This is a genomic window from Paraburkholderia phymatum (genome assembly GCF_040965635.1).
Classification (GTDB): Bacteria; Pseudomonadota; Gammaproteobacteria; order Burkholderiales; family Burkholderiaceae; genus Paraburkholderia; species Paraburkholderia phymatum_B.
In genome coordinates, this window is record NZ_JBFRCH010000006.1 from 57,672 (window position 1) to 284,959 (window position 227,288).

Annotated in this window: 206 protein-coding genes, 9 tRNA genes, 1 other RNA gene, 2 pseudogenes and 1 riboswitch (2 of these 219 cut by a window edge); of the genes and pseudogenes, 87 read left to right on the forward strand and 131 right to left on the reverse strand. The window is 64.2% G+C overall.

Annotated features, from left to right (window positions below; all coding sequences use genetic code 11):
- From AB4Y32_RS13860 to gloB, 3 genes are all read right to left on the reverse strand, one after another.
- Positions 1–891, reverse strand: the 5' portion of a protein-coding gene (locus AB4Y32_RS13860; protein ID WP_368721884.1) for an MFS transporter. It extends 384 nt beyond the left edge of the window; 891 of the gene's 1,275 nt are visible here — the first part of the coding sequence; the start codon lies at positions 889–891; the stop codon falls past the left edge of the window.
- Positions 892–1,138: 247 nt separating this feature from the next.
- Positions 1,139–2,824 (reverse strand): transglycosylase SLT domain-containing protein, encoded by a 1,686-nt coding sequence (locus AB4Y32_RS13865; protein WP_368721885.1) that lies wholly within the window; start codon positions 2,822–2,824, stop codon positions 1,139–1,141.
- A gap of 154 nt (positions 2,825–2,978) precedes the next feature.
- Entirely contained in the window at positions 2,979–3,770 is a 792-nt protein-coding gene (gene gloB / locus AB4Y32_RS13870; RefSeq protein ID WP_368721886.1) for a hydroxyacylglutathione hydrolase, read from the reverse strand.
- 19 nt (positions 3,771–3,789) lie between these two features.
- Between gloB and AB4Y32_RS13875 the strand changes: the two genes are divergently transcribed.
- From AB4Y32_RS13875 to AB4Y32_RS13890, 4 genes are all read left to right on the forward strand, one after another.
- Entirely contained in the window at positions 3,790–4,605 is an 816-nt protein-coding gene (locus AB4Y32_RS13875; RefSeq protein ID WP_368721887.1) for a class I SAM-dependent methyltransferase, read from the forward strand.
- Entirely contained in the window at positions 4,602–5,048 is a 447-nt protein-coding gene (gene rnhA, locus AB4Y32_RS13880) for a ribonuclease HI (protein ID WP_152757096.1), read from the forward strand. Before AB4Y32_RS13875 ends, rnhA begins: the two co-directional genes overlap by 4 nt.
- A 61-nt stretch (positions 5,049–5,109) precedes the next feature.
- Positions 5,110–5,859 carry a DNA polymerase III subunit epsilon gene (gene dnaQ, locus AB4Y32_RS13885; RefSeq protein ID WP_368721888.1) on the forward strand — a complete coding sequence of 250 codons (750 nt, stop codon included), beginning with the start codon at positions 5,110–5,112 and terminating at the stop codon, positions 5,857–5,859.
- Positions 5,860–5,907: 48 nt separating this feature from the next.
- Positions 5,908–5,982, forward strand: a tRNA-Val gene (locus tag AB4Y32_RS13890).
- A gap of 84 nt (positions 5,983–6,066) precedes the next feature.
- On the opposite strand, the gene AB4Y32_RS13895 is transcribed toward AB4Y32_RS13890, so the two are convergent.
- From AB4Y32_RS13895 to AB4Y32_RS13905, 3 genes are all read right to left on the reverse strand, one after another.
- On the reverse strand, positions 6,067–6,522 hold the full coding sequence (locus tag AB4Y32_RS13895) for a DUF2214 family protein (RefSeq protein ID WP_368721889.1): 456 nt from the start codon (positions 6,520–6,522) through the stop codon (positions 6,067–6,069).
- 86 nt (positions 6,523–6,608) lie between these two features.
- On the reverse strand, positions 6,609–7,475 hold the full coding sequence (locus AB4Y32_RS13900; protein WP_368721890.1) for a hypothetical protein: 867 nt from the start codon (positions 7,473–7,475) through the stop codon (positions 6,609–6,611).
- A gap of 251 nt (positions 7,476–7,726) precedes the next feature.
- On the reverse strand, positions 7,727–8,791 hold the full coding sequence (locus tag AB4Y32_RS13905; RefSeq protein WP_368721891.1) for a glycosyltransferase family 4 protein: 1,065 nt from the start codon (positions 8,789–8,791) through the stop codon (positions 7,727–7,729).
- Between the two features lie 709 nt (positions 8,792–9,500).
- Here AB4Y32_RS13905 and AB4Y32_RS13910 point away from each other — a divergent pair.
- Positions 9,501–11,336 carry an ABC transporter ATP-binding protein gene (locus tag AB4Y32_RS13910; protein WP_368721892.1) on the forward strand — a complete coding sequence of 612 codons (1,836 nt, stop codon included), beginning with the start codon at positions 9,501–9,503 and terminating at the stop codon, positions 11,334–11,336.
- A 108-nt stretch (positions 11,337–11,444) separates the two neighbouring features.
- On the opposite strand, the gene otsA is transcribed toward AB4Y32_RS13910, so the two are convergent.
- Complete coding sequence (otsA, locus tag AB4Y32_RS13915) at positions 11,445–12,869, reverse strand: alpha,alpha-trehalose-phosphate synthase (UDP-forming) (RefSeq protein WP_368721893.1); 1,425 nt, start codon at positions 12,867–12,869, stop codon at positions 11,445–11,447.
- Positions 12,870–12,924: 55 nt separating this feature from the next.
- Entirely contained in the window at positions 12,925–13,674 is a 750-nt protein-coding gene (gene otsB, locus AB4Y32_RS13920; RefSeq protein WP_368721894.1) for a trehalose-phosphatase, read from the reverse strand.
- Between the two features lie 487 nt (positions 13,675–14,161).
- On the opposite strand from otsB, the gene AB4Y32_RS13925 reads away from it, so the two are divergent.
- Genes AB4Y32_RS13925 through AB4Y32_RS13935 form a run of 3 tightly spaced genes read left to right on the forward strand, consistent with a single transcriptional unit; the run spans position 14,162 to position 16,131 of the window.
- Entirely contained in the window at positions 14,162–14,734 is a 573-nt protein-coding gene (locus tag AB4Y32_RS13925; RefSeq protein WP_368721895.1) for an SCO family protein, read from the forward strand.
- Between the two features lie 17 nt (positions 14,735–14,751).
- A complete protein-coding gene (locus tag AB4Y32_RS13930; protein ID WP_368721896.1) occupies positions 14,752–15,231 on the forward strand; it encodes a copper chaperone PCu(A)C in 480 nt (159 codons plus the stop codon).
- Between the two features lie 9 nt (positions 15,232–15,240).
- The gene (locus AB4Y32_RS13935) at positions 15,241–16,131 is read left to right on the forward strand and encodes a cytochrome c oxidase assembly protein (RefSeq protein ID WP_368721897.1); all 891 of its coding nucleotides are present in this window, start codon (positions 15,241–15,243) and stop codon (positions 16,129–16,131) included.
- A gap of 13 nt (positions 16,132–16,144) precedes the next feature.
- On the opposite strand, the gene AB4Y32_RS13940 is transcribed toward AB4Y32_RS13935, so the two are convergent.
- The 6 genes from AB4Y32_RS13940 to uvrC form a co-directional block, all read right to left on the reverse strand.
- On the reverse strand, positions 16,145–16,645 hold the full coding sequence (locus AB4Y32_RS13940) for a GNAT family N-acetyltransferase (protein WP_368721898.1): 501 nt from the start codon (positions 16,643–16,645) through the stop codon (positions 16,145–16,147).
- A 182-nt stretch (positions 16,646–16,827) separates the two neighbouring features.
- A tRNA-Cys gene (locus AB4Y32_RS13945) sits at positions 16,828–16,901 on the reverse strand.
- Between the two features lie 135 nt (positions 16,902–17,036).
- A tRNA-Gly gene (locus tag AB4Y32_RS13950) sits at positions 17,037–17,112 on the reverse strand.
- Between the two features lie 55 nt (positions 17,113–17,167).
- Positions 17,168–17,243, reverse strand: a tRNA-Gly gene (locus AB4Y32_RS13955).
- Positions 17,244–17,379: 136 nt separating this feature from the next.
- A complete protein-coding gene (gene pgsA / locus AB4Y32_RS13960) occupies positions 17,380–17,970 on the reverse strand; it encodes a CDP-diacylglycerol--glycerol-3-phosphate 3-phosphatidyltransferase (protein ID WP_368721899.1) in 591 nt (196 codons plus the stop codon).
- Between the two features lie 156 nt (positions 17,971–18,126).
- Positions 18,127–20,310, reverse strand: coding sequence for an excinuclease ABC subunit UvrC (uvrC, locus tag AB4Y32_RS13965; protein ID WP_368721900.1), 2,184 nt, complete (start codon positions 20,308–20,310; stop codon positions 18,127–18,129).
- Between the two features lie 129 nt (positions 20,311–20,439).
- Between uvrC and earP the strand changes: the two genes are divergently transcribed.
- The 4 genes from earP (at position 20,440) to AB4Y32_RS13985 (ending at position 24,590) form a co-directional block, all read left to right on the forward strand.
- On the forward strand, positions 20,440–21,621 hold the full coding sequence (gene earP / locus AB4Y32_RS13970) for an elongation factor P maturation arginine rhamnosyltransferase EarP (protein WP_368721901.1): 1,182 nt from the start codon (positions 20,440–20,442) through the stop codon (positions 21,619–21,621).
- A gap of 369 nt (positions 21,622–21,990) precedes the next feature.
- Positions 21,991–22,548 carry an elongation factor P gene (gene efp, locus AB4Y32_RS13975; protein ID WP_012400257.1) on the forward strand — a complete coding sequence of 186 codons (558 nt, stop codon included), beginning with the start codon at positions 21,991–21,993 and terminating at the stop codon, positions 22,546–22,548.
- A 289-nt stretch (positions 22,549–22,837) separates the two neighbouring features.
- The gene (locus AB4Y32_RS13980) at positions 22,838–23,044 is read left to right on the forward strand and encodes a CsbD family protein (RefSeq protein ID WP_368721902.1); all 207 of its coding nucleotides are present in this window, start codon (positions 22,838–22,840) and stop codon (positions 23,042–23,044) included.
- 166 nt (positions 23,045–23,210) lie between these two features.
- Positions 23,211–24,590, forward strand: coding sequence for a sigma-54-dependent transcriptional regulator (locus AB4Y32_RS13985; RefSeq protein ID WP_368721903.1), 1,380 nt, complete (start codon positions 23,211–23,213; stop codon positions 24,588–24,590).
- 78 nt (positions 24,591–24,668) lie between these two features.
- Here the strand turns inward: AB4Y32_RS13985 and nagZ are convergent, their stop codons facing one another.
- The 23 genes from nagZ to AB4Y32_RS14100 form a co-directional block, all read right to left on the reverse strand.
- Complete coding sequence (nagZ, locus tag AB4Y32_RS13990; protein ID WP_368721904.1) at positions 24,669–25,700, reverse strand: beta-N-acetylhexosaminidase; 1,032 nt, start codon at positions 25,698–25,700, stop codon at positions 24,669–24,671.
- Between the two features lie 66 nt (positions 25,701–25,766).
- On the reverse strand, positions 25,767–26,174 hold the full coding sequence (acpS, locus tag AB4Y32_RS13995) for a holo-ACP synthase (protein ID WP_368721905.1): 408 nt from the start codon (positions 26,172–26,174) through the stop codon (positions 25,767–25,769).
- 34 nt (positions 26,175–26,208) lie between these two features.
- A complete protein-coding gene (gene pdxJ / locus AB4Y32_RS14000) occupies positions 26,209–26,973 on the reverse strand; it encodes a pyridoxine 5'-phosphate synthase (protein ID WP_368721906.1) in 765 nt (254 codons plus the stop codon).
- Positions 26,970–28,004 carry a DNA repair protein RecO gene (recO, locus tag AB4Y32_RS14005; RefSeq protein WP_368721907.1) on the reverse strand — a complete coding sequence of 345 codons (1,035 nt, stop codon included), beginning with the start codon at positions 28,002–28,004 and terminating at the stop codon, positions 26,970–26,972. Before recO ends, pdxJ begins: the two co-directional genes overlap by 4 nt.
- Positions 27,991–28,890, reverse strand: coding sequence for a GTPase Era (gene era / locus AB4Y32_RS14010; RefSeq protein WP_368721908.1), 900 nt, complete (start codon positions 28,888–28,890; stop codon positions 27,991–27,993). Before era ends, recO begins: the two co-directional genes overlap by 14 nt.
- Positions 28,891–28,951: 61 nt before the next feature.
- Entirely contained in the window at positions 28,952–30,334 is a 1,383-nt protein-coding gene (gene rnc, locus AB4Y32_RS14015) for a ribonuclease III (RefSeq protein ID WP_368722123.1), read from the reverse strand.
- Between the two features lie 175 nt (positions 30,335–30,509).
- Positions 30,510–31,403: a signal peptidase I gene (lepB, locus tag AB4Y32_RS14020; RefSeq protein ID WP_368721909.1), complete on the reverse strand. Its 894-nt coding sequence runs from the start codon at positions 31,401–31,403 to the stop codon at positions 30,510–30,512.
- 19 nt (positions 31,404–31,422) lie between these two features.
- Entirely contained in the window at positions 31,423–33,216 is a 1,794-nt protein-coding gene (lepA, locus tag AB4Y32_RS14025; RefSeq protein ID WP_368721910.1) for a translation elongation factor 4, read from the reverse strand.
- 162 nt (positions 33,217–33,378) lie between these two features.
- Positions 33,379–35,079, reverse strand: coding sequence for a group II intron reverse transcriptase/maturase (gene ltrA, locus AB4Y32_RS14030; protein WP_368721911.1), 1,701 nt, complete (start codon positions 35,077–35,079; stop codon positions 33,379–33,381).
- A gap of 1,103 nt (positions 35,080–36,182) precedes the next feature.
- On the reverse strand, positions 36,183–36,440 hold the full coding sequence (locus AB4Y32_RS14035; protein ID WP_268957868.1) for a glutaredoxin family protein: 258 nt from the start codon (positions 36,438–36,440) through the stop codon (positions 36,183–36,185).
- Positions 36,441–36,446: 6 nt separating this feature from the next.
- Positions 36,447–37,955, reverse strand: a complete 1,509-nt coding sequence (locus AB4Y32_RS14040) for a DegQ family serine endoprotease (protein WP_368721912.1) — start codon at positions 37,953–37,955, stop codon at positions 36,447–36,449.
- 20 nt (positions 37,956–37,975) lie between these two features.
- A complete protein-coding gene (locus tag AB4Y32_RS14045) occupies positions 37,976–39,016 on the reverse strand; it encodes a MucB/RseB C-terminal domain-containing protein (protein ID WP_368721913.1) in 1,041 nt (346 codons plus the stop codon).
- 4 nt (positions 39,017–39,020) lie between these two features.
- The gene (locus tag AB4Y32_RS14050; protein WP_368721914.1) at positions 39,021–39,665 is read right to left on the reverse strand and encodes a sigma-E factor negative regulatory protein; all 645 of its coding nucleotides are present in this window, start codon (positions 39,663–39,665) and stop codon (positions 39,021–39,023) included.
- Between the two features lie 99 nt (positions 39,666–39,764).
- The gene (gene rpoE / locus AB4Y32_RS14055; protein ID WP_012400242.1) at positions 39,765–40,364 is read right to left on the reverse strand and encodes an RNA polymerase sigma factor RpoE; all 600 of its coding nucleotides are present in this window, start codon (positions 40,362–40,364) and stop codon (positions 39,765–39,767) included.
- Positions 40,365–40,494: 130 nt separating this feature from the next.
- Positions 40,495–40,869, reverse strand: a complete 375-nt coding sequence (locus tag AB4Y32_RS14060) for a hypothetical protein (protein WP_368722124.1) — start codon at positions 40,867–40,869, stop codon at positions 40,495–40,497.
- Positions 40,870–40,999: 130 nt separating this feature from the next.
- Positions 41,000–42,238: a beta-ketoacyl-ACP synthase II gene (gene fabF / locus AB4Y32_RS14065; RefSeq protein ID WP_368721915.1), complete on the reverse strand. Its 1,239-nt coding sequence runs from the start codon at positions 42,236–42,238 to the stop codon at positions 41,000–41,002.
- A 351-nt stretch (positions 42,239–42,589) separates the two neighbouring features.
- Positions 42,590–42,829: an acyl carrier protein gene (gene acpP, locus AB4Y32_RS14070; protein WP_004197638.1), complete on the reverse strand. Its 240-nt coding sequence runs from the start codon at positions 42,827–42,829 to the stop codon at positions 42,590–42,592.
- 147 nt (positions 42,830–42,976) lie between these two features.
- On the reverse strand, positions 42,977–43,726 hold the full coding sequence (gene fabG, locus AB4Y32_RS14075) for a 3-oxoacyl-ACP reductase FabG (protein WP_368722125.1): 750 nt from the start codon (positions 43,724–43,726) through the stop codon (positions 42,977–42,979).
- A gap of 67 nt (positions 43,727–43,793) precedes the next feature.
- Positions 43,794–44,726: an ACP S-malonyltransferase gene (fabD, locus tag AB4Y32_RS14080; RefSeq protein ID WP_368721916.1), complete on the reverse strand. Its 933-nt coding sequence runs from the start codon at positions 44,724–44,726 to the stop codon at positions 43,794–43,796.
- A 95-nt stretch (positions 44,727–44,821) separates the two neighbouring features.
- Complete coding sequence (locus AB4Y32_RS14085) at positions 44,822–45,811, reverse strand: beta-ketoacyl-ACP synthase III (RefSeq protein ID WP_368721917.1); 990 nt, start codon at positions 45,809–45,811, stop codon at positions 44,822–44,824.
- A complete protein-coding gene (gene plsX, locus AB4Y32_RS14090) occupies positions 45,811–46,941 on the reverse strand; it encodes a phosphate acyltransferase PlsX (protein WP_368721918.1) in 1,131 nt (376 codons plus the stop codon). The genes AB4Y32_RS14085 and plsX overlap by 1 nt, the downstream gene beginning before the upstream one ends.
- Before the next feature lie 161 nt (positions 46,942–47,102).
- Complete coding sequence (gene rpmF, locus AB4Y32_RS14095) at positions 47,103–47,282, reverse strand: 50S ribosomal protein L32 (protein ID WP_219799365.1); 180 nt, start codon at positions 47,280–47,282, stop codon at positions 47,103–47,105.
- Positions 47,283–47,396: 114 nt separating this feature from the next.
- Complete coding sequence (locus AB4Y32_RS14100; RefSeq protein WP_368721919.1) at positions 47,397–48,059, reverse strand: YceD family protein; 663 nt, start codon at positions 48,057–48,059, stop codon at positions 47,397–47,399.
- A 246-nt stretch (positions 48,060–48,305) separates the two neighbouring features.
- On the opposite strand from AB4Y32_RS14100, the gene AB4Y32_RS14105 reads away from it, so the two are divergent.
- Both AB4Y32_RS14105 and AB4Y32_RS14110 read left to right on the forward strand, forming a co-directional pair.
- Positions 48,306–48,923 (forward strand): Maf-like protein, encoded by a 618-nt coding sequence (locus tag AB4Y32_RS14105; protein WP_368721920.1) that lies wholly within the window; start codon positions 48,306–48,308, stop codon positions 48,921–48,923.
- The gene (locus AB4Y32_RS14110; RefSeq protein WP_368721921.1) at positions 48,920–49,639 is read left to right on the forward strand and encodes an SAM-dependent methyltransferase; all 720 of its coding nucleotides are present in this window, start codon (positions 48,920–48,922) and stop codon (positions 49,637–49,639) included. Before AB4Y32_RS14105 ends, AB4Y32_RS14110 begins: the two co-directional genes overlap by 4 nt.
- A 47-nt stretch (positions 49,640–49,686) precedes the next feature.
- Here the strand turns inward: AB4Y32_RS14110 and AB4Y32_RS14115 are convergent, their stop codons facing one another.
- From AB4Y32_RS14115 to AB4Y32_RS14130, 4 genes are read right to left on the reverse strand one after another with little or no spacing between them, the layout of a single operon-like run.
- Positions 49,687–50,700: a S49 family peptidase gene (locus AB4Y32_RS14115; RefSeq protein ID WP_368722126.1), complete on the reverse strand. Its 1,014-nt coding sequence runs from the start codon at positions 50,698–50,700 to the stop codon at positions 49,687–49,689.
- A 44-nt stretch (positions 50,701–50,744) separates the two neighbouring features.
- Positions 50,745–51,137 (reverse strand): Rieske (2Fe-2S) protein, encoded by a 393-nt coding sequence (locus AB4Y32_RS14120; RefSeq protein ID WP_368721922.1) that lies wholly within the window; start codon positions 51,135–51,137, stop codon positions 50,745–50,747.
- Complete coding sequence (locus AB4Y32_RS14125; RefSeq protein ID WP_368721923.1) at positions 51,134–51,793, reverse strand: HAD-IA family hydrolase; 660 nt, start codon at positions 51,791–51,793, stop codon at positions 51,134–51,136. Before AB4Y32_RS14125 ends, AB4Y32_RS14120 begins: the two co-directional genes overlap by 4 nt.
- The gene (locus AB4Y32_RS14130) at positions 51,786–52,898 is read right to left on the reverse strand and encodes an RluA family pseudouridine synthase (RefSeq protein WP_368721924.1); all 1,113 of its coding nucleotides are present in this window, start codon (positions 52,896–52,898) and stop codon (positions 51,786–51,788) included. Before AB4Y32_RS14130 ends, AB4Y32_RS14125 begins: the two co-directional genes overlap by 8 nt.
- Before the next feature lie 760 nt (positions 52,899–53,658).
- Here AB4Y32_RS14130 and AB4Y32_RS14135 point away from each other — a divergent pair.
- The 6 genes from AB4Y32_RS14135 (at position 53,659) to AB4Y32_RS14160 (ending at position 60,974) form a co-directional block, all read left to right on the forward strand.
- A complete protein-coding gene (locus AB4Y32_RS14135) occupies positions 53,659–56,892 on the forward strand; it encodes a ribonuclease E/G (protein ID WP_368721925.1) in 3,234 nt (1,077 codons plus the stop codon).
- A 163-nt stretch (positions 56,893–57,055) separates the two neighbouring features.
- Positions 57,056–58,159: a GTP 3',8-cyclase MoaA gene (gene moaA, locus AB4Y32_RS14140; RefSeq protein ID WP_368721926.1), complete on the forward strand. Its 1,104-nt coding sequence runs from the start codon at positions 57,056–57,058 to the stop codon at positions 58,157–58,159.
- A 14-nt stretch (positions 58,160–58,173) separates the two neighbouring features.
- Positions 58,174–58,788, forward strand: a complete 615-nt coding sequence (gene mobA, locus AB4Y32_RS14145; protein WP_368721927.1) for a molybdenum cofactor guanylyltransferase MobA — start codon at positions 58,174–58,176, stop codon at positions 58,786–58,788.
- 72 nt (positions 58,789–58,860) lie between these two features.
- Positions 58,861–60,156: a molybdopterin molybdotransferase MoeA gene (gene moeA, locus AB4Y32_RS14150; protein WP_368721928.1), complete on the forward strand. Its 1,296-nt coding sequence runs from the start codon at positions 58,861–58,863 to the stop codon at positions 60,154–60,156.
- Between the two features lie 57 nt (positions 60,157–60,213).
- Entirely contained in the window at positions 60,214–60,489 is a 276-nt protein-coding gene (locus AB4Y32_RS14155) for a hypothetical protein (RefSeq protein ID WP_017774653.1), read from the forward strand.
- Positions 60,489–60,974 (forward strand): N-acetyltransferase family protein, encoded by a 486-nt coding sequence (locus AB4Y32_RS14160; protein ID WP_368721929.1) that lies wholly within the window; start codon positions 60,489–60,491, stop codon positions 60,972–60,974. Before AB4Y32_RS14155 ends, AB4Y32_RS14160 begins: the two co-directional genes overlap by 1 nt.
- A gap of 104 nt (positions 60,975–61,078) precedes the next feature.
- Here AB4Y32_RS14160 and AB4Y32_RS14165 read toward each other — a convergent pair whose 3' ends face one another.
- From AB4Y32_RS14165 to pncB, 5 genes are all read right to left on the reverse strand, one after another.
- The gene (locus tag AB4Y32_RS14165; RefSeq protein ID WP_368721930.1) at positions 61,079–62,563 is read right to left on the reverse strand and encodes a DNA recombination protein RmuC; all 1,485 of its coding nucleotides are present in this window, start codon (positions 62,561–62,563) and stop codon (positions 61,079–61,081) included.
- The gene (locus AB4Y32_RS14170; protein ID WP_368721931.1) at positions 62,560–63,549 is read right to left on the reverse strand and encodes a 2-hydroxyacid dehydrogenase; all 990 of its coding nucleotides are present in this window, start codon (positions 63,547–63,549) and stop codon (positions 62,560–62,562) included. Before AB4Y32_RS14170 ends, AB4Y32_RS14165 begins: the two co-directional genes overlap by 4 nt.
- Positions 63,550–63,601: 52 nt before the next feature.
- Positions 63,602–65,089, reverse strand: coding sequence for a sodium:proton antiporter (locus AB4Y32_RS14175; protein WP_439899785.1), 1,488 nt, complete (start codon positions 65,087–65,089; stop codon positions 63,602–63,604).
- A complete protein-coding gene (locus tag AB4Y32_RS14180; RefSeq protein WP_368721932.1) occupies positions 65,064–65,726 on the reverse strand; it encodes a lactate utilization protein C in 663 nt (220 codons plus the stop codon). The genes AB4Y32_RS14175 and AB4Y32_RS14180 overlap by 26 nt, the downstream gene beginning before the upstream one ends.
- 211 nt (positions 65,727–65,937) lie before the next feature.
- The gene (gene pncB / locus AB4Y32_RS14185; protein ID WP_368721933.1) at positions 65,938–67,137 is read right to left on the reverse strand and encodes a nicotinate phosphoribosyltransferase; all 1,200 of its coding nucleotides are present in this window, start codon (positions 67,135–67,137) and stop codon (positions 65,938–65,940) included.
- Positions 67,138–67,486: 349 nt separating this feature from the next.
- On the opposite strand from pncB, the gene fdxA reads away from it, so the two are divergent.
- The 8 genes from fdxA to AB4Y32_RS14225 all read left to right on the forward strand — a co-directional run bounded on the left by fdxA (position 67,487) and on the right by AB4Y32_RS14225 (position 72,023).
- The gene (gene fdxA / locus AB4Y32_RS14190) at positions 67,487–67,810 is read left to right on the forward strand and encodes a ferredoxin FdxA (RefSeq protein WP_087733530.1); all 324 of its coding nucleotides are present in this window, start codon (positions 67,487–67,489) and stop codon (positions 67,808–67,810) included.
- 116 nt (positions 67,811–67,926) lie between these two features.
- A tRNA-Asn gene (locus AB4Y32_RS14195) sits at positions 67,927–68,002 on the forward strand.
- A gap of 63 nt (positions 68,003–68,065) precedes the next feature.
- Positions 68,066–68,141: transfer RNA gene (locus AB4Y32_RS14200), tRNA-Asn, on the forward strand.
- A gap of 212 nt (positions 68,142–68,353) precedes the next feature.
- Positions 68,354–68,860: a CreA family protein gene (locus tag AB4Y32_RS14205; RefSeq protein ID WP_368721934.1), complete on the forward strand. Its 507-nt coding sequence runs from the start codon at positions 68,354–68,356 to the stop codon at positions 68,858–68,860.
- A gap of 59 nt (positions 68,861–68,919) precedes the next feature.
- The gene (locus tag AB4Y32_RS14210) at positions 68,920–69,747 is read left to right on the forward strand and encodes an AraC family transcriptional regulator (protein ID WP_368721935.1); all 828 of its coding nucleotides are present in this window, start codon (positions 68,920–68,922) and stop codon (positions 69,745–69,747) included.
- Positions 69,748–70,012: 265 nt separating this feature from the next.
- Positions 70,013–70,711, forward strand: a complete 699-nt coding sequence (locus AB4Y32_RS14215) for an AzlC family ABC transporter permease (RefSeq protein WP_368722128.1) — start codon at positions 70,013–70,015, stop codon at positions 70,709–70,711.
- The gene (locus AB4Y32_RS14220; RefSeq protein ID WP_368721936.1) at positions 70,708–71,031 is read left to right on the forward strand and encodes an AzlD domain-containing protein; all 324 of its coding nucleotides are present in this window, start codon (positions 70,708–70,710) and stop codon (positions 71,029–71,031) included. Before AB4Y32_RS14215 ends, AB4Y32_RS14220 begins: the two co-directional genes overlap by 4 nt.
- 227 nt (positions 71,032–71,258) lie before the next feature.
- The gene (locus tag AB4Y32_RS14225) at positions 71,259–72,023 is read left to right on the forward strand and encodes a DUF4088 family protein (protein ID WP_368721937.1); all 765 of its coding nucleotides are present in this window, start codon (positions 71,259–71,261) and stop codon (positions 72,021–72,023) included.
- Between the two features lie 95 nt (positions 72,024–72,118).
- Here AB4Y32_RS14225 and AB4Y32_RS14230 read toward each other — a convergent pair whose 3' ends face one another.
- Entirely contained in the window at positions 72,119–74,356 is a 2,238-nt protein-coding gene (locus tag AB4Y32_RS14230; protein ID WP_368721938.1) for an ATP-dependent helicase, read from the reverse strand.
- A 91-nt stretch (positions 74,357–74,447) separates the two neighbouring features.
- Positions 74,448–75,011 (reverse strand): cytotoxic necrotizing factor Rho-activating domain-containing protein, encoded by a 564-nt coding sequence (locus AB4Y32_RS14235; RefSeq protein ID WP_368721939.1) that lies wholly within the window; start codon positions 75,009–75,011, stop codon positions 74,448–74,450.
- A gap of 565 nt (positions 75,012–75,576) precedes the next feature.
- Here AB4Y32_RS14235 and AB4Y32_RS14240 point away from each other — a divergent pair.
- Positions 75,577–76,470: a hypothetical protein gene (locus tag AB4Y32_RS14240; protein ID WP_368721940.1), complete on the forward strand. Its 894-nt coding sequence runs from the start codon at positions 75,577–75,579 to the stop codon at positions 76,468–76,470.
- A gap of 332 nt (positions 76,471–76,802) precedes the next feature.
- Here the strand turns inward: AB4Y32_RS14240 and AB4Y32_RS14245 are convergent, their stop codons facing one another.
- Positions 76,803–77,252 (reverse strand): hypothetical protein, encoded by a 450-nt coding sequence (locus AB4Y32_RS14245; protein WP_368721941.1) that lies wholly within the window; start codon positions 77,250–77,252, stop codon positions 76,803–76,805.
- 353 nt (positions 77,253–77,605) lie between these two features.
- On the opposite strand from AB4Y32_RS14245, the gene AB4Y32_RS14250 reads away from it, so the two are divergent.
- Both AB4Y32_RS14250 and AB4Y32_RS14255 read left to right on the forward strand, forming a co-directional pair.
- Positions 77,606–77,824, forward strand: coding sequence for an RNA-binding S4 domain-containing protein (locus AB4Y32_RS14250; RefSeq protein ID WP_012400207.1), 219 nt, complete (start codon positions 77,606–77,608; stop codon positions 77,822–77,824).
- A gap of 228 nt (positions 77,825–78,052) precedes the next feature.
- Entirely contained in the window at positions 78,053–79,456 is a 1,404-nt protein-coding gene (locus tag AB4Y32_RS14255; protein WP_368721942.1) for an MATE family efflux transporter, read from the forward strand.
- A 76-nt stretch (positions 79,457–79,532) separates the two neighbouring features.
- Here the strand turns inward: AB4Y32_RS14255 and AB4Y32_RS14260 are convergent.
- Positions 79,533–79,646 (reverse strand): annotated as a pseudogene (locus AB4Y32_RS14260) (bile acid:sodium symporter); the annotation flags it as partial.
- A gap of 224 nt (positions 79,647–79,870) precedes the next feature.
- Between AB4Y32_RS14260 and AB4Y32_RS14265 the strand changes: the two are divergent.
- On the forward strand, positions 79,871–81,469 hold the full coding sequence (locus AB4Y32_RS14265; protein WP_368722129.1) for a phospholipase D family protein: 1,599 nt from the start codon (positions 79,871–79,873) through the stop codon (positions 81,467–81,469).
- Between the two features lie 30 nt (positions 81,470–81,499).
- Positions 81,500–82,900, forward strand: a complete 1,401-nt coding sequence (gene fumC / locus AB4Y32_RS14270) for a class II fumarate hydratase (protein WP_368721943.1) — start codon at positions 81,500–81,502, stop codon at positions 82,898–82,900.
- Between the two features lie 91 nt (positions 82,901–82,991).
- Here fumC and AB4Y32_RS14275 read toward each other — a convergent pair whose 3' ends face one another.
- From AB4Y32_RS14275 to AB4Y32_RS14290, 4 genes are all read right to left on the reverse strand, one after another.
- Positions 82,992–83,498 carry an acyl-CoA thioesterase gene (locus AB4Y32_RS14275; RefSeq protein WP_342938245.1) on the reverse strand — a complete coding sequence of 169 codons (507 nt, stop codon included), beginning with the start codon at positions 83,496–83,498 and terminating at the stop codon, positions 82,992–82,994.
- A gap of 148 nt (positions 83,499–83,646) precedes the next feature.
- A complete protein-coding gene (locus tag AB4Y32_RS14280; RefSeq protein ID WP_368722130.1) occupies positions 83,647–84,735 on the reverse strand; it encodes a GlxA family transcriptional regulator in 1,089 nt (362 codons plus the stop codon).
- A gap of 34 nt (positions 84,736–84,769) precedes the next feature.
- Complete coding sequence (locus AB4Y32_RS14285) at positions 84,770–86,026, reverse strand: MFS transporter (RefSeq protein ID WP_368721944.1); 1,257 nt, start codon at positions 86,024–86,026, stop codon at positions 84,770–84,772.
- A gap of 138 nt (positions 86,027–86,164) precedes the next feature.
- Positions 86,165–86,305, reverse strand: a complete 141-nt coding sequence (locus AB4Y32_RS14290) for a hypothetical protein (RefSeq protein WP_368721945.1) — start codon at positions 86,303–86,305, stop codon at positions 86,165–86,167.
- 385 nt (positions 86,306–86,690) lie between these two features.
- Here AB4Y32_RS14290 and AB4Y32_RS14295 point away from each other — a divergent pair, with 385 nt between their 5' ends.
- Positions 86,691–87,404 carry an ArsR/SmtB family transcription factor gene (locus tag AB4Y32_RS14295; RefSeq protein WP_368721946.1) on the forward strand — a complete coding sequence of 238 codons (714 nt, stop codon included), beginning with the start codon at positions 86,691–86,693 and terminating at the stop codon, positions 87,402–87,404.
- 151 nt (positions 87,405–87,555) lie between these two features.
- Positions 87,556–90,285 (forward strand): DUF6600 domain-containing protein, encoded by a 2,730-nt coding sequence (locus AB4Y32_RS14300; RefSeq protein WP_439899786.1) that lies wholly within the window; start codon positions 87,556–87,558, stop codon positions 90,283–90,285.
- Positions 90,286–90,391: 106 nt separating this feature from the next.
- On the opposite strand, the gene AB4Y32_RS14305 is transcribed toward AB4Y32_RS14300, so the two are convergent.
- Together AB4Y32_RS14305 and AB4Y32_RS14310 are read right to left on the reverse strand one after the other, a co-directional pair.
- Complete coding sequence (locus AB4Y32_RS14305) at positions 90,392–91,363, reverse strand: thymidylate synthase (RefSeq protein WP_368721947.1); 972 nt, start codon at positions 91,361–91,363, stop codon at positions 90,392–90,394.
- Positions 91,364–91,610: 247 nt separating this feature from the next.
- Positions 91,611–93,008, reverse strand: a complete 1,398-nt coding sequence (locus tag AB4Y32_RS14310; RefSeq protein WP_368721948.1) for a sigma-54 dependent transcriptional regulator — start codon at positions 93,006–93,008, stop codon at positions 91,611–91,613.
- A 548-nt stretch (positions 93,009–93,556) separates the two neighbouring features.
- Between AB4Y32_RS14310 and AB4Y32_RS14315 the strand changes: the two genes are divergently transcribed.
- From AB4Y32_RS14315 to AB4Y32_RS14355, 9 genes are all read left to right on the forward strand, one after another.
- Complete coding sequence (locus tag AB4Y32_RS14315; protein ID WP_368721949.1) at positions 93,557–94,039, forward strand: hypothetical protein; 483 nt, start codon at positions 93,557–93,559, stop codon at positions 94,037–94,039.
- A gap of 84 nt (positions 94,040–94,123) precedes the next feature.
- Entirely contained in the window at positions 94,124–94,627 is a 504-nt protein-coding gene (locus tag AB4Y32_RS14320) for a hypothetical protein (protein ID WP_368721950.1), read from the forward strand.
- Positions 94,624–95,304, forward strand: coding sequence for a hypothetical protein (locus AB4Y32_RS14325; RefSeq protein ID WP_439899787.1), 681 nt, complete (start codon positions 94,624–94,626; stop codon positions 95,302–95,304). Before AB4Y32_RS14320 ends, AB4Y32_RS14325 begins: the two co-directional genes overlap by 4 nt.
- 28 nt (positions 95,305–95,332) lie before the next feature.
- Positions 95,333–96,724 (forward strand): hypothetical protein, encoded by a 1,392-nt coding sequence (locus AB4Y32_RS14330; RefSeq protein ID WP_368721951.1) that lies wholly within the window; start codon positions 95,333–95,335, stop codon positions 96,722–96,724.
- A 302-nt stretch (positions 96,725–97,026) separates the two neighbouring features.
- On the forward strand, positions 97,027–97,746 hold the full coding sequence (locus AB4Y32_RS14335; protein ID WP_368721952.1) for a C39 family peptidase: 720 nt from the start codon (positions 97,027–97,029) through the stop codon (positions 97,744–97,746).
- 6 nt (positions 97,747–97,752) lie between these two features.
- Entirely contained in the window at positions 97,753–98,559 is an 807-nt protein-coding gene (locus AB4Y32_RS14340; RefSeq protein ID WP_368721953.1) for a peptidase C39, read from the forward strand.
- 116 nt (positions 98,560–98,675) lie between these two features.
- Entirely contained in the window at positions 98,676–100,142 is a 1,467-nt protein-coding gene (locus AB4Y32_RS14345; RefSeq protein ID WP_368721954.1) for a hypothetical protein, read from the forward strand.
- 24 nt (positions 100,143–100,166) lie between these two features.
- The gene (locus AB4Y32_RS14350) at positions 100,167–101,714 is read left to right on the forward strand and encodes a sigma-54 dependent transcriptional regulator (protein ID WP_368721955.1); all 1,548 of its coding nucleotides are present in this window, start codon (positions 100,167–100,169) and stop codon (positions 101,712–101,714) included.
- Positions 101,715–101,857: 143 nt separating this feature from the next.
- Positions 101,858–102,358: a dihydrofolate reductase gene (locus AB4Y32_RS14355; protein ID WP_368721956.1), complete on the forward strand. Its 501-nt coding sequence runs from the start codon at positions 101,858–101,860 to the stop codon at positions 102,356–102,358.
- A gap of 93 nt (positions 102,359–102,451) precedes the next feature.
- Here the strand turns inward: AB4Y32_RS14355 and pmbA are convergent, their stop codons facing one another.
- Positions 102,452–103,822 (reverse strand): metalloprotease PmbA, encoded by a 1,371-nt coding sequence (gene pmbA, locus AB4Y32_RS14360; RefSeq protein ID WP_368721957.1) that lies wholly within the window; start codon positions 103,820–103,822, stop codon positions 102,452–102,454.
- A gap of 240 nt (positions 103,823–104,062) precedes the next feature.
- On the opposite strand from pmbA, the gene yjgA reads away from it, so the two are divergent.
- A complete protein-coding gene (gene yjgA, locus AB4Y32_RS14365; RefSeq protein ID WP_368721958.1) occupies positions 104,063–104,671 on the forward strand; it encodes a ribosome biogenesis factor YjgA in 609 nt (202 codons plus the stop codon).
- Complete coding sequence (gene mog, locus AB4Y32_RS14370) at positions 104,652–105,278, forward strand: molybdopterin adenylyltransferase (RefSeq protein ID WP_368721959.1); 627 nt, start codon at positions 104,652–104,654, stop codon at positions 105,276–105,278. The genes yjgA and mog overlap by 20 nt, the downstream gene beginning before the upstream one ends.
- 1 nt (position 105,279) lies before the next feature.
- On the opposite strand, the gene orn is transcribed toward mog, so the two are convergent.
- Entirely contained in the window at positions 105,280–105,909 is a 630-nt protein-coding gene (gene orn, locus AB4Y32_RS14375) for an oligoribonuclease (RefSeq protein ID WP_368721960.1), read from the reverse strand.
- A gap of 130 nt (positions 105,910–106,039) precedes the next feature.
- Between orn and AB4Y32_RS14380 the strand changes: the two genes are divergently transcribed.
- Genes AB4Y32_RS14380 through AB4Y32_RS14390 form a run of 3 tightly spaced genes read left to right on the forward strand, consistent with a single transcriptional unit; the run spans position 106,040 to position 108,581 of the window.
- Positions 106,040–107,299, forward strand: coding sequence for a M48 family metallopeptidase (locus AB4Y32_RS14380; protein ID WP_368721961.1), 1,260 nt, complete (start codon positions 106,040–106,042; stop codon positions 107,297–107,299).
- Positions 107,296–108,249: a ribosome small subunit-dependent GTPase A gene (gene rsgA, locus AB4Y32_RS14385; RefSeq protein WP_368721962.1), complete on the forward strand. Its 954-nt coding sequence runs from the start codon at positions 107,296–107,298 to the stop codon at positions 108,247–108,249. The genes AB4Y32_RS14380 and rsgA overlap by 4 nt, the downstream gene beginning before the upstream one ends.
- A gap of 11 nt (positions 108,250–108,260) precedes the next feature.
- Positions 108,261–108,581, forward strand: coding sequence for a DUF2007 domain-containing protein (locus AB4Y32_RS14390; RefSeq protein WP_368722133.1), 321 nt, complete (start codon positions 108,261–108,263; stop codon positions 108,579–108,581).
- A 78-nt stretch (positions 108,582–108,659) separates the two neighbouring features.
- Here AB4Y32_RS14390 and AB4Y32_RS14395 read toward each other — a convergent pair whose 3' ends face one another.
- The 6 genes from AB4Y32_RS14395 to rpsP form a co-directional block, all read right to left on the reverse strand.
- Positions 108,660–109,598, reverse strand: a complete 939-nt coding sequence (locus tag AB4Y32_RS14395) for a CobD/CbiB family protein (RefSeq protein ID WP_342932798.1) — start codon at positions 109,596–109,598, stop codon at positions 108,660–108,662.
- 154 nt (positions 109,599–109,752) lie between these two features.
- Positions 109,753–110,451, reverse strand: a complete 699-nt coding sequence (locus tag AB4Y32_RS14400) for a CoA pyrophosphatase (protein ID WP_368721963.1) — start codon at positions 110,449–110,451, stop codon at positions 109,753–109,755.
- A 91-nt stretch (positions 110,452–110,542) separates the two neighbouring features.
- Positions 110,543–110,932: a 50S ribosomal protein L19 gene (gene rplS, locus AB4Y32_RS14405; RefSeq protein ID WP_368721964.1), complete on the reverse strand. Its 390-nt coding sequence runs from the start codon at positions 110,930–110,932 to the stop codon at positions 110,543–110,545.
- Between the two features lie 147 nt (positions 110,933–111,079).
- A complete protein-coding gene (gene trmD / locus AB4Y32_RS14410; RefSeq protein WP_368721965.1) occupies positions 111,080–111,847 on the reverse strand; it encodes a tRNA (guanosine(37)-N1)-methyltransferase TrmD in 768 nt (255 codons plus the stop codon).
- Between the two features lie 24 nt (positions 111,848–111,871).
- Positions 111,872–112,567 carry a ribosome maturation factor RimM gene (gene rimM, locus AB4Y32_RS14415; protein ID WP_368721966.1) on the reverse strand — a complete coding sequence of 232 codons (696 nt, stop codon included), beginning with the start codon at positions 112,565–112,567 and terminating at the stop codon, positions 111,872–111,874.
- A 95-nt stretch (positions 112,568–112,662) separates the two neighbouring features.
- Entirely contained in the window at positions 112,663–112,917 is a 255-nt protein-coding gene (gene rpsP, locus AB4Y32_RS14420) for a 30S ribosomal protein S16 (RefSeq protein WP_006476550.1), read from the reverse strand.
- Positions 112,918–113,384: 467 nt separating this feature from the next.
- On the opposite strand from rpsP, the gene AB4Y32_RS14425 reads away from it, so the two are divergent.
- Positions 113,385–113,852: an NINE protein gene (locus AB4Y32_RS14425; RefSeq protein WP_087738984.1), complete on the forward strand. Its 468-nt coding sequence runs from the start codon at positions 113,385–113,387 to the stop codon at positions 113,850–113,852.
- Positions 113,853–113,860: 8 nt separating this feature from the next.
- Here the strand turns inward: AB4Y32_RS14425 and AB4Y32_RS14430 are convergent, their stop codons facing one another.
- Both AB4Y32_RS14430 and AB4Y32_RS14435 read right to left on the reverse strand, forming a co-directional pair.
- On the reverse strand, positions 113,861–115,006 hold the full coding sequence (locus AB4Y32_RS14430; protein WP_368721967.1) for a PA0069 family radical SAM protein: 1,146 nt from the start codon (positions 115,004–115,006) through the stop codon (positions 113,861–113,863).
- A gap of 103 nt (positions 115,007–115,109) precedes the next feature.
- Complete coding sequence (locus AB4Y32_RS14435) at positions 115,110–115,598, reverse strand: Lrp/AsnC ligand binding domain-containing protein (RefSeq protein WP_368721968.1); 489 nt, start codon at positions 115,596–115,598, stop codon at positions 115,110–115,112.
- A gap of 173 nt (positions 115,599–115,771) precedes the next feature.
- Here AB4Y32_RS14435 and AB4Y32_RS14440 point away from each other — a divergent pair, with 173 nt between their 5' ends.
- Complete coding sequence (locus AB4Y32_RS14440) at positions 115,772–117,058, forward strand: D-amino acid dehydrogenase (protein ID WP_368721969.1); 1,287 nt, start codon at positions 115,772–115,774, stop codon at positions 117,056–117,058.
- A gap of 85 nt (positions 117,059–117,143) precedes the next feature.
- Here the strand turns inward: AB4Y32_RS14440 and AB4Y32_RS14445 are convergent, their stop codons facing one another.
- From AB4Y32_RS14445 to AB4Y32_RS14470, 6 genes are all read right to left on the reverse strand, one after another.
- Positions 117,144–118,934 (reverse strand): acyl-CoA dehydrogenase, encoded by a 1,791-nt coding sequence (locus AB4Y32_RS14445; RefSeq protein ID WP_368721970.1) that lies wholly within the window; start codon positions 118,932–118,934, stop codon positions 117,144–117,146.
- 110 nt (positions 118,935–119,044) lie between these two features.
- Complete coding sequence (locus AB4Y32_RS14450) at positions 119,045–119,992, reverse strand: electron transfer flavoprotein subunit alpha/FixB family protein (protein ID WP_368721971.1); 948 nt, start codon at positions 119,990–119,992, stop codon at positions 119,045–119,047.
- 36 nt (positions 119,993–120,028) lie between these two features.
- Positions 120,029–120,778, reverse strand: a complete 750-nt coding sequence (locus AB4Y32_RS14455) for an electron transfer flavoprotein subunit beta/FixA family protein (protein ID WP_368721972.1) — start codon at positions 120,776–120,778, stop codon at positions 120,029–120,031.
- A 302-nt stretch (positions 120,779–121,080) separates the two neighbouring features.
- On the reverse strand, positions 121,081–121,881 hold the full coding sequence (locus AB4Y32_RS14460; protein ID WP_368721973.1) for a MetQ/NlpA family ABC transporter substrate-binding protein: 801 nt from the start codon (positions 121,879–121,881) through the stop codon (positions 121,081–121,083).
- A 26-nt stretch (positions 121,882–121,907) separates the two neighbouring features.
- Entirely contained in the window at positions 121,908–122,561 is a 654-nt protein-coding gene (locus tag AB4Y32_RS14465; RefSeq protein WP_368721974.1) for a methionine ABC transporter permease, read from the reverse strand.
- Positions 122,551–123,585 carry a methionine ABC transporter ATP-binding protein gene (locus AB4Y32_RS14470; protein ID WP_368722134.1) on the reverse strand — a complete coding sequence of 345 codons (1,035 nt, stop codon included), beginning with the start codon at positions 123,583–123,585 and terminating at the stop codon, positions 122,551–122,553. The genes AB4Y32_RS14465 and AB4Y32_RS14470 overlap by 11 nt, the downstream gene beginning before the upstream one ends.
- A gap of 235 nt (positions 123,586–123,820) precedes the next feature.
- Between AB4Y32_RS14470 and AB4Y32_RS14475 the strand changes: the two genes are divergently transcribed.
- Positions 123,821–124,699 carry a lysophospholipase gene (locus AB4Y32_RS14475; RefSeq protein ID WP_368721975.1) on the forward strand — a complete coding sequence of 293 codons (879 nt, stop codon included), beginning with the start codon at positions 123,821–123,823 and terminating at the stop codon, positions 124,697–124,699.
- 18 nt (positions 124,700–124,717) lie between these two features.
- Here AB4Y32_RS14475 and AB4Y32_RS14480 read toward each other — a convergent pair whose 3' ends face one another.
- Together AB4Y32_RS14480 and AB4Y32_RS14485 are read right to left on the reverse strand one after the other, a co-directional pair.
- Positions 124,718–125,527, reverse strand: coding sequence for an enoyl-CoA hydratase (locus AB4Y32_RS14480; protein WP_368721976.1), 810 nt, complete (start codon positions 125,525–125,527; stop codon positions 124,718–124,720).
- A 30-nt stretch (positions 125,528–125,557) separates the two neighbouring features.
- Positions 125,558–126,481 (reverse strand): histone deacetylase family protein, encoded by a 924-nt coding sequence (locus tag AB4Y32_RS14485; RefSeq protein WP_368721977.1) that lies wholly within the window; start codon positions 126,479–126,481, stop codon positions 125,558–125,560.
- A 207-nt stretch (positions 126,482–126,688) separates the two neighbouring features.
- On the opposite strand from AB4Y32_RS14485, the gene mltB reads away from it, so the two are divergent.
- Positions 126,689–127,900, forward strand: coding sequence for a lytic murein transglycosylase B (gene mltB, locus AB4Y32_RS14490; RefSeq protein WP_368721978.1), 1,212 nt, complete (start codon positions 126,689–126,691; stop codon positions 127,898–127,900).
- Positions 127,901–127,986: 86 nt separating this feature from the next.
- Here the strand turns inward: mltB and cysM are convergent, their stop codons facing one another.
- The 17 genes from cysM to gyrA all read right to left on the reverse strand — a co-directional run bounded on the left by cysM (position 127,987) and on the right by gyrA (position 147,386).
- Positions 127,987–128,889, reverse strand: coding sequence for a cysteine synthase CysM (gene cysM / locus AB4Y32_RS14495; protein WP_368721979.1), 903 nt, complete (start codon positions 128,887–128,889; stop codon positions 127,987–127,989).
- Between the two features lie 402 nt (positions 128,890–129,291).
- A complete protein-coding gene (locus tag AB4Y32_RS14500) occupies positions 129,292–129,660 on the reverse strand; it encodes a ComEA family DNA-binding protein (RefSeq protein WP_368721980.1) in 369 nt (122 codons plus the stop codon).
- 76 nt (positions 129,661–129,736) lie between these two features.
- The gene (gene rfaD, locus AB4Y32_RS14505) at positions 129,737–130,729 is read right to left on the reverse strand and encodes an ADP-glyceromanno-heptose 6-epimerase (protein ID WP_368721981.1); all 993 of its coding nucleotides are present in this window, start codon (positions 130,727–130,729) and stop codon (positions 129,737–129,739) included.
- 79 nt (positions 130,730–130,808) lie between these two features.
- Positions 130,809–131,807 (reverse strand): D-glycero-beta-D-manno-heptose-7-phosphate kinase, encoded by a 999-nt coding sequence (rfaE1, locus tag AB4Y32_RS14510; RefSeq protein WP_368721982.1) that lies wholly within the window; start codon positions 131,805–131,807, stop codon positions 130,809–130,811.
- Positions 131,764–133,176: a UDP-glucose/GDP-mannose dehydrogenase family protein gene (locus AB4Y32_RS14515; protein WP_368721983.1), complete on the reverse strand. Its 1,413-nt coding sequence runs from the start codon at positions 133,174–133,176 to the stop codon at positions 131,764–131,766. Before AB4Y32_RS14515 ends, rfaE1 begins: the two co-directional genes overlap by 44 nt.
- A gap of 90 nt (positions 133,177–133,266) precedes the next feature.
- Positions 133,267–134,442, reverse strand: coding sequence for a lipopolysaccharide assembly protein LapB (gene lapB, locus AB4Y32_RS14520; RefSeq protein WP_368721984.1), 1,176 nt, complete (start codon positions 134,440–134,442; stop codon positions 133,267–133,269).
- 53 nt (positions 134,443–134,495) lie between these two features.
- Positions 134,496–134,789 (reverse strand): lipopolysaccharide assembly LapA domain-containing protein, encoded by a 294-nt coding sequence (locus AB4Y32_RS14525; RefSeq protein WP_368721985.1) that lies wholly within the window; start codon positions 134,787–134,789, stop codon positions 134,496–134,498.
- 300 nt (positions 134,790–135,089) lie between these two features.
- Positions 135,090–135,413 (reverse strand): integration host factor subunit beta, encoded by a 324-nt coding sequence (locus tag AB4Y32_RS14530; protein WP_087738063.1) that lies wholly within the window; start codon positions 135,411–135,413, stop codon positions 135,090–135,092.
- A 22-nt stretch (positions 135,414–135,435) separates the two neighbouring features.
- Positions 135,436–137,166 (reverse strand): 30S ribosomal protein S1, encoded by a 1,731-nt coding sequence (gene rpsA / locus AB4Y32_RS14535; RefSeq protein WP_368721986.1) that lies wholly within the window; start codon positions 137,164–137,166, stop codon positions 135,436–135,438.
- Between the two features lie 161 nt (positions 137,167–137,327).
- Positions 137,328–138,014, reverse strand: a complete 687-nt coding sequence (gene cmk / locus AB4Y32_RS14540) for a (d)CMP kinase (protein WP_368721987.1) — start codon at positions 138,012–138,014, stop codon at positions 137,328–137,330.
- A 49-nt stretch (positions 138,015–138,063) separates the two neighbouring features.
- Positions 138,064–139,368, reverse strand: a complete 1,305-nt coding sequence (gene aroA / locus AB4Y32_RS14545) for a 3-phosphoshikimate 1-carboxyvinyltransferase (RefSeq protein WP_368721988.1) — start codon at positions 139,366–139,368, stop codon at positions 138,064–138,066.
- 18 nt (positions 139,369–139,386) lie between these two features.
- Positions 139,387–140,361: a prephenate dehydrogenase gene (locus AB4Y32_RS14550; protein WP_368721989.1), complete on the reverse strand. Its 975-nt coding sequence runs from the start codon at positions 140,359–140,361 to the stop codon at positions 139,387–139,389.
- Positions 140,362–140,411: 50 nt separating this feature from the next.
- Positions 140,412–141,524, reverse strand: coding sequence for a histidinol-phosphate transaminase (gene hisC / locus AB4Y32_RS14555; RefSeq protein WP_368721990.1), 1,113 nt, complete (start codon positions 141,522–141,524; stop codon positions 140,412–140,414).
- Positions 141,525–141,584: 60 nt separating this feature from the next.
- On the reverse strand, positions 141,585–142,667 hold the full coding sequence (gene pheA, locus AB4Y32_RS14560) for a prephenate dehydratase (RefSeq protein ID WP_368721991.1): 1,083 nt from the start codon (positions 142,665–142,667) through the stop codon (positions 141,585–141,587).
- 70 nt (positions 142,668–142,737) lie between these two features.
- Positions 142,738–143,820, reverse strand: a complete 1,083-nt coding sequence (serC, locus tag AB4Y32_RS14565; RefSeq protein WP_368721992.1) for a 3-phosphoserine/phosphohydroxythreonine transaminase — start codon at positions 143,818–143,820, stop codon at positions 142,738–142,740.
- A gap of 216 nt (positions 143,821–144,036) precedes the next feature.
- A complete protein-coding gene (locus AB4Y32_RS14570; protein WP_368721993.1) occupies positions 144,037–144,642 on the reverse strand; it encodes a DUF2059 domain-containing protein in 606 nt (201 codons plus the stop codon).
- Between the two features lie 116 nt (positions 144,643–144,758).
- Positions 144,759–147,386 carry a DNA gyrase subunit A gene (gyrA, locus tag AB4Y32_RS14575; protein WP_368721994.1) on the reverse strand — a complete coding sequence of 876 codons (2,628 nt, stop codon included), beginning with the start codon at positions 147,384–147,386 and terminating at the stop codon, positions 144,759–144,761.
- A 502-nt stretch (positions 147,387–147,888) separates the two neighbouring features.
- Between gyrA and ompA the strand changes: the two genes are divergently transcribed.
- From ompA to AB4Y32_RS14605, 6 genes are all read left to right on the forward strand, one after another.
- Positions 147,889–148,536: an outer membrane protein OmpA gene (ompA, locus tag AB4Y32_RS14580; protein ID WP_090867936.1), complete on the forward strand. Its 648-nt coding sequence runs from the start codon at positions 147,889–147,891 to the stop codon at positions 148,534–148,536.
- Positions 148,537–148,776: 240 nt separating this feature from the next.
- Positions 148,777–149,475, forward strand: coding sequence for a bifunctional 2-polyprenyl-6-hydroxyphenol methylase/3-demethylubiquinol 3-O-methyltransferase UbiG (ubiG, locus tag AB4Y32_RS14585; RefSeq protein ID WP_368721995.1), 699 nt, complete (start codon positions 148,777–148,779; stop codon positions 149,473–149,475).
- Between the two features lie 35 nt (positions 149,476–149,510).
- Entirely contained in the window at positions 149,511–150,224 is a 714-nt protein-coding gene (locus AB4Y32_RS14590; RefSeq protein ID WP_368721996.1) for an HAD family hydrolase, read from the forward strand.
- Positions 150,225–150,346: 122 nt separating this feature from the next.
- Positions 150,347–150,715: a transfer-messenger RNA gene (gene ssrA, locus AB4Y32_RS14595) on the forward strand.
- A gap of 273 nt (positions 150,716–150,988) precedes the next feature.
- Complete coding sequence (locus tag AB4Y32_RS14600; protein ID WP_321574485.1) at positions 150,989–151,216, forward strand: PAAR domain-containing protein; 228 nt, start codon at positions 150,989–150,991, stop codon at positions 151,214–151,216.
- Positions 151,217–151,417: 201 nt separating this feature from the next.
- Positions 151,418–151,777: a COG4315 family predicted lipoprotein gene (locus AB4Y32_RS14605; protein ID WP_342938192.1), complete on the forward strand. Its 360-nt coding sequence runs from the start codon at positions 151,418–151,420 to the stop codon at positions 151,775–151,777.
- A gap of 63 nt (positions 151,778–151,840) precedes the next feature.
- On the opposite strand, the gene AB4Y32_RS14610 is transcribed toward AB4Y32_RS14605, so the two are convergent.
- Both AB4Y32_RS14610 and AB4Y32_RS14615 read right to left on the reverse strand, forming a co-directional pair.
- Positions 151,841–152,107 (reverse strand): hypothetical protein, encoded by a 267-nt coding sequence (locus AB4Y32_RS14610; protein WP_368721997.1) that lies wholly within the window; start codon positions 152,105–152,107, stop codon positions 151,841–151,843.
- A gap of 153 nt (positions 152,108–152,260) precedes the next feature.
- Positions 152,261–153,331: a substrate-binding domain-containing protein gene (locus AB4Y32_RS14615; RefSeq protein WP_368721998.1), complete on the reverse strand. Its 1,071-nt coding sequence runs from the start codon at positions 153,329–153,331 to the stop codon at positions 152,261–152,263.
- 92 nt (positions 153,332–153,423) lie between these two features.
- Between AB4Y32_RS14615 and AB4Y32_RS14620 the strand changes: the two genes are divergently transcribed.
- Genes AB4Y32_RS14620 through AB4Y32_RS14635 form a run of 4 tightly spaced genes read left to right on the forward strand, consistent with a single transcriptional unit; the run spans position 153,424 to position 158,742 of the window.
- Positions 153,424–153,969 (forward strand): NAD(P)H-dependent oxidoreductase subunit E, encoded by a 546-nt coding sequence (locus AB4Y32_RS14620; protein ID WP_439899788.1) that lies wholly within the window; start codon positions 153,424–153,426, stop codon positions 153,967–153,969.
- Complete coding sequence (locus tag AB4Y32_RS14625) at positions 153,966–155,522, forward strand: formate dehydrogenase beta subunit (protein ID WP_368722000.1); 1,557 nt, start codon at positions 153,966–153,968, stop codon at positions 155,520–155,522. The genes AB4Y32_RS14620 and AB4Y32_RS14625 overlap by 4 nt, the downstream gene beginning before the upstream one ends.
- Before the next feature lie 13 nt (positions 155,523–155,535).
- Positions 155,536–158,478, forward strand: coding sequence for a formate dehydrogenase subunit alpha (fdhF, locus tag AB4Y32_RS14630; protein WP_368722001.1), 2,943 nt, complete (start codon positions 155,536–155,538; stop codon positions 158,476–158,478).
- Positions 158,479–158,487: 9 nt separating this feature from the next.
- Complete coding sequence (locus tag AB4Y32_RS14635) at positions 158,488–158,742, forward strand: formate dehydrogenase subunit delta (protein WP_087738044.1); 255 nt, start codon at positions 158,488–158,490, stop codon at positions 158,740–158,742.
- Positions 158,743–158,820: 78 nt separating this feature from the next.
- Here the strand turns inward: AB4Y32_RS14635 and AB4Y32_RS14640 are convergent, their stop codons facing one another.
- From AB4Y32_RS14640 to AB4Y32_RS14650, 3 genes are all read right to left on the reverse strand, one after another.
- The gene (locus tag AB4Y32_RS14640; RefSeq protein ID WP_368722002.1) at positions 158,821–160,542 is read right to left on the reverse strand and encodes an FAD-dependent monooxygenase; all 1,722 of its coding nucleotides are present in this window, start codon (positions 160,540–160,542) and stop codon (positions 158,821–158,823) included.
- A gap of 124 nt (positions 160,543–160,666) precedes the next feature.
- Positions 160,667–161,770, reverse strand: coding sequence for a cation diffusion facilitator family transporter (locus tag AB4Y32_RS14645; protein ID WP_368722003.1), 1,104 nt, complete (start codon positions 161,768–161,770; stop codon positions 160,667–160,669).
- On the reverse strand, positions 161,767–162,123 hold the full coding sequence (locus AB4Y32_RS14650) for an ArsR/SmtB family transcription factor (protein ID WP_368722004.1): 357 nt from the start codon (positions 162,121–162,123) through the stop codon (positions 161,767–161,769). The genes AB4Y32_RS14645 and AB4Y32_RS14650 overlap by 4 nt, the downstream gene beginning before the upstream one ends.
- A 127-nt stretch (positions 162,124–162,250) precedes the next feature.
- Between AB4Y32_RS14650 and AB4Y32_RS14655 the strand changes: the two genes are divergently transcribed.
- Positions 162,251–164,098 carry a tetratricopeptide repeat protein gene (locus AB4Y32_RS14655; RefSeq protein ID WP_368722005.1) on the forward strand — a complete coding sequence of 616 codons (1,848 nt, stop codon included), beginning with the start codon at positions 162,251–162,253 and terminating at the stop codon, positions 164,096–164,098.
- Positions 164,099–164,202: 104 nt separating this feature from the next.
- On the opposite strand, the gene AB4Y32_RS14660 is transcribed toward AB4Y32_RS14655, so the two are convergent.
- The gene (locus AB4Y32_RS14660) at positions 164,203–165,492 is read right to left on the reverse strand and encodes an MFS transporter (RefSeq protein ID WP_368722135.1); all 1,290 of its coding nucleotides are present in this window, start codon (positions 165,490–165,492) and stop codon (positions 164,203–164,205) included.
- Between the two features lie 449 nt (positions 165,493–165,941).
- On the opposite strand from AB4Y32_RS14660, the gene AB4Y32_RS14665 reads away from it, so the two are divergent.
- Complete coding sequence (locus AB4Y32_RS14665; RefSeq protein ID WP_368722006.1) at positions 165,942–166,499, forward strand: N-acetyltransferase family protein; 558 nt, start codon at positions 165,942–165,944, stop codon at positions 166,497–166,499.
- A 214-nt stretch (positions 166,500–166,713) separates the two neighbouring features.
- Positions 166,714–167,826 carry a hypothetical protein gene (locus AB4Y32_RS14670; protein WP_368722007.1) on the forward strand — a complete coding sequence of 371 codons (1,113 nt, stop codon included), beginning with the start codon at positions 166,714–166,716 and terminating at the stop codon, positions 167,824–167,826.
- A gap of 146 nt (positions 167,827–167,972) precedes the next feature.
- On the opposite strand, the gene AB4Y32_RS14675 is transcribed toward AB4Y32_RS14670, so the two are convergent.
- From AB4Y32_RS14675 to AB4Y32_RS14685, 3 genes are all read right to left on the reverse strand, one after another.
- Positions 167,973–168,731: a DUF2968 domain-containing protein gene (locus AB4Y32_RS14675; protein ID WP_368722008.1), complete on the reverse strand. Its 759-nt coding sequence runs from the start codon at positions 168,729–168,731 to the stop codon at positions 167,973–167,975.
- A gap of 279 nt (positions 168,732–169,010) precedes the next feature.
- Positions 169,011–170,366 carry a gamma-glutamyl-gamma-aminobutyrate hydrolase family protein gene (locus tag AB4Y32_RS14680; RefSeq protein ID WP_368722009.1) on the reverse strand — a complete coding sequence of 452 codons (1,356 nt, stop codon included), beginning with the start codon at positions 170,364–170,366 and terminating at the stop codon, positions 169,011–169,013.
- A 184-nt stretch (positions 170,367–170,550) separates the two neighbouring features.
- Positions 170,551–172,308, reverse strand: coding sequence for a cation:proton antiporter (locus AB4Y32_RS14685; RefSeq protein ID WP_368722010.1), 1,758 nt, complete (start codon positions 172,306–172,308; stop codon positions 170,551–170,553).
- 171 nt (positions 172,309–172,479) lie between these two features.
- Here AB4Y32_RS14685 and AB4Y32_RS14690 point away from each other — a divergent pair, with 171 nt between their 5' ends.
- From AB4Y32_RS14690 to guaD, 7 genes are all read left to right on the forward strand, one after another.
- A complete protein-coding gene (locus tag AB4Y32_RS14690; protein WP_368722011.1) occupies positions 172,480–173,868 on the forward strand; it encodes an amidase in 1,389 nt (462 codons plus the stop codon).
- 121 nt (positions 173,869–173,989) lie between these two features.
- A complete protein-coding gene (locus AB4Y32_RS14695; protein ID WP_368722012.1) occupies positions 173,990–174,496 on the forward strand; it encodes a disulfide bond formation protein B in 507 nt (168 codons plus the stop codon).
- A gap of 432 nt (positions 174,497–174,928) precedes the next feature.
- Positions 174,929–176,476: a xanthine dehydrogenase small subunit gene (xdhA, locus tag AB4Y32_RS14700; RefSeq protein ID WP_368722013.1), complete on the forward strand. Its 1,548-nt coding sequence runs from the start codon at positions 174,929–174,931 to the stop codon at positions 176,474–176,476.
- Entirely contained in the window at positions 176,473–178,902 is a 2,430-nt protein-coding gene (gene xdhB / locus AB4Y32_RS14705) for a xanthine dehydrogenase molybdopterin binding subunit (RefSeq protein ID WP_368722014.1), read from the forward strand. The genes xdhA and xdhB overlap by 4 nt, the downstream gene beginning before the upstream one ends.
- A 100-nt stretch (positions 178,903–179,002) precedes the next feature.
- Positions 179,003–180,013 carry a xanthine dehydrogenase accessory protein XdhC gene (xdhC, locus tag AB4Y32_RS14710; protein WP_368722015.1) on the forward strand — a complete coding sequence of 337 codons (1,011 nt, stop codon included), beginning with the start codon at positions 179,003–179,005 and terminating at the stop codon, positions 180,011–180,013.
- Between the two features lie 130 nt (positions 180,014–180,143).
- Positions 180,144–181,184: an adenosine deaminase gene (locus AB4Y32_RS14715; protein WP_368722016.1), complete on the forward strand. Its 1,041-nt coding sequence runs from the start codon at positions 180,144–180,146 to the stop codon at positions 181,182–181,184.
- A 28-nt stretch (positions 181,185–181,212) separates the two neighbouring features.
- Positions 181,213–182,550 (forward strand): guanine deaminase, encoded by a 1,338-nt coding sequence (gene guaD / locus AB4Y32_RS14720; protein ID WP_368722017.1) that lies wholly within the window; start codon positions 181,213–181,215, stop codon positions 182,548–182,550.
- 91 nt (positions 182,551–182,641) lie between these two features.
- On the opposite strand, the gene AB4Y32_RS14725 is transcribed toward guaD, so the two are convergent.
- The gene (locus AB4Y32_RS14725) at positions 182,642–183,889 is read right to left on the reverse strand and encodes an NAD(P)/FAD-dependent oxidoreductase (RefSeq protein ID WP_368722018.1); all 1,248 of its coding nucleotides are present in this window, start codon (positions 183,887–183,889) and stop codon (positions 182,642–182,644) included.
- 126 nt (positions 183,890–184,015) lie between these two features.
- On the opposite strand from AB4Y32_RS14725, the gene AB4Y32_RS14730 reads away from it, so the two are divergent.
- The gene (locus AB4Y32_RS14730; RefSeq protein WP_368722019.1) at positions 184,016–184,756 is read left to right on the forward strand and encodes a class I SAM-dependent methyltransferase; all 741 of its coding nucleotides are present in this window, start codon (positions 184,016–184,018) and stop codon (positions 184,754–184,756) included.
- Between the two features lie 109 nt (positions 184,757–184,865).
- Here the strand turns inward: AB4Y32_RS14730 and AB4Y32_RS14735 are convergent, their stop codons facing one another.
- From AB4Y32_RS14735 to AB4Y32_RS14815, 17 genes are all read right to left on the reverse strand, one after another.
- A complete protein-coding gene (locus AB4Y32_RS14735; RefSeq protein WP_368722020.1) occupies positions 184,866–185,294 on the reverse strand; it encodes a hypothetical protein in 429 nt (142 codons plus the stop codon).
- Positions 185,295–185,407: 113 nt separating this feature from the next.
- Positions 185,408–186,634, reverse strand: a complete 1,227-nt coding sequence (locus tag AB4Y32_RS14740) for a beta-ketoacyl synthase (protein ID WP_368722021.1) — start codon at positions 186,632–186,634, stop codon at positions 185,408–185,410.
- Complete coding sequence (locus AB4Y32_RS14745; protein ID WP_368722022.1) at positions 186,631–187,857, reverse strand: beta-ketoacyl-ACP synthase; 1,227 nt, start codon at positions 187,855–187,857, stop codon at positions 186,631–186,633. Before AB4Y32_RS14745 ends, AB4Y32_RS14740 begins: the two co-directional genes overlap by 4 nt.
- Positions 187,857–188,582 (reverse strand): 3-ketoacyl-ACP reductase FabG2, encoded by a 726-nt coding sequence (locus AB4Y32_RS14750; protein ID WP_368722023.1) that lies wholly within the window; start codon positions 188,580–188,582, stop codon positions 187,857–187,859. Before AB4Y32_RS14750 ends, AB4Y32_RS14745 begins: the two co-directional genes overlap by 1 nt.
- The gene (locus AB4Y32_RS14755; protein ID WP_368722024.1) at positions 188,579–189,061 is read right to left on the reverse strand and encodes an ApeP family dehydratase; all 483 of its coding nucleotides are present in this window, start codon (positions 189,059–189,061) and stop codon (positions 188,579–188,581) included. The genes AB4Y32_RS14750 and AB4Y32_RS14755 overlap by 4 nt, the downstream gene beginning before the upstream one ends.
- 36 nt (positions 189,062–189,097) lie before the next feature.
- Positions 189,098–190,279, reverse strand: a complete 1,182-nt coding sequence (locus AB4Y32_RS14760) for a beta-ketoacyl-[acyl-carrier-protein] synthase family protein (RefSeq protein WP_368722025.1) — start codon at positions 190,277–190,279, stop codon at positions 189,098–189,100.
- Positions 190,276–192,693, reverse strand: coding sequence for an MMPL family transporter (locus AB4Y32_RS14765; RefSeq protein ID WP_368722136.1), 2,418 nt, complete (start codon positions 192,691–192,693; stop codon positions 190,276–190,278). The genes AB4Y32_RS14760 and AB4Y32_RS14765 overlap by 4 nt, the downstream gene beginning before the upstream one ends.
- Entirely contained in the window at positions 192,693–193,364 is a 672-nt protein-coding gene (locus AB4Y32_RS14770; RefSeq protein WP_368722026.1) for an outer membrane lipoprotein carrier protein LolA, read from the reverse strand. The genes AB4Y32_RS14765 and AB4Y32_RS14770 overlap by 1 nt, the downstream gene beginning before the upstream one ends.
- A complete protein-coding gene (locus AB4Y32_RS14775; protein ID WP_368722027.1) occupies positions 193,352–193,789 on the reverse strand; it encodes an acyl-CoA thioesterase in 438 nt (145 codons plus the stop codon). The genes AB4Y32_RS14770 and AB4Y32_RS14775 overlap by 13 nt, the downstream gene beginning before the upstream one ends.
- The gene (locus AB4Y32_RS14780; protein WP_368722028.1) at positions 193,789–195,381 is read right to left on the reverse strand and encodes a histidine ammonia-lyase; all 1,593 of its coding nucleotides are present in this window, start codon (positions 195,379–195,381) and stop codon (positions 193,789–193,791) included. The genes AB4Y32_RS14775 and AB4Y32_RS14780 overlap by 1 nt, the downstream gene beginning before the upstream one ends.
- Positions 195,368–197,134, reverse strand: a complete 1,767-nt coding sequence (locus AB4Y32_RS14785; RefSeq protein ID WP_368722029.1) for a glycosyltransferase family 2 protein — start codon at positions 197,132–197,134, stop codon at positions 195,368–195,370. Before AB4Y32_RS14785 ends, AB4Y32_RS14780 begins: the two co-directional genes overlap by 14 nt.
- A complete protein-coding gene (locus AB4Y32_RS14790; RefSeq protein WP_368722030.1) occupies positions 197,131–198,834 on the reverse strand; it encodes an AMP-binding protein in 1,704 nt (567 codons plus the stop codon). Before AB4Y32_RS14790 ends, AB4Y32_RS14785 begins: the two co-directional genes overlap by 4 nt.
- Positions 198,831–199,481: a hypothetical protein gene (locus AB4Y32_RS14795; protein WP_439899789.1), complete on the reverse strand. Its 651-nt coding sequence runs from the start codon at positions 199,479–199,481 to the stop codon at positions 198,831–198,833. The genes AB4Y32_RS14790 and AB4Y32_RS14795 overlap by 4 nt, the downstream gene beginning before the upstream one ends.
- A gap of 47 nt (positions 199,482–199,528) precedes the next feature.
- Entirely contained in the window at positions 199,529–199,786 is a 258-nt protein-coding gene (locus AB4Y32_RS14800; protein ID WP_087738017.1) for an acyl carrier protein, read from the reverse strand.
- A complete protein-coding gene (locus AB4Y32_RS14805; protein ID WP_368722031.1) occupies positions 199,783–200,082 on the reverse strand; it encodes a phosphopantetheine-binding protein in 300 nt (99 codons plus the stop codon). Before AB4Y32_RS14805 ends, AB4Y32_RS14800 begins: the two co-directional genes overlap by 4 nt.
- Positions 200,063–200,857: a lysophospholipid acyltransferase family protein gene (locus AB4Y32_RS14810; RefSeq protein WP_368722032.1), complete on the reverse strand. Its 795-nt coding sequence runs from the start codon at positions 200,855–200,857 to the stop codon at positions 200,063–200,065. Before AB4Y32_RS14810 ends, AB4Y32_RS14805 begins: the two co-directional genes overlap by 20 nt.
- Complete coding sequence (locus tag AB4Y32_RS14815; protein ID WP_368722033.1) at positions 200,841–201,557, reverse strand: beta-ketoacyl synthase chain length factor; 717 nt, start codon at positions 201,555–201,557, stop codon at positions 200,841–200,843. The genes AB4Y32_RS14810 and AB4Y32_RS14815 overlap by 17 nt, the downstream gene beginning before the upstream one ends.
- A 530-nt stretch (positions 201,558–202,087) precedes the next feature.
- Positions 202,088–202,272, forward strand: a riboswitch (yybP-ykoY riboswitch).
- A 55-nt stretch (positions 202,273–202,327) separates the two neighbouring features.
- Between AB4Y32_RS14815 and AB4Y32_RS14820 the strand changes: the two genes are divergently transcribed.
- Positions 202,328–202,900 (forward strand): TMEM165/GDT1 family protein, encoded by a 573-nt coding sequence (locus tag AB4Y32_RS14820; protein WP_368722034.1) that lies wholly within the window; start codon positions 202,328–202,330, stop codon positions 202,898–202,900.
- Positions 202,901–202,990: 90 nt separating this feature from the next.
- Here AB4Y32_RS14820 and AB4Y32_RS14825 read toward each other — a convergent pair whose 3' ends face one another.
- Complete coding sequence (locus tag AB4Y32_RS14825) at positions 202,991–203,686, reverse strand: DUF4136 domain-containing protein (protein ID WP_368722035.1); 696 nt, start codon at positions 203,684–203,686, stop codon at positions 202,991–202,993.
- Positions 203,687–203,865: 179 nt separating this feature from the next.
- On the opposite strand from AB4Y32_RS14825, the gene pepN reads away from it, so the two are divergent.
- The 3 genes from pepN (at position 203,866) to AB4Y32_RS14840 (ending at position 208,126) form a co-directional block, all read left to right on the forward strand.
- Positions 203,866–206,568: an aminopeptidase N gene (pepN, locus tag AB4Y32_RS14830; protein ID WP_368722036.1), complete on the forward strand. Its 2,703-nt coding sequence runs from the start codon at positions 203,866–203,868 to the stop codon at positions 206,566–206,568.
- A gap of 383 nt (positions 206,569–206,951) precedes the next feature.
- Positions 206,952–207,968: a class 1 fructose-bisphosphatase gene (locus AB4Y32_RS14835; protein ID WP_368722037.1), complete on the forward strand. Its 1,017-nt coding sequence runs from the start codon at positions 206,952–206,954 to the stop codon at positions 207,966–207,968.
- 82 nt (positions 207,969–208,050) lie between these two features.
- Positions 208,051–208,126, forward strand: a tRNA-Thr gene (locus AB4Y32_RS14840).
- Positions 208,127–208,310: 184 nt separating this feature from the next.
- Here the strand turns inward: AB4Y32_RS14840 and AB4Y32_RS14845 are convergent.
- The 3 genes from AB4Y32_RS14845 to AB4Y32_RS14855 form a co-directional block, all read right to left on the reverse strand.
- Complete coding sequence (locus AB4Y32_RS14845) at positions 208,311–211,376, reverse strand: autotransporter family protein (RefSeq protein WP_368722038.1); 3,066 nt, start codon at positions 211,374–211,376, stop codon at positions 208,311–208,313.
- A 188-nt stretch (positions 211,377–211,564) separates the two neighbouring features.
- Positions 211,565–212,704: an acyl-CoA dehydrogenase family protein gene (locus tag AB4Y32_RS14850; RefSeq protein ID WP_368722039.1), complete on the reverse strand. Its 1,140-nt coding sequence runs from the start codon at positions 212,702–212,704 to the stop codon at positions 211,565–211,567.
- Positions 212,697–213,947 carry a CaiB/BaiF CoA transferase family protein gene (locus tag AB4Y32_RS14855; RefSeq protein ID WP_368722040.1) on the reverse strand — a complete coding sequence of 417 codons (1,251 nt, stop codon included), beginning with the start codon at positions 213,945–213,947 and terminating at the stop codon, positions 212,697–212,699. Before AB4Y32_RS14855 ends, AB4Y32_RS14850 begins: the two co-directional genes overlap by 8 nt.
- Before the next feature lie 98 nt (positions 213,948–214,045).
- Between AB4Y32_RS14855 and AB4Y32_RS14860 the strand changes: the two genes are divergently transcribed.
- Complete coding sequence (locus tag AB4Y32_RS14860; protein WP_368722041.1) at positions 214,046–214,978, forward strand: LysR substrate-binding domain-containing protein; 933 nt, start codon at positions 214,046–214,048, stop codon at positions 214,976–214,978.
- An 86-nt stretch (positions 214,979–215,064) separates the two neighbouring features.
- On the opposite strand, the gene AB4Y32_RS14865 is transcribed toward AB4Y32_RS14860, so the two are convergent.
- Complete coding sequence (locus tag AB4Y32_RS14865; protein ID WP_368722042.1) at positions 215,065–215,532, reverse strand: TlpA family protein disulfide reductase; 468 nt, start codon at positions 215,530–215,532, stop codon at positions 215,065–215,067.
- A pseudogene (locus tag AB4Y32_RS14870) lies at positions 215,529–216,775 on the reverse strand (exo-alpha-sialidase). The gene AB4Y32_RS14865 and the pseudogene AB4Y32_RS14870 overlap by 4 nt, the downstream one beginning before the upstream one ends.
- Between AB4Y32_RS14870 and AB4Y32_RS14875 the strand changes: the two are divergent.
- On the forward strand, positions 216,697–217,026 hold the full coding sequence (locus AB4Y32_RS14875; RefSeq protein WP_368722044.1) for a hypothetical protein: 330 nt from the start codon (positions 216,697–216,699) through the stop codon (positions 217,024–217,026). The pseudogene AB4Y32_RS14870 and the gene AB4Y32_RS14875 sit on opposite strands and share 79 nt — an antisense overlap.
- Here the strand turns inward: AB4Y32_RS14875 and AB4Y32_RS14880 are convergent.
- Positions 217,010–219,376, reverse strand: coding sequence for a TonB-dependent receptor (locus tag AB4Y32_RS14880; RefSeq protein WP_368722045.1), 2,367 nt, complete (start codon positions 219,374–219,376; stop codon positions 217,010–217,012). The genes AB4Y32_RS14875 and AB4Y32_RS14880 overlap by 17 nt on opposite strands.
- On the opposite strand from AB4Y32_RS14880, the gene AB4Y32_RS14885 reads away from it, so the two are divergent.
- The gene (locus tag AB4Y32_RS14885) at positions 219,306–219,542 is read left to right on the forward strand and encodes a hypothetical protein (RefSeq protein WP_368722139.1); all 237 of its coding nucleotides are present in this window, start codon (positions 219,306–219,308) and stop codon (positions 219,540–219,542) included. The two genes, AB4Y32_RS14880 and AB4Y32_RS14885, sit on opposite strands and share 71 nt — an antisense overlap.
- 7 nt (positions 219,543–219,549) lie before the next feature.
- On the opposite strand, the gene AB4Y32_RS14890 is transcribed toward AB4Y32_RS14885, so the two are convergent.
- Positions 219,550–219,930, reverse strand: coding sequence for a DUF2946 domain-containing protein (locus AB4Y32_RS14890; protein ID WP_368722046.1), 381 nt, complete (start codon positions 219,928–219,930; stop codon positions 219,550–219,552).
- Between the two features lie 223 nt (positions 219,931–220,153).
- Here AB4Y32_RS14890 and AB4Y32_RS14895 point away from each other — a divergent pair, with 223 nt between their 5' ends.
- A complete protein-coding gene (locus AB4Y32_RS14895) occupies positions 220,154–220,303 on the forward strand; it encodes a hypothetical protein (RefSeq protein ID WP_368722047.1) in 150 nt (49 codons plus the stop codon).
- 315 nt (positions 220,304–220,618) lie between these two features.
- On the forward strand, positions 220,619–221,221 hold the full coding sequence (locus AB4Y32_RS14900; RefSeq protein ID WP_368722048.1) for a chorismate mutase: 603 nt from the start codon (positions 220,619–220,621) through the stop codon (positions 221,219–221,221).
- Here the strand turns inward: AB4Y32_RS14900 and AB4Y32_RS14905 are convergent.
- Entirely contained in the window at positions 221,218–222,402 is a 1,185-nt protein-coding gene (locus AB4Y32_RS14905; protein WP_368722049.1) for an exonuclease domain-containing protein, read from the reverse strand. The two genes, AB4Y32_RS14900 and AB4Y32_RS14905, sit on opposite strands and share 4 nt — an antisense overlap.
- 337 nt (positions 222,403–222,739) lie before the next feature.
- The gene (locus tag AB4Y32_RS14910) at positions 222,740–222,943 is read right to left on the reverse strand and encodes a cold-shock protein (protein WP_368722050.1); all 204 of its coding nucleotides are present in this window, start codon (positions 222,941–222,943) and stop codon (positions 222,740–222,742) included.
- A 412-nt stretch (positions 222,944–223,355) separates the two neighbouring features.
- Between AB4Y32_RS14910 and AB4Y32_RS14915 the strand changes: the two genes are divergently transcribed.
- Both AB4Y32_RS14915 and AB4Y32_RS14920 read left to right on the forward strand, forming a co-directional pair.
- Positions 223,356–223,598, forward strand: a complete 243-nt coding sequence (locus AB4Y32_RS14915; protein ID WP_368722051.1) for a hypothetical protein — start codon at positions 223,356–223,358, stop codon at positions 223,596–223,598.
- 524 nt (positions 223,599–224,122) lie between these two features.
- Positions 224,123–225,274, forward strand: a complete 1,152-nt coding sequence (locus AB4Y32_RS14920; protein WP_368722052.1) for a porin — start codon at positions 224,123–224,125, stop codon at positions 225,272–225,274.
- A gap of 143 nt (positions 225,275–225,417) precedes the next feature.
- Here AB4Y32_RS14920 and greB read toward each other — a convergent pair whose 3' ends face one another.
- On the reverse strand, positions 225,418–225,993 hold the full coding sequence (greB, locus tag AB4Y32_RS14925; protein ID WP_368722053.1) for a transcription elongation factor GreB: 576 nt from the start codon (positions 225,991–225,993) through the stop codon (positions 225,418–225,420).
- 121 nt (positions 225,994–226,114) lie between these two features.
- On the opposite strand from greB, the gene AB4Y32_RS14930 reads away from it, so the two are divergent.
- Positions 226,115–226,191 (forward strand) — tRNA-Arg (locus tag AB4Y32_RS14930).
- A 102-nt stretch (positions 226,192–226,293) separates the two neighbouring features.
- Positions 226,294–226,370 (forward strand) — tRNA-Arg (locus tag AB4Y32_RS14935).
- 92 nt (positions 226,371–226,462) lie between these two features.
- Here the strand turns inward: AB4Y32_RS14935 and AB4Y32_RS14940 are convergent.
- Both AB4Y32_RS14940 and AB4Y32_RS14945 read right to left on the reverse strand, forming a co-directional pair.
- Positions 226,463–226,954 (reverse strand): phage protein NinX family protein, encoded by a 492-nt coding sequence (locus AB4Y32_RS14940; RefSeq protein WP_368722054.1) that lies wholly within the window; start codon positions 226,952–226,954, stop codon positions 226,463–226,465.
- A 76-nt stretch (positions 226,955–227,030) separates the two neighbouring features.
- Positions 227,031–227,288 carry the end of a bifunctional (p)ppGpp synthetase/guanosine-3',5'-bis(diphosphate) 3'-pyrophosphohydrolase gene (locus tag AB4Y32_RS14945; protein WP_368722055.1) on the reverse strand. The gene runs 2,130 nt beyond the window's last position, so 258 of the gene's 2,388 nt are visible here — the last part of the coding sequence; its start codon lies off the right edge, out of view; it ends in the stop codon at positions 227,031–227,033.

A 227,288-nucleotide genomic window follows, 5' to 3' on the forward strand; every position in this document is an offset into this window, starting at 1 on the left:
GATCAACAGTTGCGTGACGACGAAGAGCGCCATGCCGACTCCGCAAAACGCATACAGCGACAGCCCGCGCCGCTCCATACTGCGCGCCGCCGCGCCGAAGCCCACGCAGCCCGCCATCATCGCGAAGCCAAGCACCGACACGAGCGCTGCCGCCTCGTGCGACTGAAAGCCCGATACGTCGCGCAACCAGGCGCCGACCCACAACGACTGCATCGCGTAGAACACGCCTTGCGTGACAACCGAGAACGATCCGATCTTCCAGAACGCCGCGCTGCGCAGGATGTGCCAGGTGCCCTTGAACTGGCCGACGAGACTCGCCTGACGGTGGGCCTCCTTCTTCTCGGGCGCGAACAGCCACAGCAGCGCGGCCACGACGATCGTCAGGACGACGAGCGCGAAACAGACGGCGCGCCAACTCGCGAAGGTCAGCACCCACGTCAACGGCGAGCCGACGACAACCCCGCCCAGACCACCGACGGCCATCACGAGCCCGTTCATCAGCGGCAGACGCGCGGCCGGAAAGTGCTGCGCGAGCGCCTTGAACGCCGCGCCCAGACACACCGACACGCCGACGCCGATCAGCAGCCGCCCCACCATCATCGCGCCGACACCGTGCGCCGCCCCGAACACGCCGATACCGGCGGCGGCGAAGAGCAGCATGCCCGCCGTGACGCGACGCGGGCCGTAGTGGTCGAGCAGGACGCCCGCCGGCAGTTGAGCGCCCGCGAAACCGAGGAAATAGAGACTGGTCAGCAAGCCAAGATCGGCGGCCGTGAGTCCCAGCTCATGCGTGATCAGCGGCGCAAAGCCGAGGTTCACGCCCCGAAACACATACGAGACGAAGTAACCGGCGGAGAACAGCAGGAAGACACGAAATGGCGTCGATGACATGAGGCATCAGCAGGATGGTCCGGCGGACCCGAGCGTGAACGATAGCGGCAATCGCGCCCATCGTGGCGCAAGACCGCGCGGTCCGTGCGGGAAACGCCAGCGGCCGTCAGTCGAAATGAAAAGCGGAAATGAAAAACGCCGTCACCTCAGGTGACGGCGTTCAGGAAAACGAGGAGAGATCGGAGCGCACTTCACGCGCTGCCCCCGCAGCGCACGTTCGGTCGTCCTCGAAAAGGCCGCTTGTTGTCTACTTGCTCTTCTTCGCGCTGGACGAGACTTTGTGGCGGCTCGCAGTCTCGCCCTTCGACGCCTTGCCCGCCCCTTCCGTCGAGACCTTCGTCATCTTGCCCTTGGCGGCCGCCGGCTTGCTGGACTTGCCGGCCGGCTCCGAAACCCTGACGACGCCCGAATGGCCGCGGCCCCGTTTCTTGTCGTATCGCGACTCGGAGCGCGAGTCGGCAATCTGGGCGCCAGTCCGCTCGCCGCCACCGCCGACAGGCACGGTCGCCAGCTTCTGCGGGCCCGGCTCGGCCGGCATCGCCTTGCCGACGGGCACGTGCAGCACGATCACCTGACCCGGCATCACGACGTCGCGCCGCGTACGGTTCCATGCCTTGAGCTGCCCGTTCGACACGCCGTAGCGATCGGCAATCAGCGCCATCGACTGCTTGCGGCGCACGCGGATCAGCATCTTGCGCGTGTCGGGCACGTCCGGCTCCATCGCGAGCACGGCGCTTTCGGCGACGTCGGCGCTGATGTCCTCGTCGTCATCGTCGGCGCGCGGCACGACGATCGTCGAGCCCGGCTTCAGGCGCATGCCCGCCGGAATCTTGTTGACGGCCATCAGCGTGTCGGCATCGACGCCGATCTTCTCGGCGATCGCCGCCGGACGCGAGCGTTCCGTGACCGTGTAGGTCGTCCACGACGACAGCGAGCCCGAGTACGACTTCAGATTGCGCTCGAAGGCGCTGGCGTTATCGAACGGCAGCAGGATCTGCGGCTGCGTCGCGCCGAGGATGACCGGCTTCTTGAACGACGGGTTCAGCGAGCGGAATTCGTCGGGCGTCATGTTCGCGAGCTTCGCCGCCGTGTCGACGTCGATGTCATGCGACGTCGTGACCGTCACGAAGTACGGGTGGTTCGGAATGGACGGCAGCGTGAGCCCGAACACCTGCGGATTCGTCACGATATTCTTGACGGCCTGCAGCTTGGGCACGTAGTTGCGCGTTTCCAGCGGCATGCGCAGGCTTTGATAGTCCGTCGGCAGGCCGGCCGCCTCGTTGCGCGCGATCGCGCGCTGTACGTTGCCCTCGCCCCAGTTGTACGCGGCGAGCGCCAGATACCAGTCGCCGAACATATCGTGCAGACGCGACAGATAGTCGAGCGCCGCGCTGGTGGACGCGAGCACGTCGCGGCGCTCGTCCTGCCACATGTTCTGCTTCAGGTTGTACGTGCGGCCCGTGCCGGGCACGAACTGCCACATGCCCGCGGCCTTCGCGACCGACAGCGCCTGCGGGTTGTACGCGGACTCGATGAACGGCAACAGCGCCAGTTCGGTCGGCATGTGGCGCGCTTCCAGTTCTTCGACGATGTGATACAGGTACTTCTGCGACCGCTCGGTCATGCGCTGGACGTAGTCAGGACGCTGCGCATACCAGTTCGCCTGCATGTCGACGAGGTCGCTCTGCAGGTCGGGAATCTGAAAACCACGGCGGATACGTCCCCAGAGATCGGAGTCCTCGCTGGTTAACTGGTCGACGGAACTCTGGTCGACGTTGATCGTTTCTTTGGCGGCGGCGGTCTTGCGAAGGGTGTCGGCTACGGCTTGCTGGCTAGCTGGATTGGAAGCAGTTGAAAGGCTGTTCGTCGTTGGCCCCTGGCTCGCGCATGCGGCGAGCGTCAGGACCAATAACGCGCTGAAGATAAATCTCATGAACGTCTCGGCTTCCAAAGGGCTGGAATTTGCAGCCGATAGTACGAAAGTGCGCCTTTTCCGTCAATCGGAAAAACGTGAAAAACGCCGCGAAATCTGAAGCTTGGCGTTTTTTTCTATGATTCGGATGAGCATGCCCCCATGGTTTACCTGGTTAGCTGAACCTGTTCTTCCATTCCCGCATCAGCGTGAATGCGGCCAGCCGGTCAGGCACCGATTCGTGTAATTGGTCGGCGAGCGTAGCCTGGACGGCCGGCTCGCCGGCGCGCAAAAACGGGTTGACGGCGCGTTCGTGCGCAATCGTCGTGGGCAGCGTCGGGACGTGCCGCGCACGCAGGGCCGCTGCTTCGTCGCGCCAGGCTTGCAGCTTCGCGTTGTCCGGCTCGCACGCGAGCGCGAAGCGGATGTTCGACAGGGTGTATTCGTGCGCGCAATGGACTTCCGTTTCGCCCGGCAACGAAGCAAGCGCGTCGAGGGACTTCAGCATCTGCGCGGGCGTGCCTTCGAACAGCCGTCCGCAGCCGCAGGCGAACAGCGTGTCGCCGCAGAACACGTGCGGCGTGCCGCGCGGGTCGGCGGGCTGGAAGTACGCGATATGGCCGCTCGTATGCCCCGGCACGTCGAGAATCGTGAAGTCGAGTGGCGGCGCGTCGATGTGCACGGCGTCGCCGTTTTCGAGCCGCGTGGTCAGCCAGGGAATCGCTTCTCCCGCGGGACCGTAGACGGGTACGACCTGGCCATCCAGCAGATCGGCCACTCCGCCGACGTGGTCGGCATGATGGTGGGTGAGTAAAATAGCGCTCAGCCGCCATCCCCGTTTTGCCAGATAAGACTTCACCGGGGCGGCATCGCCCGGATCGACGACCACGGCATGACGGCCGTCCGACACGACCCAGATGTAATTGTCATCGAATGCCGGGACGGGCACGTACTCGAGCGAATTCATAGGCGACGCATTCTTCAACATGTCTGACCGATCGATTATAGACTGGCCTGCCTGGACCACCTCCCCTCCCGGACGCTATGTGCTGGAGTGGGAGCAGGCGCAGCTCGACCGCGTGGTGTCCGACGTGTTCGGCTATCACGCGCTGCAACTCGGGCTGCCGCAACTCGATGCGCTGCGCGAGAACCGCATGCCTTGCCGCGGGCTCGTGCTCGACGCCGAAAGCGGCGCGAGCGCCCCGTACACGTTTCCGCGCGGCGTCGCGGGCGGCCAGCCCGGGCGCCACGCGCCACCCGGGCGCAGCTCAGTCTGGTGCGATCTGCTCGATCTGCCGTTCGAGGCGCAAAGCGTCGATCTGATCGTGATGCCTCACACGCTGGAGTTCACGCGCGATCCGCACCGTCTGCTGCGCGAAGCCGAGCGCGTGCTGATGCCGGAAGGCCAGCTGATCATTCTCGGCTTCAATTCGCTGTCGCTGTGGGGCGCGCGGCAGTCGGTCGGCAAGGTGACGGGACGTCCGTTCGTGCCCGCCGCGCACGATCTGATCGCCTTCACCCGCCTGAAGGACTGGATCAAGCTGCTCGGCTTCGATCTTGATCGCGGACGCTTCGGCTGCTATTGTCCGCCCCTCGTCAGCGAAAAATGGCTTTCGCGCTATCAGTTCATGGAAGCCGCGGGAGATCGCTGGTGGCCGATCTTCGGCGCCGTCTACATGGTCACGGCGATCAAGCGCGTGCGCGGCATGCGCCTCGTCGGCCCGCTGAAAGTCAAGAAACCCGTGCTGGCCCCCGGCCTGACACCCGCCGCCACACCCAACGCACGCAACAAACATCAATGAGTTCTGACCTGATCGAAATCTTCACCGACGGCGCCTGCAAGGGAAACCCCGGCCCCGGCGGCTGGGGCGCATTGCTGCGCTATGGCACGCAGGAAAAGGAACTGTTCGGCGGCGAAGCGAACACGACGAACAACCGGATGGAGCTGATGGCCGTGATCGCGGCGCTCGAGGCATTGAAGCGCCCATGCAAGGCAATCGTGCACACGGACTCGCAATACGTGCAAAAAGGCATCAGCGAATGGATTCACGGCTGGAAAAAGAAGAACTGGATGACGGCCGCAAAGGCGCCCGTGAAGAATGCCGATCTGTGGAAGCGGCTCGACGCGCTCACGCAGCAGCATGAACTCGAGTGGCGCTGGGTAAGGGGCCACTCGGGTCATCCCGAGAATGAACGCGCCGATGCGCTCGCCAATCGCGGCGTCGCGATGCTCGCGGATCTGTAACGGCTCTCACGGCAATCTCGCCTTTCGAGGCATCCAATCAACCAGGCAGAGCAATTCCGACATGCGCCAAATCATCCTCGATACGGAAACCACCGGACTGAATGCAAAGAGCGGCGACCGCATAATCGAAATCGGCTGCGTCGAGCTGGTTAACCGCCGGCTGACAGGCAACAACCTGCACTTCTATGTCAACCCGGAACGCGACAGCGATCCGGGCGCGCTGGCCGTCCACGGCCTGACGACGGAATTCCTGAGCGACAAACCCAAGTTCGCAGAGATCGCGGACGCGCTGCGCGATTTCGTCACGAACGCGGAGATCATCATTCACAATGCACCGTTCGATATCGGCTTTCTCGATGCCGAGTTCGCGCTGCTCGGCCTGCCGCCGTTCAGCGAGCATTGCGGCGAAGTGATCGACACGCTCGTGCGCGCGAAGTCGATGTTCCCGGGCAAGCGCAATTCGCTCGATGCGCTATGCGACCGCTTCGGCATCAGCAACGCACACCGCACGCTGCACGGCGCGCTGCTCGACTCGGAACTGCTCGCCGAGGTCTATCTGGCGATGACGCGCGGCCAGGAAAGCCTCGTGATCGACATGATCGGCGAAGCGGCATCTGGCGTTGCGGGCGGCACGAAGCGCATGAAGCTCGACGAGGTCGAGCTCGTCGTGCTCGCCGCCACCGGCGATGAGCTCGCCGAACACGAAGCGCTGCTCGACGGTCTCGACAAATCGCTGAAGGGGACGAGCGTGTGGCGCACGCAAGCGGCGGCGGAAGATGCCTCCGCAACCGCCGATGCGCAAATCGCTTAAAAAGTGCTTGTCGAAGCCTGAAAGACCTGACATAATGCACAGCTCTTCGGGTGGTTAGCTCAGCGGTAGAGCACTGCCTTCACACGGCAGGGGTCACTGGTTCGATCCCAGTACTACCCACCAGATTCGAAGAAAAGAAGGCCCGGACGGAAACGCCCGGGCCTTTTTCTTTTCCCGTTCTATTTCCTCGTTCGATTCTTCGTGCTGCTACGCGGCCGCCCCGATGCCGCGCGCCATACCCGAAGCGGCGAACACCATCACGATCAGCAGAATGGCTTGCCAGTGACCGATGCGCGCCAAGCGCCCGGCGCGAGTGAGATCCGGTGTATCGACTTGTTTGACGGCGATGCGCCAGCGGATCAGCGTCATCATCGGCATCACTTCGAGAACGAGGATCAGCACGAGCGCCGCCATCTTGATGTGGAAAAGCGGCTCGTGCAGGTAGTAATCGACGCCCTTCTCGAAGTCCCCGAAGACACGCATCAAGCCCGTGACGATCAGAACGATGGCCGCGATGCCCCAACCGGTGTCCGCTAGAAAGACGCGTGGCAGGTCGGTGGGACCGGACAGGCGGCGCAGCGCCCGTGTGCGTCCGATGATCGATGCGAGCGCGAATCCGTAGCCCAGCAGATGAACAGCGGCAAGCAACCAGCGGATCAGCATGGACACCTCCATGATCGATGCAAAGCGGCCGTTGATGCTTCGGGAAAACGACGGAGCGCGACTCGCGAGAGGCGCGCTCCGAAATCTCAGGACTGGCGCAGGCTTGCGTCGAGCGCTCGGGCCGCCACACGATCGCCTTCGGACGAAAGCGGCGTGCGAAATACCGTCTGCCGGTTATGACCGGCGGCGGCGGGCGAATCCCACATGAGCTCGACCTTGGGACGGCGCAGCAGGCCGCCGACGCCCGCGCGCTCGAGCGTCGCGTGACCGTTCGCGACAGGCGGCACCGTAGCGGGCTGCGCGCCGGACAGGTCGACGGACGCGACGGATGGCATCGCGCGCCTCACGCCGGAACCGCCCGACACCACATCGAGCCAGCGCAGCGACAGCTCGCGCGCATCGTATTGGCCAAGCTTGCGGCTTTCGGCCCAGACGATCGCCGTACGTGTAACGGCGTCGATCGAGATCGCGAAGCGCCCGATCGCGAAGCGGCGCGCAGCGATATTCGTGCGCCACAGCGCGCGCGGCCGGCAGATCCAGACGACGACGGCGTACAACGTAGGCGCCGCGATCAGCCAGCCGTTCGTCGCGGCGACGGCATTGAACGCGCGCCGCCAGTCGGCCGCCCAGACAAACGCGCCGACCGACCAGACGGCGAACAGCAGACCGAGAAACGCAAAGAGACGCAGCGCCTGACGCAGCCACTGCGGCAACGGATGAAACGGCCGCTCGGCGCGCGGCTTTGCGCCCGGCAGGAAAATCAGAAGGAACAGGAAGACGAGGTTGATGCACGCCCATGGCGACGACGCCATCGCCTGAAGCGCGGTCAGCGGCGCCATCTCGCCCATCGAAAAGAGCCAGCGAGCCAGTATTACGAGACCGATGGCGCGAAGCGCGAACATCGTGCCGGCACCGGGCACTGCGCTCGCACGCGTCTGTTTCGTTCTCGCCAAAGCACTCTCCTCATGTGGACGCGCCGCGCCGGATTTGCGGCACGGCCATTATAGGGATATTACGGATTCGTCTCACGGTTGCAGCGCCGGAACACGCGCTTTCGAACCATTCGCGCTCATGCTACACATCGGCGTGCAGCGTAAATGCAACAACGCCCCGCATGTTCGGCACATGCGGGGCGCTGGTCGTGAATCGCAAGGACGGCCACGGAACCCGGTTAGGGCGTCCCGGCGGCCCTCGATGCCGGCGATCAGCCTGCGTTGACTTCGCGCAGCACCGTGCGGCGCTTCGCGCGCAGCATCTCTTCGTACGTCTTCAGATAGTTCTGCGCCATCACCTTCGACGAGAAGCGCGATTCGAACGCGTTGCGCACCGTCGCGCGCGGCAGTTGGTCGAGGCGCTTGACGGCTGCGACAGCGCTGATTTCGTCTTCGACGACGAAGCCCGACACACCGTTTTCGATCACTTCCGGCACCGAGCCGCGCTTGAACGCGATGACAGGCGTGCCGCAAGCCATCGCTTCGATCATCACCAGACCGAACGGCTCCGGCCAGTCGATCGGGAACAGCAGCGCGTGCGCATTGCCGAGGAACTCGGTCTTCTCAGACTCGCTGATTTCGCCGATGTACTCGACGTGCGGCAGCTTCATCAGCGGCTTGATCACTTCGTCGTAGTACGCGCGGTCGGCCTTGTCGAGCTTCGCGGCGACCTTGATCGGCATGCCGGCCTGCTCGGCGATGCGGATGGCCGTGTCGAGACGCTTCTCCGGCGAGATGCGGCCGAGGAACGCGAGATAGCTCGGCTTGACGTCGGGGATCGGGGTCAACAGGTTTTCGGGCAGGCCGTGATACACGGTCGACAGCCAGTTCGCCTGCGGCAGCGGCTGGCGCTGGTTGTCCGAGATCGACACGACGGGCACGTCGTTGAACGTGCTGAAGATCGGCTGCAGTTCCGGCAGATCGAGACGGCCGTGCATCGTCGTCAGGAACGGCACCGGCTGGCGCGCGAACAGCGAGAACGGGTAGTAGTCGATGTGGAAATGCAGCACGTCGAATTCGTCCGCGCGGCGGCGCACTTCTTCGAGCAGCAGCATGTGCGGCGCCATCACGTCGCGGATCGTCGGGTCCAGACGCAGAGCCTGCGGCCAGAATGCTTCGAGCTTCGCGGAGGTTTGCGAATCGCCGCTTGCAAAGAGCGTCACGTCGTGACCCAGCTCGACGAGCGCTTCCGTGAGATACGACACCACGCGCTCGGTGCCGCCATAGAGCTTGGGAGGAACCGCCTCGTGCAACGGAGCGATTTGAGCGATTCGCATAATGGAGAACTCCTCGTAAAAGATCAGGCAAAAAGACTGCAGTTTGGTAAAAGCGACTTCGCGTGCTCGCCAGGGCGCTCGGTTCTGCGGGCAGCATTGAGCTGCATACAACACGAGCCTGATTCTTTCGAGAAATTCCTGCGATGGATCGCTTGGTAAGACGCCAGTTTGGTCAGTGTCAAGGTCTGTGCACTAGCGGTAAACGCGGCTCATGAACTGACGTTGACAAACTGTCAGATATTTCCTGACGGGACCGAGCATGCATTATCGATGCCTGTTCGCACGGCCGGCCCCGACATTTCAAAGTCTTTACGTTGTTACAGACGCGAAACACTTCGCAAACCCTTGTTTTCTCAAGGCGTTTTACAGTGGGAACCTTGCATTGGCACTGGCGCCGCAAGCCGTGTGACGACGGTCATCGATGAATCGTCGACGAGCGCGGAGCAACCACCGCGCCAGCTTCGTATGCAATCTGTAATTATATCTTGAAAATTCTCGCCGATGGCGTGAACCTCTTGACCCGCAACGGGTCCAGCCTGGGAAAGCTTACCGGTACATGTCGCAAAAATAATCGCTCCCTCATTGGTCTTACCGCCATGCGAAATGGCTTTTGCATGTTTACAATGCGGGGCCTACGCTGGTTGTTATGAGCCGCGCCAGGCACAGCCGTTGCACGATTTGAACCCGACCCAAACGACTCACTGAACAATTGGAACATCTGACAATCGCCCAGCGCAACGCCCATAACGCAAGGCTCTCCGGCTATGCGAACCGGCCGCTTGCATTCCTCTTTCGCTTTATTCGCCGCCACCCGGTCGCCCATCTGGTCGTCGTGAGCAGCGTATTCGCGGCCGTGGGTTGTGCGCTCGCTTCGCAATACGCGATCAAGCATCTGATCGACGTGCTTGGCGAAGGCCGTCATCATCCGGGGCCGCTTTGGGGCGCATTCGCGATCCTCGTCGGCCTGATCGCCGCCGACAACATGCTGTGGCGCGTCGGCGGCTGGGTTGCCGCGCACACGTTCGTCGCCGTCACGGGGGATCTGCGCAAGGACCTCTTTCAGTACCTGAGCGGCCATTCGCCGACCTACTACGCCGAGAAGCAGCCCGGCATGCTCGCGAGCCGGATCACCGCGACATCGAACGCGGTCTATACGGCCGAGAACACGACCGCGTGGAACGTGCTGCCGCCGTGTATCGCCGTGGCGGGCGCGATCGTGATGATCATTGCCGTCAATCCGCTGATGGCGCTCGGCCTGCTGACCTGCTCGGCGATTCTCTCCGTCGTGCTGTTCAAGCTGGCGGGTCGCGGCTCGGCGCGGCATCACAACTTCGCGACGAAAGCGGCCTCCGTCGACGGCGAGCTCGTCGACGTGATCGGCAACATGAGCCTCGTGCGCGCGTTCGGCATGACGTTCCGCGAACAGAAGCGCTTTGGCGCGACCGTGAAGTCGGAAATGGACGCGCGTCAACAAAGCCTGCTTTACCTCGAGAAACTCCGTCTGCTGCACGCGGTGATCACCGCGCTGCTGTCGGCGGGTCTGCTCGGCTGGGCGCTGTGGCTGTGGGATCAGGGCAAGGCGACCTCCGGCGACATCGTGCTCGTCAGCTCGCTGGGCTTCACGATTCTGCACGGCACGCGCGATCTGGCCGTCGCGCTCGTCGACGTGACGCAGCACGTCGCCCGCCTCGCCGAAGCCGTCAAGACGCTGCTCGAACCGCACGGCATGCCTGATCGCAACGATGCAACCGAACTCGTGCCGCAAGGCGGGCGCGTCACGTTCGAGAAAGTGACGTTCGCGTATCCGAAGCGGCGCCCGATTCTCGATCACTTCGATCTCGACATTCAGCCGGGCCAGCGTGTCGGCCTGATCGGCAAGTCGGGCGCGGGCAAGTCGACCGTGCTTGCGCTGCTGCAACGCTTCTACGAAACGCAGGGCGGACGGATCATGATCGACGGCCAGGATATCGCCGCGATCACGCAGGACAGCCTGCGCCACGCGATCGCGCTCGTGCCGCAAGACATCTCGCTGCTCCATCGCACGGTCTACGAGAACATCGCATATGGACGGCCGGAAGCAACGCGCGATGAGGTGATCGCCGCCGCGCGCGATGCCCGCTGCACGGACTTCATCGAAGCGATGCCGGAAGGCTTCGACACGATCGTCGGCGATCGCGGCGTGAAGCTCTCGGGCGGTCAGCGGCAACGCATCGCGATTGCGCGCGCGATCCTGAAGAACTCGCCGATCCTGCTGCTCGACGAAGCAACGTCCGCGCTCGACAGCGCATCCGAGGAAGCGATCCAGAAAGCGCTCGACCGGCTGATGGTCGGCCGCACGGTGATCGCGATCGCGCACCGCCTGTCGACGCTGCAAAACTTCGACCGCATCATCGTGATGAGCGCGGGCAGGGTCATCGACGACGGCAGCCCGGAAGAGTTGCGCAATCGTCCGGGCCTGTATCGCGATCTGCTTTCCAAGCAATTCGGCAAGCAGTCGACGCTGCACGTCGGCGGCAAGAAGCTCGATGAGCAGCATGTGGCCTGATGCGCGGCGCCACGCCGTCTGAACCCGCAATAGAAAAAGCCGCTTCGAAGTTCGAAGCGGCTTTTTTGTGCCCGCACGGTGCGCATGGAAGGTACGAAAGCCCGGAGATCAACCCGTCGCGGCTTCGTTTGCCACCCTCTCCTCGTCGCCGGACACCTGCTGCAAATCGCGCATGAAGTTGTCGCGCCACACGGACACGTTGTTCTCGCGCAGCTGCGCGATCATATCTTCGAAGCGCGCCTTGCGTTCGGCGAGCGGCATCGACAACGCAGTGCCGAGCGCGTCGGCCATGCCGTCGACGTCGACGGGATTGACGATCAGCGCGCCCGTCAGTTCGTGCGCCGCGCCCGCGAAACGCGACAGCACCAGCACGCCGGGGTCCTCAGGGTCTTGCGCCGACACATACTCCTTCGCGACGAGATTCATCCCGTCGCGCAACGGCGTCACGTAGCCGACATGCGCCGTGCGGAACAGCGCCGCGAGCACGGGCCGTTCATATTGCCGATGGATATAGCGGATCGGCGTCCAGTCGAGCTCGGCGAAGCGACCATTGATGCGCCCCGATTCGCCTTCGAGCTGCAAGCGGATTTCCTGATACGCGTGCAGATCGGAACGCGTCGGCGGCGCGATCTGCAGGAACGACACCTTGTCGCGATACGCGGGCGCATGTTCGAGCAGCCGTTCGAACGCACGAAAACGCTCGACGAGCCCCTTCGAATAATCGAGCCGGTCGACGCTCATGATCAGCTTGCGCGCGTGCAGCGTCGCTTCGATCGTGCGCACCGGCTTGTCGTGCTCACCCGCCTTGGCCAGCTCGGCGATCTCGTCGGGATACACGCCGATCGGATACGCCGCCGCGCGCAACGTGCGGCCGAATGCGTGGACGATGCTCGGCCCCTGCGCCGACGCATCGACGCTGCCGCTCGCTTCGTTGACGATGTAATCGCAGAACGCGCGCAGATCGGGCTTCGTCTGGAAGCCGAGCAGATCGAACGAACAGAGCGCCTCGACGAGCGCGCGGTGCGGCGGCACGGCAAGCAGCACTTGCGCGGCCGGAAACGGAATGTGCAGGAAGAAGCCGATGCGGTTCTTCACGCCCGCCGTGCGCAACGCCTGCGCGAACGGGATCAGGTGATAGTCGTGTACCCAGATCACATCGTCGTCGCGCAAGAGGGGCACCAGCTGCTGTGCGAGCCACGTGTTCACGCGGCAATAGCCCTCGAAATCGTGCCGGTCGAATTGCAGCAGATCCGGCCGATAGTGGAACGCGGGCCACAGCGTCGCGTTCGAAAAGCCCCGGTAGTACTGGTCATAATCGCGGCGCACGAGACCGACGGTCGCGAACGTTACGGGGCCGCGCTCTTCCAGCCTGATTTCCGGCTGGCCGGAACTGAGCACGTCGCCGCTCCAGCCGAACCACATGCCGCCCGTTTCCTTGAGCGCGTCATAGACGCCGACCGCGAGTCCGCCCGCTGCCGGCCCGCCCTCGGAGATCGGCGCGACGCGGTTCGATACGATGATCAGCCGGCTCATGGCGCGGGGCTTCCGTGCGGGACGAACGCCGTCGAGCAATGATGAGCGAACGCCATCATGCGTTGCGCGCCGACGCGACGACTTCGGACAGCCACTTGAGCAACGCGCTCACGGAGCCGATGTGCGCCGACGCGATCGTGTCGCCGCCACCGACCTTGATCGACAGGCCACCGCGTTCGTTGACGACCGCGAAGCCCTTCTCGTCGGTGAGATCGTCGCCCGCGAACACGGGCGTGCGGCCCGTGAACGGCGGCTCGTCGAGAAACGCGCGCAGCGCGCGGCCCTTGTCGACGTCCTTCGGCTTGATCTCGTACACCATCTTGCCCGGCTGAAGCACATAGGCGCCCGGATAATCGGCGACGAGCCTTGTCGTCGCTTCGCGCGCGACGGGCTCGCGATCGGGCGCGTTGCGATAGTGCAGCGCGAGCGCCGCGCCCTTGATCTCCAGCAGCATGCCGGGATTCGCGTTGACGATGTCGGCGAGCACCTGCTCCATGCGCAGCAGCCGTTCGTCATTGAAGCCGATGCGCTGCGTGTCGCCATTCGCATCGCGCCGCTCGGCGCCATGCAGACCGGCGACGGGCAGATCGGGCATGCCGAGAAACTGGTCGATGCTGTCGATGCCGCGACCCGACACGATCGCCACAGCGCCGTTCGTCAGGCGCCGCAACTCGGAGAGCAAGGCGATGGCCTCGGGTTGGACCAGCACGCCATCGGGTGTCGGTGCCAGATCGACGAGCGTGCCGTCGAAATCAAAGAAAAATGCCGTCTCCGTCGGAGACAGAAATGCCGGAAGTGCTTGCATCGGTGTACGTTGCCTCTCAGCTGCTTGCAGCCGGAAAAGTGTGCGCATCTTACCGCGCATCGGTCGTTTTTTCGAGAAAGTAAGTCTGCGCGTCGCGCGCGCGGGCGATCCGGACCGTCTAGCCGGCAGGACGGATTCAAAATCCGTCGATCCGGCTACAGGTGCCTTTCAGCACTCTGCGGCATATTGACCCGGCTTCCGCATCGAAAGTCCACGGTACAACGGCGCGCGCAAAATTGCGATAGAGTCCCAACGGCGCTGGCCCGGAATAACGGCATGCCGCAACGCGTATTACCGGCAAATTGCCGAACACGGCGCGCCGTTTGCGTCGCAGTCGACATGCTGTCTTGCAACGTGTTGGTCGCTCTTCTCAGTCGAGTCGTCAAAGCAGTCTTTGTTCCCGAAAGTCCTCGTGCCCCACTTGCCGCTCTTCGCTTCCCACGCTTTCCTCCGGCGACGTCTCGCCGCGCTGTGCATCGCGCTGGGTATGGCCCTCATCGCGGCGTTCGGCATCGCGGGCTGCTCGCATTCCAGCGAGCCGTGGCATCTGACGGACGTGAGCGGCCATCTGCCGGACCTCGATTTCACGCTGACAGGCGACGACGGCCGCCCCGTCGCGGCAAGCTCGCTCAAGGGAAGCACGTCGCTCGTCTACTTCGGCTATACGCATTGCCCGGACGTGTGCCCGGAAACGATGGGGCGGCTGATGCAGGTCATCGGCAAGCTGGGGCCGGATGCGCAGAAGGTACGCATCCTGTTCGTCACAGTCGATCCGGCGCGCGACACCCCGAAAGCGCTGCACGATTACGTCAGCGCATTCGATGCGCGGCATGCGCTCGGACTCACGGGCACGGACGCGCAGATCGAACAGCTGGCGAAGCACTATCGCATCGCGTATCAGATGGAGAAGCGCGATCCGGGCGGCAATTACGAGGTAACGCACAGTTCGGCCGTCTACATCTTCGACGCGCAGAATCACGCGCGCCTGCTCGCCACCGACCACGATACGCCCGACGTCATTGCCGAAGACGTGCGCCGTATCATCGAAGACCACTCATGATTTCTCACAGGTTCGCCATGACACAAAAAATCAAAACGCTTTCGAGAATCCACGCGCTAGCCTGCACCGCCGCCATTGCGTTCGTCGCGACGGGCAGCATCGCCGCGCACGCAGCCGACAGCAAGCAGGCCATCGCCGCGCAAAACGCATGGGTGCGCTGGCTGCCGAACAACCTGCCCGCGGCTGCGTATGTGACGCTGACCAATTCGAGCGACAAGCCCGTCGATCTCGTCGACATTTCGAGCGCCGACTACGGCAACGCGATGTTGCATCAGACGGTCTCCAACGGCTCGACGCAAAAGATGGTGATGGTCGACAAGCTGACGGTGCCCGCGCATGGCCAGGCATCGATCGCGCCCGGCGGCTATCACGTGATGCTCGAAGACGCGAAGCACAAGATCGCGCCGGGCGACACGGTTCACCTGAAGCTGCAGTTCTCCGACGGCGAAACGCTCGATGCGCCGTTCGCGGTCAAGTCCCCCGCGCAAGCGAAGTAACGCGATACGATGAACCTGCTCTACTGGCTCGAACCGTGGGAGCCGTCGCCGACCGTCGTAATCGTCATGCTGATCGCCGCGCTGCTGTTCGCGCGCGGCGTGCGCAAGGCGAAGGTGTCGGTGGCGCGGCAACTGTCGTTCTGGTTCGGGCTGGTCGCGCTCTATGTCGCGCTGCATACGCGGCTCGACTACTACTTCGAGCACGAGTTCTTCATGCATCGCGCGCAGCATCTGGTGCTGCATCATCTCGGTCCGTTTTTTATCGCGCTGTCGTATCCGGGCGCGGCGATGCGCGCGGGTATTCCGTTCGCCTGGCGGCAACGCTTTCTTCGACCCGCGTTGCGGATGCGCTGGGTGCGCATGACGCTCGACGTGCTGTTCCATCCCGTCGTCGCCGTCGTTCTGTTCGTTGGGCTGATTTATTTCTGGCTGCTTTCGCCGATCCACTTCGTCGCGATGCTCGACTGGCGGCTGTATCGCGTGATGAACTGGAGCATGGTGATCGACGGACTGATGTTCTGGTGGCTCGTGCTCGATTCGCGGCCCGCGCCGCCTGCGAGGCTGTCGCCGGGGCGTCGCATTCTGATCGTCATCGCAGCGATTCCGCCTCAGATCCTGCTCGGCGCATTCATTTTCTTTACGCCACGCGAGCTTTATCCGATCTATTCGATTTGCGGGCGCGCGTTCACATGGCTCAGTCCGATGCGCGATCAACAGATCGGCGGACTCTTGCTGTGGATTCCCGGTTCGATGATGAGCGTGATCGGCGCGCTTCTCGCGCTCAGGCACTGGATGAGACTGTCGGCGCGCACGCGCCTTCGCAACGAGAAACGCGTGCCGCAGACGGCTTCCGTTCAGTCGAAGTCGTCATCGCGCGCGCTGCCTGTCAGACAGCATTGAGACACTGCGCGCCTCAGGAAGAACGCATCCAGATATGCGGGATGCCATCCTCTTCGTGGACTTCCGAAATGGGCTCGAAGCCGAACGCACCATAGAACGCCTGCAGATGCGCCTGCGCATGCAGACGCACGGGCGTGCCCGGCCACTGCGCATAGATGTGGCCAAGCACGCGTTCGAGCATCGCGCTGCCGAGCCCTTGGCCGCGAAACTCCGCTGCCGTCAGCACGCGGCCGATGCGGATGTCTGCATCCTGGTCGTCGGGCAGCAGCACGCGCAGATAGCCGGCCAGCTTCGCGCGCGCGCCGGCTTCGGGCGCGCCGTAAGCAAGCAGATGCCAGGCGCCGCGATCAAGACCGTCGACATCGCCATACAGACAGTTCTGCTCGATCACGAACACGGCCGCGCGTGCGGCCAGCATGTCGTAGACCTCGACGTTCGTCAGGTCATCGAATGCTTTCCAGCGCCAGTCCATATGCGTCGTCTCTTTGCTGCCGGTAGATTGCCGCTCGTTCATGAGATTGTCTTGTGTGGGACAGACATCCGTTGGACGTCAACGGGCCGATTATGCCGCGACGATGGGGCGAAGGCGAGACGGCCGTTAGCTTGCCGCTCACGCTCGAACGCGCGCGGAAAAAAGAAGCGGAAAAAAGAAAGCGAACAAAAGAAAAGCCCCGACACGTCGGGGCTTTTCTTTGCTGGAGGCGCGAGCCGGAGTCGAACCGGCCTACACGGCTTTGCAGGCCGCTGCATAACCGCTTTGCTATCGCGCCGTAAGCGGACTGCGGACCGTACTCTGTTGCACTGGCAACGGCTCGCAGATTTGTGCATTGGCCCTAAGGCCAGTTGAGCTCAACGCTTCTGCTGAAGCATCAAACAAAAAGGGAAGCTTTGCTTCCCCATGTGTTTGGAGCGGGAGACGAGTCTCGAACTCGCGACCTCAACCTTGGCAAGGTTGCGCTCTACCAACTGAGCTACTCCCGCATGGACCTGCACTCGCAACGCCCTGCTGACTGCTGCAAAACGCTGCTTCAAATTCTGGAGCGGGAGACGAGTCTCGAACTCGCGACCTCAACCTTGGCAAGGTTGCGCTCTACCAACTGAGCTACTCCCGCGTTTTGCTTCTACTTCTTTCCAGTGTTTCGCGTTGTTTGTTACTGCGTTCACCGGAGAAACGAGATTATGTAGAAGGCGCCGAATCGTGTCAACCCTTTTTGTACGAGAGAATAAAAATTCTAGTAGTGACCGCTTTCAGGCCATTCCGCCGCGCTCGCGAATCTGCGGCCACGCGAGCTTCATGTAGTACAGCATCGACCAGATCGTGAGGAACGCCGCGAGATAGATGAGCCACAAGCCCCACACGCGCGTGTCGATCGCAAGCGCGCCGAGCGACAGCGGGCCGTAGAACAGCAGCATCGGAATGGCGACCATCTGGCAGGCCGTCTTGAACTTGCCGAGCGAGTTCACCGCGACGCTCTTCGATGCGCCGATCTGCGCCATCCATTCGCGCAGCGCCGAAATCGCGATCTCGCGGCCGACGATCACGAGCGCGATCGCCGAATCGAGGCGCGCCAGTTGCACGAGCACGAGCAGCGCGGCCGTGACCATCAGCTTGTCGGCGACGGGATCGAGGAACGCGCCGAACGCCGACGTCTGATTCCATTTGCGCGCGAGAAAACCGTCGAACCAGTCGGTCAGCGCCGCGAGGATGAAGATCGTCGCGGCGGCCAGATTGCGGTGGGCCGGGCTCAGCATCATGTCCGGCAGATAGAACACGCCCACGACGAGCGGAATCAATACGATCCGCAGCCATGTCAGGAAGATCGGAAAATTAAACGGCATGGGGCAGGCGCAAGGTTCTGAGATAAGAGATGCAATTGTGCCGGTTCACCGGACGAGCTACAAGCAACGCGCCCGGCGCGGGTCTGGGCCGAGCCGCTCGGGAAGCGACCCGCGCGCATCGGCGCGCGACTCGCCGTCGCACGGCAAGCGCATGTATCAATGCAACTGCCGATAGATCTGCTCGGCCAGTGCGCGCGAAATGCCTTCGACGCTTGCGAGATCGTCGACGCTCGCCGCCACCACGCCGCGCAAGCCTCCGAAGCGCGCAAGGAGCCGCTGCCGGCGTTTCGCGCCGACGCCTTCCAGCTCCTCGAGCCGGGACGTCTGCCGCGTCTTGCCGCGCTTCGCGCGCATGCCGGTGATCGCGAAACGGTGCGCTTCGTCGCGGATCTGCGCGACAAGCATCAGCGCCGCACTTTCCTTGCCGAGTTCGAGCGACGGCCGGCCGTCCGCGAACACGAGCGTCTCCAGACCGACCTTGCGCCCTTCGCCCTTCGCGACGCCGACCAGCATGCCCAGATCGAGCCCGAGCTCGTTGAACACCTGACGCGCAATCTCGACCTGACCCTTGCCGCCGTCGATCAGCACGATGTTCGGCAGCACACCGCCCGCGGCGACAGGTTCCGCGCCTTCGGGCGTGACAGCCGGATCGGCGGCGGCGTCCGGTTGCAGTTCCGCCGCTTCGTCGTTTGCGTTCGCCGCGGCCTGCGCCACCATCTTCTCGTAGCGGCGCGTGAGCACCTGACGCATCGCCGCGTAGTCGTCGCCCGGCGTGATGCCCGTGATGTTGTAGCGCCGGTATTCCGACGACTGCATCTTGTGATGGTGAAAGACGACGCACGATGCCTGCGTCGCCTCGCCCATCGTATGACTGATGTCGAAGCACTCGATGCGCAGATGCGCAAGGTCATCGCACTCGAGCGACAGTGTGTCGGCGAGCGCACGGGTGCGCGACTGCTGCGAGCCTTGCTCGGACAGCAAGCGCGCGAGCGCGAGACGCGCGTTCTGCTCGGCCATCGCGAGCCACGCTCGCTTCTGGCCTTGCGGCTGGCGCAGCAGCGTGACCTTGTGCCCGGCCTGCTCGATCAGCAGATCGACGAGTTCGCGGCTGGCGGGCGCGTGACTGACGACGAGCACGGGCGGCACGCGATTGCCGAGATAATGCTGCGCGATGAACGCTTCGAGCACTTCGGCTTCGATGCCGGCGCGCGGCTTCGTGTCGCTATCGGCGCCATCGTCGGTATCCTCGGAGGCTTCGACGCTCTCGTTCGTCCCGGTTGCATCCGAAGCGGCTTCGTCCACGCGTTCATCCGATTCTTCGCCCAATTCCGCTTCGATATCCACCAGCGCGGATGGCGCAAGAGCGGTTGCCTCGTCATCTTCGAGTCCGCCCTCCTCCGCCGTCAGCGCGCTTTCGACGTGCGTCGGGAAATAAGCCTTGTCGCCCAGATGCCGGCCGCCGCGCACCATCGCCAGATTCACGCAGACGCGTCCGCCAAGCGCGACGACGGCAAGAATATCGACGTCGCTCTCGCCGCCCACTTCGATTGCCTGCTGATGCAGCACAGTCGACAGCGAACTCATCTGATTGCGCACCGCCGCCGCCTGCTCGAACTTCAGTTCGCTTGCGAACGCATGCATCTTCTGCTCGAGTTCCTTCATCACTTCGGACTGCCGTCCGAGCAGAAAGCGCGATGCATTGGACACGTCACGCGCGTAATCCTCTTCGCTGATCGCGCCAACGCATGGCGCCGTGCATCGTCCGATCTGATGCAGCAGACACGGCCGCGTACGGTTGCTGAACACGGAGTCTTCGCAGGTGCGCAACTGGAACACGCGCTGCAAGATCTGGATGCTCTCGCGCACCGCCCATGCACTCGGGAACGGTCCGAAATACTGGTTCTTCTTGTCGACCGAGCCGCGGTAGTACGCCATGCGCGGAAACTGATGGCCCGTCAACTTCAGATACGGATACGACTTGTCATCGCGAAACAGAATGTTGTAGCGCGGCGCCAAAGCCTTGATGAGATTGTTCTCGAGCAACAGTGCTTCGGCTTCCGAACGCGTGACGGTCGTTTCGATCTTCGCGATCCGCGTGACCATCATCGCGATACGCGGCGACAGCAGCGTCTTCGTGAAGTAGCTCGACACGCGCTTCTTCAGGTCGCGCGCCTTGCCCACGTACAGCACTGCGCCCTGCGCGTCGTAGTAGCGATAGACGCCCGGCATATGCGGCAACTGGCGCAGCACTTTTTTCGGGTCGAACGCTTCGGCGGCGCTGTCGGGTGCGCCGGACTTCGCGGCGGCATCGGATGCGGATGAGGAATCGGATCGGGTCATGCAGAATCGGGCCGGGCGCCGGGCGTGGACGGCGCGTTGTGTGGGTCGGGTGCTCTCGCGTGCGTTTGCGTGCTTTAGAATCGCCAGTTTAGAACATTCCGCCCGCGCCCGAACCCAGGCGCCGCCATCATGTCCTCCGGTTCCACTCGACGGCCACAGCCCCCAGCGATCGCATGCGACATTTTCTGCGCGGTAATCGACAACTTCGGTGATATCGGCGTTTGCTGGCGGCTCGCGCGGCAGCTCGCGAACGAACACGGCTGGCAGGTGCGTGTGTTCGTCGACGATCTGCATGCGTTTCACAAGCTCAATCCATCCGTCGATGCCGAAAAGTCGCGGCAGACGCTCGACGGCATCGTCATCGAGCACTGGCACGAGCCCGCGCACGCGGGCGAGACGCTGCAGGTGGCCGACGTCGTGATCGAGGCGTTCGCGTGCGAACTGCCGCCCGTCTACATCGCGGCGATGGCGCGACGCAAGCGCGTGCCCGTCTGGTTCAACCTCGAATATCTGAGCGGCGAAGACTGGGTCGCGGATTTTCACTTGCGGCCGTCTCCACATCCGCGTTACGCGCTGTCGAAGACGTTTTTCTTCCCGGGGCTCGGCAAAGGCACGGGCGGCGTGCTGAAGGAGCGCGACCTCGACGCGCGCCGCGAGGCGTTCCTGGCGTCGCCCGACGCGCGCGCCGCCTGGTGGCAGGCGAAGACAGGCAGCGCGCCGCCGGAACAGGGCACAACCGTCATCTCGCTGTTCGCGTACGAAAACCCGGCCGTCGACAGCCTGCTCGCCCAGTGGCGCGACGCCAGCGGCGACACCGTCCTGCTCGTGCCGGAGGGGCGCATCTCGGGCGCGGTGGCACGGTTTTTTGGCTTGTCGTCATTCGCGGCAGGCGCGCAGGCATCGCATGGCAATCTGCGCGCCCATGCGCTCGCGTTCACGGATCAGCCTGGCTACGACGAACTGCTGTGGGTCAGCGACATCAACTTCGTGCGCGGCGAGGACTCGTTCGTGCGCGCGCAGTGGGCCGCGCGTCCGTTCATCTGGCACATCTATCCGCAGGCCGACGATGCCCATCTGCCGAAGCTCGACGCCGCGCTCGCGCACTATGCGCACGGACTTCCCGCGGCTGCGCGCGCGGCGCTCAGCCGCTTCTGGCACGCGTGGAACGGCAACGGCACGCCAGACTGGGCGGAGTTCCAGCGCCATCGCCCGAAACTCGCGGCGCGCGCGGCCGACTGGGCGCGCGATCTGGCGTCGATCGGGGATCTCGCTGGAAATCTGGCGGAATTCGCAAAAACTCAGTTAAAATAAGCGGTTATCCAACGGCCGACGACGCAAGCGCGGCACGACGGCGCGCCGCGGCAGGGGTTCCAGCAGGAGTTAGTTTTGTGGGCCTCCGCAGTTGCGCTGTCGGTGTCACACGAGTACGCGCCCGCTTCGGGTACAAAGAAGCAGACGGACGCTTCGGGTAAAGCAGCAAGGCAGAAGCAGACTGGCATGTAGGACGGAAGCAATCGGAGCGGTAAAACGCGCCTGCCCCGTCGACGCCGGCCCTGCTTACCGCGCAATCCAGTTTGATCCGCCTCATAGGGCGTCGAACGCGCGTCGGGCGCCGAACCCGCTTGCGCCGTATGCCGTTGAGCAAAAGTTGAAGCACCTTATTTCGTACAGGACAGTTTTATGAAGATCGCTCAGGAACTCCGCACCGGCAACGTCGTGATGATCGGCAACGACGCGATGGTCGTTCAGAAGGCCGAATACAACAAATCGGGCCGCAACGCCGCCGTCGTCAAGATGAAGTTCAAGAACCTGCTGACGGGCGCAGGCATGGAAACCGTCTACAAGGCGGACGACAAATTCGACGTCGTCGTGCTGGATCGCAAGGAAGTCACGTACTCGTACTTCGCCGACCCGATGTACGTGTTCATGGACGCCGACTACAACCAGTACGAAGTCGAAGCGGAAATGATGGGCGACGCGCTCAACTACCTCGAAGACGGCATGGCTTGCGAAGTCGTGTTCTACAACGAGAAGGCCATCTCGGTCGAACTGCCGACCACGCTGGTCCGCGAAATCATCTACACGGAGCCGGCTGTCAAGGGCGACACGTCGTCGGGCAAGGTCTTGAAGACTGCAAAGCTGAACACCGGTTTCGAACTGCAAGTGCCGCTCTTCTGCAACATCGGCGACAAGATCGAAATCGACACGCGTACCAACGAATACCGCAGCCGCGCCTAAGTTTGAATCGCGCCGCACGGCAATCGTCTTAAGCCCTGACTCACTTAGGGCTTCGAGTTTAAAAAGCGCCCATCTGGGCGCTTTTTCTTTTTTTCGCGACCGTGTATGGTGGTGGAAAACTTTACCGGCCAAGCATGCAATTTTGCCAAGTCGGTTGTGGCATCCGTGTTTTCAGACCGCGCCCACGTCGACTTTTCGGGATAGTTTGCATTGGCACGACTCCTGCTCTCCGAAGATTTCAGGCCCACGAGGCTTTTCGTTTTATTCGGAAGAAATAGGGAGAGGTGCCATGAACGACGATATCGCTGAAGGCAAGTGGAAACAGATGATCGGCAAGGCGAAAACCGCGTGGGGCCAACTCACGGACGACGAACTGATCAAGGCGAAAGGCCGCGCCGACAAGCTGGCGGGCCTGATCCAGGAGCGATATGGGAAGACGCGCGATGAAGCCGAACTCGAGGTACGCCGCTTCTTCGATCGCCACCGCGACGGGTGACGGGCGACCTGCGCCGGGCGATGTTTGTCCGGCGACTTCCGATGCCGTTGCGTCTGACCGGGAGCATTGGCCACTCAAGCCCACTCATCCAGCGCCCGCGCGCTCGGGACCGCCGCTGCGGCCCGTGCGCGTCGGGACTCCGTCAATATGAACAATTGCGCTCGTTATGCCACATGCCCTGATTGTCGAAGACGATCCCAATAGCCTGTCAGGCCTGTCCGCGATTCTTGCGGCCGACGGTTTTTCCGTCGACACCGCCATCACGCTCTCAGAAGCGCGCGCAGCGCTGACCCGCTTTATCCCCGACGTCGTGCTCGTCGACCTGAATCTGCCCGACGGCAGCGGCCTCGACCTGCTCCAGCACCTGCCCGCGCAGCCGCCCGGCGGCGCCTTGCCCGTGATCGTGATGACGGGCAACGCGACTGTCGAAAGCGCGATCGAAGGCCTGCGCCATGGCATCTGGGACTATCTGCTCAAGCCCGTCAATATCCCGCGGCTGCGCAGCCTGCTGGCGCGCATTCCGCGTCCCTACGAACTGACCGAGGAAGTCCAGGCGCTGCGCGCGAGGTTGCGCCGCATGGGCCGCTTCGGACCGATGATCGGCCGCAGCGGCGCGATCCAGCATGTGTACGATTCGGTCGAGCATATCGCGCCGACGGAAGCGGCCGTGTTGATATCGGGCGAAGCGGGCACGGGCAAGGAAGTCGCCGCGCGCACGCTGCACGAGATGAGCCGCCGGCGCAAAGGGCCGTTCGTCGTGCTCGATTGCCGCTCGGCCCAGGCGGTCGATAGCCGGCCGCTGGACAGCCTGCTGTTCGGCCACGAGCGCGGCGCGTTCGGCGGCGCGGAGCAGCGCGAGCCCGGCCTCTTCGAACAGGCGAGCGGCGGCACGCTCTTCATCGACGAAATCACGCTGCTTCCGCGCGCGCAGCAGGAAGCGCTGCTCGGCGCGCTCGATTCACAGACCTTCATGCGCGTCGGCGGCACGAACCAGGTGGCCACCGACTTCCGCCTGATTGCGTCGACGCGCAAGATGCCGCGCGCAGCCGTCGCCGATGGCAGCCTGCATCAGGATCTCGGCCTGCGGCTGGAAGCGGCCGCGCTGTCGCTGCCGCCGCTGCGCGAGCGCGGCGACGATCCGTCGCTCTTCGCGCAAGTGCTCGTCGACGAGCTGAACGATGAGGCGAACGCACGCGGCGTGGCCGATGCAACGAAGCTGATTGGACCAAATTTCGTCCGCGAGTGTCTTGCGTACGAGTGGCCCGGCAACGTGCGCGAGTTGCAAGAGCGCGTGCGGCGCGCGTATCACGCGTCGGGCGACGTGCTGGAGACGCTGCGCGCCGACGAAGGCAACAGCGTGGGCGGTCGCGATCTGAACGGTGGCCGCGTGCAGGTGACGGTCGGCACGCCGCTCGCCGATGTCGAGGAAATGCTGATCCGCGCGACGCTCGATGCCGTCGGCGGCACGCGGCATCGCGCGGCGTCGTTGCTCGGCATCAGTCCGAAAACGCTGTACAACAAGCTGCAACGGATGCGGCTGAACTGACGCATTCAACTCCACGCGCAAAAGAAAAGGACGGGTCGTGCCCGTCCTTTTGCATTCGCCCCCTGCGGAAGCTTCCAGTCAGGAAGCGAACACCGCGCGCAACAGCGCCTGAGCCTGCTGATACTGCGGCTCGGCGGCGAGCTTCTCCCACGACAACCCCTTGCCGCGCGGACGCATCCGTTTCAGGCGGCGCTTCGACTCCTTCGATTGCGTGAAGCGCAGCGCATCGAGCACCTTCCCCGCTTCGTCCGGCTGATTGCAGATCAGCACCATGTCGACGCCCGCTTCGAGCGCGGCCGTCGCCGCTTCCGTCAGCGTGCCCCCCTGGCGCGCGGCTTCCATCGACAGATCGTCGCTGAAGACCGCGCCTTCGAAGCGCAGCTTCTTGCGCAGGATGTCCTGGACCCACACGCGCGAAAAACCGGCCGGCTTGCTGTCGACCTTCGGATAAATCACATGCCCCGGCAGCACCGACGCCAGCGACAAGCCGAGCCAGTCATACGGCGCGACGTCCTCCTTGAGAATCTCGTCGAGCGTGCGTTCGTCGACGGGCACCGCGTGGTGCGAATCCGCCGACGCGAATCCGTGACCCGGAAAGTGCTTGCCGCAATTCGCCATGCCCGCGAGCGCGAGTCCGTGATTGAGGCTCTTCGCGAGCAGCGTGACGACGCGCGGATCGCGATGGAACGCGCGATCGCCGATCACCTGCGAGTTGCCGTAGTTCAGATCGAGCACGGGCGTGAAGCTCATGTCGATGCCGCACGCGCGCAACTCCGACGCGAGGATATAGCCGACGGCCGTCGTCACCTTGGTCGCGTGCAGCACGTCGTCGTCCCACAGCGCGCCGAGCTTGCCCATCGACGGCAGCACTGTGAAGCCGTCGGTGCGAAAGCGCTGCACGCGCCCGCCTTCGTGATCGACGGCGATCAGCAGATCGTCGCGCACGTCGCGGATCGCTTCCGTCAGCGCGACGAGTTGCGCGCGGCTTTCGAAATGACGCGCGAAGAGAATCACGCCACCCGTCATCGGATGAGCGAGGCGGCGCTCGTCGTCGGCGTTCAGCGTCTTGCCGACCACGTCGAGCATTACCAGGCCTGGAGTCAGTTTCATCGGGTCTATGAGAGCAAAAGTGAAAGACTGCTGCGCCGCTTGCGCGCTCGCGCCGCGTCGGGTTGATCAGACGGAACGATCGGCTGTTTCGGCGATCACGAACGACACCGCGTAATCGCGCTCGTCGGACAGTGTGACTTGCGACGTGATCCCGCGTTCCGCGAGCCACTCGGCGAGTTCTCCGGACGCCACGCAGACGGGACGGCCGCTCGCTTCGTTGAGCGTCTGCAGCGCGCGCCAGGTCATCGGCCAGCGCATGCCGAGTCCAATCGCCTTCGAGAACGCTTCCTTGACGGAAAAGCGCGTCGCGAGAAACGCAAGCCCGCGCGCCTGAGAGCGCGCATTGCGCGCGTGATAGATGCGCAGCTCTTCGGGTCCGAGCACTTTCTCGGCGAAGCGCCCGTTGGTGCGCTCCATCACCGCCGCGACGCGGCTCACCTGAACGATGTCGGTGCCGATGCCGTAGATCGCCATATGCGTGCCGCCGCTTTTGTGTCGTTGCGTGTCGTTATGAGCGCGCCGCGAGACGCGCGGCGACCATGATCGCCTTCATCTCGCGCACGGCGTTGTCCCAGCCCGCGAAGATCGCATGTGCGACGATCGCGTGGCCGATATTGAGTTCGACGATGCCCTCGATTGCCGCGATCTGCTGGACGTTCGTGTAGTGCAGGCCGTGGCCCGCATTCACCTTCAAGCCCAGCGACGCGCCGAACTCCACGCCGCGCACGATGCGCTCGTACTCGCGCTGCTGCTCTTTCGGATCGTGTGCGTCCGCGTAAGCGCCCGTGTGCAGTTCGATGACGGGCGCGCCCGCTTCGTGCGCGGCGCGGATCTGCGTTTCGTCGGCATCGATGAAAAGCGATACGCGCGAGCCGGCATCCGCCAGCTGCTTGCACGCGGCGCGCACCGCTTCGAAATGACCGGCGACGTCGAGCCCGCCTTCCGTCGTCAGCTCCTGACGCTTTTCCGGCACGAGGCACACATCGTGCGGCTGCACTTCGCACGCGATGTCGAGCATCTCCTTCGTAACCGCGCACTCGAGGTTCATGCGCGTCTTCAATTGCGGCCGCAGCGCGCGCACGTCGGCGTCGACGATGTGGCGGCGGTCTTCGCGCAGATGCAGCGTGATCGCGTCGGCGCCCGCTTCTTCCGCCTGGCGCGCGGCGCGCACGGGATCGGGGTATGACGTGCCACGCGCGTTGCGCAGCGTCGCGACGTGATCGATGTTCACGCCCAGGTCGATCACATTGGGGGAAGTCAGAAAGAAGCTCATAGGTTCTGCAGATCGATCAGAATCTGGCGCGTCGCGAGGGGCGTGCCGCCCAGATAGGTGTTGAGCAAAAAGCGCATCAGCGTCTTGCTTTGCGCGACGGTCTGCGCTCGATGGTAATCGTCCTGTTCCATGTCGAGCAAGGTTTGACCGCTGATGACGGGCCAGTTCGAAGGAAGATCGTCGGATGCTTCGCGCACGCCGCGCTCGGGGTCGAACACATAGCGCCCTTCGGGGATCACGGCTTTGCGCGTCACCGTGCGATTGAGCGACATCGCGTAGCCGGTTTCGCGCAGCAGCACGCGCTCGAACGAACGCAGCACCTGCACGGGCGGCTCGTCGTGCGCGAGGCGCGTCAGCGTGACGACGTAATGATGGAACAGTTGCGGATGCGGATCTTCGCGCGCGAGAAACTTGACGAGCAACTCGTTCACGTAGAACCCGCACAGGAGCGCGTCGCCCGTGAGCGGCAGCATTCCGCCGACCCACTCGGCTCCCGTCAGCGTGCGCATCTCCGACTTGCCGGACCATGCGAGCGACAGCGGCTGGAACGTCTGCAGAACGCCGCGCAGTGCGGAGTGCGGACGCTTCGCGCCCTTCGCGACGAGCGCGATACGCCCGTGATCGCGCGACAGCACATCGATGATCAGGCTCGTCTCGCGATACGGATAGCTGTGCAGCACGAACGCGGGCTGCTCGGAGATACGGAATTCGGATGCCGGCGCGCGCGGCACGCGCGAAGGTGCTCGGCGTGCCGTCGTCTTGCGCGGTGGTTCGGGCGCGCCGTAGTCGTCGGCGCTTTCTTCAATGTCGTTGTCGCTCGCGGTGCGCGAAACAGCGCGACGAGGGCCGGCGCTGCTGCGTTTCGCTGTGCGCACTGGCTTCGCGCGTCCGGACAGTTTTGACGACGCGGACGCCTCCTCGCCGCCGTGTGCGCGTGTGAAGTCGTCGTGATCGGCTTCCGGGTTGGCGTCCTTCCGCAGCGTCATCCACGCGTCGGATTGGGTGCCCGTCGCGCCGTCATTCGTAACCATAGGCGCGGAGTCCGGCTTCGTTGTCGGCCCAGCCACTCTTCACCTTGATGAACGTCTCCAGATACACGGGGCCATCGAACAGCTTCTCCATGTCGATGCGCGCTTCCGTGCTGATCTGCTTCAGCTTCGCGCCCTTCTGACCGATGACCATCGCCTTGTGCGAATCGCGCTCGACAAGAATCGTCGCGAAGATGCGACGCAGGCGCCCCTCCGTCTCGAACTTGTCGATGAGCACGGTGCTCGTGTACGGCAACTCGTCACCCGTCCAGCGGAACACTTTTTCGCGCAGGATTTCGGCGGCAAGGAAACGCTCGCTGCGATCGGTCAGGTCGTCTTCGCCGTAGATCGGCTCGCCCTCAGGCAAGTACGGCTTGACGGTCGACAACAGGCGCTTGATGTCGTCGGGATTCTTCGCCGACAGCGGCACGATTTCCTTGAACTCGCGCAGCGCGCTCATCTGCTGCATGAACGGGAACAGCGAATCCTTGTCACCCACGCGATCGAGCTTGTTCGCGATGAGCAGCGTCGGCGCCGAGGCGGGAACGAGGTCGAGCACTTTCTGGTCGTCGGGGCCGAAGCGTCCGGCCTCGATCACGAAAAGCACGGCATCGACGGACGTCAGCGTCGATGTCACCGCGCGATTCAGCGACCGGTTCAGCGCGCCGCTATGGCGCGTCTGGAAGCCGGGCGTATCGACGAAGATGTACTGCGCGTCGTCATGCGTGTTGATGCCCGTGATGCGATGGCGGGTCGTCTGCGCCTTGCGCGACGTAATGCTGACCTTCTGGCCGACGAGCGCGTTCATCAGCGTCGATTTGCCGACGTTCGGGCGGCCAACGATCGCGACCATGCCGCAGCGAAAACCAGTGGGGGTGGGAGCGTTCATATTCGGACTACGGCAGGTTCGTGTGGACGCGCGGTGAGGGCGCGTTCACGTCGGATTGCGTTCAATGACCGGCATCGGCCACGCGCGTTTGCACCGCGCCGGCGACGCCGGGTTCGAGATCGGTCGCGCCCGCGCCCGGCGCAGCCTCGCGAGCACGCGACGCGGATTTGTCGGGGCCGCGGGGACTGGGATCGAGCTTGTCGGCTGGCTTGTCGGCGGATTTTTCCGCGGACTTTTCAACCGGCTTTTCGATGGGGCGCGCCTGGGCTTCGGGCTTGTCGGACGGCTGGCGTTCGGGAAACCGCACAGCGGGTTCCGGTTTGTCGATGGCCTTATCTGCCCTTTCAGCCTTTCCACCCTTTTCCTGGGCGGGCCTATCCTGCGGTCCCTTTTCCTGGGCAGACTTTTCGGTGGTGGACTTTTCGGAAGCGTGCTTGTCGGCGATGGGCTTTTCGGCCGGCTTGTCGGCTGCTCGCGCCGGACGCTCGGCCTTATCGGCGCGCTCCGTCTTGTCCGCCGTCTCCTGACTGTATTCGACGTGAGCCGCGCGGATCACGGCCAGCGGCGCAGCCGCAGCGGCCTGGCCGGCGGACGGCGCATCCGGCGACGCCGGCTTCGCGTCACCGCGCGCGGCGCGCTCGGCCTTGCGATGATCGGGGGCGCGCAGATCGAGCGCCGCCTGCACGCCCGTCACGCCCGGCACGATTTCCGCCTCGGCTTTGGCCGCCGCTCGCGCGCCTTTCGAGCGCTTCGGCTTGGCAACCATGGCCGGCGCCGCCGCCATCACTTCGTCGAGCGCCTTCTTCGCCGCCGCCTGTTCGGCGGCACGGCGGCTCGCGCCGGAACCGGACACTTTCACATCCAGCTTGGGCACAGTGCATTCCACTTCGAATTGCTGATTGTGCGCTGCACCGTGCGTCGCGACGACGGTATAGGTGGGCAGCGGAATCTTGTGGCCTTGCAGATATTCCTGGAGCAAGGTCTTGGCGTCCTTGCCGAGCGTGCGCGGGTCGATGTGGTCGAGAATCGGCACGTAAAGACGTTTGATAACCGTCTGCGCGGCCTCGAAACCGCCGTCCAGGAAGATCGCACCGAGAATCGCCTCAAGCGTGTCGGCCAAGATGGACGGCCGCCGGAAGCCGCCGCTGCGCAATTCGCCCTCGCCTAGCCGCAAGCCCTCTGAGATATTCAGGGCCTGGGCGATTTCGTAAAGCGACTGCTGTTTGACCAGATTCGCCCGAACGCGGGACAGATCGCCCTCGTCGAGCTTGCCGAAACGTTGGAACAATAGCGCGGCCACCGCGCAGTTCAGAACGGAATCGCCGAGAAATTCCAGCCGCTCGTTATGCGTGGCACTGTGACTGCGGTGAGTTAAAGCCTGGCGCAGCAATTCCGCATTGCGGAATTCGTAGCGCAAACGGCTTTCCAACGGAGATAGGGGCATGTGCAGAGTATAACGCGGGCGCCACACGGGGCGAAAACGCGGCCCCGGCGCCGAAAAAGCGTGTTGTAGCGGCGTTACCGCGCGTTGTTAAAGTAGCGTGATAACACGCCGTGATCAGTGCGCGACGTGTTGCGCGGCTCAAATGCGCATCCGCATCGGGACGCGCAAAGCGCAATCAATGGAAGCTGCCGATGCGCTTCAGATTGCTGAAGTTCATCCAGATGAAGAACGCGCGGCCAACGACGTTCTTGTCCGGCGCGAAACCCCAATAGCGGCTGTCGGCGCTGTTGTCGCGGTTGTCGCCCATCATGAAGTAGTTGCCCGGCGGTACCTTGCATACGACGCCCTGCGCGTCGTACTTGCAGTTGTCGCGATACGGATAGTCTTCGGCGCCGACGATGAACGGCGGCACGGCAGGATTATTGAGAATCGCGTTCTTGCGGCCGTCGATGTCTTCTTCAAACTGCTTCGCGTAACCGATGCGCTCTTCGTCGAAGTAATCGGGCAGCGGCGCTTCCGGAACGGGCTTGCCGTTGATCGTGAGCTTCTTGTCCTGATACGCGACGATATCGCCCGGCAGACCGATCACGCGTTTGATGTAGTCGACGGATTCGTCCTTCGGATAGCGGAACACGACGATATCGCCACGCTGCAGCGGACGGCCCTCCGTGATCTTCGTATTCACGATGGGCAGGCGAATGCCGTAGTCGTACTTGTTCACGAGAATGAAGTCGCCGACCAGCAGCGTCGGCACCATCGATCCCGACGGAATCTTGAACGGCTCGACGACGAACGAGCGCACGACGAACACAACGAGTATCACTGGGAAAAAGCTCGCCGTGTATTCGAGCCACCACGGCTGACGGAGCTTTTCTTCACGCAGGTGCGCGCGCGTGGCGGGCGCGTTCTCATCGGCGAAACGCTCGCCGACGCGCGCCTGCTGACGATCGAACTCTGCGACGGCAGCCTCTGCCGCACGGCGCCGTTGCGGCAGGAAAACCAGTTTGTCTGCGACCCATGCCACGCCCGTAATGATCACGAGCACAAAAAGAATCAGCGCAAAATTCATAGGGTTCCAGTTCTTAGTCTTATTTGTCTTCGACGCGCAGAATTGCCAGGAAGGCCTCTTGCGGAATCTCGACGGAGCCGACCTGCTTCATCCGCTTCTTACCTTCCTTCTGTTTCTCCAACAGCTTCTTCTTACGCGTAATGTCGCCCCCATAACACTTGGCGAGAACGTTCTTACGCAGGGCCTTGATGTTCTCACGCGCAATGATATGCGCGCCGATCGCAGCCTGAATCGCGACGTCGTACATCTGGCGCGGAATGATCTCGCGCATCTTCGCCGCCACTTCTCGGCCGCGGTACTGGCTCTGCGAACGGTGGACGATCACCGACAGCGCATCGACCTTGTCGCCGTTGATCAGCATGTCGACCTTCACGACATCCGACGCCCGATACTCCTTGAACTCGTAGTCCATCGACGCATAACCGCGCGACACCGACTTCAGGCGATCGAAGAAGTCGAGCACGATTTCGCCCATCGGGATTTCGTACGTCAGCTGAACCTGGCGGCCGTGGTACTGCATATTGATCTGCAAGCCGCGCTTTTGCGTACACAGCGTGATCACCGAGCCGACGTAGTCTTGTGGCATGTACAGGTTCACGGTGACGATCGGCTCGCGCACCTCTTCGATCTTCGATGGGTCCGGCATCTTCGCCGGGTTCTCGACCATCAAGATCGTGCCGTCGCGCTGCACGACTTCGTACACGACGGTCGGCGCGGTGGTGATCAGGTCCATGTCGAACTCGCGTTCGAGACGTTCCTGGACGATCTCCATATGCAGCAGACCGAGGAAGCCGCAGCGGAAGCCGAAGCCGAGTGCCTGAGACACTTCCGGTTCGTACATCAGCGATGCGTCGTTGAGCTTCAGCTTTTCCAGCGACTCTCGCAGCGCATCGTACTGGTTCGCTTCGACAGGATAGAGGCCGGCGAACACCTGCGGCTTCACTTCCTTGAAGCCAGGCAGCGGCTCCGGCGCGGCATTCTTGACCGTCGTGACGGTATCGCCGACCTTCGCCGCCGTCAGTTCCTTGATGCCCGCGATGATGAAGCCCACCTGCCCCGCCGACAGCGCTTCGAGATTCTTCGACTTCGGCGTGAACACGCCGACGTGCTCGACGGGATATTCGGCGCCCGTCGCCATCAGGCGGATGCGGTCCTTCGGGCGCAGCGTGCCGTTGACGAGACGCACCAGCATCACGACGCCGACATAGTTGTCGAACCACGAATCGATGATGAGCGCCTGCAGCGGTTCGTCCGCGTTGCCCTTGGGCGGCGGCACCTTCGCGATCAGCGCTTCGAGCACGTCCTCGACGCCCATGCCCGTCTTCGCGCTGCAAGGCGTGGCGTCGGTGGCGTCGATGCCGATCACGTCCTCGATTTCGGCGATCGCGTTTTCCGGATTCGCAGCAGGCAGATCGATCTTGTTGAGCACGGGCACCACTTCGACGCCCAGTTCGATTGCCGTGTAGCAGTTCGCGACCGTCTGCGCCTCGACGCCCTGGCTCGCATCGACGACCAGCAGCGCGCCTTCGCACGCGGACAGCGATCGGCTGACTTCGTACGAGAAGTCGACGTGCCCCGGCGTGTCGATCATGTTGAGGTTGTACAGCTTGCCGTCGCGCGCGCGGTACGTCAGCGCGGCCGTCTGGGCCTTGATGGTGATGCCGCGCTCGCGCTCGAGATCCATCGAGTCGAGAACCTGCGCTTCCATTTCGCGGTCCGACAGACCGCCGCAAATCTGGATGATGCGATCGGCGAGCGTCGACTTGCCATGGTCGATGTGCGCAATAATCGAAAAGTTACGAATATGATCCATTCAGTGCCGATCAAGCGAAAAAGGCGCGCTCGGACGATTGCGGAGCACGCCTTGTAAGTAGGTGAGTAGGGTAGCCCCCCTTCCTTGCGGAAGAGGAGCCCCCTAAGAACCGTACGTGCGAGTTTCCTCGCATACGGCTCAAGCCCACGAGCAAAGTTCCATCTAAGATGGAACCGGCTTAGTCACGACAAGTTGTCCAGCGTGCACTTGCTGATGGCAGTGCGGGTGAAGCAATACCCGATTGGAGAGACGATCTGACCCGCCGTGCATTCGATACACCAAGTGGTGATCGTGCCAGCCAGTCTCGTCAGTCAGGGCCGAACCACAGTGTGCACAGAGCCCATTCTGTGAGAAATACAACGTCGCCCATTGCTTCCGGTAGCGTAGTGATTTCCACATGCGCGTCCGTCGCAACTCCTCTCCATACTGCTCCCACTTGGGATCAAAAGGATTGAATTCCCCTTGGATCCTGTCGTGGTACTCAATGGCTGTACCGCTAAGTTGGTACAGTTCAAGCAAACCCGGACTGCCGTCAGTCCGAGCGACGGGAGCAGCGAACACCCAATGTCGATTCCCGATAGTGTGGAAGTACCGCTTTCTCACCCATTCGCTTCTCTTCAGTGGATGCCGCCTCTTCGACCACCGCCAGAGCCGCCGAAAAATCAGCGACTCCATACGGCTGTACGCCTGCTTGGCTGATACGTGATGATGGTACTGAGCCCATCCTCGTAGCATCGGATTCAGCAGATTGATCAAATCGCCCTGCTTCATCATCTTGTGACCGCTGACAGTATCCGCCACCTTGCGGTAGAACGCTTGCGCGTTTTTCTTGCTCGGCGTGGTCAGGAGCTTTCCAGAGTACTTCCGGAAATTCCAGCCAAGGAAATCGAAGCCGTCATCGATGTGTGTGATGCGCGTTTTGGCCTCAGACAGTTGCAAGCCTCGAACAGCAAGGAACGCTTCCACCCAAGGTCGGACCACGTCAGCCAGCACCTCTTTCGAGACGCCAGTGATCACGAAATCATCCGCGTATCGCACCACATTCACTTTCAGCTTTCTGGCCTTACCGATTCCGAATGTCGCACGCAGGTGCGCAATCAGTTCACGTTCGAGCCCGTTCAGCGTCACGTTAGCCAGCGTCGGGGAGATGATTCCTCCCTGCGGCGTACCGGCCTCAGTCGCCTGTAGCTGACCCTTGTAAATCAGGCCAGCCTTCAACCACTTCCGGAGAATCTCCCTGTCCATGGGGACATGGTTCTCCAGCCAGTCGTGGTTGATGTGGTCAAAGCAGCCTTTGATATCGGCTTCCAGTACCCATCGGGACGAATCCTTCCGGGATGTGCAAGCGCGTACCTGACCCATAGCATCGGCCGTCGATCGGTTTATCCTGAACCCATAAGAGTTCGGGTCGCTCGTCGATTCCGACACCGGCTCCAACGCCAGCAGATACAGAGCCTGCATCGCCCTGTCCCGCATGGTCGGGATGCCCAGCGGGCGCTCCTTTCCATTGGCTTTGGGGATAAAGACTCTCCGTAATGGCAGAGGCTTGTATCCGCGCCGCTTCAACCTGCCGATGGCTTCCCACCGGCTCTCAGGCGAATCCCACAGCTCGCGATCGACTCCAGCCGTTCGCGCACCCTGGTTCTGCGTAACACGTCGTACCGCATACAGCTTTGCGGACAACGTGCGGGTTAGCATCCGTTGGAGGGCTTTCACCCTGCGCCAGTCACCTTCCCGCGTCGCCTTCGCAATTCGAATCTGCATCCCTCTCACGTTCCGTTCAACCCGACGCCAATCTACGGCGTACCAGTTATCCGGCGCGTGGGAAAGCGCAGACCCGGTCTTTCGACCAGATACTTTCATGCTGCTCTCCTACTTGGAAAAGTCCCCAGGTAGAAGGCGCATCTACCCCAGCGGGGCAGACACACCCCGCTGGGGAACAACAAACAAACTCAATGCAGGCGCATGCACCTGCATCTAACCAAGTTACAGAGGGTAGTCAGCCGTCATGCGACGGTAGACCAGACGGAAGTCTGCCCGCTTATCGCGTGGGGTAATGTCCCAACCCCTATCCGGACCATTACAGCCCGGCATTCGCTTTCTCCGTCCTCCCATACCTGCACAATCAACAGCGTCCCTTGCGGTTCGCCTGCCAGCCAAACAACAGCTGGCAACCATACAGGCTTACCACGTTCCCGGCGTGTCACACGACTGAGTTAGGTTCTACCTTTCCCCCGGCGATCCGATGACGACGTAACCCGAAGTTCCAGCGAGTTATCCGACCGCATACCGTTTTGGTCAGAGCCTGTCAGCAGATTTGGCTCATCAATAGTAACGAGGTTTATCAGCAGTTCACTTACATTAACCTTGTCAGCCAGCCTAGCTCCTCAACCCCGTCTCTGCTCGGAGTCTCCAAGTCGTGCCTTCACAGGCACGTTTGCCCACAACATCTGGGGGATACATTGTCAGAAGAGCTTCACACCCCATCGTTGCCAATGACGCATGTCTTCCTAGGCTACTGCTGGTCGTACAGCAGGTTCACTTCCCCAACCTGAGGCTGTTGCGGATGAACAATGACACTCCGAGCTTTTCGCTCGTATCGGTTTGCGAACCCCTGGCCGTTGAAAGCGCAGGGGAGTTGCATACATCATCCCCCCAGGTCGGCGGAGATGAAGCCGCTGACTGGGCGGGCCCTGACGGTAATCAGGGTAATACACTGCGTTCTAACGGCTTAGATACACCGCCTTCCGCTTCACATTAAATGGCCCCCGAGGAGGCTAAAGTACTATCTACTACGGTCGATGCTCGTAACGTGAGCGAACGGACACGAGCGTGCGTGTCGCACAAAACTTGTCTATTTTAGCCGAAAAGGGTGTCGACGGGCGCGTCTTGCGGGCGGCGGGAGTCATTCCGTGCTCTCTGGCCGGCTGTCGCGGCCTTATCTGCTGCGGCTCGCGGCGACCCATTCAGCATGCCGGCGTAGCGCGATGACCAGCTAGCGCCGCGCGCACCCGCGCTTCGTCGAGATGGTAGTGACACAACTCGACGCCCTCATGAACCAGCACGGGCACCCAGTCGTTGTAACGCGCTTCCAGCGACGGATCGGCGTCGATGTCGATCACTTCGACATGCGCACCGAACTCCGCCAGCAACGGCTCGAGCGCCGCGCGCATGTCGTCGCAGAGGTGGCACCACGCGCGTCCGTAAAGCGTCAGCGATGCCACGGTCGATTACTTCGCCGCGCGCGGGCGGATCGGCACGAACTGCGTGTTGTCGCCACGGCGAACCAGTAGCGCGACCATCTTCGACGAATCGAGATGCGAGGTCACTTCTTCGAACTGCTTCGCGCTCGTGATGTCCGTATCGCCGATGCGCAGGATCAGATCGCCACGCTGCAACCCGACGCGCGCAGCCGGACCGTCGACGGCGTCGACCTGCACGCCGTTGCGCAGCTTGAGCGACTTCAACTGGTCGGCGGGAATGTCGCTGACGGCGACGCCCAGCGCATTCGACGCGCGCGGCTTCGGCGCAGGCGGCTTCTTCTGCTCGGCCTTCGCGGTCTTGTCCGGCTGCATTTCGGCGACCGTCACGGGCACCTCGCGCGTCTGGCCCTTGCGCCAGACCGTGATCGTCGCCTTCGTCCCCGGCTTCGTATCGCCGACCATGCGCGGCAGGTCCGTCGCCGTGTCGACGTTATGGCCGTTGAACTTCAGGATGATGTCGCCCGGCTGCACGCCTGCCTTGTCGGCGGGACCACCCGGCTCGACGCTGCTGACGAGCGCGCCCTGCGCCTTCGGCAGGCCAAGCGAATCGGCCACGTCCTTCGTCACTTCGCCGATCGCGACGGCGATACGGCCGCGCACGACCTTGCCTGAAGCCTTCAGCTGATCGGCCACGCGCATCGCTTCGTCGATCGGGATCGCGAACGAAATACCCATGAAGCCGCCCGTGCGGCTGTAGATCTGCGAGTTGATGCCGATCACTTCGCCTTGCATGTTGATCAGCGGACCGCCCGAATTGCCCGGGTTCACGGCCACGTCCGTCTGGATGAACGGCAGATAGTCACCCGTGTCGCGGCCCTTCGCGCTGACGATGCCCGCCGTCACCGTGTTTTCGAGGCCGAACGGCGAGCCGATCGCGACGACCCACTCGCCGACGCGCACCTTGTTCGAATCGCCGATCGGCACCGTCGGCAGATTCGCCGCGTTGATCTTCACGACGGCCACGTCCGTGCGATCGTCGACGCCGATGAGCTTCGCCTTGAATTCGCGCTTGTCGGTGAGCGTGACGTAGATCGTGTCGGCGTCGTCGATCACGTGGGCATTCGTCATCACGTAGCCATCCTGCGACAGGATGAAGCCCGAGCCGACACCGCTGTTCTGCTCGGTGTCGCCACCGCCATCCGGCGACTGGTCCTGATCGTTGTTGCCACCTCGCGGAGAATTCGGCGAATTCGGCGTGCCCGGTGATTGCGGCGAGTTAGGCATCGGAATGCCGAAGAAGCGCCGGAAGAACTCCGACATATCGCCGTCGTCCATGCCGGGCGGCAAGCCGCGCGCCGAACTGGTGACCTTCGCCGTCGTGCGGATGTTGACGACGGCGGGCCCGACCTTGTCGACCAGATCGGTGAAATCGGGCAGATTGGCAGCAGGCGCCGCTGATGCCGTGTGCGGCATCAACGGCAGACAAGCCACCAGCACTGCGGCCGCGAAGAATTTGCGCACCGAAAGAGTCGTCATGTCGTAGCGAACCGAAGGATTTACCGGGAAGGCTTGTATTCTATGGCAGCCGCAAATTGCTGCAACGTGGCCTGAGGCACTTCCCCAAGCAATGTGATCCAGAAATCGCCGCGCCGCTTGACCAGCACGTGCGTTGCGCCGCTGTTTCCCGCCCCTTCCTTGCGTGTGCTTTTTTCGACCGGCTCGACAAAGATCGACAATGCCGCGAGGCCATCCGAGAACACCATCTGATCGACGGGAATAGGCGGATTGGACGGATCGGCCGCCGCCATCGGCCGGCGCAGCTCGCGTATCTTGTGGAAGCCCGCGACGGGCGGCGCGACCTGCCAGCCCTGCGCTTCCATATCGACGGGCTCGACGGGCGGCCGCACGACGGTCCAGCCGGCCGTGTTCTTGATGCCGTTCGCGATGGGTCCCTTGTCGGCGGGAACGCCGACGCGGATCTGCGAAAACGACATCTGTTCGAGCACCTGGCCACTCGGATCGAGCGTCTGCGCGCGCAGCAGCAAGCCTGTCTTCGTATCGGCCCACAACTTGTAGGCGAAGCGGTTGGCATCCTTCGGATCGAGCTCGATCACCTGGCTGTCGATACCGGCGACGCGGTCCGTGCCCAGCATCTTCGGGTCATAGACGGTCAGTACCTGATCGCCGCTTGCCGACAGGAGTGCCGGGAACGAATCCTTGTTCTGCCGCTTTTCGACGACGCACAGATGACGCTCAGGCACGAACGTGTACAACTCGTCGTTATGACGCAGCATCTTGCGAGGCTTGCCATCGAGGCTTTCGAGCGCTTCGAATTCGCCGTCGTTGCGCGTCGTGTAGTGCGAAATACGCGAGGACTGGACGAAATTGCCGCGCTGATAGACGAATGCGCCTTCGTAGTTCTGCTGCTGGGCGGCCTGGTGGATCCGGTTCAGCAGTTCCGCCGCGCTGTGCCGGGCGGCGGAATCGTCAGTTTGCGCAAAGGCGTGCGACGTTGCAGACAACATCACGGCCGCGCAGAAGAGGAATGCCGGCAGCCGCCCCCAGATAGTCGTTTTTTTCAACCGCAGACTCTGCATCAGACTATTGGCCCTGCGTCGTCAGGGAGGCCGCGCGGAGCAACGGCATCGAGCCCGACACGACAGGCTGCTGGCCGAACTGCTGATGCGCTTCCAGATATTGATCGAGGTTCGCGTCACGAATGATGTTGCCGTCCTGGGCATTGGCCTGCGCCGTGGTCGCGGCCGGCATCGAGGCCATCGCCACGCGCTGCATCGAGTCCGAATGCGGTGCGACCGACGCGACCTGCGTGACGCCCGAGCCCGCCGTGTTCATGCCCTGCAGTTGCGGCATCACGATCCACGTGAGCGTGGCGGCAGCCGCGGCGACGGCAAAAGCCGGAATCACGCGCCGGCGCAACGACAACAGGCGGCGCGCGACCGGGATCGAAGCAGGCGCCAGCACATGGGCCTCGCTTTCGAAACGGGCTGCGAAGCCGCTCATGAACGCGCTACTTGCGGCCGGACTGATAGCCAGATCGTCGGAACGCAGCGCGTCGCCGATCAGGTGATAGCACGACCATGTCGCACGGCCTTCATGGTCCAGTGCGGCAAGAATTGTGTTCGGATGCTCGCTGTCGACCAGTTCCCCGTCGACAAAAGCAGACAGACGCTCGCGATGCGAGCTTGCTTGCGCATTTGTTTGCATTGGCATCGAAACCGACCCCATGATGCTCCCCATCTTTACAGACGCCCCGTAGTGACACCACTTAACCCAGATACTGCGCCGCTGTCCGCGAGGCCGGCTAGCCGCTGTGTCCCACAGACGTTACCAGCGCTTGCCCTCGGGTGTGTCAAGCAACGGACGCAATTTTGCCGCAATGGCTTCGCGAGCGCGGAAAATTCTCGACCTGACGGTGCCGATCGGGCACCCCATCATTTCAGCGATTTCCTCGTAGCTCAGACCTTCAATTTCACGAAGAGTAATGGCGGTGCGCAGTTCTTCCGGTAAAACCGCCATCGCAGCATTGACCGTCTCTGCGATCTGTTTGCTCATCAACATCGACTCGGGCGTGTTGATATCCCTTAGTTGGTCAGCATCGGAGAAAGTTTCAGCCTCTTCAGCGTCCGCTTCGGTCGAAGTGGGCGCGCGCCGGCCCTGGGTCGCAAGGTAATTCTTGGCCGTATTGACGGCAATCCGGTACAACCACGTATAGAACGCGGACTCGCCGCGGAATTGGGGCAGCGCCCGGTATGCCTTGATGAAGGCATCCTGGGCCACGTCCTCGACCTCGGCGGGATCCCGCACGAGGCGCGAGATCAGCCGGATGATCTTGCGGTGGTACTTCGAGACCAGAAGCTCGAACGCGGCCTTGTCGCCGTTCTGGACGCGTTCAACCAGCACCTGATCTATTTCTTTTTCGCTCACCTGATAAATCCGTTAACTTTTGCGCGTGTGGTGGGGCACCATTGTAGCTTCCCCTTCAAGATGGCAAGTTACACGCGTAACAGCGGTTACAGTCTTTACAGTCAAGGCGCGGGGCCGCACTGACGGTCTCTCAGACGTGCGCGCTGCGCCTCGCGAACACGGCAAGCTCGCGAAAAAGGTCGGGCTCGAGCATGTCGGCTGCGATCAGGACCCGGTGTAATCTGCTGCCCTCGCCTTCCAGTGACAGCATCAGAAGACAGTCGCTCCATTGACTGCATCCAACGATACGGCCCTGAGCGAGCAATATTCCCGTTCGGATCCAGACTGATATCCCATCCGGCCCGATTTTAAATGCGTGCGGCTCGTTGCGCGCATGACGGACGGTTGCGAGCGCAAGAATGGCGAAAACAGCTGCACCCGTCAGCGCAGCCCGGAAGATGCCGAAACGGGGTGCGACGCTCGCCCAGACGGCGGCGACGGCCACGACGATGAACAGCGCCGTCACCAGATACAACGCGGCGGACCTTCGCAGCGCGATGCGCTGCGAAGGTCCGCCGTTCAGGGCGAGACGGGGAGCGTCCGCCGCGGAAGCATTTGCCGGACGGCCCGGCGGCGACGGTGAAGCCGTCAAACGCTCAGGCGCGCTTGAAAACCAGTGTGCCGTTCGTGCCGCCGAACCCAAACGAGTTCTTCAGCGCGACGTCGATCTTCATCTCCCGCGCCGTGTTCGCGCAGTAGTCGAGATCGCATTCCGGGTCCTGGTTGAAGATGTTGATGGTCGGCGGCGAAACCTGATGATGCACGGCCAGCACCGTGAACACCGATTCCAGACCGCCGGCGCCGCCCAGCAGGTGCCCCGTCATCGACTTCGTCGAGTTCACGACGATGCTCTTCGCGTGACCGCCGAATGCGCGCTTGATGCCCGTGGTTTCCGCGAGGTCGCCCAGCGGCGTCGACGTGCCATGCGCGTTCAGGTAGTTCACCGAATCGGGGTTCACGCCGGCGTTCTTCATCGCCGCGATCATGCAGCGGCGCGCGCCGTCGCCGTCTTCCAGCGGTGCCGTCATGTGGTACGCGTCGCCGCTCATGCCGTAGCCGCTGACTTCCGCGTAGATCTTCGCGCCGCGTGCCTTTGCGTGCTCGTATTCCTCGAGCACCATGACGCCCGCGCCTTCGCCGAGCACGAAGCCGTCGCGGTCCTTGTCCCACGGACGGCTCGCCGTCGCCGGATCGTCGTTACGCTGCGAAAGCGCGCGCGCGGCCGCAAAGCCGCCGATGCCGAGCGGCGAAACCGTGGATTCCGCGCCGCCCGCGATCATCACGTCGGCATCACCGTATTCGATCAGGCGCGATGCCTCGCCGATGCAGTGCAGACCCGTCGTGCAAGCCGTCACCATCGCCAGGTTCGGGCCCTTCAGGCCGTATTTGATCGACAGATGGCCCGAGATCATGTTGATGATCGACGCGGGCACGAAGAACGGCGAAATGCGGCGCGGGCCGCGATTCAGCAGTTCCGTCTGCGTGACTTCGATCATCGGCAGGCCGCCGATGCCCGAGCCGACCACCACGCCGACGCGCTCCGAATTCGCTTCGGTGATCTCGAGGCCGCTGTCCTGCATTGCCTGGATACCGGCCGCCACGCCGTAATGGATGAACGTGTCCATGTGGCGCGCTTCCTTGCCGGGAATGTAGTCCTCGACATTGAAGCCCTTCACTTCGCCGGCGAAGCGGGTGGAGAAGTTCGACGCGTCGAACTTCGTGATGTTGGCGATGCCGGACTTGCCTGCGACCAGATTGGCCCAGCCGTCGGCAACATTATTGCCAACAGGCGAAATAAGCCCCAGGCCTGTAACAACAACACGACGACGGCTCACGGTAACCCCTTTTCCATAGATGACAAAACAAAAGCCACAGTACCCACAGGAAAGCGTCCTGTGAACCCTGTGGCTGTTAACCTGACGAACGCTGACCTGCGCGCTGACGAATACGCTAACCGATACAGTGGTGCGAACACCAGAAACTGCATCAGTAAGCGCAATGACGAAAGAGCCGATAGCCGCTGCATCGGCCAGTGCACCTCGAACGGCGCCGTCAGGATCGCGCGCATGCGCATGGATGTCGGCGCCTGCCCTGCTTGCGCCGCCCCGCGGCACGACAGGGTGTCCGCGACAGCGGGCGCTGCGACGTTCGCAGCAGCCGAGGCAACCAGGCGGGCGCGAATGGCCTTAGGCCTTGACGTTAGCGCGAGCGTAGTCGATCGCCTGCTGAACCGTCGTGATCTTCTCGGCTTCTTCATCCGGAATTTCCATACCGAATTCGTCTTCGAGAGCCATCACCAGTTCAACTGTGTCAAGCGAGTCAGCGCCGAGGTCGTTCACGAACGATGCTTCGTTCTTGATTTCCGCTTCGGCAACGCCGAGTTGCTCTGCAACGATCTTCTTGACGCGCTGTTCGATATTGTCCATTACCCCTCCAAGGGAAAAAGTTCATAAATACAGGTGCGCGCATTTTATCAGGTTTGCATCTGTAAAAAAGCGACGCACACGGTTGCTGTAAAGCCGTCCTATTGGCGCTTTGAATTGCATCAAGGCGCGGATAGTAACCGAATTTGATTACGACATATACATGCCACCGTTCACGTGCAACGTCGTGCCGGTGATATAGCCGGCCTGCGGCGATGCAAGGAACGTCACAGCGTGTGCGATGTCTTCCGGGCTGCCGAGACGGCCGAGCGGAATCTGCGCCTTCAGCGCTGTCTGCTGCTCTTCGGGAAGCATCTTCGTCATGTCCGTATCGATGAAACCTGGTGCGACGCAGTTAACGGTAATGCCGCGGCTGCCGATTTCACGTGCAAGCGCACGCGTCATGCCCGCGACGCCCGCTTTCGCGGCCGCGTAGTTCGCCTGCCCGGGATTGCCCGCCGAGCCGACCACCGACGTGATGTTGATGATCCGGCCGCCACGCGCCTTCATCATCGGACGCAAGACCGCGCGCGACAAACGGAACACAGACTTGAGGTTCGTGTCGATCACGGCGTCCCAGTCTTCGTCCTTCATGCGCATTGCGAGCTGGTCTTGCGTGATGCCCGCGTTGTTCACCAGCACGTTGAGCGCGCCGAACTCCTTCACAGTGCCGTCGATCAACGCTTCCGCCGCTGCGGCATCGTTCACGTTCAGCACGGCGCCGCGGCCGTTCAGACCTTCGGACTTGAACGCTTCCGTGATCGCATTCGCGCCGCTTTCGCTCGTTGCCGTGCCGATCACCGTCGCGCCCTGACGCGCGAGTTCGATGGCGATTGCGCGGCCGATGCCACGCGAAGCGCCCGTCACGATCGCGATCTGTTTATCGAGAGTCTTTTCCATCATTGAATTCCGCAGTGCCCTGCAAATGCAGGGCTATTTGATTCGTTGCCGCCTCGCAAGGAGACGTTCAGGCCGTGACGAGCTTCAGCACTTCGTCGAGCGTTGCAGGATCGATGATCGACGCGCCGGCAAGATTGCCGTCGATACGCTTGGTCAGGCCCGCCAGCACCTTGCCTGGACCGCATTCGACCACGTGCGTGACACCCTGGCTCGCCATCGACCGCACGCATTCGACCCAACGCACGGGGCCCGCCGCCTGACGAACCAGCGCATCCTTGATGCCAGCAGGCTCGTTGACGACGGCTACATCGACGTTGTTCACAACGGGGAGCGACGGCACCTGCACTTCGACGCTCGCCAGATATTCGCGGAGCTGATCCGATGCGGGCTTGAGCAGCGACGAATGGAACGGCGCGGACACGGGCAGCGGCAACGCGCGCTTCGCGCCCTTTGCCTTAGCGACCTCGCATGCTTGTTCGACGGCAGCCTTGTGGCCGGCGATCACGACCTGTGCAGGCGCATTGAAGTTGACCGCTTCGACGACGCCCGCCGTCGACGCTTCCTTGCACACTCCGCGCACCGTGTCGTCATCGAGGCCGAGAATCGCGGCCATGCCGCCCTGACCGACGGGCACCGCGTTCTGCATCGCCTGCGCGCGAAAGCGCACGAGCGGCACGGCGTCGCGGAATTTCAGCGCGCCGGCGGCGACGAGCGCCGTGTATTCGCCGAGACTGTGGCCGGCGACGATCACGGGCGCCGGACCGCCTGCCGTCTGCCACGCACGAAAGATCGCGTAGGCAGCCGTCAGCATTACGGGTTGGGTATTGGTCGTCAGGTTCAGGTCTTCAGCCGGGCCTTCGGCGATCAGCTTGCCGAGGTCCTGGTTGAGTGCGTCGGAGGCTTCCTGGAGGGTTTCGCGCACGATTGCGTGATCGGCGAATGCATTGAGCATGCCGACCGACTGCGAGCCCTGTCCCGGAAAAACGAACGCAAATTTCATATCGTCCCCAATTCGATGAATTCAGTTTGTGCGTGGCGCGCGCAGGCCCGCGCAGCCGCTCTCGGCGGCGCACAGGCACGATCGCCCGGTCGTCGTCAGAAGCGGAAGACCGAAGCGCCCCACGTAAAGCCGCCGCCCACGCCTTCGATCAGCACGTTGTGGCCGCGCTGGATGCGTCCGTCGCGAACCGCAACGTCGAGCGCGAGCGGAATCGACGCGGCCGACGTGTTGCCGTGTTCGTGCACGGTGACGATCATCCGCTCCTGCGGCAGGCTGAGCTTGCGGCACGTGCTCTGCATGATGCGGATATTGGCCTGGTGCGGAATCAGCCAGTCGATCTGCTCGGGCTTGAGATCGGCCTTCTGCAGCGCTTCGATAGCGACCTTTTCGAGCACGTTGACAGCGAGCTTGAACACCGCCTGGCCGTCCATGTGCAGGAACGCGCTGCCTTGGACGATGCCGCCGTGGACATTGCCCGGCGTGCAGAGAATGTCCGAGTAGCTGCCATCCGCATGCAGCGCGCTTGCCAGCACGCCCGGCTGGTCCGATGCCTGCAGCACAACGGCACCCGCGCCATCGCCGAACAGCACGCACGTCGTGCGGTCGTTGAAGTCGAGGATGCGCGAGAACGTTTCGGCGCCGACCACCAGCGCAGTACGATGTTGCCCGCTTCGGATGAAGCTGTCAGCCGTCGCAACGGCATAGGCAAAACCTGAGCACACGGCCTGCACGTCGAACGCAGCACCGTTATTCTTGATGCCCAGCTTGTTCTGTAGCAGACAGGCCGTGCTCGGGAATACGAAGTCCGGCGTCGACGTGGCGACGATGATGAGATCGATCGATTGCGGATCGACGTCGGCTGCTTCGATCGCGCGTTGCGATGCGATCAGCGAGAGTTCGCTCGTCGTGACATCGGGATCGGCAAAGTGGCGCGCGTGGATGCCCGTGCGGGCCACGATCCATTCGTCGCTCGTCTCGATGCCATGCTTCGCGAGACGGTCAGCCAGATCCTGATTGGAAACGCGGTTGGGCGGCAGATAGCTGCCCGTGCCCAGCACGCGGGAGTAGATAGTGGATTGAGCCATTATGCCTTCGAGGATAGTGCGCTGTAGGGCTCGGCCGGTTGGCCAGAAATCGGACCCGCGATCGGGCTCGCCATCTGGCTCGCGGAACCCGCGCTGCCCGCTTCGCGCGTCGCCTGTTCGAGTGAACCCGCGTTCTCCTCCATCGCGCGGGCGAGACGTTCCAGAACGCCATTTTTGACGGCATCATACCCGCGTTTGATTGCCCACTCAAACGCGTAGGCGTCGGCCGAACCGTGGCTCTTGATCACGAGCCCGCGCAGGCCGAGGAGCGCCGCGCCGTTGTATTGCCGGTGATCGACGCGTTTCTTGAAACGCAGCAGCACGGGCAGCGCAAGCAATGCCATCACCTTGGTCATCCATGAACGGCCGAATTCTTCCTTGATGATGTCGGAGAGCATCTGCGCAAGGCCTTCGGACGTCTTCAGCGCAACGTTACCGACGAAGCCATCGCAGACGATCACGTCGACGGTGCCTTTGTAGATATCGTTGCCTTCCACGTTGCCGCGGAAGTTCAGCGTGCTGGTGCGCAGAAGCTCGCCTGCGCGCTTGATGGCGTCGTTGCCCTTGATGACCTCTTCGCCGATATTCAGGAGCCCGATGCTCGGGCGCTCCTTGCCTTCGACGGCCGACACCAGCGCATGCCCCATCTCGGCGAACTGCAGCAGATGCTGCGGCTCACAGTCGACGTTCGCGCCGAGGTCGAGCATGGTCGTGTAGCCGGTGGGATTGGGCAGCGCGAACGCAATCGCCGGACGTTCGATGCCCGTGAGCGTTTTAAGAACATAACGGGAAACGGCCATCAGCGCGCCGGTATTGCCGGCGGAGATACAGGCCTGCGCCTCGTCTTCCTTGACGCGATTGAGTGCAACACGCATCGACGAGTCTTTCTTCTTACGAAGCGCGACTTCAACCGGATCGTCCATTGCGACGATCTCGGAAGCGGGTACGACCGTGAGTGCCGGATCGTCTGCCGCCTTCAGCTTTTTCAGTTGTGCTCGAATCGCGCTTTCGATGCCGACGAGCATCAGATGCGCATCGGGATGCGAGCGAACGAAGTTGACGGCAGCGGGCACAGTCACGGACGGCCCGTGGTCGCCTCCCATGCAATCTATCGTGAGCTTTACAGTCATGGAATGCGACGAATTTCAGGCACAAAAAAGCGGCAGTTGAATGCCGCCTTTTCGATGAACCGGGAAAATGTCAAGCGAGCCGATCGCCACGCGAAACGCCAACGCGTTGAACCCCGCATGGGATACCCCAACTGAGCCCAACTGAGCGCAATACCGGGCGATTAGTCGTTTTTCGTCTTGACGACTTTCTTGCCGCGGTAGTAGCCGTTCGGGCTGATGTGGTGACGCAGATGCACTTCACCCGTGCTCGGCTCGACAGCCAGCGGCGCTGTGTTGAGGAAATCGTGCGAGCGATGCATACCGCGCTTCGACGGCGACTTCTTGTTTTGTTGAACTGCCATGATAACTCCTGAAAATTTTCCGAATTCTAACACAGCCCGATACGGCAACCGCCATAGGCCACATGGCTGAAACCATCGCGCCCGGCGCGCTCTATCGCGCTCCCATGCAACTGTTCAGTGCTTCTTGCCGCCGGTTCCGCCCGACTTCAGGCCTTCGAGCACGGCGAAAGGATTGGGCCGCTTGGGTTCTTCCCCCTCGCCGGCTTGGCCCTTGTCGGCATCTTCGCCTTCTGCCTTCGCGGCCTCTTCGCCCTCTAGCCCGCTAGCACCCGAGGCGAGGCTCTCGTGCACTTCGGGACAGACGTCATGCTTCGGCACGAGCGGCAACGAAAGCAGCAATTCCTCTTCGATCAAGTCGACAAGATCGAACTGGCGTGACCCAACGATCACATCGACTTCATCCTCGTCCAGAGGAAACTCTTCAGCTTCCTCTTCGGTTTTGACGATCCGGTAAGTCGCATCGACGTTGAACGCCTGCTCGTACGGAGACAGGCAACGCTGACATTCGAGCCATGCGACGCCGTGAATCGCGAGCCTCAGATACGGCTGCGGACCCTCGGTGCCGTCGTCCTGCAATTCCGGCTGCATCGCCCCTTCGGCTTGCCAGGTGAACGCGGTATCGCGATCTGGCGCTTCCTCCGGGACTTCGTTTAACATGCGCGGCAGTTGCGAGACGCGCACGGTACCCGCGGCATGACGTCCACTGCGGGCAAATTCGAACAGGTCGAGTTCGCGCGGGTCGACGAGACCAGCAGGTTTGCCAGGATGTTGAGTCATGTGCGCTCCTGCGTCGGCAAGGATTTCAGCCGGGTAAATCGCAATGCCTTGTTTTCTGTCGCCACCGACCTCACCGGCCTTCTTGAGTCCGCGTAGCGCGCCATACGACAAAGCATACCGATGAAAAGCCCAAAATCATATCCGTTTTGTCTTTTCGAGTCAAACACTTAAGACCGGCCATGCGAAGGCGTTTGCGCCCGCCTTTTTGCATTCGGTTTCACCTTCAGATCGAGGTCCCATTTCAGCATGCCGGATTTCCCCAAACGCCCGCCCCGCCTGATTCTGGCGTCGAGTTCGCCATATCGCCGCGAACTGCTCGAGCGACTGCGCATTCCGTTCGATATCGTCGTGCCCGCCATCGACGAAACGCCGCACGCAGACGAATCGCCGGAAGCGACGGCGCTGCGTCTCGCGCAAGCCAAGGCGCACGCGGTCGCCAACGGACTCTCCACCGGCGAGCCGGCGCTCGTCATCGGCTCCGACCAGGTCGCGACCTATGACGGACATCAGATCGGCAAACCCGGCACGCACGAGAGAGCGCTCGCGCAACTGCAAGCCATGCGCGGCCGCGAAGTGCTGTTTCATAGCGCGCTGTGCCTGTTCGACAGCCGCTCGGCCACAACGCAAAGCGCCGACGTGATCACGCGCGTACGCTTTCGCGACCTGCCGGATGCCGCGCTCGACGCATATTTGCGCGCCGAAAAGCCCTACGATTGCGCCGGCAGCGCAAAAGCCGAAGGCCTCGGCATCGCGCTCCTCGAAGCCATCGAATCCGACGATCCGACCGCGCTGATCGGCCTGCCGCTAATCGCGCTCACGCGGATGTTGCTCGCCGCAGGCTATCCGCTGCTGGAGGCACAATGAGCGGCGTGCTCTACCTGGTTCCGAACACGCTCGGCGACGGCGACGCCGCCGCGCTCGACGCAGTCCTGCCCGCGCCCGTTCGGGCCCGCGCCGCAGCGCTGCACTATTACATCGGCGAAAACGCGAAAACGACGCGTGCATTCCTGAAAAAAGTCGGAACGGATCGGCCGATCCAGGAAATCGAGATCCGCGAACTGAATGTCAACACGCCAGCCGGCGAGATCGACAAACTGCTCGCCCCCGTCCTGGCGGGAACGGACGCCGGGTTGGTGTCAGAAGCGGGTTGCCCGGCCGTCGCCGATCCGGGCGCGCTGCTCGTGCGGCGCGCGCATGAGCGCGGCGTCAAGGTCGTGCCGTTCGTGGGGCCGAGTTCCATCCTGCTGGCGCTGATGGCGTCGGGACTGAACGGCCAGAGCTTTGCGTTTCACGGCTATCTGCCCGTCGATGCCAACGAGCGCGTAAAACGCCTGCGCGACCTGGAGCAACAATCGCGCAAAGCCAGGCAGACGCAGATTTTCATCGAAACGCCCTATCGAAACCGCACACTACTCGATGCGCTGATCGCGACGTGCGCGCCGTCGACGCTAGTCTGTGTCGCCGTCGATCTGACACTGGAAAGCGAAACAATCGTGAGCCGGACTGTCGCGGACTGGAAGAAGAAGCCCGCGCCTGATCTGCATAAGCGCCCGGCGATCTTTCTGATTCTAGCAACCTGATGCCAGGAAAATGTGGCCAGCTTCCTGGCCACCGCAATGCAGACGCCTTATCTGAGGTTCAACTTTCCGATCGTCGCCATTGCACGCACGGCGCCGCTGCCGACCGCAGCGCCGAACTTCTTCGCCACGCGATCCGTAATGCTTTCCTTCACCGTGTAATCCACGACGTCCGGGGCCTTGATGATTTCTCGCGCGACGAAATCGGTGTCGCCGAAGCCGTCCGCGAGGCCTAGTTCGACGCCTTTCTCGCCCGTCCAGAAGAGGCCAGAGAAGATATCGGGGCTGTCTTTCAGCCGGCTGCCGCGACCCTGCTTCACTGCGTCGATGAACTGCTCGTGGATCTGATCGAGCATCGCCTGCGCATGTTCGTCCATCTTCGGCGTATCGGGCGAGAACGGATCGAAAAAGCCCTTGTTCTCGCCGGATGTGCGCATCCTGCGCTGGATGCCCAGCTTGTCCATCAGCCCGGTAAAGCCAAAGCCGTCCATCAGCACGCCAATCGAGCCCACGATGCTCGCCTTGTCGACGTAGATCTTGTCGGCGGCGGCCGCAGCGTAGTAACCACCCGACGCACACATGTCGCCGACGACCACATAGAGCGGAATAGACGGATATTTAGCACGCAGTCGACGAATATCGCGGTAGATAATGCCCGCTTGCACAGGGCTGCCGCCCGGACTGTTGCAACGCAGGACGATGCCTGCCGTGCCCGCGTCATCGAAGGCGCTTTCCAGCGCCGTATCGATGTCTTCCGCGTTCGCGTTTGTGTCTGCCGCGATTTCGCCGTCGAGCGTGATGAGCGCGGTATGCCGACCGGTGGTCGCGACCTTCTCACCGCTGAAATCGAAAATCGCCAACACGATGAGCACCAGCACGCCGAGGAACATAAACCTGAAGAAGATGCGCCAGCGACGGGCCGCGCGCTGCTCCTTGATTGCGGCAAGCGCAACCCGCTCGAGCGCGCCGCGCTCCCAGTTCAGCTCGTCGGCGGCTGCGCCGCGACGGGATTCGCGGCTCGATGCGGCCGGTTCCTGAGGATCGGGAGTGAGATTATCGGACATGCGTCGCCGCCAGATAGAACGGGTTTGGAAAGAATGCTGGGAAATCAGGCAGATGCGGGAAGCAGATCGCCGTCCGGGAGCCAGAACACCGCGCGGCCTTCGGGCGTGTCGCGTTCGTCGACCTGCACCGGGCGAAGCCTGCCGCCACGGCACGGACCGCCGACGCATTTGCCCGTTTCCGGCGCGTAAATTGCGCCATGCGTAGCGCACATCAAGTATAAACCGGACGATTCGAAGAACTGCCCCTCGCTCCAGTCCATCTCCATCGGCACGTGCGCGCAACGGTTCAAGTAGCCATATGCCACGCCGTCATAGCGGATGAAGAAGACGACGGCGTCGCCGCCCGCGTACGTCGCGTTGTGGCGGACGCCGATGCCGCCGTCGACAAGCTCCTCGGACGCGCAAATGCGCACGGGTTCCAGCGCGGCGTCCCTCATGCATGCTCCCGCAGCCAGCCCGACAGCGAAGCGACGCTGTCCGCGACGTACTTCGGCTCCAGCGCCGCCAGCGAATCGGCGGGATGCGCGCCATACGTGACGCCGATGCCCGAAACACCCGCATTGATGGCCATCTGCAGGTCGTGCGTGGTATCGCCGATCATGACCGTGCGCACCGGGTCCTGCCCCAGTTCGCGCGTCAGCTCGTGCAGCATGGCGGGATGGGGTTTCGAGAACGTCTCGTCTGCGCAGCGCGTGCCGTCGAAAAGGCTCGTGAGCCGCACCTGGTCCAGCGCCCGATTCAGCCCGACGCGGCTCTTGCCCGTCGCGATCGCGAGCAGATAGCCCTGATCGCGCAAATCGGCCAGCATTTCGCGTACGCCCGCAAACAGCTCCGTCGTCTGATCCTTCACCAGATAGTGGAAGCGGTAGCGCTCGGCGAGCCGCGGATAGTCGGACGGATCGAGCGTCGGCGCAGCGATCTGCAGCGCGTCGCGCAAGCCGAGGCCGATCACGAAGCTCGCGGCTTCGTCGGCGGGCACGGGCAGGCCGAGATCGCGGCACGCGGCCTGGATGCTGCGGGTGATGTGGACGGTCGAATCCATCAACGTGCCGTCCCAATCGAAGACGATCAGATCAAATTGCTGCCTAGCCATGCGTTCCCGTCTCGTTTCGTGGTTGTCCGCGCTGCGCCGCGTCTCGCGCGTCGTCGTGCGCTTCGTGCTGTTTCGATTGGCCGCGGCTCTCGCGCTGTTGCGCGCCCAGTTCGGCGAGCTGCTCGACGAAGCGCCGGCAGTCGGCCGGCAAAGGCGCTTCGAATTGCAGTGTCTCGCCCGAGGCCGGGTGCGTCAGCTTCAGCCGGTACGCGTGCAGGAACATGCGTTTCAGTCCAGGTTGAGCGTTGGCGCGCGCGAGCGCCTTGTTCAGCGCGAAATCGCCGTATTTTGCGTCGCCGACGATCGGCAGCCCCAGATGCGCCAGATGCACGCGAATCTGATGAGTCCGCCCCGTTTTCAGCTCGGCCTCCAGCAACGCGTAGCCGGGCCAACGGTCGACGAGGTTGAAAATGGTGTGCGATGGCAAACCGTCCGGCTGCACGCGCACGCGCCGCTCGCCATCGGGCAGCAGATATTTGTGCAGCGGCTCCTTCACCGCCCGCCGGCGGCCCCAGTCGCTCGCCCATTCGCCGTGCACGCACGCGTAGTAGCGCTTGTCCATCCGGTTTTCGCGGATCTGCTCATGCAGATTGACGAGCGCCGCGCGTTTTTTCGCCAGCATCAGCACGCCCGACGTTTCGCGATCCAGCCGATGCACCAGTTCCAGAAACTTCGCCTGCGGGCGCGCGGCGCGCAACTGCTCGATCACGCCGAACGCGACGCCGCTGCCGCCGTGCACCGCGACGCCGGCCGGCTTGTCGATGACGAGCAGGTGATCGTCCTCATACAGGATGTCGAAATGCGCGGACGGCACAGGCGCGTTCACGGCCGGCTCGTCGGCCCGCGCGACGCGCACGGGCGGCACGCGCACCAGATCGCCATGAGCGAGCCGGTACTGCGCATCGACCCGACCCTTGTTCACCCGCACTTCGCCGCTGCGCAGGATTCGATAAATATGGCTTTTCGGCACGCCTTTACAGACGCGCAACAAGAAGTTGTCGATACGCTGGCCAGCCGCGCTGTCGTCGATTTCGATCATCGACACCTGATCGCTTGCGACCGCGCTCGCGACCGATTTCTGGGATGTTTTGCCTAACTCTTTCATTCTGAATATAATTTGCCCAGCAGTCTGCGGCGGCCGACTATATAGGATCGGCGCATTAAACCGAATCGCGGGTGGATTGTGCAGGTGCAAGCGTATAAAACGCTATTTTACTTGTGCCGGGGGCTGGTTGCTCGCCCTGAAAATGAGATGCAACAAGTTGCACGCACGGATCACGACACGGCAGGGACGGCGCCCACAGGCACGTTCGGTCACTGTCGGCTCCGTCGGTAACGGAATTTTGGTCAAAAAGAATTTGACTGGCGAGCTTCGGCAGCGGATGGCTTTGATGTCCCTTTAGCGCGAAGCGGCCAGTGGCGAAAATACGGCGTGCGCCCGAGGCGTCCCGCAGAAAGTGCGGGACATGGCGACGTCAAAATGAGGCGAGACACCCCGAGCGGGCGGAGCACGCGTTGTGAGCGAGCTTCCCCGCTGCGGCAAGACCGCAGCCTTCGAACCTGTCCGGACGCGCGCCCAGCTGGCGCGCCGGCGCACGTGGACGAAGGCGTATGCAAGTCGGCTGCAGGACCCGCGGCGTGTCGGGCCATTATTTGAAGCCGTGTTCGCATGTGCCCTGCGGCAGCGCGTCCAGTTTCCGTCGGACGGCGCCCATTCAAGGCAATTCTCCCGCCATCTTTCCCGCTCCAGCGTGCTTGTGAAAACACAATAAGGCGCGGCATGCCGCTGCCGTTGCCGTCGGCTGGCCGGGTTCGGTCCCGCGCGCCGTCGGCTCGGACAGGCAGAGCTGCTCTGGAGCCGTTCAATGAAACGCATGTTGTTCAATGCGACGCAGCAGGAAGAACTGCGCGTCGCCATCGTCGATGGGCAAAAACTCATAGACATCGACATCGAAACTGCCGGGCGCGAACAGCGCAAAGGCAATATCTACAAGGGGATCGTGACGCGCATCGAGCCGTCGCTCGAAGCCTGCTTCGTCAACTACGGTGAAGACCGCCACGGTTTTCTCCCGTTCAAGGAAGTCGCCCGCCAGTATTTCCGCGAAGGCACCGACATGCGCTCGGCGCGCATTCAGGACGCCCTCAAGGAAGGGCAGGAACTGATCGTTCAGGTTGAGAAAGAAGAACGCGGCAACAAGGGAGCTGCCCTCACCACGTTCATCTCGCTCGCCGGCCGCTACCTCGTGCTGATGCCGAACAATCCGCGCGGCGGCGGCGTTTCGCGCCGGATCGAAGGCGACGACCGCCAGGAACTGCGCGAAACGATGGCGCAACTGCAACTGCCGGAAGGCATGAGCATCATCGCGCGCACGGCGGGTATCGGCCGCAGCGCCGAAGAGCTGCAGTGGGATCTCAACTACCTGATGCAGCTGTGGCGCGCGATCGAAGCCGCGTCGCAAAGCGGCACGCAGGGTCAGCCGATGCTGATCTACCTCGAATCGAGCCTTGTCATCCGCGCGATTCGCGACTACTTCCAGCCGGATATCGGCGAAATTCTCATCGACACCACGGAAATCCACGATCAGGCGCGCGCCTTCATGGACATCGTGATGCCGGACAATGTCAACAAGGTGAAGCGGTATCACGACGACGTGCCGCTTTTCTCGCGCTTCCAGATCGAGCACCAGATCGAGACGGCGTACTCGCGCACGGTGCCGCTGCCGTCGGGCGGCGCAATCGTGATCGACCACACGGAAGCGCTCGTCGCGATCGACGTGAACTCGGCGCGCGCCACCAAGGGCGCCGACATCGAGGAAACGGCCACCCGCACGAACCTCGAAGCCGCCGATGAAGTCGCTCGCCAGCTGCGTCTGCGCGACCTGGGCGGCCTGATCGTGATCGACTTCATCGATATGGAGTCGGCGAAGAGCCAGCGCGAAGTCGAGCAACGTCTTAAGGACGCGCTCAAGCACGACCGCGCGCGCGTCCAGATGGGCAAGATCTCGCGCTTCGGCTTGATGGAGCTGTCGCGCCAGCGACTGCGCCCGGCGCTGTCGGAAGGCAGCCACGTGACGTGCCCGCGCTGCAATGGCACGGGCCACATCCGCGACACCGAATCGTCCGCGCTGCAAGTGCTGCGGATCATTCAGGAAGAAGCGATGAAGGAAAACACCGCGGCGATCCACTGCCAGGTGCCCGTCGAAGTCACGGCCTTCCTGCTCAACGAAAAGCGCTCGGAAATCAACAAGATCGAGTCGCGCTTCAAGGTCAACGTCGTGCTGGTGCCGAACAAGCACCTCGACACGCCGCATTACAAGCTCGAGCGTCTGCGTCACGACGATGCTCGCCTCGACGATCCGCGCGCCTCGTGGAAGATGGCCGAAGAAGCCGCGCGCGAACTGGAATCGGAAACGGGCTACAGCAAGCGCGCAGAGGACGTGAAGCCGAAGCAGGAAGCGGCCGTGAAGGGCATCACGCCGGAGAAGCCGGCGCCGAGCGCCCCCGTTCGCACGCCGGCGCCCGCAGCCCCTGCACCGGCCGAGATGAAGCCCGCGACGGGCGGCTTCATCGGCTGGCTGAAGGGTCTGTTCGGCATGCAGCCGGCCGCGCCTGCATCGGCTCCGGCACCCGTCGAGAAGACGGCGAAACCGGCGCGCGCCGAGCGTACCGAGCGCGGTGAGCGCACGGGCGAGCGCGGCGGCGACCGCAACCGTAATCGTCGCGGCGCAGGTGGCCGCGACTCGGCACGTGGTGAAGGCGCGGCAACGCAAGGCCGTCAGGGTCAGCCGTCGCAGCGTCGCGAGGAACGGGAACCGCGCGAAGCACGTGAACCGCGTGGCGGCCGCGAACAGCGCGAAGGCCGCGAAGCACGTGAGACGCGTCCGGAGCGCGTCGAGCGCGGTCACGAGCGCGCGGAACGCGCGGAAGCCGCCGAAACCGCGACGCGCGGCGAGCGTCAGGAACGCCAGGACCGCGGTGAGCGCCGTGAACGTGGCGAGCGCCCGGAACGTGGAGAGCGCCGCAAGCCGCAGCAGGAAGCCGCTGAGGCGCTGAACCAGAACGAAGCCCAAGCGGACGTCGCCGCGCAGGCGCAAGCGGGCCTGACGGGCGGCGCTGCCCCCGTCGAGGAAGCGCGCGATGGCGAAGAGCGTCGTCGTCGTCGCCGCGGTCGCCGTGGTGGCCGTCGCGAGCGCGACGAGGAAGGCGTGAACGTGAATACGGCAGCGGACGTGGCCGAAGCGGAAGGCGAAACGGCAGGAGCCGCATCGGCGGAAGCTCCCGTTCGCACGCCGGAGCACACGGGCCGTCACGAAGCGCAGCCTCAAGCAATGGCTCCCGCCGGGCAGGAACCGGCGGAAACCGTGAAGCCGGTCGAAGTCGTTGTGGCAGCCGTCGCGACGGGTGCAGCCGTGGTCAGCGAACTGCATGCGTCGGCCGAAACGCCGTCGCTCGCCGTCGAAAAGGCGGCGAAGGCAGAAGCCGTCGTGCCCGCCGATGAAAGCCCCGCTGCGCCGCAGGCACAACCGGAAGCGCAAGCAGCCGAACCCACGGCCGCCGAGCCGCAGGAAGCTGCGCCCGCCGCCCCTGTCGAGCCCGCCGTCGAAACACCTGCGCCGGATGAAACCGCCCCGGCAGCCCCGTCCGCCGAGGCGCCCGCGCCCGCCGCAGCCGAGCCTGTCGCCGAGCCGGTGGCAGCAACACCTGCTGCTCCCGTCGCGCCCGCTGCGGAAACGGAGCCGGTCGTCGAAGCACCCGTTGCAGCCCAGCCGGAAGCCCAACCGGTCGCCGAGCCCGTCGCGCATGCGGCCCAACCCGAGCCGCAGCCGGCAGCAGCCGCGCCCGTGACGACGGCCGCCGAATCGCACGGCGCCCGCACGAACGGCACGGCGTCGGCTGCGCTGTCGAGCGAAGGGCTGAAGTCGATGCTGGAAAGCGCCGGCCTCGTCTGGGTCAACACCGACTCCGACAAGCTGCGCGCAGCCCAGGAAGCCGCCGCGCAAACCGTCAAGCCGACGCGCGTGCCGCGCGAGCGCAAGCCGCTGCCGCCCGTCGACACGACGCCGATGCAGCAGGTCGAAACGGCGAAGCATCCGCAGTAAGCGGTCGCCGACCCAGCCTGCGCTGCAACGCCAGGCACCCGAAAAGCCCGCCCTCCAAGGCGGGCTTTTTGTTGCACGTCGTACCTGTGGACCGCGCGTTCGCCCTACTGTGTCGGATAAGGCCTTCCGCTAGAATGAAGGCTGATATTTCAGAAACGTCATCATGTCCCGACGCATCATTCCCGTTGCCGATGTCAGTGCCGTTCCGAACGTCGCCGGCCCCGTTCGCGTGCCGCGCGGCGAATTGACAGACACGCTGTCGCGCCCGCTGCGCGATCTGCGCATCTCGGTGACGGACCGCTGTAATTTCCGCTGCGTCTACTGCATGCCGCGCGCGGTGTTCAACAAGGACTATCCGTTCCTGCCGCACAGCGCGCTCCTGACGTTCGAGGAAATCGAGCGCATCGCGGCGATTTTCGTCGCGCATGGCGTCGAAAAAATCCGCCTGACGGGTGGCGAGCCGCTGCTGCGCAAAAACCTCGAATTTCTGATCGAGCGCCTCGCCCGCATGACGACGGCGACCGGCAAACCGCTCGATCTCACCCTGACCACGAACGGTTCGCTGCTCGCGCGCAAGGCGCGCAGCCTGAAGGACGCCGGCCTGAATCGCGTGACCGTCAGCCTCGACGCACTCGACGACGCGCTATTTCGCCGCATGAACGACGCGGATTTCGCGGTGCGCGACGTGCTCGAAGGCATCGACGTCGCGCAATCGGTCGGCCTGACGCCGCTGAAGATCAACATGGTCGTCAAGCGCGGGACGAACGACGGCGAGATCGTGCCGATGGCGCGGCACTTCAAAGACTCGGGCGCCGTGCTGCGGTTCATCGAATACATGGACGTCGGCACGTCGAATGGCTGGAACATGACGGAAGTGCTGCCGTCGGCGGAAGTCGTCGCGCGGATCAGCGAGCACTATCCGCTGACGCCGCTCGAACCGCACAGCGCGGCCGAAACCGCGCAACGCTGGGGCTACGCGGACGGCACAGGCGAAATCGGCGTGATCTCGAGCGTGACGCGTGCGTTCTGCGGGACGTGCACGCGCGCGCGGCTCTCGACGGAAGGCAAGGTCTATCTGTGCCTGTTCGCGTCGTCGGGCCACGACCTGCGCGCGCTCGTGCGCAACGGCACGAGCGATGAAGGCATCGCGACCGCCATTGCCAACATCTGGCACGCGCGCGGCGACCGCTACTCGCAATTGCGCGGCAGTGCGAGTGCGGCATCGGCGGAAGAACGGCGCGTCGAAATGTCGTACATCGGCGGCTGAATCCGCGCACGTTCATGACGGTTTCCCGGGACGACATCACAGGCCTGCTGCTCGCCGGCGGACGCGGCATGCGCATGGGCGGCGCCGACAAGGGCCTGCAAACGCTGCGCGGCGAACCGCTCGCGCTGCATGTGCTGAGGCGTCTCGCGCCGCAGACGGGGCCGCTGCTGATCAGCGCGAACCGCCACGTGCCGCGCTACGAGGCGCTCGGCGCGCCCTTCCATGCGAAAGTCATCGGTGACACGCTGCCCGATTTTCCCGGCCCGCTCGCCGGCCTGCTCGCGGGCTTGCGCACGGCGCGCACGCCGTTCGTGCTGTCGGCGCCATGCGACACACCGGGCTTGCCCGACGATCTCGCCGAACGCCTCGCATCCGCGCTCGACACACGGCACGCCGACATCGCCACCGTCACGACCACGGACGCCCAGGGCAATGCGTCGATCCATCCCGTGTTCGCGCTGGTGCGCACGTCACTTGCCGACGATCTCGAAGGCTTTCTGCAAGCGGGCGAGCGCAAGGTCCGCACGTGGTACGCGCGCCACAAGGCCGTCGAAGTCGCCTTTCCGGACGAGCGCACGTTTTACAATATCAATTCATTGCAGGAACTTGCCGACCTCGAACGACGTTGAAGGTTTCTGCCGTCATTTGCCGCGATCGCCCGGCCGCCGCCGCACCGCATCCCGTCGCGACGCTCCCCTTTCATGACCACGCTGAACGAAACCTCGAGTTGCGTCGCACAGTACGACGCTCAAGCCTTGCCGGTATCCGCCGCACAGGCGATCGTCCGCGAATGGGCCACGCCCGTCACCACGATTGAACGGGTCCCGCTGCACGACGCGCTGAACCGCGTTCTCGCGCAGAACATCGTGTCGCCCATCGACGTGCCCGCGCACGACAACTCCGCGATGGACGGCTACGCGTTCTCCAGCGCCGCGCTCAGCGGCGCGGAAAGCGAGATTGCGTTGAGCGTCGCGGGCAAGGCGCTCGCAGGTCATCCGTTCACCGGCGAGATCGCTGCCACGCAATGCGTGCGCGTGATGACGGGCGCGACGATGCCTCCCGGCTGCGACACCGTCGTGCCGCAAGAGAACGTCGCGCGCGACGACGACGCGATCCGTTTCTCCACGCAGACATTGAAGGCGGGTGCGAACCGTCGCCTCGCGGGCGAAGACCTCGCGTGCGGCGCAGTCGCGCTGAAGGCGGGCCGCATCGTGCGCGCATCGGACCTCGGGTTGCTGGCGTCGCTCGGCATTGGCGAGGTGCCCGTGCGGCGGCGCCTGCGCGTCGCATTCTTTTCGACGGGCGACGAACTGCGCTCGATCGGCCAGCCGCTCGATGCGGGCTGCGTCTACGACAGCAACCGCTACACGCTGTTCGCGATGCTCAAGCGCCTGCATCTCGATCCCATCGATCTCGGCGTGATCCGCGACGAGCCCGCCGCCCTCGAAGACGCGTTGCGTACGGCTGCGGCAAGTGCCGATGTCGTGATAACCTCCGGCGGCGTTTCAGTCGGTGAAGCGGATCTGACAAAGCAGATGCTGCGCGTGCTGGGCGACGTCGCGTTCTGGAGTCTCGCGATGCGCCCCGGCCGGCCACTCGCGTTCGGCCGCATCTGGTCGGGCGGCAAGCCCGGCGTGGGCGAGCCGGCCATCTTCTTCGGCTTGCCCGGCAATCCCGTCGCGGTGATGGCGACGTTCTACCAGATCGTGCGCGAAGTGCTGCTGCTGATGTCCGGTGCGAACGTGTCCGCGCCAGCGCTGATCCGCGCGGCATGCCGCCAGCCGATCCGCAAGCGGCCGGGCCGCACCGAGTTCCAGCGCGGCGTCGCCGAACGCGACGCGCAAGGAGACTGGCACGTCACGCCGACGGGCTCGCAAGGCTCCGGCGTGCTCAGTTCGATGAGCGAAGCGAACTGCTTCATCGTGCTGGCCCACGAACAGGCCGACCTCGATCCCGGCGACGCCGTCGACATCATGCTGTTCGACGGCCTCATCTGAGCGGGCGCGGCCGGCATGCTTTTCACGCAATCCAATACGACTACGGGTTTGACATATATGAAAAAACAGATCTCGTTCATTGCACCGGGGCAAACCGCAAAGGCGCTGATCCTCGTGTACCTGACGTTCAGCGTGCCGATCGTTTTGCTCGGCGTGCTGGTCGCGTTCATCCGTTACGGGTCGGTGGAACTGAGCACGGTGTTCAGCGCGCTGCTGCTCAACGCGATTCTAGGCTTCATCCTGCTGTGGATTGCGTGCCACGCCTACAACTGGGTGGCGTCGCGTTTCGGCGGCATCGAAATCCATCTGAGCGACGTGCCGGAGGAAGCGTGATGTCAGCGACGATCCGCGCGGCCACACCCGCCGACGTCGGCGCAATGCTCGCGCTGATGCGCGAACTGGCCGAGTTCGAAAAGCTCACGCATCTGTTCATCGCGACCGAGGAAGGCGTACACGACGCGCTGTTCGGCGCGCGGCCTTCGGCGGAAGCGCTCGTCGCCGAACGCGACGGCAGGATCATCGGCTACGCGCTCTTCTTCCACAACTACTCGACGTTCCTCGGACGGCGCGGCCTGTATCTCGAAGACCTGTACGTGCAGCCCGCCGAGCGCGGCACGGGACTCGGCTCGAAGATGCTGCGTCATCTGGCGGCATTAGCCGTCGAGCGGCAATGTGGGCGGTTCGAATGGTCGGTGCTGGACTGGAATCAGCCCGCCATCGATTTCTATCAGAAGATGGGCGCGACCGTGTTGCCGGACTGGCGCATCGTGCGCGTGACAGGCGATGCGCTCGATCAGCTGGCGGCGAGCGCGGGTTGATCCGCTGCATATAGCCGCGAATCAGAAATCGCTGTTGAGAAATCGCGAGGCATAACCGATCCGGCGATGCCTCGCCAGCTTTCCCTCCCGTCCCTATACCTCCGTCAAGACTCGTCGGCATCCGCGCCGGATAGCGAGTCCCCGAGCAAACCCGCAGCCCGTTCTTCGGGCAATGCCTCGACATCGCGCAGCTTGCGGTTCATCTGACGCGTGCGCACTTCCGCCGCCTCGATCGAACGCGTGACCGTTTCGAGTTGCGACTTCGTCTTCGCCAGCACGTCGCCGAACTTGCCGAACTCGGTCTTCACGGCGCCCAGCACCTGCCACACCTCGCTCGAACGCTTCTCGATCGCGAGCGTGCGGAAACCCATCTGCAAGCTGTTCAGCAGCGCCGTCAACGTGGTCGGTCCGGCGATCGTCACGCGATAGTCGCGCTGCAACAGATCGCTGAGCCCCGGACGACGGAGGATTTCCGCGTAGAGCCCTTCCGTCGGCAGGAACAGGAGCGCGAAGTCGGTCGTGTGCGGAGGCGACACATACTTCTCCGCAATCGTCTTCGCTTCCGCGCGAATCCGCCCTTCCAGCGCGCGCGACGCCTCTTCGACTGCGACGGGATCGGCACGCTCCTGCGCTTCGATCAGACGTTCATAGTCCTCACGCGGAAACTTCGCATCGATAGGCAGCCACACAGGTGTCGCCGCCGCTTCCGGCGACGGTTGACGCCCTGGTAGCTTGATCGCGAATTCGACGCGATCGTTGCTCTTCGGAATCGTCGCGATGTTTTTCGCGTACTGATCGGAGGTCAGGATCTGTTCGAGCAACGCCTCAAGCTGCACTTCGCCCCACGTGCCGCGTGTCTTTACGTTCGTCAGAACCTTCTTCAGATCGCCTACGCCCGCCGCCAGCGTCTGCATTTCACCGAGCCCGCGATGCACCTGTTCGAGACGATCGGACACGAGCTTGAACGATTCACCGAGCCGCTGTTCGAGCGTCGCGTGCAGCTTTTCGTCGACGGTGCGGCGCATTTCTTCGAGCTTCGACGCGTTGTTGGTCTCGATGTCCTTCAGACGCTGCTCGATGGTCGTGCGCACCTCCGCGAAGCGCCGGTCGTTCGCTTCCGTAACCTGCGACAGTTGATGCTGCAACGTTTCGCCGAAGCGCCTCAACGTCACGCTGTGTTCGTCGCGCGCCTGCTGCGCCTGCTGCTGCAGGCTCTGACGCACGGCGTCGAGCTGTTGCGCGTTGGTCTCGGTGAGCTTGACGAGTTGCTGCGCGAAGCCGTCGATCTTGCCCGCCTGCACCGTCGTCATGCTCGTGAACTGCGATGCGAGCGTTTGCTGGAACTGCGAAAAGCCGCCGCTCAGTTCGGAGCGCGACACGCGCGCGGTTTCGGAAATCTCACTGCGCAATTCGCGCTCGAGCCGCTCGGTCGAGCGCGCCTGCACAGCGGAGGCCGCCTCCAGGCGCTCGCCGAGCTCGGCGAAATGCATCAGCTGATGCGCGCCATTGCTGCCGCGCATCAGCATAACCAGCGCGATCACCAGCGCGACGGCCAGAACGGCGACAGCCGCGATCAACACCATCGTCATGAGCGCGCCTTCCCGATCACGTCAGGGTTGATCGGATTCGGCGGGCGTCCCGCGCGTGGACCAACGCCCAGCGCCGCGATCAGATTGTCGGCGGCGAGATTGGCCATCGCGCGACGCGTCGCTTCCGTCGCGCTCGCGATATGCGGCGTCAGCACGACATTCGGCACCGTCAGCAACGCCGGATTCACCTTCGGCTCGCCTTCGAACACATCGAGGCCGGCAGCGCCAATGCGCTTCTCGCGCAGCGCAACGGCGAGCGCCGCGTCGTCGACAATGCCGCCGCGCGCGATGTTCGTGAGCGTCGCGGTCGGCTTCATCAGCGCGAGTTCTGCAGCGCCGATCGTGTGATGGCTTTCCGACGTGTACGGCAGCACGAGCACGACGTGATCGGCGCGCCGCAGCAACTCTTCCTTCGATACATATTGCGCATTCAGTTCGGCCTCGATCCCGGGCGCGACACGCGAGCGGTTGTGATAGATGACGTTCATGCTGAAGCCGCGTGCGCGCCGCGCAAGCGCCTGCCCGATGCGCCCCATGCCGATCACGCCGAGCGTCGAGCCGTGGATATCCGAGCCGAGAAAGCCGTCGTACGACCACTTCTGCCACTTGCCCGCGCGCAGCCAGTGCTCCGATTCCGCGATACGGCGCGCGGTCGCCATCATCAGCGCCCAGCCAAAATCGGCCGTCGATTCGTTGAGCACGTCAGGCGTGTTCGTGCCGAGCACATTTGCCGCGTTGAACGCGGCCATGTCGAAGTTGTTGTAGCCGACGGCCATGTTCGACACCACGCGCAGTTTCGGCGCTACGGAGAGCACCGACTCGTCGATGATGTCGCCCGCCGTCAGCGCGCCGTCCTTGTCGGCGATCCGGCGCTTCAGTTCGTCGGCGGGGAGCACGTCGCCGTCGTTCCAGTCGACTTCGAAGTGCTGCTTGAGCCGCTCGATCACATCCGGAAAGATGGGACGCGCAACCAGGATCTTTTGCATTGCCATTCTCCGAGTATCAGGCCGCGACGCGCGCATGTCCGCGCGCGCAGCGTTAAAAGAATATCCACGACGTCGCGATGAACAACGGTATCAGCACGACCCCCGACCACGCGAGGTACGCGAAAAAGCTGGGCATCCGCACGCCACGCGATTCGGCAATCGCCTTGACCATGAAATTCGGCGCGTTGCCGATATAGCTGTTCGCGCCCATGAACACCGCGCCCGCTGAAATGGCCGCGAGCGTCGAGGCACCCGAGGCCATCAGGGTCTGCGCGTCGCCGCCCGCGAGATTGAAGAACACGAGATACGTCGGCGCGTTGTCCAGAAACGAAGACAGCAGCCCCGTCGCCCAGAAGTACATGTCGTCGCGCGGCTGGCCGGCCGTGTCGTTCACTAGATGCACGATACCGCTGAACGCACCCGCCTCGCCTGCGCGCAACATCATAATGACGGGCGCGATCGTCACGAAGATGCCTGCGAACAGCTTCGCGACCTCTTCGATGGGCGCCCAGTTGAACGCGTTGCCCTCGCGCGCCGCGCGCGGCGTCACGATCAGCGACAGCACCGTGAGCGCGATCAGCGCCCCGTCGCGCACGACATTCTGCAACGCGACGTGCGTGCCCGCCACATCGAACGCTATGCCGGGCGTCCAGATGCCGCTCATCAGGACGAACGCGATCACCAGCGCAAGCAGCACGAAGTTGATCTTGCCTTCGATGCCGATGGTCGGCGTGTCGGGCGACGGATCGACGTGAAGCAGTTCTTCGCGCCGCCGGAAATAGTACGAATCGAGCGCGTAGAACACGACTAGCAGCACGGCACAGACGAACAGCATCGGCAGCGCGAGATGGATCGTCGTCCAGAAGAAACCGACGCCGTTCAGAAAGCCGAGAAACAGCGGCGGATCGCCCAGCGGCGACAGTGAGCCGCCCACGTTCGCGACCAGAAAGATGAAGAACACGACGACATGCACGACGTGCTTGCGATTGTCGTTCGCGCGCAGCAGTGGCCGGATCAGCAGCATCGCCGCGCCTGTCGTGCCCATGATGCTGGCGAGCGCCGTGCCGAGCGCGAGCAGCGCCGTATTCAGTCGCGGCGTGCCGTGCAGGTTGCCCGTCACGCAGATGCCGCCCGCGACGGTATAGAGCGCCGTCAGCAGCACGATGAACGGCACGTATTCGTCGAGCAACGCGTGGATCAACGTGCCGAGCGCCGCCGACGAGCCGAACGCGAACGCGAACGGCACGAGGAACGCGATGGCCCACGCCGCCGAGACCTTTCCGTAGTGGTGATGCCAGAGCTTCGGCGCGAAAAGCGGGAGCATGGCGATCGACAACAGGATGCCCGCGAACGGCACGCCCCACCACGCGGAAAGCGATGCGCCATCCACTGTGGCCGCCGATGCCGCCAGCGGCCACCACGACAGCGCGAACGCGAGCGCCAGACCCGCGATCCACACGAACTTCAACCGGTTCGTCACTGCTCGCGCGTCACGGCCATGCGTGCGCGGAACATCAAGCGCCACGCACGACAATCGCATGCACGCGATAAGGACCGTGCGCGCCGAGCACGATGGTTTGTTCGATGTCGCCCGTACGCGACGGACCGGAGACGAAGTTGACCGCGCGCGGCAGCTCGCCGCGTTCGCTGCGGATCAGGTTGAACGCTTCTTCGTGACCGGCGACGATGCGCGACACCGGCACGATCGCAATGTGCGTCTCCGGCAGCAAGCCCGCCGACGCATACGTCTGCGGCCCGGACAGCAGCACTAGCGTTCCCGTTTCAGCCGTCGCGCAGAAACAGCCCGTAATACCGACGCGGTCTTCGTCCTTCGGCTTGCGGAATTCGACTTCGATGCCGGAACCGGCCCACGGCAACGTTTCGAGCGTCTGCCAAGCGATGGCCTGGGTCGGAAGATCCAGTTCGGCGAGGTAGCGATGCGCGGCAGCGGGCACGTCGGAGAGCGACTCGACGGTGTCGACGGTGGTCGCCATCTTCCTGGCCTGCTCAATGAAATGCGCGACGAGATCGGCGGGAATCGGCGGACGCGGCCCTTGCGGATGGCTTGCGACATACGCTTGCGCCGCCTCGCGCTCGGACTCGACCGGCTCGGGCTCACGCCCTTGCGCTGCGCGAATGCGCGCCAGGATGTTGCGACGGGCGGTCGATGTATCCATGAGCCATATCCTCGTGCCGGTGATCATGTCGATCTTGTTGAATGCGCAAACTGGTTGCGCGTGCACTGCGCACATTGACCCCTGAATTATACCGGCCACCCTGTGCGCGAACACCTGGCCGAACGGCTAATGGCGGCGCTCGAACGAAGCGCAGACAATAGCCATCATGCGCTTGCATGCACCTGGTGACACAGCCACGAAATGGGCCGCGTTACTTGCCGACTTCTTCCTCGGCGGGCTGCTCGATGCCGAACACCTGACGCAGATAGGCCAGGTACGCCTTGTCTTCGCACATGTTCTTGCCCGGCGAGTCCGACAGTTTCGCCACCGGCTGGCCGTTGCACTTGACCATCTTGATGACGATCTGCAGCGGGTTGTACCCGAGGTCGTTGGTGAGATTCGTGCCGACGCCGAACGCGAGCTTGCAGCGGCCGCGAAAGCGTTCGTACAGTTGCAGCACCTTCGGAATGTCGAGCGCGTCGGAGAACACGAGCACCTTCGTGCGCGGGTCGCAACGGTTCGCTTCGTAGTGAGCGATCAGGCGCTCGCCCCAGTCGAACGGGTCGCCGGAATCGTGGCGCGCGCCGTCGAAGAGCTTGCAGAAGTACATGTCGAAATCACGGAGGAACGCCTTCATGCCATATACGTCCGACAACGCGATACCGAGGTCGCCGCGATATTCCTTCGCCCACATCTCGAAGCCGTAGATCTGCGAATCGCGCAGACGCGGACCGAGCGCCTGGCAGGCCTGCAGGTATTCGTGCGCCATCGTGCCGAGCGGCGTGAGGCCGTGCTTCATTGCATAGAACACGTTGCTCGTGCCCGCGAACTGCTCGCGCAGCCCGTCCTTGAGCGTGAGGATCACCTCTTCGTGCCAGCGTCCGGAGAAGCGGCGACGCGTGCCGTAATCGGCGATCTTGCAGTCGGCGAACTCGGGGCGCGCGCCGAGCAGCTGGATCTTGTCGCGCAGACGCTCGCGTCCTTCGCTGTAGTCGGGCTGCTGCTGCGTGTTGCGGAAATACACTTCGTTGACGATCGCGAGCACGGGGATTTCGAAGAGGATCGTATGCAGCCAAGGCCCCTTGATATAGATGTCGATTTCCCCGTTGCCTTTCGGCGAAGGCGCGATCGAAATGTACTTTTCGTTCAGATGAAAGAGCGCGAGGAAGTCGATGAAATCGCTCTTGATGAAGCGCATCTGGCGCAGGTAGTCGAGTTCGCCTTCATTGAACCGAAGCTCGCAGAGCTTGCGCACTTCGCGGCGAATCTCGTCGACGTACGGCACGAGGTCGACGTTCGGCGTGCGGCAGCGGAACTTGTATTCGACGTTGGCGGCCGGGAAGAGATGCAGGACCACCTGCATCATCGTGAACTTGTACAGGTCGGTGTCGAGCAGCGAAGTAATGATCATGATCTTGCAAACCGGGACTGCATAAAAACGGAAGACGTCAGGCCTCGTGCGCCCTCGTCCATTTTCGTACGCCGTGTGCGCTGCGAGCCTCGCGCAAAACGGGAGAGCTCGCGAAGACGCTGTCGCATGTTACCCGAATGCGCGCCGTCCGTTGCTTCACTGCGCCACGCGCCGGCGGGCGGCAAGGCGCGTTCGACCCAAACCCGCCCCGCCATAAACTAATCACCAAACGATATAAAAGCCCCGACGGCGATCGCGTATGCACTACTTGACGTTACGTTACAATAACGCTTTTGGCGTCTTGCCATCTCCCCACTACCAAAAGATATCGTTTGCAGGAGTTGCCTGAATGACTCACGTTGTGACCGAAAGCTGCATCAAGTGCCGCTATACCGACTGCGTCGATGTGTGCCCGGTGGACTGCTTTCGCGAAGGTCCCAACTTCCTCGCGATTGACCCGGACGAGTGCATCGACTGCGCTGTGTGCGTTGCGGAGTGCCCGGTGAATGCGATCTACGCGGAAGAAGACGTGCCTGGCGACCAGCAGCACTTCACGCCGTTGAACGCCGAACTGGCGAAGGCATGGCCGAGCATCACGAAGACCAAGGCGCCGCTGCCCGAAGCCGACGAATTCAAGGACGTGAAGGATAAGCTCTCGCTGCTCGAGCGTTGATGGCCGCAGCAGACCTGTCGCTCCTGCCCGGGTTAGTCGCATTATATTGAAATGAATCACGGGTATTGACAGCTTCTGCTCCACCTCCTACAATTTCGCTTCTCTGCTGTTGTTGTTCCCCGATAGCTCAGTCGGTAGAGCGCCGGACTGTTAATCCGTAGGTCCCTGGTTCGAGCCCAGGTCGGGGAGCCAAAAATTGCAAAGGCCCGTTAACCACGACGGGCTTTTTTATGTAGTGACACGTTGTATTGCTGTTCCCCGATAGCTCAGTCGGTAGAGCGCCGGACTGTTAATCCGTAGGTCCCTGGTTCGAGCCCAGGTCGGGGAGCCAAAATTCGAAGGCCCGCATCCGTGCGGGCCTTTTCTTTTTCTACGATCGTTTTTCAGCGGTCCTTCCCCGTCGATCGCCCTCCTCGGACGACCGACGGAGCCGATGTCCGTCGCTCGGGCGCTTACGGCCACGGTCAGCACACGCAACCAGGTTACGATGACGCACTCACGGGCAATCGCCCCGACTGCCTTCACATTTCTTCCGGTCACCTGATGAAAATCGCTCCGCACTGCGCACGAGCCGCGCGCGCCGTCGTCTTCGCCACGTCCGCTGCTTTCGCCACATTCGCGTCTGTGCCGCTCGCGCACGCGGAGGAAGTCGCCAGCGTCAACACGAACTTTCATATCACCGGCTCGGACCGCGTGGTCGTCGAAGCCTATGACGATCCCGCCGTGCAGGGCGTCACCTGCTATGTGTCGCGAGCGCGAACGGGCGGCATCAAAGGGACGCTGGGCATCGCCGAAGATCCGACCGAGGCATCGATTGCGTGCCGTCAGGTCGGTGCCGTCAAGATCCCCGAACCGCTGCGGCAACAAGCCGACGTGTTCACGGAACGGATGTCGCTGATCTTCAAGACGCTGCACGTGGTACGGGTCGTCGACACGAAGCGCAACACGCTCGTCTATCTGACCTACAGCGACCGCGTCACGACGGGCAGCGCGAAAAACAGCGTGACAGCCGTGCCGATGCCCGCCGGCACGACGATCCCCGTCCGCTGACGCAGCGGACCGCGGCACGCGATGCGCGGTAAACTGGCAGGTCCACCCGGACATCGATCATGACTTCGACCCGCTTCCGCGATAACGCCCGCTACTGGCGCACGCCGCTTTTGCCCGGCGCGGACCTGCTCACGGCCGAATATCACGATCACGAGTTCACACCGCACTGGCACGATGCGTACACGATCCCCGTCATCGAAGCGGGCGCGGAGACCTATCGGTATCAAGGCTCGCATTACGTCGCCGAGGCGGGCAGCGTGCCCGTGATCAATCCGGGCGAAGTGCACACCGGCTCGCGTGCAATCGACGAAGGCTGGCGTTACCGCGTGCTGTACGCGCCCGTCGACTTCATCCATGCGCTCGCCGAAGACGTCGCGGGCCGCGCGCAGGCACTGCCGTGGTTCGACGCCGACGTGATCCGCGATCCGGACCTTGCCGTTCGGCTCGCTCGCGCGCACCGGTTGCTCGAATCGAACGACGATCCCCTCGCCGCGGAAACGGCGATGCTCGACGCGCTGTCGACGCTGCTCGTCCGCTACGGCCGCACCCGCGCAGACATTCCGCCACCCACCGCCGCCGATACCCGCGTCGCCACGATGAAGGAACAGTTGACGGGCGATCTTGCCGCGCCGCTCAAGCTCGTGGAACTGGCCGATGCTGTCGGCCTGTCGCCGTTTCACGCGGCCCGCCTCTTCACGCGTGCGACGGGGCTGCCGCCGCACGCGTGGCGCAATCAGATCCGTTTGCAGCGCTCGCTGGCGCCGTTGCGCGCGGGCGCGTTGGTGGCCGACGTCGCGGCGGCGAGCGGCTTCACCGATCAAAGTCACTTCACGCGCCATTTTCGCCGCATGTTCGGCGTGCCGCCGGGCCGCTGGCAGTCGTCCTGATACCCGCACATGCGCGAGCGCAAGGCGCGAACGCGCGAAGGTCGACTCGCATCGCTAGAATCCCGCGCGACAACCACGCATCCGCAAGCGACTCGCGAACCAGGCGAAACGCGCGCCACGAACGCAAGCCCGAACACACGCGCAAACGCAAACTCAAGCGCAAGAACGTACAAGCCGGCCCGCCCCTCGCGCGGCTATGCTCGGCCGTATCGAGGAGAAAAGATTGACTCACCCAGCACAACCCACTCACCGGCTCAATGAGCTGATGGCGGGCGCGCGCGACACGATTCCGATGATCGTCGGTGCGGCGCCGTTCGGCGTCATCTTCGGCACGCTCGTCGCATCCGGCCCGCTGCATCTGTGGCACGGCCAACTGATGTCGCTGATCGTATTCGCCGGCTCGGCGCAGTTCATCGCGCTCGGTCTGATTGCGGGCCATGCGAGCTACGCCGTCGTCTGGGCGACGACGCTCGTCGTGAACGCCCGCCACGTCCTCTACAGCGCGACGCTCGCGCCGTATGTGTCGCATCTGCCGTCGCGCTGGCGCTGGGCGCTAGGCGGCCTGCTCACCGACGAAGTGTTCGCCGTCGCGTGGGCGCATTACCGGCTGCATCCGCCCGGCTCGGTCGGGCCGTACTACTTCCTGGGCTCGGGCCTGTCGATGTACGTCAACTGGCAGATCTGGACGATCGTCGGCCTGCTGTTCGGCGCGGCGTTCCCCGGCCTGCAGTCGCTCGGGCTGGACTTCGCGATGGTCGCGACGTTCATCGCGATCGTCGTGCCGCAACTCGTCGCCGTGCGTTATCTGGCTGCGGCAGCCACGGCCGGCGCGCTTGCGTTCTTCTGGCAGGGCTGGCCGTACAAGCTCGGCCTGCTGGGCGCCGTATTCGCGGGCGTCACGGTCGGCGTGCTGCTGTCGCTGCCGGCGCTGCAGCGCACCCGTACGGCGGAGGCGTCGCAATGAATTACGTGCTTCTGATTCTCGGCATGGCCGTCATCACATGGCTGATCCGCGCAGCCGTGTTCGTGCTCGGCGACCGCATCGTGTTTCCGCCGCTCGTGCGCACCGCGCTCGGCTTCGTGCCCGTCACCGTGCTGACGGCGATCATCGTGCCGATGGCCGTCTCGCCGCATGGTGCGGAAGCCGAATTGACCTGGCGCAACCCGCAGCTCGTCGGCGCGCTCGCCGCCGTCGCCGTCAGCGCGCTCACGCGCCGGCCGCTGCTGACCATCGCCGTCGGCCTCGCCGCGTTCTTCCTGTGGCAGGGCGTCGTCCTGAAGTGACCTCGTCGCCGTACGCGCGCCGTTTGCCCGGACGATGCGCGCCCTCAAGTTCCCTTTCAATCCGCCGATAAACACTCGTGGCCCGCGAGCCAGGCTGCGTCCGCCGACGCACAACCGGCACGCCAGGCCGAACCGCGCCGGACATCGGTGCCGCCAGCGCACGGGGGCGGCGGCACAGGGACGAACGCCTCGACGGCGCCCGCGCGGTCGACGAAACGGGATAAGAAATGGGTCAGATTACCCTTCACATCAAGGACGAAACGCTCGCATCCTTGCGAAAGGATTTCGAGGCGTTCGTGCGGGTCTCGCTCAAGCTGGACCCGCAGTTCGCGACGCCGTCGTTCGAGGATTTTCTGCGCGCCAAGCTCCTCGACAACATGGTGCCGCTGACCGAGCACGCCGTGCAGCGGATGCTGCAGGGCGGCCAGTACGCATGGGCCAAACGCACGCTGGACAAGGAGTTTCCGGACGTCGTCGCGATCCTGATGAAGCAGGCGAACGAGTTCGGTTTCGGCTTTGCTGCGCGTTCCGAATGGACGCCGGAGGAACTGGCCAAGCAGAGCCGCGAATGGGCGGCCGCGATCGTCAAGGAAGCGGATGGCGCGCCTGCGCTGATCGATCCGCTTGCCGCGCAGATCAAGTCGGCGGCACAGGATATCCAGGCGCTCGAGGAAGTGATGCAGACGCCCGCGTGGCGACTTGCCGAATCGCTGCGTCAGCGGGTCTACGAGGCGAAGGTCGCGTGCGAGACGAGCGTCGGCAGCGCGGCGCGCGAAAAGCTCGGCGAACTGCGCGGCCTGTTGCGCCTGGGCATTTCGCACGGTTCGTTCCAGAAGCAGGAAGCGCAGCAGATCATGGAGTACCTGCGGCTTCTGAAGCCGGAAATTTTCGTCGAAGAGCCGTACGACGTATTCACGCGGCTTGCGGCGTGGCTGCGCAACTTCTTCATGCCGCCGCCGAGGCCGCAGCAACAACAGCGGCAGTCACGCTAGGCGGCATTTGCGCGGCGGTCTTCACGGCATATTCAATTGCGGCACCGCTTGGGCACCGCGCGCGCCATCTACGCTTCACCCGCATCGCGGCAAGCTCAGTCCCACATCTTTCTGAGCTTCGCCGCGATTTCTATTTTGGCCTGCGCGGCGGCCGCGAGCCCCGCGGGCGTCGGCGCCGCCGCGACGGGCACGGGCGGCCACGCATGCGAGTCGAACAGCGGCAACAGATGCGGCGCAATGAAGCGCGTGCGCGGCGCCCACACATGCCGGTCGCCGAGATGCGTCTGGTTGTGAACGTAGAACCGTTGCGGCATCACGATGTGCAGGTCTTCCTTCGCGCGCGTCATCGCGACGTACAGCAGGCGCCGCTCCTCGTCGATTTCCTCTTCGCTGCCCGTGCCGAGATCGGACGGAATGCAGCCGTCGACGCCATTGAGCACGAACACGTTGCGCCACTCCTGCCCTTTCGCCGAATGGATGGTGGACAGGATCAGGTAATCCTCGTCGATCAGCGGAACGCCGGACTCGTCGCTCGTGGCGTCGGGCGGATCGAGCGTCAACTCGGTCAGGAAGCGCTCGCGCGACGCGTAGGTGCCCGCGATGCTTTCCATCTGCACGAGATCGGCCTGGCGAACCGACGCGTCCTCGTGATTGCGTTCGAGATGCGGCTCGTACCAGCGGCGCACCATCTCGAACTCGGCGGGCCACGGCGTCTGCCGTGCGCACACTGACGACATCAGCGCGACGAACGGATGCCAGTCTTCGAGCGCGCGCGCCGGCGGCGCGAAGGCGGCGAGCGCATTGGCCGTGCAATGCGACACGCCGTGCGCGGCATCCAGCGCGCCGCCCGAGCCGGACGAGTCGGCGCGCGAGGCGATGTCGTCGAGCACGCGCGCGGCCGTCGCGGGCCCGACGCCGGGCAGCAACTGCACGACGCGAAAACCGGCGACGCGGTCGCGCGGATTCTCAGCCCAGCGCAGCACGGCCAGCACGTCCTTCACATGGACGGAATCGAGAAACTTAAGGCCACCGAACTTCACGAAGGGAATATTGCGCCGCGTCAGCTCGATTTCGAGCGCGGCGCTGTGATGCGCGGCGCGAAACAGCACCGCCTGCGCCTTCAGCTTCATGCCCGCCTCGCGCGCCGCCAGCACCTGCTCGACGATGTAGCGCGCCTGGTCGGCTTCGTCGGCGACGGTGACGAGATGCGGGCGCTGCGCCGACGCCTTGTCGGTCCACAGATTCTTCGTGTAGCGCTCGCTGGCAAGGCCGATCACCGCATTCGACGCTTCGAGGATCGGCTGCGTCGAACGGTAGTTGCGTTCCAGCGTGACCTGCTTCGCGGGCGGATCGAAGTGCGCCGGGAAATCGAGGATGTTGCGCACGGTCGCGCCGCGAAACGAATAGATCGATTGCGCGTCGTCGCCGACCACGGTCAGCCCACGCCCATCGGGCTTCAGCGCGAGCAGGATCGACGCCTGCAGCCGGTTGGTGTCCTGATACTCGTCGACGAGCACGTGATCGAAGCGGCCGGACAGATCGGCGGCAATCGCGGGCTCCGCCGCCATGTGCGACCAGTAGAGCAGCAGGTCGTCGTAGTCGAGCACGCTCTGCTTCTGCTTCGCGTCGACATAGGCGGCAAAGAGAGCGCGCAAATCGGCTTCCCACTCGCGGCACCAAGGGAACGCGCCATTGAGCACATCGGCCAGCGAAGCGCCCGTGTTGACGACGCGCGAATAGATCGCGAAGCACGCCGACTTCGACGGAAAGCGCTTTTCCTTCGCCGAGAAGCCGAGCTCGTGACGCACGAGATTCATCAGATCGGCGGAATCTTCACGGTCGTTGATCGTGAAGGTTGGCGACAGGCCGATCAGATCCGCGTACTCGCGCAACAGCCGAGCGCCGACGCTATGGAACGTGCCCGACCATGTCAACCCCTGCGCCAGCGCCGCGCGCGTGCCGAGGGCCGCGCCGGCGATGCGCGTGACGCGCCGGGTCATTTCGAGCGCGGCGCGGCGCGAAAACGTGAGCAGCAGAATGCGGCGTGGATCGGCACCCTTCACGACAAGATTCGCGACGCGATGCGCGAGCGTATTGGTCTTGCCCGAACCCGCGCCCGCGATGACGAGGAGTGCACCGGCTGGCCGTGCGATGTCGTCCGTGCCGTATTCGACGGCTTCTCGCTGGGCGTCGTTGAGCTTCGCCAGCCAGTCGATGGCGGCCGCCGGCTCGGGCGAGCCTGTCGCGGCTGACGGCGATGAAGACAGGGAATCGGCGACGGAAAGCACGATTGGCGGGTCGGGAAGTGAAGGCGACGCATACTGTATATCCATACAACCCGCGAGGACAAGCGCCCCATTTTCGACGTCACATCCCTGAAAGCCAGCCAACCGCTACCAGCAGTTTCGGGCAATTCCGATCGTGTCAGGCGCCCCTCGCATCCGGTACGGAATATGTGCTCGATTGGCCGCTGTCCATTTTGTACCTGGCCTTGATTCCATCTCCCGACGATATCGAATCGGATAGCGTCCCCTTTTCCACCCAGACGTGCACGACGACATTCCCGTTCATATCCTTTGTGATGACCGCTTCTGCGGTACCCACCGTGGCCTTGCCCGGGTCCCGCTCGAAATAGTTGAATGCCGTGCTCTGGTTCGCGGAATTGCCTGGCGTTCCGGGCTCCAGAATCTCGGATCTGTCACTGTAGACAATCACTGAAAACGGATATTGCTGACCCACAGCAACGAGGTCGTTGCCGCCGGCGACGGGACGTACCGGCACTGGCTGATCGGGGCGCATTGCATTATGAGCTGTCACGATAGACGCTGCGCCATCGGTGTTCGTCCGCCAGTGTGGGTCTGGAGTGCTGGTGCCAGCGTGGTAAGCGTAAAACCCCTGCTGGTTGGCCGCCATCACCACCGTGCATCCGGACAGCATGCCGCCCGTCACAATGACCGTCCCGCCGGGCGGAATTTTTGAGAACGGCACCTCGATCGCCCCAACGCCTTTTGCGGCCGTTATCGATCTTTATCACCTGAACCGTGTCTGAAAGTGACCTGCCCTTTTTGTCCCAGTAGTTCCCCGTGGACAACCGCGATCTGCTGTCGCGCGAGGTCACGTCAGGAGACGTCCCAACCGTCAGGACTTCGCGCCGGTTCTCGTATGGAACGTCGCTCGCAGCCTGGGGTTCCGTCATCTGGACGTCCCCGTCGCTCCTGAAGTACTGAAACGGAACCCGCGCAGCATTTATCCGCTGCTGATCCTCGGCCTGGCCGCTGGCTGGCCTAAGATTGATTGGCCCGTTTCCCCTCATTTTTTTGACCTCGCGCCGGCCGAGCCACGCCGCGGGCTCACTGGACCCAACGGTCCCGCTGGCGCCGGCACCGGACGAACCAGCTTGTTGCGGGCCTGGCAGGCGAGGCGGCTTTGTCGGACCCAGCGGATAGCCCGTGCGGCCGTCGGGAATCCGTCCCGGAGGATGGAAGTGCCGCGGCCTCTTGTGCCGCGGCGTTTTCGGTGTTCCCGTAGCGGGCGGCAAAGCTGGTGTGTTTCCATGCTTTCTCGGCGGCGCGCTGGGCCGCAGATTCAACACTTCCAGCATTTCCCTCGCCAATGCTTCTGTCAGCGGCTTTCCCTCGAGGGTCTCTCCGAGCGCACCGAAGGTGACGCCCGCAGCCCGCATGCGCACGCCTCCGGGCGTCAATGCGGTGATCTGGTCGACGATACCGGCGTACCGTTCGACGACGGCTGCCTCTTCACCCGTCAGCGCCTCGCCCCGATTCAGCTTCTTTGTCAGATCCATCGCACTACTGATAAACGAGGCGAAGGGCTTTTTGAAAGCCTCCGACGCTATTTCAGCCACCTCTGGCGCCGTATAGTCCGTCCTGACCCGGACGTCGCCGATGTATTGAAACTGCACGTCATCATTACCGGGAGCGGGATCGATCAGCATTTGCTGCAATTTTGGATCGATGCGCGCAAAGTAATCGATCAGGATGCCAAACCGTCTGAGTGCAGAAACCTCGTCAGCCGTGAGCCGTTTGCCCTCGCGCAATTTGGCCTCGATCCCGAGAACGGCATCGCCGAATTGGCGAAAGCCTTCGGTGAGCAACTGCGCGATGCGATTCCGATCGAGGGAAAGCCATGTTCCTCCCTTTATGGAAACGTAAAAGCCGGTTGGTGTTTGCCGCGTGAACACGTCCTGGCCGTGATAGGCAGGCGGCGTCCATCGCCCTCCCTGAACACCATCGGATGGCTGTGTATCCGTCGTCTGCGACGTGCTTCCTTGATCATGACCGGTCGGTTCACGCGGCGGTGCGCGATGCTGGCGTCGGCGCTTATGGCGCAGGAATGCGTCATGAGCGCTACCCTCGCCCGCCTCCGGCAGCGTTCCGCTGCCAACGCCAGGAGCCGGCGAACGGGCGTGTCCGGACTGGGACCCCAGTAGCACCGGCACGCCGTCCTCTGCGTTCATCGACAACTGATCGCCCTCATCCCCTGACACATAAGATACGTTGTGAAACTGTCCGCTTATCCGCATGATGCCCCCTTAACGGAAGGCGAGTTCCATACTCGCCCGTTGCAGGTTCAGCTTACGGAACACGTTCCGACCATGGTAATGCGCGATCAACACACGGAATCGGCGGAGCAGCCGGCCGCTACCGGCCGCTACCCGCCGCTGACGACGGCGCCTGCTGGTCCGACCGTACTGGAATCGGGCGCGCCTCGTCGGCTCTGCGCGCCGCGCGCCGCCTGCTTGCGCGCAGAGCCGCCCGACCGTCAGTTATGCGCCTCGCCCGACGCCGCCGCGCCCGCCGACTGACCCTGCATCTCGGACTTCAGTTCGTTCGATGCAGCCGCCCGATCGGCCTTTTTGTTCAACCGGGCGTTGCGGACCTGGTTCGTGTACTCGTCCTTGGCGGCCTTTTGCTGCTCCTTCATCTGCGCCTTCGACGTCTTCTTCTGCGCGCGATATTCGGCGTTCGCCTCGGCGTCCGCGTTGCGCTTCTGGACGAGCGGGTCCGTCGAACCCGGCGCGGTCAGATTCTGCGGCGCGGGCGACGGCATCTGGACGCCTTGCGCAGCGGGGGCCTCGGCGGGCGCCTGCGTCTGGACCTGGGCCTGGCCGGACAGGCCAGCAGCCGGTTGAGCAGGCGTCTGGGCGAATGCGGCCGTCGACGCAAACGCAGTCAGGGCGGTACCGATCAGGAGCGTACGGAGCTGGGTCATGGTTATCCTCTCTGAGGGTTGTCAGTGTCGGCATGCGGACGTCGTGTGGCTGCCAGTCGGCGGCGACGCGCCCGCGCTGTTCGCCCATTGCAAAATGCAGCAGGCTATTCCACAGACCGGGCCTTCGCGAGTGAAGTTCGCCACGAAAGCAGGCTGTTACCCAACGTTTCATTTCCTGACAACGTAATAACATCTGCTTGCACTTGCCCGGTCCGACGTCACGCGCTCGCTTCGGGGCGCCGTGCGCAACGCAATGGCTTATCATGCGAAGCGCTTTTCCACGCGCTTTTTCCCCTCGTTTTTCCACGCGCTTTTTCCACCATTTCGCCGACGCCCCGTCCATCGCAACCGATATGCCCAACCTCGATTTCACACTGACCGGCGATTACGTCGAACTCCACAACCTGCTGAAGATCACTGGCCTCGCAGACAGCGGCGGATCGGCGAAGGTGATCGTCGCGTCGGGCGCCGTCACCGTCGACGGGCAGGTCGAAACGCGCAAGACCTGCAAAATCCGCGCGGGCCAGGTCGTGCTGCTCGGCGATACGCGGATCGCTGTCCACGAGGGATGACGCTCGCATGCGTCGTCCGCGAGGCCGCATGAGCGTGCAGCCCGCATGCAGGCGCTCCACAACCGCACCAAAAATGTGCCTGTTGATCGACAGCGCCGCGTTCCCGCAATAAGCTGTCCGCTTGCACAGAAAAAATATCCCGCGCGCGCTTCACCCGTTCAATCCGCCTGATCCGGCCGACCGGTTTGGCGCGCGTTTCGCGCTTTCGCGCATCCTGCACCCGGAACCATGAATCCAACCGGAATCTCCCGCGCGCTCAGCGGGCCGCCCACGCTTTCGCGCCACGCCGCCGATACGGCGCGCCTTGCCGCTCCGCTCGCCATCGCGCAGCTTTCGCAGATGGCGATGAGCGTCACCGATACCGTCCTTCTCGGCTCGCTCGGCCCCGATGCGCTCGCGGCGGGCGGCCTCGGCGCGAACCTGTTTTTCGTCGTCGTGACGCTGCTGCAAGGCGTGCTGACCTCCGTCAGCGTGAGCGTGTCCCATGCGCGCGGCGCGCAGGCCGAGCACCGCGTGCCGCACATCTACTGGACGGGCTTTCTGCTGTCGCTGCTGCTGACGGTGCCCGCGTTCGTGCTGCTGTCGTTCGCCGCGCCCATCCTGATGGCCTTCGGCGAGCCAGCGCTGCTCGCGCACAACGTCGGCGAATACTGCGCGGTGCTGCGCTGGGGCGCGCCCGGCAGTCTGATCGGCATCGGCCTGATGCGCTCGTTCCTGCCTGCGATCGGCGCGGCGCGGCGGCTGTTGTGGGTGTCGATCGGCGGCGTGTTCGTGAACGCGTTCCTGAACTACGGGCTGATCCATGGCGCTTACGGGCTGCCGCGCCTCGGCTTCCTCGGCTCGGCGGGCGCGACGACGATTACCGTGTGGCTCACCGCGCTCACGCTGATGGGGCTGCTGCATCTGCGCCCGCGCTTCCGGCATTTCGTGACGGCCACGCGCCCCGACGTGCCGCTGATGGGCGAACTGTTCGGCATCGGCTGGCCGGTGGCGATCACATACGGCGTCGAATCGACGCTGTTTCTCGCGACGGGCCTGATGGTCGGCCTGCTCGGCGAGTCACAGCTGGCGGCGCACCAGATCGCGCTGAACGTCGCGTCGGTCGCGTTCATGGTGCCGCTCGCGATCGGCCAGGCGGCGAACGTGCGCGTCGGCTTCTGGTCGGGCGCCGGGCAGCCGCTTGCCGCGCGCCATGCGGGCTTCGTCGCGCTCGGGCTGGGCGTGGGTTTCATGAGCCTGTCCGGCTTGCTGCTGATCACGGCGCCGCACTTCATCGTCGGGCTGTATCTGCATCTCGACGATCCCGCCAACGCGCCGACCGTCGCGCTCGCGAGTTCCCTGCTGGGCGTGGCCGCCATTTTCCAGATCGTCGACGGCATGCAGACGGTCGGCTCCGGCTGTCTGCGCGGGTTGAAGGACACGCGCATTCCGATGATCGCGGCCGCGTTCGGCTATTGGGGAATCGGCTTCCCGACGGGCTATACGCTCGCGTTTCACTTCGGGCTCGGCGCGCGCGGCCTGTGGTGGGGACTCGCGGCCGGGCTCGCCAGCGTCGCGCTGCTGATGACGCTGCGCTTTCACAAGATGAGCCGGCACGCAATGAACCGTCGCGAGCCTGCGTCGGCGGACTGAGCGCGGACGCTGAGACGTCGCGCGCCATGCGAGCGCGCGCACGCATTTTTCGCGACGCGCCTTCTCGCGGCAGCTCAATTGCGACGAGCGTCGACAGCGCGCTGATCGTGACCGACGGCGCGACGTCGCCGCACGCCAGATAGATCATCACGTTCGATGCGGTGCCGACCAGTACCTTCCCCGCTGCAAGCCACCGCGCGCAAACCAGGCACGCGCGTTGCGTATCCGTTACCGACCCTCATTACGGTTTCCTCGTAGAATATTTTCAGGCGGAACCGACGACGCCACGACGACCATCCGTGCCGATCAAGTGGAGGAACAAGCGTGTCGGCCCATAACACCAACGACGCAGCCGCATTGCAGCATTACGAAGAGCAACCTGGTACCCGCATCCCGCGCAACGCGCCACGCCCGATGCCGATACGCGCGGTCGCGCTCATGGTCGCGGCAACGCTGCTGGCCGCCTGTGCGACGCGCCCGCCCGTCGCCGCATTCGATCGCCCCGTCACGCACGCATTGCCCGCGACGGAACGCACGCCGCTCTCGATGGCGCTCGCGGCGCCCGAGCGCGCGCATCCGGGGCAGTCGGGCTTTCGCGTGCTGTCCAACGGCACGGAAGCGCTGCAGCTGCGCATCGCGCTCGCGCGCGCGGCGACGAAGACGCTCGACATGCAGTACTACATCGCCGAAGAAGACACGACGGGCAAACTGCTGCTCGCCGCCGCGCTCTATGCGGCGGATCACGGCGTGCGCGTGCGGATGCTGGTCGACGATCTGAACTTCAAGGACATCGATCGCGTGATGGCCGCGCTGAACACGCACGACAACATCGAGATCCGCGTGTTCAATCCGTTCGGCAGCGCGCAAGCGAGCTTCTATCAGCGCAGCGAGAACTTCTTCACGGAGGTCGGCGCGTTCACGCGGCGCATGCACAACAAGGCGATGATCGCCGACAACCAGATCGCGATCGTCGGCGGGCGCAATCTCGGCGACGAATACTTCAGCGCGAGTCCGACACTGCAGTTCCGCGATATCGACGTGCTCGCCACCGGCCCGATCACGGCCGATATCTCCGCGAGCTTCGACAGGTTCTGGAACGACACCAGCTCGTATCCGCTGCGCGCGTTGAACAAGCAGAAGTTCGATCCGCACGATCTCGACCAGATGCGCGACGAATTGCGCGCGCACTGGCGCACGAACGCGGACCCGTACAACGCGAAACCGCTGAACGCGACGCCGCTCGCGTCGCAGATCGCCAGTGGCGAACTCGGGCTCACCTGGGCGCCCGCCGAATTCAAAGTCGATGTGCCTGAAAAAATGCGGTTGCCCGTCGATCAGTACAAGAGCCCGCCAATAATGCGCCTCGTCGAATTGATGCGCGACGCGCAAAAGGAATTCCTCGTCACGTCGCCGTATTTCGTGCCGCACCAGGCGGGCGTCGATGCGCTCGGCAAGCTCGTGCAGCGCGGCGTGACCGTCAAGGTGCTGACGAATTCGCTCGCGGCAACCGACGCCGTCGCCGTGCAGGCCGGCTATAGCCCGTATCGCGTGCCGCTGCTCGAACATGGCGTGCAGTTGTACGAGTTCAAGCCGACACAAGGCGAGGACACGCAGGAGACGGGCCTCTTCGGCTCGCGTTCGAAAGCCAGTCTGCACGCGAAGTCCTACGTGATCGATCGCAAGACGCTCGTGATCGGCTCGTTGAATCTCGATCCGCGTTCCGCGCATCTAAATACGGAGCTTGCGCTCGTGATCCACAGCGCGCCAATCGCCGAAGACGTCGCGCGGCTCTTCGACCGCGCGACGTCGCCCGCCGTGAGCTATCGCGTGACGCTCGCGACGCCGGCGGAACTGGCCACGCTTAAGGCTTCGGCGACGCCGCAATCGCAGCTCGTCTGGACCGACGAGGAGAACGGCCTGATTCACCAATACAACCTCGATCCCGGCGCGGGCTTTTACCGCAATGCGCTGACGGGTCTATTCTTGTTGCTGCCAGTCGATGAGCAGTTGTGACGCCCATCCAATCACCAAGCGGAGTACAACATGACTGAAGATGTACGCATGGAACGCGATACGTTCGGCGAAATCGCCGTGCCGGGCGCGAAGCTGTGGGGTGCGCAAACGCAGCGCTCGCTGCAGAACTTCAAGATCTCGACGGAGAAGCAGTCGCCCGAGCTGATCACGGCGCTTGCCATCATCAAGCGCGCCGCCGCCGAAGTGAACCTGGGCCTCGGCGTGCTCGACGCGACCAAGGCGAAAGCGATCATGGCCGCCGCCGACGAGATCGTCGAAGGCAGGCACACCGACGAATTTCCGCTCGCCGTCTGGCAAACGGGCTCCGGCACGCAGAGCAACATGAATCTCAACGAGGTCATCGCGAACCGCGCGAGCGAGTTGATGGGCGGCGAGCGCGGCGAAGCGCGCCTCGTGCATCCGAACGATGACGTGAATCGCGGGCAATCGTCGAACGACGTGTTTCCGACGGCGATGCACGTGGCGGCTGCTATCGGCATCGCGAAACATCTGCTCCCCGCGCTGAAGACGCTGCGCGATACGCTCGACAACAAAGCGAAAGCGTTCGCCGACGTCGTCAAGATCGGCCGCACGCATTTGCAGGACGCGACGCCGCTCACGCTTGGCCAGGAATTCTCAGGCTATGTCGCGCAGCTCGACCAGTGCGCGAAGCACATCGAATCGGCGTTGCCGCATCTGTATGAACTCGCGCAGGGCGGCACGGCCGTCGGCACGGGGCTGAACGCGCATCCGCAGTTCGCGGACCAGGTCGCGGCGGCGATCGGCAAGCTGACGGGCCTGCCCTTCGTGTCCGCGCCGAACAAGTTCGAGGTGATGGCGGCCGCCGATGCGCTCGTGTTCGCGCACGGCGCGCTGAAGACGCTCGCGGCGAGCATGATGAAGATCGCGAACGACATCCGCTGGCTCGCTAGCGGCCCACGCTGCGGTCTCGGCGAACTGTCGATTCCCGAAAACGAGCCGGGCAGTTCGATCATGCCGGGCAAGGTGAACCCGACTCAATCCGAAGCGGTGACGATGCTGTGCTGCCAGGTGTTCGGCAACGATGTGGCCGTCAACATGGGCGGTGCGAGCGGCAACTTCGAGCTGAACGTGTTCCGGCCGATGATCGCGCACAACGTGCTGCAATCGGTTCGCCTGCTTGCCGACGGCATGCACAGCTTCAACGACAACTGCGCGGTCGGCATCGAGCCGAACCGCGAGCGAATCGACCAGTTGCTCAACGAATCGCTGATGCTCGTGACGGCGCTCAATCCGCACATCGGCTACGACAAGGCCGCGCAGATCGCGAAGAAAGCGCACAAGGAAGGCACGACGCTGAAGGCCGCGGCGCTCGCGCTCGGTCATCTGACGGAGCAGCAGTTCGACGAATGGGTGCGGCCGCACGACATGGCCGGCGACACGAAGCGTTAAAGCGCTTCGTTAAAGCCCTTCTCTGCCGCCCTTAACCGCAAGCCCGCGATGCTCTCTTCGCGAACGCGAAGAGAGCATCCGGCGCGGCGCGTCAGACCTTGCCCTGCGCGACTTCCTCGGGCTTCAGATCGACGATCGCATCGAGCGCGGCCTTCACGTCCATCGCGTACTTCGCGAGACGCTTCTGCTCGTCGGTTTGCGGCACGAACGACGGCACGGGCACGGGCGTCCCGTTCTCGTTGACGGCGACCATCACGACGAGACAATCGGTGGTTTGCAACAGCTCGCCGCCTTTCGGATCGCCCGCGTGCACCGACACATGGATGTGCATGCTGGTGCGCCCCGTCGCGACGACGCGCGCGCGCAGCTCGACCAGATTGCCGACGTGAATCGGCCGGCGAAAACGGATATTGCCGACGCTGACCGTCACGCAATAGCGGCCCGACCAGACAGCGGCGCACGCATACGCGGTTTCGTCGATCCATTTCATCAGCGCGCCGCCGTGCACCTTGCCGCCGAAATTGACCGACGTCGGCTCGGCGAGGAATCGGAACGTGGTTTCTGAACGATCCAGCGGCGCTGCGGAAGGCGTGCTCATCTTGACTCCGGTCAAACAAACTATCGAAAGGAGCCGATTATACGAGCGCAATAAGGCGACCGCTGTGCTATCCGGCGCTGCGTATGGCGTGGGCGGACGCAACATTGCTTTGCATCGTGCGTAAGCATGCCGGGCGTGCCGCCGCAACTCAGCGCAGCGCCGACGAAAAACGCTCGCGGTAATCGAGCGGCAGCACGCCGAAGCTGCGCATGAACGCGCGCCGCAAGTTCTGCTCGCTGCCGAAGCCGCAATCCAGCGCGATCCGCTTCAGTGGCCGGCGCGATTCGGCAAGCGCCCTCGACGCCGCTTCGAGCCGCAACGCGGAAACGGTCTTGGCGGGCGTGCGGCCCACTTCGTCGACGTAGCGGCGCGCGAAGGTGCGCGGACTCATGCGCGCCTCTTCCGCGAGGCGCTCGACGGACAGGTCGCCGTTCAGGTTCGACGCGATCCAGCCGTGCAAGCCGTCGAACGCGCCGCCCGCCGACGCCTGAGCCGCCAGCGCCGCGCTGTACTGCGATTGCCCGCCCGGTCGCTTGACGAACACGACGAGCCGCCGCGCGACCTGCATCGCGACGTGATGCCCGTAATCCTCCTGAATCAGCGCCAGCGCGAGATCGATGCCCGCCGTCACGCCCGCCGACGTCCACACGGCCCGGCCGCCACCGCCCGGCAACGGCTCGCGGATGAAGATCGGCTCGGCGTCGACGCGCACGCGCGGAAAGCGCTCGGCGAGGCGAACGGCATCGCGCCAGTGCGTCGTCGCGCGGCGCCCGTCGAGCACGCCCGCCGCGGCCAGATAGAACGCGCCCGTGCACACCGAGCACACGCGCCTCGCCTGCGGCGCGCGCCGCGCGAGCCAGTCGATCAGCGCCGGCTGCAGTGAGCGGCCGTCGTCGACGGGAATGCCGGGAATGATCAGCGTGTCGATCGGCTCGTCGTCGAGCGCGTCGAGGCGCTGCGTGACGACGGGCAAGCCGGGAAACGTGTCGAGCTCGCCGCCGTCGATCGATGCTACCGTCGTGCGATACGCGACGCGCTCGCGCGATCCAGGCAACACGCGCAGTGCGTCCCGCACCGTCAGCTCGGCGCGATGAAACGCTTCGAGCGGGCCGCTCGCGTCGAGCAGCACGAGTTCGGGCGCAACGGCGAACACGACGTGGCGAACCTGCGGCGCGAGCGCGTCGTGTTCCGGGGCGCGGATTTCTTCGTGATCGGTAGCGTTCGAAGCGTCGCTCATCGTGTCGTCCTTGTTCATGGGTAAAGGAATCCGTTCACATGCCCGACGCCGGCAGCGGCGAACGTCTTTGCGACCACGCGAAGGCCAGCGTCGCCAGCGCGGCGAGCGCGAGGAACGGAAAAATCGCCGCGTTGATGGCCGTCCAGCCAAAATGCGCGAGCATCTGGCCCGCGCACAGCGAGCCGAGCGCCGAGAACGCGAAAGTGGTGAACTCGCTCGTCGCCTGAGTCTTCGCGCGCTCGGACGGCCGGTACGATTGCGCGAGCAGCGTCGTGCCGCCGACGAACATCAGGTTCCAGCCGACGCCCAGGCACGCGAGCGCCACGTAGAAATGCGGCAGATCAGTCGAGCGAAGCGCGAGCACGCCGCACAGCGCCGACAGCACGATGCCTGCGCCGATCATGCGCAGCACGCCGAAGCGCGCGATCAGGCGCGCCGAGAAGAGCGACGGCGCAAACATGCCGACCAGATGCCACTGGATGATCTGCGCGCCATCGCCGATGGTGTGCCCGCACGCGACGGCGGCGATCGGCGTCGCCGTCATCACGAACATCATCACCGCATAGCCGAGCGCGTTGTTCGCGAGCGCGGCCACGAAAATCGGTTGCCGGACGATCATGCGCCAGGGCCTTGCGGGCTCTCGCCGCGCGGCGACGTCCGCATGCGGCGCGGCATCGCGATACAGCGCGGCGACGAGCGCCATCGACAGCAGTGCGAGCACTGTCACCAGCGCATACGAGCCGGCAAACGCGACGGGCGCGAGCCAGTCCTTGCTCCACGCGGCCAGAGCCGGACCGAGCACGGCCGCGACGACGCCGCCCGTCAGCACGGTCGAGATCGCGCGGCTCTTGGCGTCGGCGGAAACGGCGTCTGCGGCGGCGAGCCGGTAGTACTGCGCGAAGGCCTGGAACACGCCGACGGTGGCCGTGCCCACGCAGAACGCCCAGAAACTGTGGTGAAAGATCGCGTACACGGAAACCGCGCCGCCCGCCGCGCCGATGCCCGCGCCGAACATGAAGCCCGCGCGCCGGCCGACGCGCGCCATCAGGAACGACGCGCATACGGTCGTCAGCGCGGCGGCGACGGTGATCAGCGAGAACGGCAGCGTGGCGAGCGACTTGTCGTCGGCAAGCGTGTAGCCGACGAGGCCCGTCAGCGTCAGATCGATCGACACCGACGACGTGTAGAGTGCCTGGCAGACGGCCAGCACACGCGCGGCGCGGCGGCCATGTGGATCGGCGCGGCCCGTGGCGCGGCTGCGGACATCGGAAGCGGCAGAAGGTGACGGCATCGGTGGCCTCGCGGCGGGGTGACGATGCGCACATCGTCACATCGGCCGCCTTTGCAGAATGGCCAATGATGCATCAATTTCTGCCACGCCGCGCGCGCGATCATCGGCGCGCTTTTAGCGATCGCGCCGCCGGAGACGTCAGTTGTGGACGGTGACGCCTTTGTCGATCGTGCCGTACATCGTGATGCTGCCGGATCCCGCCGACGACGGACCCGCCCCGCGCTGCGCGCATGCGCTGCACAGAACGACGGCCGCGACCACGGAGAAGAGAATTTTCATGACTGCGTCGTTCGCTCGAAAACTGGAGAAAGCGCTCCGATTCTAGCCTGGCCGCGTTTACGCCCGCAGATCGACAGGGCGCGGCGGCGCACGCGACAGTTCACGACACACTGAAACATCGAATGCGCATCGCGGGTAGAGTGAACGCATGACCCGATTGGCTACGACAGATTTGCATTGGCTCGAATAAGCGCTAACTCTGGTCCACCGATTTGCGTGCGACCTGTGTCAGCGCCAAAGGACAACTCAGGTAGACAGCTTTTCATGGGACCCGGGCAAGTGCTCTGCATGGGGCTGGCGTAACTGCTAAAGCACTAACTGCAGCCGACAGCCAAAGCGCTATCTCGAGTCGACCGCTTTGCATGGGACCAGACAGGAGATCCACATGGCCGCACTGCTTCCTTCCGAACCGAATCATTTTCCGGGCCTGAGCCGCATCGGCGCACTGCTTGCCGACCCGGGCCGCGCCGCGATGCTGTGGGCGCTGATGGACGGCACCGCGCGTCCCGCAGGCGAACTGACGCTGATCGCGGGGCTTTCGCCATCGGCGGCAAGTGCGCACCTCGCAAGGCTGACCGACGGCGGACTGCTCGCGCTCGAAGTGCGCGGGCGGCATCGCTATTTCCGCATTGCGTCGGCGGAGGTCGCCGCCACCATCGAAGCGCTCGCCAACGTCGCCGAAGCCACTGTTCCGCAGCGCCCCGTGCCGCGTCCGGCGCGCACGGTGCCCGTCGATATGCGCTACGCGCGCACCTGCTACGACCACATGGCGGGCGAACTGGCCGTGCGCGTCTACGAGCGGCTCGTGGGCGGCGACCTGCTGACCGTCCACGGCGATTCGCTCGACGCGACGCCGGAAGGCGCAGCGCTCCTCGGCGATTGGGGTATCGACGTCACGCGGCAGCGCACGCGCCGCCGGCGCTTTGCATGCACTTGCCCGGACTGGAGTGAGCGCAGGCCGCATCTGGGCGGCGCACTCGGCGCGGCGCTGCTCGAGTCGTGGTCGTCGAAAGGCTGGGTCGAGCGCACCGAGCGGCCGCGTATCCTGCGCGTGACACCCGCCGGCCATCGTTATTTCGACGCGTTTTTGACCCATTGACGACCGATTTGTCTGACAAGTGATTGGACGGGACAACTTTTGTTACAGCGCCGCCGAACTGGCTTACAAATGAGACCGCCTTGAAACAGGCGCCACGGGTAGAGTGATTTCGCAGGGTGCCGCGCCGCGCGCGCCCGATGGAGCGACAACCATGAAAAAATTCACCACGCCCGACCGCACCTTCGGAAGCGCCGACGATCCGACGCGCCACGCGATGCACCGTTCGTCTCTCGTCGCGCTCGCCGTCGCGGGCGCGTTGGCGACGCTCGCCATGCAGACAGCGTGGGCGCAGGAAGCGCCGCCGCCCGCGAACGTCGCACAGTACGCACCGCAATCTGCGCCGCAGTCGGCGCCGGATAGCGACCCGCCCGGACGCGTCGCGCGCCTGAACTACATGGCAGGCACGGTCACGACCGAGCCTGCGGGCGCGTCCGACTGGTCGTATGCGCAGGTCAACCGGCCGCTCACGACGGGCGACCAGCTGTGGAACGACATAAACGCGCGCTCGGAACTGCATATCGGCTCGACGGCCGTGCGCATGGGCCAGCAAACCAGCCTCGACATCCTCAATCTCGACGACAACAGCACGCAGCTGAAGGTCGCGCAAGGCACGCTGTCGACGCACGTGCGCGCAATCGCGCCCGGCTCGTCGTATGAGATCGACACGCCGAATCTGGCGCTGGGCGTCAATGGGCCCGGCGACTACCGCGTCGACGTCGCACCCGACGGCACCAGCACGACAGTCACGGTCCGTAGAGGCAGCGCGACCGTGTACGGCGACAACGGCCAGGTACCCGTCGCCGCCGGACAGCAGATCACCTTCGCGAGCACGAACCTGCAGCAGATGGCCGATAACGGCACGCCCGGCGCCGATCCGTTCGATCAGTGGGCGGCCAGCCGCGACGCCGCCGAGGACCGCTCGGTTTCGGCGCGCTATGTATCGCGCGAAATGCCCGGCTATCAGGACCTGGACGCAAACGGCACGTGGCGCAGCTCGCCGCAATACGGCGAGGTATGGATACCGGATCAGGAGCCACAGGGTTGGGCGCCTTATCGCGACGGCCACTGGGTCTGGCAGGCGCCGTGGGGCTGGACGTGGGTCGACGACGCGCCGTGGGGCTTCGCGCCTTACCACTACGGCCGCTGGGCCTACGTCGACGATGCGTGGGCGTGGGTGCCGGGGCACGTCGTCGTCAGCGAGCCGCCCGCGTATGCGCCCGCTCTCGTTGCGTTCGTCGGCGATGGCGGCGGCAGTGACTGGAACGTGAATCTCGCGATCGGCGGCGTCGCGGCGGCGGGGGTCGCGTGGTTCGCGCTCGGCCCCGACGAGCCGTGGCATCCGCACTGGGGCCGCGATCACGACTGGAGCCCGCGCTATTACGAGCGCGTGAACAACACGGTCATCGTCAACAACCGCGTCGATATCCATAACAACGTCCGCAACACGTACGTCAACTACCGCGCGCCGGGCGCCGTCACGGGGATGCCCGCAACGGCATTCGTCCACGGACAGCCGACGAACCATTTCGGACAGCGCGTCGATCCCGCGCAGTGGCGCAATGCGCGCTTCAACGCGGGCGCGCCGAATCTCGCGCCCGTCAGACAGAGCTTCGGACCGGGAATGCGCAACGCCGCCTACCGGCCGCCAGCGAACGTGATGGCGCGGCCCGTCGTCGGCACGCGCAATCCGGGCGTGCCCGCGGCCTTCCACGACAGGCTCGCGCAGAACTTCGCGCAAGGCGGACACGGACGCGTGGCGGGCGCGGGCGAACCGATGGTGAGAACCTCGGTGCCCGCTCACTTCGGCGGACAGACGCTGAATGGCAACGGCCCCGTTGCGAACGTGCGAGTGGTGCGCTCGCACGTACCGGGGCAGATGCCCGGCGCCATGCCGGGCGCGCCCGTCGCCGGTGCAGGTGCGCCGGGCGGCCAGCGGCCGGGTGGCGAGCCGCAGATGAACGAACAACAGCACGTCGGGCCGGGCCAGCCGGGGCGCGGCGGTGCGCCGGGGCCGATGGCTGGCCAACAAGCCGGGCGGCCCGGACAGTTTGAACACTCCGGTCAGCCAGGCAATGGCGTGCCGCGTCCTCCGCAATTCGCGGGCTTCCGTCCGATGAACGGCATGCAGCCTCAACCGGGCCAGCCGGCCGGCGCGCAGCGTCAGGATCTGGCTGCGGCCCAGCCGCCCGCGTGGACGCAGCATCATGTGCCGATGGCCCAGCGTGGGAACCCGCAGTCCGGCGCAGCGCAGCCGCAAGGCCCGGCGATGCAGCAGAACAGTCAAGCGTTACAGCAACACGAACGGGTGCCCCGCCCGGCGAACGGTTTCGCCGGCGCCGCGCCGGATCAGCCTCAGCACGGACCGGAGATGCACACGCAGCCGGCACCGGCTCCGACGCAACAGGCGCAGCAGCAGGGACGTGAGGCGTTTCATCCCCAGCCGCAGCCTCAGCAACAGGCACGTCAGGAGTTCCATCCGCAGCCTCAGCAACAGGCACGTCAGGAGTTCCATCCGCAGCCTCAGCCGAGACCGGAATTTCACCCGCAACCGCAGCCACAACAGCAGGCGCGCCAGGAGTTCCGTCCTCAGCCTCAGCCGAGACCGGAATTTCACCCGCAACCGCAGCCACAACAGCAGGCGCGTCAGGAGTTCCGTCCTCAGCCTCAGCCGAGACCGGAATTTCACCCGCAGCCTCAGCCGCAACAGCAGGCGCGTCAGGAGTTCCATCCGCAGCCTCAGCCGCAACCCCAGCCGCGCCCGGAATTCCACCCACCGCAGCAGGCGCAGCAACCGCATCCACAGCCTCAACCCCAGCCTCAGTCGCATCAGGAACAGCGCGCGACGGGCGGCGGAGGCCACGAAGAGCACCATCGCGGGTGAGTCCCGGTACGCACGCCGCGCCACAAACGAAAAACGCCCACCGCGATCGCGATGGGCGTTTCCACATCACATCAGGGATACCGTGCGCCGGAAGACCCGCTGCGCGTCAGATCGCCATTGGCGCCGTCAGCGGTTCGTGGTGCCGGTAGCCGACCAGCGAGAAATCGGAGGGCTCGATCTTCTCCAGCCATTCTGGTTCGTAGACGCCCGTCTTCGCGAACTCGGGCACGCGGTCGGCAATCGCGAGCGTCGGACTTTCGTAGGGCTCGCGCGTCAACTGCTGCTGCAGCATGTCGAGCTGGTTCTCGTAAATGTGTGCATCGCCGATGAAATACGTGAACCAGCGCGGCGTATAACCCGTCAGCCGGCCGACGAGATGCAGCAGCGCCGCCCCTTCCGTCAGGTTGAACGGCGTGCCGAGCCCGACGTCATTGCTGCGGATATACAGGCACAGCGAAATCTCGCGCTTCGATACATTCGGCAGAAACTGATACAGCAGATGGCAAGCCGGCAGCGCGATTTCCTCGAGCACGGCCGGATTCCAGGCGTGAAACAGAATCCGCCTGTCGGAAGGGTTCTTGATGATCGTGTCCAGGCACTGGCGGAGCTGGTCGATCGCCTTGTACAGCAACACCTTGCGCACGCCGCCCTCCTCGAACCCGGTCACGGGCGTGTAGCCGCGCGACGCCGCGTCTTCGAGCCTGGCGCTCGCCGTCGTGTCGAGCACCTTGTAGGCGGGCCACCGGCGCCATTGCACGCCGTAGACATCGCCCAGATCGTCCGTGCCTTGCCGATAAGGGTTCGCGAGCCATTGCGCGTTTTCGTTCGCGTTTCCATCCCAAACCTTGCAGCCGAGCGCGCGAAAATCGGCCGCGCTGCGCGACGCGCGCAAAAAGCCGACCAGTTCACCGATCGCCGACTTGAAAGCGAGCTTTTTCGTCGTCACGGCGGGGAAGCCCTGCTGCAGATCGAAGCGCAACATCGCCCCCGGCATGCTGATCGTGCGGACGCCGGTACGGTTTTCCTGCGAGCTGCCGGCATCGAGGATCGTGCGGACGAGGTCGAGGTATTGTTTCATGCGGATTCCTTCGGCCGTGCGCCTGGCGCACCGGAGGTTTTTGGGAGACTACGATTCTAGCAAGCCGCATGAAGCCGGGTGCTTGCGCCGCTTTGCGCGCAACGCGTGCTGCCTGCACGTCCTTCACCTCGCGCGGAAGGCGGCGTAAGGAGCCGGCAACGCAAACGGGAAAAGGGAAACGGCGCGTCCAAAGCAAAGAAGCCCGGCCAACCGGCCGGGCTTCCCGATGTCTCGTCGCGAGCAGGCGTCAGAGATGCGGCATCGTCGACGGCATCTCCGCCGCGTGCTGCGCGAGCGGCTCGCTTTCCATATGCCGCATGCCGTGCGAGCACAGCAAACGGTACAGCGTCACGCGCGAAATGCCGAGTTCCTGCGCCGCGTCGCCGAGACGCCCGCGATGGCGCAGCAGCGCCAGCTCGATCGCTTGCCTTTCGGCTGCCTCGCGCGCCTGCGCGAGCGAGACGGGAACGATTTCGACATATTCCGCGAGTTCGAGATCGCGCGCCGTGATCGCGCGCCCTTCCGACATCACGATCGCGCGCCGCACGCGGTTGATCAGTTCGCGCACGTTGCCGGGCCAGCTGTAGTTGTGAAGCGCGGCGATCGCGTCGGGCGCAAAGCCGCGCAGCCGGCGGCTCGCATCTTTCCTGAAACGTTCGAGCATATGCCGCGCGAGCAGCTCGATGTCCTTGCCGCGCGCGCGCAGCGGCGGCTCGTCGATTTGCAGCACACAGAGGCGGTGATACAGGTCCGAGCGGAACCGGCCTTCGATCATCGCCGTGTTCATGTCGACGTGAGTCGCGGAGATGATCCGCACGTCCACCTCGATCGCGCCGTGTCCGCCCAGCCGTTCGACCTTGCGCTCCTGAAGAAAGCGCAGCAGGCTCGCCTGGCTTTCGAGCGGCAGATCGCCGATTTCGTCGAGGAACAGCGTGCCGCCGTTTGCCGCTTCCACGCGGCCGATCTTGCGCTGGTTCGCGCCCGTGAACGCGCCGCGCTCGTAGCCGAACAGCTCCGATTGCAGCAGATGCGGCGGAATCGCGCCGCAGTTGATCGGGATGAACGGCGCGTTGCGGCGGGCCGAGCGCTCGTGGATCGCGACGGCCGTCAGTTCCTTGCCCGTGCCCGATTCGCCGGAGATGAAGACGGGCGCGTCCGTCATCGCGACCTTGCGGATCGAGCGGAAGAGCGCGAGCATCGCGTCGCACGACCCGACCATCTCGCCCTCGGAACCGCCCGGCGACGCGTCATTCGATGCCGGCTCGCCAAGCGAGACCATTCCATATGCATGCCCGACGGAATCGACGATCCGGTCGCCCGAATAAGGCACGGTCACATAATCGAAACAGTAGTCGCGCACGAGCCGGCGCAACGCGGCGTCCTGCAACTGGCCGGCCATCGTGGTCGCGACCCAGCCGACGTTGGGCATCGTCAGGCACGACTCGAATGCGGCAATTTCGTGCTGCTGGAAGCAGCTCGACAGGTCGAGCAGACCGCCCGCCGCCATCCCCGCACGCACGGCGCGGCGCGCATCCCGGGCCGAGCCGACGACTTCGACATGCCAGCCGCGCTCATGAAAACGCGTGTTCAACTCGGCGCTGGGATCTCTTGATACGTATATCAGTTGCCGTGTGGCGGATTCCATTATTCAGATCCTCTCGTCAACGAACGTTAAGGATGACGGCATGTGCTGATCTGCATTTAGCTTTCAGGCACGCCTATTCGCACGGGATTCGCAAACGGCGAAAACCGAACGGCCATTCCATTCCGTACGGACAGCTGATCCCCGAAAAACGGCGCGTGTATTGAAACGACCTAGTAGTGGGTTTTTTAAAATCGTGTGCTGTGGATGAGAGCTTACTATACGCGCGAGCCGTCGAAAACAAATATGCGAATTAAATCGTCAGGCCTTATGCAGCAAGGGTTTGCCAGTGCCAGGCAATCTCATTGGGACCCGATTAATTCGCCTGGAAGCGCATTCACCATACTTTTTTATCAACGTACTCCCGTAGCGTTGCATTTAGCGCACCGATTTGAAATCAGCGTGTTTTTTGGCGAGGTTTCAGACCTGAAACGTTTACGGCCGATTTTCAGCGGCGGGCGCCGGATCGATTTTGGCCCGACCAATCGCATCAATGGATTCGCACGGATGGCACACGTTTCGCTAAATCTCCCGCACCAAGGAGAGACATCATGCGACTCGCTTTCGGCATCGACTCGAACCCGATCCGGCGACTGCCAGCCAGCGCCGCCCTGTGCGTCGCGCTCGCTCTCGTCGCGCTCCCGGCAGGCGTGAGCGCGCAGGAATCTGTCGCGCCGGAGCAGCTCGCAACGGCAGCGCAACCAACGCCTGATTCCGCGGATGAAACGTTTGCGACCACCGCCGATGCCGGCGCGGAACCGCAAGCAGCGACGGAAGACGAGTCGACACGTGCCCTGGTAATCGACGAACCCGACGACGGCGCATCGACGAGCAGCGTCGTGCTCGACGACCAGGTGCTGTCGCGTCAGCGTGGCGGCGCGGCGGGCATGGTGATGGTCGCGACGACGCCGCAGCTGGTACGCGGCAATAGCGTGACGCTGTGGGACGAGATCGCGCCGCCGTCGCCGCTGCCGATCCCCGTCGACGCCGCGCGCGCCGCGCAAGGCAACGTAGCGAACTACCAGCGGAAGTAGGAAAAGCAGCAACGCACCCGCAGCACGTTAAGCGCAACGAAGAGCAGGCAAAGTGTTTCGGACTCCGTATCGGGAGCACGCAAAATGATCGCTTCATTAGCGACGCTGTACAGCCGCGCAACGCGCGCGACTACCCTGGCCGCAATTGTCGGCGCATCCGCCGCCGGCTTCGCGGGCGTGGCAGCCGCTCAGGTGGTGAATCCCGGCGACATTGTCGTCGAGAGGGAAGTCACGCCTCGCATCGCGTACGACTCGGTGCCGCGGGACCAGGACCCCGTGACCTCGCGTGTCTCGACCTTCCCTGCCAACACGTTCAACCCGACGATGGCGCAAGTCGCCTCGGACGCCGACCTGACCAACGCGCACGGCTCGACGGGTCTCGACAGGAACGTTGCCGGCAACGCGGGCTTGCAGGCCGTCACCCGCATCCTGACGGGCAGCACCACCAACAACAACGTCGCGCTCAACTCCGGCGGCATCGGGCAACCGGCGCCGGGGCTCGGCGGCAGCATATCGGCGTCCGTGACGGGCGCGCTCGCGCCGCTATCGACGGCGTTGGGCGGCGCGCTCGGAGGGCTCAACAAATGACCGCGCTCTTTCGTTCGCCATTGCAGGTCCGGCGCATCCCGGCGCGCGCCGGCGCCGCGGCCTTCGCGCTCGTCGGGCTTGTAGCAATGCACGCCGCCTGCGCGCAACAAATGCCACAACAGATGCCGCAGCAGATGCCACAACAGACAGCGCGCGTGACGGGCGACGCGGGCATCGCGACGGGCGCAGGCGTCGGCGCGACGGGCGCGCTCACGGTGAGCCAGGCGGCGGGCCTGAACAACGCGCAGCTCAACCAGTTGACGATCTCGAACGGCGACGCCGCCGGCAACGACAACGCCAGCGTCCAGAGCGCCGGCGCGCGGGCCCGCGTGCCGAGCGCGCGCGCGTCGATCGAAGGCAACGCATTTTCGAATACGTCCGGAGCGGTGATGGTGAACCAGTCTGCGGGCGCAGGGAATCTCCAGCGCAACAGTGTGCAGCTCGGCACTGCTGCGCCAGGAGTCGAGGCTGTCTCGGACGGCGTGCTGTCCGCGACGGCCGCGAAGAACGGCGGTCAGGGTCAAGCGACCGGGGTTCAGACCGTGCGCGAGACCAGCATCTCCAACGACGCCTTCAAGAGCGTCAACGGAATCGTGCAGATCAACCAGACTGCCGGCGCCGGTAATGCCACGGCAAACAGTTTTGTGCTCCGTCCCCCGGCGGGCACTCTTTTCTAACTGACCACAACGAGTATCGGAGCGAAACATGAAGCGCACTCTCATTGCAGCAGCCGTCCTCGCAGCCGCTTCCTCCAGCGCCTTCGCGAGCCCGCTGAAGAACCCGTTCATCTTCAACGCGACGCTGGTGGGCGAAGCCGTCGGCATCGAAGGGTTCGTCACGCTGTTCGGCTGCGTCGGCGTCTCCAGCACGGCGGGCGCCGTCGTCAACAACACGCAGCATGCTTACGCGAACGCATCGCTGAGCCCGAACGCGCAAACGTACACGTCCGGCTTCGTGACGACGCGGATCGACAACAGCTATGACTCCGTGAAGGGCGGCGGCTACGCGTGGGCCTCGGTGTCGACGTCGCACTCGTCCTCTTCGTATCGCGCGCAGGGCTTCCAGGAATCGTCCAGCTACAAGTACGCGAACCAGAGCAGCTCGATCAAGGGCGGCGGCTTCGAGTTCAGCGCGCAGGCGGCCGAGATCAACGGCAGCTTCAGCCATGACAGCCAGAACGCCGGCGGCCATATCTCGGCAGGCGGCCATGCGGGCGGCAGCTATGAGTACGCGTCGTTCAACACCCCGCACTTCGGCTTCGGCGAAGCACATGTGCAAGGCGGCTTCTCCGCCGGCTACAAAGAGTCCAGCTACAGCAACAGCAACCACCTGTCGGGCGCATTCGGCGCGGTGGAAGGCTCGGGCCAGGGCAAGGTGTGGGGCTTCAAGGCCAACCAGGGTTCCGGTTATCAGGCCTTTCGCGAGCAGTCGAGCGGCTATGAAGTCGAAAATTCGAAGACGCACGACAGCGTAGCGGCGCAATGGGGCTTCAGCTCGACGGTAGACAGGACGGATGTCGACGTGTACGGCAGAGTCACCGAGCACATCAACACGCAGAAGGCGGGCAACCTGACGGCGACGACGGGCGCAAACGCCGCGCAGAACGTCAGCGGCAACATCGGCGTCAACATCGCGGAAGGCGTGAACAACGCGCAGAGCAACGACGCCGCACTCGCTTCCGTCGATGCCGGCAATGTGTTCGGCAACGCACAGGTCTTCAACGACCAGAGCTCGGGTGGCCGCGCGAACATCAACAACTTCAAGGTGAACGCATCGGTCGGCGACAACTCGCTGCAGTACGCATCGGGCAACGTCGGCGTGAACGTGGCATCGGGCATCGGCAACGTGCAGAACAACAGCATGGCCGCTTCGACGTCGACGGTCTCGCGCAACCATGCCAGCGCGGCGATGGTCGCCACGGATGAATCGTCGCAGTCGGCGGGCGTGTCGTTCCACGGCTCGTTCGAAGGCACTGCGATGCTCGGCGCGGGCGCACTGAGTCACGCAACCGGCAATATCGGCGTGAACATCGCGGGCGGCGCGGGCAACGTGCAGCACAACGGCCTGGCGATCGCTTCGATGAACACGAGCCACTAAAACACCAGCCATAAGGGGATGCGCCGACGGGCTGAACAGCCGCCGGCGCGACCTGGCAGCGGCGATGTTGCATGGGACCAGGGCACGCATGCGACGGGAACGGGCACCCAAGCTCCAATCCCGCCGACATGCGGGCTCTGGTCGACCGCTGTGCATGGGACCCGGGTAAGTGCTCTGCATGGGGCTTGAGCAAGCGCTCTGCGTGGGCTGGCGTAAGTGCTAAAGCACTAACGCCAGCCGACAGCTAAGCGCTAACTCCCGCCGACAGCTGAAGCGCTAACCCGGGGCGACAGGAGACCAGCATGTCCCGGTTCGACCGGTATCCGGCGTTTCGACTCGCCGATGCCGCCGTTGTGTTTGCAACTTGCGCGATGTGTGCGACAGGGCACGCACAGGCGAGCATCGACACGTCTACCCTCGCAGGTGTTCCGCTAACCAAGACGGTGCATTCGATGAGGGAGCTCCGCTACCGCCATATCGTCAGCCAGCAGTTCGACTACAGCTGCGGCGCGGCGGCGCTCGCGACCCTACTCAAGTACGGCTACGGAATCGACATCCCCGAGACGGAGCTGATCCGCCGGATGATGGCGTTCTCCACGCCGGAAGTGGTGGTCAAGAACGGCTTCTCAATGCTCGACATGAAGAAGTTCGTCGAGACGATCGGGCTGCGCGGGCGAGGTTTCAGGGTCAACACGGATGCGCTGTATCACCTCCAGATCCCCGTCATGGTTCTGATGAACATCGACGGCTACGAGCACTTCGTGATCGTCAAGCACGCGCAGGACGGTCGCATCTTCGTCGCGGACCCCGCCCTCGGCAATCGCATCCTGCTCGAGGAGGACTTCGCGAAGACGTGGAATGGGCTCGTGTTCGCAGTCGTCGGGAAACCGTTCAGGGAGGATTCCCCGCTGTTGCAGGACAACGAGTCGCTGGCGCTGCGTTTGCGCGAGCGCGCGCTTACCAACGGTACGGCCGCGACTCCCTTTGTCGAATACGGCTTGATCAAGGCAGACCTGTTCTGACCACCCATGAAGCACTCCCTCTCACAGCCCGGCCGCACGTGTCTCGCGATTTTGCTTGCCACGACGTGCGGTCTCGCGACCAGCGCCTACGCCTCGGACCTGACGACGTTCCGCGACGTGGCGCCGGCCGCCATCCAGTGGCAAAGCGTCGGGGACGATGTGCTCGCCCAGCAGACCGGAAAAGGCGCGGGCGGACAGATGATCTCCGGTTTCGTATTGAACGTGCTCTCGCAATGGCAGTTGCCGAACGGCGCCCATGCGCTCGCGCAAGGCAGTCTCTCCGTCGCGCGCGATGCGGCGAACGCGCTGACGGCCAACGTCAACACGCTAGCGAGCGTCACTGACGGCCACGGCAATCCGGGCGCGAACCCGCATGCCCACGCCGGCGGCGGACAAAGCATCTCCGTCAACGGCGTATCGCAGGTCACGCAGGTAGCGGGCGATCGCAACGTCGGCTTCAACACGGCGCAGATCGACTTCAACAACAATCCGCCACTGCTGGCGGGCGGCGCGAATGCGCAGAGCGCATCGGCGTCGAACGCGGCGGGCACCATCAAGGCGGGCATCGCGTTCGGCAACGGCGGCGTGACTGTCGCGCTGCAGACGCCCGCCGGCATCGCATCGCAAACCATCGTGCCCGGCAACACGCAACAGGCGGGCGCAATCGCACAACTGCTGCAGATCGCAGGCAATAACCAGCAAGTCGCCAACCAGTTGCAGCTCTCCTTGCAGACGGCGCCGATGTCGTCCGCGATGCTGCGCCAGGCAGGCGTCCTCCAGGCCCTGCAAAACGCGCTTGGTTCAAGGAGATGAAGGCAGGCCGCCAACCTGCCGGCTTTATGTCACCAGGAGGAGAAGTCGCGACGAAACGCGGCAGCGCAAAGCACAAGAACCCGCCAGGCGCTGCCCGTTTCACCGGGGGAACAACAATGATGACCTATACAACAAACAGGAGGCCGCGCGCCCGGCTCGCGGCCATCCCTGCTGCCGCAATGCTGTATGCACTCTCGCAGGGGGCGGGCGCGCAGGCGCTCAACAACCAGTCGCTCGAAGAACGGCTCAATACGCTGATGCGCGTGGTCGACGAGCAGCAGCGGCAGATCCAGTCGCTCGAGCGGCAGGTGACCAATCTGGAAATGGCGCAGCGCGGCCGCGGCGCGCCGGGCTATGGCGCGAGCGCCGGCAGCGAAGCCGTCGCCGAGCAGCCGGGCGCGGACGGCCTGCCCGTGCCGCTGCCGCCGCTCGCGCAGGTGACGCCGGGCGCGCCCGCGCCGGGCAACGCGACGGGCACCGCGACGGGCGTGCCCGTCAATCCGCCCGCGCCGGAGGGCGCATCGGCGGCCGGCTCGCCGGGCACGAGCAACCCGAACGCGCAGGCGAGCGGCCCGGGTCTGCCGGAAGGCGCCGTCGGCCAGACGCAGAAGGCAGCCGAGCCCGTGCGCACGCAGGCCGAAGAGGCCGTCGTGCAGCGCGAGCACGCGCCCCTCTTCGATCACAAGCTGACGCTGGACTGGGGTATCAGCGATACCTACTACGATCGCCGCCAGCTTCAGCTGTCGGGCTTTCTCGCGCTCGACGCGATTTTCCTCGGCAACATCAATCTGGGGCAGACCAAGTCGCACCAGATCATGGCCGATCTCGACACGCGCTACGGTCTGACGGACCGCATCAGCGTCGACGTCGACGTGCCGTATGTGTACCGGCACAGCCAGTTCATCGTCGGCGGCGCGGGGGGCGCGGCCAATACGCTGTCCGATGCGTCCGTCAATTCGAATGCGATCGGCGACGTCAACTTCGGGATCTACTACCAGTTCCTGAAAGAGACCAACAACATCCCCGACGTCGTCGGCAGTCTGCGCGTGAAAGCGCCGACGGGCACCTCGCCGTTCGGCCTCAAGGTCGTGCAGCTCGACCCCGACAACACGAATCTCGTCGCGCCGTCGAAGCTGCCCACGGGCACGGGCTTCTGGAACGTCACGGCGGGCTTGTCGGTGCTGAAGACCTACGACCCCGTCGTGCTGTTCGGCAGCCTCTCCTACACGTACAACGTCGCGCGCTCGTTCGAGGACATTTCGTCGGTGGTCGGACAGACGCAGCCGGCGACCGTGAAGCTCGGCGACATCTTCCAGCTGGGCGCGGGCGTGGCGCTTGCATTCTCCGACAAGGACTCGGCCAGCATCTCGTACACGCTCGCGCTGCAGCCCTCGTCGAAGACGAAGGCGCCGGGCGGCGACTACGTGAAGGTGCCTGGCAGCGAAACGACGGCCGCCGTGATGAATTTCGGACTTAACCATGTGGTGAACAAGCATCTGACGATCAACGGTTCGGTGTCGATCGGCATGACGCCCGACGCGCCGAACTACGTGATCGGCGTGCGCTTTCCCTACACCTTTTGACGTGACACTGATACGAGGCAGATCGTGCGCGAAACTTCTCATCTGAGCCCCGTTCCTGCGTCCGCCGGCGCAGGGCTGCGCCTGGCGGCGTCGCATGGGTCCACGACACCCACCGCACCCGATGCACCCGACGTGGCTCCGACGGCCGTCGATACGCGCGTCGCGACGCGCATCCTGCTGTACGTCGCGCGCGCGCCTGACGACGCGCTCGTCGAGCATCTGAAAAGCCGCGGCTGGAACGTGCTCGTCGCGCGCTCGGCGCACGAGGTCGGACGGCTCGTCAAGCCCGCGACCATGTGCGCGGGCATCGCCGACATGGCGAGCTTCGCGGTGCGCGAGCTGCCCGGCCTCGAGCCGAGCCTGCGCGCGCAGCAGGTCGGCTGGATCGCGCTGGCGAATGCCGAGCGGCTCGCCGATCCTGACGTGCGGCGGCTGATTCGCCACTACTGCTTCGACTACGTGAAGATTCCCGTGGCGAACGCGACCATCGACTATCTGGTCGGCCACGCGTACGGCATGGTCAATCTGTGCGAACCCGACATGCCGCCCGACACCACGAGCGCGAGCGACGACGAAATGGTCGGCACCTGCGAAGGGATGCAGCAACTGTTCCGCACGATCCGCAAGGTCGCGAACACCGATGCGAGCGTGTTCATCTCGGGCGAATCGGGCACGGGCAAGGAGCTGACGGCGCTCGCGATCCACGAGCGCTCGCCGCGCCGCAAGTTTCCGTTCGTCCCGATCAACTGCGGCGCGATTCCGCATCACCTGCTGCAATCGGAGCTGTTCGGCTACGAGCGCGGCGCGTTCACGGGCGCGAACCAGCGCAAGATCGGCCGCGTCGAGGCGGCCAACGGCGGCACGCTTTTTCTCGACGAAATCGGCGATCTGCCGATGGAAAGCCAAGCGAGCCTGCTGCGCTTTTTGCAGGAGGGCAAGATCGAGCGCCTTGGCGGCCATGAATCGATTCCCGTCGACGTGCGCATCATCTCCGCGACGCACGTCGATCTCGAAGATGCGATGAGCGACGGGCGCTTCCGCTCGGACCTGTTCCATCGGCTGTGCGTGCTGCGCGTCGACGAGCCGCCGCTGCGCGCTCGCGGCAAGGACATCGAGCTGCTCGCGCATCACATCCTCGGCAAGTTCAAGACCGATAACACGCGCAAGATTCGCGGCTTCACGCCGTCGGCGATCGAGGCGATGTACAACTATCACTGGCCTGGCAACGTGCGCGAGCTGATCAACCGCGTGCGCCGCGCGATCGTGATGGCGGAGAACAAGTTGATTTCCGCCGAAGACCTCGACCTCGCGCACTTCAGCGAACAGCAGACGATGAGCCTCGCGCAGGCGCGCGAAGCCGCCGAGAAGCGCGCGATCGAAGCCGCGCTGCTGCGGCACCGGCACCGGCTCAACGAGGCGGCGGCGGACCTCGGGATTTCGCGCGTGACGCTTTACAGGCTGTTGGGCACGCACGGTCTGCGCGATACGTCGAATGACGACAAGGCGGGCTTCAAGGGCGACGAGAAAGAACTGTACGCCAGCGACGCCAACGATCACGACGAGCGCGAGTAGTGCCTGTGCGCCCGATCTGAGCGGCCCAAAGCGATGCGAGCGGCGCACGCCGTCTCGCGCGCTGCGCGGCGTGCCCGGCCGGGCCGCGCGCGCTCGGGTAGAATCGGCTTCGGCTTTCCGCTACCCGTTCCATACTTTCTCGCATGACGACGCTGACCCTGATCGTCGCTCGCGCCCGCAATGGCGTGATCGGCCGTGACAACCAGCTGCCCTGGCGGCTTCCCGAAGACCTTGCTTTCTTCAAGCGCACGACGATGGGCGCGCCCATCGTGATGGGCCGCAAGACGCACGAATCGATTGGCCGCGTGCTGCCGGGACGGCGCAACATCGTCGTCTCGCGCGATGCGCAGCGCCAGTTCGCCGGCTGCGACACCGTCACGAATCTTGACGACGCGCTAGCGCTCGCGGCGCGCGACAATGCGTCCGAGGCGTTTCTGATCGGCGGCGCGCAGTTGTACGAGGAAGGCTTGCGGCGCGCGGACAAGATGATCGTCACCGAAATTCACGCGGACTTCGAAGGCGACGCGACGTTCCCCGCGCCCAATCCCGCGCAGTGGGAAGAAGTCGCGCGCGAGACGCATCGCGCGAAAGAGCCGAATGACTTCGAATATGCATTCGTGACGTATCGGCGCAAGACGCGTTGAGCCGCTGGCCCCTGGCCGGTGCAAAGAAAAAAGCCACGGAATCGCTTCCGTGGCTTTTGCATTTTTGAAGCGGCTTACGCGTCGATGTACGGTTTATTGCCCCGCTACAGTCATCCGCTCGATCAGCACCGAGCCCGTCTGCTTGGTGCCGCGCACGATCGTATCCGCGCCGATCGCGACGATATGCCGGAACATTTCCTGCAACGTGCTCGCGACCGTGATCTCCTCGACCGGGTACTGGATCTTGCCGTTCTCGACCCAGAAGCCCGACGCGCCGCGCGAATAATCGCCCGTCACGTAATTGACGCCCTGCCCCATCAGTTCCGTCAGCAGCAGGCCCGTGCCGAGCTTGCGCAGCATTTCCTCGAAGTCGTCCGTGTCTTGCGTGAGCGCGCTGCGCAGCGACAGGTTGTGCGAGCCGCCCGCGTTGCCCGTCGTCGGCATGCCGAGCTTGCGCGCCGAGTACGTCGACAGGAAATAGCCTTCGACGACGCCATCCTTCACGACGGCGCGCTGCTTCGTGCGCACGCCTTCTTCGTCGAACGGCGCGCTACCCATCGCGCGCGGCACATGCGGGTCTTCGACGATCTGCACATGCGGCGCGAACACCGGCTTGCCGAGACTGTCGACAAGAAACGACGTCTTGCGATACAGCGCGCCGCCGCTGGTCGCCTGCACGAACGCGCCGAGCAGGCCCGCCGCGAGCGGCGCCTCGAACAGCACGGGCACCTTGCGCGTGTCGAGTCCGCGTGCGCCCATGCGCGCGAGCGCGCGCTCGGCGGCGTAGCGGCCTACGGCTTCCGGGTCGGCCAGCTCGCCTGCGCTGCGCTTCGACGTGTACCAGTCGTCGCGCTGCATGTTGCGGCCGCTGCCCGCGATGGGCGCGCACGCCACGTAGTGACGCGAGTACGGATAGCCCGACAGAAAGCCGCGCGACGTGCCCAGCACGAACTGCGAATGCTGCGCCGATACGCTCGCGCCTTCCGAGTTCTTGATCAGCGCGCTCGTGGCGAATGCGGCATCTTCCGCGCGGCGCGCGAGTTCGACGGCTTCGTCCGCATCCAGATTCCACGGGTGATACAGGTCGAGATCGCGTGGATCGGCTTCGAGCAGCTCTTCTTCGGCGAGCCCCGCGCAGTCGTCTTCCGCCGTGAAGCGCGCGATGTTGTACGCGGCCATCGCCGTGTCCTTCAGCGCTTCGGACGAAAAGTCAGACGTGCTCGCGTTGCCGCGCTTGTTGCCGATGAAGACCGTCACGCCGACCATCTTGTCGCGGTTGTGCTCGATCGTCTCGACTTCGCCGCGCCGCACGGAGACGGACAGGCCGTCGCCTTCTGAGATTTCGGTTGCCGCGTCGGTTGCGCCGAGCGACTTTGCGTGGCGAAGAATGTCGGAGGCGATTTCCTTCAGTTCGTCCTGCGTGTGCGGGAAGAAGCGTTGCCTGACTTCCGTGTCTGCTGCCATTGTCGTTTGCCGTCCTGAGTTGCCGTGCGGTCTGGGCCGAAGCCCGCGAGAGTTCGTCGTTGCAAGTGCGATGCCTCGCCGGCCTGTGCGCCGGCGCATCCCGCGATCATAGCAAGCTCTACGCTGGCGTACCTGGCAATCGCAAATGCCTCGCGGCGATGCGATGCGAGGCGCGTGCGGAGCTGTTGGCGCGACCTGCAGCGGGCTTGGCGACAGGCCCGGCAAGTTACAATACCGCGCATGACACGCAAAACCCGCATTCAACCGATGACACCCGCTGACGTCGACGACGACAACGGGTATGACCGTCCCAGCAAGTCGCAACTGAAGCGCGAAATGCACGCGTTGCAGGCGCTGGGCGAAGAACTCGCCGCGCTGCCGAAAGACGCGCTGAAGCGCATGCCGATGCCGGAAGCGCTCGACGAAGCGATACGCGAGGCGCGCCGCATCACCGATCACGAAGGCAAGCGCCGCCAGATGCAGTATGTCGGCAAGGTGATGCGCGGCCTGACCGACGACGAAACCGGCGCGCTGCGCGAGGCGCTCGACAAGTACAAGGGCGTCAACAAGGCCGAAACGGCGCGCCTGCACTGGATCGAGCGCACGCGCGAACAGCTGCTCGCCGACGACGCCGCGCTGACGGAATTCATCCGCGTGCATCCCGACGCCGATCCGCAGCAAGGCCGCACGCTGATCCGCAATGCGCGCAAGGAAGTCGAGCAAGGCAAGCCGCCGCGCTATTTCCGCGAGCTGTTCCAGTGGATCAAGAACGCGGACGGCGCCGGCGCGGACGACGACGAAGCCGCTACCCACGATTCGGACGACGACGATGACGATTCCCACGCGTAATCATCCCGACGAACTGATCGTCGGCCTTGTGTCGATCAGCGACCGCGCGAGCACGGGCGTCTACGAGGACAAGGGCATACCTTCTTTGCAGGAGTGGCTCGGCGGCGCGCTGACGTCGCCGTTTCGCACGGAAACGCGCCTGATCCAGGACGACGCGCCGACCATCACGAAGACGCTGATCGAACTGGTCGACGAAGCAGGCTGCGATCTCGTGCTGACGACGGGCGGCACGGGCCCCGCGCGCCGCGACGTGACGCCCGAAGCGACGCTCGCGGCCGGGACGAAGGAAATGCCGGGCTTCGGCGAGCAGATGCGGCAGATCAGCCTGAACTTCGTGCCGACGGCGATCCTGTCGCGTCAGGTGGCCGTGATCCGCGAGACGGCCGAACGCGCCGCGCTGATCATCAATCTGCCGGGGCAGCCGAAGTCGATCAGGGAGACGCTGGAAGGCCTGCGCGACGAGGCAGGCAAGGTGAAGGTGCCGGGCATTTTCGCCGCCGTGCCGTATTGCATCGATCTGATCGGCGGCCCGTACATCGAGACGAACGCCGACGTCGTGCCGGCGTTCCGGCCGAAGAGCGCAGTGCGCGCTCCGCGGCAGGGCTGAGTTACTTTGCTGGCGCGTCGGTGGACGGCGCGTCGGCGGCCGTGCTCGCGGCCGGGATCAGAAAATGCTCGCGGTAGTAGCGCAGTTCGTCGATCGATTCGTGGATGTCAGCGAGCGCCGTATGCATCGCGCGCTTCTGAAAACCCTTGTAGATCGCCGGTTGCCAGCGGCGGCACAGCTCCTTGAGCGTGCTGACGTCGAGATTGCGATAATGGAAGAACGTCTCCAGCTCGGGCATCCAGCGCGCCATGAAACGGCGGTCCTGGCAGATCGAATTGCCGCACATCGGCGACTTGCCGGGCGGCACGTACTGGCCGAGGAACGCGCGAATCTGCTCCGTCGCGTCGGCTTCCGTCACCGTCGACGCGCGCACGCGGTCGATCAGCCCCGAACGGCCGTGCGTGTTCTTGTTCCAGTCGTCCATCTTGCCGAGCGTCTCGTCGCTTTGGTGGATCGCGAGCACGGGGCCTTCGACGAGTTTATCGAGCGTCGAATTGGTCACGACGACAGCAATTTCGATGATGCGGTCGTTGTCGGGATCGAGCCCCGTCATTTCCATGTCGAGCCAGACGAGGTTCATGTCGCTGCGCACGAGCGGCGGCTGATCGACGGATTCGATAATGTCAGTCATTGAAGGCAACCTTGGTTTGGAACGGCGCGAGCGGGTCAGGCGACAACCGCAATGGGCCAACGATGGCGCGCTCCCGCCCGCAGACAGGAACAAACATATAATTCTCGCATAGAACCCACGGATTCCCCGGATGCCTACTCTGTACTTCACCGTTCTGTTCGTGATCGCCGTGGCGGCGATGGTCGGCATGAAACTCTGGCTCGCGTCGCGCCAGGTCCGCTTCGTCGCGGCGCATCGTGAAAGGGTGCCGCAGCAGTTCGCGGGCACGATCGCCCTCGCCGCGCATCAGCGCGCCGCCGACTACACCATCGAACGCACGCGGCTGACGATGATGGAGATCGTCGTCGGCGCGGCCGTGCTGATCGCGCTCACGCTGCTCGGCGGCGTGCAGATTCTCGATCTGGCCATCGGCGACTGGTTCGGCCAGGGCTACATCGGGCAGATCGCGCTGGTCGCGGTCGTGATCGCGATCACGGGCGCCGTCGACCTGCCGTTCGAGTACTACCGCCAGTTCGTGATCGAACAGCGCTTCGGCTTCAACCGGATGACGAAGCGCATCTTCTTCGTCGACCGCATCAAGGGCGTGCTGCTCGGCGCCGCTTTCGGCCTGCCGCTGCTGTTCGTCGTGCTGTGGCTGATGAACCAGGCGGGCGCGTACTGGTGGTGGTGGGCGTGGGTCGTCTGGGTCGTGTTCCAGATGCTCGTGCTGGTTCTCTACCCGGCCTTCATCGCGCCGATGTTCAACAAGTTCGAGCCGCTGCGGGACGAAGCGCTCGTTCATCGCATCGACGCGCTGATGAAGCGCTGCGGCTTCGCCGCGAAGGGACTGTTCGTGATGGACGGCAGCCGCCGCTCGGCGCACGGCAATGCGTATTTCACGGGCTTCGGCTCGTCCAAGCGCATTGTGTTCTTCGATACGCTGCTTTCGCGCCTGTCGGGCGGCGAGATCGAAGCGGTCCTCGCGCACGAGCTCGGCCACTTCAAGCGCCGCCATGTGATCAAGCGGATGATCGTCACGTTCGCGATCAGCCTTGCGATGCTCGCGCTGCTCGGCTGGCTCGCGCAGCGCACGTGGTTCTTCGAAGGCCTCGGCGTGCAGCCGTCGATGACGGGCAGCAACAACGGGCTCGCGCTCGTGCTGTTCTTCCTCGCGGTGCCCGTGTTCCTGTTCTTCGTGACACCGCTCGGCAGCCTCTTCTCGCGCAAGCACGAGTTCGAAGCCGACGCGTTCGCCGCGACGCAGACGGACGCGAGGGATCTCGTCAACGCGCTCGTGAAGCTGTATGAGGACAACGCGTCGACGCTCACGCCCGATCCGCTCTACACGGCGTTCTACTATTCGCATCCGCCGGCTTCGCAGCGGATCGACCGGCTGCTGCGTCACGCATGAGCGGCCGCTCACCGAAAGCTTTGCGCGCGGCAGCCGCCAGCGAGCGCGCGCAGGAACGCACGCGCGGCCTCGTGATCGCCGCACATGGCCGTCACTACATCGTCGCGCCAGAGGACGGCGGCGCGATGCTGCAATGCTTCCCTCGCGGCAAGCGCAGCGAGATCGCAGTCGGCGACCAGGTGCTGTACGAGCCGACTTCCGCTGATCAGGGCGTGATCGTCGAGATCGGCGAGCGGCGCAACCTGCTCTATCGCTCGGATCAGTACAAGTCGAAGCTCTTCGCGGCGAATCTCGATCAGTTGCTGATCGTGCTCGCGACCGAGCCGCATTTCAGTGAAGACCTGCTCGGACGCGCGCTCGTCGCCGCGGAAGAGAACGAGCTGAAACCGCTGATCGTGTTGAACAAGATCGACGTCGAGGCCGCGTTGCCGCTCGCGCGCAAACGGCTCGAACTGTATCGCGGACTCGGCTATGCCGTGGCCGAAGTGTCGATCAAGATGCAGCCCGAAGCCGCCCGCGAGACGCTCGCCGAACATCTGCGCGGACACTCGACGCTGCTGCTCGGCCAGTCGGGCATGGGCAAGTCGACGCTCGTGAACCTGCTGATTCCCGATGCGGAAGTGGCGACGCGCGAAATCTCGACGGCGCTCAATAGCGGCCGTCACACGACCACGTTCACGCGCCTCTACCCGCTTCCCGACGGCGAAGGCGCGCTGATCGACTCGCCGGGCTTCCAGGAATTCGGCCTGCACCATCTGACGGAGGGCAAGCTCGAGCGCGCGTTTCCGGAGTTCAGGCCGCTCTTGCCGAACTGCCGCTTCTACAACTGCCATCATCTGCATGAGCCGGGCTGCGCGATTCTCGAAGCCATCGCCGATGGCCGCATCGCGAAGGAGCGGCATGCGCTCTATGCGCAACTCGTGCACGAGGCGAGCCAGATCGTCCGCTGAGATTGATCATGATGAAGCTGATGCGCGCGCCGAACGTCGTGATCGGACAGCACTGGGTCAATCTGCTCGAGGCGGCGGGTATCGCATGCGAGTTGCACAACCGCTATCTGAGCGGCGCGATCGGCGAGATTCCGGCCGATCAGTGCGCGCCGGAGCTGTGGCTCGTCGATGAACGCGACGAGATGCTGGCGAGAAAAGTGATCGACGCGGGACGCAACGGGCCTGCCGCCAACGCGCCCAATTGGCGCTGCACGCATTGCGGTGAATGGCTCGAAGCGCAGTTCACCGTGTGCTGGAATTGCGGAACGGCGCGCGATCCTTTGGAAGGTTGACGGCGTTTTCGCGCGTGCGGTGCGCGGGCCGGCGTTTGGCCGTTCGTGCTGGCTTTCGTGCGGGGGATCCGTCAGCGTTCAGGCAAGCCAGACCGCGATGGTCAGCATCAGCAGCAAGATCATCCACAGGATGACGGCTCGCCACACGAGGCCCACCGCCGATTGCAGCGTGCGCGGCGTGCAGTCGTCGCCGACGGTCATCGGGCCGCCGTCGCCCGTCGCCAGTGCATCGAGGCTCGACACTTCGGCGAGCGGGCCCGCGAGCCGCGCGCCCAACGCACCGCTGCCGGCGGCAAGCAACACGCCGTCATTCGTATCGGGCCATTGGCGCGTGTGATTGCGCCATGCGTAAATCGCGTCCTCGAAGTTGCCGACGATCGCAAAGCCCAGCGACGTCAGGCGCGCCGGAATCCAGTCGATCACGAAGAACGCGCGCTGCGCGAACGTGGAGAACGCAACGGTCCGGTCATCGGCGGGCTGCGACCAGGCGCGCGCCAGATACTCGGCCGTGCGATACAGCACCGCGCCCGCCGGGCCGACGGGAATCAGGAACCAGAAGAACACGCCGAACACATGACGGTGCGACGCGACCACGGCATGAATCAGCGTGTGACGCACGATCTCGCTGACGGGCATGTCGACGGTATCGATGCCCGTCCATTCGTTGAGGATTTCACGCGCGCGCGGCACGTCATCGTTATTCAACGACAGATGGATATCGGTGAAATAGTGGCTGAACTGGCGGAAGCCCAGCGTGAAGTACAGCACAGCGACGTTCCACAGGAACGCGAGCACGAAGTGAATCTCATACAGCACGAAGTAGATCAGGCCGACGACGAGCGTCCACGGCAGCACGACGACGAGCCACGCAAGGAAGCCGTGCTTTTCCTTGCCGGCATCGAAGCCGTGCGCCGTCGATTCCGCATGGTATTGAAGGAGTGCCGCAACGGGATTGTTCGGCGACAGCGCGCGCACCTGTTCGAGGATGAGGGCCAACAATACGGAGAAAAAAGTCATGCGAGGCGCCGTGCTATTCGAGTTCTTGACGAGCGGTTCTGTCTTGCCGAGCTATCGGAATTGGTCATAACGATAGCACAGGGTCGGATGGGGCTGAGAGGCTGCGATTACAGACGCAATACGGCCGACCCCGCGCGTCGTACGCCGCTTCATGTCATGCGGCGAGGAAGCGATAGAAATTGCGCAACATGCCCGCCGTTGCGCCCCAGATGAAGTAATGGCCGCCCGCTTCGCCGCGCGGATAAGGCATTGCAAAAAAACGACGCTCGCCGCCTTCCCAGTGCAGCACACGCACCTGATGATTCCTCGGCTCCATCAGAAAGCGCAGCGGCACTTCGAAGATTTCGGCGACTTCAAACGAATCCGCCTTCACAGAAAACGGCGGATGAACGAGACCGACGACGGGCGTCACGCGAAAGCCCGTGCCCGTCAGATACTCGGGCAACGTGCCGAGCACTTCGACACGAGACGGATCGAGACCGACTTCTTCCTGCGCTTCGCGCAGCGCCGTTGCCGTCACGGTGGCGTCGGCGGGTTCGTGACGGCCACCTGGAAAGCTGACCTGCCCTGCGTGGTCGTTGAGATGATCGGCGCGCAACGTGAGCAGCACGCTCAGGCCCTCATCGCGAACGACGAGCGGCACGAGAACCGCCGCGACGCGCGGATCGCCCGTTTCGCGCCAGCGCACTTCGCGCGTCTCCTGCTTCCACGGCAGATTCTGCTCGAAGCGCGCGCGCAGGCCATCGGGCGTCAGGCGTGCGGGGACGACGGCGGGCAGATCGGTATCTGTCGCCTCGACAGGCAAGGCTTCGGGGTCAAATACGGGACGGGCGGGGCGTGAAGGGGCGGTCAATGGAAGTCTCGAACCAGCGCTTGTGGGACACAACGCTATTTTGACCTGGCAAAGAAAAAAGCACCCGTGAAGGGTGCTTTTCTTACAGCATTTACGCTTGAGCAGCTGCAGCGCGGTCTTTCGACACCAGCTTCTCTTTGATTCGAGCCGACTTGCCCGAACGCTCGCGCAGGTAGTACAGCTTTGCACGACGCACATCGCCGCGACGCTTGACGACGATGCTTGCCAGCAGCGGCGAATACGTCTGGAACGTACGCTCGACGCCTTCGCCCGACGAGATCTTGCGGACGATGAACGACGAGTTGAGGCCACGGTTGCGCTTCGCGATCACGACGCCTTCGTAGGCCTGAACGCGCTTGCGGTTACCTTCAACCACGTTGACGTTCACAACCACCGTATCGCCGGGAGCGAATTCGGGAATGGTCTTGCCTGCGAGCACGCGCTCGATTTCTTCCTGCTCGAGTTTTGCAATCAGATTCATCACTGACTCCTAATGCCATCTTGTCGGCGTTCGTACCTGCCTCGCGCAGCGCGCGCCCGGCTACGGCCCCGATAGAGGATGGGTTCACATCTGGAACCGGCCACGCATGGACGGCTCCGCCTGGGTCCCGCCTCGTCGCGCGAAGACTCAATGCTTCGCGGCTTCCTTGGCGAGATTTGCGAGCCATGCCTCGTCGGCACGGCTCAACAACCTGTTCTTTCTGGCCCGGTCGATCAGATCGGGCCGTTTGACGAGCGTGTTGCGCAGTGCTTCGCGCCGCCGCCACTGTTCGATTTCCGCATGATGGCCGCCGAGCAGCACATCGGGCACACGCTCTCCATCGTATTCCTCTGGACGCGTGTAGTGCGGGCAATCCAGCAAACCATCGACAAAGCTATCCTGCACGGCCGACTGCGCATCGTTCAGCACACCCGGCAGATGACGCACGACAGCGTCGATCAACGCCATGGCGGGAAGTTCGCCACCCGACAGCACGAAGTCGCCGAGGCTGACTTCTTCGTCGACGACACGATCGATCAGACGCTGATCGATCGCCTCGTAGCGGCCGCACAGCAGGATCAGACCGGGCTCCGCGGAAAAGCGCATCACCTTGTCGTGATTCAACGTAGCGCCTTGCGGCGACATCATCACCACGCGCGCGCCGTTGATGCCCTGCTCCGCCTGCGCCGCTTTCGCGGCGTCGATCGCATCTTCGAGCGGCCTGGCCAGCATTACCATGCCCGGGCCGCCGCCGTAAGGACGATCGTCGACGGTGCGGTAGTTGTCGGTCGTGAAATCGCGCGGATTCCACGTGCGCAACCCATAACGCTCCTGCTTCGCCGCGCGGCTCGTGATGCCCCAGTCGGTCAGCGCGCGAAACATCTCGGGAAAGAGCGTAACGATATCGAATTGCATCGCTCTCTCCGTGAAGCGAACGTTCTAGTAATCGGCGTCCCAGTCGACGACGATCTTCTTCGCCGCCTGATCCACCGTCTTGACATAGACGCCGACGAATGGGATCAAGCGCTCGCCGGTGACCGGCTTGCCGTCTTTGCCGGTAGCCGGATACTCGATGCGCAACACCGACTGCGCACCGTTGTCGATCAGATCCGCCACTTTGCCGAGTTCGACGCCCGCCTCGTTGACGACATCGAGGCCCAGCAGATCGACCCAGTAATACTCATCGGCTTCGAGCGCAGGGAAATCGCTGCGGCACACGTAGACGCGGTAACCGCGCAACGCGAGCGCGACATCCCGGTCGGCCAGGCCGCCCAGATGTGCAACGATACTGTCGCCATGAACCTTCGACTGCAGGCAGGGCGCCGATTTGCGCTCGCGACCCTTTTCGAGCCACCAGCGTTTGGCGTTGAGCAAGGCGTCGCCGCCCTGACCGGCGTCCGCATGCGCGGCCACCTTCACCCAGCCTTTGAGACCGTATGCATCGACGATTGCGCCGACTTCGATTGCATCGTCGGGCCAGCTTTCCGTCGATTCATCGCGCATTTCCTGCGCGGCCGCGACCTGTGCTGCGGGCCGCTCGACCGGCTTACGGACAAATGCGCCGAATGACGCCCGCGCGGTGGGCTGGGGCTTCGCCTTCGCGCGACCTGAACTATCCGAATCACGCTCCGACATCAGCGAACCTCAAGCCTGCATACGTCAAACGCGTACACCCCAGACTCGCACAGAACCGACGCTGCACGAGCCGACGATGTACCTTGAAACTGCATTTACGCAGCCGGTTGCGCCTTTTGCGCTTCCTTCACCAGACGCTGGACGGTCGGCGACAGTTGCGCGCCAACGCCTTGCCAGTACGTCAGGCGGTCTTGAGCGATACGCAGCGACTCACCCTTCGTAGCGACCGGGTTGTAGAAGCCAACGCGCTCGATGAAGCGGCCGTCACGACGGTTACGCGAATCGGTTGCGACGATGTTGTAGAACGGGCGCTTCTTCGAGCCGCCACGAGCCAAGCGGATGATGACCATACTAGAATCCTTGAAAACCGGGGTTCGAAACTACTGAAACACGCGATTATATCCCGAAACAGAAACCACAACAAACACTTAGCGGGATAAAACGGGCGGCAGGGTTGCAGCCGACGCCCACGCCGTCTGGACGCGCCGGCCTAAAACAGTCCGAGCCGGCCGGCTGGAGAGCCTTGAAGCCATCTTTAGCAGCCGGTTCCCGCAGTGCTCGCGGAGCCGTCGCGTACGCACCACGATTCCGTGCGTCGGATGCGTATTCTGATCCTTTTCGCTTCGGCGCTGCCGGTTTTGATGATCTGTCGGCGAAGTCGGCGTGGGTCGACGCTCTGCCGCGCAACTCCCAGCGGCGACGCAAGCCGGACATAAGCCATCGGAAGTGCCGCGCGGACAGCGGGCGGCGTAGAATGCGCGTCGCGCTGTGCATCGTATGCGCAGCCACGCCGCCCGTCACCCCGTCGATCACGTTCATGGCCACCGTCGCTACGCATCATTCGCGCTTTCGCTCCAAGACAGTCACCGCTGCGCTCGCGTTTTTCTTCGGCACGCTCGGCGCGCATCGCTTCTATCTGTACGGCGCGCGTGACGTGTGGGGCTGGGCTCACATCGTCGGGACGATCATTGGCATTCCTGGCTTCCTGCTGCTCGCCGCGACCGAACGAGCGTCGATCACGGGCTGGGTGCTAGCCGTTCCCGGGGCCGTATCGATACTGGCGGCGTTTCTGGCCGCGATCGTCTATGGTCTGCGTCCCGACGAAAAATGGGACGCGCAGTTCAACGCGCAAACGGGACGTCAAAGCCAGTCTGGCTGGACCGTCGTCTTTATCGTTATCTTTTCGCTGCTGATCGGTGCATTCCTGCTGATGACGGGTCTCGCACTGTCGTTTCAGACGTATTTCGAATCCCAGGTCGAAGCCGCGAAAGCGATCTCGCAATAGTCGACTCATCAGAAAAGGCTTAGCTGAGACGTTTCTGGTGCAACGGGTTTGGGTGGCTCGATCCGTTTGAAATGCGACATGTCGAGAATGCCGTGGTTGCGCGCATTCAAGCCTAGACGCCGTACCGCGTTCGCAAAACGTTGCCTCAGCAGATCGGCCCACAGCCCCTCGCCCTTCATCCGCGTCGAGAACGACGAATCGTAGTCCTTGCCGCCGCGCATATCGTGCACGCGGCTCATCACGCGGTCGGCGCGATCCGGAAAATGCGCAGCAAGCCAATCCTTGAAGAGCGGTGCGACTTCCCAAGGTAGACGCAACACGATATAGCTCGCGCTCGTCGCTCCCGCCTGCGCGCACGCTTCGAGCACGCGCTCCATGTCCTGCTCCGTGACGAACGGAATCACGGGCGCGATGCTGACGCCAACGGGAATTCCCGCGTCCGCCAGCGTGCGGATGGTTCTGAGCCGCCTCGAAGGCGTAGCAGCGCGCGGTTCGAGCGTGCGGGCGATGTCGGCGTCGAGCGTCGTAATCGTGATTGCCGCCATCGTCAGCCCTTTCTCCGCCATCGGCGCCAGCAGGTCGATATCGCGCTCTATCAGCGAGTTTTTGGTGATCGCCGCGAACGGCTGGTTATGGTCGCTCATCACCTGAATCACGCGCCGCGTCAGTTGCAAATCGCGCTCGGCTGGCTGCCATGCGTCCGTATTCACGCCTAGCGCGATCGGTTCCGGCACATAGGACTTCTTCGCCATTTCGCGCGCGAGCAATTCGGGCGCGTTGATCTTCGCGTAGATCCGGCTTTCGAAATCGAATCCCGGCGACAGCCCCAGATAGGCATGCGTGGGCCGCGCAAAGCAGTAGATGCAGCCGTGTTCGCAGCCGCGATACGGATTCAGCGATACGCTGAACGGAATATCCGGCGACTGGTTATGCGTGAGGATGCTCTTCGCGCGCTCCTCGAACACCTGCGTGCGCAGCGCGAGCCGGCCGCTCTCGTCTTCTGACGACGCGATCCAGCCGTCGTCGACAGCCTCGCGCTGGTCCACTTCATAGCGGCCCTGCAAATTCGTCACCGCGCCCCGCCCCTTGCGCGGGGCGGGCGGCGCGATCGGATATTCGGGGATGTCTCGGTCGTAGTCGGTCACGGCGCACATCAAAAGCAACGCGGAATACTGTGCAAATATACAGTCTTTGTGGCCTTTGTCGAGCGCAACCTTTTAGGGCCGATTCCGCGCGCGCGATGTCGCGCCGGACCGCTCATTCGCTGACGGCAATCGTCAGCGTTTCCTTGATTTCTTCCATCACGACATAGCTTTTCGACTGCACCGCGCCGGGCAATTGCAGCAGGATGTCGCCGAGCAGCTTGCGGTAGTCGGCCATTTCGCCGATGCGCGCCTTGATCAGATAGTCGAATTCCCCAGAGACCAGATGGCATTCGAGCACCTCCGGGATTTTCTTCACCTCGCGCCGGAACTGGTCGAACATGTTGCCGCTCTTGTGATCGAGCGTGATCTCGACGAACACCAGCAGCGCGGCGCCCAGCTCCGCCGGATTCACGCGTGCGTGGTAGCCGGTGATGACGCCGTCGCGCTCCATGCGCTTGACGCGCTCGATGCACGGCGTGACCGACAGGCCGACCTGCTCGGCGAGTTCCTTCATCGCGATCCGGCCGTCCTCCTGGAGGATTTTCAGGATCTTGTGATCGAGCTTGTCGAGCGCGCGGATGGGTTGACGCTGTGTACGCATGGTTTTTACTGAAAATCTGAAAAATACAATAACAAAACCTGCTCATACGCAAATAGTATAGCGGTTAACACTAGGCATCCGGCATATCACCTCGTTAATCGAACAAAAGCACGAACGACGAGGCCCTTCTTTCTCTTATACGCCGTGAGCCTTTCGACCTTTTGGGAGCAGCTATGCGTGTTGTCGTTCTGGGCAGTGGCGTCGTCGGGATCACGAGCGCCTATTATCTTGCGCGCGCGGGCCATGAAGTGACCGTGATCGATCGCGAAGCAGGTCCTGCGCTCGATACGAGCTTCGCCAACGCCGGCCAGATCTCGCCGGGCTACGCTTCGCCGTGGGCCGCGCCGGGCATTCCGCTCAAGGCGGTCAAGTGGATGTTCCAGAAGCATGCGCCGCTCGCCATCCGCCTCGACGGCACGCAATTCCAGCTGCAATGGATGTGGCAGATGCTGCAGAACTGCACGTCGGAGCGCTATGCCGTCAACAAGGGCCGCATGGTGCGCCTCGCCGAATACAGCCGTGACTGCCTGCAGGCGCTGCGCGCCGAGACGGGCATCCAGTACGAAGGCCGTACGGGCGGCACGCTGCAACTGTTCCGTACTCAACAGCAGCTCGACGGCGCCGCCAAGGACGTCGCGGTGCTGAAGGAAGCGAACGTTCCGTATGAACTGCTGATGCCTGGCGACCTCGCTCGCGCCGAGCCCGCGCTCGCCGCGACCTCGCACAAGCTGACGGGCGGTCTGCGCCTGCCGGGCGACGAAACGGGCGACTGCCAGCTGTTCACGACGCGCCTCGCCGGGCTCGCCGAGCAACTGGGCGTCAAGTTCCGCTACAACACGCCGATCGACGCGCTCGCAATGGAAGGCGACCGTATCGCCGGCGTGAAGTGCGGCAGCGAGATCGTGCGCGCGGACAGCTTCGTCGTGGCGCTCGGCTCGTACTCGACGAAGTTCCTGTCGGGCCTCGTCAAGATTCCCGTGTATCCGCTCAAGGGCTATTCGATCACCGCGCCGATCGTCGATGCCAAGTCGGCCCCCGTGTCGACGGTGCTCGACGAGACGTACAAGATCGCGATCACGCGTTTCGACAACCGGATTCGCGTCGGCGGCATGGCGGAAATCGTCGGCTTCGACAAGAAGCTCAAGAACGCGCGCCGCGAAACGCTGGAAATGTGCGTGAACGATCTGTTCCCGGGCGGCGGCGATACGTCGAAGGCGACGTTCTGGACGGGCCTGCGCCCGATGACGCCGGACGGCACGCCGATCGTCGGCCGCACGCCCGTGTCGAACCTGTTCCTGAACACGGGACACGGCACGCTCGGCTGGACGATGTCGTGCGGCTCGGGCCAACTGCTCGCCGATCTGATCTCGGGCAAGCGCCCGGCGATCCAGTCGGGCGATCTGTCGGTGTATCGCTACCTCGGCGAAACGACGGGTCAGACGCGTCCAGCTTACGCCTGATCGATTCTCCGCTTCGATATGCGACAACGGCGCCCACGGGCGCCGTTGTTGTTTGCTGGGCATGTACCCCGGCTTCCCGCGGCGCTCAGAACTGATCTTCCGACAACGCCAGCACGCCCTCCGCGCCCTTCGCGCTGACGATCGACGCCTCCAGCGCGACTGCCTGCGGCAACACATGTTCCGCGTAGAACTGCGCGGTGGCGATCTTCGCGCCGTAAAACGACGGGTCATCCGCGTGCTTCTGCTGCGCGACGAGCATCGCGCGCGCCATCTGCCAGCCACCGAGCACGATGCCCGCGAGCTTCAGATACGGCACGCTGCCCGCAAACACCGCATTCGGATCGCGCTTCACATTTGCGACGACAAAGGCCACCACCGATTGCAACGCATCATGTCCACGCGACAGGTGCTTATGCATCGCCCCGAACGCCGCGTCATCGTGCTGCTTCAGCGCTTCGACGGTCTGCGCGATCTCCGCGAGCAGTGCCTTCGCGACCGCGCCGCCATCGCGCACCGTCTTGCGGCCGATCAGGTCGTTCGCCTGGATCGCCGTCGTGCCTTCGTAGATCGGCAGGATGCGCGCATCGCGGTAGTACTGCGCCGCGCCCGTTTCCTCGATGAAGCCCATGCCGCCATGCACCTGCACGCCGAGGCTCGCCACGTCGATCGACAGCTCCGTGCTCCAGCCCTTGACGATCGGCACGAGGTACTCGTAGATCGCCTGATGTTCGGCACGCTTCGCGTCGTCGGGGTGACGGTGCGCGAAATCGCAGTGTGACGCCGCGACATACGCGAGCGCGCGCGACGCCTCCGTGAGCGCGCGCATCGTTGCGAGCATGCGGCGCACGTCCGCATGCTGGATGATCGACACCGCCTGCTTCGCCGAGCCATCGACGGGCCGGCTCTGCACGCGTTCCTTCGCGTATGCGACGGCCTTCTGGTACGCGCGATCCGACACGGCGACGCCCTGCATGCCGACGGCAAAGCGCGCCGCATTCATCATGATGAACATGTACTCGAGGCCGCGATTCTCCTCGCCGATCAGATGACCGATCGCGCCACCGTGATCGCCGAACTGCAGCACGGCTGTCGGACTCGCCTTGATGCCGAGCTTGTGTTCGATCGACACGCAATGCACGTCGTTGCGCTCGCCGGGCGAGCCGTCTTCGGTGACGATGAACTTCGGCACGATGAAAAGCGAAATGCCCTTCACGCCTTCGGGCGCATCCGGCGTGCGCGCGAGCACCAGATGGACGATGTTCCCGGCCATGTCGTGCTCGCCCCACGTGATGAAGATCTTCGTGCCGAACAGCTTGTACGAGCCGTCGCCCTGCGGCTCGGCGCGCGTGCGCACCAGCGCGAGATCCGAGCCCGCCTGCGGCTCGGTGAGGTTCATCGTGCCCGTCCACTCGCCGGAGATCAGCTTCGGCACGTAGGTACGCTTCTGCTCTTCGCTGCCTGCCGTGAGCAGCGCCTCGATCGCGCCGTCCGTCAGCAGCGGGCACAGCGCGAACGACAGGTTCGACGCGTTGAGCATCTCGATGCAGGCCGCCGCGATCAGCTTGGGCAGCCCCTGGCCTTCGTACTCGACGGGATGCTGCACGCCCTGCCAGCCGCCCGCGGCGAACTGGCGAAACGCATCGGCGAAACCGGGCGTGGCCGTGACCACGCCGTCCTTCCAGCTGCTCGGGTTCCGGTCGCCTTCGACGTTCAGCGGCGCCAGCACTTCGCCGCACAGTTTCGCGGATTCTTCGATCACGGCCTGGGCCGTTTCAAGGCCGGCCTCTTCGAAGCCGGGCAATGCAGCGACGTCGTCAAGCCCCGCCAGTTCTCGCATCACGAACATCATGTCCTTGATGGGTGCCGTGTAGCTCATGTTGTGCCTCCTCCACGACTTCGATAAAAAAGGGGCGCCGGATTCAACATCCTCGCGCCCCTTTGTCTGGTGCCTGACTGTCGAGCGCCGTCATGCGGCGCGGTGTTCTATCAGCCGAGTGCGTTCACCAGTTCCGGCACGAGCGTGAACAGATCGCCAACGAGACCATAATCCGCGACGCTGAAAATGGGCGCCTCTTCGTCCTTGTTGATCGCGACGATCACCTTCGAGTCCTTCATGCCCGCGAGGTGCTGGATCGCGCCCGAGATGCCCACCGCGATGTACAGCTGCGGCGCAACGATCTTGCCGGTCTGGCCGACCTGGTAGTCGTTCGGCACGTAGCCCGCATCGACGGCTGCTCGGGATGCGCCCATTGCTGCGCCGAGCTTGTCGGCGAGCGGCTCGAGAATCTTCGTGTAGTTCTCGCCGCTGCCCAGACCCCGGCCACCCGACACGATGATGTTCGCCGACGTCAGTTCCGGACGGTCCAGCTTCGTGACTTCACGGCTCACGAACTGCGAGATGCCGGCATCGGCTGCGGCTTCGATCTTCTCGACCGACGCACTGCCGCCTTCTGCTGCCACCGGGTCAAAGCCCGTTGCGCGTACCGTGATGACCTTGATCGGATCAGCCGATTGCACGATCGCGATTGCGTTGCCTGCATAGATCGGGCGCTCGAACGTATCCGCGCTATCGACAGCCGTGATGTCGCTGATCTGCGCGACGTCCAGTTTCGCGGCGATGCGCGGCGCGATGTTCTTGCCGTACGCGGTAGCAGGCGCGAGGATGTGCGAGTAGTCCTTCGCGATGTTTAGTACCGTCGCCTCGACGTTTTCCGCCAGGCCCGCTTCGAGTTGGGGCGCATCGGCGTGCAGCACTTTCGCCACGCCTGCAATCTTCGATGCAGCTTCAGCAGCCGCCTGCGCGTTGTGACCCGCAACCAGCACGTGAATGTCGCCGCCGACGAATTTGCCAACTGCGTGCGCGGCAGCAACCGTGTTCAGCGTCGCGGCCTTGATCGACGCGTTGTCATGTTCAGCAATTACCAGAATCGTCATTTCATTCGTCTCCGCTATTCCGTAAGTTCGCGTCGATCAAAGCACTTTGGCTTCCGTCTTGAGCTTCTCGACCAGCGTCTTCACGTCCGGCACCTTGACGCCGGCGGAGCGCTTCGGCGGCTCGCTGACCTTCAGCGTCTTCAGACGCGGCGTGACGTCGACGCCCAGGTCTTCGGGCTTCACAGTTTCGAGCGGCTTCTTCTTCGCCTTCATGATGTTCGGCAGCGTCACGTAGCGCGGCTCGTTCAGGCGCAGATCCGTCGTCACCACGGCGGGCAGCTTCAGCGACAGCGTTTCCGCGCCGCCATCCACTTCACGCGATACGGTCGCCTTGCCGTCTGCAACCGTCACTTTCGATGCGAAAGTAGCCTGCGGCAGGCCCGCCAGCGCGGCGAGCATCTGACCCGTCTGGTTCGAATCGTCGTCGATGGCCTGCTTGCCGAGGATCACCAGCTGCGGCTGCTCCTTGTCGACCAGCGCCTTCAGCAGCTTGGCCACGGCCAGCGGCTGCAGGTCTTCATTCGATTCGATGAGGATCGCGCGATCCGCGCCGATCGCCAGCGCCGTGCGCAGCGTTTCCTGGCACTGCGCGACGCCCGCCGACACGGCGACCACTTCCGTCGCCACGCCCGCTTCCTTCAGGCGCACGGCCTCTTCGACGGCGATTTCGTCGAACGGATTCATCGACATCTTCACATTGGCAATGTCGACGCCCGTGTTGTCCGACTTCACGCGGACCTTCACGTTGTAGTCAACCACTCTCTTGACTGGCACCAGGATTTTCATGCACACGCTCCAAAGTTACGAATACGTCAACCCGACGGACATTATAGCGATAGCCTCCGCGGGAGCCGCCCGGGATTGCTTGGATATCGAGGATATCGCTCCCCGATGGCGATGACGGCAATATCGAACGGTCGTGCTATTCTAGATCGAAAAAGGCCTACAGGCCAAGTCAGGGTTCCTACCGAGACGGCCGCATAGCAGGGCCAGATGCGACGCACAGCGCGACGTCAATCACCTATGGTGCTACGCGCAGCGGCGCGGCCCGCCCCACGCCACTGCGCCGCGCCGCGGCATCGCACCGCTCACCAGGACGCGATCACTGCGCCGCCAAACTTGCTACCGATGAACTGCTTCACTTCCGGCGAGTGATACGCCGCGATCAGCTTCGCCACCCACGGCTTGTTGCGGTCCGACTCGCGAATCGCAATGATGTTCACATACGGCCCCTTCGGGTCCTCGATCGCAATTGCGTCCTGCTTCGGCTTCAGACCCGCTTCCATCGCGAAGTTCGTGTTAATCGCGGCCACGTCGACATCGCCGAGCGAGCGCGGAATCTGCGCCGCGTCGAGTTCGACGATCTTCAGCTTCTTCGGGTTCTCGGCGATGTCGAGCGGCGTCGCCTTCAGCCCCGCATCGGCGCGCAGCTTGATCAAGCCCTGTTTTTGCAGCAGAAGCAACGCGCGTCCGCCGTTGGTCGGATCGTTCGGCACGGCGATCTTCGCGCCCGCCGGCAGTTCGGCAAGCGACTTCACCTTCTTCGAATAGATGCCCATCGGGAAGGTCACGGTGTCGGCGATCTTGATCAGCTTGTAGCCGCGATCCTTCACCTGCGCCTGCAGATACGGCTCGTGCTGGTAGCTGTTCGCGTCGAGGTCGCCGCTCGCGAGCGCCGCGTTCGGCTGCACGTAATCGGAGAATTCGATCACCTTGATGTTCAGGCCGTTCTTCGCGGCGACCGTCTTCACGACGTCCATCAACTGCGCGTGCGGACCGCCCGTCACGCCGACCTTGATCGATTCGTCGGCGAATGCCAGCGACGATGCGCCGAACAGCGACACGGCGCCCAATGCAGCCGCGAGCTTGAGAATGAAACGACGTTGCATGACCGAACCTTTATTTTCTAAGAGTGTTATTTGTGGCTCAAACGACGCACGAGCCAATCCCCGAACGACTGCACCAGTTGCACAAAGACGATCAGGATCACGACGACCGTCACCATCACTTCCGGCAGAAAACGCTGATACCCATAACGGATGCCGAGATCGCCCAGGCCGCCGCCGCCGATCGCGCCCGCCATCGCCGAATAGCCGACCAGCGACACGAACGTGATCGTCAGACCCGCGACGATGCCCGGCAGCGATTCCGGCAAGAGCACCTTGAACACGATCTGCGACGTCGTGGCACCCATCGCCTGCGCCGCTTCGATCAGGCCGCGATCGACTTCGCGCAGCGCCGTCTCGACAAGGCGCGCGATGAACGGCGCGGCGGCGATCGTCAGCGGCACGACGGCCGCGGCCGTGCCGATCGACGAGCCGACGACGAGGCGCGTAAAAGGAATCACAGCAACGAGAAGAATGATGAACGGCGTCGAGCGCACGGCATTGACGACCACGCCCATCACGCGATTGACGCCGAGGTTCTGCAGCACGCCCTCGCGGTCGGTCAGATAGAGCAGCACGCCGAGTGGCAGGCCGACGGCCGCGCCGATCAGCCCCGAGATGCCGACCATGATCAGCGTCTCCCAGAACGACTGCACGAACATATCGAACATTTCACTCAACATGTGACAACTCCTCGACCACCACGCCCTGTTCGCGCAGAAACGCCTGCGCCTGCGCCACCTTCGACGGCTCGCCGCCCGCGAGCACAGCGAGCGAGCCGAACGCCTGCCCCTGAATCTCGTCGATCTGGCCATGCAGGATGTTGAAGTCCAGCTCGTAGCGGCGAATCGTCTCCGAAAGAATCGGCTGATCGACGCCCGATCCCGTGAACGCGAGCCGCAGCAGATGGCCGCTGCCCGTCTTCAGACGCTCCGCGACGCGCGCCTTCAGCGCCGGCGGCAATTCCTGCGCGATCACGTCGCCGATCAGCGCGCGCGTGACTTCGTGATGCGGTTGCAGGAACACATCGATCACCTTGCCCTCTTCGACCACGCGTCCGTTATCGAGCACGGCGACACGGTCGCACACCTGCTTGATCACTTCCATCTGGTGCGTGATCAGCACGACGGTCAGCTTCAACTCGCGGTTGATGCGCTTGAGCAGATCGAGAATCGAGCGCGTCGTTTCGGGATCGAGCGCGGACGTCGCTTCGTCGGAGAGCAGCACTTTCGGCTTGCTCGCAAGTGCGCGCGCAATGCCGACGCGCTGCTTCTGCCCGCCGCTGATCTGCGACGGATAGCGGTCCTTCTGCGCCGACAGTCCGACGAGTTCGAGCAGCGGCAGCACGTGCGCCTCGATCTCCGCGCGCTTCATGCCGGCCAGTTCGAGCGGCAGCGCAACGTTGTCGAACACCGTGCGCGACGACAGCAGATTGAAGTGCTGGAAGATCATGCCGATCTCGCGGCGCGCTTCGCGCAGTTGTGCGCCCGGCATCGTCGTGAGGTCGCAGCCGTCGACGACGACATTGCCTTCCGTCGGGCGCGTCAGCAGATTGATCGTGCGGACCAGCGTGCTCTTGCCCGCGCCGCTGCGTCCGATGATGCCGAACACCTCGCCTTGGGGAATCGACAGATTGACGTTGTGCAGCGCTTCGACCCAGCCCCGTGGCCCCGCAAAACGCTGCGAAAGATTGCGTAGTTCGATCATGAAAAACGAAACGGCGGACTTTGCCAGCAAGCGTCGCACGCTCCAGGCACCGGCCGCCGTGATTTATTGGATTTGAGCCGCCGATTTTACCGCAGACGCGTCATATCCTTTAATAATCAATTCAGAGACTTTCATAACCGATCGGAATTAGAGGGCTGCCCGGCTCGATTGCCCGCAACGGGTGCGACGCGCGCCGCTATGATCGCCGCACCACGACAACAATTGGACGATGCCCATGGAGACGACCCACGCCGCCGGGACTCCCGCGATGTCCCATCCCGAACGGTCGCGCGCGACCACGGCCGACGGCGTCGAACTGCCGATCTACCGATGGCGCGCGGCGGGGATACGGCGCGCGACGGTCGCCCTTCTCCACGGGCTCGCGGAGCACGCGGGCCGCTACGCGGCGCTTGCGCAAGCGCTCAACGCAAACGGCATCGAACTGATCGCGGTCGATCTGCGCGGCCACGGCCACGCGCCTGGACCGCGCGCATGGATCGAGCGCTTCGACGAATATCTGCTGGATGCCGACGCGCTCGTCACGGTGGCCGCGCGCAACGACGGGCCACTGTTCCTGATGGGCCACAGCATGGGCGGTGCGATCGCCGCGTTGCACGCGATCGAAAAGCACTCCCGCCACGCACGTCCGTTGAACGGCCTGATCCTGTCCAGCCCCGCGCTCGCGCCGGGCCATAACGTGCCGCGCTGGATGCTCGCGTTGAGTCAGAAGATCAGCCGTGTGTGGCCGCGCTTCCCGGCGATGAAGATCGACGCCGCGCTGTTATCGCGCGATCGCGCTGTCGTCGAGGCGAACGGGAACGATCCGCTCGTGCATCATGGTCCGGTTCCCGCGCGCACGGGCGCCGAACTGCTGCTCGCGATGCAGCGCATCGAGCGAGGCCGCGCGGGCCTGCGCATGCCGCTGCTGATCTGGCACGGCACGGCGGACAAGCTCACCGAGCCCGACGGCAGCCGCGACTTCGTCGCGCACGCCGGCTCGCCGGACAAAACCTTGACGCTCTACGAAAACAGCTATCACGAGACGATGAACGACGTGGATCGCGAGCGCGTGATCGGCGCGCTCGTCGACTGGATATTGAAGCGTTCGGAATGAAGCGGACGGGCGCGCGGCCTAGCGACCGGGCGTGTGCTTCCAGTCGGGCGGCCGCTTGTCGATGAACGCCTGCACGCCTTCGAGCGCCGAGTCGTCCATCATGTTGCAAGCCATCGTCTGCCCGGCCAGTTGATAAGCCGCCTCGATGCCCATTTCGAGCTGCCGGTAGAACATGCCCTTGCCTGCTTCGACGGCCTCGCGCGGTTTCGCGCAGATGCTCTTCGCGAGCGCGGCCACTTCGATATCGAGGATGTCGAGCGGCACCACGCGATTCACGAGGCCTTGCTGCTTCGCCGCCATTGCATCGATGAAGTCGCCTGTCAGCAGCATTTCGAGCGCGGCCTTGCGCGATACGTTGCGCGACAGCGGCACCGACGGCGTCGCGCAGAAGAGCCCGAGATTGACGCCCGACACGGCGAAGCGCGCGATGTCGGCGGCCACGGCGAGATCACACATCGCCACCAGCTGACAGCCCGCCGCCGTCGCGATGCCGTGCACGCGCGCGATCACCGGCTGCGGCATACGCTGGATCGCGAGCATCACTTTCGAGCAGCGCGCGAAGAGCGCCTTGTAATAGTCGAGAGACGGCGCGGCGCGCATTTCCTTCAGATCGTGACCGGCGCAGAACGCGCGGCCCGCGCCCGCGATCACCACCACGCGCGCGTCGCTCTTCGCGATGTCGGCGAGTTGCGTGTGCAGCTCGTCGAGCAACGCTTCCGACAGCGCATTGAACGCGTCCGGCCGGTTCAGCGTGAGGCGGACGACGCCGCGCACGTCGTAGGCATCGTGCGTAACATCGATCAGCGGGCCCGTTGCATCGCTATTCATGAGCTTTCCTCCCGTGCGCGGCGCTCGCGTTCAGATGCCCGCGAGCGTGCGCACATGCGCGACGACGCTGCGTCCGAGCGCCGACAGGTTGTAGCCGCCTTCCAGACAGCTGACGATGCGCCCTTGCGCATACTTGTCCGCGACATGGCGAATCTGCTCGGTGATCCACACGTAGTCGTCCTCGACGAGCCCCATGTTGCCGAGATCGTCCTCGCGATGCGCGTCGAAGCCCGCCGACACGAACAGCATCTGCGGCTTGAACGCATCGAGACGCGGCAGCCAGATCATGTCGATTGCCTCGCGCACGACCATCCCCTTCGAGCGGGCCGCGATGGGCACGTTGCACATGTTCGGCGCCTGGTTGTCGGCGCCCGTGAACGGATAGAACGGATGCTGGAAGATGCTGCACATCAGCACGCGCGAATCGTTGGAGAACGCGGCCTCCGTGCCGTTGCCGTGGTGCACGTCGAAATCGACGATCGCGACGCGCTCGAGGCCATGTACTTCGAGCGCGTGCCGCGCGGCGATCGCGACGTTGTTGAAGAAGCAGAAGCCCATTGCGCGCGCAGGCTCCGCGTGATGGCCCGGCGGACGCACGCTGCAAAATGCGTTGTCGTAACGGCCTTCGATGACGGCGTCGGTCGCCGAGACAGCCGCGCCCGCCGCGCGCAACGCGGCCGTCCACGTATGCGGATTCATCGACGTGTCGGGATCGATCTCCGCATAGCCGGTGCCCGGCGAGCGCTCGCGGATGTAGTCGACATGCGCCTTCGTATGCACGCGAAGCAGCGCGGACTCGTCGGCAAGCGGTGCGGACTCGCGTTCGATCAGCTCGCCAATGCGGCTCGCGATCAGTTGGTCTTCGATTGCCTGCAGGCGCGCGGGGCATTCGGGATGCCATTGCCCCATCTCATGTTGCAGACAGTCTGCGTGTGTATAGAAGCCGGTTGCCATGAGTCGATTTCGGGCGGCGCGCCGCGCGAGGCGTGCGAGGGGCGCTGCGTGTCTCCGTCCATAAGTGCAAAGGGTTGCGCGAATACTACGAAGTTACCACACGATGCGCCGGGACCGCGCTGGCGCAACGCTTCTACACAGATTGGCGAACCTCGTCGGGTATACTCCCCCGTAACTTTTTTTGCCCGCACACACCCTCAGTTCACTATGACCGTCAAGCTTGCTCTGTCCGCTCAACATCGGCTACGCGCAACGACTGTAGCCACCGCACTGACCGTCGCGTGGTGCGTGTTCGCGGGAGCCGGCCCGGCCTCGGCGCAAACCGTCAAAACCAGGCCGCGCGCGCTGCTCGCGCAAAGCCAGCCGGAACAGCCGACGCAAGGACAGACGTTCGAAGAAGAGATCGTCCCGCAGCGCTATGCGAACAACGGCAATGTCGACGCATTCGTCAACGACATGGTCGCGCACCACGACTTCGACCCCACCGCGTTGCATGCGCTCTTCGCGCGCGTGAGCTATTCGGCAACGGCAGTGAAACTCGTGACGCCATCGCCGACGCCGTCGATCAAGAACTGGCGTGTCTATCAGGCGCGCTTTCTCGACCCGGTGCGCATCAACGCGGGCGTGAAATTCTGGCGCTCGAATCAGGCGACGCTGCAGCGCGCGTATGAACAGTACGGCGTGCCGCCGGAAGTGATCGTCGGCATCATCGGCGTCGAGACGATTTATGGGCGCTACATGGGCAACTTCCGTGTGCTCGACGCGCTCACCACGCTCTCGTTCGATTACCCGGGCACGCCGAATCGCGACGAACGCCAGGCGACGTTCCGCAAGAATCTCGAAGACTATCTGGTGTGGACACGCGACGCGCAGATCGATCCGACGACGGTGCTCGGCTCGTACACGGGCGCGATCGGCATTCCGCAATTCCTGCCGAGCAGCATCGTCCAGTACGCGGTCGACTACGAAGGCAACAAGAAGATCGATCTGCGCACGAGCCAGGCCGATGCGATCGGCAGCGTCGCGAACTATCTCATGCAGAACGGCTGGGAAACGGGCCGGCCCGTCGTGTGGAACATCGCGACGGATACGGGCAGTCTTGGCATCGCGCAGGCCGCCGCGACGGGCGCGCCGGAACCGCGCTGGTCGCTGCAGCAACTGCTGAAGGCGGGCATGTTGATGAACCAGCCGGGCCTCGACATGCGCACGGAAGCGGGCACGCCCGTCACCGTGGTCGATCTGCCGTCGCCGGGCCGGCCAACGGAATATGTGCTGGGGCTGAAGAACTTCTATGTGCTCACGCGCTACAACCGCAGCTTCTTCTATGCGCTCGCCGTCTATGAACTTGGCGAACGCGTGAAGGCGCAACTGGATGCGACCTCGATGGGCAATGCATCGGTGCCGGCCGCTTCGCAGTAGTGGACTGACTGTCGATGTGATTCACGAAAAACGCCGGCGCTTGCCGGCGTTTTCGCTTATGGCATGCCGCATCTGGCATGTCATGTTTATGCGGGGAACACGCCCGTCGACAGATAGCGGTCGCCGCGATCGCACACGATGAAGACGATCGTCGCGTTCTCGACCTGGCGCGCGATACGCAGCGCGACTTCGCATGCGCCCGCCGACGAGATGCCGCAGAACACGCCTTCGACGGCCGCCATCCGGCGCGCCATCGCTTCCGATGCCGACTGGCTCACGTTCTCGACGCGATCGACGCGGCTGCGGTCGAAAATCTTCGGCAGATAGGCCTCGGGCCATTTGCGGATGCCCGGAATGCGCGAGCCCTCTTCGGGCTGCGCCCCGATGATCTCGATCGACGGCTTCTGTTCCTTCAGATACTGCGACACGCCCATGATCGTGCCCGTCGTGCCCATCGCCGACACGAAATGCGTGATGCGGCCTTCCGTGTCGCGCCAGATTTCCGGCCCCGTCGCTTCATAGTGCGCGACGGGATTGTCGGGGTTGCCGAACTGGTCGAGGATGATGCCCTTGCCTTCGCGCTGCATCTGCTCGGCGAGATCGCGCGCGTATTCCATGCCGCCCTTCACCGGCGTCAGCAGGATTTCGGCGCCGTATGCCGCCATGCTCTGACGCCGCTCCAGCGACAAATCTTCGGGCATGATCAGGATCATCTTGTAACCGCGGATCGCCGCCGCCATCGAGAGCGCGATGCCCGTGTTGCCGCTCGTCGCTTCGATCAGCGTGTCGCCCGGCTTGATGCGCCCGCGCAGTTCGGCTTTCTTGATCATCGAAAGCGCCGGGCGGTCTTTCACCGATCCCGCCGGGTTGTTGCCTTCGAGCTTGCCCAGCACAACGTTGTTGCGGCTGCGGATGTCGTCGTCCACGAGGCGGACGAGCTGGATGAGAGGCGTGTTGCCGATCGTGTCTTCAATCGTTTTGTAAGCCATGTCGTTGTGTGCTGTGACGATGCGCGGAGTCTTGAATCCGTCGATTCTAAACCAGCATCCGAATGGACGCCCGCAGCCCCTAGTGGCTGCATGGATGCCCCGGGGCCCTGTCTCGCCGCATGTGGCCGAGATGTGGCTGCGATGTGGCCGCATACAGGCAGGCATTTGCCGAGGCATTCGCCGCTCTTTCGACGGCAGACTGAACGAGCCAGTCCCCTGCGGCGACCGGTCGCGCAAACGCAAAAAGCCGCGGCAGGCTGGATCTGCCGCGGAAGCCAGTCATTTGCATGACGGCTGAAGGGAGCGGTTGCCACAACTCCGGCCAAAAGGAAGATGGCACAGGGCGAGCGCCCGCCACGCGCGCGAGCGTTGCCGCTCATGTCAGGCGCTCAGTTCAAGCGGCTATTTCCTGACCGCCACGGCGGCGTCGTTCTTCGCAGCGGGCGCGGCTTTCGCGTGAGCCGGCGCAGCCTGTGCACCAGCAGGAGCGACAGTCGCCGCACCAGCGCCCGATGTGCCGACAGCGAGGCCCTCGGCCTGCAGACGTTCGACGGTATGACCGCCGAGACCCTTGACGCGCTTGCTGAGATCCGCCGCATCCTTGAACGGGCCATGGGCCGCGCGTTCGTCGAGGATGGCTTTGGCCTTCGCGGGACCGATGCCCTTGATGCCGCGCAGCCCGGCTTCGTTAGCGGAGTTGACGTCGACCGTAGCGAACGCCTGGCCGAAAGCGGCAAGCATGGCCGCCGTGACGATGACTTTTTTGAACATATGGAATCTCCCTGAAACACCGGCCGATGACGATCACCGACCAGGAGACTCCAGTGTAGAGAGGCGTACGAACGATTTACACCTGGCCGAACAGCCAACGCACGTAGCGATCGACGCCTTCCTGCACCGTCAGGAATGGCGCCTCGTAGCCCGCCGTGCGCAGCTTCGTCTGATCGGCCTGCGTAAAGCACTGGTACTTTCCGCGCAGCGCATCGGGGAACGGGATGTACTCGATCAGCCCGCGCTGCACCAGTTCGGCGAGCGACAACGCCGGTTCGCCGTCGAGCATGCGCAGCGTGTTGACGACCGTCGATGCGATGTCGTTGAACGGCTGCGCGCGACCGCTGCCCAGATTGAAGATGCCTGATTTCTCCGGATGATCGAGGAAATGCAGGTTGACCTTCGCGACGTCTTCGACGGAAACGAAATCGCGCGTCTGCTCGCCTGCTGCGTAGCCGTTGTACTCGCCGAACAGCTTGACCTTGCCTTCGGCGCGGAACTGGTTGAAGTTGTGGAACGCGACGGACGCCATGCGCCCCTTGTGCGCCTCGCGCGGCCCGTACACGTTGAAGTAGCGGAAGCCGACGATCTGACTCTTCGCGGTGGGCAGCACGCGGCGGATCACCTGGTCGAACAGGAACTTCGAATAGCCGTACACGTTGAGCGGCGCTTCGAACTCGCGCTCCTCGACGAAGCGCGACGAGCCGCCATACGTCGCCGCCGACGACGCATACAGGAACTGCACGCCCTGCGCGAGGCACGCGTCGAGCACCGCGCGGCTGTAGCGGAAGTTGTTGTCCATCATGTAGCGGCCGTCGGTTTCCATCGTGTCCGAGCAGGCGCCTTCGTGGAAAATCGCGCGCACCTTGCCGAATTCGCCGCGCGCAAAACGCTCGACGAATTCGGTCTTGTCGATGTAATCGACGATTTCGCAGTCGACGAGATTCTTGAACTTATCGGCGCGCGTCAGGTTGTCGACGGCGATGATGCTGTCTTCGCCGCGCTCATTGAGCGCCTTGACGATATTGCTGCCGACAAATCCAGCCGCGCCGGTGACGATGAGGGTCATGGTCGTCCTGATGAGATGAGTGTCAACGGATGCGGAGATGAACCGCGCGCTGCGCTGCAAGAGCCGGCGCGCGGCGACATCAATGAAAGAGTTCGTCGTAGTCGACGGTGGCCGTGCCGAGCTTGGCGACCACGATGCCCGCTGCGCGATTCGCGAGCGTGACGGCTTCATCGAGCGGCAGGCCCGCGCCGATCATCACGGCGAGCGTTGCGATCACGGTATCGCCCGCGCCCGATACATCATACACTTCGCGAGCTACAGCCGACGCGTGCAGAATGCCTTCGTCGGAGAAGAGCGTCATGCCTTCTTCGGAGCGCGTGAGCAGCAGCGCTTTCAGATCCAGTTCGGCGCGCAGCTTCGTCACGCGCGCGAGCAGATCGGCTTCCGACTTCCACTGCCCGACCACCTCGCGCAGCTCTGCGCGGTTCGGCGTGATCAGCGTCGCGCCGCGATAGCGCGCCCAGTCGTCGCCCTTCGGATCGACCAGCACCGGCTTGCCTGCCGCGCGCGCCTTCTCGATCATCTTTGTGACGTGCGTGAGCCCGCCCTTCGCATAGTCCGACATCAGGATCACGTCATGCGTCGGCAGCAGCGCGTCGTAGCGCGCGAGGCCCGCGAGCAGCGCTTCGTGCGCGGGTGCCCTTTCGAAGTCGACGCGCAGAAGCTGCTGCTGACGCGACAGCACGCGCAGCTTGATCGTCGTCGGCAGTTCGGGGTCGCGCTCCAGATGCGGTGCCACGCCGCTATCGCCGAGCAGTTGCACGACGCGCTCGCCCGGCTCGTCGTGGCCGACGACGCACAGCAAGCCCGCCTGCGCGCCGAGCGCCGCGGCATTGCGCGCGACGTTCGCCGCGCCGCCCAGACGGTCTTCCTGCTTCTGCACGAGCACCACGGGAACGGGCGCTTCCGGCGAAATGCGATTGACGTCGCCGAACCAGTAACGGTCCAGCATCACGTCGCCGACAACCAGTACGCGCGCCGCCGCGAGCCGTTCGCGCGCGACGATGCCCACCTCGGGTGCGAGCGCCGCGCCTTCAGGTACGGTCGGCGTCGGATGTAGATTCAACGGGTCGTGCATAGGGACGTCCAATCGAGTGATAGTCGATGCCGAGTTCGGCCATCGCGTCGGGTTCATACAGATTGCGGCCATCGAAGATCAACGGCGTCTTCAGTTCAGCCTTCATATGCACGAAGTCCGGGCTCTTGAACTCCTTCCATTCCGTGACGATGACGAGGGCATCGGCGCCCGCGAGCGTCTCGTCCTGCGCGCTCGTGAAGTGCAGGCGCGCCTGCTGGTCGGGCACGCCGGCGAGGTCGAGCGCGAAGACGCGCTTCGCTTCCGTCGTCGCGACGGGGTCGTACGCGCGCACCGTCGCGCCGCGCGCGAGCAGCTGAGCGATCACGCGGCGGCTCGGCGCCTCGCGCATGTCGTCGGTGTTCGGCTTGAACGACAGGCCCCACACAGCGAACGTGCGGCCGCTCAGATCGTCGCCGAGCGCGGCCGTAATCTTGCTCACCAGCACTTCCTTCTGCTCGTGGTTCACCTCTTCGACGGCTTCCAGAATGCGCAGGTTGTGCCCCATCTCGTTGCCGGTGCGGATCAGCGCCTGCACGTCCTTCGGGAAGCACGAGCCGCCGTAGCCGACGCCCGCATACAGGAAGTGATAGCCGATGCGCGGGTCCGAGCCGATGCCGTGGCGCACGGCCTCGATGTCCGCGCCGACGGTGTCGGCCAGATTCGCCATCTCGTTCATGAACGAGATGCGCGTGGCGAGCATCGCGTTGGCCGCGTATTTGGTGAACTCGGCCGAGCGCACGTCCATGTACAGCGTGCGGTCGTGATTGCGGTTGAACGGCGCGTAGAGGCGGCGCATCTTCTCGCGCGCCTTGTTGCCGTCTGCATCGTTGTCGATGCCGACCACGATGCGGTCGGGACGCATGAAGTCGTCGACGGCCGCGCCTTCTTTGAGGAATTCCGGGTTCGAGACGATCGAGAAGCGGTGCTGGGCGCTGCGCGCGAGCCCGCGCTTCTGCAATTCTTCTTCGATGACGGCACGCACGCGCTGCGCCGTGCCGACGGGCACCGTCGACTTGTCGACGATTACCTTGAAGCTGTTCATCGTGCGGCCGATATTGCGCGCCGCTTCAAGCACGTATTGCAGGTCGGCGGAACCGTCCTCGTCGGGCGGCGTGCCCACCGCGATGAACTGGACCTCGCCGTGCGCGACACTCGCCTCGACATCCGTCGAAAACGTGATGCGTCCCGCCGCGCGCGAACGCGCGATGATCTCTTGCAGACCCGGCTCGTGAATCGGCATGCCGCCGTTATTCAGGATTTCGATTTTGCGTGGGTCCACGTCCAGGCAGAAAACGTCGTTGCCGACCTCAGCAAGACATGCGCCCGTGACGAGACCTACGTAACCCGTGCCGATAATGGTGATTTTCATACGCTTTCCGGTAGGTGATGCCGGTTCAAAGTTCGAAACTTCAGTGCTGCGCGATGGCCGCTGTCCACGCTGAAGCGCTCGCGGCGCGTGTCAGTTCGACGCCGTGATCGGCTCGACGCGGCGCGGCGCATAGGTTTCCCAACCGCTGCAGCCCGGACACTGCCAATAGAACAGCCGCGCCCGGAAGCCGCAATTCTGGCACGTATACCGTGGTAGATTCTTGGTCCGCTGACGGATCAGCGTGCGCATCAGTTCCAGTTCGCTGCGACGCGGCTCTTCGGCCACCGCCTGTTGCGCTTCGAGCAAGCGCGTCATGCCCGCCAGATTCGGCGACTTCTGCATCTGCGTGCGCGCGAGCGCATGCGCCGCCTCGGGGCCGCGCAACGCAGACACGTACTGGTACGCGACGTCGAGCAGATCGTTCGACGGATAGCTGTCGACCCACGTCGTCAGCAGATCGGCGCCCTCTTCCTGCCGTCCGAGCGCTTCATAGGCCTTCATGACCTTCTCGGCGACGAGCGGCAGATACGCGGGATTCTGCTCCTCGACGCGCCGCCACTGGGCGATCGCCGTGTCGTGATGACGGGCGGCCGCGTCGACGTCACCGAACAGGATCGTCGCCCGCACGTTCTGCGGATGCGCCTTCAACGCGAGATCGAGTTGACGCCGCGCTTCGTCGGGCTTTTTCTGCTGCAGCGCTTCCTGCGCGAGCTCGCAGTGGAAATGGCCAATCTCCTTGTCGAGCGACTCGGCGCCCATCGATTCGAGCCGGCGCGCCGTGTCGATCGACTTGTTCCAGTCCTTCTCGATCTGATAGATGGTCAACAGAGCACGTTGCGCGCCCAGTGCATAGTCGCCCGACTGAAGCGCCTTGAACGTCTCTTCCGCACGATCCAGCAGGCCGGCCTTCAGGAAGTCCTGGCCCAGTTCGTACAACGCATGATCGCGCTCGGAGACGGGCAGATCGGCGCGGTTCAACAGGTTCTGGTGCACGCGGATCGCGCGGTCGGTTTCGCCGCGGCGGCGGAACAGATTGCCCAGCGCGAAGTGCAATTCGATCGTTTCCGGGTCGAGCTTGACGACTTCGATGAACGCGTCGATCGCCTGGTCCGGCTGTTCGTTCAACAGAAAGTTGAGCCCGCGAAAATAGGAACGCGGCAAATTGGCGCTTTCGGAGAGCAGCGCCTTGAGGTCATAACGCGCGGCCATCCAACCGAACGCGAACGCGACGGGTATGACGAGCAACCACCAGAGGTCTAGATCCATGCGAATGTGCGGGAGTGCGAAAGAGGCCGCGCGGTGCACGCGGCGTGTAAGGGCTAGATGAGCGGCGGCATCGGCGGTTCTTCGACGACAACGGGCGTTTCGCGCGCCACACGCAGTTCACGCTTGAGCCGGCCGTTTTCCATCCGCAAGCGGAACATCGCCGGCAATGACGACACCAGCCCGGCCAGCAGGCCAACCACGAAGAACGCCAGTCCGATCAGGATCAAGGGCGCCTGCCACGAATATCCGGCGAGGAAATTCAGCGTAGCGCTCTGCGTATTGGACAGTGCGAGCACTAGCAGCAGCACGAACACCAGCACGCGAATCAGCCAGACGATAAATTTCATGTAGTGATCTCTTGACGGCAGTTGCGGGAGGACGCCGGCCAGATGACGCGTCGCGCCACAGTTTATGCCCGCGCCGAAGTGACCCGTATTGTAAATGAACGCCATGACGACTGGCACAGGCGTGCGGATCGTGATGCCTCGCTGTCGTTTAGGGAATGGATGCTGCGTGCCTTTCAGACCCGTGTCCGTCAGAATCGCCAGGCGAAAAAAAAGCGCCCGAAGGCGCTTTTTCTGGTCAATGCCGACTGGTGTGGCCACCGGCGAACTTCAACCCGAACTGCATGCTTGCATACAGCGGGCTCAAAGATCGTCGTCCGGCGCTTCGTCCTTCAGAGGCTCGCCCGCGCGACGATCGACGCGTTCACGCAACTCTTTGCCAGGCTTGAAGTGCGGCACGTGCTTCTCAGGCACCAACACCTTTTCGCCCGACTTCGGGTTGCGCCCGACGCGGGATGGACGACGGTTGAGGCCGAAGCTGCCGAAGCCGCGAATTTCGATGCGATGGCCGTTGGCCAGAGCGTCCGACATCGCATCGAGCATCGTCTTCACCGCAAAATCCGCATCCTTGAGGACAAGTTGCGGAAATCGCGTAGCCAGCTGGGCGACCAATTCCGATTTGGTCATACTGCAGCAGACCCCTTAAGTCTTACTGGTTCTGGCCGTCGAGCTTGGCCTTCAGCAGCGCGCCGAGGTTCGTCGTGCCGCTTGCTGCCGAGCTGCTGTCAGCTTGCAGGCCGCGCATCGCTTCCTGCTGCTCAGCCGAGTCCTTCGCCTTGATCGACAGGTTGATGCCACGCGACTTGCGGTCGATGTTGATGATCATCGCATTGACCTTGTCGCCTTCCTTCAGCACGTTGCGAGCGTCTTCCACGCGGTCTTGCGCGATTTCCGAAGCGCGCAGGTAGCCTTCGACGTCAGCCGTCAGCTGAACCACAGCGCCCTTCGCGTCAACCGACTTGACCGTGCCGTCGACGATCGAACCCTTGTCGTTCATTGCAACGAAGTTGCTGAACGGGTCGCCTTCGAGCTGCTTGATGCCCAGGGAAATGCGTTCCTTCTCGACGTCGATGCCAAGAACGATCGCTTCCACTTCGTCGCCCTTCTTGTACTTGCGAACAGCTTCTTCGCCCGTTTCGCTCCACGACAGGTCCGACAGGTGAACCAGGCCGTCGATGCCGCCAGGCAGACCGATGAACACGCCGAAGTCGGTGATCGACTTGATGGCGCCCTGGATCTTGTCGCCCTTCTTGAAGTTGCGGCTGAAGTCGTCCCACGGATTCGGCTTGCACTGCTTCATGCCGAGGCTGATACGGCGGCGGTCTTCGTCGATTTCGAGAACCATGACTTCGACTTCGTCGCCCAGCTGGACAACCTTCGACGGCGCAACGTTCTTGTTGGTCCAGTCCATTTCCGACACGTGGACGAGGCCTTCGATGCCGGATTCGACTTCAACGAACGCACCGTAGTCGGTGATGTTCGTGACCTTGCCGAACAGACGCGTGCCCGACGGATAGCGGCGCGAGATGCCTTCCCACGGATCGTCGCCCAGTTGCTTGATGCCGAGCGAAACGCGGTTCTTTTCCTGGTCGAACTTGAGGATCTTCGCGGTGACTTCCTGGCCAACCGACAGCACTTCGCTCGGGTGACGCACGCGACGCCACGCGATGTCGGTGATGTGCAGCAGGCCGTCGATGCCGCCGAGGTCCACGAACGCACCGTAGTCAGTGATGTTCTTGACCACGCCTTCGACGATCGCGCCTTCCTTCAGCGTCTCGAGCAGCTTTGCGCGCTCTTCGCCTTGCGTCGCCTCGATGACGGCGCGGCGCGACAGCACCACGTTGTTACGCTTGCGATCCAGCTTGATGACGCGGAATTCCAGCGTCTTGCCTTCGTACGGCGTCGTGTCCTTGACGGGGCGCGTGTCGACCAGCGAGCCCGGCAGGAACGCGCGGATGCCGTTGACCATGACGGTCATGCCGCCCTTGACCTTGCCCGTGATCGTGCCCGTCACGAGCTCGTTGTTGTCGAGAGCTTTTTCCAGCGACAGCCACGATGCCAGACGCTTCGCCTTGTCGCGCGACAGGATCGTGTCGCCATAGCCGTTTTCCAGCGCGTCGATCGCGACGGAAACGAAGTCGCCCGCCTGCACTTCTACCTCGCCCGCGTCATTCAGGAACTCTTCGAGCGGGATGTAGGCTTCGGACTTGAGACCAGCGTTCACAACGACGAAGTTGTGGTCGACGCGCACGACTTCGGCGGAGATCACTTCGCCAGCGCGCATGTCCTGCTTGGTCAGCGACTCTTCGAACAGAGCCGCAAAAGATTCGGTATTCGGGGTAGAGGTTTGCAGGTCGGACATAAAAATCTGAATTTGCATGGTTTTCGCAGCGTCAGGTGAACCACCATGGTTCAGCACTACGGCAAAGGAGCGAAAGCCATACGGGGTTAAGGGTTAAACAATCGCTTCGCGCTTCGTTCACACTCAGCGGTGAAGCACCTACACGACAACCAAAACAACTTCGATGCGAGTCCCCGCTTTCAGTTCTGCGGAGCCAGCGCCCGGTACCATTGCACCACCTGTTCGACCGCCTGGTCGATCGACAGTGCCGAGGTATCGAGTAACTGCGCATCGGCTGCGGGCTTGAGCGGCGCGGCTTCGCGCTTGCTATCGCGCTCGTCGCGTTCACGTAAATCCCGAAGCAAGTCATCCATATTAGCAGAAAAACCTTTTTGGATCAATTGCTTATGCCGACGGGCCGCGCGCGCCTCGACGCTCGCCGTCAAAAACACCTTCAGCAAGGCGTCTGGAAAGATCACAGTGCCCATGTCGCGGCCGTCCGCGACCAGGCCCGGCTGCTTGCGAAAAGCCCGTTGACGGGCCACCAGCGCGGCCCTGACAGGTGCGTGAACAGCAATTGCCGACGCCCGGTTGCCGATTTCCTCAGCGCGGATTTCCGTCGACACGTCGACGCCGTCCAGTTGCGCGATGCCTTCGCGAAACGTGATATGGAGATCGCCGACCAGTTTTGCAAGCGCCTCGGCGTCGGCGGCGGCGATGTTGTAGCGCACGCTGGCGAGCGCCGCGAGCCGGTACAGCGCGCCACTGTCCAGCAGGTGGAAGCCGAGTTCGGCGGCTACCAGCGCGGCTACTGTGCCTTTGCCGGATGCGGTCGGGCCGTCGATCGTGATGACGGGCGTCTGGTGAAAGGGACGGGTCGATTTCATCTAGAAAGTCGCCCGTCGAAACGGGCGGCGGATGTTGTCAATGCGAGGGTCAGGGTCGAGCGAGCGCAAGGAAGCGCTCGAAATAATCGGGGAACGTCTTGCCGACGCACTTCGGGTCGTTGATCCGCACAGGCACGCCGCCCAGGCTCACCAGAGAGAAGCACATCGCCATCCGGTGATCGTCGTAGGTGTCGATTGCGGCGCTCGGCGTCAGTTTTTCGGGCGGCGTGACGACGAGGAAATCCTCGCCCTCCTGCACCGTCGCGCCCACCTTGCGCAACTCCGTCGCCATCGCGGCGATCCGGTCGGTTTCCTTCACGCGCCAGCTCGCGATATTGCGCAGCGTCGACGTGCCGTCGGCGAACAGCGCCGCCACGGCGATCGTCATGGCCGCGTCGGGAATCAGGTTGAAGTCCATGTCGACCGGATCGAGCTTGCCGTGGTCGTTGCCGACGCCGCGCACCTCGATCCAGTCGTCGCCCATCGTGACGTTCGCGCCCATCTTCGTCAGCGCCGTCGCGAAGCCGACGTCGCCCTGGATGCTCGCGCGGCCCACGCCCTCGACGCGCAGCGGCCCGCCGCCCAGTGCGCCCGCCGCGAGGAAGTACGACGCCGACGACGCGTCGCCCTCCACCATGATCTTGCCCGGCGACTGATAGCGCACGCCGTTCGGAATCGTGAAGCGCTCCCAGCCGAGCCGCTCGACCTTGATGCCGAAGCGCGCCATCAGCGCAATCGTGATCTCGATGTAGGGCTTCGAAATCAGTTCGCCCGCCACTTCGACGACCGTCTCGCCGCTTGCCGTCCTGACGAGCGGCAGCGCCATCAGCAGCGCAGTCAGGAACTGGCTCGACACGTCGCCACGCACGCGGATCGGCGCGTCGACGGCAATTTGCGCCGGGCGGATGCGCAGCGGCGGAAAGCCTTCGTTCTCTTCGTAATCGATCTTCGCGCCGATCTGACGCAGCCCGTCGACCAGATCGCGGATCGGCCGCTCGTGCATGCGCGGCACGCCGTGAATGCGGTAATCGCCGCCGTTCACGGCAAGCGCCGCCGTCAGCGGCCGCACCGCCGTGCCCGCGTTGCCGAGAAACAGATCGGCGCGCGCCGCCGGCAGCGCGCCGCGCGTGCCCGTCACGACGCAGGTGTCGTCGTCGCGTTTGAGCTTCACGCCGAGCTTTTCGAGCGCGTCGAGCATCACGCGCGTATCGTCGGAATCGAGCAGATTCGTAATCGTCGTCTCGCCCTCGGCCAACGCCGCGAGCAGCAACACGCGGTTCGAAATGCTCTTCGAGCCGGGCAGACGGACCGTGCCGGACGCACGGGAAAATGGTCCGAGATCGAGATGTTCCATGTGAATTCCAGTGTCCAGTTATTTCGACGCGTCGTCGGTTGCGGAGCGCGCAGGCGACGGCTGCTGCGATGCCTGTTGCGACGACGCCGCGCGTTCCTGCCACTTGCTGCGTGCGGAGCGCGAGCGCGCGAACACGGCTTCGAGCGTCGCGCCGTCGCCGGCTTCGATCGCCGCGCGCAGGCGCGCCAGCACGTCCGTATAGGCGTCGAGTTCGTCGAGCAGCGCCGCGCGGTTCGCCACGCACACGTCGCGCCACATTTCCGGGCTCGACGCGGCAATCCGGGTGAAGTCGCGGAATCCGCCCGCCGCGAACGAGAACTTCAGCGCGGCGTCGGGTGAATTGAGAATCTGCTCGACGAGCGCGAACGACAACACATGCGGCAAATGGCTGACCGACGCGAACACGCGGTCGTGCTGCGCCGGAGACATCGCGTGCACGCTCGCTCCCGTCGCGCGCCACATGGCAGCAACGCGTTCGACGGGCGCCGGCGCATTCTCCGGCAACGCGCACAGCACGACGTTACGGTTCACGTACAGGTCCGCCAGCGCCGCATCGACGCCGCTCGATTCGCGGCCCGCGATCGGATGACCGGGCACGAACTGGCCGATGCGCTCGCCCAGCGCCGCGCGCGCCGCGGCAACGACATCGGACTTCGTGCTGCCGGCGTCGGTGACGATCGTCGACGGATCGAGAAACGGCGCGATGCGTTCGAGCATAGGCTGCGTCTGCGCGACGGGCGCCGCGAGCAGCAACAGATCGGCGCCCTTTAATGCATCGCGCAGCGCGACGTCATCGGAGAGCGCTGCGCTCGCGTCGATCACGCCCAGTTGCAGCGCGCGTTGCGTCGATGCCGCCGAGCGCCCCACGCCGATCACGCGGCGCTCGCCACCCACGTCGGCGCGTTCGCGCAGCGCACGAGCGAGCGATCCGCCGATCAGCCCGACGCCGAAAATCACCAGTTTGTCGAAAGAGAACGCTGCCACGTCAGTCACAGAAAAAACGCGCCTCGCACTCGATGAGGCGCGTGGATTGCATTGGGCGCTCAGGCCGTCGCGAGCGTCTTTTCGAGCGCGGCGATGAACGCCTCGTTTTCTTCGGGCAAGCCGATCGTCACGCGCAGCCACTGTGGCAAGCCATAGCTGCCCACGGGCCGCACGATCACGCCCTGCTTCAGCAGTTCGATATTCACGCGATTGCCCGCGCCGTCGTCGTCGCCGACGCGCACCAGCACGAAGTTGCCGTCGGAGGGCACATATTCGAGATCAAGCTTGTCGAACGCTTCCGTCAGCCGGCGATAGCCCTGCGCATTCAGTTCCGCGCTCTTCTGCAGGAAAGGCTTGTCGTTCAGCGCGGCGATCGCAGCCGCTTGCGCTAGCGTATTCACGTTGAACGGCTGACGCAGACGGTTCATCAGATCGGTCAGCTCCGGCTGCGCGATCGCGAAGCCGACGCGCAAGCCCGCAAGACCAAACGCCTTCGAGAACGTGCGCGACACCAGCAGGTTCGGATAGCGGCGCACCCATGCGATCGAGTCGTAGCGCTTGTCCGCGCTCAGGTATTCCGTGTACGCCTCGTCGAGCACCACGGCGATGTGGCGCGGCACCTTCGACAGGAACGCTTCGATCGTCGGACCGTCGATGAACGTGCCCGTCGGATTGTTCGGGTTCGCGACAAAAACGAGCCGCGTGTCGTCGGCGATCGCGGCGAGCATCGCGTCGAGATCGTGGCCGTACTTCACGGCAGGTACGATGATCGCGCGTGCGCCCAGGCCTTGCGTCGCGAGCGCATATACGGCGAACGAATACTGCGAATAGACGATCGACTGGTCCTTCTCGACGAACGCGTGCGCGGCCAGTTCGAGAATGTCGTTGCTGCCGTTGCCGAGCGTGATCCAGTCGGCGGGCACGTCGTAGTGCGCGGAGAGCGCCGCCTTCAGTTCGAACGCGTTCGCATCCGGATAGCGGCCGAGTTCGCTCGCGGCCTGCGCCATCGCCGTCTTCGCGGACTCCGGCATGCCGAGCGGATTCTCGTTCGACGCCAGCTTCACGATGCGCGCTTCGTCCAGCCCGAATTCGCGCGCGACTTCCGCGATCGGCTTGCCAGCCACATAAGGCGCGATCGCGCGAACATAGGAAGGACCGAAAGACGTTGTCATAGGGCTCTCCGGATAGCTCTGTCCAGGTATGTTGGTTGGATCGGAATCGAACGCGGCGTATCAGCGGGCGCGCGGATACGAGCCGAGAATCTTCAGGAACGCCGCTTTCTGGCCGAGCTCGGCGAGCGCGGCCGCAACGGGCGCATCGTCGCGATGGCCTTCGACGTCGATGTAGAAGTAGTACTCCCACGTGCCGACGCGCGCCGGACGCGACTCGAAGCGCGTCATCGACACGCCGTGCCGCGCGAGCGGCTCCAGCAGCTTGAACACCGCGCCAGGTTCGTTCGCAACCGACACGATCAGCGACGTCTTGTCGTAGCCGCTCGCGCCCGTCGGCTGCTTGCCGATCATCACGAAGCGGGTGCGGTTGTGCGGATCGTCCTGGATCAGCGCATAAGTGACTTGCAGCCCGTACTGAGTGGCGGCGCGGTCGCCGGCGATGGCCGCGATGGTCGGATCTTCCGCGGCCATCCGCGCGGCCTCCGCGTTGCTCGACACCGCCTGGCGCTCGACATGCGGTGCATGCGTGGACAGCCAGCGCTGGCACTGCGCGAGCGCCTGCGCATGCGCGCATACGCGCGTCACGCCCGTCAGCGCGCCGTCGAGCGTCAGCAGATTGTGGTGGATCGGCAACGCGAGTTCGCCGCCGATCAGCAACTGCGTTTGCAGCAGCAGATCGAGCGTGCGCGACACTGCCCCTTCCGTCGAATTCTCGATGGGAACGACGCCGAATTCCGCGCCGCCCGCTTCGACCGAGCGGAACACTTCGTCGATCGACGAACACGGCAGCCCTTCGATCGATTGGCCGAAGTATTCGTGCATCGCCTGTTCGCTGTAGGTGCCCGCCGGCCCGAGGTATGCGGCCGTCAGGTTCTTTTCCAGCGCGCGGCTCGCGGCCATGATCTCGCGCCAGATCGCGTCGATGTGCTCGCCGGCGAGTGGGCCCTGACTCATGTCCTGCAAACGCGCGATCACCTGCTGCTCGCGCTCCGGACGAAACACGGGTGCGTTGAAATGCTTCTTCACCTCGCCGACTGCGAGCGCGATGGCAGCCCGCTGATTCAGCAGCGCGATGAGCTGCGCGTCGATCGCGTCGATCCGATCGCGCAGCGGCTTGAGTTGGGAATTGAGTTCGTCGTCCATGCTTCTAAAGGGCCACTTCGGGTCCTGTATGGGCCAGTTCGGAAAAGATGCGCGCGCGTGCTTCGAAGGATCACGCGCTGCGCTGTTCGAATTCCCTCATGTACTCGACAAGCGCTTTGACGCCTTCGAGCGGCACCGCGTTGTAAATCGACGCCCGCATGCCGCCGACGGACTTGTGGCCCTTCAGCTGCACCAGCCCGCGCGCTTTCGCGCCGGCCAGGAAATCTTCGTTGCGCGACTCGTCGGCGAGGAAGAACGGTACGTTCATCCGCGACCGCGCGTTTCGCTCGACCTTGTTCAGATAGAAGCGGCTCGAATCGATAGTGTCGTACAGCAGCTTCGCCTTCTCGACGTTGCGTGCCTCGATTGCCTTCAGACCGCCCTGCTTCTTCAACCACTTGAACACGAGCCCGGCGATATAGATCGCATACGTGGGCGGCGTGTTGTACATCGAATTGTTCAGCGCGACCGTCTTCCACTCGAACGCCGACGGACAGATGGTCATCGAACGGTCAAGCAGGTCTTCGCGCACGATCACGACGGTCACGCCCGCCATGCCGATGTTCTTCTGTGCGCCGCCGAACAGCACGCCGTATTTGGCGATGTCCATCGGGCGCGACAGGATGTGCGACGACGCGTCCGCGACGAGCGGGATGTCGCCGAGATCGGGAATCTCGAACGTCTCGACGCCGTGAATCGTCTCGTTCGTGCAGAGGTGCACGTAGGCGGGATCGTCGGACAGTTTCCACTCGGCGCGCGGCGGCACGCGCGTATAGCCTTCGGGCGTTTCGCCGCTGGCGGCGAGATTCGCCGTGCCGTATTTCTGCGCTTCCTTGAACGACTTCTGCGACCACGAACCCGTCACGACGAAGTCGGCGCGTGCCTTGCGGCCCATCAGGTTCATCGGCACGATTGCGTTTTCGCCGAGCCCGCCGCCTTGCAGGAAAAGAATCTGATGACTGGACGGCACCTGCAGCAAATCGCGCAGATCGGTCAGCGCCTCTTCGTGGATCGTCATGAACTCTTTGCCGCGATGGCTCATTTCCATCACGCTCATGCCACTGCCGCGCCAATCGAGCATTTCGTCGGCTGCCTGGCGCAGCACGTCTTCGGGCATGGCCGCCGGACCGGCGGAGAAATTGAACACGCGCATCGTGAGAACCCCGAAAGGCAGGCGCACGGCATGGAAAAGAACCGGAAACCGCGCCTGAAAGAAAATGGCCGTCTGCGCGCAAGCGCAAACGGCCATTATCGCATTGACGCTCAAAACCCGCCAAACCGCGGCGATTCAAGGGAGTTCAATGAACTCCTTCGACCGCCGCCCGTGTCACGCGGCGCTTCGAACGTCCTTAAGCCTCGTTCGACCTGCTTACTTCGCCGGCTTGACGGATGCGACTTCCTTGTCGGCCTGGTCGCGCGTCGCCTTGATCGATTGCGGCATGTACTTCTGCATCAGACCGTTCACCACGTCGCGGCCAACCTGGTCTTGCACCTGGATGAACTTGCGGCCCGTCGGGCTCTTGTAGAACGTCGTCAGATCCTTGATTTCCTGCACGCTGTAGTACTTCGCGTAGGCGTCGTACTGAGCTTGCATCGCGTCCTGCTTGAACGCGTCCGTTGCGAAGACCTGGCCAGCCGAGTCAACCAGCTTCGGCACGGCGTTCTTCTGCAGCGCCGGAACAGAAGCCTGCTTTTGCTTGTCCGTCATCGTCTTGTTTTCCGACAGCGCGTCCGACAGGATCGCCGGAACCAGTTGCTTGGCCTGCATCTGCGCGCTGTTGCCGATCGCGCCGACCAGCTTCTGCGCGTCGATTGCATCCAGCAGTTCCTTGATGGCGGCTTGCTTCGCGGGGTCGACCGGGGCAGCGGCAGCCTGGGCAGCCGGAGCCGGCTGCTGGTTTTGCAGCGCTTGCGCCATCGCCAGGGTCGGCACGAAAGCGGCCAGAACCATCAACTGCTTGAATCGTTTTTGCATCACTACTCCCTAAGAGAAATTAACCTAACTGGTTTGCCGCGCAGGCGGCGCATCGACCCGATGCGCCTATGAGGCCCGCGCGATCACACGCATGACTTGAGAAGCTTCGGTGCGGATCAGGACGCTTCGCCGTTGGTGTCGTCTGCTTCGTCGGCGGAAGTGTCTGCGTCGCCGTCCACGTCAGCTTCCGCTTCGGCAATCTGTTGCAGACCGGAAAGCTTGGTGCCTTCATCAAGGCTGATGAGTGTAACACCTTGCGTTGCACGGCCCATTTCTCGAATTTCCGACACGCGCGTACGAATCAGCACGCCCGTGTTGGTGATCAGCATGATCTGCGATTCCGGATCGGCGAGCGTCGCGGCAACCACCTTGCCGTTACGCTCGGACGTCTGGATCGCGATCATGCCCTTCGTGCCGCGGCCGTGGCGTGTGTACTCCGTAATCGGCGTGCGCTTGCCGTAGCCGTTTTCCGTTGCCGTCAGCACCGACTGCTGCTCGTCGCCGGCCACGAGCAGAGCGATCACCTGCTGGCCGTCTTCGAGTTGCATGCCGCGCACGCCGCGCGCCTCGCGACCCATCGGACGAACGTCGTTTTCGTCGAACCGGACTGCCTTGCCCGAATCAGAGAACAGCATCACGTCGTGCTCGCCGTCAGTGATCGCCGCGCCGATCAGGTAATCGCCGTCATCCAGACCGACCGCGATGATGCCCTTCTTCAGCGGACGGCTGAACTGCTCGAGCGGCGTCTTCTTGACTGTGCCGAGCGCCGTCGCCATGAAAACGAACTTGTCCGCCGAAAATTCCTTGACGGGCAGAACAACCGTGATCTTCTCGCCTTCCTGCAGCGGGAACATATTGACGATCGGACGGCCGCGCGAGTTGCGCGAACCCTGCGGCACTTCGTAGACCTTCAGCCAGTAGACGCGGCCGCGGTTCGAGAAGCACAGGATGTGATCGTGCGTATTCGCGATGAAGAGCGTGTCGATCCAGTCGTCGTCCTTCATCTGCGTCGCCTGTTTGCCGCGACCTCCGCGCTTCTGGGCGCGATATTCGGACAACGGCTGCGATTTCACATAACCGGCATGCGACATCGTCACGACCATGTCCTGCGGCGTGATCAAGTCTTCGGTGTTCAGCTCCGTCGCGTTCATTTCGATCTTCGAGCGGCGCTCATCGCCGAATTCGCTCTTGATCGACGTGAGTTCGTCGAAGATGATCGCAGTTATGCGCTCGGGGCGCGCCAGGATGTCCAGCAGGTCGGCGATCTGCGCCATCACGTCGCGGTACTCGCCGATGATCTTGTCCTGCTCCAGGCCCGTCAGGCGTTGCAGGCGCATCTGGAGAATTTCCTGAGCCTGAGTGTCCGACAGACGGTAGAGGCCGTCGGCCTGCATGCCGTACGCGGGGTTCAGCCCTTCCGGGCGGTACGCCGCGCGGCCGCCGGACGACGCCGCGTCGGATTCCGCGCGCTGCAGCATGTCGCGCACGATCGTCGAATCCCACGTGCGGTCCATCAGCTCCTGCTTCGCGATGGGCGGCGTGGGCGCGGCCTTGATGATCGCGATGAACTCGTCGATGTTGGCGAGCGCCACGGCAAGGCCTTCGAGCACGTGACCGCGTTCGCGCGCCTTGCGCAGCTCGTACACGGTGCGCCGCGTCAGCACCTCGCGACGATGCGACAGGAAATGCGTAAGCATTTCCTTCAGGTTCAGCAGCTTCGGCTGGCCGTCGACCAGCGCGACCATGTTCATGCCGAATGTGTCCTGGAGCTGCGTTGCCTTATAAAGATTGTTGAGAATGACCTCAGGCACTTCGCCGCGCTTCAGCTCGATCACGACGCGCATGCCGCTCTTGTCGGATTCGTCGCGAATATCCGAAATGCCTTCGAGCTTTTTCTCATTCACCAGCTCGGCGATCCGCTCGAGCAGCGAGCGCTTGTTCACCTGATACGGCAGCTCGTCGACGATGATCGCCATGCGCTGACCGCGATCGATCTCTTCGAAGTGCGTCGCGGCGCGCATCACCACGCGCCCGCGGCCCGTGCGATAGCCGTCGCGCACGCCGGCGACGCCGTAGATGATGCCCGCCGTCGGGAAATCGGGCGCGGGCACGATCTCGATCAGTTCGTCGATCGTCGATTCCGGGTTCTTCAGAAGATGGTGACAGGCGTCGACGATTTCGCTCAAATTGTGCGGCGGAATGTTCGTCGCCATACCCACTGCAATGCCCGACGAGCCGTTGATCAGCAGATTTGGGATGCGCGAGGGCAAAATGGACGGCTCGTTCTCGCTGCCGTCGTAGTTCGGCTGGAAGTCGACCGTTTCCTTGTCGATGTCGGCGAGCAGTTCGTGGCCGATCTTCGCCATGCGGATTTCGGTGTAACGCATCGCCGCGGCGTTGTCGCCGTCGACTGACCCGAAATTGCCTTGTCCATCGACGAGCATATAGCGCAGCGAAAAATCCTGCGCCATGCGCACGATCGTGTCGTATACAGCCGAGTCGCCGTGCGGGTGGTACTTACCGATCACGTCGCCGACGATACGCGCCGATTTCTTGTATGCCCGATTCCAGTCGTTGTTCAGCTCGTGCATCGCGTAGAGCACGCGCCGGTGAACCGGCTTCAGACCATCACGGACATCGGGAAGCGCGCGCCCTACGATCACGCTCATCGCGTACTCGATATACGAGCGGCGCATTTCCTCCTCTAGGGAGATTGGTAGAGTCTCTTTGGCGAATTGATCCATTGTCCGTATCGTTTACGCGCGAAGACGATGAGGGACACGCGTTTTTCGCCTCACCGCTTGGGCCTACCCCTATGCATCTGCGAGCGCAGCGCATCACGCGATTCTAACATGCGGCGCAACCGCGCCCGACGGCGTGCGTATACCTATTAGTGGGATACGCGAAAACGGCACCTGGAAGCGCCTCGCACGCGCCATGGCCGGGCCCGGAAAATGCTCCTCCGCATGCCGCGCCGAACCGCCTCTGGCGGGCTCCTGGCGAACTTGGCACCTTTTGTTGCGCATGCACCACATTCGACCGGGCGTATCTGTAGGGGGAGGATTTTTTTATCGTCGGAAGGGAACGATATGGCAAAATGCGAACGCACAAAGTTAGACACTGCTCGAAGTCTACACACAGCGTCTTTTATTCGGCACCGATGTTATACTTCGAGCAATGTATGACTGGTCTTCGTCAACAGGCTCGCAGTAAACCTGCGGTAATCTCAATTTCGAGAGGAGAAATATGAATAAACTTTCAAAGCTCGCGTTCATTGCAGCTACCGCAGTTATGGCTGCATCCGCTTCGGCACAGTCGGTGCCGGCGTCGCGACAAGCCACGAACGACAACTGGGTGAACGGCACCGGCGAATACGTGTGGATGAACGGCACGAACGAGCTTTGCTGGCGCGATGCGTTCTGGACGCCGGCAACGGCTAACGCAAAGTGCGATGGCGCACTGGTCGCACAAGCACCGACCCCGCCGGCTCCGCCGCCGGCAGCTCCGGCTATCACCAGCCAGAAGATTACGTATCAAGCTGACGCGCTGTTCGACTTCGACAAGGCAATTCTGAAGCCGGCCGGCAAGGAAAAGCTGGACGACCTGGCATCGAAGATCGGCTCCCTGAACCTTGAAGTCGTCGTGGCCACGGGCTACACCGACCGCATCGGTTCGGACAAGTACAACGACCGTCTGTCGCTGCGTCGTGCGCAAGCTGTCAAGGCATACCTGGTCAGCAAGGGCATCGAAGCCAACCGCATCTACACGGAAGGCAAGGGCAAGCGCAACCCGGTCACGACGGGCTGCAACCAGAAGAACCGCAAGCAACTCATCACCTGCCTCGCGCCGGATCGTCGCGTGGAAGTCGAAGTTGTCGGTACTTCGAAGCAGTAAGCTACAAAAATTACCGCAGTGTCAAAGCCCCGCTTCAGCGGGGCTTTTTTTATGGCGCCTTGCGTCATTTGGCGCGAGCGTCAACTGACACATGCTCACGCAACCAATCATATGGAGAGGGATACAACCGCGGCGCGAAGCCGTGCCGCGCCAGCCGCTTTTGCCGCCCTGTACGCGGCCCTATATACTCAGGGTTTCTCCGATCCACCCTGCTTTTCAGCCTTCGAGGCCGCATCCGTCATGACCAACGCCGATCCCCACGAACTGCAGAAATTCAGCGATCTCGCACATCGCTGGTGGGACCCGAACGCCGAATTCAAACCTCTGCACGAACTGAATCCGGTGCGGCTCAACTGGATCGACTCGCATGCGCATCTGGCAGGCAAGCGTGTGCTCGATATCGGCTGTGGCGGCGGCATTCTGTCCGAATCCATGGCCACGTTGGGCGCCGATGTGAAGGGAATCGACCTTTCTAACGAAGCGCTGGGCGTCGCGGACCTTCACAGCCTTGAAAGTGGTGTAACGGTAAATTACGAGGAAATCGCCGCCGAGGCGCTAGCGGCCCGCGAACCGGCCTCGTTCGACGTCGTGACATGCATGGAAATGCTCGAGCACGTGCCCGATCCATCGAAGGTCGTCGAGGCGTGCAAGACGCTGGTCAAACCAGGCGGCTGGGTGTTCTTTTCGACGCTCAACCGTAACGTCAAGTCGTATCTCCTGGCTGTAATCGGCGCGGAGTACCTCGCGCGCATGCTGCCCAAGGGCACTCACGACTACGCCCGCTTCATCCGTCCGTCGGAGCTCGCGGGCTTCGCGCGCGTGGCGGGCCTGCGAACGGCCGACATCAAGGGCATCACGTACAACCCGCTCACCCGCCACTTCGGCCTGTCGAGCGATACCGACGTCAACTACATGCTCGCGTGCCGCCGCGACGCCTGAACCACCCGCCTTTTTCGCACCTTCCGCCTACTTCAATGAGCGATCCCACGCCCCTGCCACAACGAGAAGACGAAGACGCGTCGATCGGTCTCTGCCAAGGCATCCTTTTTGATCTCGACGGCACGCTCGCGGACACCGCGCCCGACCTCGCCGCCGCCGTCAACAAAATGCGCCACGAGCGCGGCCTCGAGATGGTGCCGCTCGAGCAGTTGCGGCCGCTCGCGTCCGCCGGCGCACGCGGGCTCTTGGGCGGCGCGTTCGGCATCGATCCCGAGCATCACGACTACTCGTCGATGCGCGAAGAATTCCTTGCGAACTACGAAGCCGATCTGTGCATCGAGACCACTCTCTTTCCCGGCATCGGCGACATACTCGACGAACTCGATGCGCGCGGCGTGCGCTGGGGCATCGTGACGAACAAGGTGGCGCGGCTGACCGAGCCGCTCGTCGCGCAACTGGGGCTGGATATGCGCGCGGGATGCGTCGTCAGCGGTGACACCACGCCGCACTCGAAGCCGCACCCCGCGCCGCTGCTGCACGCCGCAAAGGAACTGGACTTGCCGCCCGAGCGGGTCGTGTATGTCGGCGACGACTTGCGCGACGTTCAGGCAGGCTTTGCCGCCGGCATGGTGACGGTGGCCGCCGCGTATGGCTACTGCGGGAACGATATTCCGCCGACTCAATGGCACGCGAGGCATGTGGTGAATTCGCCTGCCGAATTGCTGGAACTGCTGCGCTACATCAGTTGACCAGTTGACCGCGCCGATGCGCGGCGGGCCCGAGCCGGCGTCACACGAACGTTCGCCGTGACTCATGGGAGCCGGTATTGTAAAATGACGTGTGGGCCACATATGTGGCTCATTCCTTCTGTGGGGGCGACCTGGTTTCGACAGGGGTTGCGAAGCGGCTAGGGCATGTCGAGGACCCGTCACCTCGTTAATCAATGGGAAAAACGTAACTGCAAACGACGATACGTTCGCACTGGCAGCCTAAGGCCGCCGTCCTCTGCCTGGCTCACTGACGGGTCAGAGTCGCAAGACCGGTAGCAATACCGCCAGAGGTCATATACGTCAGTTAAGCCTTGGTGGCGTCACGACGCCAAGGTCGAAAATCTAGTGAATCGCCGTAGCGCAGCGTGTTCGTCCGCGTCGCTGCGGTTAAATCAAAAGACAGAACTAAACATGTAGAACTGGTCGTGGAGGACTTCTGGACGCGGGTTCGATTCCCGCCGCCTCCACCACATATTTTCCGGCAGCGGCTACGCTGCCCCGAAACCCGCGATAGCCTTGGCTACGCGGGTTTTTTGTTCGCGTCTCGCTATGCGCGGCAGGTGCCCTGGGGCAGGGCCAAACGCCGTCCGCCCTTTTTTCAACCTTTTCTGATAGCCAGCTTCACGCGACATAGGGTGAAATCGCGGGACGCTGATCCGTTTCGACGGCCCGCGACATTCGCACAGTAGAACTAACCACCTCACACATTAGAAACGGACATGAGAGACATAGACGAGCGCCCAATGGCCCGCCTCGGCGACACCACCAGTCACGGCGGAAAGATCGTCGAAGCGGCGTTGGATCTGACGGACGAAGGCGTCCGCGTTGCACTCGACGGCCATCTGGTCGCGTGCCCTCGCTGCGGCGGCAAGTATCCGATCATCGCCAGCGGTAGACGTCGGCACGACGGTCTGCGCGTGGCCTACCTCGGCGACATCACCACATGCGGCGCGACGCTGATCCGAACCTGATCGGCTGCCGATCTGACGCGCGAGGCTATGCATCATCTCCTCAGATGACAACCGCGAGACAAACAATAATCGGCTGTCGTCCCACGACGCATGGAATATCGCGGCTCGCAAACCGTTTAACCCATGCGCACGCAATTACAGCGTACGCATGCCGATCGATTGCATAAACTCCATATACAACGTCAGAACAGGAGCCGCATCATGCGCAAGACTCTCCTTCTCATCGCCGCTCTCGCCGTTCAGCAGACTGCCTTCGCGGCGCCGCCGAAAACCATGGACGGACGTCTCGTCGATGAACAAGGCAGAACGCTCTACACCTTCGACAAGGACACGACACCCGGAAAAAGCGCCTGCACGGGCGGCTGCACGACGTACTGGCCTGCCGCCGCCGCCGACTCGGCCGACAAGCCCTCAGGCGACTGGACCGTGATCGACGGCGGGGATGGCAAGAAGCAATGGGCTTACAAAGGAAAGCCGCTCTACCGCTTTGCCAAGGACGAAAAGCCCGGCGACATGAAGGGCGAGGGCTTCAAGGACATGTGGCACACCGCGAAGCCGTAATCGCACAGCTTTTCCGACAGCACGAAACGCGCGGCAAAACGGCCGCAGCCGAAACCCCGAAGGTTAATGATCCTCGGGGCACTTGAGGTTGCAGCCGTTCGGATCGCCGTTGTCGCCGCGCTTGCGCAGTTTTGTAGGCTTGTCGCTCTGGAACTTCTTCGACGGAGCCGACGCGCCGAACGGCATCTGCGGATGCTCATTCAGACGGAACTCGTCGTTCAGGATGCCGCCCGGCACGCCGGGCGAATTCTGCGCGAATGCAGCTGACATCGTGGCAAACAACGTGCCGGCAGTGAGCGCGGCAGCACAAGCGGGAACGAGATATTTCATGTCGATTCGGCGCGACAGGCGCGCCGTGCAAATGAGGCGGAGTAAGGAAAGCGTAGAGATTAGCGCAAAGCGCGCAGCGACGCAGCCTCTGCGGCTTTACGCGTTATTACCGTCGCTTACCCGCGCCGAAAGCCGTTCTCTTCGCGCGCCGTCCTACCCCGCGAGCCCTTCTTCCAGTTCGAGCAGCCTGCCGCAATCGATGGGATCGTAGCCCTCCAGATGCGCGACGCTCTGCCGGAACGCATCGCCGCCCAGCACGGACATGACCGTCGCGAGCGGCTCGCGCCCGAGCCGCGCGCGATCGCATGCAAAGTAATAGTCCTCGTCGACGATCGGAATGAAATCGAGCCCGAAATGATGCGCGGCCGGCTCGACGCCGAACCCGACGTCCGCCATCCCGCTCGCGACAAACGCCGCGATCGCCGAATGCGTCAGCTCCGTCGACGCATAGCCGTTGATCCGGTCCGGATCGACGCCCACGCGCCGCAGTGCCAGATCGATCAGCATGCGCGTGCCCGAACCGTGCTGCCGGTTGACGAAGCGGATGTCGTCGCGCGCGAGGTCGGTCAATCCTTCGATGCGTTTCGGATTGCCCTTCGCGAGAAAGAGCCCCTGCTTGCGCCGTGTCAGATGCACGAGCACGTGACGTTGCGAATCGAGCCACTGGCGATACTTGTCCGCGCACACCGCGCGAAACTCGCCGCGCGGCAGGTGAAAGCCCGCGAGATCGCACTCGCCGCGCGCGAGCGCCGTGATCGCTTCGGCACTGTCGCGATACTTGATGTCGAGCGGCACGTCGTCGGCGACGAGCGCCGTCACGAGCGCGGCCACCGCGTAACCGTGCGATGCGTGAATGCGCACATCATCGGCAGGCGGCGCGAGCCAGCGGTTCAGATCGCTCGCGACTTCGCTCGCCAGAGCCTGCATGTTGCCGTCCAGGCGCTCGCCGCAAAGTCGTTGCGCGCGCAACACAGCCTGCCCCAATTCCGATAGCGCAGAGCCGCGCCCGCGTTCCTTTTCGATCAGCGCGCCGCCCAGTTGCGTCTCGATTGCGCGCAGCAAACCCCACGCATGACGGTAGGACAAACCCTTAAGCGCAGCGGCCTGCGCAATGCTCCCCGTCTGGTCCACGAGCGCGAGCAACGGCACAGCGTCAGTCAGGCTGGACGTTCCGCCGTTGCTGTCCCGCACAATCAGCTGCGCCTGGCATTCGATTCGAATCATATATGTAGTTAGAGTTCCTATTGCGAAAGCCGGTACACCCGCCTATCGTTCGCATTGATATATCACACAAGCCAAGCATAGATGCACGACTTATGAATAACAAGTGCATATATCGCTTTTGGAGGAGCCCCACAGTGGATCGTTCGACCGCCATAGCACCAGATGAACTCGTGCGACGTCATGCACTACCCGGCATGTCGCTGGTTGCTGTACTACATGCCATTCAGGATGACGTCGGCTTCGTGCCGCCCGCGACCGTCGCGCCGCTCGCGCGGACGATGAACCTCTCGCGAGCGGAAGTCCACGGCGTGATTACCTATTACCACCACTTCCGCCAGTCGCCCGCGGCGCCCGTCACGGTGCAACTGTGTCGCGCGGAAGCGTGCCGCAGCATGGGCACGGAAGCGCTCGCGCAGCACATCGAAGCGCGCACCGGCTGCCGCTTCGACGCGCACAAGCACGACGCACACGATCACGCATGCGATGGCACCGTCGGCCTCGAATCGGTTTACTGCCTCGGCCAATGTGCGCTGTCTCCGGCGATGATGATCAACGGCGAGCTGCATGCGAAAGTGACGCCGCAGAAGTTCGACGCGCTGCTCGCAGCCGCAATGAAACGCGTGGAGGAAACGGTATGACGCGCATCTACGTTCCCCGCGACTCGTCGGCACTGGCGCTCGGCGCGGACGCCGTCGCCCGGGCCATCGCCGACGAAGCGCAAGCACGCGGCATCGAAATCGAACTCGTGCGCAATGGCACGCGCGGCTTGCTGTATCTCGAACCACTCATCGAGGTGGCGACGCCTGAAGGCCGCGTCGGCTACGCCAACGTCGAAGCCGACGATGTGAAGTCGCTGTTCGACGCGGGCCTTGTCGAAGGCAAGACGCACGCGAAGCATGTCGGCCTCGTCGAAGAGATTCCTTATCTGAAGAAGCAGCAGCGCCTGACGTTCGCGCGCATCGGCATCACCGATCCGCTTTCGACGGATGACTACATCGCGAACGGCGGCATCATCGGCCTTTACAACGCGCTCGCGATGAACGGCGACGCGGCTGTCGAAGCGCTCGTCGAATCGGGCCTGCGCGGCCGCGGCGGCGCGGCGTTCCCGGCGGGCATCAAGTGGCGCACGGTGCGCGCCGCGAAGGCCGACCAGAAGTACATCGTCTGCAACGCGGACGAAGGCGACTCGGGCACCTTCTCCGATCGACTCGTGATGGAAAGCGATCCGTTCGTGCTGATCGAAGGGATGATCATCGCGGGCATCGTGACGGGCGCGACGGTCGGCCATATCTATGTGCGCAGCGAGTATCCGCATTCGATCGCGACGCTCGAAGAAGCCATCGTCAAGGCGCGCGCAGCCGGCTGGCTCGGCGACAGCGTGCTCGGCTCGGCGCATCGCTTCGAGCTGTTCGTCGCCAAGGGCGCGGGCGCCTACGTGTGCGGCGAGGAAACGGCGCTGCTCGAATCGCTCGAAGGCAAGCGCGGCATCGTGCGCGCGAAGCCGCCGCTGCCCGCAATCGAAGGCCTGTTCGGCAAGCCGACCGTGATCAACAACGTGATCACGCTCGCGACCGTGCCCATCATCTTCGCGAAGGGCGCGGCGCATTACAAGGACTTCGGCATGGGCCGCTCGCGCGGCACGCTGCCGTTCCAGATCGCGGGCAACGTGAAGCGCGGCGGTCTCGTCGAACTCGCGTTCGGCTGCACGCTGCGCGAGCTGATGTTCGACTACGGCGGCGGCACGGCAAGCGGCCGTCCGGCGCGCGCGGTGCAGGTCGGCGGCCCGCTCGGCACGTATCTGCCCGAAAGCCAGTGGGACATCCCGCTCGACTACGAGGAATACGCGAAGGTCGGCGCCGTCGTCGGTCACGGCGGTCTCGTGATTCATGACGACACGTCGAATCTCGCCGAGCTTGCGCAATACGCGATGCACTTCTGCGCGCTCGAATCGTGCGGCAAGTGCACGCCGTGCCGGATCGGCTCGACGCGCGGCGTCGAAGTGATCCAGCGCATCCGCAACGGCGACACGTCGACGAAGCAGGTGCAACTGCTGCGCGATCTGTGCGACACGATGGTGTCCGGTTCGCTGTGCGCGATGGGCGGCATGACGCCGTTCCCGGTCGTCTCCGCCCTCGACCATTTCCCCGAAGACTTCGGTCTCGGAACCGCGACGCCGAAACAGGCGGCGTAACAGGGAGCCCAACATGTCTGATCCGATCACCTTCAAGTCCGGCGGCTGCGGCTCCGGCAACTGTGCCTGCAAGGCAGGTGCGCTGCGCAACGAGCGGGGCCCGTTCGACGATACCGACTACGGCACGCCGCTGCGCCACTCCGACGTCGACGTGACGCTCGAAATCGACGGCGAGTCGATCACGGTGCCCGCGGGCACGTCGGTGATGCGCGCCGCTGCCGAAGCGGGCGTCAACATCCCGAAGCTGTGCGCCACCGATTCGCTCGAGCCGTTCGGCTCGTGTCGCCTGTGTCTCGTCGAAATCGAAGGACGGCGCGGCTATCCCGCATCGTGCACGACGCCTGTCGAAGCGGGCATGAAGGTGCGCACGCAGACGGATCGCCTGCAGGACCTGCGCCGCAACGTGATGGAGCTGTACATCTCCGATCACCCGCTCGACTGCCTCACCTGCCCCGCCAACGGCAACTGCGAGCTGCAGGACATGGCGGGCGTGACGGGCCTGCGCGAAGTGCGCTATGGCTTCGACGGCGCGAATCACCTGAAGGACCAGAAGGACGAGTCGAACCCGTACTTCACGTACGACCCGTCGAAGTGCATCGTCTGCAACCGCTGCGTGCGCGCGTGCGAAGAGACGCAAGGCACGTTCGCGCTGACCATCAGCGGACGCGGCTTCGAATCGCGCGTCGCCGCGAGCGAGAGCCAGCCGTTCATGGAATCGGAGTGCGTGTCGTGCGGCGCGTGCGTCGCGGCATGCCCGACGGCGACGCTGCAAGAGAAGAGCATCGTGATGATGGGCCAGGCCGAACACTCCGTCGTGACGACGTGCGCGTACTGCGGCGTCGGCTGCTCGTTCAAGGCCGAGATGAAGGGCAACGAGGTCGTGCGGATGGTGCCGCACAAGAACGGCCAGGCGAACGAAGGCCATGCGTGCGTGAAGGGACGCTTCGCATGGGGCTACGCGACACACAAGGACCGCATCAAGAAGCCGATGATCCGCGCGAAGATCACCGATCCGTGGCGCGAAGTCAGCTGGGAAGAAGCGCTGAACTACGCGGCGTCGGAGTTCCGCCGCATCCAGCAGAAGTACGGCCGCGATTCGATCGGCGGCATCACGTCGTCGCGCTGCACGAACGAAGAAACGTATCTGGTGCAGAAGCTCGTGCGCGCCGCGTTCGGCAACAACAACGTCGACACCTGCGCGCGCGTGTGCCACTCGCCGACGGGCTACGGCCTCAAGACGACGCTCGGCGAATCGGCGGGCACGCAGACGTTCGCGTCCGTCGACAAGTCGGATGTGATCATCGTGATCGGCGCGAATCCGACCGACGGCCACCCGGTGTTCGGCTCGCGTCTGAAGCGCCGCGTGCGTCAGGGCGCGAAGCTGATCGTCATCGACCCGCGCCGCATCGATATCGTCGATACCGCGCACGTGAAGGCCACGCACCATCTGCAACTGCGTCCGGGTACGAACGTCGCGATCGTCACGTCGCTTGCTCACGTGATCGTCGCGGAAGGCCTGCTGAACGAGAAGTTCATCGCCGAGCGCTGCGAGACGCGCGCGTTCCAGCAATGGCGCGATTTCGTCGCGCTGCCGGAAAACTCGCCGGAGATGATGGAAAGCGTGACGGGCGTGCCGGCGCAGGACGTGCGCGAAGCCGCGCGTCTCTACGCGACGGGCGGCAACGCGGCGATCTACTACGGCCTGGGCGTGACGGAACACGCGCAAGGCTCGACGACCGTGATGGGCATCGCGAACCTCGCGATGGCGACGGGCAACATCGGCCGCGAAGGCGTCGGCGTGAATCCGCTGCGCGGTCAGAACAACGTGCAGGGCTCGTGCGACATGGGCTCGTTCCCGCACGAGCTGCCGGGCTACCGTCATATCAGCGATACGATCACCCGCTCGCTGTTCGAAGGCGAATGGGGCGTGACGCTCCAGCCGGAACCGGGCCTGCGCATTCCGAACATGTTCGACGCCGCGATTCACGGCACGTTCATGGGCTTGTACTGCCAGGGCGAAGACATCGTTCAGTCCGATCCGAACACGCAGCATGTGGGCGCGGCGCTGTCGTCGATGGAATGCATCGTCGTGCAGGACATCTTCCTGAACGAGACCGCGAAGTACGCACACGTGCTGCTGCCGGGCTCGACGTTCCTCGAAAAGGACGGCACGTTCACGAATGCCGAACGCCGCATCTCGCGCGTGCGCAAGGTGATGCCGCCGCTCGCCGGCTACTCGGACTGGGAAGTGACGATCCTGCTCTCTCGCGCGCTCGGCTACGAGATGGACTACACGCATCCGTCGCAGATCATGGATGAGATCGCGCGCCTCACGCCGACTTTCCACGGCGTGTCGTTCGAGAAGATCGACGAGCTGGGCAGCATCCAGTGGCCATGCAACGAACACGCGCCGGAAGGCACGCCGACGATGCACATCGACGAGTTCGTGCGCGGCAAGGGCAAGTTCGTGATCACGCGGTACGTCGCGTCGCCGGAAAAGGTCACGCAGAAGTACCCGCTGATCCTGACGACGGGCCGCATCCTGTCGCAGTACAACGTCGGCGCGCAGACGCGCCGCACGGAGAACTCGCGCTGGCACGAGGAGGACCGCCTGGAGATCCATCCGCAAGACGCCGAGGACCGCGGCATCAAGGACGGCGACTGGGTCGGCATCGAATCGCGCGCGGGCTACACCGTGCTGCGCGCGAAAGTGGCCGACCGGATGCAGCCGGGCGTCGTCTATACGACGTTCCACTTCCCCGAATCGGGCGCGAACGTGATCACGACGGAAAGCTCCGACTGGGCGACCAACTGCCCCGAGTACAAGGTGACGGCCGTGCAGGTGCTGCCCGTCGAGCAGCCGTCGCAATGGCAGCAGGACTACTCGCGCTTCAACAACGAACAGCTCGAGCATCTGCGCAACCGCGAGCTGGCGGCTACCACGTCAGGCAAGTGAGGCAACACAATGGATGAACACAACCTGGTCGACATGGCAAACCGGATCGGCGATTTCTTCGAGTCGATGCCGGATCGCGAAGAAGCGATCGACAACATCGCGGATCATATCCGCCGCTTCTGGGAACCGCGGATGCGTCGCGCGCTGCTGGCCACGCTTCACACGAAGCCCGAAGGCGTGGAGCTCGAGTTGCATGAGATGGTCCGCGAGGCGCTCGTCCGGCATCGCGAAGATCTGACGCCGAAGGAGGCAGCGGCGGCGTAGCACGCTTTCATTCACGCAGAAGCAACAGCACCTGGCGTTCGCATCGTCCCCGATGCGAACGCTTTTTTTATTGGCGCGTCACTGCGCCGGCGACGGCGGCTCGGGCAGCGCGCTCTTCGCGAACCACGCTTCGCAATGGCGCAGCAGTCCGTTCAGATCGGAGCCGGGGCGGCCGCGCGCGCAGACGTAGCCGTCGGGCCGCACCAGATAGAACGAAGGCCGCGTGCGTCCGAACGATTCGCTGAGCGACGGGCCACCGCCCTCGCCGTTCGCATCCGACACGCGCCAGACACGCACCGCACCCGGCAGCAGGTCTTCGACGGCCGCGACGAAACGGCCGAGATCGGCGGCACGCACGGGCTTGCGGGACAGCGGGAGCAGCTTGCCGTTGTTCGATGCCGCATCTTCGGGCGGATCGACGAGCAGAAAAAGCGAAAAGAACGCGGGGTCGTGCAGATCGAAAATGCAGCCGACGCCGGGCGCGCGTCCCAACGGCCCATCGACGACATGCACGAGCGCATCGGGCGCGCGCTCGCCCGCACGCGGACCGCCGTCGAGTACGCGTTCGAGCGTCAGCGGACTGCGCCGGTATTGAACCGACAGCTCGCTGACGGTAAGCCGCGCGGCATCGCGCAACGGTCCGAGCGCGGCCAGCACGGGCATCACGCGATCGCGCAGCAGCTTCATCGGACCATGATCCGCTTCCGCCATGTGCGTGACGAAGGTCGTCTGACGCAGCACGTCGCGCTCGATGGGATGACGCTCGATGTGATAGGTGTCAAGCAGGCGGTCGGGTGCGTCGCCCTTCAGCACACGCGCGAGCTTCCAGCCCAGGTTGAAGGCTTCCTGGATGCCCGTGTTCATCCCTTGCGCGCCCGCCGGGCTGTGCACGTGCGCGGAATCGCCGGCGAGAAACACGCGCTGCACGCGCAACTGCTCGACCATGCGGCTATTCAGGTGAAAGTAGCTCGACCACGAGAGCGCCGTCAGCACGATGGGATGATGGATGCGGCTCTTCGCGATCTGCCGGCACTCGTCGAGCGTCGGCGCGGGGATCGACGAAAGCGGCGCCGGGTTGCCGCTCGCCGATGCGTTCGATGGCATCGCGGGATGATCGGCGATCAACCGGTGCCGGCCCTTGCCCATCGGAAACAGCCCCGCAAGCCCCGCGCCCGACGCGAAGATGTGGAACTCGTCGTCGGACCAGCCCGTATCGACCTCGGCGTCGGCGAGCAGAAAGGTCTGCTCGAACGTCTTGCCCGCGAAGCTCATGCCGAGCCGATGGCGGATCGCGCTGTGCGCGCCGTCGGCGGCGATCATGTACGACGGATGAAGCGTCTCGATGTGGCCGTCCGCGCGATGCAACGTCGCGTTGATGCCCGCCGAGCCCTGCGCGAACATCGTCAGTTCGACGCCGCGTTCGACGTGCACGCCGAGTGTTGCGAGGTGCTCTGTCAGCAGGCGCTCTGTGATCGATTGATCGAGGAACAGCAGATACGGATAGCGCGTTTGCAGCGGATCGAAATCGAGCCGCGCAAGACGCTGCCCATTTGAGTAGAGGTTCGCGGCACGCGCGCGATGGCCGAGATCGAGAAACGGTTCGACGAGGCGATGCTGTTCCAGCAGTTCGAGTGTGCGTGCCTGAATGCCGATCGCGCGCGAATGGGGATCGGGTTGCGGCGCCTTGTCGATGAGCCGCACGGGCACGCGCGCGCGTGCAAGGCTCATGGCCGCCGCGAGTCCCGTCGGCCCCGCGCCGACGATCAGCACGGGCGGCACGTCGAAGGAAGCACCCGTCATGCAGACCTCCGCTGTCGGACATGCTTAGGGTCTTATGCAAACAGACCTAGTGTACGCCGTGCCTTCCCATCGCTGCGGCATCGCCGACGACGCGTCGCATCAAACACACACGCGGTGCGAGGGCTCAATGCGTACCGTGCGCGTGATCGAGCGAACAGCGGTGATGCGTCGTTCCCATGTCGACCTGCAACGTCGCGTGATGCATGTCGAACTCGTCGCGCAACGTGCAGACGATGCCGTCGATCACGTTGTCACCCGGATGCCCGTCCGGTATCACGAGATGCGCGGACAGCGCGTTGCCCGTCGTCGAGATCGCCCATACGTGCAGATCGTGCACATCGATCACGCCCGGCTGCGCGGCGAGGTAGTCACGGATCTTCTGCACGTCGACGCCGGGTGGCACGGCATCGAGCGCGAGGCTCACGGAATCGCGCAGCAGGCCCCACGTGCCATAGACGATCACCGCGACCACGACGATGCTCATCACCGGATCGAGCCAGGTCCATCCAGTGAAGAGAATCGCGAGACCGCTGATCGCGACGGCGGCGGACACCGCGGCGTCGGCCGCCATGTGCAGAAACGCACCGCGGATGTTCAGATCGTCTTCCTGGCCGCGCATGAAGAGCCACGCGGAGAAGCCGTTCACGACCATGCCGACGGCCGCGACGATGAACACATCGAGACCCGCGACGGGCGCGGGATGAATCAGACGACCGACCGCTTCCGCGACGATCACGCCGCACGCGAACAGCAGCAATCCCGCATTGAGCAGGCTCGCGAGAATCGACGAGCCGCCGAGGCCGAACGTATAGCGCGCCGATGGCCGGCGCGTCGCGAGCCATGTCGCGCCCCACGCGAGCAAAAGGCCCAGCACGTCGGAGAGATTGTGGCCGGCATCGGCGAGCAGCGCCGTCGAGTTGGCAAGCACGCCATAGACCGCTTGCACCACGACGATGAACACGTTCAGCGCGACGGCGAGCGCAAACGCGCGGCCATGTCCCGCGACGGGCGCGTGGTGATGGTGATGATGGCCGTGGCCGTGATGATGCGCATGCGAGGCGTTGCCGCCATCCGCGTGCGCATGGCCGTGATCGTGTTCGTGTTCTTGTTCGTGCGCTGCGTGGTCATCGCCCGCGTGATCGCATGCGTCCGTGTGCGCGTGCGAGCCGGGCGCGGGCTGATGCTTCGCTGCCGCGGCATCCGTGGTTGTGTTGGTGTTGTATTTCATGTGTGGTCCTGCGCGAGTTCGACGGCCGGTTCGCCGACGGAATCGTTGAGAGGTTCGGCGACGTGTTCGAGCATGTCCGCCAGCATGCCGCTGATGTGGCGGTCCGCCGCCACGTAGAACACCTGCTTGCCCTGCCGCTCCGCGCGCACGATGCGCGCCGCGCGCAACAGCCGCAGATGATGGCTCACGAGCGAAGGCGACAGCTTCAACGACTCGGCGATCGCGCCCACCGCGCGCCGCTCGTCGACGCACGTGAGCACGATGCGCAGGCGCGTCGGCTCGCCAAGCAGGCGAAACAGATCGGCGATCTGCACGACGCGATCGTCGGCATTGAAAGAGACAACGGCTGACATGATTCGGACATACATATGAACATGTGTTCATATGTTATTGAGCAACACTCGCCGCGTCAAGTCGGAGGTGCGCGCGCCGAGTGTGGGAGAATGCGCGTTTTCCCGCATCACCCCCACCGCCTCCGTCATGCAACCCCTTTTCGATCGCGCGTACAGCGCGCATCGTGACGGCCGGCTCGACGACGCAGAGCGCGGCTATCGCGCGACGCTCGAACTCGATCCTGCTCACGTCGACGCGCTGCATCTGCTCGGCGTGCTGTGCCACCAGCAAGGCCAGCACGAAGAAGCGGCCAACCTCGTGCGCCGTGCCGCCGACCTGCGCCCGCAGGACGCCGCGCTGCAGCTGAACCTCGGCAATGCGCTGAAGGCGCTCGGCCAGCTCGACAAGGCAATCGAACGCTTTCGCAACGCGCTGACCCTCGCGCCCGCGTTTGCGATCGCGCACTACAACCTCGGCAACGCGTACGCGCTCGCCGGCCGTCACGAAGATGCCGTCGATGCTTTCCAGAAGTCCTTGCGGCTCCAGCCGACGGACGCGTCGTCGCACGTCAATCTCGGCAACGCGCTGCATGCGCTCGGACGCCATCGCGAAGCCGTCGACTCGTTACGGCGCGCGCTCGAACTGCGGCCGGGCCACGCGGGCGCGCACAACAATCTCGGCATGGCGCTCAATGCGCTCGGCTCAGCCGACGAGGCGATCGTGCATTTCCGCGCGGCACTCAGCGCGGAGCCGCGCTTCGTCGCCGCGCAGTTCAATCTCGGCAATACGCTCGACGCGACGGGCCGGCATCAGGAAGCCGTGGCCGCGTTCGAAGCCGCGCTCGCGCTTCAGCCGAACCTGCCGCCCGCACTCTTTGGGCTCGGCAACGCGCTCGCCGCGCTCGGCCGTCACGAAGAGGCATGGCCGCGTTTCGAGCGCGCGGTCGGCCTCGACCCCACCTTCGCGCTCGCGTGGCTGAGCCTCGGCGCCGCGCATCATGCGCTCGGCGCGCACGAAGCCGCGATTCGCGCGTTCGATCAGGCGCTGCGTCTGCGGCCCGATCTCGCCATCGCGCATATGAACCGCGGCGTGACGCTGCTCACGCTCGGCAATTTCAAGCGCGGCCTGCCCGAATACGAATGGCGTCTGGAGACTGCGGCGCAGTCGCCGAACGCGGCGTCGCTGCCGCGCTGGAACGGCGAGCCGATCGCCGGACGCACGCTCTTCGTGCACGCGGAACAGGGCTTCGGCGATACGCTGCAGTTCGTGCGCTTCGTCGAAATTGCCGCGCAGCGCGCCGCGCATGTCGTGCTCGAAGTGCAGCCGCAACTCGTCTCGCTGCTCGCGCCCACCGCGCAGCAATGGCGCATCACGTTGATCGCGCAAGGCGCGAAGCGCCCGCACGCCGACTTGCAGTGCCCGTTGCTGAGCCTGCCGCTCGCGCTCGGCACCGATTTCGACGCGATTCCGGCGCGCACGCCTTATCTGAATGCGCCCGCTGCGTCGCGCCGCACGTGGCGCGGTTCGCTCGGCGGACACGCAAAGCGCAAGATCGGCCTCGCGTGGTCGGGACGCGCGCAGCGTCAGGAAAATCGCTCGCTGCCGCTCGAAGCGCTGGAACCGCTGTTCGCGCTCGACGGCATCGACTGGATCGTGCTGCAGCCCGCGCTCAGCGACGACGAGCGCGCGGCGCTCGACGCGCATCCGCGCGCGAAGAACATTCATCGCTTCGATACGCGCATCCAGGATTTCGCGGACACTGCGGCGATCATCGAGCGGCTAGACGGCGTGGTGTCGGTCGATACGTCGATCGCGCATCTGACAGGCGCGCTGAACAGGCCGCTGTGGCTGATGCTGCCGTTCGCCGCCGACTGGCGCTGGTTCGTCGGCGACGCGCGCAGTCCGTGGTATCCGTCGGCGCGTCTCGTGCGGCAGCCACGGCCGGGCGCGTGGGCGGACGTCGTCGAAGAGGTGGTGTCCGCGCTGCGCAGTTGAAGTTGATTGCGCCGCCTTGCTTCGCCAACGATCCAATAAAAAAACCCGCCAGCAAGCGGGGGTTGTGTTTTCCGGCGACGCAGCAGGATGGGCGAAAAGTGCTTTTAAGCCGCCCGGAACTGGTTGCGCGCTTCCGGCGTGCGGTACAGCACGAGCGTCGAGATCTGGCCGCAGACGGCCGCCACGCTCATCCACAGGCCGGGGGCAGCCTTGTTGCCCGTCGCATGAATCAGATACGTCGCGATCGCGGGCGTGAAGCCGCCGATCGTCGTTGCAAGACTGTACGCCAGCGAGAACACCGCCGTGCGGACGTCCGACGGCATCACTTCCGTCAGCGCGACCACCATGCCGCCGTTGTAGCAGCCATACAGGAACGACAGCCACAGCTCGACCATCAGCAGGCGCGCGAACGACGGATCGGCGACGAGCCACTGCACGGCCGGGTACGACGTGAGAATCGTCAGGATCGTGAACGTCAGCAGCACCGGGCGACGGCCGACGCGGTCAGAGATCGCGCCTGACACGGGCAGCCAGATCAGGTTCGACACGCCGATGCAGACGGTCACGATCAGCGTGTCGATCGCGGAGAGCTTCAGCACGTCCTTGCCGAAGGTCGGCGTGTACGCGGTGATCATGTAGAACGACACCGTCGTCATGATGACCATGCCCATGCCGCCGAGCACGATGCCCCAGTTCTGGGCCATCGAGCGGAAGATTTCACCGAACGTCGGGCGATGCTTCTTCGCGAGAAACTCTTCCGTTTCCTTTAGCGAGCGGCGGATCAGGAACAGGAACGGCACGATCAGGCAGCCGATCAGGAACGGCACGCGCCAGCCCCACGCGGTCATCTGGTCGGCGGGCAGGAGGCGGTTCAGGAACACGCCGATCAGCGCGGCGAACACGACGGCCACCTGCTGGCTGCCCGACTGCCACGAACAGTAGAAGCCCTTGTTGCCCTTCGTCGCGATCTCCGACAGATACACCGACACGCCACCCAGCTCGACGCCCGCCGAGAAGCCCTGCAACAGGCGCCCGAGCAGCACGAGCGCGGGCGCTAGCACGCCGATCGTCGCGTAGCCCGGAATCGCGGCCACCGTCAGCGTGCCGAGCGCCATCAGAGACAGCGTGAGGATCAGCCCCTTGCGCCGGCCGTGATGGTCGATGTAAGCGCCGAGCACGATCGCGCCCAGCGGACGCATCAGGAAGCCCGCGCCGAATACCGACAGCGACAGCATCAGCGAGGCGAACTCGTTGCCGCTCGGAAAATACGTCTTCGCGATCGCGCCGGCGTAGTAGCCGTAGACCATGAAATCGTACATTTCCAGGAAGTTGCCACTGACGACGCGGAATACGGTACGGGCCTTGGATCGCCCGTCGATGCGTGAGCATGGGATGCTGTCGCCATGTCGATCTCGCTATTGGCGCGCAACCTGCGCAAGGCAGGTGGCGCTGGGCGGTGGAAACGATCCGCACGGAAGCACGGATGCCCGGATCGGGCGGCAGAGGCAAATGCGATTGACCCGGGCACGGCGTTCACGTGGGCGCGGTATGCTGACTTCTGCGAATCACACCAATGTATCAGGGTAAACCTGTGATCTCGCTTACGAGATGCGCGAACCCCGATAATAACGTTACTGAGAACGCCGCGCACCTAATACAATTTTCTTACGTTGTCGGGTTTTCAGGAAAATTCTTCCGAATCGGTTGTCGCCGCTCCCGCGCCGCCAGATGACGCCGGAGGCTATGCGCCGTATCGTGAGTTCCTGGCGATTTCGTCCTGCTGATTTCGTCCTGCTTTTAACCCGTCCAACCTGTCTGCTCCTGTCCGTCCGGTACTGCTGCAATGCCCGATCCTGTTTCGCCACCCGCTCTGTCGAGCCTCACGCTGCGACCCGCCACCGAGGCCGACGCCGATCTCATCGCCGCCATCCATAGCGCAAGCTGGCAGGCGACGTACCGCGGACTGCTGCCCGATGCGTTTCTCGATGGCGAAGTCGTGCAAGAGCGCGCGTCCTACTGGCGCGCGCGGCTCTCGGCGCCCGGTGCCGACCGGCGCATCGTGCTTATCGCCGAGCGCGCGGGAGAGCCGATCGGCTTCATGTGCGTCGAGCGTCAGCCGGATTCCCCGTGGGGCGTGCTGCTCGACAACCTGCATGCGCTGCCCGCGCACCAAGGCATCGGCGCGGGCAAGCTGCTGATGCGCGCCGCTCAGGACTGGGCGCGCGAACACGGAGAAGCGCAGCTCTACCTTTATGTGCTCGAAGGCAATGCGCCCGCGATCGCGTTCTACGAGCGGCAGGGCTGGCAGCTTTCGGGCGCGGAGCCCGATCATATGGGCGGCGTCGATATCACCGCACTGAGATACGTGTATCGGCTGGATCGAACTTCTGGCTATCACTGATACCCGATTAGTTTGGGATTTATCTGATCGATCGTTCTGCATCCGCCTGCCACCATGCCGCGTCGAAGGCCCCGACGGGCAGCGTAGGCAGGATGCCGGTTCACGCCTGATGTTGTCTGCCGCTTCGAGGCTCCAAGAATGCCAACAAAAACGAGGGAACGAGGCGAAGATCGTGTCGACACCACAATTCACTCTCATTGCCGGCGCCATGGCGATGCCGCGCCTCCGCCCTCTCGAGCTGGTTTCGCGCTCGATTGGCCGTGAATGGTCGCTGTTGCCGCCGAACATCAGCCTGCGAAAGGAACTGAAAGTCCTGTATACGGCGATGATGCGCACGTTCTGCCTGAACGCCGCCGCGATTCGCGCGATGTGCCGCTGGGACCCGCAGACCCTGCGCCGCCAGCCGGCCGCCCGGAGCGCGCCGGCTGCTGCACCCAGCAGCAGCGCCATTCCGCTCGACTTGCGTGATCCGGCTCGCTCGTTCAAGCGCAAGGACCGCCAATGGAACACGATTGCAGGCGGTGCATGCGCGATCAGCGGCGCGGCCGTGATTGCGTGGCTCGTCGCGAGCCAGCAGCGGCAAGCGCCAGCGCCGACACTGGCAGCCGCGCCTGACGTGACGCTCAACGCCCGCGCAACGCATGTCGACGATGATCCCGCTACCTCGGAACATCTCCGCACCGGAAAAGTCGCGAGATCGACTGAGGCGCCCATTGCCTGGAATCGCGCTCGCGGCGATCTGAACGCGCGCTCCTCCAGGGAGATGGCGCTGCAAGGCACAGACAAGCCGGGCGCATCTCTCGCGAACGCCGGGCGCTTCAACGTCGGCAATCGAGCCGCATCCGAACGCGCCTTCCCAGTTGCCCGACGCTCCGTCGATGCGAATGCGAATGCGTCGCCGGGACACGCCGCCGACCGTTCGGGCACCGATCGAATCGCACTAGCCGCGAGCCGAAAGCATTCGACGAAGCGAGAGCGCGACGCCATCATCGACGCCGGCACGCACCGCGCTCCGCATTCGACGATCCGCTCGCTCGATGCCGAGCCACGCTACGGTTGGCGGTCGCAGCCAGACGCACGACGTCACTCGACACACGGCACGCTGCATCGCATGCGTCCGCAGCCGTCGACGGCGGGCACCTACTCGCCGTTCGCGCCGTCGCCGCGAGCCAACAGCGACTATGCCTCCGTCACCATGTCGGCGGGCATGCGCGGCATTGCACCCGCCGTCATCGCGCGTGGACACGTCGATACGGACAGCACCGAGTGGATGAACCATATATCGCAACGACGCGTCACCGAGATCCCCGATCGCTTCTCGAAGTAGCACTGGTCAGCAAGCGCGCCCGTCAAACAAGACGCAGCGCGCGCACACAAAAGAACACCCCAAAAGCTGAAAGCCAGCATTTGGGGTGTTCTTTTATGACAGAGCGCGATACGCAACTCGGCTTCACCGAAGCCTGCCGGGCACCCTCAGCGCCCGCCAGGCAATCCCGCCTCCGCCTGACGCTGCAATTGCAGGACCTGCTGCTGCAACTGCCGCAATTGCGACTGCGCCTTTTCCTTTTCTTCGCGCAAGGCAAGCATTTCGTCCTGTGTTTGCCGCTGGTAATCGGCGACCTTCGCTTCCTGGGCGCGCGCCACCTGGATGTCCGCCTGCAAACGTTGCGCGCGTGCCTGCGACTCGCTGATCACGCGCTCTATCGACGCGTTCTGCGCCTGCAATTGCGTCCTGCGGATTTCGACTTCGGCAAGCTGCGCCGTCTGCCGCGCAAAGCCCGCATAGATGGCTTCCGCGCGCGCCTGATCGGACGTCCTGATGACCCGCCAGAAGCGCTTGTTCTGGAACAGCGCGACGTAGTACGTCATGTCCTGCGCATAGAAGAACATCGATGCGCCGTAGCCGCCGTTGTACGTCGTGCGCATTTCAGTGAGCGCGCCGTCGTGGATCAGCTGCATCAGATCGGCGACATCGCCCTGCACGCCGCCGCCCGCGCCCGAATTCGCGTCGGAATTCGCGTCGGAATTCGCGTCGCTGGCCGGTTCGGCGACAGCGTCCACATCGGTTTGCGCGTCAGACGACGCATCGGACTGGGCGACTTTGGCAGCGCTCGCGCGAGCGACGTCAGGGTTCGACGCCGCCTTGCCCGCCGCGCACGCGACGCCGCCATGCATGAGCGCGCAGGTAATCGCAAGCAATCCTATGCGGCGCAGATCCAAGAGGTACTTCATACGTCGATACTCCATGCGTATCCAGAAACAGCCTCGGATTATCGCGCGGATTTTGCCCTTTCTGACACGCTGCTACAGGACTTTAAATCGAGATAATTGGACAACTAAGCAATCTGATGCGCAAACGCAAAAGATCGTAAAACATGCGCCGTATTCCTGAATCGAGCACCCGGAATCGGGACGATCGCCGTCACCAACCACCGACCAGCCGCCGACGCAAAAAAGAAACGCGGGCGTCACATCTGATGTGCGCCCGCGTATCGACGGAAAGAGGAGAAATCAGAAACGCGTTTCACGCGCGACCCGCAGGAACGTATCGAGCAGCGGCGTGCAATCGAGCAGTTCCGGGCCGCCCGCGCGGTGAAATTCCGGGTGCCACTGCACGCCCATCACGAAAGGCGCACGCCGGTAGCGCACGGCTTCGATGATGCCGTCCGACGCCGACACCGCTTCGATATTCAGATCGCGTCCCAACTGGTTGACCGCCTGGTGGTGGATCGAGTTGACGATCGCCTCGCGCCGTCCGGGGAACATGTTGACGAGCGTCGAGCCCTCGGGGAAGTGAACCGAGTGACGGTGCTGGTCGTAATGCTCGTTGACGTGGACGCCCGCCGTCGGCACGTCGCTGGCGATGTCCTGATACAGCGTCCCGCCGAACGCGACGTTGATCAGCTGGCAGCCGCGGCACACGCCCAGTACCGGCTTGCCCGATTCGATGAACTCGTGCAGCAGTTCCAGTTCGTACATGTCGCGCACGCGGTCGCCGGGCCACTCAGGACGCGTCGCGACTTCGGCATAGGTTTGCGGCGACACGTCGGCGCCGCCTTGCAGCAGCAGGCCGTCCAGATGCTTCGCGTAGTCGCGCAGACGGATGTTGCTCGGGTGCAGCATGCCCTGATGGCCGACCGTCGGGATCATGAACACGAGCACGTCGCGCGACATCACCCAGTGCGCAATCGATTCTTCCAGGTACTGCAGCGTCTTGCCGCGCAGCCCCTTTGCGCCGGGCTCCGGATGGAAAATCCGTGCCGACACGCCGATGCGCAACGTGCGCTGCGTGATCCTGCGCCCCGCGCGGTCGAACAGCTGGCGCGCGCGTGCCGCCATGACCCGTCCGAAGACGGACCACGCCGAATCGCTGCGCTTCAGATACGCGGGTGGTCCCGGCGGAATGGCCGTGGCGGGCGGCGGATTGGCCGCGCTGAAATCCGGTGCCGAGCCGAAACCCGGCGGCGGCGAACCACTGGGTTTCGCCGATGCGCCGAGCGTGCCTTCCGGCTTGCCGCCGACGGGCGCAGCCACAGCCGCGCCTGATGCGTCCGCCGTTCCCGCAGGGCTTCCCGCTTGCGCCGCTGCCCGCTCCGCGCTCGATACGACCGACTGTACGCGCGCTGCGGCTTCCTGCTGCGCAGTGGCCTCCACGGCGCTCGCGCGCGCACGCTCGGCCTCGCTGCGTCGCGTCGGGGGGGCGTCCTTGGGCGTCACATTGGAGGCGCTTTCGGGGGAATCGGTGGAGGCCGCTTCTTTGGCGGGTGTGGGAGTCGGAGCCGGTGCGGGTTTCGGCGCGCCCGGCTGGCTCGCCGAAGGAGTGGGGGTGCCGGGTGTGCCGGCGTTATCGGAATTGTTTTCGCTCATGACTGTAGTCCAAACGCGTCCTGGCGCGCGAACGAATAGACATAATTCATTATCCGCCTCGCGCCGTGCAGGGGCAAACCAGCACACATTTCGTCACATCGCGTCACAACATGCAACGTTGTGCGAACGTCCCCGATTGCATCCGCGCAATGCCATCATGCGCCACTTCGATGACGCTTTGCCATCAAGGGTCCGGCTGTTCGTCGAAGGTTTCGCGCAGCGCGATCTGCATCGTAGCGTGAATCCGAACGCACCAGCGCCAGAGCACCGCCAGCAGCAGCGCGGCGACCAGAAGCACGGCGACGAGCAGGCCCGTCGGCGGCAGGATCGCGCTCGACAGCGCCGAGACGAGCAGGAACACGCCCAGCATCGAGACGACGGGCACGAGGTCCGAAATGGCGTAGCGGATCGCGCTCGTGAACCGCCCTGCCTTCGCCGGCTGCACGCTGATTTCGGCGAGCAGCAGCGCGAGCGACTTGGTCTTCCGGTAGACGGCGACGAGAAACGGCATCGAGACGACAAGCGCCGCGCTCCACAGCACGACGCGCTGCATCGGCTCCGACGGCAGCCATTCCGTGATGAAGCGGCTTCCATACGGCGCGCCGTACGATGCGCCCAGAAAAACGGCCGCGACGATCGCCAGATTGACCGCGATCTGCAGGATGATGCGCCGCGTGAGACCGAACACCGTCGGCCCGCCCGAGGCCGGCCGCAGGCTGTCGAGCCACTGTCCGTACATGCCGAACACGTTGGCGACGGTGGGCGGCATCGCGTGGCCCAGACGCCGCGTGAGTGGATCGGCGGCGCGGATCAGATACGGCGTGAAGAGCGTCGTCAGCGCGGACACGGCGACGGCAATCGGATAGAGAAACGCGCTCGTCACCTTCAGCGTGAGCCCAAGCGACGCGATGATGAACGAGAACTCGCCGATCTGCGACACCGTCATGCCGACGCGCATCGCCGTGCGCCCGTCCTTGCCCGCCAGAAAAGTGCCGAGGCCGCACGACACGATCTTGCCGACGATCACCGCGATCGTGATCACCGCGATCGGCCATGCGTAGTCGACCAGCACGGCCGGGTTCAGCATCAGCCCGATCGTCACGAAGAAGATTGCGGAAAACGTATCGCGCAGCGGCGCGATCAGATGCTCGATCCGATGCAGATGGCGCGACTCGGCCATGATCGCGCCGATCAGGAACGCGCCGAGCGCGATACTGTAGTCCAGCTTGACGACCAGCAGGCAGAACGCGAAGCAGAAGCCCAGCACCGAGACGAGCAGCATCTCGTCGCTCTGCGATTTCGCGACGTAGCTGAGCGCGCGCGGCACGACGAGAATCCCGACCACCAGCGACACCGTCATGAACAGCAGCAGCTTGCCGAGCGTGACGAGCGCGATGCCCGCGGAAAGTTCGCCCGTCTGCGCAATGCCCGACAGCAGCACGAGCATCGCGATGCCGAGAATGTCCTCGACGATCAGAATGCCGAACACCAGTTGCGCGAAACTCTCGCGCTTCAGGCCCAGGTCGGCGAGCGCCTTGACGATGATCGTGGTCGACGAAATTGCGAGAATCGCGCCGAGAAACAGCGAATCCATCGGGCTCCAGCCGAACGCGCTGCCGATCTCGTAGCCGATCCACAGCATCAGCACGATCTCCGATAGCGCGGCCACGATAGCCGTCGCGCCGACCTTGACCAGCTTGCGCAGGCTGAATTCGAGCCCGAGTGAAAACATGAGGAACACGACGCCGAGCTCGCCGAGCGTCTGGATGGTCTGTTCGTCGTGGATCAGCTGGAACGGCGGCGTGTACGGCCCGATGATCACGCCCGCCGCAATGTAGCCGAGCACCACCGGCTGCTTCAGGCGATGGAACAGCACGGTGACGACGCCCGCGAGCGCCATCACGACTGCCAGATCCTGAATGAAGCCGATTCCGTGGTGCATGGCGCCTTTCCTTACAAAAGCAATACAGAGAGCGCGATGGTACCGCACGAACGGTGAAAGATGATTGTGGCGAAGCGCGATGAAATGCATCGCGCACGATTGGCGCGTGTCCCGTATGAAGCGTCACAATACGATTCCCAGCCATCGTCGACCGTACCTGCCGCGCACGCCATGACCACAGCCACGTCCACCGATTTCACGCCCTTCCCGCCGCTCGCCCAGCTTGGCGCCGATCTCGCCGCCGGCCGCACGACGAGCCGCGCGCTCGTCGAAGCCGCGCTCGAACGCATCGCCGATCCCGCCGGCCAGGGCGCGACCGTATTCATGCACGTCGACGCCGACAACGCCCGCGCGACAGCCGACGCGCACGACCGTCTGCGCGCCGCCGGCACTGTCCTGTCGCCGCTGGCGGGCATTCCCGTGTCGGTGAAAGACCTGTTCGACATCGAAGGCCAGGTGACGCGCGCCGGCTCGACGGCACTGGCGGGCGCGGCGCCTGCCGCGTCGGATGCCCCTGCCGTCGCGCGGCTCAAGCGCGCGGGCGCCGTGATCGTCGGCCGCACGAACATGAGCGAATTCGCGTTTTCCGGCCTCGGGTTGAATCCGCACTACGGCAATCCGCTGTCGCCGTACCGGCGCGGCGTGAAAGGCGACGAACGGGTGTCGGGCGGATCGTCGTCGGGTGCGGCCGCGTCGGTGGCGGACGGCATGGCGGCCGTCGCGCTCGGCAGCGACACGGGCGGATCGCTGCGCATCCCCGCCGCGCTGTGCGGCCTGACGGGCTTCAAGCCGACGGCCGACCGTGTGCCGAAGCAAGGCGGCGTGCCGCTCTCGCCGACGCTGGATGCGTTTGGTCCGATCGGCGTGACGGTCGCGTGCTGCGCGCTCGTCGACCGGATTCTCGCGGGGCTGGAGCCCGTCGTCCCGGCCGCGCGGCCGCTCGAAGGCGTGCGGCTCGGCGTGCTGAATCACTACGTGACGGACGGCATCGAGCCGGAAGTCGCGCAGGCCTACGACGCCGCGCTGAAGCACCTGGAAGCGGCGGGTGCCATCGTCAGCGACGTGCGCTTTGCGCCGCTCGACCGCCTCGCGGAAATCAACCGCTTCGGCTTTTCGTCGATCGAGGCGTACGCGTGGCACAGGCCGCTGCTCGAAGCGCATCGCGGCGACTACGATCCGCGCGTGCTCGTGCGCATCTTGAAGGGCGAGCCGGCGACGGCCGCCGATTATCTCGACCTGCTCGCCGAACGCGCCGCCGTGCTCGCCGAGGCGCGCCCGATGTGGCAGCGCTTCGATGCCCTCGTCGCCCCGACGGCGCCCATCGTGCCACCGCGCGTCGCCGATCTCGTCGATGACGACGACGCGTTTTTCCGCGCCAACGGTCTGGTGCTGCGCAATCCGAGCGCGTTCAATTTCCTCGACGCGTGCGCGTTGTCGCTGCCTTGCCATCCGCGCGGCGATGCGCCCGTCGGGCTCATGCTGGCCGCCGCGCCGCACGCGGACGATGCGTTGCTGGGAATAGGACGGGCCGTCGAAGCAGTATTGAACACGATCCGCTGACCTGACGGGCGCTCATGACCACCCGCCGCTCGTCGCGGAGTTTTTTGCCCACCGGCAAGCGTCACGGCCTTCGGCTAGAATCGCGCGACGCCTTTTCGGAATCTCAACCGCTATAAGGATTATGGTCAACGATAACGTCACGCTGCGCCGCGAGCGCAGTCTCCTCGTTCTGCTCGGGCTCGTCTGCATCGCGCTCGTCGGCGGGGCGCTTTATCTTCAGTTCGTCGAGCATGAAGACCCTTGCCCGCTGTGCATCATCCAGCGGTATTTCTATCTGCTGATCGCCGCGTTCGCTTTTATCGGCGCAACCATGCGCGGATGGCGCGGCGTGCGCGCGCTCGAAGGGCTGGCGCTGATCTCCGCGCTCGCCGGCGTGGCGACGGCCGTGCGGCATGTGTATGTGCAGTCGCACCCGAACTTCAGCTGCGGGTTCGATGCGCTGCAGCCGATCGTCGATGGGCTGCCTCCCGCACATTGGCTTCCGGGCGTGTTCAAGGTCGCCGGGCTGTGCGAGACGCCCTATCCGCCGATTCTCGGTCTCTCGCTGCCGCAGTGGTCGCTGGTTGGATTCACCGTCGCGTTCCTGGCTCTCGCGGCAAGCCTTTGGCTAAACCGGCGGACACGCTGATTCTGCTGGACTGCGCCGGAATGGGCTTTCCGGCGCAATGTTTCTGATCCGCCGAGCCGGGACCGTTCGCGTTGCCGTTGCTTGCTCCCGTGGGCGCGACGACCCGGCTCGTCTTCGGCGTAAACACCTGGCCCGCCGCCGTACGCCGCGAGCGCATCGCCCAACAACCTGCCCCCCCCCAAGCGCCAACCACGCAAAGCCTCACGCCATAAGGCTTCACGCCCTTTTTCGGCACGCCCGCGCCTCGCTCGCATCCTCAATGCCGCGCCCCTCATGACCGCTCACGAATAACCCCCATTCGCGCCCGGAAATATTTTTGGGACAAAGTGGTGTTATGTTCAGTCATGGATGGCGATCTACGTGCGCGAGGCCGGCTACGGCGCGACCCCATGCGTAACGCGCGCCTGGTCCGCAATGTCTTCAGGATTCGCCGTGACAACGCAAACCATCCGTTTCTATCACCAGGGGACCGTCCGCGAAGTCGCCGACGCGCCCGCTTCGCGCACCGTGCTCCAGCATCTGCGCGACGATCTGCATTGCACGGGAACCAAGGAAGGCTGCGCGGAAGGCGATTGCGGCGCCTGCACGATCGTCATCGGTGAAGTCGATGCGCACGGCGGGCTTTCGCTCAAGGCAGTCAACGCGTGCATCCAGTTTCTTCCCACGCTCGACGGCCGTGCGCTCTTCACCGTCGAAGATCTGCGCGCCGCGAACGGCGCTCTGCACCCCGTCCAGCAGGCGATGGTCGATTGCCACGGCTCGCAGTGCGGGTTCTGCACGCCCGGCTTCGTGATGTCGATGTGGGCGCTGTACGAAAACCAGCCCGTGGGCGCGGGCCTGCCCACCCGCGACGAGATCAACACTGCGCTTTCCGGCAATCTGTGCCGCTGCACCGGCTACCGGCCAATCGTCGAAGCGGCGCAGAAGATGTTCGACGAGCAGCAGTATCCGCGCGTCGCGCTCGACCGCGCCGCCGTCGTCGGCGCGCTCCGTTCGATCCAGCGCGAAGGGACGTTCGAATACACAGCACCCGACGCGCGCGGCGCCGCATTCGGCTCGGCGACGTTCTTCGCCCCCGTCACGCTCGACGCCTTCGCGACGCTGCGCGCGCGGCACCCGCACGCACGGCTGCTCGCGGGCAGCACCGACGTCGGCCTGTGGGTCACGAAGCAGTTCCGCGACCTGGGCGACATCCTCTACATCGGCAACGTCGCCGAACTGAAGACGATCGAGAGCGACGCGCAGACGCTGACGATCGGGGCGGCCGCATCGCTCGAAGACGCCTACGCGGCGCTGACGGCCGATTACCCCGAACTCGCCGAACTGTGGACGCGCTTCGCGTCGCTGCCGATCCGCAACGCAGGCACGCTCGGCGGCAATGTCGCGAACGGCTCACCCATCGGCGATTCGATGCCGGCGCTGATCGCTCTCAACGCGCTCGTCGTGCTGCAACACGAGCACCAGACGCGCACGATGCCGCTCGACGCGTTCTATGTCGGCTATCAGAAGACTGCACTGGAGCCAGGCGAATTCGTCGCCGCGATCCGCGCGCCGCGCCCCGCGCCGGATCTGCGCTTTAGGACCTACAAGGTGTCGAAGCGCTATGACCAGGACATCTCGGCCGTGTGCGCCGCGTTCGCGCTGCGCATCGACGACGGCATCATCGCCGATGCGCGCGTCGCGTTCGGCGGGATGGCCGCGACGCCGAAGCGTGCGCCGCATGCCGAGGCCGCGCTCAACGGCGCGCCTTGGGACGATGCGACCGCGCGACGGGCGATGGAAGCGCTCGCCGCCGACTATCAGCCGCTCACCGACATGCGCGCGTCGGCCGAGTACCGGCTGAAAGTCGCGCGCAATCTGCTGTGGCGCTTCCATCTGGAAACGCGCGACGCCGCCCCGCTCGCGCTCCGCGACGTCAACGCATTCGCATTCGATGCAGGCGCGAATCACGCCGCGCCCGCGCAGGAGCCGACGTCATGAACAAGCAGACGGATGCCTTCATCCATCAGGCCGCGCCAGCCGAACATCAAACGGCGCAAGCCGCGATCGGCGTGCCGCTGCCGCACGAATCGGCGGCGCTGCACGTGAGCGGCGAAGCGACCTACACCGACGACATCCCCGAGCTTCAGCAGACGCTGCACGCGGCGCTCGGCCTGTCGCGGCACGCGCATGCGCGCATCGTGTCGCTCGATCTCGATGCCGTGCGCGCGGCGCCCGGCGTCGTCGCCGTGCTGACGGCCGACGACATCCCCGGCGAAAACAATTGCGGCCCAGTGCTGCACGACGATCCGATTCTCGCGGACCGCGACGTGCTGTATCTCGGGCAGCCCGTCTTCATCGTCGTCGCGCGGAACCATGAACTCGCGCGGCGCGCGGCGGCGCTTGCGAAGAGCGACGACGTCGTGCGCTATGAGCCGCTCGAAGCCGTGCTCACCGCCACCGAAGCGAAGGCGAAAAAGCAGTACGTGTTGCCGCCGTTGCATCTGAAGCGCGGCACGCCCGCCGAGAAAATCGCCGGTGCGCCGCACCGGATCGCGGGCACGTACGAAGTGGGCGGGCAGGAGCAGTTCTATCTGGAAGGCCAGGTCGCGTATGCCGTGCCGAAGGAAATGGACGGCATGCTCGTCTATAGCTCGACGCAGCATCCGAGCGAGATGCAGCACGTCGTCGCGCATATGCTCGGCTGGCCGACACATAACGTCGTGTGCGAATGCCGTCGGATGGGCGGTGGCTTCGGCGGCAAGGAATCGCAATCGGCACTGTTTGCGTGCGCTGCGTCGCTCGCCGCGCATCGGTTGCGCCGCCCGATCAAGCTGCGCGCCGATCGCGACGACGACTTCATGATTACCGGCAAGCGTCACGATGCCGTCTATGAGTACGAAGCCGGCTTCGACGACGATGGCCGCATTCTCGGCGCGCGCGTCGAGATCGCGCTGCGCGCGGGCTTTTCGGCGGATCTTTCCGGTGCCGTCGCGACGCGCGCCGTCTGCCACTTCGACAACGCGTATTACCTGCCGGACGTCGAGATCGTCGCGCTGCCGTGCAAGACGAACACGCAGTCGAACACCGCGTTTCGCGGTTTCGGCGGGCCACAGGGCGCGCTCGTGATGGAAGTGATGATGGACGGCATCGCGCGCGAACTGAAGCGCGATCCGCTGGAGGTGCGCCGCGCGAATTTCTACGGCATCGGCGAGCGCAACGTCACGCCGTATGGACAGACTGTCGAGGACAACATCATCGCGCCGCTGACGGATGACCTCATCGAATCGAGCGATTACCACGCGAGGCGCGAAGCGATCGCCGCGTTCAACGCGACGAGTCCTGTTCTCAAGCGCGGCATCGCCTATACGCCCGTGAAGTTCGGCATCTCGTTCAATGTGCCGTTTCTGAATCAGGCGGGCGCGCTCGTGCACGTCTACAAGGACGGCTCGGTGCTCGTGAACCACGGCGGCACCGAAATGGGCCAGGGCCTCAACACGAAGGTCGCGCAAGTCGTCGCGAACGAATTCGGACTGCCGCTCGCGCACGTGCGCGTGACGGCCACCGATACGTCGAAGGTGGCGAACACGTCGGCCACCGCTGCATCGACGGGCAGCGACCTGAACGGCAAGGCCGCCGAAGCCGCAGCGCGCACGATCCGCGAAAGGCTTGCCGCGCTGGCCGCGAAAGAACTCGGCGGCAGCACGGAAGACGTGACGTTCGCGAACGGCGCGGCGCACTCGAACGGCGCATCGATTCCGTTCGCGCAACTGGTCGGCGCGGCCTATCTGGCGCGCGTGCAGTTGTGGTCCGACGGCTTCTATGCAACGCCCAAAGTGCACTGGGACGCGAAGACGCTGACGGGCCATCCGTTCTACTACTTCGCGTATGGCGCGGCCGTCTCCGAAGTCGTGATCGACACGCTGACGGGCGAGTGGAAGCTCGTGCGTGTGGACGCATTGCACGACGCCGGCCAGTCGATCAACCCGGGCATCGATCTCGGCCAGGTCGAAGGCGCATTCATTCAGGGCATGGGCTGGCTCACGACTGAAGAGCTCTGGTGGAATCGCGATGGCCGGCTGATGACACACGCGCCGTCGACGTACAAGATTCCCGCCGTCAGCGATACACCCGCCGCGTTCAACGTGAAGCTGTACCGCAACGTGAACGCCGAGCCGACCGTGTTCCGCTCGAAGGCCGTCGGCGAGCCGCCGCTGCTGCTGCCGTTCTCGGTGTTTCTCGCGATCCGCGATGCCGTCGCCGCGACGGCACCCGATGCCGCGCATGCGCCCGTCCTGCGCGCGCCCGCGACGCCCGAGGCGATACTCGATGCGATCGACGCGCTGAAGCCCGCTGCAACGATCGCCACGACGACCAGCCCAAAGTCATCCGAGACCGCGCCCGCCGGCGCGGGCACGACGGCATAGCGAATGCGCCGGAAAAAGCGCCACGCGGCACGACCGCGAGGCGCACGAAATCAACCGGCTGCGCGGCCATCCCGCGCGGCCCCGTATGGAGAACTGCCGGATGCACGCCTGGCTCACCGATCTGCAACAACTGCTCGCGCACGGCGACGCCGTCGTGCTCGTGACGGTCGCCCGCGCCGAAGGCTCGGCGCCGCGCGATGCCGGCACGAAGATGATCGTCACGCGCGACTCGGCGCGTCACACGATCGGCGGCGGGCACCTCGAATGGAAAGCGATCGAAGGCGCGCGCCAGGTGCTGCGCGACGGCATGCGCACGCCGAACATGCGGCGGCTCGAGCGTTTCGCGCTCGGCCCGAGCCTCGGCCAGTGCTGCGGCGGTGCCGTCGTGCTCGCGTTCGAGCGGCTCGATATCGGCGACCTGGGCTGGGTCACGTCGCTGGCGAAGCGCGTCGCGGCGGGCCGATCGGTGGTGCGTAGCGTATCATTCGGGCCCGCAGCCGATGCGGTGATGCTGTCCGATCCGGAGCCGGGCGTCGAAAGCGCCGATTGCCTGCTGTGGGACGGCGCGGGTTTCGACGACAGCAGCGCTTTGCTCACCGAAACCATCGCACCGCGCGATTTCCCCGTCGTGCTGTTCGGCGCGGGGCACGTGGGCGCGGCGCTCGTGCGCGTGCTCGCGACGCTGCCCTGCCATGTGCGCTGGGTCGACGAGCGCGACGCGCAGTTCCCGCCGCCCGACACGCTCGGCGCGCCGAACGTGGTCATCGACGCGAACGACGCGCCCGACGAAGCCGTCGACAAAGCCGCGCCCAACACGTACTTCATCGTGATGACGCACAACCATGCACGCGACCTCGATCTCGCCGAGCGCATCCTGCGACGCGGCGACTTCGCGTTCTTCGGCATGATCGGCTCGCACACGAAGCGCAAGCAGTTCGAGCACCGGCTCGCCGCGCGCGGCTTCGACCCTGCGCTCGTCGCGCGGATGAAGTGCCCGCTCGGCGTGGACGGAATCGTCGACAAGTCGCCGGAAATCATCGCGATTTCAGCGGCGGCGCAACTGCTGCAAGCCGTCGAGGCCAACGCGGCGCGCGCGGCGCAGACGGCCTGAAACGCGACAGGCACAAGCGAGCGCGGCAACTAACACGGCAAGCAAGCATCGAAGACACTGCGGAACGCGACGCCTGACCAGCCATCGGGTGTTGCAGCTTTACATCGATAACTCGAATCATTGACCGACCATGACGACAACCACACTTTCTCCGCTGGCTCACAAGACGAAGGGCGCACCGAAGGCCGAGCTGCACATTCATATCGAAGGCTCGCTCGAACCGGAGCTGATCTTCAGGCTCGCCGAACGCAACGGCGTGAAGCTCGCGTATGACTCGATTGAAGCGCTGCGCGCCGCGTATGCGTTCACCGATCTGCAATCGTTTCTGGACATCTACTATGCAGGCGCAAGCGTGCTGCTGAAGGAAGACGACTTCTACGACATGACGATGGCCTACGTCGGGCGCGCGCTCGCGGACAACGTCGTGCACACGGAAATCTTCTTCGATCCGCAGACGCACACCGAGCGCGGCGTGCCGATTGCGACCGTCGTCGCGGGCATCGAGCGCGCGCTGGCCGAAGCCGAGCAGCGCGGCCTCACGAGCAAGCTGATCCTGTGCTTCCTGCGCCATCTGTCCGAAGACGATGCGCTCGCGACCTTCGATGCCGCGCTGCCGTTGTTCGATCAATACGCACACAGGCTGATCGGCGTCGGCCTCGATTCGTCGGAGCGCGGCCATCCGCCGTCGAAGTTCGAGCGCGTATTCGCGAAGGCCCGTGCGAAAGGCCTGAAGCTCGTCGCGCATGCGGGCGAAGAAGGCCCGCCGTCGTACATCTATGAAGCGCTCGATCTGCTCAAGGTGGACCGCGTCGATCACGGCGTGCGCAGCATCGAAGATCCGGCGCTCGTCACGCGCCTCGCCGACACGCGCGTCGCGCTCACTGTCTGCCCGCTGTCGAACCTGAAGCTGTGCGTGTTCGACGACCTGACCAAACACACGCTGAAGGCGCTGCTCGATCAGGGCGTCGCCGTCACCGTGAATTCCGACGACCCCGCCTACTTCGGCGGCTACGTCAACGCAAACTACCTCGCGACGATCGAAGCCCTCAAGCTCGGCGACGACGAGGTGTACACGATCATCCGCAACGGCTTCGAGGCATCGTTCGTGACGCCCGCGGAGCGCGACGCGATGATCGCCAGACTCGATGCGCACTGGCGCGCATCAGCATGATTCATACAGTTCGGAGACGGTTTCACTCATGACTCAAACGGCTTATCGCGCGCAACTGCTGACGTTCAACGGCGATCCTGCGCAATCGTCCAACGCAGCCATCTTCGACGAAGACGGGCTTCTGATCGTCGAAGAAGGACATGTCGTCGCGGCGGGCGCGTATGCGTCCGTTGCGTCACAACTCGCGCCCGTAACGCAAGTGGTCGAGATGCGCGACAAGCTGATCGTCCCCGGTTTCATCGATACGCACATCCACTTCCCGCAGACGGACATGATCGCGTCGCCGGCGCCGGGGCTGTTGCCGTGGCTCGACACGTACACGTTCCCGACCGAGCGCGGCTTCAGCGATCCCGCCGTTGCGCAAGACACGGCGCGCTTTTTCATCGACGAACTGCTCGCGTGCGGCACGACGACGGCGCTCGTCTATTGCACCGTGCACAAGCAGTCGGCTGACGCGCTCTTTACGGAAGCGCAAGCGCGCAATGTGCGGATGATCGGCGGCAAGGTGCTGATGGACCGCAACTGCCCCGAGTTCCTGCGCGACACCGCGCAATCGGGCTACGACGACAGCGCCGAGCTGATCGCGCGCTGGCACAACCACGGTCGCCAGATGTACGCGCTGACGCCGCGTTTCGCGCCGACATCGACGGAAGCGCAACTCGAAGCGACGGGCGCGCTCGCGAAGCTGCATCCCGATGTGTTCATCCAGAGCCACGTCGCTGAGAATCACGACGAAGTGAAGTGGGTCGCGAGCCTCTTTCCCGGTCATCGCAGCTACCTCGACATCTACGATCACTACGGTCTTCTGCGCCCGCGCGCCGTTTATGGACACTGCATTCATCTCGATGCCGAAGACCGCCGACGCATGGCCGAGACGCGCACGGTCGCATCGCACTGCCCGACGTCGAACCTGTTCCTCGGCAGTGGTCTGTTCGATTTCGACAAGGCTGACGAATCGCGGATGCCCATCGCGCTCGCGACGGATGTGGGCGGCGGCACGTCGTTCTCGATGCTGCAGACGATGAACGAAGCGCACAAGGTCGCGCGCCTGGGCGGCCATCATCTGACGGCGACGCGCATGTTCTGGCTTGCGACGGCGGGCGCGGCGGAAGCGCTCGACCTCGGCGACAGGATCGGCACGCTCAAGCCGAAGTCGGAAGCGGACTTTATCGTGCTCGACCCGAAGGCGACGCCGCTGCTCGCGCGGCGCACCGCACGCACGGAAACGCTCGAAGAACTGCTGTTCGCGTTCGCGCTGCTCGGCGATGACCGCGCCGTGTACGAGACCTATGCGGCGGGCCAGCGCGTGCATCGGCGCGACGACGCACGCCAGCATGCGGCGGGAAAGGCGCGCATCGCGGCTTGACGGTTTTCAGCGAGCCGTATTGCCGATGTGCGCTGACGTGAAAACGGCGCTTCGTGGGTTCGCGAAGCGCCGTTCGTCCGCCTTTCGTCATCTACGCCTGCTGCCTGCAAAGCTCATGCAGCGCATTCAATCTGCGAGCCGGGTCCGCGACATACGGATTCGTCTCGTCCCACGCGTAGCCTGCGAGCACCGCGCTGATCATGCGCCGGATCGAAGGCGTCTGGTCGCGATAGAAGATGACGTCCTGCAACTCGCCCGTGTACCAGCGCTCGACGAATGCGCGGAACGCATCGATGCCCTTTCTCAGCGGCATGTCGTACGCCTGCTGCCAGTCGACCGTCTCGCCGTTCAATTGACGCTCCAGCGTCGTCACGGCCAGATGCGCGGAACGCAGCGCGATCGTCACGCCCGATGAGAACACCGGGTCCAGGAACTCGCCCGCATTGCCGAGCAGCGCGAAGCCCGGTCCATGCAGCCGCTCGACATTCGCCGAATAGCCGCCGATATGTCGCACGGGCATCAGGAACGGCGCGTTGCCGATCAAGCGGTTCAACGTCGGCTCGCTCTGGATCAGCGTGCGCAGCTTCGCTTCGCGCTGCGCTTCCGGCACATCGAGAAACGAAGCCTCCGCGACACAGCCCACCGACGACCGGCCATTCGCCAACGGAATCATCCAGTACCACACATCGCGATGCTCGGGATGCACGGCGACCGTGATCTTGTTGCGATCATGCGCGTCGACGGGGATGCCGTCGCGCACATGCGTGAAGATCGCGGCGCGCGTCGGCATGCGCGTCGGCGCTTCGAGATTCAACAGACGCGGCAGCACGCGACCGAATCCGCTCGCATCGAGCACGAAGCGCGCGTGCACTTCGTAGCGGTTGCCCGCTTCCTCGGTCACGTCGAGCACGGGCGCGTCGCCCGTCTTCATCGCGAGCACCGTGTGGCCGAAGCGCACGTCGGCGCCCTGCTGCGCCGCGCAGCGGATCAGCAGATCGTCGAACACGGCACGCTCGACCTGATACGTCGTGCCCCAGCCGGCCGAATGCTTGTCGCGGAAGTCGTAGGCGGAACTCTGTTCGCGGTACACGAACTGCGCGCCGTTCTTGTACTGGAAGCCCGCTTCGACGACCGCCTGCAGCATGCCCGCTTCTTCGAGGTACGCCATGCTCTGCGGCAACAGGCTCTCGCCAATCGAGAAGCGCGGAAAGTGCTGGCGTTCCAGCACGAGCACCGAGCGCCCCGCCTTGCGCAGCAGCGCCGCGGCAACGGCCCCCGACGGCCCCGCTCCGATAATGGCCACATCCACGGCGGCGTTCAGCGACGAATCCGTATTCATCGATCTTCCTTCAAATAACCCATCATTGCGTATTGCACACGCGACATCTGCTAGACCCACCAGCGATTACAATGTCGCGCAACCTTCAAGAAATCAAACCAGGACCAACGATTCACGGGGAACAACGTGCAGTCCACCGAAACATCCAGCGTGCCCTTCGTCCCGGAGACGGCCTTCGGCGTCTGGTTCCTCCGCACCCATACCTGGGAACATCATGTGCTGCGCGTCGCGATCAACGATCTGAAGCGACTGATCGATACGCCGCTGCCCGCCTCGCCCGTGATCGTCGATGCCGGATGCGGCCAGGGTATTTCATTCCGGCTGCTCGCGCAAACGTTCAAGCCGGCGCGCATCGTCGGCGTGGACTTTCATCGCGCGTCACTCGGGCTTGCCGCGCAATCCGCGCGCAACTGCCGCGGTCACGCCGATACCCGTTCAACGCAGATCGAACTGCTGCATGGCGACTGCGCGAATCTCCCATTGCCCGATGCAAGCGCCGACATCGTGTTCTGCCATCAGACGTTCCATCATCTCGTCGAACAGGAACGTGCGCTCGCCGAATTCCGCCGCGTGCTGAAACCTGGCGGCGTGCTGCTGTTCGCCGAATCCACCGACGCGTACATCAAGTCCTGGGTGATCCGCCTGCTCTTCCGTCACCCGATGCACGTGCAAAAAAGCGCAGACGGTTATCTCGACATGATCCGTCGAGGCGGCTTCACGTTCGGCGCGCGCAACGTGTCGCTGCCGTACCTTTGGTGGAGCCGCGCGAAGGACTTCGGGCTGCTCGAACGTCTGCGCATCTATACGCCGAAGCCCGGCAAGCGCCGCGAAACGCTCGTCAACGTCGCGGCCGTCAAGACGGCCTGATCGTATCGAGGAGTGCCGGGCATCCGCGATGTCCGGCGGCGTCCTCACGCGTCAGCAATCACCGCGCCTGCTCCAAGGGTGAACGCCGTTGCGCTTTCGCGCAGGACGTTTAGTTCGCTTCGAGCGTCACGACATCGCCACGCACGGCAAGCGTCGATCCATTCAGACTCGCGCCGCAAGTGAACTCCGTTGCGGATGCCGTGATCGTGCTTTGAAAACGCGTCTTTACGTTGATGACGGCATTCGCATGATGCTCGCGCGCATAGTCGCGCAGTTGTTGAAGCGCCTTCGTCAGCGCGAGATTGCAGGTCGCCTCCTTGCTGTTTTCCGGCTGGCGATTCACACGCACCGCAAACTCCTTGTTGCCGAACGTCTGCTTGACGGGCGCATGCGCATCGTCACCGAAATAGAGCGCGACGTCCTGCGCGTTCCGTGTCTGCAACGCGGCCGGCATCGGCAGCGAACTGATCCTGGTCGTGCAGCCTGCCTGCGTCAACAGAACGGCCGCCACCAGCCCCAACGTCATTTTCGTTTTCATTGTTCGACTTCCTTTTATCGTTGTTTATCGCGTGCTACTGCACTCGTGTGCCTGTGATTTGTCCTGGGTTCGGTCCCGAGTTTCGTCCCGGGTTTGGTCCCGACAGGCGGCGGTCAAATCCTTGTGAACATCAGACTCGCGCAACTGCCGCCAAAGCCGAACGACACCGACATCGACTTATCGATGCGCGCGTCGCGCGTCGCCTGCACGAGCGGCAGCGCCCGCGCCAATGGCTCGATGTCCTCGATGCCCTGCGTGCCGGCGATAAAGCCGTCGCGCATCATCAGCAGCGTGTAGATCGCTTCGTGCGCGCCGCATGCGCCGAGGGGATGCCCCGTGAGTCCTTTGGTCGACGAAAACGGCGGCACGTCCGAGCCGAATACCGTTTGCAATGCGCGCAGTTCTTCGAGATCGCCGAGCGGCGTCGACGGCGCGTGCGTGTTCACGTAGTCGGGGGGCGTGCCCGCTTCGTCGAGCGCGGCCTTGATCGCGCGCGCGATGCCCGGCGCGTGCGGCGTCACCATGCCCGCACCATCCGTGCTGTGGCCGAAGCCCGTCAGCTCCGCGTAGATGCGCGCGCCGCGCGCGAGCGCATGATCGAGCGCTTCGAGCACCAGCACGCCGCCGCCCGAGGCGATCACGAAGCCGTCGCGCGCCGTGTCGTACGGCCGCGACGCGCGCGCGGGCACGTCGTTGAAGCGGCGCGAAAGCGCGTGCATCGCGTCGAACATCAGCGTCATGTTGTCGTGCAGGCATTCGCTGCCGCCTGCGAGCACGATCTGTTGACGCCCCGTCTGGATCAGTTGCATCGCCTGGCCGATTGCGAGCGCCGATGTCGTGCAGGCCGACGACGGCGAATACGTGACGCCTTCGATGCCGAACACCTGCGCGACATTCGCCGACGCCGTGCTGCTCATCGCCTGCGGCACCGTATACGGCGGCGTCCTGTCGATACCGCGAGCATTCGCCACGGCCACCGCTTCATCATATGCGGACATCGCGCCGACGCCCGAGCCGATCACGGCGCCCGCATCAAACGAGCGCAGCGCAGCGGGATCGAGACGGGCGTCGTCGACGGCCTTGCGCGCCGCGTGACACGCAAAGCGCGCGGTGTCGCCCATGAAACGCTCGAGCTTGCGGTCGAATGGCGGCTCGCTCGCCACCGACGCGACGCCCGCGACCTGCGTGCCGAAGCCGCGCGCGCGCCACGCGTCGACATGTGTGACGCCGCTGCGCCCTTCGCGCAACGCGGCGCTGACTTCATCGAGCGTATTGCCGAGACAGGACACGATGCCCATGCCCGTCACGACGACACGCTGCAAGCGACGCTGACCGCTCATCGAACGCGCCTGAAAATCAGCGACGTATTGATGCCGCCAAACGCAAAGTTGTTGCTCATCGCGTACTCGGCGTCGATGCTGCGGCCCTCGCCCCGGATGTAGTCGAGCGGCGCGCAGGCAGGATCGACGTCGGTGAGATTCAACGTCGGCGCATACCAGTTGCGCTTCATCATCTCGATCGTCCACCACGCTTCGAGCGCGCCGCACGCGCCGAGCGTATGGCCGACGTAGCTCTTCAGCGATGAAATCGGCATGCGTTCGCCGAAGGTCAGCGCCGTCGCCTCGCTCTCCGCGATGTCGCCGCGATCGGTCGACGTGCCGTGCGCGTTCACATACGCGATCGCCCGTGCGTCGAGCTTGGCGTCTTCGAGTGCGAGTTGCATCGCGCGCGCCATCGTGTTCGCCGTCGGCTGCGTCATGTGCGCGCCATCCGAATTGCAGCCGAAGCCGACGATCTCCGCGTGAATCGTCGCGCCGCGCGCCTTCGCGTGGTCGTACTCTTCGAGCACGAGCGTCGCCGCGCCCTCGCCGACCACGAGACCGTCGCGCTTCGCATCGAACGGACGCGGCGTCAGATGCGGCTCGTCGTTGCGCGTGCTGGTCGCATAGAGCGTGTCGAACACGGCCACCGCTGGCCCCGACAGTTCTTCCGCACCGCCCGCGAGCATCAGCGCCTGCTTGCCCGTCGCGATCGCTTCATACGCGTAGCCGATTGCCTGGCTGCCCGACGCGCACGCCGACGACGTCGGCACGATGCGGCCTTTCAGGTCCCAGAAGAGGCTCACGTTGACGGCCGTCGTGTGCGGCATCATCTGCACGTAGCTGTTCGATGTGACGTTCGTCATCGCGCCCGTTTCGAGCATCGCGCCGAACGCGCGTATCGGCTCGACGGAACCGGACGACGAGCCATAGGCGACACCCATGCGGCCGTCCTTGATGGTTTCGTCGTCCGCGAGGCCCGCGTCGGCGAGCGCCAGTTCGCTCGCGCGCACCGCGTACATCGACACCGTGCCCATCGATCGCGTCTTCTTGCGCGGCCATTGCGCGGGCTGTTCGAACGCGGGCAGCGGACACGCGAGGCGCGTATGCAGCGACTCGAAGTAGTCCCACTCCGGCATGCGACGCACTGCATTGCGGCCCGCCTTCAACGCCGCTTCGATCTCGTCCCAGTGGCTGCCGAGCGCCGTGACGCCGCCCATCCCCGTAACGACGACTCGCTTCATCAGATCATCCCGCCATTGACGCCGATCACCTGACGCGTCACATACGAGGCCGCATCCGACATCAGGAAGCTGACCACCGACGCGACTTCAGCCGGTTGACCGACACGGTTCATCGGCACGGTCTTCAACGCGTGTTCGAGCGGCACGTCGTCGAGCATGCCCGTTTCGATCAACCCGGGCGCCACGCAGTTGACCGTGATGCTGCGCGACGCGAGTTCGACGGCGAGCGCCTTCGTCGCGCCGATCAGCCCCGCTTTCGCCGCGCTGTAGTTCACCTGGCCGCGATTGCCGATCACGCCCGACACCGACGCGATCGTCACGATGCGGCCGCCTTTTTTCGCGCGGACCATCGGCATCGTCAGCGGATGGACCACGTTGTAGAACGCGTCGAGCCCCGTTTCGATCACGACGTCCCAGTCTTCGTCGGTGAGCGCGGGAAAGGCGGCATCGCGCGTCACGCCCGCGCTGCACACGATGCCGTAGTACGGACCGTGCGCAGCCACATCCGCTTCGAGCACTTCGCGGCACGCGGCGCGCTCGCGCACGTCGAATTGCAGCACGCGCGCCGAGCCGCCTTGCGCCGCGATGCCCGCCGTGACGGCTTCCGCTTCCGTGCGGCCCGTGCGGCAATGCACGGAGACGGCGAAGCCGTCGGCGGCCAGTTGATACGCAATCGCGCGGCCGATGCCGCGGCTCGCGCCCGTTACGAGAACTCGCCGGCTCATGTACTGAGACTCCCTTCGATGAACGTCTGAAAATCGCCCGGTTGAAAGACCTTGATGACGGCCTCCGCATAGCGCGCGCCGTCATGATCGATCGTGCATTCGTACGCGCTGTGCCCCTCTTCGCTGCGCAGCACTTCATGCACGCCGATCGTGAGTTGCGCGTCGCGCGCGAACGCACTCACATGTGCGTTGTAGCTGCGCGTGCCGAGCAGCACGCCTGGACGCGCACGGCCGCCCGCGCGCATCGCGAGCAGCGCGACATGCGCGGCCACCGCTTGCGCCATCAGTTCGATGCCGATCCACGCGGGCATTGCGCCGCTTTGATCCGCATACCACGCGTCGCCGCGCACGGCCGCATAGGCCGTCAGCGCAACGTCGCTGCATGCGCTCACGCCGTCGATCAGCAGCATCGTGCCGCGATGCGGCAGGATCGTGTCGATCGGCGGAAAAATTTCGTTGGTCTCGGGTGTGGCCGTCATGTCGTTATGTTTTTGCTGCCTGGCATTCGATGCGGCTTAACGCGCCAGTATCAGGCTGACGTTGCTGCCGCCGAACGCGAATGAATTGCTCATCACATACCGCGTGCCGCCATTGCGCGGCACATGCCGCTCGTCCTGCACGAGATCGAGCGCGGGCAACGCCGGGTCCGCTTCGCCGTCCCATTGATGACGCGGCATCGCCACGTCTCGCGCGAGCGTGAGCCACGCGAAGCCAAGTTCCGTCGCGCCCGCCGCGCCGAGCTGGTGCCCCGTGAACGGTTTCGTGCCGCTCGCGGGCACGCCGTTCGCAAACACGCGCGCCATCAGATGCGCTTCCATGTCGTCGTTCTTGCGCGTGGCCGTCGCGTGCAGATTCACATACGCAATCGCCGACGCTTCGATACCCGCGTTCTTCAGCGCATCGCGCAACGCGAGTTCGCCGCCGACGCCGTGCGGGTCCGGCGCGGATATATGATGCGCGTCGCTCGATTCGCCCGCGCCCGCGAGGCGCACTTCGCCTTCATCGCGCGTCATCAGAAACACGGCGGCGCCCTCGCCGACATTGATGCCGTTGCGATTGCGGCTCATCGGATTAGTGCGCGTGATGCTCGTCGATTCGAGCGACGCGAAGCCCTGCACCGTCAGCTCGCACAGCGTATCGACGCCGCCGACGATCATCGCGTCGCACAGACCCAGCTGCAGCAAACGGCGAGCCGACACGAACGCCTTGGCGCTCGACGTGCACGCCGTCGAAATCGTAAATGCGGGGCCTTGCACGTCGAGCGCGGCGGCCGCGAACGGCGCGGCCGTGCCGATCTCCATCTGCCGGTAGTTGAAGTTGTCGGGCAGTTGACCCGCTTGCGCCTGATGAACGAACGCGACTTCCGCTGCATCGATGCCCGATGTGCTCGTGCCGAGCACGACGCCGATGCGATGCGAGCCGTAGCGCTCGCGCGCGGCTTCGATCGCGGGGCGAATCTGCGCGAGCGCCGCGAGCAGCATGCGGTTGTTGCGGCAGTCGAAGCGCTTCAACGGTTCGGGCGGCGCGATGTCGAGCGGCGTCGACACGCGGCCGACGAATGCATCGCCGATGCCTGTGTGCATCAGCCCCATGCCCGGCGATTGCGCCGCCGCGAGCGCGGGCACGATCGAATCGACGTCGCCGCCGAGCGCATTGACCATGCCGAGCGCGTGCAGATAAACAGATGGCAGCGTCATGCGGCTCTCCTCGTTGCGGATCTTTCCTGATGCGGCATCCCGATCGGCGCAAGCAGCACCGACACGAGAATACCGAGCGCCAGCGTGGCGCCGAAACTCTTCAATGCGGGCATCTCGCTCATGCCGAGCATGCCGAACGACAGCAGCGTCGTCGCCGCCGACAGCAGCACGCCCGTCCACACGGCGCCGAGATCGGCGTGATCGCGCAGGCAGCCTTCGCGCAGAAACACCGCATAGTTTGCGCCGACGCCGAGCACCAGCATCAGCGCGAGACAGTTGAACAGATTGAGCGGCACGCGCGCGTAGCCGAACGCGGCCAGCGTCACGCCGATCGCAAGCAACACGGGCAGCGTGGTCGCGACGCCGCCGCGCGGCTTGTAGCGCACCATCAGCAGCACCAGCACGAGCAGCAGCGCGAGCGCGAGCCAGATGCCGCTATCGACGCGATACGCGCCGAAGAGCTTCGACACGCTCGCGGCCTTGTCGACGAGCACGACGCCTTCGACGGAACGCGCGGTGTTCGTCAACGTCCGAACGTTGTCGGGCGTCACGCGCTGCGGAATCACGACGGCCGCATAGCCCCGTTGACCGCGAGCGTCCACGGCACCCAGCCACAGATGACGATACGGCTGCGACCATGATGCCGAGAGCCACTGCTCGACCGTCAACGGTGCGGTGTTCGATTTCGCGTACGAAGCGAGCCACGCGTCAGCGACTTCATCGCGAAAGCCTGCTTGCAGCAGCATCGAACGCTGCGCCGCGGGATCGCTGAACACGTGCTGCGCGAGCACTGCATGCGCATCGGCCTGGCGTTGCGCCGACGGCACGAACTGCGTGACCGATTGCCAGCCGTTCACTGACTGCGCGCCGCTCAATGCGTCGAGCTTCGCGCCGAGCGCTTCCGCGCGCTGCAACACGGCTTCCTGCGAAGGTCCGCGCACGACGAAGAACTGCGCCGTGTTATCGACGCCGATCGCATTGCGCACCTGATCTTCCTGCGCCACCAGCGACGCATCGCGCTGGATCAGTAGATGAATGTCGTCGTCGCTCGTCAGGCGCAGCCAGCCGGGAATCGCGGCGAGCACGAGCACGCCCGCGACGATCCACGCGCGCCGTCCGCCGATCACCGCATGCCAGCGCGCGAGCAGCACGGCGGCACGGATGAAGAGACGCCGTTGCGCGCGCTTCGGCCCTTTGGCGAGCAGCACGGGCAGCAGCCACAGCACAGACGCGAACGCCGTGCAGATGCCGGCGATCGCGAAGCACGCGATCTGCTTGAGCGCCGGGAACGGCACCCACGCGAGCATCGCGTAGCCGAGCAGGCTCGTTGCGAGCGCGACGCTCAACGCGGGCCGCACCGAACGCGCGCCCTGCCGCGCATTCCAGCCATGCCGCGCGCCGAGATAGACGACGAAGTATTGAATCGAATAATCGACGGCCTCGCCGATCAGGCTCGCACCGAACACGAGCGTCAGCAGATGCAGCTTACCGAACACGAGCATCGTCGCGGCGAGCGCGCACACGATGCCGAGCGCCGTCGACACGAAGCCGAGCAGCAGCAGACGCGGCGAGCGGAACACCCACAGCATCAGCAACGCGATGCCGCACGCGGACGCGACGCCGATCAGATGCACTTCGCGCTCCGACGCGCTGCGCGCCGCCTCCGCATAGAACACGGCGCCCGTGCGCGCGACGCTTGCATCGAAATAGCTCGCCTTCAGCGACGCCTCGGCTTGCGCGGCGGCCGACAGCACCGCTCTTTGAGTCTGCGTTTCGTATGCGGAGCCCCGCAGCGTCGTGACGACGAGCACGCTCGTCCTGTCGCCTCGATGCGCGACGAGCATGTTGTCTTCCAGATCGAGATTCGATGTTGCAAGCGGCAAGCTCGCGAGCCAGTGTTCGAGCCAGCCGAACGGATCGTCGGCGAGCTGCGTTGCGAGCGGGCCGCGCACCGGGTTGTAGATGCGCTGCATGAGCGCGTCGTGCAGTTGTATCGTGTTGCTTGCGAGCGCGTCGCGATCGCCGCGTGTCAGCAGGCCGAAGCGATAGGGCACGTAAAGCGTGCCGATCTGCGACATGTCGAACGGCGGCAATTCCGCCGTCACCGAGCCGAATGCGCCGCTCTTTTGCAGCGCCCCGCCGAACTCTTTCGCAGCCGCTTTCGCGTGATCGGCGTCCTGACTCGTGACGAGAAACACAGTGCGGTCGCCGAGCGCGTTGGCGAGCGTATCGACGGCTTTTTCGGCGACAGGATCGGCTTCCGTCGCGGGCAGCAGCGCGAGCAGGTTCGTCTCCAAAGGCGACGGCCCCATGAAGCGATGGCCGCAGTAAAGCGAAGCAGCGAGCGCGAGCACGAGCCATGCGGCCCTGATGCCCCACAACTGCGTCTTCGTCCACGGTCGCGCCAGCAGCATCATTGCGCTCCGAGCAGCGTCCGTTCGCCGGGCGCCAGTTCGTTGACGGCTTCGCTCTTCGCGAACTCGATCTGCGTGACGTCGCCGTTCGAGAGCACGATACGCAATGTCTGCAGGAATTGACCGCCCGTCATCTGCAAGCCCTTGATCGATTGCGCGAGCTGCGGCTGGTTCGGCTTCAGTTCGAGCTTCCATTGCGACGCCGTGCCTTGCGCATCGACGTCGAACTGCGAGTACAGCGCGGACAGATCGCCGCCGAGCATCGCACGCATCATCCTGGAGACCTGCGCGACGCCCCTGACGCCTTGCGCGCTCTTCGTGCCGATGCGCTTGCCGTTCGCATCGACTTCGCTCACGCCCGCGTCGCCGATCACGTAGGTCGCCTTGTACGGTGTGTCGATGCGCCAGATCACGCCGCGCTCGCGACAGAACACGAGCGAGCCCGTGCTGACGAGCGGCTGCTTCATCGCGGAGAGCGTCTGCGTCTGCGTGAACTGCGCGCGCACGCCCTTCGTTTGCGCGAGACGTGAGGCGATCTGCGAGACGAGCGCTGCGTTGGCGTTTTGCGCTTGAGGCTGCGTCTGAGCTGCAGCATGCACGGTCGTCAGAGTGCTCAAGCTCGCGGCAAGCAATGCAGCCATCAGCGCGACGCGAAATGTCAGCGTACCCATGCGCGCTCCAGCTTCTCGAACACGATGGACGGCGAGACGAACTGCAGCTCCTGCGTGGCGGCATCGACGGCCACCTGGATCGTGTAGCCCTTCGTCAGCCGCGCGCCCGTCGCGCAATCAACGATTTCATAGCCTATTTTCAGGCGGTTTTCGAATTCGAGCAGTTCCGTGCGCACGTCGAGCCGCTGGCCGTACGTCGCGGGTCGCACGTACTTCAGATGCGCCTCGACGATCGGCCACAGATAGCCCGACGCCTGCATCTCGCGATAGTCGTAGTCGAATGCGCGCAACAACGCAGCGCGGCCGATCTCGAAGTACTTCAGATAATGGCCGTGCCAGCAGACATTCATCGCATCGACATCATGAAACGGCACTTCGACGAGCGCGCTCGCTGTCAATGTCTTGCCCTGACGACACTCGTTCATCACGCGCCTCCCGCGACTTCGACGAGCGCGCAATCAGCGATGCGAGCCGTCAGCGCGCGTAGATCGCTTTCGAGCGCACGGTCTTCGCCGACGAACGGCGACAGCGCCGCGACCTGTCCGGCGAACACGCGCAGCGGCGCGGGCACGGGCGTCGCGCCGTCGATGCGCATGCGCAGTTCGAGCGCCTGCACCGTCGCGAGCGTGTGCGCAGCGGCGACCTGCTCGGTCAATTCGAGCACGCGCAGGCAGTCGCGCGCGGCGATCGTGCCCATGCTGACCTTGTCCTGATTGTGCGCTTCCGTCGAACGCGAGAACACGCTTGCGGGCATCGTGTGCTTGAGCGCCTCCGCTGTCCACGCCGACGACGAAATCTGCACCGCCTTGAAGCCGTGATTGATCGGCGCGCGCGCCGACGTTGCACCCGACAGGTTGCGCGGCAAGCCGTTGTTGAACTTGTCGTCGACGAGCAGCGCAAGCTGCCGGTCCATCAGGTCGGCGAGATTCGCGACGGCTGTTTTCAATGCGTCCATGGCGAACGCGATATGGCCGCCATAGAAGTTGCCGCCATGCAGCACCCGCTCGCCATCGGGATCGATCAGCGGATTGTCGTTGGCGCTATTGAGTTCGTTCTCGACGTCGCGCCGCACCCACGACAGCGCATCGACGGTGACGCCGATCACATGCGGCGCGCAGCGGATCGAATAGCGGTCCTGCAAACGATGGCCCGGCGTATCGTCGCGGCCCGCGAGATCCGCGCGTATCCATGCGGCCGCATCGGCCTGGCCCACGTGCGGCTTCGCTTCGAAGATCAGCGCGTCGAAGTGCGCGGCGCGGCCGTCGAGCGCGACCGTCGCGAGAGCCGTCAGGCGCGCGGCAAGACGCGCGAGATGCCCGGCGCGCGCGAACGCGAGACACGCGAGCCCCGTCATCACGGCCGTGCCGTTCATCAGCGCGAGACCTTCCTTCGGCGCGAGCGTGAGGGGCGCGTGGCCGAGTTGCGTCCATACGCCCGCGGCATCGCGCAGCGTGCCGTCGAACATCACGTCGCGTTCGCCGACGAGCGCAGCGGCCACATACGAAAGCGGCGTGAGATCGCCGCTCGCGCCGACCGACCCTTCAGCCGGAATGCGCGGCAGCACGCGATGATTGATCAGATCGGCGAGCCGTTCGAGCAGCACGGGACGCACGCCGGAAAAGCCATACGCCAGCGAGTTCAGACGCGCGGCGATCACGGCGAGCGTCTGCGTGTCGTCGAGATACGCGCCCATGCCGCAGCCGTGATAGCGCGTCAGTTGCAGCGGCAGCGCTTCAACGAGTTCCATCGGCACGTCGACGATGCACGCGTCGCCATAGCCCGTGTTGACGCCATACACCGTTTCGCCCGCCGCGAGATGCCGGCGCAGAAAATCCGCGCCGCGCAGGATGCGCGAGCGCCACGCGGCATCGCCGCTCAGCGCGACGCTCGCGCGCCCCTTCGCAATCGCGACGACCTCTTCGATCGACAGTCTGCGCCCGCCGATCACCACCGCGCGCGGCGTTGCCGCATGCGCGGCGTGAGCGTGTGCATCGTCGATCAGATCATGTTCTGACATTCGCGTCTCCGTGTGGGATGCCACCCGTTATCGCTTTTCGGGGACGCGCCCAGAAATCGAAGAAGTTGAACCATTGATAAGGCGCCTTGCGGCAATAATGTTCGAGGCGCGACGCATAGCGCTGCGCCCATGCAGCGATGTGCTGCGCGCGTTCGCGGCGCGGCAGGTCGATGCGCTCGGCGAACGGCTCGAAATACAGGCGATAGCGCTCGCGGTTTCGTTCATCGCGCTCTTTCAGGCAGAAGAACAGATACACGGGGCAGCCGAGCGCATGCGCGAGCACATACGGCCCTTGCGCGAACGGCGCCGTGGCGCCGAGAAACTGTGCGTCGGTCGTGCGGCCCGATTCGCGCGCGGGCACGCGGTCGCCGACGATCACGAGCAGTTCGCCCGCATCGATGCGCTCCTGCATCATCATCGACGTTTCGGGCCCGAAGTCGCTCACCTGCACGAGACGCTTCGCGAATTCGCTGTTCGCCATCGACAGCACGCTGTTGAAGCGCTTCGCGTGCTCGGTGTAGACGATGGCCGTGACCTTCGCATGGCCGCCGCTCCACGCGAGCGCGCGCGTCATTTCGAGGTTGCCCAGATGCGCGCCGATCACGAGCGCGCCACGGCCGCTCGCGACGAGCGCTTCGAACGCAGACGCATCGTCGAACACGACATCGCTGGAACCGATGCGCCCCGACCACGCCGCGAGCTTGTCGAGTCCCGATTGTGCGAACGCGAGCATGTGCCCGTAGGCCGAACCCCAGCCGGGGCGCGGCGTGCGCCCGCCTTGCGTCGAATGGGCGAGATGCGCGAAGTAGTTTCGCGAAGCTTCGCGCGCGGCGCGGCCCGTCAGCAGAAAATACGCGACGATGGGATGCAGCCACAGCGCAGTAAAGCGCATGCCGAACAGCTTGCAACTGAGCGCGAGCAACGTCATGCCGAGGCGGCTGCCGCGTTCGGCGATGCGCCACCACTTCGCGTCGTCGCCGCTCGCAACAGCGGCGGACTTGCGCGGCATGAACTTGTGCGCGAGCAACAGCGGCAAACGCAGCAGCATCCCGCACACGAGCCTCGTATGGCTCGCGCTGATGCGCACGTTGTCCCACAGCACGTCGAAGTGCGAGACGCCATCCGTTGCATACGTGACGCGGGTCGGAATCGCGCGGAACGCGAGACGGCGCCAGTACAAGCGCACGAGAATCTCGATGTCGAAGTCCATGCGCGTCGGCAGATCGACGCTGTCGATCAACGCGCACGCGGCATCGAGCGGATACAGGCGAAAGCCGCACATCGAATCGCGGATCGTGAACGACAGCGTCTCGATCCACACCCACACATGTGTCAGATAGCGGCCATAGAGACGCGCCTTCGGCACGCTCTCGTCATAGACGGGGCGGCCCAGAATCACGGCACCCGGCTCGGCGCGCGCGCCAGCGATGAAAGGCGGCACGTCGTTCGCGTCGTGCTGGCCGTCGGCATCGATCTGCAATGCGTGCGTGTAGCCGGCGCGCTTCGCGGCACGCAGTCCCGCCATCACGGCCGCGCCCTTGCCGCCGTTGACGGGCAAGCGCAGCAGCGTCATCTGATGGCGGTACTGGCAAGCCAGCTTCGCGAGCACGGCTTGCGTCGCTTCATCGCTGCCATCGTCGACGACGAAGATGGGCAGGCCGTGCACCAGCAGACGCTCGACCGTGCCGACGATCGCATCCTTATGGTTGTAGATCGGAATGACGATGCACGCGGCGAAGGCGGCTCCGCTCATGCGCGCTCCCGGTATACGATGACACCCGACGAGCAGTCGCGTCCGTCGAGCCGGAACGCGAACTGCACGCGCCGCCGCGCGGCATCGTGCGACAGCTTCAGATCGAGCATCGCGCCCGGCATCACGGGTGCGGTGAACTTCAGGCGATCGACGGATTCGATGTCGCGCACGCCCGTTACATGCTCGGCGGCAAGGCGGATCGCCCAGTCGAGCTGCACGACGCCGGGCAGAATCGGCAGGCCGGGAAAGTGGCCTTCGAAATGCACGAGCGTCGGCGGCACGCGCAGTGCGTAGTGCAGGTCGTCGCCGCTGCGCAATTCCGACAGCAGTTCGAAGCCTTCGGCGCGCGCGTCGAACGCGGCGGCAACGGCCGCGACGGGCAGCTTGCCGCGCGCATCGAATGGCAACGCGATGCGAAAGCGCCAGTGACGCGGCAGCACGACCACGTCGAAATACGCGGCGAGATGGCGGCGCAACGTCTTCGCGAGCGCGACGCGACCTTCGCTGCGCAGCGCGTCGCTGCCCGCATCGTTGAGCGCGACGACGGCACCGACCCGCTCGCGCGACGCGCCCGCGAGCGGCACCACGCAAGCCTGCGCGACATACGGATGCAGCGCGAGACGCGCTTCGACTTCGGGCAGCGACACGCGCTTGCCGTCGAGCTTGATCACGCGATCGAGCCGCCCTTGCAGACGAAAGCGGCCGTCGTCGTCGAACGCGATCGCGTCGTCGGTGCGATGCCAGTCGTCATGGTCCAGATGCGGCGAGCGCACGAACAGCGCGCCGTCTTCGCCGCGCCGCACGTCGACGCCGTTGACGGGCTGCCACGCGGCCGTCTCGTTCTGCCGGCGCCACGCGATGCCGCCCGTTTCCGTGCTGCCGTAGATCTCGACCGGCGCGCTGCCGAAGGCCGCCGTGTATTCGGCTGCGGCTTCGGCGGAAAGGGGCCCGCCCGACGAAAAGAATGCGCGCGGCGCAGGCGTCAACGCAGCGAAGCCCGGCAACGCGGGCCAGCGCGACAGTTGCGCCGGCGACGACACGACCACAGCCGCGCCGCATTGCTCGATGCGCGACTGCACATGCTGCGGCTCGTTGCAGATCGCGCGATCGAATGCGCGCCCCGCCGCGAGCGGCCACATCACGCGAAACAGCAAACCGTAGATGTGATGATGCGGCACGCTCGCGAGCATGGTCGCATCGCCAACTACAGCACCCCACTCGCGTTCGAGCGTGTGCACTTCGGCGTTGAACTGCGCGAGCGTCTTGTGGATCGGCTTCGGCGTGCCGCTGCTGCCCGACGTGTACAGCGTGAGCGGCGCATTCGGATCGATTGCGAACGATGCAACGGGCGTGGATGCTTGCGCGCCGGCATGCTCGCGGACGTCGGCATCCGTCAGCACGGCATCGTAGGCGCCCGCCAGATCGGCGAGATAGCCGGGCGTTGCGTTCGCGGGAATCACGGGCTCTTTGCCGCACGCGAAGAGCGCGAACAACGCGCACGCGAAGTCGAAAGGATCGCCAATGCACAGCGCGTAGCGTTGCGCATGCGCCCCGCGCAATCGCGCGGCGATCGCGGCAACGCGCGCGCGGAACGACGCGAAGTCGATCGTGGAATTGGCCTCGCCGTCGCGACGCGTGTTGCGGCAGATGGGCGCACGAGCGTCGCGGCCACACGTCAGCAGATCGTGCAGCGCGATCATGCCGCCTCCGAACGCCGTGCGTGCGGCTGGATCACCAGATAGCGCCACGCGATTTCACCCACCAGCAGCACGCCGATCAGTCCGTACGCAATCGCGCCGTTATACAGCGACCACGCTTCGCGCGACCAGTACAGCGCCGTGTAGAGCGAGAACGCGCCATTGAGCACGAAGAACACACACCAGATCTGCGTCACGCGGCGCGTGTAGCGGATCGCGGGCTCGCCGAGATCCGGCGTGCCGATGCGCGCGAATTTTTCGATCATCGTCGGGCCGCGCACGAGCGTCGCGCCGAACGCGATCAGCAGACCGAGATTCACCAGCGACGGATAGATGCGCAGCAACAGCTCGCTGTTGGTCCAGACGATGGCAGCCGATGCGATGCTCAGCATGAACGCCACGCTCCAGTCGACACGCGTGAGCCTGCGCAGCGACGCGCCGAACGCACCCGTGCCCGCGCAACGTTGCAACCACAGCAGCGCGAACAGCAAACAGCCGACATAGCGCGGCGTATCCCAGAACCACGCGCACAAGATCACGGCGGGATACGCGAGCTTCGCGACGATCGAGAGCGCGAGGCCTGCCCAGCCGCGCTGGTTCATTGCGGACGCGTGAGCGCCGTCATGCGGCCGTTGTGCGGAAGCCTGCATGTGCGCCTCGTTCGAAGCGTCGCGCGCGTGCGAACGTTGCGCGTGCATCAGCCCTGCGCCGCGAGCAGCGATTCGACGGCAACGATCACGTCGCCGACCGTACGCACCGACTTGAACTCTTCTGGCTTGATCCGGCGGCCCGTCATTTCCTGCAGCTTGATCGCGAGATCGACGGCATCGATGCTGTCCAGGTCGAGCTCTTCGAACAGATGCGCGTCGGGCGTCACGCGTTCAGGCTCGATCGCAAAGTTCTCTTTGAAGATCGCGCGGATGCGCTCAAGAATCTCGGTGTCGGTCACGGTCATTCCCCTTTCTTTGTGGTTTCGCCCGACTCATGCGCCAGTTCGCGCTGGCTCGCCACCAGCGCTGCAAGCGTATTGATCGAGCGGAAGTGCTCTCGCGTGCGTTCGTCGTTCGCCGCGATCGTCAGTTGATAGTGTTTGCGCAGCACGATGCCGATTTCGAGCGCGTCGATCGAATCGAGACCGATGCCGTCGGTATCGAAGAGCGGCGCATCGTCGTCGATGTCGGCGGGCGTCAGGTCTTCCAGATCGAGCGCTTCGATCAGAAGCTGTTTGATTTCAAGCTTTAAAGAATCCATAGTCGAACAGGTGCCGGGTGATGTGTGCTTCGATTGCGCTCGTCACCGCGCGCGCGGCGAGCGCGGGCGGTTCGTCGTGCGATGCCAGCCCGTCCGCGCCGACGGGTTCGAGCACGTTGACGCGCATGCGGAACGCGCGCTCGGGCACGTTGTACCAGCGCATGCCCTTCGTGAAGGCCGGCGGATCGCAGTCCATCAGGACGGGCAGGATCGGCGCGCCGGACTTGAGCGCCATATGCGCGAATCCGCGCGAAAAAGTATGCATCCGGTTGCGCGCCGGGCTGCGCGTGCCTTCCGGAAAGATGATCATCGTGTAGCCGCGCGCCAGTTGCCGCGCGCCTGCGTCGACGAGCTCGACGGGGTCGGCATTGCTCACGTACTCCGCCGCGCGCACGACGCCCCAGAAAAACGGATTGCCCCAGTGCGCGCTCTTCACGACGCAGCACGCACGCGGCGTCAGCGACAACAGCACCATCACGTCGAGCCAGGTCGGATGATTCGCGACGACGATGGCGGGGCCCTCGCCGTTGCGGCGCAGCGCTTCGACGCCGCGCGCATCGAGCTCCATGACGCCCGCCCGCTGCAGCACGGCGACGAGCGCGCGAAAGAACGCATGAATGATCGCGGTCACGGCGCGCTGCTTCGACGCGCGATGCGGCCATATCCACGCGATGGGGAACAGGATCAGCGAAAAGCCGAGTCCGCAGACGCCGAACGCCGTGAACGCGAGCGCCGTCGCCACGAGGCGCCAGCGATAGTCAAGCCACGCCTTCATGCCAGCTCCATGCCCAGGCGGCGTGCTCGCCGCGCCACTGCGCGGCCGTGCGCGTGTCGAGGCAGTGATGCACGGCCTGGCTCTGCGTTGCAAAGACGGTACCCGACGGTGCTTCTTGTGATGTGTTCGTAGCGGCCGTCGTCGCGGCCTTGCGCGCGCATGACAGCCGGCCCGTCGCGGCTGAGTCGTCGAGCAGGATCGCGAGCGCGCCGCCGTGCACTTCCTCTTCTATCGTGCCGTAGGCGGGATCGGCGGGCTCGTCGGCGTAGACGAGCAGCACGGGCGTCGACGGGTCGGTCGCGTATTGGGCGTGCGCTTCGAGCAGCGCGTAGCCGAGCGTCTCCGCGCCCGCAGACAGCGCGCTCGCGGCTGTGCGGTCGCCGCGCGCGATGCCGAATACGCCCGTCATCGCGTTGAGCACGGAAAGACTGAACGAAGTCGGCGAGACGGGCTCGCCCGCGCTGATGTTGCGCAGGATATCGGTCGTGCGGCGCAACTCGCCGTGGCGCGAGGCGAAAACAATCCGCACATTGGGGTGGTCGGCGGCGCACCCGTGCGCGACCTTCAGCGCGACCCGCGACAGCGTACTCAGACGACGCCGCACCATCGGCTCGATGAAGCCAATGTCGGGGGCGACGGCTGCGACGGCAGGCCACGAAGACCAGCGAGCAACCGGAATTGTCCAGTGCAGATCGGGCATATCGGTGTTCGCGCGTGAAGGCTGCTGGCGCCGTGGGCGCGCCTGCCGTCGACAGCACGTGAGGCGCGCTACTCCGGGGCGGGGCGCGACGCCAAGGTGAATCCAGGATTGACTTAAGGAATCACCGAAATAACGGCACGCAGCGACGATTATTTAGGGCGGAATGTCAAAACCGGGCTTTCGTCTGGTAATTACCTCGGCCGCCCGAAATGATACAGAGCATTCTGGCCGAAATCAGCCAGAAAAGACGTATCCATCTGTATCCGTCTCTTGCGCGCGACGAAAGCGTTTTCCTGCATTTCCCGAAAGGCATCCGCCTGTTCCAAGGGGTTCGCCGCGCCCCGTCGAACACGGGGGACGGAACAGTAGCACGGGTTTTGTTACTTCCCCATTCCCGTGGGGGACATGCGACAGTTCCGTTAAAAATCTACATTGGCGCTCCGCGCCGCAGCGGCTTGCTGTAAGTGAGCGAAGAGTCGCCACAAGTTGCGCAACGCGCGACGCTGCCGCACAGGCCACCGTGCTATACTCCGTCGCTCATTGGGGAGTAGCCGCCCTGCTTCATGCCCGCGCAACGGTTCGGTCAGACCGAACAGCGAGCGCAGCGCGCATGAATCGCGGGGGCGCCTGTCAACAGACTTGGCCATATCGGCCATGGCAGACGCAGCCTCTGGCCTGGCGAGACCGATGATCCACCACCGCCGCTCTAGGGCCCGGCGCGTCGTGGGTCGTCGCTCGCACACATCTCGGCCCGGGGAATCTATCGAAACGTGGAACAAGCATTTCTGATCTCGACCGGCGCCGTCGCGCTCGCTGAAATCGGCGACAAGACGCAACTGCTCTCGCTGGTCCTTGCCGCGCGCTACCGCAAACCGCTGCCCATCATTCTCGGCGTGCTTGTCGCGACGCTCATCAACCACGCGGGCGCCGGCGCGCTCGGCGCGTGGCTCGGCTCGCTCGTCACACCGACCGTGATGCGCTGGGCGCTGGCCGCCTCGTTCATCGGCATGGGTCTGTGGATTCTCGTGCCCGACAAGCTGGAAGACGAGGAAGCGAACACCAACCGCACGCACTTCGGCGTGTTCGGCGCGACCGTGGTCACATTCTTCCTCGCCGAAATGGGCGACAAGACGCAAATCGCGACCGTCGCGCTCGCGGCGCGCTTCCATGACTTCTTCGGCGTCGTCGCGGGCACGACGCTCGGCATGATGATCGCGAACGTGCCGGCGATCCTGCTCGGCGACCGCTTCGCCCACAAGCTGCCGACCAAGCTCGTGCACGGCATCGCGGCGATCATGTTCGTCGTGCTGGGCGCGATGGCGTTGATGGGTATCGGCGTTTGACAATTCGCGCCGCGTTTGGCGCGTCGCGTCGGTGAACAAAAAAGCCGCATCGCTCACACTATGCGGCTTTTTCTTCGCGCGCGAACGCGCCTACTCGACAGTCTTCGCGCCCGACGCCGGGACAGGCGCCGACGCGCCGCCCGCCGCGACCTCGTTCGACGCGCCGTCTTTCCCGTTCAAAGGAATCTTCACCGTGCGCACCGCGCCGTTGCTCAACGGGAAATCGGACATCGCGCTGCGCGCGAGAAAAGGCATTGCGGCAATCAATGACGACTGCTCGTCCGTGTTGCGCGCCGTCACGTTGTAGACCTCCTTGCCCGACGCGCGCTCCGTGATGCGAATGCCGAGCAGGTGCGTGTACACGGGATAGCTCTGGTTCACATAGGTCGGCGGGAACGGACCCCACGGGCCCCACGGATCGAATGGCCGCCCCCAGTAGTACGGGCCCGGCCACGGGTTGTAGTAGTAGACGGGCTGCGCCACCGTCACGGTATCGGAGCGCATGCCCCAGGCGAGCGCTACCAGATAGCGCGCGTCGCGCGCATCGGCTTGGCGGAACGCGTGCAGCGCGAGTTCATTCGCGACGATCTGTTCGTATGTGGCCTGTTCGAGATTGTTCTTCTGCTCCGGCGCGCGCGTGAACGCGTAAGTGCGCGTCGCGTCGCTGCCGCTCCAGTCGGAAAAGGCCGTCACCTGCGTCGTGACATAGGTCGTGCAGCCCGCCAGCAGCGTAGCGAGCGCCGCCAGCACGAGCACCGCGTGGCGGGTCAATCGGACGAGCTTCATGGTCTACCTCGTTGATATCGTCGCCCGCGTCTGCGCGCGAGCGGCCCGATAATACGCTGACTCATACGGCCGGTAAAAAGTTCTGTCCGCACGATCGGCCGAGGCTTTGTACAATGGTCCGACCCGCCCGGCCTGCGCACGACGCTCGCCGGCTTCGAGCTTTCTTCCGTCACGACACCATGGCCGATACCGAAACGCCTCAAGTGATCCGCCGCGCCGACTACGCGCCGCCCGCCTTTCTCATCGATACCGTCGCACTCGAATTCGATCTCGTGCCCGAGCGCACCGTCGTCAGGAATACGATGCGCATCCGCCGCAATCCCGATGCGGTACGCGCCACGCATCTCGAGCTGATCGGCGAGCAGATGGAATTCGTCGAGGCGTCGCTCGACGGCAAGCCTTATGCCGGCGCGCATGCGCACAAACACGGCCTGACCGTCGACAACGTGCCCGACTCGTTCGAGCTGACGGTGACGGGCATCTGCAATCCCGCCGCGAACACGACGCTCTCGGGCCTCTACGTATCGAGCGGCAACTTCTTCACGCAGTGCGAAGCGGAAGGCTTCCGGCGCATCACGTGGTTCCTCGACCGCCCGGACGTGATGGCCACCTACACGGTGACGATGCGCGCCGACAAGGCCACGTACCCGGTGCTGCTGTCCAACGGCAATCTGCTCGAACATGGCGATCTGCCCGACGGCCGTCACTTCGCGCGCTGGGAAGACCCGTTCAGGAAGCCGAGCTATCTGTTCGCGCTCGTCGCGGGCAAGCTCGTCGCACTCGAAGAACGCGTAAAGACGAGCTCCGGCAAGGAAAAGCTGCTGCAGGTGTGGGTCGAGGCGCACGATCTCGACAAGACCCGTCACGCGATGGATTCGCTGATCCACTCGATCCGCTGGGACGAAGAGCGCTTCGGCCTCGAACTCGATCTGGACCGCTTCATGATCGTCGCCGTGAGCGACTTCAACATGGGCGCGATGGAGAACAAGGGCCTCAATATCTTCAACACGAAGTACGTGCTGGCCAATCCTGAAACCGCGACCGATACGGACTTTTCGAATATCGAGGCCGTCGTCGGCCACGAATACTTCCATAACTGGACGGGCAATCGTGTCACGTGCCGCGACTGGTTTCAGTTGAGCCTGAAAGAAGGGCTGACCGTATTCCGCGATCAGGAGTTTTCCGCGGATATGGCGAGTGGCGGCAGCGCTGGCCAGGATCAGGCAGCGCGCGCGACGAAGCGCATCGAGGATGTGCGCGTGCTGCGTCAGATGCAGTTCGCCGAGGATGCCGGCCCGATGGCCCATCCCGTCCGCCCGGAAAGCTATGTCGAGATCAACAACTTCTACACGATGACCGTCTATGAGAAAGGCTCGGAAGTCGTGCGGATGTATCAGACGCTGTTCGGTCGCGAAGGCTTCCGGCACGGCATGGATCTGTACTTCAAGCGCCACGACGGCCACGCGGTGACATGCGACGACTTCCGTCACGCGATGGCCGACGCGAATGGCCGCGACCTCGCGCAGTTCGAGCGCTGGTACAGCCAGGCGGGCACGCCGCGCATCGCAGTCTCGACGAACTACGACGCCACGAAAAAACGCTACACCGTGAAGCTCACGCAAGGCTTCGGCGACGCGTCGCCGGCCGCGCGCGAAACGCAGAAAGGCCCGCTGCTGATTCCGTTCGCGATCGGCCTGATCGGCGCGGACGGTCAGGACTTGCCGCTGCGCCTCGAAGGCGAAGCATCGGCGTCGCCGCAAACGACGCGCGTGCTCGAATTCACCGAAACCGAGCAGGCCTTCACGTTCGTCGATGTCGCCGAAAAACCGCTGCCGTCGCTGCTGCGCAATTTCTCGGCGCCCGTCGTCGTCGAATACGACTACACGGCCGATGAGCTCGCGTTCCTGCTCGCGCATGACAGCGATCCGTTCAACCGCTGGGAGGCCGGCCAGCGACTCGCGACGCGCGAGCTGCTGACGCTCGCCGAGCGCGCGGCAACGAGCAAGACGCTCGAACTCGACGATACCGTCGTCGCCGCGTTCGCCCGCGTGCTGAACGACGAGACGTTGTCGCCGGCGTTCCGCGAGCTTGCGCTGATGCTGCCGTCGGAAGCGTATCTCGCCGAGCAGATGGACGAGTCGAATCCGGCCGCCGTGCATAGCGCGCGGCAGTTCGTGCGCAAGCGTCTCGCATCGGCGCTCAAGGGCGACTGGCTCGCCATCTACGAACGGCATCAGACGCCGGGCGCGTATGAGCCGACGCCGAAAGCGGCCGGCCATCGCGCGCTGAAGAATCTGGCGCTCGCCTATCTCGCCGAACTCGACGATCCCGCCGATGCCGTGCGTCTCGCGAAGGCACAGTACGACGCGGCGGACAACATGACGGATCGCGCGTCGGCGCTGTCGGCTTTGCTGACGGCTGCGGCATCGAACGGCGGCGCGGCCGCCGCGGATGTGCTCGACGACTTCTATCGCCGCTTCGAGAACGAGCCGCTCGTCATCGACAAGTGGTTCGCGCTGCAAGCGATGCAGCGCGGCACGAAACAGCGCCATGTGATCGACATCGTGCGCAAGCTGATGACGCATCCCGCGTTCAACCTGAAGAACCCGAACCGCGCGCGCTCGCTGATCTTCAGCTTCTGCTCGGCGAACCCGGCGCAGTTCCATGCGGAAGACGGCTCAGGCTACACGTTCTGGTCCGAGCAGGTGATCGCACTCGATGCGCTCAATCCGCAGGTCGCGGCCCGTCTCGCGCGAGCGCTGGAGTTGTGGCGGCGCTTCACGCCCGCGCTGCGCGAGCAGATGCGCGCGGCGCTGGAGAAGGTCGCGGCTCAGGCGAAGTCGCGCGACGTGCGCGAGATTGTCGAGAAAGCGTTGGGCTGATCCTTATTAGCCATCGATGGCAGTCAAAAGCCGGCACACGTGCCGGCTTTTTTCCTCCGTTCATCTGAGCTTGCATCGCCAATGGACTTGGATTCTCCCGTTCGACGCGGTGGTTCTATCCGGCACAGCGAACGCATAGCTCAAATCGACCCTTCTTCGATTTTTCATTAGCTTGCTTCAACATTGAGCCGGTAATGAGCCGCTCACGACGCGCGCTTCGGCATGCCATTCGCGCAAAAACCGCGCCCTCGATCCGCCGCAGAACTACCCGCTTGAAAACCGGTGGCTATCCGCAATCAGATCCGGACTGTTCATAAAGTCACGGAACCCGCACATCGAAAGGTTAAAATCCAGGTATTCCCAAGCCTCTCCGGAGTACAGCAATGTCTTTGCAACGTCGTACCACTCTCACCAAGTATCTGATCGAGCAGCAGCGCGAAAACAACAACCTGCCCGCTGATCTGCGTCTGTTGATCGAAGTCGTTGCGCGCGCGTGCAAGGCCATCAGCTATCACGTCAGCAAGGGCGCGCTCGGCGAAGCGCTGGGCACGGCCGGCAGCGAGAACGTCCAGGGCGAAGTGCAGAAGAGGCTCGACATCCTGTCGAACGAGATTCTGCTCGACGCCAACGAATGGGGCGGCAACCTCGCAGGCATGGCGTCGGAAGAGATGGAGCAGTTCTTCCCGATCCCCGCGAACTATCCGAGGGGCGAATATCTGCTCGTGTTCGATCCGCTCGACGGCTCGTCGAACATCGACGTCAACGTGTCGATCGGCACGATCTTCTCGGTGCTGCGTTGCCCGGACGGTCAGCAGCCGACCGAGCAATCGTTCCTGCAGAAAGGCACGCAGCAGGTCGCGGCGGGTTATGCCGTGTATGGTCCGCAGAGCGTGCTCGTGCTGACGACGGGCAACGGCGTCAACTGCTTCACGCTCGATCGCGAGCTGGGCTCGTGGGTGCTCACGCAAAGCGACTTGCGCATCCCCGTCGAGACGCGCGAGTACGCGATCAACGCGTCGAACCAGCGCCACTGGTATGAGCCCGTGCAGCAGTACATCGGCGAACTGAACGCGGGCAAGGACGGTCCGCGCCAGGCCGACTTCAACATGCGCTGGGTCGCTTCGATGGTCGCGGACGTACATCGCATCCTGAGCCGCGGCGGCATCTTCATGTATCCGGCAGACAAGCGTGATCCGTCGAAGCCCGGCAAGCTGCGCCTGATGTACGAAGCGAACCCGATGGCGTTCATCGTCGAACAGGCGGGCGGCGCCGCGACCAACGGCGAAAAGCGCATTCTCGACATCCAGCCGAAGAGCCTGCATGAGCGCGTCGCGGTGTTCCTCGGCTCGAAGAACGAGGTGGATCGTGTGACCCGCTACCATCTGAAAAAGAAAAATTAAGAAAGCACTTGCCAACTGAGTAAACGACACCCTATAATCTTCCTTCTTCGTTGTTGACGTTCAAAACGAAAGCAACAACGGCGCCGGAATAGCTCAGACGGTAGAGCAGCGCATTCGTAATGCGAAGGTCGGGGGTTCGATTCCTCTTTCCGGCACCAGCAGATTCAAACAAAAAGCCCAGTCCTCGCGACTGGGCTTTTGTTTTCTGCGGAATCTTTCTGCCTAATCGAATCACAAGCCGAATCACAAGCCGAATCACAAGCCGAATCACAAGCCGAATCACAAGCCGAATCACAAGCCGAATCACAAGCCGAATCACAAGCCGAATCACAAGCTTCCGAATCACCAGCTCCACCTCACGCCAACGTTCCCGCCCACGACACTCCGATGTGATCCGTTCACATTCATCGTGTACGCGACCCTCGCGAATGCGCTCGCGCGCCTGCTTGCTTTTGCAACCACGCCGATATCGAATTGCAGCGCAGTCGCCGCATCGCTGACGGAAAGCGCCGTCGGACCCAGCGTCGCGTAATCGGTGCCGCCGAAGTTGCGCCACAGGTTCGCAGTCGCGAAAGGCTGGAACGCGGCGCCTCCCTGCTCGAACTGTCCCTGCACGCGCGCGCCGATCCGCCCGACGACGCTGTTCGCCGCATGAAACGACACGTTCGATACGCCGTCGCTGAGATCGTCGATGCCAAGGTGCTGCACGATCAACTGGATCTGCGGCTCGACGCTCAGGCTCGCAGACAACGGAACGGGGAAGCCGCCTTCGATCGAAGCCCCGATTTCATAGCCGTTCGTCGATGCCGAAATGCCCTCGTTCGACGACGGCGATACCGACAACGAACTGCCGACGATCACGGCATCCGTGTACCAGCCGCCCGGCCCGATATGCGTCCAGTACGCGCCCGCTCCCGTCGAGTTGATCGACAGATGCCCGGCGGCGAAATCGGGGAAGCCCAGCGCGAAACCATTGACGTCGCCCGTCGCGCGCACGAATGAAAAGAACACGCCGTAGTGATTGCGATGGCCGTTGGGCGTGCCGTCCGCGTAAAGGTCATGGCCCGCCTGCACGCCGCCCATCGTGCCGCTGAACGCGGGCTCGAGCGTGCCGCCACTCGTCGCTTCCGCATGTTCGCCCCAGGCGCGCACCCACGCCGCGGGCAGTCTGCCCGTCTCGTTCAACAGCATCTGCGCGCCTTGCCGCTCGTGAAACGTGCCCATCTGTTCGACGCCGAGTGCACGCGCAACGACGGGCACTGCCGCGTAGACGGGCGCTTCCATCCGATAGAGCGGAATCGGCGGCGAGCCGGGCGGCGGTGGCGGCGGCAAGGGCGGCGTGCCGACAGCGGGCATCGGCGCCGGCTGTGGCGGTGATGGCTGCGGCGTAGGCGTCGGCGAAGGCGCGGGTATCGGCGCAGGTGCGGCGAGACTCGACCGCAGATACCAGTTGTCCGCGGTACCCGCATCAACCCCGCCTTTGAACAGATAGTAGACGTACGCGCCCGCCATCAGCGGCGACGACAGCGTGAACGAGCTCGCTGCCGTCGTTCCGCCATTGATCGCCTGAACGAGGAGAATGCCATTCGCGTTCGTCACGCCGCCGCCTCCACCGACGTTAGTCACGCCGATCGTCGTGCTCCCCGTCGCTGCGCCTTGAGAGATGACGAGCCTGTCTGCCGGCGAACCGTCGCTGCCTAACAGGCTTTGCAGCAGCAGCCGTCCCTTCATGCCGGCATAGTTACCGTTGATCACAAGCGTATCGCTCGTGCTCGATCCGCCGTTGGTCAGGTCGATCGTACCGGCATTGTTGACGGTGACGAGTTGTCCCGCTACGACCGGCGAAATGGGCGGATCACCGAGCCCGCCTGCGAACAGCGTGCTCGTCGAATCGATGTTCAGCATGCCCGTGGCCGTGCCGCTGTCGCCGAGCGTGAGACCGCTCTTGTCGAGCGTCAGCTGGCTCGCGTTCGTGAGATTCACCGTCTCCCAGTGCCCGAATCTCGACCATCCACCGAGCCGGCTGTTCGACAGCGTCAACACGTCATTGCCCTGTCCGCCATCGAGCGAAGCGAGTTTCGCCAGGTTGCTGTCGGCGACCCCTTGCAGCGTGGCCGTATCGTTGCCCGCGCCGAGCGTCACGGCACCCGCGATCGTGCCACCCGACCAGACGAACGTATCCGCGCCGCCGCCCGTCGTGATTCCCTGGCCGACGGCGCCACCGCTGATCGTCGCGGCATTGTCGCCATCGCCGAGATCGACGGCACCCGTTGTCGATCCTGCCGTCATCGTGAATACGTCGTTGCCAGCATCGGTAGCGACGGCCCGCAAGCCGCTGAGACTGCCGGCATTGACGATCGTGATCGCGCCACTGCCGTGCGACAGGATCGCCGCGCTCGCCGTGCTGGCAATGGACCCCGTGTTCGTCACGGTCGCCGCGCCGCCGAGCGTGATGCCGTCGCTTAGCGCCGCGATCGTGCCCGCGTTGGTGAGCGTGCCGCCGCCATTCGCGATGATGCCGTTCGCCTGCCGGCTGATCACGCTGGCGCCCGCCTCGTTGTCGAACGTCACGCTGCCGACGACGAACGCGCCGAGGCCGCCCCCGCCGCTCGCCGTGATCGAACCTCTGTTGGTGATGACACCGGGCGCTGAGTCCAGCGAAACAATGCCGTGCGCGTTCGCGCCGGATACCGTGATGGTGCCGCTGTTCGTGATCGTGTTGTTGCCCGGCGAACCTACCGCGCCGCCGTTCGCGAAGATGCCGTGCGCGTTGGGGCCGCTCGTCGCGAGCGTGCCGTTGTTGGTCAGCGTGTCGCCGTGCGTGAGCGCGGCCATGCCGTATGAGCCGTCGCCAGTCGTCGATACCTGTCCGTTGTTGGTCAACGTTCCGCCACCCGGGCTCAGAAAGTCGTGCATGCCGACGGCGTTGCTGCCGCCCGTATGAATGACGCCCGTTGTTTCGTTCAGCATCGTCACGGCGGCTGCGCTGTTGAACATGCCTTCCGATAGCGGGCTAATCGTCGAGATCATGCCGCGATTGACGAGCACGTTGCGCCCTGCACCCATGCCCTGCGCGGAGATGCCATCGAAGTCGTTGGCCAGCACGTTCAGCGTGCCGAGATTCGTGACCGTGCTCGCATCGCGCACGAGGACGGCATTGCCCGTGCTGACGTCGAGTTCGACGCCGGCCTGCACGCTCACGGTTACGTTGACACTGCCGGGCAAAGCCACGACCGGCGTCGTCGAAGGGTTCGGCGACGCGGAGCTACACGTCGCGGTTTCGCCCGATGCCGGTGCCGTGTTATCGCATGCGGCAAACGCGGCGTCATAGCGCAGCGCGCAGACGAAGCTGAGCGCCGAGGAAACCGCGCGCCACAACAGAAGAAGCGGCAAGCGCGTGCGGCACATTGATGATTGACGAGTTAGAAATTATCCCGCGCTCCAGCGGATGATTAGAGCAACGCATGGCCATCGGATCGCTGCTTCGCGGCGCGCACATTTCCAATCAGCATAGACAATTATTCGCGCAACACAAGGCAACACAGGGCGCGCCCAGTTCTATTGCACTAAGGCAATAAATAAGTGCTTCGAAGCATTCACGCCAAGACCGAACGTGCAATCACTGTTCGCTGTATCTCCGACGAGCCCTCGTAGATGCGCAGAATGCGCGCATCGCGCACGAGCCGCTCCAACGGCATCTCGCGCGTGAAGCCATAGCCGCCATGCAATTGCAAAGCGGCATCGGTGACGAATGCAGCCATCTCCGACGCGTAGAGCTTCGCCATCGACGCTTGCTGCGTGAACGGCTCACCTGCGATGCGCATGGCTGCCGCCTGCAACGTCAGCAGCCATGCGGCTTCGAGACGCGTCTTCATATCGGCGATCGTCCACTGCAGGCCTTGCTTGCGCGACAAAGGCTCGCCGCCGACGTGCCGCGTCTTCAGCCATTCGACGGCAAGCGCTAGCGCCGCCTCTGCAATGCCGATGCTCGTTGCAGCGACATCGAGCCGGCTGTTGTCGAGCACTGTCATCGCAGTGCGAAAGCCGCTGCCCTCTGCGCCCAGTCGATTCGCAGCGGGCACATGGCAATCGAGCGCCACTTCATGTGCCGGCGCGCCGCGTATGCCCATCAGTTTTTCGGCGGGCGCAACATCGACACCCGGCGTTTCCCGATCGACCACGAATGCGCTGATGCCACGCGTGCCCGCATCGGCATCCGTCTTCGCATACACGACGATAAAGCCGGCAGCGTCCGCATTCGAGATGAAGTGCTTGACGCCCGTGATCCGATAGCCGTCGCCCTCGCGTGTCGCGCGCGTGGACATGTCGGCGGGATTCGAGCCGGCGCGCGGCTCCGTCAACGCGAATGCACCGAGCTTGCGGCCCGAAGCCGCGTCGGGCAGATAACGCTCTCGCAACGCATCGTCGCCGCCGATCAGGATCGAATCCGTCGCGAGATAGTGCGCGCCGATCATCGACGACGTCGATGCGCATGCCTTCGCGATCTCCACGAGCGAGAGCACCATCGCGACCGCAGACGCACCCACGCCGCCCCAACGCTCGGGCAGATTCATACCCATCACGCCGAGTTCGGCGAGTTGCGCGACATGGCGCGTGGTCGAAAGCTCGTCGCGATCGACCTGCGCCGCACGCGGCGCAAGTTCGCTTTGCGCGAAACGCGAGATCGCGTCGGCGATCTCCAGATCGCTGTCCTCGATACCCAGACGCTTATACATGGTTACGCTCCTCGTTGCGAAATGCGCTCTCCTCTTTCGATGCACCTGCGCCAAACGCGCCGCGCTCGCGCAACGATGCGATGTCTTCCACGTCGTAGCCGAGTTGCTGCAACAGTGCTTCGGCATGCTCGCCTAGCGCCGGTGCAGGCGACACGCGATTGACCTCGTACGCGGAAAACTTCACCGGCTGCGAAGGCACGCGCGCCGCGCGTTTGCCTTCGCGCTGCACTTGCGTCAGCAGCGCGCGATAGGCCGCGTGATCGCTTTCCAACGCTTCCCGGACATTGCGGATGGGCGCGACGGGAATGCCTGCGTCACTGAGCGTGCGATTGACTTCGTCGACGGTGCGCGACGCCGACCATGCCTCGATCGTCGCGCGCAGATCGGCTTCGTGAATGCAACGCGACGCATCGCTGGCGAAGCGCGGATCGCTCGCGAGATGCGGGGCGTCGATGGCGTGCGCGAACGCGCCGAACAAGCGATTGTTCAGCACCGCGACGACATAGAAGCCGTCCACCGCGCGATACGCGCCGAACGGCGCCGACGACGGATGACGGTTGCCGACGCGGCGCGGCGCGATTCCCGTTGCGGCATAACGCGCGACGAGGGTCGCGCTCAGTCCGAGCGTCGCATCGAACATCGACACGTCGACATGCGTGCCCTTGCCGTTGCGCTCGCGCGCGAGCAGTGCCGCGAGCACGCCCCACGACGCAAAGAGACCGCTGACGACGTCCGATACCGATTCGCCGATCATCGTCGGCGGTCCGCCCGGCGAGCCGGTTGCGTCCATGAGTCCGCACATCGCTTGCAGGATGATGTCGTATGCAGGGCGATGCGATTCGGGTCCCGTTTGACCGAAGCCCGACACGCTTGCATACACGAGCGACGGATTGATCTCGCTCAACGGGGCATAACCGATGCCAAGCTTGTCCGCAACACCCGGCCTGAAGTTCTCGACGACGACATCGGCGTCCGCGCACAACGCGCGCGCAAGTTCACGCCCGGCATCGGTCTTCAGGTCGAGCACGATGCTTCGCTTGTTGCGGTTCATCGCGGCGAACAAACCGCTCTCGCCTTCTTCGGTGAAGGGGCCGACTGCGCGATAGTCGTCGCCCGCGGGCGGCTCGATCTTGATCACGTCCGCGCCCAGATCGCCGAGCAGCGCAGTGCAATATGGGCCCGCGAGCACGCGTGAGAAATCGATCACGCGCAGCCCTTCGAGCGGCAGATTCGAACGGAACATCGACGGCTCCTTTCACGAGGGTTCGATGCGCCGATTCTCAATCTGCACAGGCTATCAAGTAAAATATCGAATTGAATTAGCACCTATAGGATTTTCCGATGCGTGTCTCGTTGCGGCTCCTGCGCTATTTCACGGCGACAGCGGAAACAGGCAGCACGACAGCCGCGGCGAAGCAGCTGAACGTATCGCAGCCATCCATTTCCGTCGCGATACGCGAGCTCGAATCGCTGTTCGACGACACGCTCTTCACACGCGAATCCGGCGCAAAGATGACGCTGACGCGCTTCGGCGTACGCAAGCTCGCGGAAGCGCGTCAACTGCTGAGCGCCGCCGCATCGTTCGAAGCCGACGACAGCGGCGACGCGGCATCAGGGGAAGTGCAAATCGGCGTCTTCAGCACGATTGCGCCCGTCTATCTGCCCGCGTTGCTGCGCATTGCTCGTGCGCGCTTTCCGGACCTGTCGATACGCTTCGTCGAAGGCGATCTCGTGCAGCTCGAAGAAGGATTGCGTAGCAGCCACATCGAACTTGCGCTGATGTACGACGTCGGCCTGCCCGCCGATATCGAACGCGAGTGTCTCGCGGAACTGGAGCCCTACGCGCTCGTGCCCACCGCATCGAAGCTCGCGAAGAAGGTAGGCAAGCTGTCGCTGCACGAGCTCGCGAAAGAGCCGCTGATCCTGATCGATCTGCCACACAGCCGCGAATTTCTGATGGCGCCGTTCTGGCAATGCGGGCTCGCGCCTGAGGTGCGCTATCGGGCGACGTCGCTCGAACTCGTGCGCAGCATGGTTGCGCATGGTCTCGGCGTGTCGCTGCTGATCACGCAGAGCGAAACGGCTTCGTCATCGACGGGCGCAATCGAGCGGCCCATTCGCGAAGAGACCATACGCCAGCCACTCGTGATCGCACGGCCCGCGCGCGCCAAGCGCACGAAGGCATCGGAACTCGTTGCGCAGTGCATGCGCGCAGCTGTGAACGAGGCGATGTCCAAACGCGCGGGACATACGCGCCGCCGCTCGCGCGCCTGAAGCATGAAGCTTGAAGCTTGAAACTTGAACCACGAACTTGAAGCACGAAGCCTGAAGCGAAGCGCGAAAACCTGGCTCGCTGCGCGTTACCGATGCCAGGCGTCGAGCACGGCAGGCTGCAATAGTCCGCTCGTCGCCTGCCGTGCGCCGTTTGCGTCGATCAGCAGCGTGCGTGGCATCTCGCCGTGCCAGTTGGGGTCGAGCGCGCGACGCAGCTTGTCGGGGATCGCCTCGGCATTCGCGTAGAGCGCGGTCTGTGGCGGCAACGGCAGCGACGCGAGCACTTGCGATAACGCAGCGGCGTTATCGTCGATGGTGTCCATCGCGATCATCGTCAGCCGCACGTCGCGATGCTTGTTCTGCCATTCGACGATCCGCGCCGCGTTCTCGCGGCAGTAGCTGCAATCGAGCGACCAGATTTCGACGATCTGCGGCTTGCCTTGCGGCGCAGCGAAAAGCGCGTTCACGTCCGATGCGCGCAGAGGTTCGAGACCGCCGGCGTGCGCGCTGACAGCGATCAAGGCGCCGGCGAGTGCCATCCCGATTCGTTTCATTGATTGCCCTCCCCGGCCGGAACGAGCATGTAGCCGTCGTTCTGCGTGCGCCACGACAGATAGACGCGCCCCGCGTCTTCCAGCAACTGCGGATTGTCGCTGCCGCCCGCCGTCTGCGCGAGCATGCGCGGCGCGCTCCAGTGCGCGCCTTCGTCGTCGGAACGGCGCAGCATCAGACGCATCGTGTCGCCGTCGAAGTCCTTCCACGCGAGCCACAGCGTCTTGCCTTGCGCGATCAGCGCCGCGTGCGACGCCTGCTCGTCGGGCTTGCCCGTGTCGCCGAACGCCCACGGCTCGCCGATCGGCTTGCCGTTCGCGTCGAGGCGCGAGTAGTAGACGTCGGCGCGTCCGTTGACGACGCTGAACCATGCCATGTGCCGCACGCCGTCCGGCGTGACCGCGAGCGCGGGGCCGTGCTCGGGGCACGCTTGCACGTGCCAGCCGGAGAAGGTCGCGCGAATCGGCACGACGGCCTCGCGCGGGTCGGCGGGCAGCACGGCGAGCGCGTGATCGCGGATCTGGCCGTCGAATACGTTGCGCCACATCGCCTGCACGCGGCCTTCGTTGTCGAGCGCCAGTGCGATCCGGCAGCACTCGCACGTGTGGTCGGCGACCTTGCGCTCGGGCTGGAACGACTGCCCGCCGTCCGTCGATACCGCGTAGTAGACGGCCGCGCCGTCATACGCGTTGCCCGCTTTCTTCGCCGCCGTCAGATCGCGCTTGTCGATCCACGCGACGAAGATGCGCCCCTGTCCGTCGACGATCATCGAATCGAAGCGATGCGTGATCGGCTGGCGGTCGCCGTGGACAGTGACGGGCACGCTCCACATCGCGCCGCCGTCGATCGAGCGCGAGAAGCGCACCATGCCCGTGTACGGGGCGTCGAGCGGCATCGACCACGTGACGTAGATCGTCTTCGCGTCCGGGCTCGCGGCGATCTCCGGACGGTTCTCGGCGCTCGTGTAGATCGGCTCGGGCATCGCGTTGACCGCGACGGGCGGCGACAGCGTGCGGTCCGCTTTGTCGGCGTGGTCCGAATGCGCGACGACGATATGCTGCCCTTCGACCCATGCCACCCACAGCCGATGCTTCGCATCGAATGCGGCGCCCGTCGCGAGCGGCGCTTTGGCTGCGTTCGCGGCTTTCGCGCCGGCGCACGATCCCATGCCGCTCGTGCCGCTCGTGCTGCTCGTGCCGCTCGTGCCGCTCGTGCTGCTCGTGCCGCTCGTGCCGCTCGTGCCACTCGTGCCGCTCGTGCCGCTGGTGCCGCTCGTGCCGCTCGTGCCGCTCGTGCCGCTCGTGCTGCTCGTGCTGCTCGTGCTGCTCGTGCCGCTCGTGCCGCTCGTGCCGCTCGTGCCCGCCATGTCCATCTGCATCGCGTGCCCCGCGTGCGGATCGTTCGAAGTGTCATGCGCGATCGACGGCTGCGCGATCACTGTCAGCGACAAGCCGGCGACCAGCGCCGCCGCCCATTTTCTTAAAGCGACCATTTGAGTTCTCCGTAGAGCGTGCGGCCCGGATACGGGTGAAAGACGTAGTAGCGGCGGTCCGTCAGGTTGTCGATGCCGACCGACGCGAGCCAGTGCTTGCCCATCTGGTAACGCGCCTTCAGATCGACGACCAGAAACGAGCTCGTGCCGCCGTAGACATCGGGATTGATGTCGCTGTTGTCGAGCGTGTTGTACTGGCGGCCGGAATAACGTATTCCGACGCTGCCCTGCCATTGCGGGTTGAAGCGGTAGTTGGCGAGCAGATTCGCGCGCATCACGGGAATGCGCGGGAAGCGCTTGCCGACATACGACGGGTTCGCTGAATCGGCCAGAATGCGCGCGTTGGTCGCCGAGACGTTTGCGTCGAGATCGAGCCCGTGTAGCAGCACGTTCTGCCCCGAGAACGCCAGTTCGACGCCGCGCACGCGCACGCGGTCGACGTTCGAGATGTTCGTGACCGTCGATGCGCCGTTGACCGTCGTCTGGCTGTAGATCGAGTCGCGCAGGTCGCTCTGGAATACGCTCGCCCGCACGACGCCCACGCCAACGTCGCGCTCGGCCGTAACGTCCCAGTCGATTGCCTTCTCAGGGCGCAGGCCCGGATTGTTGTTGACGATCGCATTGTTCGAGATCGTCCCCTGGAACAGCTCGCCGACGGTAGGAAAGCGCGTGCCCGTCGCAAACGACAGGCGGAACAGCCAGTCTTGCGTGGCCTGCCATTGCGCCGACGCTTTCGGCGACAGCGCGTTCGCGCTGCCGTCCGCGTAGCCGAACGTCGACGTGCCGTTGCCAAGCGCGCCGTTGTATGCGTCCCAGCGCTCGTAGCGCACGCCGAGCGTCGCGAGCCAGCCCGGCGCGAAACGCCACGCGTCCTGTCCGTAGAGCGCCTGGTTGCGCGTGTCGCCGCGAAACGTGCCGGCGAGCGTCGACGGAGAACCGTTCAGCCAGTCGGACGTGTTGAAGGTCTCGTTGCGAAGGAAGTAGTCGTCGAAGTGATAGCCGACCGTCAGCGCGTGGCCCGCGTACGACGGAGACTCCGCTTTCAGATCGAGCGTGCGCCAACCGGTGCCGTCGCCGAAGAAGATCGTGCCGGGGCCGCCGCCATAGGCAGCGGGCGGCGCCGTCGTCGACGAGCGCAGCACGTCGCGCGACACGTCGTACGCCGATACGATGCCCGACAGCTTCCAGCCCGAATCGAGCCGCGCGTTCAGGCCGAATGCGTAGAGCCAGTTCTCCTGATCGCCGTTGGCGGGCGAAAACGCGGTCGGAGCGATCGTGTAGTTCTTCCCGCCTAGCGTCACGTTGCCCGCATAGACGGGGTTGCCCGCGGCATCCGTCAGGAAGGTCTGCGCGCGGTCCTTGTAGTGATTCTCCCAGTGGCCGAGCGTGAGCGTCGCGTCGAGGTGATCGGTCAGCGCGTAGCCCATGCGCACGGATTCGCCGATCTGCTCGGTGCGCTCCATCGTCTGCGGGCCGACGATCACGCGCGGCTGGCCGTTCGGGCCGGTATCCGTTGCCGCGCCCGTCACCGCGACGGGTGCGCCGAGCTTCGCGTTGTACGCGCTGTTCGGGCTTGCGTACTGCAACGGCTGGCTGTTGTTCTCGAGACGATCGAGCGTCAGCGAATACCAGAAGCGGCCGATGCGATCTGCGATATGCGCCGACTCATGATTGCCGCCGAAGCTTTTCGTGAAGCCATAGCGGTCGTCGTAATGCTGCGTGAAAAGCTCCGTGTCCAGCGACGCTTCGAGCTTCTCGGGCTTGCGCGTCGTAATCTGCACCGTCGAGCCGATCGAGTTGCCCGGATAGAGCGCCGAGAACGGCCCGTACAGCACGTCGACCTGGGCGATGTCGTCGGGAGCGATCAGCGACCAGCGCGGCGGATAGGCATAGCTCGACCCGAGCAGATTCGACAGCAGCAAGCCGTCGGCATAGACGAGGCCGCGCGCGCTCTGCAGCTCGTTGAAGTCCCGGCCCGCGAACACCGAGTTGCGGTCGCCCGTGAAGCGCTTGCGCACCATCACGTTCGGCGCGTACTTCAGCGCGTCTTCCGTATTGACGACGTTGCGCGCATCGATCTGCTCGCGCGTGACGGTTTCGACGACGCCAGGCGTATCCGGCGCAAACGCGGGCGCGGGTCGCGCGGACGTGACCCTGATGGCTTGCAGCGTGCCGGCGGGTTCCGTCAACGAATCCGCGGAATCGCTCGTTACAGAAGAGTGGGAAACCGAAGTATCCGGGTTGGCACGATCGGTCGTACTTTGACCGGCCCATGCAGGTTGAATGGCGAACACTGCCGCGCATGCCACAGAACGTGGCGTGCGTGCGGACAGCGCAGCGGAAACGATGCGCATGAAAAGTCCTGAAAACGTGATCGAAGACGCCCTGCCGGTGCGCATGTCCAAGCCGCTCGCCGCATGGCTGACGCGGCAAGCGGGAACCCGGGAGGAAAGGCACGCGCGGCGGCTCGCCGCCAGCTACGTCTTGACGACGTCAGACGCAGGCGAACGAGCGGGCTGAAAGGGCTTTAGATCGACGTGACGGGAGGGGCGCGGGGTTGTGCGACGCGTACGCTGCGGCGCACAAAGACGACTTCCGGCTCGACAGTGCGCGCGTAAGCAAACGCACGGACGGGAGGCGGAACGAACGGGACACTCGCGCCAAGCGCGAAGTTGGCGGCGAAGCCCGGACAGTAGACACAGTGGGGAACGACAAGATGCGACTTCGGCGTGCTGTCGTGCGAATCGCCGAGGTCGATGACAAGGTTCTTCGCGCCGGCCGCATGACAGAGTTCGACGGAGAGCGGACCTTGCGAGCCGGGAGCACGCGCATAGCCGATGACGGGCGACAGTACGTTGAGTACCAGCGCCAGCCATACGAGACCGATCCAGCGTGTCGGGCGTGCCATCGCTACCTGAAAAGAGTGAGCGCGCAGTATAGCAACGGCCGCGAGAGAGTGTTTAGACGTGCTGCAATAAGACAATCGTTAAATTTTAAACAAGGCGCTTCAATGCCTGGGACCCCTGTGCCGTTAAAGCAACAGGGGCGCGCCAAAACATCGGCTGTGTGCGGCAGCGCTGGTCCGGCACGCATGCCAAGGAAGATAATGTTTTCGTAAAGGAGAGAACATCATGGATACCAAACCGCCGAAGATTCCGACCCCCGACAAGGTCTCGAGCCCGGATCCGGAACCGGCAGGCGTCGAGTTTCTCGGCTCGGAACTGCCCGAGCATGTTCGCGCGTTCTTCGACGAACAACGCAAGTCGTGCGAACCGAAGTAAGGGTTGACGTATGCACCGCAGCATCGGGGCTCGCGCATCGGATCGATGCGCGCAATGTCGCTGCGCGTCGGTGCGCTCCGCATATCGAGGCGCGGGTGCTGTGCGCCTTTGCGTTTTTGCCTTTCTTCTTCTGAGCGGCGGCTGACGACGCGTCAACGTGCCGCACGCGCGCTCGTCGGTATCCGCTGACTTGTCTCCTCGTCTTTCTCGGCTGCGGCTCTGGCCGTCGCGATGTACATGCGCCACGCATGTCGCGCGCTTCGTCTATTCTTCCGTGTTTTCCTTCGTGTGCAGCCTTTGGCTGTCTAAAGCTCAATGATCCGTTCGCTTCACCTCGGCGCGCTTGGCGCGATCGTGCTCTCCTTCGCCTTCGCCTTCGCCTTCGCGCCGACGTCCGCGCACGCCGATGGCGACGACACTGCGCTCACCAATCTGATCGCGCTCGTCTCGCAGCGTCTGTCGTTGGCCGAGCCAGTCGCGCGCTACAAGTGGGCGCATCATCAGCCGATCACCGATACGCCGCGCGAGCAGGCGCTGCTCACCGACGTCGAGAAGCGCGCGACCAAGGCGGGTGTCGATCCCGCGTTCGCGCGCGCGTTCTTCCAGGACCAGATCGACGCGAGCAAGGAAGTGCAGAACGCGCTGTTCGATTCCTGGCGCGCAGCCCGTCCGCCCGAAGGCGCGGCGCCGGATCTCTCAACCAGCCTGAGGCCGCAACTGGACAAGCTGACGCAATCGCTGATCGCCGCGCTAGCGCGCGTGCAGACACTGCGGGCGCAGGACGACTGCCCGACACGCGTCGCACGCGGCATCGACAACTGGAAATCGCTCACCCGCTACGACAACACGCGCAATGTCGCGCTCACGCGAGCGCTCGGGCATGTGTGCGAAGCGGGCGGCGTCGGGGCGACGGGCTAGGCCGCATCGACGGTTGCCGTCGCGGGAGCGGCCACGGCAGCGGCGCCGGCCTCACCCGGTGCGCGGAACAGCGGCAGCACGCGCAGCCCGCGCGCGAGGTGCGTCTGGAGGATGCGCCATGTGGACAGCTCGAACGCGCCGCGCGCGCCCGCGGCAAGCAGCGCAGAGGCTTCGGCCAGCGACGGCGCGTGCCCGAGATAGCGCCACCCGTCGACGACATGAAAGATGCGCGCGCCTTCCGACGCATCGCGCTCCTCGAACGCAATCGCGCCTTCGTAAGGCCAGGGAGCATCGACAGGATCGGCGCGGCTCACGCGTGGCAAACGGTTGAGCGGCGGACGCAGCATCGCGATCCACTGCGCTTCCGCGAGCAGCGCGCCGATCTCGCCGCCCGTCGCGCGCCATTCGACGCGCCGAACCTGCTGCGCAAGCCTGATCTCTTTCGACGAACGGCGCTCGCCCGTCAGATGCGAGCGCAGACGCTGCCGCACGCGCACGCTTCGACCGACGTACAGCGGCGCGTCGCCCTCGCCATAGAACGCATACACTCCGCAGCCGGCCGGCGCGGTATCGAGCAGATCCTCGGTGATGTCGCCCGCCAACTGGTAGCGACGCATCGTCTTGTCGATCTGCGCGCGCAGCACGTCGACAGGGACCAGACCGTGCAGGCGCTGCCAGAACTGCCAGAGCAGATCGGCGTCGGCGAGCGCACGGTGTCGGTCCGACGGCACGAGCGCATGGCGCTCGACAAGCGCATCGAGTCCGTGGCGCTTTTCCGCCGGGAACAGCGCGCGCGACAGGCGCACGGTGCACAGCACATCCGGATTGAACGCGTAGCCCGCGCGCTGGAACTCATTGCGCAGGAATCCGCGATCGAAACTGGCGTTGTGCGCGATGAAAAGCTTGCCTTCGAGCCGCGCGAACAGATCCGCGGCAATCGATTCGAACGTCGGCGCACCGCGCACCATGTCGTCGGTGATGCCCGTCAACTGCTGAATGAAAGGGGGAATCGGCTGGCCGGGGTCGACGAGGGTGGTCCAACTGGACGCGCCGCTCGGCCCCACTTCGACGATGCCGATTTCCGTGACCCGATGAGTGCCCACGGAGCCGCCCGTAGTTTCGAGGTCGACGAAGGCGATCGGCACATCGAGGGCTCGATCAGGCAGAAACGGTACGGACATGAGAAGAACTTGTGCAATGCAGGACTTGGTAGAAGTATGCCCTATCGACAGCACCACTTGCGTACGCGATTTTCACGCCTGGGGAATTTGCGTCTGGCCCGTTTCCCGCGCGCGCCAGATTATGTTCATTCCGGTTACCTGTCATAAATAAATCATCAATCAGGGATTACTCCTGGTTTCCGGAATTAACCTCATCGGTTTGCACGCGGGAGAACCGTTTTCGAACCCTCTATCCGGCCGGCATGGATTCGAATGCCGCATTAACGTTCATCGCGCGAGAAATGAAAAACCCTCGCAAATGCGAGGGTTTTACAAGAGAACGAACGCTCGACGAAGATCAGATCGGCTGGATGTTGGCAGCTTGCTTGCCCTTCGGGCCGGCCTTGACGTCGAACGACACGCGCTGGTTCTCCTTCAGCGACTTGAACCCTTCTGCACGGATCTCCGAGAAGTGCGCGAAGAGATCTTCGCCGCCCGCGTCGGACGTGATAAAGCCATAGCCTTTAGCATCGTTAAACCATTTGACGACACCCGTTTCCATATTCCACTTTCCTCGATATTTGACTAAACAGGCAATGCCATTTAATGCCGATTACGATTCACGAATTTCAAAAAACAGAAATATGTGCGTAAAGCACGGATTAGCGCTCCGCTATCGAAAATCCAGCATCGCATTTATACGGGGAACCGGATCGAGGCGTCAAGCGGTTTCAAATTCATGTTCGGATGTTCGTCAAGCCGGTCATTAAACCGAACGCAAGCGCGGGAATTTCTTAAAGTATGCGGAATAAAATCGGTCTGTATTGCCGGTTTCCATCTGCTATAACACAGACACGCGCGCAAATTTTTCCGCCATGTAACAAATCGTGTCTTTCGTAAGTGTTTCCACGGGTTGTTAAGGTAACACCTGAGACGCAAGATTTCAGCCAGCAGTTCGCAATTGGAGAAATGCCATGTTGTTCGATACCCTCCTCCGCGTCGCCGCCCAACTGTTCCACTCCCCGAAAGATTCGCCGCGCGCCGACAGCTCCGCGCAGCGCACATCCGCGCTGGAGTTCGATCCGATGTGGCACGGCGATCACTGGCAGAACCTGCTGTCATCCCCAATGGATGCACGTCACTATGTGATCGAAGATTGGAGCCTGACGCCGGGACTCGAATTTGCTCCTGTCGTTCCGGATGGAAAGCATCAATAAACCGATGCAGTACGCGCAGGCAAAAAAAAGCGCGACTTGAAGAAAGTCGCGCCGACAAAGGTTTGGAGATCTTTTTCGTCAACGAAAAAGTCTGCTTCGAAAAGCAGAACTTTTAGTATAGCGCCGGCTACGGATTTGAATAGATGCGCATCTCGCAAACTACTATTTCAAAGCTGACAACAATCTGAATTCCGCCATTTTCGCGTTGTTTTCGCACATCATTTCGTGTCGTAATTGAACAACGCGTAAAGGTTGACACCCTCTCCTGGCACGACTCAATCAGCCTGAAAGCCTTTCTGAATAAGGCTTTCAGGCTTTCGCTCGATAATTTCCTATCGCGTAATACTTTATTGCGAAATTCGGAACGGCCATCTGGCAAGCCACGTCTCTACACTTTGCCTACCCGGAAACGAACGCACGTCGGTCACCGTGCGTTGTTCACGCGATTTGCCTCTCGCAGCGCTCGCGTGAAGTTTCCTTCAAGCCTGGGTACGAAAACCCATCCTGTTCTCGGAGTTACAAAGATGAAAAAGACTCTCATGGTCGCTGCCCTGACGGGCGTATTTGCAACGGCTGCGCATGCGCAAAGCAGCGTCACGCTGTACGGCTTGATCGACGCCGGCATCACCTACACGAACAACCAGCACGGCCACAGCAACTGGCAAGAAACGACGGGTTCGGTGAACGGCAGCCGTTTCGGCCTGCGCGGCGCTGAAGACCTCGGCGGTGGCCTGAAGGCAATCTTCACGTTGGAAAACGGCTTCGGCATCAATGACGGCACGCTGAAGCAGAACAGCCGTCTGTTCGGCCGCCAGGCGTTCGTCGGTCTCGCAAGCGACCAGTTCGGCGCTGTGACCCTCGGCCGTCAATACGACAGCATGGTCGACTACGTCGGTCCGCTGTCGCTGACGGGCACGCAATACGGTGGCACGCAGTTCGCTCACCCGTTCGATAACGACAACCTGAACAACTCGTTCCGTATCAACAACTCGGTCAAGTACACGAGCGCGAACTACGCTGGCTTCAAGTTCGGCGCGTTGTACGGCTTCTCGAACCAGGCTGACGGCTTCGCGAACAACCGCGCATACAGCGCGGGCGCATCGTACAGCTTCGCCGGCTTCAACTTCGCAGCTGCTTACCTGCAACTGAACAGCAACGGCTCGCTGGCAAGCAACACGGCAGCGTTCAACTCGGGCGGCGCAGTGACGGGCGACAACACGTTCTTCGCGCAGCGTCAACAAACGTGGGGCGCAGGCCTGAACTACACGTTTGGCCCGGCAACGGCTGGCCTCGTGTACTCGCAGACGAACCTGTCGGGCCTGTCGGGCATCGGCGCGGGCGCATCGGGTCAAACGGGCGGCGTCGGCGGCTTCGGCGGCAGCAGCGCTCATTTCCAGAACTTCGAAGCGAACGCACGTTACGCTCTGACGCCGGCAATCAGCATCGCTGGCTCGTACACGTACACCCGTGCAAGCCTGGCTGGCACGCGTCCGCATTGGAACCAGTTCAACCTGCAAACGGCATATGCACTGTCGAAGCGCACCGACGTGTACCTGCAGGGCGAATACCAGCAAGTCAACGAAAACGCGATCGTCAATGCAGACATCAACGGTCTGGCTGCTTCGGGCAACAACAAGCAAGTCGCTGTGACGGCTGGCCTGCGTCACCGCTTCTAAGCATCAGCAGTGCTCGCAGCATGAAAAAGGCGCCGCTTGCGGCGCCTTTTTTTCGTCCCCGATTATCGCGCGGGCCCTCGTTTTTTCGGCCCTCGCTGCGCTTCATCGGCGAAGTTACAGCCCTCAAAGGCCTTTGAAGCCGCCTACGCGTCCCCCTCTTCCTCGCGCGTCGGATAGACCACGTCCAGCACGTCGATCGTTTGCGGACCCGCAGGCGTATGCAGCGTCACCTGGTCGCCGATCTTCGCCTTCAGCAATGCGCGCGCGACCGGCGAAATCCAGCTGACGTGCCCCTCGTCCAGATTCACCTCGTCGATGCCGACGATCTTCACCGTGTGCGTCTCGCCGTCTTCCGTCGCGTATTCGACGGCCGCGCCGAAGAACACCTGATCCGTGTTTTCCTGCTGGCTGCTGTGCACGACCTCGGCCAGATCGATGCGCTTGGTCAGAAAGCGGATACGACGGTCGATTTCGCGCAGCCGCCGCTTGCCATAGATGTAGTCGCCGTTCTCGGAACGGTCGCCGTTCGACGCCGCCCACGACACCAGCTTGACCACTTCGGGCCGCTCGTCGTCGATCAGATGCAGCAGTTCATCGCGCAAGCGCCGGTAGCCGGCAGGCGTGATGTAGTTCTTCGCGCCCGCGGGCACGTCGGGTTGAGCGGCTGCGAGGTCGTCGTCGTTCTCGTCAGTCGGTTCTTTGACAAAGGCTTTGTTCATAATGATTCGGCGTTCTAGCGGACATCCATGTACCAAGGGTACATGATACGGCTGCTGTCACAAATTTCAGGGGTCAGCCCTTCCCTTTTTCCGAGACATTGCTATAATCTCATTTCTGCGTGCGGCTGTAGCTCAGTTGGATAGAGTACTTGGCTACGAACCAAGGGGTCGTGGGTTCGAATCCTGCCAGCCGCGCCACCTCTTTCGAGGGCCTTCCTCCGGGAAGGCCCTTTCGTTTCACCGGGTTGTACGCGATGCACTACGCGTAGTGCGCGTCACCCAGCAGTTCAAGTTTAGCGTGCGGCTGTAGCTCAGTTGGATAGAGTACTTGGCTACGAACCAAGGGGTCGTGGGTTCGAATCCTGCCAGCCGCGCCACCCATGAAGGGCCTTCCATCCGGAAGGCCCTTTGTCTTTCCGGGGCCGTTTTTACCTTCTTTACCCAATCGTGCTGCGCGTGAGGCCTCGTGTCAACGCGGCGTCGACTTGATATCGCCGATTTCGCCATCCGGCTTCGGCAATTCGTTCTCGATGCCCAACGGCGACGCCTGCTCGCCGATCGGCGTCGCGCGCGCCCCAAAGAGCGCCTGAGGCTGGCGCAGCACGTCGTCGACGGTATCGCCGAAGCGGCTGATCACGAAGGCCCTCAGCAGCGCGTTACGCAGCGATTCGCCATGCGCCGACACCGTCCCGTGCCCGCCCTCGAATTCGGCGGCGCAATGCGCCGCGCCATCACGCGTGCGCTCGCGCATTTCGAGCCGCTGCGCGCGTTCGAGCACGATGGCCGCCGCTTCCCATGATGTCGACGGCGTGAAGCGCCCATCCCATGCGCGGCCGCGGTCGTTGCCGCGAATCGAGACGACGCGGCCGCTATCGGTGAAGTGGATTTCGCGGACGAAGTCGTGCAGGCTGCGTGCGACCCAGTAGTCGAGCGCGAGGCCGGAGAGATCAGCTACGTTCATCGCGTTGTTCCCGTGAAAACAGGCAAAGGCTTGCGCGCGGTAGTGCAAACGGCGCGAAAGCCGCTCAACTTCGATTTCAGTAATCGGCGCGCTCGCGTTCGATCCGCATGCCGCCGTCGTGATGACGATGCCCTTCTTCGCTCGGACGTTCGCGCGCGACGCGCATCACGTCAGGATTGGTCCGCACGCGGCGCATCACGTTCGCGAGATGCACGCGGTCGCTGACCTGAATGACGAAGCGCAGCACCGTCGATTCTTGCGACTGGTCTTCGTCCATCGCAATGTGGACGATGTTCGCGTCGGCGGACGTAATATCCGCGGCGACGCGCGCGAA

What these genes read in the sequence shown, in the direction of transcription:
- AB4Y32_RS13865 (WP_368721885.1), bottom strand. Translation starts at nt 2,824, where the DNA reads ATGAGATTTATCTTCAGCGCGTTATTGGTCCTGACGCTCGCCGCATGC.
- gloB (WP_368721886.1), bottom strand. Translation starts at nt 3,770, where the DNA reads ATGAATTCGCTCGAGTACGTGCCCGTCCCGGCATTCGATGACAATTAC.
- AB4Y32_RS13875 (WP_368721887.1), top strand. Translation starts at nt 3,790, where the DNA reads ATGTCTGACCGATCGATTATAGACTGGCCTGCCTGGACCACCTCCCCT.
- rnhA (WP_152757096.1), top strand. Translation starts at nt 4,602, where the DNA reads ATGAGTTCTGACCTGATCGAAATCTTCACCGACGGCGCCTGCAAGGGA.
- dnaQ (WP_368721888.1), top strand. Translation starts at nt 5,110, where the DNA reads ATGCGCCAAATCATCCTCGATACGGAAACCACCGGACTGAATGCAAAG.
- AB4Y32_RS13895 (WP_368721889.1), bottom strand. Translation starts at nt 6,522, where the DNA reads ATGCTGATCCGCTGGTTGCTTGCCGCTGTTCATCTGCTGGGCTACGGA.
- AB4Y32_RS13905 (WP_368721891.1), bottom strand. Translation starts at nt 8,791, where the DNA reads ATGCGAATCGCTCAAATCGCTCCGTTGCACGAGGCGGTTCCTCCCAAG.
- otsA (WP_368721893.1), bottom strand. Translation starts at nt 12,869, where the DNA reads ATGAGCCGGCTGATCATCGTATCGAACCGCGTCGCGCCGATCTCCGAG.
- otsB (WP_368721894.1), bottom strand. Translation starts at nt 13,674, where the DNA reads ATGCAAGCACTTCCGGCATTTCTGTCTCCGACGGAGACGGCATTTTTC.
- AB4Y32_RS13925 (WP_368721895.1), top strand. Translation starts at nt 14,162, where the DNA reads ATGGCCCTCATCGCGGCGTTCGGCATCGCGGGCTGCTCGCATTCCAGC.
- AB4Y32_RS13930 (WP_368721896.1), top strand. Translation starts at nt 14,752, where the DNA reads ATGACACAAAAAATCAAAACGCTTTCGAGAATCCACGCGCTAGCCTGC.
- AB4Y32_RS13935 (WP_368721897.1), top strand. Translation starts at nt 15,241, where the DNA reads ATGAACCTGCTCTACTGGCTCGAACCGTGGGAGCCGTCGCCGACCGTC.
- AB4Y32_RS13940 (WP_368721898.1), bottom strand. Translation starts at nt 16,645, where the DNA reads ATGAACGAGCGGCAATCTACCGGCAGCAAAGAGACGACGCATATGGAC.
- pgsA (WP_368721899.1), bottom strand. Translation starts at nt 17,970, where the DNA reads ATGCCGTTTAATTTTCCGATCTTCCTGACATGGCTGCGGATCGTATTG.
- uvrC (WP_368721900.1), bottom strand. Translation starts at nt 20,310, where the DNA reads ATGACCCGATCCGATTCCTCATCCGCATCCGATGCCGCCGCGAAGTCC.
- earP (WP_368721901.1), top strand. Translation starts at nt 20,440, where the DNA reads ATGTCCTCCGGTTCCACTCGACGGCCACAGCCCCCAGCGATCGCATGC.
- efp (WP_012400257.1), top strand. Translation starts at nt 21,991, where the DNA reads ATGAAGATCGCTCAGGAACTCCGCACCGGCAACGTCGTGATGATCGGC.
- AB4Y32_RS13980 (WP_368721902.1), top strand. Translation starts at nt 22,838, where the DNA reads ATGAACGACGATATCGCTGAAGGCAAGTGGAAACAGATGATCGGCAAG.
- AB4Y32_RS13985 (WP_368721903.1), top strand. Translation starts at nt 23,211, where the DNA reads ATGCCACATGCCCTGATTGTCGAAGACGATCCCAATAGCCTGTCAGGC.
- nagZ (WP_368721904.1), bottom strand. Translation starts at nt 25,700, where the DNA reads ATGAAACTGACTCCAGGCCTGGTAATGCTCGACGTGGTCGGCAAGACG.
- acpS (WP_368721905.1), bottom strand. Translation starts at nt 26,174, where the DNA reads ATGGCGATCTACGGCATCGGCACCGACATCGTTCAGGTGAGCCGCGTC.
- pdxJ (WP_368721906.1), bottom strand. Translation starts at nt 26,973, where the DNA reads ATGAGCTTCTTTCTGACTTCCCCCAATGTGATCGACCTGGGCGTGAAC.
- recO (WP_368721907.1), bottom strand. Translation starts at nt 28,004, where the DNA reads ATGGTTACGAATGACGGCGCGACGGGCACCCAATCCGACGCGTGGATG.
- era (WP_368721908.1), bottom strand. Translation starts at nt 28,890, where the DNA reads ATGAACGCTCCCACCCCCACTGGTTTTCGCTGCGGCATGGTCGCGATC.
- rnc (WP_368722123.1), bottom strand. Translation starts at nt 30,334, where the DNA reads ATGCCCCTATCTCCGTTGGAAAGCCGTTTGCGCTACGAATTCCGCAAT.
- lepB (WP_368721909.1), bottom strand. Translation starts at nt 31,403, where the DNA reads ATGAATTTTGCGCTGATTCTTTTTGTGCTCGTGATCATTACGGGCGTG.
- lepA (WP_368721910.1), bottom strand. Translation starts at nt 33,216, where the DNA reads ATGGATCATATTCGTAACTTTTCGATTATTGCGCACATCGACCATGGC.
- ltrA (WP_368721911.1), bottom strand. Translation starts at nt 35,079, where the DNA reads ATGAAAGTATCTGGTCGAAAGACCGGGTCTGCGCTTTCCCACGCGCCG.
- AB4Y32_RS14040 (WP_368721912.1), bottom strand. Translation starts at nt 37,955, where the DNA reads ATGACGACTCTTTCGGTGCGCAAATTCTTCGCGGCCGCAGTGCTGGTG.
- AB4Y32_RS14045 (WP_368721913.1), bottom strand. Translation starts at nt 39,016, where the DNA reads ATGCAGAGTCTGCGGTTGAAAAAAACGACTATCTGGGGGCGGCTGCCG.
- AB4Y32_RS14050 (WP_368721914.1), bottom strand. Translation starts at nt 39,665, where the DNA reads ATGGGGTCGGTTTCGATGCCAATGCAAACAAATGCGCAAGCAAGCTCG.
- acpP (WP_004197638.1), bottom strand. Translation starts at nt 42,829, where the DNA reads ATGGACAATATCGAACAGCGCGTCAAGAAGATCGTTGCAGAGCAACTC.
- fabG (WP_368722125.1), bottom strand. Translation starts at nt 43,726, where the DNA reads ATGGAAAAGACTCTCGATAAACAGATCGCGATCGTGACGGGCGCTTCG.
- fabD (WP_368721916.1), bottom strand. Translation starts at nt 44,726, where the DNA reads ATGAAATTTGCGTTCGTTTTTCCGGGACAGGGCTCGCAGTCGGTCGGC.
- AB4Y32_RS14085 (WP_368721917.1), bottom strand. Translation starts at nt 45,811, where the DNA reads ATGGCTCAATCCACTATCTACTCCCGCGTGCTGGGCACGGGCAGCTAT.
- plsX (WP_368721918.1), bottom strand. Translation starts at nt 46,941, where the DNA reads ATGACTGTAAAGCTCACGATAGATTGCATGGGAGGCGACCACGGGCCG.
- rpmF (WP_219799365.1), bottom strand. Translation starts at nt 47,282, where the DNA reads ATGGCAGTTCAACAAAACAAGAAGTCGCCGTCGAAGCGCGGTATGCAT.
- AB4Y32_RS14100 (WP_368721919.1), bottom strand. Translation starts at nt 48,059, where the DNA reads ATGACTCAACATCCTGGCAAACCTGCTGGTCTCGTCGACCCGCGCGAA.
- AB4Y32_RS14105 (WP_368721920.1), top strand. Translation starts at nt 48,306, where the DNA reads ATGCCGGATTTCCCCAAACGCCCGCCCCGCCTGATTCTGGCGTCGAGT.
- AB4Y32_RS14110 (WP_368721921.1), top strand. Translation starts at nt 48,920, where the DNA reads ATGAGCGGCGTGCTCTACCTGGTTCCGAACACGCTCGGCGACGGCGAC.
- AB4Y32_RS14115 (WP_368722126.1), bottom strand. Translation starts at nt 50,700, where the DNA reads ATGTCCGATAATCTCACTCCCGATCCTCAGGAACCGGCCGCATCGAGC.
- AB4Y32_RS14120 (WP_368721922.1), bottom strand. Translation starts at nt 51,137, where the DNA reads ATGAGGGACGCCGCGCTGGAACCCGTGCGCATTTGCGCGTCCGAGGAG.
- AB4Y32_RS14125 (WP_368721923.1), bottom strand. Translation starts at nt 51,793, where the DNA reads ATGGCTAGGCAGCAATTTGATCTGATCGTCTTCGATTGGGACGGCACG.
- AB4Y32_RS14130 (WP_368721924.1), bottom strand. Translation starts at nt 52,898, where the DNA reads ATGAAAGAGTTAGGCAAAACATCCCAGAAATCGGTCGCGAGCGCGGTC.
- AB4Y32_RS14135 (WP_368721925.1), top strand. Translation starts at nt 53,659, where the DNA reads ATGAAACGCATGTTGTTCAATGCGACGCAGCAGGAAGAACTGCGCGTC.
- moaA (WP_368721926.1), top strand. Translation starts at nt 57,056, where the DNA reads ATGTCCCGACGCATCATTCCCGTTGCCGATGTCAGTGCCGTTCCGAAC.
- mobA (WP_368721927.1), top strand. Translation starts at nt 58,174, where the DNA reads ATGACGGTTTCCCGGGACGACATCACAGGCCTGCTGCTCGCCGGCGGA.
- moeA (WP_368721928.1), top strand. Translation starts at nt 58,861, where the DNA reads ATGACCACGCTGAACGAAACCTCGAGTTGCGTCGCACAGTACGACGCT.
- AB4Y32_RS14155 (WP_017774653.1), top strand. Translation starts at nt 60,214, where the DNA reads ATGAAAAAACAGATCTCGTTCATTGCACCGGGGCAAACCGCAAAGGCG.
- AB4Y32_RS14160 (WP_368721929.1), top strand. Translation starts at nt 60,489, where the DNA reads ATGTCAGCGACGATCCGCGCGGCCACACCCGCCGACGTCGGCGCAATG.
- AB4Y32_RS14165 (WP_368721930.1), bottom strand. Translation starts at nt 62,563, where the DNA reads ATGACGATGGTGTTGATCGCGGCTGTCGCCGTTCTGGCCGTCGCGCTG.
- AB4Y32_RS14170 (WP_368721931.1), bottom strand. Translation starts at nt 63,549, where the DNA reads ATGCAAAAGATCCTGGTTGCGCGTCCCATCTTTCCGGATGTGATCGAG.
- AB4Y32_RS14175 (WP_439899785.1), bottom strand. Translation starts at nt 65,089, where the DNA reads ATGCGATTGTCGTGCGTGGCGCTTGATGTTCCGCGCACGCATGGCCGT.
- AB4Y32_RS14180 (WP_368721932.1), bottom strand. Translation starts at nt 65,726, where the DNA reads ATGGATACATCGACCGCCCGTCGCAACATCCTGGCGCGCATTCGCGCA.
- pncB (WP_368721933.1), bottom strand. Translation starts at nt 67,137, where the DNA reads ATGATCATTACTTCGCTGCTCGACACCGACCTGTACAAGTTCACGATG.
- fdxA (WP_087733530.1), top strand. Translation starts at nt 67,487, where the DNA reads ATGACTCACGTTGTGACCGAAAGCTGCATCAAGTGCCGCTATACCGAC.
- AB4Y32_RS14205 (WP_368721934.1), top strand. Translation starts at nt 68,354, where the DNA reads ATGAAAATCGCTCCGCACTGCGCACGAGCCGCGCGCGCCGTCGTCTTC.
- AB4Y32_RS14210 (WP_368721935.1), top strand. Translation starts at nt 68,920, where the DNA reads ATGACTTCGACCCGCTTCCGCGATAACGCCCGCTACTGGCGCACGCCG.
- AB4Y32_RS14215 (WP_368722128.1), top strand. Translation starts at nt 70,013, where the DNA reads ATGGCGGGCGCGCGCGACACGATTCCGATGATCGTCGGTGCGGCGCCG.
- AB4Y32_RS14220 (WP_368721936.1), top strand. Translation starts at nt 70,708, where the DNA reads ATGAATTACGTGCTTCTGATTCTCGGCATGGCCGTCATCACATGGCTG.
- AB4Y32_RS14225 (WP_368721937.1), top strand. Translation starts at nt 71,259, where the DNA reads ATGGGTCAGATTACCCTTCACATCAAGGACGAAACGCTCGCATCCTTG.
- AB4Y32_RS14230 (WP_368721938.1), bottom strand. Translation starts at nt 74,356, where the DNA reads ATGGATATACAGTATGCGTCGCCTTCACTTCCCGACCCGCCAATCGTG.
- AB4Y32_RS14240 (WP_368721940.1), top strand. Translation starts at nt 75,577, where the DNA reads ATGCTTTCTCGGCGGCGCGCTGGGCCGCAGATTCAACACTTCCAGCAT.
- AB4Y32_RS14245 (WP_368721941.1), bottom strand. Translation starts at nt 77,252, where the DNA reads ATGACCCAGCTCCGTACGCTCCTGATCGGTACCGCCCTGACTGCGTTT.
- AB4Y32_RS14250 (WP_012400207.1), top strand. Translation starts at nt 77,606, where the DNA reads ATGCCCAACCTCGATTTCACACTGACCGGCGATTACGTCGAACTCCAC.
- AB4Y32_RS14255 (WP_368721942.1), top strand. Translation starts at nt 78,053, where the DNA reads ATGAATCCAACCGGAATCTCCCGCGCGCTCAGCGGGCCGCCCACGCTT.
- AB4Y32_RS14265 (WP_368722129.1), top strand. Translation starts at nt 79,871, where the DNA reads ATGCCGATACGCGCGGTCGCGCTCATGGTCGCGGCAACGCTGCTGGCC.
- fumC (WP_368721943.1), top strand. Translation starts at nt 81,500, where the DNA reads ATGACTGAAGATGTACGCATGGAACGCGATACGTTCGGCGAAATCGCC.
- AB4Y32_RS14275 (WP_342938245.1), bottom strand. Translation starts at nt 83,498, where the DNA reads ATGAGCACGCCTTCCGCAGCGCCGCTGGATCGTTCAGAAACCACGTTC.
- AB4Y32_RS14280 (WP_368722130.1), bottom strand. Translation starts at nt 84,735, where the DNA reads ATGAGCGACGCTTCGAACGCTACCGATCACGAAGAAATCCGCGCCCCG.
- AB4Y32_RS14285 (WP_368721944.1), bottom strand. Translation starts at nt 86,026, where the DNA reads ATGCCGTCACCTTCTGCCGCTTCCGATGTCCGCAGCCGCGCCACGGGC.
- AB4Y32_RS14290 (WP_368721945.1), bottom strand. Translation starts at nt 86,305, where the DNA reads ATGAAAATTCTCTTCTCCGTGGTCGCGGCCGTCGTTCTGTGCAGCGCA.
- AB4Y32_RS14295 (WP_368721946.1), top strand. Translation starts at nt 86,691, where the DNA reads ATGGCCGCACTGCTTCCTTCCGAACCGAATCATTTTCCGGGCCTGAGC.
- AB4Y32_RS14300 (WP_439899786.1), top strand. Translation starts at nt 87,556, where the DNA reads ATGAAAAAATTCACCACGCCCGACCGCACCTTCGGAAGCGCCGACGAT.
- AB4Y32_RS14305 (WP_368721947.1), bottom strand. Translation starts at nt 91,363, where the DNA reads ATGAAACAATACCTCGACCTCGTCCGCACGATCCTCGATGCCGGCAGC.
- AB4Y32_RS14310 (WP_368721948.1), bottom strand. Translation starts at nt 93,008, where the DNA reads ATGGAATCCGCCACACGGCAACTGATATACGTATCAAGAGATCCCAGC.
- AB4Y32_RS14315 (WP_368721949.1), top strand. Translation starts at nt 93,557, where the DNA reads ATGCGACTCGCTTTCGGCATCGACTCGAACCCGATCCGGCGACTGCCA.
- AB4Y32_RS14320 (WP_368721950.1), top strand. Translation starts at nt 94,124, where the DNA reads ATGATCGCTTCATTAGCGACGCTGTACAGCCGCGCAACGCGCGCGACT.
- AB4Y32_RS14325 (WP_439899787.1), top strand. Translation starts at nt 94,624, where the DNA reads ATGACCGCGCTCTTTCGTTCGCCATTGCAGGTCCGGCGCATCCCGGCG.
- AB4Y32_RS14330 (WP_368721951.1), top strand. Translation starts at nt 95,333, where the DNA reads ATGAAGCGCACTCTCATTGCAGCAGCCGTCCTCGCAGCCGCTTCCTCC.
- AB4Y32_RS14335 (WP_368721952.1), top strand. Translation starts at nt 97,027, where the DNA reads ATGTCCCGGTTCGACCGGTATCCGGCGTTTCGACTCGCCGATGCCGCC.
- AB4Y32_RS14340 (WP_368721953.1), top strand. Translation starts at nt 97,753, where the DNA reads ATGAAGCACTCCCTCTCACAGCCCGGCCGCACGTGTCTCGCGATTTTG.
- AB4Y32_RS14345 (WP_368721954.1), top strand. Translation starts at nt 98,676, where the DNA reads ATGATGACCTATACAACAAACAGGAGGCCGCGCGCCCGGCTCGCGGCC.
- AB4Y32_RS14355 (WP_368721956.1), top strand. Translation starts at nt 101,858, where the DNA reads ATGACGACGCTGACCCTGATCGTCGCTCGCGCCCGCAATGGCGTGATC.
- pmbA (WP_368721957.1), bottom strand. Translation starts at nt 103,822, where the DNA reads ATGGCAGCAGACACGGAAGTCAGGCAACGCTTCTTCCCGCACACGCAG.
- yjgA (WP_368721958.1), top strand. Translation starts at nt 104,063, where the DNA reads ATGACACGCAAAACCCGCATTCAACCGATGACACCCGCTGACGTCGAC.
- mog (WP_368721959.1), top strand. Translation starts at nt 104,652, where the DNA reads ATGACGATTCCCACGCGTAATCATCCCGACGAACTGATCGTCGGCCTT.
- orn (WP_368721960.1), bottom strand. Translation starts at nt 105,909, where the DNA reads ATGACTGACATTATCGAATCCGTCGATCAGCCGCCGCTCGTGCGCAGC.
- AB4Y32_RS14380 (WP_368721961.1), top strand. Translation starts at nt 106,040, where the DNA reads ATGCCTACTCTGTACTTCACCGTTCTGTTCGTGATCGCCGTGGCGGCG.
- rsgA (WP_368721962.1), top strand. Translation starts at nt 107,296, where the DNA reads ATGAGCGGCCGCTCACCGAAAGCTTTGCGCGCGGCAGCCGCCAGCGAG.
- AB4Y32_RS14390 (WP_368722133.1), top strand. Translation starts at nt 108,261, where the DNA reads ATGAAGCTGATGCGCGCGCCGAACGTCGTGATCGGACAGCACTGGGTC.
- AB4Y32_RS14395 (WP_342932798.1), bottom strand. Translation starts at nt 109,598, where the DNA reads ATGACTTTTTTCTCCGTATTGTTGGCCCTCATCCTCGAACAGGTGCGC.
- rplS (WP_368721964.1), bottom strand. Translation starts at nt 110,932, where the DNA reads ATGAATCTGATTGCAAAACTCGAGCAGGAAGAAATCGAGCGCGTGCTC.
- trmD (WP_368721965.1), bottom strand. Translation starts at nt 111,847, where the DNA reads ATGCAATTCGATATCGTTACGCTCTTTCCCGAGATGTTTCGCGCGCTG.
- rimM (WP_368721966.1), bottom strand. Translation starts at nt 112,567, where the DNA reads ATGTCGGAGCGTGATTCGGATAGTTCAGGTCGCGCGAAGGCGAAGCCC.
- rpsP (WP_006476550.1), bottom strand. Translation starts at nt 112,917, where the DNA reads ATGGTCATCATCCGCTTGGCTCGTGGCGGCTCGAAGAAGCGCCCGTTC.
- AB4Y32_RS14425 (WP_087738984.1), top strand. Translation starts at nt 113,385, where the DNA reads ATGGCCACCGTCGCTACGCATCATTCGCGCTTTCGCTCCAAGACAGTC.
- AB4Y32_RS14430 (WP_368721967.1), bottom strand. Translation starts at nt 115,006, where the DNA reads ATGTGCGCCGTGACCGACTACGACCGAGACATCCCCGAATATCCGATC.
- AB4Y32_RS14435 (WP_368721968.1), bottom strand. Translation starts at nt 115,598, where the DNA reads ATGCGTACACAGCGTCAACCCATCCGCGCGCTCGACAAGCTCGATCAC.
- AB4Y32_RS14440 (WP_368721969.1), top strand. Translation starts at nt 115,772, where the DNA reads ATGCGTGTTGTCGTTCTGGGCAGTGGCGTCGTCGGGATCACGAGCGCC.
- AB4Y32_RS14445 (WP_368721970.1), bottom strand. Translation starts at nt 118,934, where the DNA reads ATGAGCTACACGGCACCCATCAAGGACATGATGTTCGTGATGCGAGAA.
- AB4Y32_RS14450 (WP_368721971.1), bottom strand. Translation starts at nt 119,992, where the DNA reads ATGACGATTCTGGTAATTGCTGAACATGACAACGCGTCGATCAAGGCC.
- AB4Y32_RS14455 (WP_368721972.1), bottom strand. Translation starts at nt 120,778, where the DNA reads ATGAAAATCCTGGTGCCAGTCAAGAGAGTGGTTGACTACAACGTGAAG.
- AB4Y32_RS14460 (WP_368721973.1), bottom strand. Translation starts at nt 121,881, where the DNA reads ATGCAACGTCGTTTCATTCTCAAGCTCGCGGCTGCATTGGGCGCCGTG.
- AB4Y32_RS14465 (WP_368721974.1), bottom strand. Translation starts at nt 122,561, where the DNA reads ATGTTGAGTGAAATGTTCGATATGTTCGTGCAGTCGTTCTGGGAGACG.
- AB4Y32_RS14470 (WP_368722134.1), bottom strand. Translation starts at nt 123,585, where the DNA reads ATGATCGAACTACGCAATCTTTCGCAGCGTTTTGCGGGGCCACGGGGC.
- AB4Y32_RS14475 (WP_368721975.1), top strand. Translation starts at nt 123,821, where the DNA reads ATGGAGACGACCCACGCCGCCGGGACTCCCGCGATGTCCCATCCCGAA.
- AB4Y32_RS14480 (WP_368721976.1), bottom strand. Translation starts at nt 125,527, where the DNA reads ATGAATAGCGATGCAACGGGCCCGCTGATCGATGTTACGCACGATGCC.
- AB4Y32_RS14485 (WP_368721977.1), bottom strand. Translation starts at nt 126,481, where the DNA reads ATGGCAACCGGCTTCTATACACACGCAGACTGTCTGCAACATGAGATG.
- mltB (WP_368721978.1), top strand. Translation starts at nt 126,689, where the DNA reads ATGACCGTCAAGCTTGCTCTGTCCGCTCAACATCGGCTACGCGCAACG.
- cysM (WP_368721979.1), bottom strand. Translation starts at nt 128,889, where the DNA reads ATGGCTTACAAAACGATTGAAGACACGATCGGCAACACGCCTCTCATC.
- AB4Y32_RS14500 (WP_368721980.1), bottom strand. Translation starts at nt 129,660, where the DNA reads ATGTTCAAAAAAGTCATCGTCACGGCGGCCATGCTTGCCGCTTTCGGC.
- rfaD (WP_368721981.1), bottom strand. Translation starts at nt 130,729, where the DNA reads ATGACCCTCATCGTCACCGGCGCGGCTGGATTTGTCGGCAGCAATATC.
- rfaE1 (WP_368721982.1), bottom strand. Translation starts at nt 131,807, where the DNA reads ATGCACGACCCGTTGAATCTACATCCGACGCCGACCGTACCTGAAGGC.
- AB4Y32_RS14515 (WP_368721983.1), bottom strand. Translation starts at nt 133,176, where the DNA reads ATGAAAATCACCATTATCGGCACGGGTTACGTAGGTCTCGTCACGGGC.
- lapB (WP_368721984.1), bottom strand. Translation starts at nt 134,442, where the DNA reads ATGGATCTAGACCTCTGGTGGTTGCTCGTCATACCCGTCGCGTTCGCG.
- AB4Y32_RS14525 (WP_368721985.1), bottom strand. Translation starts at nt 134,789, where the DNA reads ATGAAATTTATCGTCTGGCTGATTCGCGTGCTGGTGTTCGTGCTGCTG.
- AB4Y32_RS14530 (WP_087738063.1), bottom strand. Translation starts at nt 135,413, where the DNA reads ATGACCAAATCGGAATTGGTCGCCCAGCTGGCTACGCGATTTCCGCAA.
- rpsA (WP_368721986.1), bottom strand. Translation starts at nt 137,166, where the DNA reads ATGCAAATTCAGATTTTTATGTCCGACCTGCAAACCTCTACCCCGAAT.
- cmk (WP_368721987.1), bottom strand. Translation starts at nt 138,014, where the DNA reads ATGAAATCGACCCGTCCCTTTCACCAGACGCCCGTCATCACGATCGAC.
- aroA (WP_368721988.1), bottom strand. Translation starts at nt 139,368, where the DNA reads ATGGAACATCTCGATCTCGGACCATTTTCCCGTGCGTCCGGCACGGTC.
- hisC (WP_368721990.1), bottom strand. Translation starts at nt 141,524, where the DNA reads ATGACAACGTCTTTCGGTCCTTCCTATGTTCGCGCGATCGCGCCTTAT.
- pheA (WP_368721991.1), bottom strand. Translation starts at nt 142,667, where the DNA reads ATGGACGACGAACTCAATTCCCAACTCAAGCCGCTGCGCGATCGGATC.
- serC (WP_368721992.1), bottom strand. Translation starts at nt 143,820, where the DNA reads ATGCGCGTGTTCAATTTCTCCGCCGGTCCGGCGGCCATGCCCGAAGAC.
- AB4Y32_RS14570 (WP_368721993.1), bottom strand. Translation starts at nt 144,642, where the DNA reads ATGCAAAAACGATTCAAGCAGTTGATGGTTCTGGCCGCTTTCGTGCCG.
- gyrA (WP_368721994.1), bottom strand. Translation starts at nt 147,386, where the DNA reads ATGGATCAATTCGCCAAAGAGACTCTACCAATCTCCCTAGAGGAGGAA.
- ompA (WP_090867936.1), top strand. Translation starts at nt 147,889, where the DNA reads ATGAATAAACTTTCAAAGCTCGCGTTCATTGCAGCTACCGCAGTTATG.
- ubiG (WP_368721995.1), top strand. Translation starts at nt 148,777, where the DNA reads ATGACCAACGCCGATCCCCACGAACTGCAGAAATTCAGCGATCTCGCA.
- AB4Y32_RS14590 (WP_368721996.1), top strand. Translation starts at nt 149,511, where the DNA reads ATGAGCGATCCCACGCCCCTGCCACAACGAGAAGACGAAGACGCGTCG.
- AB4Y32_RS14600 (WP_321574485.1), top strand. Translation starts at nt 150,989, where the DNA reads ATGGCCCGCCTCGGCGACACCACCAGTCACGGCGGAAAGATCGTCGAA.
- AB4Y32_RS14605 (WP_342938192.1), top strand. Translation starts at nt 151,418, where the DNA reads ATGCGCAAGACTCTCCTTCTCATCGCCGCTCTCGCCGTTCAGCAGACT.
- AB4Y32_RS14610 (WP_368721997.1), bottom strand. Translation starts at nt 152,107, where the DNA reads ATGAAATATCTCGTTCCCGCTTGTGCTGCCGCGCTCACTGCCGGCACG.
- AB4Y32_RS14615 (WP_368721998.1), bottom strand. Translation starts at nt 153,331, where the DNA reads ATGATTCGAATCGAATGCCAGGCGCAGCTGATTGTGCGGGACAGCAAC.
- AB4Y32_RS14620 (WP_439899788.1), top strand. Translation starts at nt 153,424, where the DNA reads ATGAATAACAAGTGCATATATCGCTTTTGGAGGAGCCCCACAGTGGAT.
- AB4Y32_RS14625 (WP_368722000.1), top strand. Translation starts at nt 153,966, where the DNA reads ATGACGCGCATCTACGTTCCCCGCGACTCGTCGGCACTGGCGCTCGGC.
- fdhF (WP_368722001.1), top strand. Translation starts at nt 155,536, where the DNA reads ATGTCTGATCCGATCACCTTCAAGTCCGGCGGCTGCGGCTCCGGCAAC.
- AB4Y32_RS14635 (WP_087738044.1), top strand. Translation starts at nt 158,488, where the DNA reads ATGGATGAACACAACCTGGTCGACATGGCAAACCGGATCGGCGATTTC.
- AB4Y32_RS14640 (WP_368722002.1), bottom strand. Translation starts at nt 160,542, where the DNA reads ATGACGGGTGCTTCCTTCGACGTGCCGCCCGTGCTGATCGTCGGCGCG.
- AB4Y32_RS14645 (WP_368722003.1), bottom strand. Translation starts at nt 161,770, where the DNA reads ATGAAATACAACACCAACACAACCACGGATGCCGCGGCAGCGAAGCAT.
- AB4Y32_RS14650 (WP_368722004.1), bottom strand. Translation starts at nt 162,123, where the DNA reads ATGTCAGCCGTTGTCTCTTTCAATGCCGACGATCGCGTCGTGCAGATC.
- AB4Y32_RS14655 (WP_368722005.1), top strand. Translation starts at nt 162,251, where the DNA reads ATGCAACCCCTTTTCGATCGCGCGTACAGCGCGCATCGTGACGGCCGG.
- AB4Y32_RS14665 (WP_368722006.1), top strand. Translation starts at nt 165,942, where the DNA reads ATGCCCGATCCTGTTTCGCCACCCGCTCTGTCGAGCCTCACGCTGCGA.
- AB4Y32_RS14670 (WP_368722007.1), top strand. Translation starts at nt 166,714, where the DNA reads ATGCCGCGCCTCCGCCCTCTCGAGCTGGTTTCGCGCTCGATTGGCCGT.
- AB4Y32_RS14675 (WP_368722008.1), bottom strand. Translation starts at nt 168,731, where the DNA reads ATGAAGTACCTCTTGGATCTGCGCCGCATAGGATTGCTTGCGATTACC.
- AB4Y32_RS14680 (WP_368722009.1), bottom strand. Translation starts at nt 170,366, where the DNA reads ATGAGCGAAAACAATTCCGATAACGCCGGCACACCCGGCACCCCCACT.
- AB4Y32_RS14685 (WP_368722010.1), bottom strand. Translation starts at nt 172,308, where the DNA reads ATGCACCACGGAATCGGCTTCATTCAGGATCTGGCAGTCGTGATGGCG.
- AB4Y32_RS14690 (WP_368722011.1), top strand. Translation starts at nt 172,480, where the DNA reads ATGACCACAGCCACGTCCACCGATTTCACGCCCTTCCCGCCGCTCGCC.
- AB4Y32_RS14695 (WP_368722012.1), top strand. Translation starts at nt 173,990, where the DNA reads ATGGTCAACGATAACGTCACGCTGCGCCGCGAGCGCAGTCTCCTCGTT.
- xdhB (WP_368722014.1), top strand. Translation starts at nt 176,473, where the DNA reads ATGAACAAGCAGACGGATGCCTTCATCCATCAGGCCGCGCCAGCCGAA.
- xdhC (WP_368722015.1), top strand. Translation starts at nt 179,003, where the DNA reads ATGCACGCCTGGCTCACCGATCTGCAACAACTGCTCGCGCACGGCGAC.
- AB4Y32_RS14715 (WP_368722016.1), top strand. Translation starts at nt 180,144, where the DNA reads ATGACGACAACCACACTTTCTCCGCTGGCTCACAAGACGAAGGGCGCA.
- guaD (WP_368722017.1), top strand. Translation starts at nt 181,213, where the DNA reads ATGACTCAAACGGCTTATCGCGCGCAACTGCTGACGTTCAACGGCGAT.
- AB4Y32_RS14725 (WP_368722018.1), bottom strand. Translation starts at nt 183,889, where the DNA reads ATGAATACGGATTCGTCGCTGAACGCCGCCGTGGATGTGGCCATTATC.
- AB4Y32_RS14735 (WP_368722020.1), bottom strand. Translation starts at nt 185,294, where the DNA reads ATGAAAACGAAAATGACGTTGGGGCTGGTGGCGGCCGTTCTGTTGACG.
- AB4Y32_RS14740 (WP_368722021.1), bottom strand. Translation starts at nt 186,634, where the DNA reads ATGAGCGGTCAGCGTCGCTTGCAGCGTGTCGTCGTGACGGGCATGGGC.
- AB4Y32_RS14745 (WP_368722022.1), bottom strand. Translation starts at nt 187,857, where the DNA reads ATGAAGCGAGTCGTCGTTACGGGGATGGGCGGCGTCACGGCGCTCGGC.
- AB4Y32_RS14750 (WP_368722023.1), bottom strand. Translation starts at nt 188,582, where the DNA reads ATGAGCCGGCGAGTTCTCGTAACGGGCGCGAGCCGCGGCATCGGCCGC.
- AB4Y32_RS14755 (WP_368722024.1), bottom strand. Translation starts at nt 189,061, where the DNA reads ATGACGGCCACACCCGAGACCAACGAAATTTTTCCGCCGATCGACACG.
- AB4Y32_RS14760 (WP_368722025.1), bottom strand. Translation starts at nt 190,279, where the DNA reads ATGACGCTGCCATCTGTTTATCTGCACGCGCTCGGCATGGTCAATGCG.
- AB4Y32_RS14765 (WP_368722136.1), bottom strand. Translation starts at nt 192,693, where the DNA reads ATGCTGCTGGCGCGACCGTGGACGAAGACGCAGTTGTGGGGCATCAGG.
- AB4Y32_RS14770 (WP_368722026.1), bottom strand. Translation starts at nt 193,364, where the DNA reads ATGGGTACGCTGACATTTCGCGTCGCGCTGATGGCTGCATTGCTTGCC.
- AB4Y32_RS14775 (WP_368722027.1), bottom strand. Translation starts at nt 193,789, where the DNA reads ATGAACGAGTGTCGTCAGGGCAAGACATTGACAGCGAGCGCGCTCGTC.
- AB4Y32_RS14780 (WP_368722028.1), bottom strand. Translation starts at nt 195,381, where the DNA reads ATGTCAGAACATGATCTGATCGACGATGCACACGCTCACGCCGCGCAT.
- AB4Y32_RS14785 (WP_368722029.1), bottom strand. Translation starts at nt 197,134, where the DNA reads ATGAGCGGAGCCGCCTTCGCCGCGTGCATCGTCATTCCGATCTACAAC.
- AB4Y32_RS14790 (WP_368722030.1), bottom strand. Translation starts at nt 198,834, where the DNA reads ATGATCGCGCTGCACGATCTGCTGACGTGTGGCCGCGACGCTCGTGCG.
- AB4Y32_RS14795 (WP_439899789.1), bottom strand. Translation starts at nt 199,481, where the DNA reads ATGCAGGCTTCCGCACAACGGCCGCATGACGGCGCTCACGCGTCCGCA.
- AB4Y32_RS14800 (WP_087738017.1), bottom strand. Translation starts at nt 199,786, where the DNA reads ATGACCGTGACCGACACCGAGATTCTTGAGCGCATCCGCGCGATCTTC.
- AB4Y32_RS14805 (WP_368722031.1), bottom strand. Translation starts at nt 200,082, where the DNA reads ATGGATTCTTTAAAGCTTGAAATCAAACAGCTTCTGATCGAAGCGCTC.
- AB4Y32_RS14810 (WP_368722032.1), bottom strand. Translation starts at nt 200,857, where the DNA reads ATGAAGGCGTGGCTTGACTATCGCTGGCGCCTCGTGGCGACGGCGCTC.
- AB4Y32_RS14815 (WP_368722033.1), bottom strand. Translation starts at nt 201,557, where the DNA reads ATGCCCGATCTGCACTGGACAATTCCGGTTGCTCGCTGGTCTTCGTGG.
- AB4Y32_RS14825 (WP_368722035.1), bottom strand. Translation starts at nt 203,686, where the DNA reads ATGAAGCTCGTCCGATTGACCCGCCACGCGGTGCTCGTGCTGGCGGCG.
- pepN (WP_368722036.1), top strand. Translation starts at nt 203,866, where the DNA reads ATGGCCGATACCGAAACGCCTCAAGTGATCCGCCGCGCCGACTACGCG.
- AB4Y32_RS14835 (WP_368722037.1), top strand. Translation starts at nt 206,952, where the DNA reads ATGTCTTTGCAACGTCGTACCACTCTCACCAAGTATCTGATCGAGCAG.
- AB4Y32_RS14845 (WP_368722038.1), bottom strand. Translation starts at nt 211,376, where the DNA reads ATGTGCCGCACGCGCTTGCCGCTTCTTCTGTTGTGGCGCGCGGTTTCC.
- AB4Y32_RS14850 (WP_368722039.1), bottom strand. Translation starts at nt 212,704, where the DNA reads ATGTATAAGCGTCTGGGTATCGAGGACAGCGATCTGGAGATCGCCGAC.
- AB4Y32_RS14855 (WP_368722040.1), bottom strand. Translation starts at nt 213,947, where the DNA reads ATGTTCCGTTCGAATCTGCCGCTCGAAGGGCTGCGCGTGATCGATTTC.
- AB4Y32_RS14860 (WP_368722041.1), top strand. Translation starts at nt 214,046, where the DNA reads ATGCGTGTCTCGTTGCGGCTCCTGCGCTATTTCACGGCGACAGCGGAA.
- AB4Y32_RS14865 (WP_368722042.1), bottom strand. Translation starts at nt 215,532, where the DNA reads ATGAAACGAATCGGGATGGCACTCGCCGGCGCCTTGATCGCTGTCAGC.
- AB4Y32_RS14875 (WP_368722044.1), top strand. Translation starts at nt 216,697, where the DNA reads ATGCCGCTCGTGCCGCTCGTGCTGCTCGTGCCGCTCGTGCCGCTCGTG.
- AB4Y32_RS14885 (WP_368722139.1), top strand. Translation starts at nt 219,306, where the DNA reads ATGGCGAACACTGCCGCGCATGCCACAGAACGTGGCGTGCGTGCGGAC.
- AB4Y32_RS14880 (WP_368722045.1), bottom strand. Translation starts at nt 219,376, where the DNA reads ATGCGCATCGTTTCCGCTGCGCTGTCCGCACGCACGCCACGTTCTGTG.
- AB4Y32_RS14890 (WP_368722046.1), bottom strand. Translation starts at nt 219,930, where the DNA reads ATGGCACGCCCGACACGCTGGATCGGTCTCGTATGGCTGGCGCTGGTA.
- AB4Y32_RS14895 (WP_368722047.1), top strand. Translation starts at nt 220,154, where the DNA reads ATGGATACCAAACCGCCGAAGATTCCGACCCCCGACAAGGTCTCGAGC.
- AB4Y32_RS14900 (WP_368722048.1), top strand. Translation starts at nt 220,619, where the DNA reads ATGATCCGTTCGCTTCACCTCGGCGCGCTTGGCGCGATCGTGCTCTCC.
- AB4Y32_RS14905 (WP_368722049.1), bottom strand. Translation starts at nt 222,402, where the DNA reads ATGTCCGTACCGTTTCTGCCTGATCGAGCCCTCGATGTGCCGATCGCC.
- AB4Y32_RS14910 (WP_368722050.1), bottom strand. Translation starts at nt 222,943, where the DNA reads ATGGAAACGGGTGTCGTCAAATGGTTTAACGATGCTAAAGGCTATGGC.
- AB4Y32_RS14915 (WP_368722051.1), top strand. Translation starts at nt 223,356, where the DNA reads ATGTTGTTCGATACCCTCCTCCGCGTCGCCGCCCAACTGTTCCACTCC.
- AB4Y32_RS14920 (WP_368722052.1), top strand. Translation starts at nt 224,123, where the DNA reads ATGAAAAAGACTCTCATGGTCGCTGCCCTGACGGGCGTATTTGCAACG.
- greB (WP_368722053.1), bottom strand. Translation starts at nt 225,993, where the DNA reads ATGAACAAAGCCTTTGTCAAAGAACCGACTGACGAGAACGACGACGAC.
- AB4Y32_RS14940 (WP_368722054.1), bottom strand. Translation starts at nt 226,954, where the DNA reads ATGAACGTAGCTGATCTCTCCGGCCTCGCGCTCGACTACTGGGTCGCA.